Origin of the sequence: Streptomyces sp. NRRL WC-3605, from assembly GCF_001509795.1 — a bacterium.
Taxonomy (GTDB): Bacteria; Actinomycetota; Actinomycetes; order Streptomycetales; family Streptomycetaceae; genus Streptomyces; species Streptomyces viridochromogenes.
In genome coordinates, this window is sequence record NZ_LLZN01000067.1 from 55,061 (window position 1) to 235,319 (window position 180,259).

The 180,259-nt window shown below is 73.6% G+C and carries 152 protein-coding genes and 1 pseudogene (1 of these 153 only partly in view); 95 read left to right on the forward strand and 58 right to left on the reverse strand.

Annotation, left to right across the window (positions count from 1 at the left end; genetic code table 11):
* From groL to ADL34_RS22305, 3 genes are all read left to right on the forward strand, one after another.
* On the forward strand, positions 1-1,085 hold the 3' portion of the coding sequence (gene groL, locus ADL34_RS22295; RefSeq protein WP_062669037.1) for a chaperonin GroEL. The gene continues 538 nt to the left of window position 1, outside the view; only the last 1,085 of its 1,623 coding nucleotides appear in the window; its start codon lies off the left edge, out of view; the stop codon is at positions 1,083-1,085.
* Positions 1,086-1,305: 220 nt separating this feature from the next.
* Entirely contained in the window at positions 1,306-2,433 is a 1,128-nt protein-coding gene (locus tag ADL34_RS22300; RefSeq protein WP_062669036.1) for an NADH:flavin oxidoreductase, read from the forward strand.
* 160 nt (positions 2,434-2,593) lie between these two features.
* Positions 2,594-4,069, forward strand: coding sequence for an MFS transporter (locus tag ADL34_RS22305; RefSeq protein ID WP_062669035.1), 1,476 nt, complete (start codon positions 2,594-2,596; stop codon positions 4,067-4,069).
* 2 nt (positions 4,070-4,071) lie between these two features.
* Here ADL34_RS22305 and ADL34_RS22310 read toward each other — a convergent pair whose 3' ends face one another.
* The 4 genes from ADL34_RS22310 to ADL34_RS22325 form a co-directional block, all read right to left on the reverse strand.
* Positions 4,072-4,641, reverse strand: coding sequence for a hypothetical protein (locus ADL34_RS22310; protein ID WP_062669034.1), 570 nt, complete (start codon positions 4,639-4,641; stop codon positions 4,072-4,074).
* Between the two features lie 43 nt (positions 4,642-4,684).
* Positions 4,685-5,218 carry a DinB family protein gene (locus ADL34_RS22315; RefSeq protein ID WP_062669033.1) on the reverse strand — a complete coding sequence of 178 codons (534 nt, stop codon included), beginning with the start codon at positions 5,216-5,218 and terminating at the stop codon, positions 4,685-4,687.
* Between the two features lie 124 nt (positions 5,219-5,342).
* Entirely contained in the window at positions 5,343-6,278 is a 936-nt protein-coding gene (gene murQ, locus ADL34_RS22320; protein ID WP_062669032.1) for an N-acetylmuramic acid 6-phosphate etherase, read from the reverse strand.
* A 103-nt stretch (positions 6,279-6,381) separates the two neighbouring features.
* Positions 6,382-7,284 carry a MurR/RpiR family transcriptional regulator gene (locus tag ADL34_RS22325; RefSeq protein ID WP_062669031.1) on the reverse strand — a complete coding sequence of 301 codons (903 nt, stop codon included), beginning with the start codon at positions 7,282-7,284 and terminating at the stop codon, positions 6,382-6,384.
* A gap of 55 nt (positions 7,285-7,339) precedes the next feature.
* Here ADL34_RS22325 and ADL34_RS22330 point away from each other — a divergent pair, with 55 nt between their 5' ends.
* Positions 7,340-7,720, forward strand: a complete 381-nt coding sequence (locus ADL34_RS22330; RefSeq protein WP_062669030.1) for a hypothetical protein — start codon at positions 7,340-7,342, stop codon at positions 7,718-7,720.
* Positions 7,717-8,019 carry a DUF4031 domain-containing protein gene (locus ADL34_RS22335; protein WP_062669029.1) on the forward strand — a complete coding sequence of 101 codons (303 nt, stop codon included), beginning with the start codon at positions 7,717-7,719 and terminating at the stop codon, positions 8,017-8,019. Before ADL34_RS22330 ends, ADL34_RS22335 begins: the two co-directional genes overlap by 4 nt.
* Here the strand turns inward: ADL34_RS22335 and ADL34_RS22340 are convergent.
* Together ADL34_RS22340 and ADL34_RS22345 are read right to left on the reverse strand one after the other, a co-directional pair.
* Positions 7,980-9,104, reverse strand: coding sequence for a GNAT family N-acetyltransferase (locus ADL34_RS22340; RefSeq protein ID WP_234375076.1), 1,125 nt, complete (start codon positions 9,102-9,104; stop codon positions 7,980-7,982). The genes ADL34_RS22335 and ADL34_RS22340 overlap by 40 nt on opposite strands.
* A 27-nt stretch (positions 9,105-9,131) precedes the next feature.
* Positions 9,132-9,779 (reverse strand): hypothetical protein, encoded by a 648-nt coding sequence (locus ADL34_RS22345; RefSeq protein WP_062669027.1) that lies wholly within the window; start codon positions 9,777-9,779, stop codon positions 9,132-9,134.
* 46 nt (positions 9,780-9,825) lie between these two features.
* Between ADL34_RS22345 and ADL34_RS22350 the strand changes: the two genes are divergently transcribed.
* Positions 9,826-10,500, forward strand: coding sequence for a maleylpyruvate isomerase family mycothiol-dependent enzyme (locus ADL34_RS22350; RefSeq protein ID WP_062669101.1), 675 nt, complete (start codon positions 9,826-9,828; stop codon positions 10,498-10,500).
* Between the two features lie 113 nt (positions 10,501-10,613).
* Positions 10,614-11,318: a copper homeostasis protein CutC gene (locus ADL34_RS22355; RefSeq protein ID WP_062669026.1), complete on the forward strand. Its 705-nt coding sequence runs from the start codon at positions 10,614-10,616 to the stop codon at positions 11,316-11,318.
* 188 nt (positions 11,319-11,506) lie between these two features.
* Here ADL34_RS22355 and ADL34_RS22360 read toward each other — a convergent pair whose 3' ends face one another.
* A complete protein-coding gene (locus ADL34_RS22360; protein ID WP_062669025.1) occupies positions 11,507-13,555 on the reverse strand; it encodes a HelD family protein in 2,049 nt (682 codons plus the stop codon).
* 294 nt (positions 13,556-13,849) lie between these two features.
* Here ADL34_RS22360 and ADL34_RS22365 point away from each other — a divergent pair, with 294 nt between their 5' ends.
* Positions 13,850-14,029, forward strand: a complete 180-nt coding sequence (locus ADL34_RS22365; protein WP_062669024.1) for a hypothetical protein — start codon at positions 13,850-13,852, stop codon at positions 14,027-14,029.
* A gap of 78 nt (positions 14,030-14,107) precedes the next feature.
* Here ADL34_RS22365 and ADL34_RS22370 read toward each other — a convergent pair whose 3' ends face one another.
* Both ADL34_RS22370 and ADL34_RS22375 read right to left on the reverse strand, forming a co-directional pair.
* Complete coding sequence (locus ADL34_RS22370) at positions 14,108-15,763, reverse strand: DNA repair helicase XPB (RefSeq protein WP_062669023.1); 1,656 nt, start codon at positions 15,761-15,763, stop codon at positions 14,108-14,110.
* A gap of 68 nt (positions 15,764-15,831) precedes the next feature.
* Positions 15,832-18,453 carry a helicase C-terminal domain-containing protein gene (locus ADL34_RS22375; protein ID WP_062669022.1) on the reverse strand — a complete coding sequence of 874 codons (2,622 nt, stop codon included), beginning with the start codon at positions 18,451-18,453 and terminating at the stop codon, positions 15,832-15,834.
* Positions 18,454-18,632: 179 nt separating this feature from the next.
* On the opposite strand from ADL34_RS22375, the gene ADL34_RS22380 reads away from it, so the two are divergent.
* Both ADL34_RS22380 and ADL34_RS22385 read left to right on the forward strand, forming a co-directional pair.
* Positions 18,633-19,622 (forward strand): hypothetical protein, encoded by a 990-nt coding sequence (locus ADL34_RS22380; protein WP_062669021.1) that lies wholly within the window; start codon positions 18,633-18,635, stop codon positions 19,620-19,622.
* Positions 19,623-19,681: 59 nt separating this feature from the next.
* Entirely contained in the window at positions 19,682-20,290 is a 609-nt protein-coding gene (locus tag ADL34_RS22385; RefSeq protein WP_079034231.1) for an HAD family hydrolase, read from the forward strand.
* On the opposite strand, the gene ADL34_RS22390 is transcribed toward ADL34_RS22385, so the two are convergent.
* Complete coding sequence (locus ADL34_RS22390; protein ID WP_062669019.1) at positions 20,275-20,526, reverse strand: hypothetical protein; 252 nt, start codon at positions 20,524-20,526, stop codon at positions 20,275-20,277. The two genes, ADL34_RS22385 and ADL34_RS22390, sit on opposite strands and share 16 nt — an antisense overlap.
* 167 nt (positions 20,527-20,693) lie before the next feature.
* Between ADL34_RS22390 and ADL34_RS37130 the strand changes: the two genes are divergently transcribed.
* Entirely contained in the window at positions 20,694-21,077 is a 384-nt protein-coding gene (locus ADL34_RS37130) for a cold-shock protein (RefSeq protein WP_062669018.1), read from the forward strand.
* A 30-nt stretch (positions 21,078-21,107) separates the two neighbouring features.
* On the opposite strand, the gene ADL34_RS22400 is transcribed toward ADL34_RS37130, so the two are convergent.
* The 4 genes from ADL34_RS22400 to ADL34_RS22415 all read right to left on the reverse strand — a co-directional run bounded on the left by ADL34_RS22400 (position 21,108) and on the right by ADL34_RS22415 (position 24,613).
* Positions 21,108-21,956, reverse strand: a complete 849-nt coding sequence (locus tag ADL34_RS22400) for a 1,4-dihydroxy-6-naphthoate synthase (RefSeq protein WP_062669017.1) — start codon at positions 21,954-21,956, stop codon at positions 21,108-21,110.
* A complete protein-coding gene (locus ADL34_RS22405; RefSeq protein ID WP_079034230.1) occupies positions 21,946-22,647 on the reverse strand; it encodes a futalosine hydrolase in 702 nt (233 codons plus the stop codon). The genes ADL34_RS22400 and ADL34_RS22405 overlap by 11 nt, the downstream gene beginning before the upstream one ends.
* Positions 22,617-23,093 carry a hypothetical protein gene (locus ADL34_RS22410; RefSeq protein ID WP_062739811.1) on the reverse strand — a complete coding sequence of 159 codons (477 nt, stop codon included), beginning with the start codon at positions 23,091-23,093 and terminating at the stop codon, positions 22,617-22,619. The genes ADL34_RS22405 and ADL34_RS22410 overlap by 31 nt, the downstream gene beginning before the upstream one ends.
* A gap of 92 nt (positions 23,094-23,185) precedes the next feature.
* Positions 23,186-24,613 (reverse strand): MFS transporter, encoded by a 1,428-nt coding sequence (locus ADL34_RS22415; protein ID WP_062669015.1) that lies wholly within the window; start codon positions 24,611-24,613, stop codon positions 23,186-23,188.
* Positions 24,614-24,904: 291 nt separating this feature from the next.
* On the opposite strand from ADL34_RS22415, the gene ADL34_RS22420 reads away from it, so the two are divergent.
* From ADL34_RS22420 to ADL34_RS22435, 4 genes are all read left to right on the forward strand, one after another.
* Positions 24,905-25,831 carry a DUF3027 domain-containing protein gene (locus ADL34_RS22420; RefSeq protein ID WP_062669014.1) on the forward strand — a complete coding sequence of 309 codons (927 nt, stop codon included), beginning with the start codon at positions 24,905-24,907 and terminating at the stop codon, positions 25,829-25,831.
* A gap of 110 nt (positions 25,832-25,941) precedes the next feature.
* The gene (locus ADL34_RS22425) at positions 25,942-29,100 is read left to right on the forward strand and encodes a sacsin N-terminal ATP-binding-like domain-containing protein (protein WP_062669013.1); all 3,159 of its coding nucleotides are present in this window, start codon (positions 25,942-25,944) and stop codon (positions 29,098-29,100) included.
* A gap of 173 nt (positions 29,101-29,273) precedes the next feature.
* Positions 29,274-30,137, forward strand: coding sequence for a DUF5707 domain-containing protein (locus tag ADL34_RS22430; protein ID WP_062669012.1), 864 nt, complete (start codon positions 29,274-29,276; stop codon positions 30,135-30,137).
* A gap of 179 nt (positions 30,138-30,316) precedes the next feature.
* A complete protein-coding gene (locus ADL34_RS22435) occupies positions 30,317-31,225 on the forward strand; it encodes a hypothetical protein (protein ID WP_062669011.1) in 909 nt (302 codons plus the stop codon).
* 16 nt (positions 31,226-31,241) lie between these two features.
* Here ADL34_RS22435 and ADL34_RS22440 read toward each other — a convergent pair whose 3' ends face one another.
* Together ADL34_RS22440 and ADL34_RS22445 are read right to left on the reverse strand one after the other, a co-directional pair.
* The gene (locus ADL34_RS22440; RefSeq protein WP_062669010.1) at positions 31,242-33,638 is read right to left on the reverse strand and encodes a cation-translocating P-type ATPase; all 2,397 of its coding nucleotides are present in this window, start codon (positions 33,636-33,638) and stop codon (positions 31,242-31,244) included.
* A gap of 97 nt (positions 33,639-33,735) precedes the next feature.
* Positions 33,736-34,035, reverse strand: coding sequence for a DUF2530 domain-containing protein (locus ADL34_RS22445; protein WP_062669009.1), 300 nt, complete (start codon positions 34,033-34,035; stop codon positions 33,736-33,738).
* 118 nt (positions 34,036-34,153) lie between these two features.
* Between ADL34_RS22445 and ADL34_RS22450 the strand changes: the two genes are divergently transcribed.
* Positions 34,154-35,605 carry an NCS2 family permease gene (locus ADL34_RS22450; protein ID WP_062669008.1) on the forward strand — a complete coding sequence of 484 codons (1,452 nt, stop codon included), beginning with the start codon at positions 34,154-34,156 and terminating at the stop codon, positions 35,603-35,605.
* On the opposite strand, the gene ADL34_RS22455 is transcribed toward ADL34_RS22450, so the two are convergent.
* On the reverse strand, positions 35,598-35,780 hold the full coding sequence (locus ADL34_RS22455; RefSeq protein WP_062669099.1) for a ribbon-helix-helix protein, CopG family: 183 nt from the start codon (positions 35,778-35,780) through the stop codon (positions 35,598-35,600). The genes ADL34_RS22450 and ADL34_RS22455 overlap by 8 nt on opposite strands.
* Before the next feature lie 155 nt (positions 35,781-35,935).
* On the opposite strand from ADL34_RS22455, the gene ADL34_RS22460 reads away from it, so the two are divergent.
* The 3 genes from ADL34_RS22460 to thpR are packed head-to-tail and all read left to right on the forward strand — an operon-like array spanning position 35,936 to position 38,365.
* On the forward strand, positions 35,936-36,373 hold the full coding sequence (locus ADL34_RS22460) for a MarR family winged helix-turn-helix transcriptional regulator (protein ID WP_062669098.1): 438 nt from the start codon (positions 35,936-35,938) through the stop codon (positions 36,371-36,373).
* Between the two features lie 25 nt (positions 36,374-36,398).
* Complete coding sequence (locus ADL34_RS22465; protein ID WP_107115657.1) at positions 36,399-37,751, forward strand: MFS transporter; 1,353 nt, start codon at positions 36,399-36,401, stop codon at positions 37,749-37,751.
* A gap of 41 nt (positions 37,752-37,792) precedes the next feature.
* Positions 37,793-38,365 (forward strand): RNA 2',3'-cyclic phosphodiesterase, encoded by a 573-nt coding sequence (thpR, locus tag ADL34_RS22470; protein ID WP_062669006.1) that lies wholly within the window; start codon positions 37,793-37,795, stop codon positions 38,363-38,365.
* Positions 38,366-38,499: 134 nt separating this feature from the next.
* Here thpR and ADL34_RS22475 read toward each other — a convergent pair whose 3' ends face one another.
* The 3 genes from ADL34_RS22475 to ADL34_RS22485 all read right to left on the reverse strand — a co-directional run bounded on the left by ADL34_RS22475 (position 38,500) and on the right by ADL34_RS22485 (position 40,914).
* The gene (locus ADL34_RS22475; protein ID WP_062669005.1) at positions 38,500-39,492 is read right to left on the reverse strand and encodes an aldo/keto reductase; all 993 of its coding nucleotides are present in this window, start codon (positions 39,490-39,492) and stop codon (positions 38,500-38,502) included.
* 43 nt (positions 39,493-39,535) lie between these two features.
* The gene (locus tag ADL34_RS22480) at positions 39,536-40,129 is read right to left on the reverse strand and encodes a Uma2 family endonuclease (RefSeq protein WP_062669004.1); all 594 of its coding nucleotides are present in this window, start codon (positions 40,127-40,129) and stop codon (positions 39,536-39,538) included.
* 104 nt (positions 40,130-40,233) lie between these two features.
* Positions 40,234-40,914: an SGNH/GDSL hydrolase family protein gene (locus tag ADL34_RS22485; RefSeq protein ID WP_062669003.1), complete on the reverse strand. Its 681-nt coding sequence runs from the start codon at positions 40,912-40,914 to the stop codon at positions 40,234-40,236.
* 133 nt (positions 40,915-41,047) lie between these two features.
* On the opposite strand from ADL34_RS22485, the gene ADL34_RS22490 reads away from it, so the two are divergent.
* Positions 41,048-42,019, forward strand: coding sequence for a WD40 repeat domain-containing protein (locus ADL34_RS22490; protein WP_062669002.1), 972 nt, complete (start codon positions 41,048-41,050; stop codon positions 42,017-42,019).
* Between the two features lie 189 nt (positions 42,020-42,208).
* The gene (locus tag ADL34_RS22495; RefSeq protein WP_062669001.1) at positions 42,209-43,789 is read left to right on the forward strand and encodes an alpha/beta hydrolase; all 1,581 of its coding nucleotides are present in this window, start codon (positions 42,209-42,211) and stop codon (positions 43,787-43,789) included.
* A gap of 75 nt (positions 43,790-43,864) precedes the next feature.
* On the opposite strand, the gene serC is transcribed toward ADL34_RS22495, so the two are convergent.
* Positions 43,865-44,983: a phosphoserine transaminase gene (gene serC, locus ADL34_RS22500; RefSeq protein ID WP_062669000.1), complete on the reverse strand. Its 1,119-nt coding sequence runs from the start codon at positions 44,981-44,983 to the stop codon at positions 43,865-43,867.
* Positions 44,984-45,098: 115 nt separating this feature from the next.
* Between serC and ADL34_RS22505 the strand changes: the two genes are divergently transcribed.
* The 3 genes from ADL34_RS22505 (at position 45,099) to ADL34_RS22515 (ending at position 50,390) form a co-directional block, all read left to right on the forward strand.
* Complete coding sequence (locus ADL34_RS22505; RefSeq protein WP_062668999.1) at positions 45,099-48,026, forward strand: FAD-binding and (Fe-S)-binding domain-containing protein; 2,928 nt, start codon at positions 45,099-45,101, stop codon at positions 48,024-48,026.
* Between the two features lie 85 nt (positions 48,027-48,111).
* Complete coding sequence (locus ADL34_RS22510; protein ID WP_062668998.1) at positions 48,112-49,236, forward strand: lipid II:glycine glycyltransferase FemX; 1,125 nt, start codon at positions 48,112-48,114, stop codon at positions 49,234-49,236.
* 191 nt (positions 49,237-49,427) lie between these two features.
* Positions 49,428-50,390: an EamA family transporter gene (locus tag ADL34_RS22515; protein WP_062668997.1), complete on the forward strand. Its 963-nt coding sequence runs from the start codon at positions 49,428-49,430 to the stop codon at positions 50,388-50,390.
* Positions 50,391-50,413: 23 nt separating this feature from the next.
* On the opposite strand, the gene ADL34_RS22520 is transcribed toward ADL34_RS22515, so the two are convergent.
* Positions 50,414-51,328 (reverse strand): hypothetical protein, encoded by a 915-nt coding sequence (locus tag ADL34_RS22520; RefSeq protein ID WP_234375077.1) that lies wholly within the window; start codon positions 51,326-51,328, stop codon positions 50,414-50,416.
* 198 nt (positions 51,329-51,526) lie between these two features.
* On the opposite strand from ADL34_RS22520, the gene ADL34_RS22525 reads away from it, so the two are divergent.
* From ADL34_RS22525 to ADL34_RS22560, 8 genes are all read left to right on the forward strand, one after another.
* Complete coding sequence (locus tag ADL34_RS22525; protein WP_062668996.1) at positions 51,527-52,321, forward strand: TIGR03084 family metal-binding protein; 795 nt, start codon at positions 51,527-51,529, stop codon at positions 52,319-52,321.
* A 65-nt stretch (positions 52,322-52,386) separates the two neighbouring features.
* Positions 52,387-54,006: an acyclic terpene utilization AtuA family protein gene (locus ADL34_RS22530; RefSeq protein ID WP_234375082.1), complete on the forward strand. Its 1,620-nt coding sequence runs from the start codon at positions 52,387-52,389 to the stop codon at positions 54,004-54,006.
* Positions 54,003-55,601: an acyl-CoA carboxylase subunit beta gene (locus tag ADL34_RS22535; protein WP_062668994.1), complete on the forward strand. Its 1,599-nt coding sequence runs from the start codon at positions 54,003-54,005 to the stop codon at positions 55,599-55,601. Before ADL34_RS22530 ends, ADL34_RS22535 begins: the two co-directional genes overlap by 4 nt.
* Before the next feature lie 10 nt (positions 55,602-55,611).
* Positions 55,612-57,456 carry an acetyl/propionyl/methylcrotonyl-CoA carboxylase subunit alpha gene (locus ADL34_RS22540; protein ID WP_062668993.1) on the forward strand — a complete coding sequence of 615 codons (1,845 nt, stop codon included), beginning with the start codon at positions 55,612-55,614 and terminating at the stop codon, positions 57,454-57,456.
* 39 nt (positions 57,457-57,495) lie between these two features.
* Positions 57,496-58,632 (forward strand): acyl-CoA dehydrogenase family protein, encoded by a 1,137-nt coding sequence (locus ADL34_RS22545; RefSeq protein ID WP_062668992.1) that lies wholly within the window; start codon positions 57,496-57,498, stop codon positions 58,630-58,632.
* Positions 58,633-58,669: 37 nt separating this feature from the next.
* Positions 58,670-60,247 (forward strand): 4-coumarate--CoA ligase family protein, encoded by a 1,578-nt coding sequence (locus tag ADL34_RS22550; protein ID WP_062668991.1) that lies wholly within the window; start codon positions 58,670-58,672, stop codon positions 60,245-60,247.
* Entirely contained in the window at positions 60,244-60,978 is a 735-nt protein-coding gene (locus ADL34_RS22555; protein ID WP_062668990.1) for an enoyl-CoA hydratase family protein, read from the forward strand. Before ADL34_RS22550 ends, ADL34_RS22555 begins: the two co-directional genes overlap by 4 nt.
* Positions 60,966-61,580, forward strand: coding sequence for a TetR/AcrR family transcriptional regulator (locus tag ADL34_RS22560; protein WP_079034229.1), 615 nt, complete (start codon positions 60,966-60,968; stop codon positions 61,578-61,580). The genes ADL34_RS22555 and ADL34_RS22560 overlap by 13 nt, the downstream gene beginning before the upstream one ends.
* A 20-nt stretch (positions 61,581-61,600) precedes the next feature.
* Here ADL34_RS22560 and ADL34_RS22565 read toward each other — a convergent pair whose 3' ends face one another.
* The gene (locus ADL34_RS22565; RefSeq protein ID WP_079034228.1) at positions 61,601-62,848 is read right to left on the reverse strand and encodes a serine/threonine-protein kinase; all 1,248 of its coding nucleotides are present in this window, start codon (positions 62,846-62,848) and stop codon (positions 61,601-61,603) included.
* A 167-nt stretch (positions 62,849-63,015) separates the two neighbouring features.
* On the reverse strand, positions 63,016-64,116 hold the full coding sequence (locus tag ADL34_RS22570; RefSeq protein WP_062668988.1) for a citrate synthase 2: 1,101 nt from the start codon (positions 64,114-64,116) through the stop codon (positions 63,016-63,018).
* Positions 64,117-64,429: 313 nt separating this feature from the next.
* Here ADL34_RS22570 and pdxH point away from each other — a divergent pair, with 313 nt between their 5' ends.
* The 4 genes from pdxH (at position 64,430) to ADL34_RS22590 (ending at position 67,889) form a co-directional block, all read left to right on the forward strand.
* On the forward strand, positions 64,430-65,137 hold the full coding sequence (pdxH, locus tag ADL34_RS22575) for a pyridoxamine 5'-phosphate oxidase (protein WP_384599870.1): 708 nt from the start codon (positions 64,430-64,432) through the stop codon (positions 65,135-65,137).
* A 342-nt stretch (positions 65,138-65,479) separates the two neighbouring features.
* Entirely contained in the window at positions 65,480-65,890 is a 411-nt protein-coding gene (locus ADL34_RS22580; RefSeq protein WP_062668986.1) for a RidA family protein, read from the forward strand.
* Complete coding sequence (locus tag ADL34_RS22585) at positions 65,883-66,380, forward strand: GNAT family N-acetyltransferase (RefSeq protein WP_062669095.1); 498 nt, start codon at positions 65,883-65,885, stop codon at positions 66,378-66,380. The genes ADL34_RS22580 and ADL34_RS22585 overlap by 8 nt, the downstream gene beginning before the upstream one ends.
* 78 nt (positions 66,381-66,458) lie before the next feature.
* Complete coding sequence (locus ADL34_RS22590) at positions 66,459-67,889, forward strand: PAS domain-containing protein (RefSeq protein ID WP_062668985.1); 1,431 nt, start codon at positions 66,459-66,461, stop codon at positions 67,887-67,889.
* An 81-nt stretch (positions 67,890-67,970) separates the two neighbouring features.
* Here ADL34_RS22590 and ADL34_RS22595 read toward each other — a convergent pair whose 3' ends face one another.
* Positions 67,971-68,726, reverse strand: coding sequence for an SIS domain-containing protein (locus tag ADL34_RS22595; protein ID WP_062668984.1), 756 nt, complete (start codon positions 68,724-68,726; stop codon positions 67,971-67,973).
* Positions 68,727-68,977: 251 nt separating this feature from the next.
* On the opposite strand from ADL34_RS22595, the gene ADL34_RS22600 reads away from it, so the two are divergent.
* Both ADL34_RS22600 and ADL34_RS22605 read left to right on the forward strand, forming a co-directional pair.
* Positions 68,978-69,670 carry a metal-dependent transcriptional regulator gene (locus ADL34_RS22600; protein WP_062668983.1) on the forward strand — a complete coding sequence of 231 codons (693 nt, stop codon included), beginning with the start codon at positions 68,978-68,980 and terminating at the stop codon, positions 69,668-69,670.
* A 747-nt stretch (positions 69,671-70,417) separates the two neighbouring features.
* On the forward strand, positions 70,418-71,284 hold the full coding sequence (locus ADL34_RS22605; protein ID WP_062668982.1) for an alpha/beta fold hydrolase: 867 nt from the start codon (positions 70,418-70,420) through the stop codon (positions 71,282-71,284).
* A 42-nt stretch (positions 71,285-71,326) separates the two neighbouring features.
* Here the strand turns inward: ADL34_RS22605 and ADL34_RS22610 are convergent, their stop codons facing one another.
* Genes ADL34_RS22610 through ADL34_RS22620 form a run of 3 tightly spaced genes read right to left on the reverse strand, consistent with a single transcriptional unit; the run spans position 71,327 to position 74,388 of the window.
* A complete protein-coding gene (locus ADL34_RS22610; protein WP_107115656.1) occupies positions 71,327-72,919 on the reverse strand; it encodes a transporter in 1,593 nt (530 codons plus the stop codon).
* On the reverse strand, positions 72,916-73,689 hold the full coding sequence (locus ADL34_RS22615) for an ABC transporter ATP-binding protein (protein ID WP_062668981.1): 774 nt from the start codon (positions 73,687-73,689) through the stop codon (positions 72,916-72,918). The genes ADL34_RS22610 and ADL34_RS22615 overlap by 4 nt, the downstream gene beginning before the upstream one ends.
* Before the next feature lie 36 nt (positions 73,690-73,725).
* Positions 73,726-74,388: a bifunctional DNA primase/polymerase gene (locus ADL34_RS22620; RefSeq protein ID WP_086869064.1), complete on the reverse strand. Its 663-nt coding sequence runs from the start codon at positions 74,386-74,388 to the stop codon at positions 73,726-73,728.
* A 318-nt stretch (positions 74,389-74,706) separates the two neighbouring features.
* Here ADL34_RS22620 and ADL34_RS22625 point away from each other — a divergent pair, with 318 nt between their 5' ends.
* Together ADL34_RS22625 and ADL34_RS22630 are read left to right on the forward strand one after the other, a co-directional pair.
* Positions 74,707-76,092, forward strand: coding sequence for a hypothetical protein (locus tag ADL34_RS22625; protein WP_062668980.1), 1,386 nt, complete (start codon positions 74,707-74,709; stop codon positions 76,090-76,092).
* 212 nt (positions 76,093-76,304) lie between these two features.
* On the forward strand, positions 76,305-77,903 hold the full coding sequence (locus tag ADL34_RS22630) for a hypothetical protein (protein WP_062668979.1): 1,599 nt from the start codon (positions 76,305-76,307) through the stop codon (positions 77,901-77,903).
* A gap of 13 nt (positions 77,904-77,916) precedes the next feature.
* Here the strand turns inward: ADL34_RS22630 and ADL34_RS22635 are convergent, their stop codons facing one another.
* Positions 77,917-79,203: an ABC transporter substrate-binding protein gene (locus ADL34_RS22635; protein WP_062668978.1), complete on the reverse strand. Its 1,287-nt coding sequence runs from the start codon at positions 79,201-79,203 to the stop codon at positions 77,917-77,919.
* Between the two features lie 117 nt (positions 79,204-79,320).
* Here ADL34_RS22635 and ADL34_RS22640 point away from each other — a divergent pair, with 117 nt between their 5' ends.
* Both ADL34_RS22640 and purU read left to right on the forward strand, forming a co-directional pair.
* Complete coding sequence (locus tag ADL34_RS22640; protein ID WP_062668977.1) at positions 79,321-79,821, forward strand: SCO4402 family protein; 501 nt, start codon at positions 79,321-79,323, stop codon at positions 79,819-79,821.
* Positions 79,822-79,868: 47 nt separating this feature from the next.
* Positions 79,869-80,750 (forward strand): formyltetrahydrofolate deformylase, encoded by an 882-nt coding sequence (gene purU, locus ADL34_RS22645; protein WP_062668976.1) that lies wholly within the window; start codon positions 79,869-79,871, stop codon positions 80,748-80,750.
* Between the two features lie 9 nt (positions 80,751-80,759).
* Here purU and ADL34_RS22650 read toward each other — a convergent pair whose 3' ends face one another.
* Both ADL34_RS22650 and ADL34_RS22655 read right to left on the reverse strand, forming a co-directional pair.
* Entirely contained in the window at positions 80,760-82,094 is a 1,335-nt protein-coding gene (locus ADL34_RS22650) for a maleylpyruvate isomerase N-terminal domain-containing protein (RefSeq protein WP_079034227.1), read from the reverse strand.
* Entirely contained in the window at positions 82,091-82,675 is a 585-nt protein-coding gene (locus ADL34_RS22655) for a sigma-70 family RNA polymerase sigma factor (RefSeq protein WP_062668975.1), read from the reverse strand. Before ADL34_RS22655 ends, ADL34_RS22650 begins: the two co-directional genes overlap by 4 nt.
* Before the next feature lie 357 nt (positions 82,676-83,032).
* Here ADL34_RS22655 and ADL34_RS22660 point away from each other — a divergent pair, with 357 nt between their 5' ends.
* On the forward strand, positions 83,033-83,413 hold the full coding sequence (locus ADL34_RS22660; protein WP_062668974.1) for an STAS domain-containing protein: 381 nt from the start codon (positions 83,033-83,035) through the stop codon (positions 83,411-83,413).
* A 154-nt stretch (positions 83,414-83,567) separates the two neighbouring features.
* A complete protein-coding gene (locus ADL34_RS22665) occupies positions 83,568-84,080 on the forward strand; it encodes an EF-hand domain-containing protein (protein ID WP_062668973.1) in 513 nt (170 codons plus the stop codon).
* Here ADL34_RS22665 and ADL34_RS22670 read toward each other — a convergent pair.
* Positions 84,059-85,621, reverse strand: a complete 1,563-nt coding sequence (locus ADL34_RS22670) for a class I adenylate-forming enzyme family protein (protein WP_062668972.1) — start codon at positions 85,619-85,621, stop codon at positions 84,059-84,061. The two genes, ADL34_RS22665 and ADL34_RS22670, sit on opposite strands and share 22 nt — an antisense overlap.
* Before the next feature lie 150 nt (positions 85,622-85,771).
* Between ADL34_RS22670 and ADL34_RS22675 the strand changes: the two genes are divergently transcribed.
* The 3 genes from ADL34_RS22675 to ADL34_RS22685 all read left to right on the forward strand — a co-directional run bounded on the left by ADL34_RS22675 (position 85,772) and on the right by ADL34_RS22685 (position 88,754).
* Entirely contained in the window at positions 85,772-86,905 is a 1,134-nt protein-coding gene (locus ADL34_RS22675; protein WP_062668971.1) for an acyl-CoA dehydrogenase family protein, read from the forward strand.
* Positions 86,906-86,908: 3 nt separating this feature from the next.
* Positions 86,909-87,784, forward strand: a complete 876-nt coding sequence (locus ADL34_RS22680) for an acyl-CoA dehydrogenase family protein (RefSeq protein ID WP_062668970.1) — start codon at positions 86,909-86,911, stop codon at positions 87,782-87,784.
* Positions 87,785-88,292: 508 nt separating this feature from the next.
* Positions 88,293-88,754, forward strand: a complete 462-nt coding sequence (locus ADL34_RS22685; RefSeq protein ID WP_062668969.1) for an ATP-binding protein — start codon at positions 88,293-88,295, stop codon at positions 88,752-88,754.
* Positions 88,755-89,160: 406 nt separating this feature from the next.
* Here ADL34_RS22685 and ADL34_RS22690 read toward each other — a convergent pair whose 3' ends face one another.
* Positions 89,161-90,087: a cyclase family protein gene (locus ADL34_RS22690; protein ID WP_062668968.1), complete on the reverse strand. Its 927-nt coding sequence runs from the start codon at positions 90,085-90,087 to the stop codon at positions 89,161-89,163.
* A gap of 92 nt (positions 90,088-90,179) precedes the next feature.
* On the opposite strand from ADL34_RS22690, the gene ADL34_RS22695 reads away from it, so the two are divergent.
* The 4 genes from ADL34_RS22695 to ADL34_RS22710 all read left to right on the forward strand — a co-directional run bounded on the left by ADL34_RS22695 (position 90,180) and on the right by ADL34_RS22710 (position 94,704).
* Positions 90,180-91,094: an SDR family oxidoreductase gene (locus ADL34_RS22695; RefSeq protein WP_062668967.1), complete on the forward strand. Its 915-nt coding sequence runs from the start codon at positions 90,180-90,182 to the stop codon at positions 91,092-91,094.
* Positions 91,095-91,135: 41 nt separating this feature from the next.
* Positions 91,136-92,287, forward strand: coding sequence for an acyl-CoA dehydrogenase family protein (locus ADL34_RS22700; RefSeq protein ID WP_062668966.1), 1,152 nt, complete (start codon positions 91,136-91,138; stop codon positions 92,285-92,287).
* On the forward strand, positions 92,287-93,336 hold the full coding sequence (locus ADL34_RS22705) for an alcohol dehydrogenase catalytic domain-containing protein (RefSeq protein WP_062668965.1): 1,050 nt from the start codon (positions 92,287-92,289) through the stop codon (positions 93,334-93,336). Before ADL34_RS22700 ends, ADL34_RS22705 begins: the two co-directional genes overlap by 1 nt.
* A gap of 114 nt (positions 93,337-93,450) precedes the next feature.
* Positions 93,451-94,704: an MFS transporter gene (locus ADL34_RS22710; RefSeq protein WP_062668964.1), complete on the forward strand. Its 1,254-nt coding sequence runs from the start codon at positions 93,451-93,453 to the stop codon at positions 94,702-94,704.
* On the opposite strand, the gene ADL34_RS22715 is transcribed toward ADL34_RS22710, so the two are convergent.
* Positions 94,612-95,661, reverse strand: a complete 1,050-nt coding sequence (locus ADL34_RS22715) for a GlxA family transcriptional regulator (protein ID WP_062668963.1) — start codon at positions 95,659-95,661, stop codon at positions 94,612-94,614. The genes ADL34_RS22710 and ADL34_RS22715 overlap by 93 nt on opposite strands.
* A 71-nt stretch (positions 95,662-95,732) precedes the next feature.
* Here ADL34_RS22715 and ADL34_RS22720 point away from each other — a divergent pair, with 71 nt between their 5' ends.
* Entirely contained in the window at positions 95,733-97,058 is a 1,326-nt protein-coding gene (locus ADL34_RS22720) for an MFS transporter (protein ID WP_062668962.1), read from the forward strand.
* A gap of 7 nt (positions 97,059-97,065) precedes the next feature.
* Here ADL34_RS22720 and ADL34_RS22725 read toward each other — a convergent pair whose 3' ends face one another.
* The 4 genes from ADL34_RS22725 to ADL34_RS22740 all read right to left on the reverse strand — a co-directional run bounded on the left by ADL34_RS22725 (position 97,066) and on the right by ADL34_RS22740 (position 102,060).
* On the reverse strand, positions 97,066-97,662 hold the full coding sequence (locus tag ADL34_RS22725) for a flavin reductase family protein (RefSeq protein WP_079034225.1): 597 nt from the start codon (positions 97,660-97,662) through the stop codon (positions 97,066-97,068).
* Positions 97,663-97,722: 60 nt separating this feature from the next.
* A complete protein-coding gene (locus ADL34_RS22730) occupies positions 97,723-98,520 on the reverse strand; it encodes an enoyl-CoA hydratase/isomerase family protein (RefSeq protein WP_062668960.1) in 798 nt (265 codons plus the stop codon).
* 1 nt (position 98,521) lies between these two features.
* Positions 98,522-100,747, reverse strand: a complete 2,226-nt coding sequence (locus tag ADL34_RS22735; RefSeq protein WP_062668959.1) for an acetate--CoA ligase family protein — start codon at positions 100,745-100,747, stop codon at positions 98,522-98,524.
* A 134-nt stretch (positions 100,748-100,881) separates the two neighbouring features.
* Positions 100,882-102,060 carry a flavin-containing monooxygenase gene (locus tag ADL34_RS22740; RefSeq protein WP_062668958.1) on the reverse strand — a complete coding sequence of 393 codons (1,179 nt, stop codon included), beginning with the start codon at positions 102,058-102,060 and terminating at the stop codon, positions 100,882-100,884.
* 220 nt (positions 102,061-102,280) lie between these two features.
* Here ADL34_RS22740 and ADL34_RS22745 point away from each other — a divergent pair, with 220 nt between their 5' ends.
* The 6 genes from ADL34_RS22745 to ADL34_RS22770 all read left to right on the forward strand — a co-directional run bounded on the left by ADL34_RS22745 (position 102,281) and on the right by ADL34_RS22770 (position 107,063).
* On the forward strand, positions 102,281-103,228 hold the full coding sequence (locus ADL34_RS22745; RefSeq protein WP_062668957.1) for an RNA polymerase sigma-70 factor: 948 nt from the start codon (positions 102,281-102,283) through the stop codon (positions 103,226-103,228).
* Between the two features lie 113 nt (positions 103,229-103,341).
* Positions 103,342-104,538 (forward strand): NAD(P)/FAD-dependent oxidoreductase, encoded by a 1,197-nt coding sequence (locus ADL34_RS22750; RefSeq protein WP_062668956.1) that lies wholly within the window; start codon positions 103,342-103,344, stop codon positions 104,536-104,538.
* Positions 104,539-104,622: 84 nt separating this feature from the next.
* Complete coding sequence (locus ADL34_RS22755) at positions 104,623-105,072, forward strand: hypothetical protein (protein WP_062668955.1); 450 nt, start codon at positions 104,623-104,625, stop codon at positions 105,070-105,072.
* Positions 105,069-105,467, forward strand: coding sequence for a Zn-ribbon domain-containing OB-fold protein (locus ADL34_RS22760; protein WP_062668954.1), 399 nt, complete (start codon positions 105,069-105,071; stop codon positions 105,465-105,467). The genes ADL34_RS22755 and ADL34_RS22760 overlap by 4 nt, the downstream gene beginning before the upstream one ends.
* A gap of 22 nt (positions 105,468-105,489) precedes the next feature.
* Positions 105,490-106,122 (forward strand): GNAT family N-acetyltransferase, encoded by a 633-nt coding sequence (locus ADL34_RS22765; RefSeq protein ID WP_062668953.1) that lies wholly within the window; start codon positions 105,490-105,492, stop codon positions 106,120-106,122.
* 74 nt (positions 106,123-106,196) lie between these two features.
* A complete protein-coding gene (locus ADL34_RS22770; RefSeq protein ID WP_062668952.1) occupies positions 106,197-107,063 on the forward strand; it encodes a GNAT family N-acetyltransferase in 867 nt (288 codons plus the stop codon).
* 12 nt (positions 107,064-107,075) lie between these two features.
* On the opposite strand, the gene ADL34_RS22775 is transcribed toward ADL34_RS22770, so the two are convergent.
* The 3 genes from ADL34_RS22775 to ADL34_RS22785 are packed head-to-tail and all read right to left on the reverse strand — an operon-like array spanning position 107,076 to position 109,396.
* On the reverse strand, positions 107,076-107,732 hold the full coding sequence (locus tag ADL34_RS22775) for a pyridoxine/pyridoxamine 5'-phosphate oxidase (RefSeq protein WP_062668951.1): 657 nt from the start codon (positions 107,730-107,732) through the stop codon (positions 107,076-107,078).
* Positions 107,733-107,772: 40 nt separating this feature from the next.
* On the reverse strand, positions 107,773-108,198 hold the full coding sequence (locus tag ADL34_RS22780) for a pyridoxamine 5'-phosphate oxidase family protein (protein ID WP_062668950.1): 426 nt from the start codon (positions 108,196-108,198) through the stop codon (positions 107,773-107,775).
* 19 nt (positions 108,199-108,217) lie between these two features.
* Complete coding sequence (locus ADL34_RS22785) at positions 108,218-109,396, reverse strand: thiolase C-terminal domain-containing protein (RefSeq protein WP_062668949.1); 1,179 nt, start codon at positions 109,394-109,396, stop codon at positions 108,218-108,220.
* Positions 109,397-109,486: 90 nt separating this feature from the next.
* On the opposite strand from ADL34_RS22785, the gene ADL34_RS22790 reads away from it, so the two are divergent.
* The 3 genes from ADL34_RS22790 to ADL34_RS22800 are packed head-to-tail and all read left to right on the forward strand — an operon-like array spanning position 109,487 to position 111,694.
* Positions 109,487-110,680 carry an acyl-CoA dehydrogenase family protein gene (locus tag ADL34_RS22790; protein ID WP_062668948.1) on the forward strand — a complete coding sequence of 398 codons (1,194 nt, stop codon included), beginning with the start codon at positions 109,487-109,489 and terminating at the stop codon, positions 110,678-110,680.
* Positions 110,677-111,171, forward strand: coding sequence for a nitroreductase/quinone reductase family protein (locus ADL34_RS22795; protein WP_234375078.1), 495 nt, complete (start codon positions 110,677-110,679; stop codon positions 111,169-111,171). The genes ADL34_RS22790 and ADL34_RS22795 overlap by 4 nt, the downstream gene beginning before the upstream one ends.
* A 58-nt stretch (positions 111,172-111,229) precedes the next feature.
* Entirely contained in the window at positions 111,230-111,694 is a 465-nt protein-coding gene (locus ADL34_RS22800; RefSeq protein WP_062668947.1) for an Lrp/AsnC family transcriptional regulator, read from the forward strand.
* A 96-nt stretch (positions 111,695-111,790) separates the two neighbouring features.
* Here the strand turns inward: ADL34_RS22800 and ADL34_RS22805 are convergent, their stop codons facing one another.
* The gene (locus ADL34_RS22805) at positions 111,791-112,426 is read right to left on the reverse strand and encodes a TetR family transcriptional regulator (protein WP_062668946.1); all 636 of its coding nucleotides are present in this window, start codon (positions 112,424-112,426) and stop codon (positions 111,791-111,793) included.
* 134 nt (positions 112,427-112,560) lie between these two features.
* Here ADL34_RS22805 and ADL34_RS22810 point away from each other — a divergent pair, with 134 nt between their 5' ends.
* The 3 genes and pseudogenes from ADL34_RS22810 (at position 112,561) to ADL34_RS22820 (ending at position 116,492) form a co-directional block, all read left to right on the forward strand.
* On the forward strand, positions 112,561-113,298 hold the full coding sequence (locus ADL34_RS22810) for a VOC family protein (protein WP_062739812.1): 738 nt from the start codon (positions 112,561-112,563) through the stop codon (positions 113,296-113,298).
* Between the two features lie 212 nt (positions 113,299-113,510).
* Positions 113,511-115,868, forward strand: a pseudogene (locus ADL34_RS22815) (PQQ-binding-like beta-propeller repeat protein).
* A 132-nt stretch (positions 115,869-116,000) separates the two neighbouring features.
* The gene (locus tag ADL34_RS22820; protein WP_062668944.1) at positions 116,001-116,492 is read left to right on the forward strand and encodes a hypothetical protein; all 492 of its coding nucleotides are present in this window, start codon (positions 116,001-116,003) and stop codon (positions 116,490-116,492) included.
* A 19-nt stretch (positions 116,493-116,511) separates the two neighbouring features.
* Here ADL34_RS22820 and ADL34_RS22825 read toward each other — a convergent pair whose 3' ends face one another.
* From ADL34_RS22825 to ADL34_RS22835, 3 genes are read right to left on the reverse strand one after another with little or no spacing between them, the layout of a single operon-like run.
* A complete protein-coding gene (locus ADL34_RS22825) occupies positions 116,512-117,282 on the reverse strand; it encodes an enoyl-CoA hydratase/isomerase family protein (protein WP_234375079.1) in 771 nt (256 codons plus the stop codon).
* On the reverse strand, positions 117,279-117,695 hold the full coding sequence (locus ADL34_RS22830; RefSeq protein ID WP_062668943.1) for a Zn-ribbon domain-containing OB-fold protein: 417 nt from the start codon (positions 117,693-117,695) through the stop codon (positions 117,279-117,281). Before ADL34_RS22830 ends, ADL34_RS22825 begins: the two co-directional genes overlap by 4 nt.
* Positions 117,696-117,701: 6 nt before the next feature.
* Entirely contained in the window at positions 117,702-118,859 is a 1,158-nt protein-coding gene (locus ADL34_RS22835) for a lipid-transfer protein (protein ID WP_062668942.1), read from the reverse strand.
* A gap of 92 nt (positions 118,860-118,951) precedes the next feature.
* On the opposite strand from ADL34_RS22835, the gene ADL34_RS22840 reads away from it, so the two are divergent.
* Positions 118,952-120,529: a FadD3 family acyl-CoA ligase gene (locus ADL34_RS22840; RefSeq protein WP_062669089.1), complete on the forward strand. Its 1,578-nt coding sequence runs from the start codon at positions 118,952-118,954 to the stop codon at positions 120,527-120,529.
* Between the two features lie 76 nt (positions 120,530-120,605).
* Here the strand turns inward: ADL34_RS22840 and ADL34_RS22845 are convergent, their stop codons facing one another.
* Together ADL34_RS22845 and ADL34_RS22850 are read right to left on the reverse strand one after the other, a co-directional pair.
* The gene (locus ADL34_RS22845; protein ID WP_062668941.1) at positions 120,606-120,797 is read right to left on the reverse strand and encodes a hypothetical protein; all 192 of its coding nucleotides are present in this window, start codon (positions 120,795-120,797) and stop codon (positions 120,606-120,608) included.
* Positions 120,798-121,026: 229 nt separating this feature from the next.
* On the reverse strand, positions 121,027-123,993 hold the full coding sequence (locus ADL34_RS22850; protein WP_062668940.1) for an AfsR/SARP family transcriptional regulator: 2,967 nt from the start codon (positions 123,991-123,993) through the stop codon (positions 121,027-121,029).
* Between the two features lie 184 nt (positions 123,994-124,177).
* On the opposite strand from ADL34_RS22850, the gene ADL34_RS22855 reads away from it, so the two are divergent.
* The 6 genes from ADL34_RS22855 (at position 124,178) to ADL34_RS22880 (ending at position 131,630) form a co-directional block, all read left to right on the forward strand.
* Positions 124,178-125,416: an amidohydrolase family protein gene (locus ADL34_RS22855; protein ID WP_062668939.1), complete on the forward strand. Its 1,239-nt coding sequence runs from the start codon at positions 124,178-124,180 to the stop codon at positions 125,414-125,416.
* A 2-nt stretch (positions 125,417-125,418) separates the two neighbouring features.
* On the forward strand, positions 125,419-126,336 hold the full coding sequence (locus ADL34_RS22860; RefSeq protein ID WP_062669088.1) for a TIGR03619 family F420-dependent LLM class oxidoreductase: 918 nt from the start codon (positions 125,419-125,421) through the stop codon (positions 126,334-126,336).
* Positions 126,337-126,345: 9 nt separating this feature from the next.
* Complete coding sequence (locus tag ADL34_RS22865; RefSeq protein WP_062668938.1) at positions 126,346-127,116, forward strand: SDR family NAD(P)-dependent oxidoreductase; 771 nt, start codon at positions 126,346-126,348, stop codon at positions 127,114-127,116.
* A gap of 99 nt (positions 127,117-127,215) precedes the next feature.
* Positions 127,216-128,334 (forward strand): LLM class flavin-dependent oxidoreductase, encoded by a 1,119-nt coding sequence (locus tag ADL34_RS22870; protein WP_079034223.1) that lies wholly within the window; start codon positions 127,216-127,218, stop codon positions 128,332-128,334.
* Between the two features lie 111 nt (positions 128,335-128,445).
* On the forward strand, positions 128,446-130,176 hold the full coding sequence (locus tag ADL34_RS22875) for an N-acyl-D-amino-acid deacylase family protein (protein WP_062668937.1): 1,731 nt from the start codon (positions 128,446-128,448) through the stop codon (positions 130,174-130,176).
* Entirely contained in the window at positions 130,173-131,630 is a 1,458-nt protein-coding gene (locus tag ADL34_RS22880) for an aldehyde dehydrogenase family protein (protein WP_062668936.1), read from the forward strand. The genes ADL34_RS22875 and ADL34_RS22880 overlap by 4 nt, the downstream gene beginning before the upstream one ends.
* Before the next feature lies 1 nt (position 131,631).
* On the opposite strand, the gene ADL34_RS22885 is transcribed toward ADL34_RS22880, so the two are convergent.
* Positions 131,632-132,027, reverse strand: a complete 396-nt coding sequence (locus ADL34_RS22885) for a nitroreductase family deazaflavin-dependent oxidoreductase (RefSeq protein ID WP_062668935.1) — start codon at positions 132,025-132,027, stop codon at positions 131,632-131,634.
* A 111-nt stretch (positions 132,028-132,138) separates the two neighbouring features.
* Between ADL34_RS22885 and ADL34_RS22890 the strand changes: the two genes are divergently transcribed.
* On the forward strand, positions 132,139-132,954 hold the full coding sequence (locus tag ADL34_RS22890; RefSeq protein ID WP_062668934.1) for an endonuclease/exonuclease/phosphatase family protein: 816 nt from the start codon (positions 132,139-132,141) through the stop codon (positions 132,952-132,954).
* A gap of 28 nt (positions 132,955-132,982) precedes the next feature.
* On the opposite strand, the gene ADL34_RS22895 is transcribed toward ADL34_RS22890, so the two are convergent.
* Positions 132,983-134,500 carry a CehA/McbA family metallohydrolase gene (locus tag ADL34_RS22895; protein WP_062668933.1) on the reverse strand — a complete coding sequence of 506 codons (1,518 nt, stop codon included), beginning with the start codon at positions 134,498-134,500 and terminating at the stop codon, positions 132,983-132,985.
* 193 nt (positions 134,501-134,693) lie between these two features.
* On the opposite strand from ADL34_RS22895, the gene ADL34_RS22900 reads away from it, so the two are divergent.
* The 3 genes from ADL34_RS22900 (at position 134,694) to ADL34_RS22910 (ending at position 138,899) form a co-directional block, all read left to right on the forward strand.
* Positions 134,694-135,545, forward strand: coding sequence for an LLM class F420-dependent oxidoreductase (locus ADL34_RS22900; RefSeq protein ID WP_062668932.1), 852 nt, complete (start codon positions 134,694-134,696; stop codon positions 135,543-135,545).
* Between the two features lie 80 nt (positions 135,546-135,625).
* Positions 135,626-138,211, forward strand: coding sequence for a bifunctional FO biosynthesis protein CofGH (locus tag ADL34_RS22905; protein WP_062668931.1), 2,586 nt, complete (start codon positions 135,626-135,628; stop codon positions 138,209-138,211).
* Positions 138,212-138,347: 136 nt separating this feature from the next.
* Complete coding sequence (locus ADL34_RS22910; RefSeq protein ID WP_062669086.1) at positions 138,348-138,899, forward strand: L,D-transpeptidase; 552 nt, start codon at positions 138,348-138,350, stop codon at positions 138,897-138,899.
* Positions 138,900-138,917: 18 nt separating this feature from the next.
* Here the strand turns inward: ADL34_RS22910 and ADL34_RS22915 are convergent, their stop codons facing one another.
* Complete coding sequence (locus ADL34_RS22915; RefSeq protein WP_062669085.1) at positions 138,918-139,427, reverse strand: DUF2165 domain-containing protein; 510 nt, start codon at positions 139,425-139,427, stop codon at positions 138,918-138,920.
* Positions 139,428-139,543: 116 nt separating this feature from the next.
* Between ADL34_RS22915 and ADL34_RS22920 the strand changes: the two genes are divergently transcribed.
* Together ADL34_RS22920 and ADL34_RS22925 are read left to right on the forward strand one after the other, a co-directional pair.
* Positions 139,544-142,828 carry an ATP-binding protein gene (locus ADL34_RS22920; RefSeq protein WP_199835617.1) on the forward strand — a complete coding sequence of 1,095 codons (3,285 nt, stop codon included), beginning with the start codon at positions 139,544-139,546 and terminating at the stop codon, positions 142,826-142,828.
* Between the two features lie 138 nt (positions 142,829-142,966).
* Entirely contained in the window at positions 142,967-144,082 is a 1,116-nt protein-coding gene (locus ADL34_RS22925; protein WP_062668929.1) for an ADP-ribosylglycohydrolase family protein, read from the forward strand.
* A gap of 40 nt (positions 144,083-144,122) precedes the next feature.
* On the opposite strand, the gene ADL34_RS22930 is transcribed toward ADL34_RS22925, so the two are convergent.
* Positions 144,123-145,691, reverse strand: a complete 1,569-nt coding sequence (locus ADL34_RS22930) for a sodium:solute symporter family protein (RefSeq protein WP_062668928.1) — start codon at positions 145,689-145,691, stop codon at positions 144,123-144,125.
* Positions 145,692-145,850: 159 nt separating this feature from the next.
* Entirely contained in the window at positions 145,851-146,636 is a 786-nt protein-coding gene (locus tag ADL34_RS22935) for an SDR family oxidoreductase (protein WP_062668927.1), read from the reverse strand.
* Positions 146,637-146,710: 74 nt separating this feature from the next.
* Between ADL34_RS22935 and ADL34_RS22940 the strand changes: the two genes are divergently transcribed.
* Positions 146,711-147,550 (forward strand): hypothetical protein, encoded by an 840-nt coding sequence (locus ADL34_RS22940; RefSeq protein WP_062668926.1) that lies wholly within the window; start codon positions 146,711-146,713, stop codon positions 147,548-147,550.
* 9 nt (positions 147,551-147,559) lie between these two features.
* On the opposite strand, the gene ADL34_RS22945 is transcribed toward ADL34_RS22940, so the two are convergent.
* Entirely contained in the window at positions 147,560-149,416 is a 1,857-nt protein-coding gene (locus tag ADL34_RS22945) for a hypothetical protein (RefSeq protein WP_062668925.1), read from the reverse strand.
* 191 nt (positions 149,417-149,607) lie between these two features.
* Positions 149,608-151,950: a D-alanyl-D-alanine carboxypeptidase gene (locus tag ADL34_RS22950; RefSeq protein ID WP_420714262.1), complete on the reverse strand. Its 2,343-nt coding sequence runs from the start codon at positions 151,948-151,950 to the stop codon at positions 149,608-149,610.
* A 404-nt stretch (positions 151,951-152,354) separates the two neighbouring features.
* On the opposite strand from ADL34_RS22950, the gene ADL34_RS22955 reads away from it, so the two are divergent.
* The 3 genes from ADL34_RS22955 to ADL34_RS22965 all read left to right on the forward strand — a co-directional run bounded on the left by ADL34_RS22955 (position 152,355) and on the right by ADL34_RS22965 (position 154,680).
* Positions 152,355-153,110, forward strand: a complete 756-nt coding sequence (locus ADL34_RS22955; protein WP_062668923.1) for a GOLPH3/VPS74 family protein — start codon at positions 152,355-152,357, stop codon at positions 153,108-153,110.
* Positions 153,111-153,419: 309 nt separating this feature from the next.
* Positions 153,420-154,277, forward strand: a complete 858-nt coding sequence (locus ADL34_RS22960; protein WP_062668922.1) for a helix-turn-helix domain-containing protein — start codon at positions 153,420-153,422, stop codon at positions 154,275-154,277.
* A 211-nt stretch (positions 154,278-154,488) separates the two neighbouring features.
* Positions 154,489-154,680, forward strand: coding sequence for a DUF397 domain-containing protein (locus tag ADL34_RS22965; RefSeq protein WP_062668921.1), 192 nt, complete (start codon positions 154,489-154,491; stop codon positions 154,678-154,680).
* A 170-nt stretch (positions 154,681-154,850) separates the two neighbouring features.
* Here ADL34_RS22965 and ADL34_RS22970 read toward each other — a convergent pair whose 3' ends face one another.
* The 3 genes from ADL34_RS22970 to ADL34_RS22980 all read right to left on the reverse strand — a co-directional run bounded on the left by ADL34_RS22970 (position 154,851) and on the right by ADL34_RS22980 (position 157,298).
* A complete protein-coding gene (locus tag ADL34_RS22970) occupies positions 154,851-155,735 on the reverse strand; it encodes a MerR family transcriptional regulator (protein ID WP_062668920.1) in 885 nt (294 codons plus the stop codon).
* 64 nt (positions 155,736-155,799) lie between these two features.
* Positions 155,800-156,303, reverse strand: a complete 504-nt coding sequence (locus ADL34_RS22975; RefSeq protein ID WP_062668919.1) for a glutathione peroxidase — start codon at positions 156,301-156,303, stop codon at positions 155,800-155,802.
* On the reverse strand, positions 156,300-157,298 hold the full coding sequence (locus tag ADL34_RS22980) for an ArsR/SmtB family transcription factor (RefSeq protein WP_062668918.1): 999 nt from the start codon (positions 157,296-157,298) through the stop codon (positions 156,300-156,302). Before ADL34_RS22980 ends, ADL34_RS22975 begins: the two co-directional genes overlap by 4 nt.
* 72 nt (positions 157,299-157,370) lie before the next feature.
* Between ADL34_RS22980 and ADL34_RS22985 the strand changes: the two genes are divergently transcribed.
* The 12 genes from ADL34_RS22985 to ADL34_RS23040 all read left to right on the forward strand — a co-directional run bounded on the left by ADL34_RS22985 (position 157,371) and on the right by ADL34_RS23040 (position 169,851).
* The gene (locus ADL34_RS22985; protein ID WP_062668917.1) at positions 157,371-158,561 is read left to right on the forward strand and encodes an MFS transporter; all 1,191 of its coding nucleotides are present in this window, start codon (positions 157,371-157,373) and stop codon (positions 158,559-158,561) included.
* Between the two features lie 64 nt (positions 158,562-158,625).
* Positions 158,626-159,558, forward strand: coding sequence for a 3-oxoacyl-[acyl-carrier-protein] synthase III C-terminal domain-containing protein (locus tag ADL34_RS22990; RefSeq protein ID WP_062668916.1), 933 nt, complete (start codon positions 158,626-158,628; stop codon positions 159,556-159,558).
* 29 nt (positions 159,559-159,587) lie between these two features.
* Positions 159,588-160,982: an ATP-grasp domain-containing protein gene (locus ADL34_RS22995; protein ID WP_062668915.1), complete on the forward strand. Its 1,395-nt coding sequence runs from the start codon at positions 159,588-159,590 to the stop codon at positions 160,980-160,982.
* 2 nt (positions 160,983-160,984) lie between these two features.
* Positions 160,985-162,268 carry a type III PLP-dependent enzyme gene (locus tag ADL34_RS23000; protein ID WP_062668914.1) on the forward strand — a complete coding sequence of 428 codons (1,284 nt, stop codon included), beginning with the start codon at positions 160,985-160,987 and terminating at the stop codon, positions 162,266-162,268.
* A gap of 38 nt (positions 162,269-162,306) precedes the next feature.
* Complete coding sequence (locus tag ADL34_RS23005; protein WP_062668913.1) at positions 162,307-162,588, forward strand: acyl carrier protein; 282 nt, start codon at positions 162,307-162,309, stop codon at positions 162,586-162,588.
* A gap of 2 nt (positions 162,589-162,590) precedes the next feature.
* A complete protein-coding gene (locus ADL34_RS23010; protein WP_063892353.1) occupies positions 162,591-163,502 on the forward strand; it encodes a hypothetical protein in 912 nt (303 codons plus the stop codon).
* Positions 163,477-164,133 (forward strand): hypothetical protein, encoded by a 657-nt coding sequence (locus ADL34_RS23015; RefSeq protein WP_062668912.1) that lies wholly within the window; start codon positions 163,477-163,479, stop codon positions 164,131-164,133. Before ADL34_RS23010 ends, ADL34_RS23015 begins: the two co-directional genes overlap by 26 nt.
* Positions 164,130-165,290, forward strand: a complete 1,161-nt coding sequence (locus ADL34_RS23020) for an acyl-CoA dehydrogenase family protein (protein WP_062668911.1) — start codon at positions 164,130-164,132, stop codon at positions 165,288-165,290. Before ADL34_RS23015 ends, ADL34_RS23020 begins: the two co-directional genes overlap by 4 nt.
* A gap of 158 nt (positions 165,291-165,448) precedes the next feature.
* Entirely contained in the window at positions 165,449-166,039 is a 591-nt protein-coding gene (locus ADL34_RS23025) for a 4'-phosphopantetheinyl transferase family protein (protein ID WP_234375080.1), read from the forward strand.
* 163 nt (positions 166,040-166,202) lie between these two features.
* A complete protein-coding gene (locus ADL34_RS23030; RefSeq protein WP_062668910.1) occupies positions 166,203-168,398 on the forward strand; it encodes an MMPL family transporter in 2,196 nt (731 codons plus the stop codon).
* Between the two features lie 273 nt (positions 168,399-168,671).
* Positions 168,672-168,962 carry a helix-turn-helix domain-containing protein gene (locus tag ADL34_RS23035; protein ID WP_062668909.1) on the forward strand — a complete coding sequence of 97 codons (291 nt, stop codon included), beginning with the start codon at positions 168,672-168,674 and terminating at the stop codon, positions 168,960-168,962.
* Positions 168,963-169,173: 211 nt separating this feature from the next.
* Positions 169,174-169,851: an AfsR/SARP family transcriptional regulator gene (locus ADL34_RS23040; RefSeq protein ID WP_062669084.1), complete on the forward strand. Its 678-nt coding sequence runs from the start codon at positions 169,174-169,176 to the stop codon at positions 169,849-169,851.
* Positions 169,852-169,937: 86 nt separating this feature from the next.
* On the opposite strand, the gene ADL34_RS23045 is transcribed toward ADL34_RS23040, so the two are convergent.
* Complete coding sequence (locus ADL34_RS23045) at positions 169,938-176,960, reverse strand: amino acid adenylation domain-containing protein (RefSeq protein WP_062668908.1); 7,023 nt, start codon at positions 176,958-176,960, stop codon at positions 169,938-169,940.
* Between the two features lie 278 nt (positions 176,961-177,238).
* Between ADL34_RS23045 and sbnA the strand changes: the two genes are divergently transcribed.
* A complete protein-coding gene (sbnA, locus tag ADL34_RS23050; protein WP_062668907.1) occupies positions 177,239-178,276 on the forward strand; it encodes a 2,3-diaminopropionate biosynthesis protein SbnA in 1,038 nt (345 codons plus the stop codon).
* A 54-nt stretch (positions 178,277-178,330) separates the two neighbouring features.
* The coding region (locus ADL34_RS23055; protein ID WP_159038969.1) for a condensation domain-containing protein at positions 178,331-180,259 on the forward strand (1,929 nt) is incomplete at its 3' end.

Here is a 180,259-nt window from a genome sequence, read left to right on the forward strand (position 1 = left end):
CCTTCGGTCTGGAGCTGGAGCTCACCGAGGGTATGCGCTTCGACAAGGGCTACATCTCGGCGTACTTCGCCACCGACATGGAGCGTATGGAGGCCGTCCTCGACGACCCGTACATCCTGATCGCGAACTCCAAGATCGCCAACGTCAAGGACCTGCTCCCGCTCCTGGAGAAGGTCATGCAGTCGGGCAAGCCGCTGCTGATCATCGCCGAGGACGTCGAGGGCGAGGCCCTGTCGACCCTGGTCGTCAACAAGATCCGCGGCACCTTCAAGTCCGTCGCGGTCAAGGCCCCGGGCTTCGGCGACCGCCGCAAGGCGATGCTGAACGACATCGCCATCCTCACCGGTGGCGAGGTCATCTCCGAGGAGGTCGGTCTCAAGCTCGAGAACACCTCCCTGGACCTCCTGGGCAAGGCCCGCAAGGTCGTCATCACCAAGGACGAGACCACGATCGTCGACGGTGCCGGCTCCTCCGAGCAGGTGCAGGGCCGGGTCAACCAGATCCGCGCCGAGATCGAGAACAGCGACTCGGACTACGACCGCGAGAAGCTGCAGGAGCGCCTGGCGAAGCTCGCCGGCGGTGTCGCGGTCATCAAGGCCGGTGCCGCCACCGAGGTGGAGCTCAAGGAGCGCAAGCACCGCATCGAGGACGCCGTGCGCAACGCCAAGGCGGCCGTCGAGGAGGGCATCGTCGCCGGTGGTGGCGTGGCCCTGCTGCAGGCCTCCCAGGTCTTCGAGAAGCTGGAGCTCGACGGTGACGAGGCGACCGGCGCCAACGCCGTGAAGCTCGCGCTGGAGGCCCCGCTGAAGCAGATCGCCGTCAACGGTGGTCTCGAGGGCGGCGTCGTCGTGGAGAAGGTCCGCAACCTCACGGTCGGCCACGGCCTGAACGCCGCGACCGGCGAGTACGTCGACATGATCGCCGAGGGCATCATCGACCCGGCCAAGGTGACGCGCTCCGCGCTGCAGAACGCCGCGTCGATCGCCGCGCTGTTCCTCACCACCGAGGCCGTCATCGCCGACAAGCCGGAGAAGTCCGCGGCCCCGGCCGGCGGCGGCATGCCGGGCGGTGACATGGACTTCTGATCGTTCTCGGGGCTCCGGCTCCGGTCGATCCACGTCCGACGCGGAGGGCGGTACTTCCTGTTCGCAGGAGGTGCCGCCCTTCGGCGTGTCCGGGGTCACAGCGGGACAAGGCGGCGAGCGGGATGCACGGGGCACCGGGAAGTGCTTAAGGTAGTGCAACAATGCATACGCACATACTGTCCGGTCGGCCGACCGGAACCCCTGCCGAGGAGCCCTCCGTATGACCCTCGCCCAGCCCACCGCCTCCCGAGCGGCCGAGATCCTGTCCCGGCCGGCCGTGATCAACGGCCTCACCGTCCCGAACCGCATCGTGATGGCGCCGATGACCCGGATGTTCTCGCCCGGCGGCGTCCCCGGTGAGGACGTCCGGTCGTACTACGCGCGACGGGCCGCGTCCGGCGTCGGCCTGATCGTCACCGAGGGCACCTATGTCGGGCACCCGTCGGCCGGGCAGAGCGACCGGGTGCCCCGGTTCCACGGCGAGGAGCAGCTGGCCGGGTGGGCGAAGGTCGCCGAGGAGGTGCACGCGGCGGGCGGGACGATCGTGCCGCAGCTGTGGCACATCGGCATGGTCCGCGAGCAGGGCCAGCCGCCCTTCGCGGACGCCCCGGCCGTCGGGCCCTCGGGGCTGCGCATCGGCGCCGACGAGCCCACCGGCCGGGCGATGACCCGGCAGGACCTGGACGACGTGATCGGCGCCTTCGCCGACGCCGCCGCGGCCGCCGAGCGCATCGGCTTCGACGGTGTGGAGATCCACGGCGCCCACGGCTACCTCGTCGACCAGTTCCTGTGGGCGGGCACCAACCGCCGCACCGACGCCTACGGCGGCGACCCGGTCGCGCGCACGCTCTTCGCGGCGGAGATCGTGGCCGCCGTGCGCGAGCGGGTGTCCCCGGAGTTCCCGGTGATCTTCCGCTACTCGCAGTGGAAGCAGGAGGCCTACGACGCGCGTCTCGCCGAGACCCCGCAGGAGCTGGAGGCCATCCTGGCCCCGCTCGCCGCGGCCGGTGCCGACGCCTTCCACGCCTCCACCCGCCGCTACTGGATCCCCGAGTTCGACGGCTCCGACCTCAACCTCGCGGGCTGGACGAAGAAGCTGACCGGCAGGCCCACCATCACGGTCGGCTCGGTCGGCCTCGACGGCGACTTCATCCGGGCGTTCGCCGGCGAGGGCTCCGCCACGAAGGGCTTCGACGACCTGCTGGACGCGCTGGAGCGCGAGGAGTACGACCTGGTGGCCGTCGGCCGTGCCCTCCTGCAGGACCCGCAGTGGGCGGCGAAGGTCCTCGACGGCCGCTTCGACGAGCTGAAGCCGTACGACGCCGCGTCGCTGAAGTCCCTCAGCTGACCCCGGCCTCAGGGCCTCGACCCCCGGCCCTCAGGGGCCCCCGACCCCCGTGCCGCACGGCCGGGGGTCCCTTTCTGTTCGTTTGAGTAAGTCAATCAACTGACTTAAGGTTGCCTTCGTCAATCATCGCGTGGTGGTCACGCTCGAACGGAGGCACCCCATGTCGCACACCCCTGTCCCTCCCACCGCGGTGGCCGGGGGTGACTCCCCGCCGAGGGCGAACGCCGTGGTCGCGGTGCTGGCCTTCGCGGGCATCGTCGTCTCGCTGATGCAGACCCTGGTCATCCCGATCGTCCCGGAACTGCCGAAGCTGCTGGACGCACCCGCCTCCGACACGGCCTGGGCGGTCACGGCCACGCTGCTCGCCGCCGCCGTCGCCACGCCCGTCATGGGTCGCCTCGGCGACATGTACGGCAAGCGGCGGATGCTGCTCGTCGGCGTCGTGATGCTGATCGGCGGGTCCGTGGTGTGCGGGCTCAGCGATTCGCTCGTCCCCATGGTGGTGGGACGTGTGCTCCAGGGCCTGGCCTCCGGTGTGATCCCGCTCGGCATCAGCATCATGCGCGACGAGCTGCCCGCCGAGCGCCTCGGCTCCGCCACCGCCCTGATGAGCGCCTCCCTCGGCATCGGCGGTGCCCTCGGCCTGCCCGCCGCCGCCCTCATCGCCGACAACTTCGACTGGCACGTCCTGTTCTGGACGTCGGCGGCCATGGGTGTCGTCGCACTGATCTGCGTACTGCTCCTCGTCCCCGAGTCGCGGGTGCGCACCGGCGGGCGCTTCGACCTCGTCGGCGGCGTCGGCATGGCGGCCGGGCTCGTCTGCCTGCTGCTGGCCATCTCCAAGGGAGCCGACTGGGGCTGGGGGAGCGGCACCACGATCGGACTGTTCACCGCGTCCGTCGTGATCCTGCTCGTGTGGGGCTGGTGGGAGCTGCGCACCGCCGAGCCGCTGGTCGACCTGCGCACGACGGCCCGCCGGCAGGTGCTGGTCACCAACCTGGCGTCGATCGCCGTGGGCTTCGCGATGTTCGCGATGAGCCTGGTGCTCCCGCAGCTGCTCCAGCTGCCCGCCCAGACCGGCTACGGCCTCGGCAGGTCGATGCTGGTCGCGGGTCTGTGCCTGGCCCCCTCCGGCCTGGTCATGATGGCCACGGCCCCCGTGTCGGCGGCGATCTCCCGGACCAAGGGCCCCAAGGTCACGCTGATGATCGGCGTCCTCGTCGTCGCCGCGGGCTACGGCCTCAACATCGTCCTGATGTCCGAGGTCTGGCACTTCGTCCTGGTGGCCTGCGTCATCGGCATGGGCATCGGCTTCGCCTACGGTTCCATGCCGGCCCTGATCATGGGTGCAGTCCCCGCGTCGGAGACGGCCGCCGCCAACAGCCTCAACACGCTGATGCGCTCCCTGGGCACCTCCACCGCGAGCGCCGTCGCCGGTGTGATCCTCGCCCAGATGACCACGGACCTCGGCGGCTACGCCCTGCCGTCCGAGAACGCCTTCAAGGTGGTCCTCGCGGTCGGTGCCGGCGCGGCGCTGCTCGCGTTCGCCGTGGCGTCCTTCATCCCGAAGCCGGACGCGTCCGGCCCCGGCGAGCCCGCCGCCGAGTCGGCCCCCGAGCCGGCCACGGTGAAGTAGCGCTACAGGTTGCCCAGCGGCTCGATGTCGACCTTCACCGGGGTGCCCCAGATCCGCAGCACCTCGTAGTCGGTGAACTCGTGCACGAGCCGATAGGCCATCGCCGGGCGAGGCCCGCGCCGCTGGGCGGCGAGATACAGCTCGGCCTCCCGGCGGTCGCGGCGCGGGGTGCCGCACAACTGCCACTCCTGGCCGTTCCACAGCTCCGGCAGCCAGCGCTGCTGGGGCTGCGGGCGGTCGCCCCGCACCCCGTACCGGGAGGGCGCCGTGCGCTCGGGGGAGCGGGGCACGTCCGGGCCGTTGAACTCCGAACGCCGCGCGGCCCGGCGCCGGGTCTCGCAGAGCAGACAAAGGTCGTGCGCGTTCTCGTCCACCGGTCCGTTCGGATGCTCCGGGCAGCGCGTCGCGGGCGCGGCGCCGGCGACGCTCTCGTCCAGCAGCTCCAGCGCGCGGCGCAGATCCGCCTTCATCTCGTGCAGCCTGGCGTCGGGCGTGTCCGCGGAGAGGGCGTCGCCGTGCTCACCGAGGACACGGAGAGCACGGCCCAGGGCGGTCATCTGGGCGTGGTTCATGGACCCCAGTCTGGGCAGTCCCCACCCCTTTACGCCATTCCCGTCAGCCCATCGTCCTCGCACCGTCCAGGGACTCCCGGATGATGTCGGCGTGACCGGCGTGCTGCGCGGTCTCCGCGATGATGTGCAGCAGCACCCTGCGGGCCGACCAGCGCGCGTCCCCGTCGAACCACGGGGCCCGCGGCAGCGGGTGGGAGGCGTTCAGGTCCGGGAGCTTCGCGACCAGTTCGTCGGTGCGCCGGGCGACCTCCTCGTACTCCGCGAGCACACCGGCCAGCGTCTCGCCGGGCAGCATCCTGAACTCGTCGGCCCGCTTCGCGAAGTCCGCCTCGGTCATCGCCGAGAAGTCGGGCATCGCCGACGCCCCCTCCACGATGAAGGCGGCCCAGCTCCGCTCCACCGACGCGACGTGCTTGATCAGCCCGCCCAGACACAGCGCGCTGGCGGTGCTGCGGGTGCCGGCCTGCTCGTCGGTCAGGTCACGCGTGGTGAAGCGCAGGAAGTGCCGGTGCTTGGCGAGCGTCTCCAGCAGGTCGGCGCGCTCGTCCGTGACGGTGGTGTTCGTGGTGTCGGTCATGAGCCCACCGTAGAAGCCGATTAGGTCAGATCCTGACCGCTTCGACGAAGGCCGCCCAGACGGTTCCGCGGAAGAGGAGCGCCGGGCCGTGGGGGACGGGGAGCCCTCCGGGACGCGGCGGAGGTCAGGCGCCCGCCTCTCGCAGCGCCACCCGCAGATGCCCCTTCGCCGCACCGAGCAGCTCGGTGGCCGTGGGGCCGTCGACGTCCGCGAGGAGGACCAGGATCGCCGTCTTCACCTCGCCGTCCGCCTCCGTCAGGGCCCGTTCCACGGCCGCGTCGTCGGCGCCCGTGGCGAGGGAGACGATCCGGTGGGAGCGGGCCCGCAGCTTCTCGTTGGAGGCGCGGACGTCGACCATCAGGTTCCCGTACGTCTTGCCGAGCCGGATCATCGTGATCGTCGACAGCATGTTGAGGACCAGCTTCTGGGCGGTGCCCGCCTTCAGCCGGGTCGAGCCGGTCAGCAGCTCCGGGCCGACGACGACCTCGATGCCGTGCTCGGCGGCGGCCGCCAGCGCGCTGTCCGCGTTGCAGGACAGGCCGATCGTCAAGGCGCCCAGCCGCCGGGCGTGTTCGACCGCGCCGACGGCGTACGGGGTGCGTCCGGACGCCGAGACGCCGACCACCGTGTCGAGCGGCGTGAGCGCGAGGGCGTCGAGGTCGGCGCGGGCCAGCTCGGCGGAGTCCTCGGCCCCCTCCACGGAGGTGACCACCGCCCGCGGGCCGCCCGCGATGACGCCGACGACCTGACCGGGGTCGGTGTTGAAGGTGGGCGGGCACTCGGAGGCGTCGAGCACCCCCAGCCGGCCCGCCGTGCCCGCGCCCGCGTAGACGAGGCGCCCGCCGCGTGCCATCCGCTCCGCCACGGCGTCCACGGCGGCGGCGATCTCGGGCAGGCGCCGGGCGACGGCGGTGGGCACCGAGCCGTCCTCGCCGTTCATGAGCCGGGCGATGTCCAGCGTCGGCAGCCGGTCGATCTCGGCGAACTCGGGCCGGAACGCCTCGGTGGTCAGGGTCTCCAGCTCGGCGCGGAGGTCACGAGGAGTGGAAGCGGAGGTCATGCGCGGGCGGCTCTCTTCGTTGCTCGACGACGGTGCTGCGGACACGACCCAGGGGGTGTCTCGTCGATCCGGCGGGAGCCCGGCCTGATCGGCAAGACACCCCCTAGCGGCGGTGCCGGTGGGCCAGGGCCTCGTAGGAGGCGGCCAGCGCCGGCGCCGCCGTGTCGTACGTGCGCTGCGCCACCCCGACGAACAGGCAGTCCACGACGAGGAGCTGACTCGTGCGGGACGACATCGCGGCCGGGCGCAGCTCGCTCTCGCGGGCCGTCGACGTGGTGAGGACGTGGTCGGCGTACTGCGTGACCGCGCCGTCGGGCCGGCCGGTGATGGCGACCGTGGTGGCGCCGTGTTCGAAGGCGACCCGCAGCGGCTCGATGACGTCCCCGGTGGAGCCGGAGTGCGTGATCGCGATGGCCACGTCCCCGGCGCGCAGCTGGACGGCGTTCGTCACCGCGAGGTGCGGATCGCTGTGCGCGTGCGCTATCAGCCCTATCCGCAGCAGCTTCTGCGTGAGGTCCTGGGCGACCAGGCCGCTCGCCCCGATGCCGTACACGTCGATCCGGCGGGCCGCCGCGGCCGCGGTGACCGCCGCGCCCAGCTGGACGGTGTCGAGACCGGCCGCCGTGTCGGCGAGGGTCTGCTGCTCGTCGTAGGCCAGCTTGGCGACGACGTCGGCGATCGGGTCGTCCACCGCGATGTCGGTGGTGATGGCGGGCGCGCGGCCCGACTCCTGCTGGGCGGCCAGGCCGGCCAGGGCGAGCCGCAGGTCGCGGTAGCCGGGGTAGCCGAGGAGGCGGGCGGTGCGGACGACGGTGGCCTCGCTGGTGCCGGTGAGCTCGGCGAGTCCGGTGACCGTGAGGGCGGCACAGCCCGCAGGGTCGTTCGCCACCGCTTCGGCGACGCGCTGCATGGAGCGGGTCATCGACGGGGCGAGCGTGCGCACCTTGGCCGCGAGGGCGGCGGGCGCGGGCGCGCGGCCGAAAGTTTCCTTCACGTCATTGGTCACATATGAAACGTATTTTCAATGCCGGGTCGTGGTCAAGAGTGCGCACAATAGACGCATGGACCCCGTCACCCCGCTCGAACAGGCGCTGCACACGGCCCGCGCCCTGGTGCTCGCCGACCTGGCCGCCGACGAGGTCGCCGAGTCGGACGTCGTCTCCCTGGTGGAGCAGTCCGTCGCCGAACGGCGCTGGTGGGTGGAGCAGTGGCCGGAGGGTGCGGCGTACGTGGCGGGACTGGTCGCCCAGGACGTGCAGGACGCGCTGCTGGACCGGCACGGCCGCTGGCCGCTGTGCCCGGTGTGCGGCACCGGCGAGCCGCACGCGCTGGAGGTCGAGCCCGAGCTGGGCCCGGACCCGCACTGGGTGTGCCACAAGGCCGGCGTGAAGGTCGCGCAGGTCGGCTCGCTCGGGCCCGCGACCGGGAAGCCCTCCGCGTGACGATCTACATCGACCCGCCCACCTGGCCGGGCCACGGCCGCCTCTGGTCGCACGTCGTCAGCGACGTCTCCTACGACGAACTGCACCGCTTCGCCGACGGCATCGGCGTCCCGCGCCGGGCGTTCGAACGGGACCACTACGACCTCCCCGCGCACCGGTACGCCGACGCGGTCGGCGCCGGCGCGGTCGAGGTCAGCAGCCGCGAAGTGGTGCGGCTGCTGTACGGGGCCGGTCTGCGCAGGCGGAAGAAGGACATGCGTCACCGGCCGGACGGCGTGCCCGGGTCCCGGCGGACGTAGAGCAGGAGCGAGCCCTCCGACTCGTGCCGGTCCTGGACCGCCCGCTCCTCCTCGGCGCCGGCGCGGACGTACCCGGCGCGCTCGGCGACGCGCTGGGAGGGGGCGTTGCCCTCCTCGACCGTCGCGCACAGGCTGTGGACGTCGTCGCGGGCCAGCGCCCACCGGGACAGGGCGTCCAGCGCCTCCGACGCGTAGCCCCGGCCGCGGGCGCCCTCCACCAGGTCGTAGCCGATCTCCGCGCGGCCCTCCTCGTCCGGGGCGCCGTGGAAGCCGATGCCGCCGACCGCGAGGCCGTCCTCCCGCCGCACGAGGACGAACACGCCGAACTCGGGGCGGTGCAGGCCCGCCTCGTACGCCTGCGTCAGCATCCCGGCGGCCTCGCGCGTCCCCTCGTAGGGGCCGCCGACGACCCAGTCGAACCCGCCGTCGCCGCCCTGGGCGAGATCGGTGGCGGTGGCCGGGGTGAGCCCCTGGAGGGTGAGCCGCTCGGACGGGAGGACGAGGTCGTTCTTCCAGCGCCAGGCGTCGACCGGGGCGCGGCCGGGCAGGTCGCCGCGGCCGGTGGCCCACAGCAGGGTGCGCCAGGGGTCCGCGTCCGGGCGGACCTCCGGGAAGATCGTCGTCAGCACGAACCGGGGGAGCGCGGCCGGGGGTTCGTAGGCCAGCCCCAGCCCGACGGCGATGTCATGGGTGTGCAGCAGCACCTCGGCGACGCCCATCGCGGCGAACCCCTCGCGGTTCGCGCTGCGGAACGGGTACGGGTGGAAGGCGCGCACCCCGGGCGGGGTGGTGCGCAGGGCCGCCGTGAGCAGGGCACCGGTCGTCTCGATGACGTCGAGCAGCCCGTCGTTGCCGGTGCCCTCGTCGAGGGTGATCTCGAAGGGGACGTAGGCGCGCTGCGCCCGCCCCGCGAGCTGCCCCGCGTAGGCGATGAGGTCACCGGCGACGTGCTCGGCCGTGGCGCGGCAACTCCAGTCCAGCCGCCCGGCCTTCACCCCGTCCCAGTCCCGGTCCGCCACCGTGCGCAGCAGCGCCACGGCATCCGCCACGGCCTCGGTCACGCGTTCCCCGCCCATGTGTCGCATGCCGTGCAGGCTACGGCGCCGTACGGCTCAGAGCGACAGCATTTCCAGCTCCGAGGTGAGGTTGTAGCGGGCGGTCGCCTCCCAGTTCTTCCGGCCGTACGGCGTGCGGAACAGGCCGGGCAGGGCCAGGAGTTGGCGCAGCACGTCGGCGCGGCCGGCCCGGAAGGCGTCGTTCGGGACGAAGTGGTACTCCTCGCGGACGGCGGCCGTGTAGGCGGCGTACGCCGAGGGCGGCGCGGCGAGGATCGCGAGGTCGGCGTCGCACAGCACCTCGCCGTTCAGGTCGCCGGGCTCCGGATCGTGGGTGACGGTGAGCCGCACCAGCCGGGCCACCTCGGCGGTCCGCTCCGCGGGCACGCCGGCCTCGGGGAGCGCCCGCTCGGCGAGCCGGGCGGACCGCTCCTCGTTCTCGGACCGGTCGGGCAGGTACACCGCGTCGTGGAACCACGCGGCGAGCCGTACGGCCTCGACGTCCGTCGCGTACTCCGCCAGCTCGTCGACGTGGTCCAGCACCGCCGCCAGGTGGTCCACGGTGTGATAGCGCCGCTGCGGCTCGGACCAGCGCTTCAGGAGCGCGTCCCCGTACGGCTCGGGCGCGATCGCGCAGGAGTCGTCGTCGCGCGCGGCGAGCAGGGTGCGCAGCCAGCGGGCGCGGAGATCGTCGAGGTCGGCCATGACGTCATTCTGCCCACCGGAGCTCACGGCCCCTAGCGTGGTCGCCATGACTTCTGCAGACGTGTACGACGTACGGGACCCGGAGCGGCCGGGGCGGCTGCTGGCCGTCGAGCGGGACACGCTGGTCCCGCTGCTGCGGGCGCGGCCCGACGAGGACTTCGCTCGGCAGACGGCCGCCTGTCCGGGGTGGTCGGTGCGGGACGTGCTGGCGCACTGCTCGGCCGCGCTGACCCGGGTGGTGGACGACCGGCTGGAGGAGGGCATGTTCTCGCCCGCGTCCAACGACCGCGACATCGCCGAGCGGAGCGAATGGAGCAACGCCCGGATCCTGGACGAACTGGAGCGCGCCATGACCGAGGCGGGGCCGGTGATCGCCAAGGCGGGCGGGGCCCTGGACGGCGTCGGGCTCGGCGAGTGGGTGCACGCCGGTGACGTGCGCGAGGCGCTGGGCGAGCCGGGGGCGTACGCCGGGGCCGGGCTGCCCGACGCGCTGGCGCTGCTGGCGTGGCTCACCCGCGAGCGCCGGCACGCGCCGCTCCACGCCGACCTCGACGACGTCGACGAGCCTCTGCGGCTGGGCGACCCCGCCGCGCCCCGGCCCCCGGCGCGCTACATCGGGCAGGCCACCACGCTCGTACGGCTCTACGCGGGGCGCCCGACGACCGGGACGTCGTACGAGCTGGCCGGGGCGGAACCGGCGGAGCTGAACATCTTCGCGTGACCCCGTTACCGGCCCTGGGTTGAGCGGGACCCCGGATGGGCAGGCGTAGGCTTTGATTGGACTAGACCTGTAGTCGTCAGTAGCCGCCGTCGAATGCCGAGGAATGGGGTCCCATGAGCGAGCGTGCAGTCCTGGAGGTGATCGCCCTCGGCGTCGAGGACGCGGTCGCCGCCCAGGCCGGGGGTGCGGACCGGCTCGAACTCGTCACCGACATGGCGGCGGACGGGCTCACCCCGCCGGTCGGGACGTTCACGGGAATCCGCGCGGCCGTCGACATCGAACTGCGCGTGATGCTGCGGCTGGCCGACGGGTTCGCGGTCGGAGACGTCGAACGGGTCGTCCGCGCGGCGCGCGAGCTGCGGGACGCCGGCGCCGAGGAGTTCGTGCTCGGCTTCCTCGACGCCGACGGCCGCGTGGACCTCGCCGCCATGGAGCGGGTCGTGGCGGAGCTGGACGGGTGCCGGTGGACGTTCCACCGGGCGATCGACCGCGCCGCCGACCGGGACGCCCTGCGCAAGCAGCTCGACGGCATGCCCGGCCTGGACACGTACCTCACGGCGGGGTCGGCCGACGGCGTCGACGACGGCATGCCCACGCTCCTCGCGGAGGCGGCACGGGACGGCGAGCCCGGCTACGAACAGCGCGTCCTGGTCGGCGGCGGCCTCCGCCTCGACCACGTCCCGGACCTCCTGGCGGCGGGCATCGACGCCTTCCACATCGGCGGCGCGGCCCGCCCGGACGGCTGGACGGGCCCGGTCTCGGCAGAGGCGGTCTCCACCTGGAGAACGGCCCTGGACGCCCCGGCAAAGGTCTTTTAGGGCCTGCTGAGGGCGCGGGCACTGCTTTTCACCGGTCGCGGGGAGGTGCTTTCGCTGGGCGCGGGGCATTGCCTTTCATGGGGCGCCGGGAGGTGCTCTTTAGGGGCGCGGGGAACTGCGCGACCGGCCCCCACCGGCCGGCACCCGGCACACAAAGCCAACCCCCCGTCCGCGTAGCCGCCCCAAACTCACAGCAACTGCGCAGGCAACGCCCCCGTGTGGGTCACGGTCAACCCCGACACCGCCCGCGTCAACGCCACGTACAGCCGCCGCAGCCCCGCCCGCTCGTCCGGCTCCCCGTCCACCACGGCCGCCGGTTCGTCCAGGACCACGTAGTCGTACTCCAGGCCCTTCGCCAGCGACGCCGGCACCAGCGTCAGCCGGGACTGCCGGGTCGTCTCCTCACCCGGCGCCAGATACTCGAGCCCCGCCGCCTTCAGCGCCTCCGCCAGCACCGGCACCCGCGCGTCCGCGGCGATCAGCCCGACCGACCCCTCGTGCCGCAGCGACTCCGCGCACGCCGCGGCCACCTCCGCCGCCTCCGCGACCGTACGGATCTCGAAGAACCCGGGGTTGTCACGGATCGACGCCACCGGCGTCAGCCCCGGCGCGATCGACGGCAGCAGCCGCGACGCGTACGTGATCACGTCCGTCGGCACACGGAAACCGGCCGTCAGCTCCTCGATCACCCCGTCCCGCTTGCCGAGGTGCGTCAGCGCCTCCTCCCAGCTGCGGGTCGCCCACGGAGTCGTGCCCTGCGCCAGATCGCCGAGGACCGTCGCCGACCCGGTCGTGCAGCGCCGCCCCACCGCCCGGTACTGCATCGGCGACAGGTCCTGCGCCTCGTCCAGCACCACATGTCCCAGCGACGGCGTCCGCGTCACGAGGTCGCTCGCCTCGTCGATCAGCACCGCGTCCGCCGCCGACCACTTCGCCGACCTCACCGACCGCGCCGGCTTCGCCCACAGGATCGTCCGCCGCTCGTCCTCGTCGAGTACGCCGTCCGCGTGCTCCGCCAGGAACTCCGCGTCCGACAGCAGCCGCAGCACCAGCTTCGCCGGGTCCACCGGCGGCCAGACCGCCTTGACGGCAGCCTTCACGGCCGCGTTGCGGGCCACCGCGTCCTGCACCCGGTCGTCCGGCGCCTCGCCCGACCGCTCCATCTGCACCAGCACCGCGTGCGCGATCCGCTGCGGCAGCGCCTCACGGGCGGCGCCGTACCGGATGCCGCGGTCCAGCAGCTCGCGGACGATCTCCTCGACCTCGTACGCCGGCACCCGCCACCGCCGTGACCCCCGCACCACGACGACCGCCTCGGCCGGCATGCTCACATGCGAGTACAGCGCCCGCCGCAGCACCTCGGCCATCCGCGCGTCCCCCTTGATCACCGCGGCCGCCGCCTCGTCGGTGCCGCGCACCTCGACGTGGGCCACGAGATCGTCGACCGTGGCCTGGCGGACCGTCAGCTCGCCGAGCGCGGGCAGCACCTGCTCGATGTAGTGCAGGAAGGACCGGTTCGGCCCGATCACCAGCGTGCCGGTGCGGGCCAGCCGCTCCCGGTGCGCGTACAGCAGATACGCCACCCGGTGCAGGCCGACGGCCGTCTTGCCGGTGCCCGGGCCGCCCTGCACACACACGGTCCCGCCGAGCCCGGACCGTACGATCTCGTCCTGCTCGGGCTGGATCGTCGCCACGATGTCCCGCATGGGGCCGACGCGCGGCCGCTCGATCTCCTGCTGGAGCAGCCTGCTGGTCCGCGCCGCCTCCGCCGGGTCGGAGAGGTGCTCGTCCTCGTATGCGGTCAGGTCGCCGCCCGTGTAGCCGAAGCGGCGGCGCAGCGCGATGTCCATCGGGTCCTTCTTCGAGGCCCGGTAGAACGGCTGGGACACCGGCGCACGCCAGTCGATGACCATGGGGTCGCCCTCGGCATCGTGCACATGCCGCCGCCCGATGTAGAAGCGCTCGCCCTCGGCGCCCTCCGCCCCGTCGGCACCGGGGGCGTGCAGATAGTCGAGGCGGCCGAAGAACAGCGGGGTGTCGCTGAGGTCGGCCAGGGCCTTGATGCGTTCGTCGATCTGCCGGGTCAGCACCTCCGCGTTGACCCAGTTCGCGGTGACGTCGCGGATGTCGAGGGACTCGACGTCCTCGCGCATGGCGCGCAGCGCGGCACGCGAGGACGCCAGATGGGAGCGCTCTCGCTCGAGCGGATCGAGGCTGTCGCCGACGGGCCTGGACAAAGGGGTGCCTCCGGATGACCTGTGAGCAGGTGGACGAGAGAGAGCCGGCCGGTTTCCGTCCGGGCGGCGGCACTCCGCGAGGGGAGGCGGGCAGGAGCGGAGATTTTAGGCGAGCGCCCGCTGCCGGTGCCAACCGATTTCCCGCCGGGAGCCCGGCATGATCGGCAAGACACCCCCTAGGGGACGCCGTCCTCCTTCAGGGCGGGCCGTCCGCCCCGAGATGTACGGGAGCGGCACCCGGCTTCGGCCTGGGGACCGATGCGGGCTTTACGGACACCGACGCATCATGGAGACATGAGCGCAGCAACCATCCACCCGGCCCCCGCGGCCCCCCGCGGAGCGACCGCGCTCCAGGGGAGCCACCGTCATCGACTCGGTGAAGCCCTGCGTGCCGTCAAGGTGTTCGTGGGCGCCGCCTTCGACGTGATCGTCCTCGGCGAGTACCGGGAGGAGGCGGGCGTCCGCCACAAGTGACGGCCCCGCCGGTCACGGTGACATACCGTCAGTGACCGTGACCGTACGGAATCACCGGCCCCTCTCGCGCCACAGCCCTCAGGCGCCCTCGGCGCCCTCCGCCAGGATCTCGTCGGCGTCCACGATCCGGTACGCGTAGCCCTGCTCCGCCAGGAAGCGCTGGCGGTGGGCGGCGAAGTCCTGGTCGATCGTGTCCCGGGCGACCACCGAGTAGAAGTGCGCCTGGTGCCCGTCCGACTTCGGCCGCAGCACCCGGCCGAGCCGCTGCGCCTCCTCCTGGCGCGAGCCGAACGTCCCCGACACCTGGATGGCGACCGTCGCCTCCGGCAGGTCGATGGAGAAGTTCGCGACCTTGGACACCACCAGCACGTTGATCTCGCCCTGCCGGAACGCCTCGAACAGCTTCTCCCTCTGCGCGTTGGACGTCTCGCCCTTGATCACCGGCGCGTCCAGATGCTCGCCCAGCTCGTCGAGCTGGTCGATGTACTGGCCGATCACGAGGATCTGCTGCCCGGCGAACCGGCGCACCAGGGCCTCGGTGACCTTCCGCTTCGTGTCGGTCGTCGCGCAGAAGCGGTACTTCTCCTCCTGCTCGGCGGTCGCGTACGCCAGCCGCTCGGACTCCGTGAGGTTCACCCGGACCTCGACACAGTCCGCGGGCGCGATGTAGCCCTGCGCCTCGATCTCCTTCCACGGAGCGTCGAACCGCTTCGGGCCGATCAGGGAGAACACGTCGGACTCCCGGCCGTCCTCCCGCACGAGGGTCGCGGTCAGCCCGAGCCGCCGCCGCGCCTGGAGGTCGGCGGTGAACTTGAAGACCGGCGCGGGCAGCAGGTGCACCTCGTCGTAGACGATCAGGCCCCAGTCCCGCGAGTCGAACAGCTCCAGGTGCGGATACACGCCCTTCCGCCGGGTCGTCAGCACCTGGTACGTGGCGATCGTGACCGGGCGGATCTCCTTGCGGGTCCCGCTGTACTCGCCGATCTCCTCCTCGGTCAGCGAGGTCCGCTTCACCAGCTCGTGCTTCCACTGCCGGGCCGAGACGGTGTTCGTGACGAGGATCAGCGTGGTCGACTTCGCCTGCGCCATGGACCCGGCGCCCACCAGCGTCTTCCCGGCGCCGCACGGCAGGACCACGACACCGCTGCCGCCGTGCCAGAAGTTCTCCACGGCCTGCCGCTGGTACGGCCGCAGCGCCCAGCCGTCCTCGGCCAGCTCGATCGGGTGCGCCTCGCCGTCCACGTACCCGGCCAGGTCCTCGGCGGGCCAGCCCAGCTTCAGCAGCGTCTGCTTGATCTGCCCCCGCTCCGAAGGGTGCACGGCGACCGTGTCCGCGTCGATGCGGTTGCCGACCAGGGGCGCCACGCGCTTGGAGCGCAGCACCTCCTCCAGGACGGGCCGGTCGGTGGTGGTCAGGACGAGGCCGTGCGTGGGGTGCTTGGACAGCGTGAGCCGGCCGTAGCGGTCCATCGTCTCGGCGATGTCCACCAGCAGGGCGTGCGGCACGGGATAGCGGCTGTACGTCACCAGCGCGTCCACGACCTGCTCCGCGTCGTGCCCCGCCGCGCGCGCGTTCCACAGACCGAGCGGCGTCACCCGGTAGGTGTGGATGTGCTCGGGCGCCCGCTCAAGCTCCGCGAAGGCCGCGATCGCCCGACGGCACGCGTCGGCCTGCTCGTGATCCACTTCCAGGAGCAGGGTCTTGTCCGACTGGACGATCAGTGGTCCGTTCACGTGGGGTCCGTCCTTCCGCTCACCACTCGGCCAAACGTCCAGTGTGCCTGATCGCTTCCCGGCCGCTCTCAGATCTGGTCGTCCGCCAGCTCGGCGACCCCGGTGATCCGGTGCAGCGGATACGTCCGCACCTCGTCCGCGGTGTGGTCGTACGCCGTCACGAACCCGCCCTCGACCCGGACCGGCGCGATCACGCGCTGGCTGGCGGCGCCCTCGGCGTTGACGTACCCGATCCACAGCGCCTCGCCGGTCAGCACGGCCGCCTGCATCGTGGCCAGCGTCTCGGCGGACGTCGTGCGGGGCAGCTCGCCCCCGCTCGCGGCGGGCGCGGCACCGCTCGGCCTGCGCGGGGCGGTGGACGCCAGATCGCCCGCGCGGATGGCGCGGATCGCCGCGGTCAGCAGCGTGGCGTCCGGCGCGGGCGGGCCGTCCGGCACCGGCTCGGGGGCGGTGCGAGGCGGGGTGCGATGGGCGTCGGCCCGGGTGATCAGGACGTCGCCCTCGGCCGACTCGGCGGCCGGCGCGAAGCCCATCGCGCGCAGCCCCTCCAACAGCGTCGCCGGGTCGCTCTGCGCGGCCAGCACGGTCGGCGCGAGACGGCGCAGCCGCAGCCCGGCCGCCCGCTTGTCGGCGAGGATCTCGTTCAGCAGGGCGTCGTCGTCGCACCGGACGTACGCCGACGCCGCGCCCACCCGCAGCTGCCCGTGCCGCCGGGCCACATCGTCGATCAGATAGGCCAGCGGCTGCGGCACCGGGGTGCGGGAGTGCTGAGCCAGGAAGGCGTGCAGGTCGGAGGCGCTGCGCCCGGCGTCCAGGGCCCGGCGCACCGACCCCGGCGTGAACCGGTACACGGTCGCGCCGCCCTTGGACTCGACGTCCGCGAGCACCCCGAGCGTGTCCGCGAGCGGACGCCGCAGCGGGCCGGGCGCCACGGCCGTCAGGTCCGCCTGGAGCAGGACGTGGTCCAGCGGCTCCGGCAGCAGCGGCGCGAGGAGCCGGGCGGCCGCGGCCGCAGCGGCGGCCTGCTCGGCCGGCGGGAGCGGATCGAGGCGCTCGACGGGGCGCGGGTGCTCGTGGTGCACGGGCAGCTTGTCGCCGGGCCCGGTGGGCTCGCCGGCCGGGGCGCCGTGCGGGGCCCCGGCGGGGCCTTCCGCGATCGGACCGGTCGCCGAGGGACCCGCGGTGACGTCCGCCGTCCCGGCAGGCGGGGCCGAGGGCGCGCCCAGCAGCGCCCGCCCGTGCGACGACAGGGCCCCGCGCCCCGTCACACCCAGCCGCTCGGCCTCGTCCAGGGTCCACCGGGCCAGCCGCCCACGCAGATCGTCGTCACGCTGAGGCCCGCGCAGGGGCCGCTCCCAGCGCAGCCGGGCCAGCACCGAGTCGGCCGCCGGGGCCGACCCCTCCGGCAGCGCGGCGAGCAGCGCCAGCACCCGGTGCCGCACCTCCGGCGCCGCGGAGCGGTCCAGACCCGGACCCAGCGCCGACAACGTGCGGTCCTTCGCGTCCCGTCCGCCCACCACGCCCGCCGTCCGGGTCGCCGCCAGCCACGCGCGGGCCAGCGCCGTCCAGCGCTCGGCGGCCGGCCGCTCCAGCCACTCGTCGTAGGCAGGGGTCGCCGCGTACCGCTCGTCGGCCTCGCCGTCGGAGGCCACGAGCCCGGCGGCGTAGGCGAGCTCCACCCAGAACGCGGCCACCGGCTCCGGCACGTCCAGGGCGACCGCCGTCCGCTTCAGGTCGCGCACGCTCAGACCGCCCGCCCGCAGCACCGGCGGCCCACCCTCGTGCCAGTCCTTCAGCAGCTCCTCGACGGTGGCGAGCGCGGTGTACGCCTGCCCGGCCGCCGTCGCGTCCACGACCTGCGCGCTGTGCGTGGCGGCCGGCTCCACCGACGGCGGCAGCGGCTCGGTGGCGCGGTGCGCGCGCCCGCCGCGCAGATGCAGCGCCGCCTCGCGGGGCAGCACGACCGTGCCGGGCGCGGTCGGCAGCAGCAGACCACGGTCCATCAGCCAGCGCAGCCGGGGCGCCGGATCCGCGGTGACCTGCCCGTACGGCGGCCCCCACACCAGCCGCGACAGCACCTCCAAGGAGTCCACCGGAGCCTCGTCGAGCAGCGCCGCCATCCGCCGCCGGTCGGTGAACAGCGCGGTGAGCGCGTCCAGCGCGGACACCGCGTCGTGAGTGGACGGCAGCCCCGCCGCCGTCACGATCTCCTGGATCCGGCCCGGCGACATCCCGGCCGCCGCCTCCCGCACGGTCGGCCCCAGCCCGGTCGGCGACGGATGCTGCGGCGAGGGGGCCAGCAGTTCACGGGCGGTGCGCACGAGCCGCAGCCGGTCGTCGCCGCCCCACACCAGCGCCTGGTCCCGCAGCGTCCCCAGAGCCTGCGGCAGGGCGCCCGCGACCACCGGGTCGCCGTCGGCACCGGCCATCAGCCCCAGCAGTTCCGCGTACGTCGCCGGGTCCGCCGCCACGGCCAGCGCCTCCGCCGTCTGCAGCGCGAACCGGTCCAGCCGCTCCAGGGCACGGACGACGGACGCCCGGGTGCCGGCCCGCGTCGCGAGCTGTGTCAGATCCGTGGGGACGGGCGTGACGAGATCGGGCCGGCTGCGCAGGAGCACGGCCAGCGAGGCGTCGTCCCGCGCGCGGAGCGCCTCCGCGAGGGAACGGGGCGGTGTAGCCGGTTCGCTCATCCGACCCAATCTAGCGGGTGCACGGCCGGGGCAGGGGAGGCTGCGGACCCCCGGATCGCGCGCGGCGACCAGGGCCGGCGCCGCGGGCGGCACCGCCCCCGCGTCCCGTGCGCCACGCGCACCCTGCGCTACCGTCGTGCCACGGGGTATCACAACGCGTCCACCCCGGAGGGGACTTCGTGGGGATCGAGAGCGACCAGGTCGTCTACGAGTATCTGAGCCGCGTCGGGGACGTGGCCCAGCAGCGGCAGCTGCCGTCGGCCACCCGGATGCGCCTGGTGAACGAGTTGCGCGGCGAGATCGACCGGCGCCGCGCCAAGGCACCCGTCGACAGCCCCGCCGCCGTGCGCCGCATCATCGACCGGCTCGGCAGCCCCGACGACGTCGTCACCGCCGCCGGCGGCGGCGCCCCCGCCTCCGCCCCGCAGGGCCCCGTCACCGCCGTGCCCGCCCAGCCGTCCGGCGACGACACCGCGACCGCCCGGCGCCCCAAGGGCCTGCGCCGGATCGTGCCGCGCCCGCGTCCCGCCGAGCCCGCTCCGCGTTCCGACGTACCCCCGCCGCCCCACCTGGCGACCGCGGCCGACCTGGGCGGCAGCGCGCTGCGGCCCGACTGGTGGCAGGTGGACAGCACCCCGCTCGGACCCGGCGAGGACATCCCGGGGTTCGTCGGCGGCGTCGAGATCCCCGAGATGCTCCGCCGACCGCCCGCGAAGGAGGCGCCCGGGACGCAGGACCCCCAACCGGCCGCCGCGGAGCGGGCCGAGGACACCGCCGTGGACGATGCGCCCCGGCGCCGCCGCCTGCTGCGCCGCCCGGCCCTCCCCGAGAGCCGCTGGAACAACCCGCTGCTGCTGGCCGCCGCCGCCCTGCTCGTCGCCGGGGCGGTCCTCGGCAACGTCCTCGTCCTCCTCCTGGGCTGGCTCATCGCCTGGGGCTCCCGGCGCCTGAGCGACAACGAGACCAAGTGGGCCGTCGTGATCCTGCCCGGCCTCTCGCTCACCGCCGGCGTCGTCTGGCTCTGGGGCCGCGCCACCGGCCGCTGGGGCGAGGCGCTGCTCCCGGGCGAGACCAACGCGGCGGTCGTCGAGACCTGGCCCTGGGTGGTGCGCGGCGCCGCCGTGGCGTCCGCCCTGTTCATCGTGTGGCGCTCCCAGCGGCGCACCTAAAGGCTGCCCGCCCGGGCCCGCGGGACGGCCCCGCGCGGCGGCTCGGCACAATGATGCATATGGCACTCACCGTCGGCTTCGACCTCGACATGACCCTCATCGACTCCCGCCCCGGCATCCACGCCTGCTACCGGGCGCTGACCGAGCGGACCGGGACGTACATCGACGCCGACCTCGCGGTCACCCGGCTCGGGCCGCCGCTGGAGGAGGAGCTGGCGAACTGGTTCCCGGCCGAGCGGATCGCGGCCGTCGCCGAGCAGTACCGGGCGATGTACCCGGCGTTCGCCGTCACCGCCACCACCGCGCTGCCCGGCGCCGGCGAGGCGATAGCCGCCGTACGGGAGGCGGGCGGACGCGCGATCGTCGTCACCGCCAAGCACGAACCGAACGCCAAGCTGCACCTGGAGCACCTCGGCATCGAACCCGACGTGGTCGTCGGCGACCTGTGGGCCGAGCGGAAGGCCGTCGCCCTGCGCGAGCACGGGGCGAGCGTCTACGTCGGCGACCACCAGGGCGACATCCGGGCGGCCCGCGCGGCGGGCGCGCTGTCGGTCACCGTGGCCACCGGGCCGTTCGACGCCGCGCAGCTCGCCGAACTGGGCGCGGACGTCGTCCTGGCGGACCTGACCGGATTCCCGGACTGGCTGGCCGGCTACCGCACGGCCTGACGCGCCTGGCGCCGGCCGGCCGCGATCGACCGGAACACCCCGGCGCCGGCGACGAGGAATCCGACGCCCATGAGCATGCTCAGACCGAACATGAAGGTCGGGAAGGGCGTCGTCCCGAGCAGGAACGGGGCCACCGTGACCAGTGTGGCCACGGCGCCGACGAAGAAGACGATCGCGCCGGCCCGGATCAGCCGGTCTCCGGGCGCGGCGGAATTCGTTTGGGTTTTGTCACGCACCGGACCAGGGTAGTTCCCTGCGCGAGGGAACGACCCGGTGACGTCTTGTCACCGGCCCGGGGACCATTAGCCTGGGTACCGGCGGGTCGGGGCCGACCCGCTGCAGTGCTGTCAAGAGCCGTTTTTTAAGAAGCAGTTTCCCGACGAGTACGAGGACGAGGACAGACGTGCCCACCGGCAAAGTCAAGTGGTTCAACAGCGAGAAGGGCTTCGGCTTTCTCTCCCGTGACGACGGCGGTGACGTCTTCGTCCATTCCTCGGTCCTCCCCGCCGGCGTCGACGCGCTCAAGCCGGGCCAGCGGGTGGAGTTCGGCGTCGTCGCCGGTCAGCGCGGGGACCAGGCGCTGTCGGTCGTCCTGCTCGATCCGACGCCGTCCGTCGCGGCCGCCCAGCGCAAGAAGCCGGACGAACTGGCGTCCATCGTCCAGGACCTGACGACCCTCCTGGAGAACATCACGCCCATGCTTGAGAAGGGCCGTTACCCCGAGAAGAACTCCGGCAAGAAGATCGCGGGCCTGCTCCGGGCCGTCGCCGACCAGCTCGACGTATAGGCGGCGGGGGCGGGGGGATTTCCGGGATTTCTAGGGGAAATCCAGTGCGTGCGGGTCGAGGGGCGGGAGCAGTCCCTCGGCCGCCGCGCGGGTCAGCAGGCCGCGCACGGCCGCGTATCCGTCCTCACCGAGATCCGCCGTGAACTCGTTGACGTACAGACCGATGTGCTGGTCCGCGACCGCCGGGTCCATTTCCTGCGCGTGTTCCATGACATAGGGCCGGGAGATCTCCGGGTCGTCCCACGCGGCCCGCACCGAGGCGCGGATCGCGTCCGCCAGGCCGGTCAGCCGCTCGGCGCCCAGCGACCGCTTCGCGATGATCGCGCCCAGCGGGATCGGCAGCCCGGTGGTGTCCTCCCAGTGCTCGCCCATGTCGGCGAGCTTGTGCAGCCCGTAGTTCCGGTACGTGAACCGCGCTTCGTGGATGACGAGTCCCGCGTCGACCTTGCCGTCGCGTACGGCGGGCATGATCTCGTGGAACGGCATCACCACGATCTGCCCGACGCCGCCGGGCACCGTGTCGGCGGCCCACAGCCGGAACAGCAGATACGCCGTCGACCGCTCGCTCGGCACCGCGACCGTGCGCCCGGCCAGATCGGTGCCGGCCTCGCGGGTCAGCACCAGCGGCCCGCAGCCCCGGCCCAGCGCGCCGCCGCAGGGCAGCAGGGCGTACTCGCCGAGGACGTACGGCAGCACGGCGTACGAGACCTTCAGCACGTCGAACTCGCCGCGCTCGGCCATGCCGTTGGTGATGTCGATGTCCGCGAACGTGACGTCCAGGGCGGGGGCGCCGGGGACACGGCCGTGGGCGAGGGCGTCGAAGACGAACGTGTCGTTGGGGCAGGGGGAGTACGCGATCTGCAACGGGTCACCGGTCATGTGGGTTCCAACTCGAAAGGACGGGGGTGATCTTCCCGAAGCCCTCGGCGAGTGCGGCCAGCGCGTCCCCGATCCGCCAGGCGGCGCGGTCGCGCGGGCCGACGGGGTTGGAGACGGCGCGCAGCTCCAGCACGGGGGTGCCGTGCGCGGCCGCGGCCTCGGCGACACCGAAGCCCTCCATGGCCTCGGCGAGGGCGGTGGGGTGGCGTTCGCGCAGGTGGGCGGCGCGTGCGGCGGTGCCGGTGACGGTGGAGACGGTCAGGACGGCGCCGGGGCGGGCGCCCGTCGCGGACGCCACCTCGCGCACGAGTGCCTCGGGCGGGCGGTGGGTGACGGTGCCGAAGCCCAGTTCGGTGACCGGCAGGAAGCCGTCGGGGGTCTCCGCGCCGAGGTCGGCCGCCGTGATCTCGTCGGCGACGACGAGGGAGCCGACGGGCGCGTGCGGCGCGAAGCCGCCGGCGATGCCCGCCGAGACGACCAGCCCGAAGGGGCGGCCGCTCAGGGCGGCGGTGGTCAGGGCCGTGGCGGTGGATGCGGCGGCGAGGGCCGGGCCGACACCGGCGGCGATCACCTCCGCGCCCGGCAGGTGGAGCGCCGGGGCCACCGCGTCCCGCTCGGCGGGGACCGCGGTGGCCACGAGGATCCGTACAGCGGACGTGATCAGCTGTCCTTCTTGAGCTTGAAGGACCACAGGCCGGTGACGCCCCGCTCGCCCTCCTTAATGGAGACGAGCGTCGAGTTGCCGCTGGCGCCGTACTGGGCGTTGAAGAACACGCTGCCCGGGACGGTCCGGTAGGTCTTGGTGCTGGAGTCGGTGAGCGGCTGGCCGTTCATGAGGATGGTCCAGCCCTCGTCGGCGATCTCCGGGTCGACACCGAAGCGCACGGTCTCGTCCGGGTCGACCTTGATGGACTTGATGTCCTTGTCCTTGAGGCACTTGGCGAGGTCCGAGGTCTTCACGGTCTCGCCGCCCTCGCCACCGCAGGTGGCCTCCGCGTGGACGGAGTCGGTTCCTACGGTCACCGTGGCGAGCGGCGTCGGCTTGTCGCAGGCCGACAGGACGAGCAGTCCGGCGGAAACGGCGCCGGCGGCGGCGAGCGCGCGGCGGCGTCGCACAACGGATTGCAGCGTGGTCATGGGCGAAGGCTATCGGGCGTGTGTCGTGCTCTCTCCATGCGGGGGCGGCGTGCCGTGTCGCGGGCGCGGTGCGGCCGGCCGCCGGGGTCCCGTCATTCGACCCGTGTCCGCACCTGCCCGCCGTGCCGCGCCGAGCCGAGCAGGCCCTTGACGGTGGTCAGCCAGCCGGTGGCGACGATGGCGGCGCCGACCAGCAGGCCCAGTGAGCCGCGCAGCGGCAGCACGATGCCGATGGCTCCGCCGAGCACCCACGACACCTGCAGCAGGGTCTCGGAGCGGGCGAACGCCGAGGTGCGCACCGACTCCGGCACGTCGCGCTGGATCAGCGCGTCCAGGGACAGCTTGGCCAGTGCCTGCGCGAACCCGGCGACGGCCGCGAGACAGGCCACCATGACCGCCCCGAACAGGGCCGCCGCCGTGAGTGCCACGGCCATCACCAGGCCCACGACGGTCACGATGATGATCTCCGGTGCCCGGGATCTGAGCCAGGCGCCGACCGCGGTGCCCAGGGCGTTGCCGGTGCCGGCCGCCGCGGCGACTATCCCGAGGGACACGGCGGCGCTCTGCCCGGACATCGGGTGCTCCCGCAGCAGGAACGCCAGGAAGAAGATCAGGAACCCGGACAGGCAGCGCAGGGCGGCGTTGGCGCCCAGGGCGTGGGTGACCGCGATGCCGACCGTGCGCAGGTTCGGGCGTTTGACGGGCTGCCGGTGGGGGCCGTGCAGATGCTGCTCGTCGGCGGCGAGCAGCGCCCGGTCCTCGCCCTTGGCCGAGTCGACCTTCCGGGGCAGTGTGAACGACAGGACGGTACCGGCGATGAAGATCGCGCAGGCGCCGAACAGGGGCCAGCGCGGTCCGATCGTCTGGAGGCCGGCGCCGATCGGCGCGGCGACCCCCGTGGCGAGCAGCCCGCCCAGGGTGACCCGTGAATTGGCCTTCACCAGCGAGAACCCCGGTGGCAGCAGCCGGGGCACGACGGCACTTCTGACCACGCCGTACGCCTTGGAGGCGACCAGCACCCCCAGGGCGGCCGGATACAGCTGCAGGTCGCCGCTGACGACCGAGCTGGACAGCACCAGGGCGAGCAGCGCGCGGGCCAGCATCGCGCCCGCCATGGCGGCGCGCCGGCCGTGCGGGAGGCGGTCGAGGAGCGGTCCGATCACGGGGGCCAGGAGAGTGAACGGGGCCATGGTGATGCCGAGGTAGAGCGCGACCCGGCCGCGAGCCTCGTCGGTGGGGACGGAGAAGAACACGGTGGAGGCGAGCGCGACGGTGATCATGACGTCGCCCGCGCCGTTCACCCCGTGCAGCTCGATCAGTTTGCCGAGGCCGGACTCGCCCGCCCCGTGGGCGTGCGTGGCCTTGCGGATGCCGCGCGCCGGTCCGGTGAAGGGGAAGTGCAGGGCACGGCCGATCGTGCGGAGGGAGCCGCGCTGCCGGCCCGATCCGCCACGTAGGTTGCGGCCGCCCTCGGGCCCACCTGCGCCGGTGGCTCCTTCGGGCTGCCTCGCGGTCGCCACGACGCAATAGTGCCCCGTAATGGGGGTGGCTAGTGCGGTTACGGCGCGTATGGAGGGCACGGGCGGCCGCTCGGCGGGCATCGCGGAGCGCCGAGAAGCACCGTCGGTGTAGGCCCAGCGCCCGCGAACAGGTAGCGTGCGTATCTCAGCCATCCCGCACAATGGATGACGTAGGTGCGCCCGAGCGCGATTCGGACGCGGACGTCGACGCGGCCCACAGGTCCGCTCCGTCCGCTCCGCCGCCTTGAGGCACCCGCACCCGTAAGACGGCGTAGGAGAGAAGCGATACCTGTGAGCGCAGCGACCACGCGAAGCCGCACCCCCGATCGTCTGTGCGCCGAGGCCGTCGACCTCGCCAGGAGCGCCGCGGAGGAGGCCGCCGCACCCGGTGTCGTCGGCGAGCACGCGGGCGTGGTGTCCGAGGGCGACCGTGTGGTCACGCACTTCTTCGAGTGCAAGGAGCTCGGGTACCGCGGCTGGCGCTGGGCGGTGACGGTGGCCCGCGCCTCCCGCGCCAAGGTCGTCACGCTCGACGAGGTCGTCCTGCTGCCCGGCCCCGACGCCCTGCTGGCCCCGGAGTGGGTGCCGTGGAGCGAGCGGCTGCGCCCCGGCGACATGGGCCCCGGCGACCTGCTGCCCACCGACGCCGACGACCTGCGCCTGGAGCCCGGCTACACGGGCGTGGACGAGCCCGGCCCGGACTCGCCCGTCTCGGACGAGATGGCCGAGCTGGTCGAGGCGGAGGACGCCGAGGTCGCGGGCGGCACCCCGGCGAACCTGCCGATCGCCCCGTCCCGCGGCTCCATCGCCGCCCTCGCGGACGAACTGGGCCTGCGCCGCGCCCGGGTCCTGTCCCGCTACGGCCTGCACATCGCCGCCGACCGCTGGGAGGAGGCGTTCGGCGCGAAGACGCCCATGGCGCAGGCGGCCCCCGCCACCTGCGTCAGCTGTGGCTTCCTCACTCCGATCGGCGGCTCGCTCGGCCAGGCCTTCGGCGTCTGCGCGAACGAGTTCTCCCCGGCCGACGGGCATGTGGTGTCCCTGACCTACGGCTGCGGCGGGCACTCGGAGGCGGCCGTCATGCCCAAGCCGCCCCGCCCGGCCCCGCCGGTCGTCGACGAGACCCGCGTCGACCCGTTCCCGCTGCGCCCGTCCCCCGACTCGGGCTCGGTCCCGGCCACGACGGACGAGGACTCGGCGGAACTCGGCCACTCCTGACCGGTGCGCCCGCGGCCCTCCCGGCCTCCGCGGGGGGCCCGGTGGGACGCCCCGCGCATCGGCCGTCCATGAGCGGTACCTTCGTCGCGACGGCGATGAGGAGTGTCAACGTGAGCAAGTTCGTGCGGCCCGCGGCCGAGGGCGCCGACCCGTTCGGTACGGCGCGTCTGCGGCGTGGAGTGCTGGACGCGTGGGCGACCAGCCCCGCCCGGTTCCGGGAGGACGCCAACGCCGAGGAGGACCTCGTCCTCGGCGGGTACCGGGACCGGCTGGTCGTCGAGCTCGCGCAGAACGCCGCCGACGCCGCCGGCCGGGCCGGGGTGCCCGGGCGCCTGCGGCTCACCCTGCGCGAGGGCGTGCTCGTGGCCGCCAACACCGGTGCGCCGCTGGACGCGGCCGGTGTCGAGTCGCTGTCCACGCTGCGCGCCTCCGCCAAGCGTGACAGCGAGGCCGTCGGACGGTTCGGCGTCGGCTTCGCCGCCGTGCTCGCCGTCACCGACGAGCCCGCCGTCGTCGGACGGCACGGCGGGGTGCGCTGGTCGCTCGCCGAGGCGCGCGAACTGGCCCAGGACACCGCCCGCCACAGCCCGGGGCTGGGCGACGAGATCCGGCGCCGGGACGGGCATGTGCCGCTGCTGAGGCTGCCGTTCGCCGCCGAGGGCACCGCCCCCGACCCGTACGACACCGCCGTCATCCTGCCGCTGCGCGACACCGCCGCCGCCGACCTCGCGGAGCGGCTGCTGGGTGGCGTCGACGACGCGCTGCTGCTCGCCCTGCCCGGCCTGGAAGAGGTCGTGGTGGAGGTCGGCGACGCCCCCGCGCGCACGCTGCGCCGGAGCACCGACGGCCCCTTCACCGTCGTGGAGGACTCGGCGTCCGGCGTCACCCGCTGGCGCACTGCCACCGCCCACGGCCCGCTCACCGCCGACCTGCTCGCCGACCGCCCCGTCGAGGAACGGCTGCGGCCGCACTGGTCGCTGACCTGGGCCGTCCCCGTGGACAGCGCCGACGGCAGCCCCGCCCGCCCCCGCACCGCGCCCGTCCTGCACGCCCCCACCCCCAGCGACGAGCCGCTCGGCGTGCCCGCGCTGCTCATCGCCTCGTTCCCGCTCGACACGACCCGCCGGCACGCCGCGCCCGGCCCGCTCACCGACTTCCTCGTGCAGCGCGCGGCCGACGCCTACACCGAACTGCTCGCCGGCTGGCGTCCCGTGGACGAGGGAGTCATCGCGCTCGTGCCCGGCCCGCTCGGCAGGGGCGAGCTGGACGGCGCTCTCCGTCAGGCGGTCCTGGAGCGGCTGCCGCGGACCTCGTTCCTGCCGCCCGCCCTGCGCCCGCAGGAGCCGGACTCCGAGCTGCCCGAGTCGATCCCGCTGCGCCCCCGTGACGCCGAGGTCGTGGAGGGCGCCGGCGCCGACACCGTGCGGGTGCTGGCCGAGGTGCTGCCCACCCTGCTGCCCGCCGGTCTGGAGCGGCGGGTGGAGCTGCGCACCCTCGGGGTCGCCCGGGTGCCGCTCACCGACGCCGTGGACCGGCTCGCCGGGCTGGACAAGGAGCCCGGCTGGTGGCACCGCCTGTACGACAGCCTCGCCGGGGTCGACCCCGACCGGCTGTCCGGGCTGCCGGTGCCGCTGGCCGGGGGTACCTCCGAGACGTTCGGGACCGGGGGAGGCCGTACGGCCATCGGCCCCCGGCACGTCCTGCTGCCCAGCCCCGGCGGCACCTCCGTCGCCCCGGACGTCCTGGCCCGCCTCGGCCTCAAGGTCGCCCACCCGGACGCCGCGCACCCGCTCCTGGAGAAGCTCGGCGCCCTCGCGGCCACCCCGCGCGCCGTCCTGACCACGCCTCAGGTGCGGGCCGCCGTCGCCGCCTCCCTCGAGGAGGACGCCGTGCCGAGCTGGGAGGAGGGCGCGCCCGACGCCGAGGAACTGGCCGACACGGTGCTCGCCCTCGTCCGCGACGCCGGACTGGAGCCCGGTGACGAGCCGTGGCTGGGGGCGCTCGCCCTGCCCGACGAGGACGGGGAGCTCGCGGCGGCCGGCGAACTGGTGCTGCCCGGCAGTGCCTTCGCCGAGGTCATGCGGGAGGGCGAACTGCCCTTCGTGGACGCGGAACTGGCCGAGCGCTGGGGCGAACAGCCGCTCGCGGCCTGCGGGGTGCTCGCCGGATTCGCCCTGGTGCGCGCCACCGACGTCGTCCTCGACCCGGACGAACTGGAGCCGAGGGACGGCGACTTCGCCGAGCCGGACGACGCGGGCCTGCTGGACGCCGTCGACGTGTGGTGCGAGGACGTCCTGGACCGGTTCCCGGACACCCCGGTGCCGCCGGTCGCCACCGAGCTCGTCGCCGTACGCGACCTGGAACTGGTCGACGACGACAAGTGGCCGCGGGCCCTGTCCCTCCTCGCGCGGCCGCCGCTGCGGGACGCCCTCACCCAGCCGGTGCGGATCCTGCTCCCCGACGGCACGCACGAGGTCGTACGGCCGTACACGGCCTGGTGGTTGCGGGGGCACCCGGTGCTGGACGGCCGCCGTCCCGCGGGCCTGCTGGCCGCCGGCGGCGACCCGCTGCTGCGCGGCCTGTACGAGGAGGCCGACGCGACCGGCTTCGACGACGAGCAGGTGCTGCGGGCCCTCGGCGTGCGCACCTCGGTCGCCGCGCTGCTGGACGAGCCGGGCGGCGCCGCCGAACTCCTGGACCGCCTCGCCGATCCGGAGCGGACCGTCACCGCCGCCCAACTGCACGCCCTGTACGGGGCGCTGGCCGAGCTGGACCCGGACCAGGTGACCCTGCCGGACGACCTGCGGGCCGTCGTGGACGGGCAGGTGGAGGTGGTCGACGCGGCCGACGCGGTGGTCGTCGACTCGCCCGACCTGCTGCCGTTCACCGCGGGCGTACCGCTGCTGCCGGTGCGTCCGGCGAGGGCGGCGGAACTCGCCGAGCTGTTCCAGGTGCGGCGGCTGAGCGAGTCCGTCACGGGCGGTGTGGACTCCGAGGGCACCGAGCACGAGGTGCCGGAGGCGGTGCGGGTGCTGCTCGGGGCGCGGACCCCGGCGTCGTACGTCGAGCACGAGGAACTCGTCGTGGACGGCGTGGAGATCGACTGGCGGCTGACCGGCGACGGCGTCCTGCACGCGGCCACCCTGGAGGGTGTGGCCGCCGGGCTCGCCTGGGCGGCCGGGCAGTGGCCGCGCCGCTTCGAGGTGGCGGCACTGCTGGAGGATCCGTCCCGGACGGGGGAGCTGGCGCGCGACCGCTGGTTCGACTGACGGACGCCGAAGGTCATGCGATCACCAAATCTTCACCACTCGTACAACCATTCGTCTCCGCCGGTGATCTGATCACGCGAGTCAACAGGCTCCACTCTCACCTGGGCCGGCCGGCGGCGTCCTTCTTCGGTCAGGACGGCCGCGGCCGGGCCCTCTTCCCACCAGGGGAGCGCATGCGCATTCGAGCCACTGTGGCCGCCGTCTCCGGCGCCCTGGCCCTCTCCGCCCTCGCCGTCCCGGCCGCGCAGGCCGGCAATGACAGCGACATGGCCGCGAACAAGCCGAGCGCCGCCGAGCGCTTCGGCAGCTCCAAGCACCGCTCGGCGTTCAGCGCGGCCGCGGCCGCCGAGGCCGAGCCCGTCGTGTCCAAGGTGTCGATCAATTCCGGCGCCGGTCTGGCCGTCGGAACCACCTACGCGAAGACCTTCACCATCTCGGTGACGGCGAGCCACCCGTCCGGCGTCGAGGACGCGTACGTCGACCTGTGGCACGGCAGCGACCTCGACCACATCGACGGCCTGCTCATGACGAACGAGGACGCCGCCACCTGCACCGCGTCCAGCGCCACCACGTCGACCTGCAAGCTCACCGTCACGGCCACCCCGGGCAGTGACCTGTACATGAACGCCCTGGCCGGCACCTGGCACGTGACCGCCGGTGCGCTCGCGAGCGACGGCAGCATCTACTGGAACGACTTCCACACGACCCACACGGTCCAGCGCTACTCGAAGCTCACGGTCAACGCCTCTCCCGAGCCGGTGAAGAAGGGCAAAACCATCACCGTGACCGGCAAGCTCTCGCGGGCGAACTGGGAGGACTTCAAGTACCACGGCTACACCAACCAGTCGGTGAAGCTGCAGTTCCGCAAGAAGAGCAGCAGCACCTACACCACGGTGAAGACCATCAAGTCGAACTCGACGGGTGACCTGAAGACCACGGTCACGGCGTCCGTGGACGGCTACTACCGCTGGTCCTTCGCGGGCACCACGACGACCCCGGCGGTCAACGCCGCGGGTGACTTCGTCGACGTGCAGTAGGCCGCGCGGTGCCAACCCCCGGAAGCCGTCCGGGGGTTGGTGACGAAGGTCACTGAATCGGCCCGCCGGTGAGACAACCGGCACCGGCGGGCGCGTATCTGATCACATGGGTCAACAGGCCCCCGATCACCCGGGCCCCGTCACGACCAGCGGGGCCCCTTTCCGTACCAGGGGAACGCATGCGCATCAGAGCCACCGTGGCCGCCGTCTCCGGCGCCCTGGCCCTCTCCGCCCTCGCCGTCCCGGCCGCGCAGGCCGACGGCTCCTCCGTGGACCGCGCGGACGTGGCGAAGGTCCGCCGGGCCGCCATCGCCGCCACCGGCCGCGCCGCGGCCGCCGAGGGCAGGCCGTACGCCCTGAACGTCTCCTTCTCCAACTTCAAGATCGCCAAGACGGTCCAGGTGGGCACCACCAACCACGTCGCGACAAACGTCAGTTACACGCTGACCCACGGCGCGGACGTCGACATCAAGGCCGACGACTTCGTCACCGACCCGATCCTCTACAAGGGCTCCTTCACCGCCCCGGAGAACCGGCTCTACGGCAACAAGCCCGCCACCTGCACGGCCACCTCCGCGACGACGGCCACCTGCAAGGGCACCATCGACGTCTACCCGGCCCAGAGCGAGCTGATCAACTCCGACGCGGGCAGCTGGAAGGCGTCGGCGGAGGCCACCGCCTTCAACGGCGAGGACCCGGACGCCGAGCTCTTCGACATCACCAAGGTCGGCTACAAGAGCCAGGGCGACCTGGGCACCACGCTCCTGCAGCGCTACTCCAAGCAGACGGTGAACGCCTCGCCGGAGCCGGTGAAGAAGGGCAAGACCATCACGGTCAGCGGCAAGCTCTCCCGGGCCAACTGGGAGGACAACAAGTACCACGGCTACACCGTTCAGCCCGTGAAGCTGCAGTTCCGCAAGAAGAACAGCAGCACCTACACCACGGTGAAGACCGTCACCACCAACGGGACGGGCGAGCTGAAGGCCACCGTCACCGCCACCGTGGACGGGTACTTCCGCTACACCTTCGCGGGCACCAGCACCACGCCGGCCGCCACCGCCGCGGGCGACTACGTCGACGTGCGCTAGGCACACACCCCGCGGCTCAGCACGGGACCCGGCGGTCGACCCACTTCCACAGGAACTCCAGGGCGGCCGCCGCCACCGCCGCGATGCCGACCGCGACCCACGGCAGTGTCATCCCCACCAGCCGCAGCGCGAAGAACTCCTGCAGCCAGGGCACGACCAGCACCAGCAGGAACGCGAAGCCCATCGCGGCGACCAGCGCGATCCGCCACCACGTGTACGGGCGGGCGATGATCGCCAGCACCCAGATCGAGATCAGGAACAGCGTCAGCGTGGCCGCGCTGGTCTCCGCGGGGAGACTGTCCGGCCCCGTGTAGTGGTGGCGGGCGATCAGATACGTCGCGAACGTCGCCACCCCCGCCACCACACCGCCCGGGAGCGCGTAGCGCATGACCCGCCGCACGAAGTGGGGCTGCGCCCGCTCCCGGTTCGGCGCGAGGGCCAGGAAGAAGGCGGGGACCCCGATGGTGAGCGTGGACAGCAGGGTCAGATGGCGTGGCAGGAAGGGGTACTCCACCTGCCAGAACACCACCAGCAGCGCCAGCAGCACCGAGTAGACCGTCTTGACCAGGAACAGGGTCGCCACGCGGGTGATGTTGCCGATCACCCGCCGCCCCTCGGCCACCACCGACGGCAGCGACGCGAAGCTGTTGTCCAGCAGCACGATCTGCGCGACGGCCCGGGTCGCCTCCGACCCCGAGCCCATCGCCACCCCGATGTCGGCGTCCTTCAGCGCCAGCACGTCGTTCACGCCGTCGCCGGTCATCGCGACGGTGTGCCCGCGCGACTGGAGCGCCCCCACCATGTCCCGCTTCTGCTGCGGGGTGACCCGCCCGAAGACGGTGGCGTCCTCGATGGCGCCCGCCATCTCGTCCCGCTCCCGGGGCAGCCGGCGCGCGTCGACGGTCGTACCGGCCAGCCCCAGCTTGGACGCGACCGCGCCCACCGAGACCGCGTTGTCCCCGGAGATCACCTTGGCCTTGACGTCCTGCTCGGCGAAGTAGCGCAGGGTGTCGGCGGCGTCGGGCCGCAGCCGCTGCTCCAGGACGACGAGGGCGGCCGGTTCGGCGCCCTGCGCGACGTCGGGGTCGTGCAGCTCGCGGCCGGCGCGGGCGAGCAGCAGCACCCGCAGGCCCTGCTCGTTCAGCCGGTCGGTCTCACCGAGCGCCGGGTGCCCGTCGGGGAGCAGCACGTCGGGCGCGCCCAGCAGCCACGTGCCGGACTGCCCGTCGCTCTCGCTGAAGGTGGCGCCGCTGTACTTGCGGGCGGAGGAGAACGGCAGGGCGGCGGTGGAGCGCCAGTCCTCCGCGTCGGGGAAGGCGGCGACGACCGCCTTGAGCGAGGCGTTGGGACGGGGGTCGGACTCACCGAGGGCGCCGAGGACCGTACGGACGTAGGGCTCGTCGAATCCGTCGAGCGTGCGCAGGGCGGTGACGTCCATGCCGCCCTCGGTGAGTGTGCCGGTCTTGTCGAGGCAGACCGTGTCGACGCGGGCCAGGCCCTCGATGGCGGGCAGCTCCTGCACCAGGCACTGTTTGCGGCCCAGCCGGACGACGCCGATGGCGAAGGCGACGGAGGTGAGCAGCACCAGCCCTTCCGGGACCATCGGCACGATGCCGCCGACGGTCCGGGCGATCGAGTCGTCGAGGTCGTTCTCCTTGACGAACAGCTGGGTGATGATCAGGCCGATCGCGGCCGGGACCATCATCCAGGTCACGTACTTGAGGATCGTCGAGATGCCCGAGCGCAGCTCGGAGTGGACGAGGGTGAACCGGGACGCCTCCTCGGCGAGCTGGGCGGCGTACGCCTCACGCCCGACCTTGGTGGCCTGGAAGGCGCCGCCCCCGGCGACGACGAAGCTGCCGGACAGGACCGGGTCGCCGGGCCGTTTGACCACCGGGTCCGCCTCGCCGGTGAGCAGCGACTCGTCGATCTCCAGCCCGTCGGCCTCGACGCACACCCCGTCCACGACGGCCTTGTCCCCGGGCCCGATCTCCACCAGGTCGTCGAGGACGATCTCGGCGGTCGCGATCTCGCCGGCCACCCCGTCCCGGCGCACCGTGGGCCGTGTCTCGCCGATCACCGCGAGCGAGTCCAGGGTCTTCTTGGCCCGCCACTCCTGGACGATCCCGATACCGGTGTTGGCGATGATGACGAACCCGAACAGGCTGTCCTGGATCGGCGCGACGAACAGCATGATCAGCCAGAGCACGCCGATGATCGCGTTGAAGCGGGTGAAGACGTTGGCGCGGACGATCTCGGCCATCGACCGGCTGCTGCGCACCGGTACGTCGTTGACGTCTCCCCGCGCGACCCGTTCGGCCACCTGGGCCGCGGTGAGTCCGCTCGCCGCGACGGTGACGGAGGCGCTGTGCACGGTGTGGTTGACATCGGTGCCCGCGTCGGCATGCGTCATGCCTTCGACGGTACGTGCGGAGCCGGGAGTTCACCCGCCGAGTGCGCGGAAGTTCCGACCGGGGGAGGAGCGGGGTCGTACCAGGGGTGTACGGCCGCTATTCGGCGGAGGGGGCTGCGGGCTGCCCGGCGCGGGTGCCGGAGGTCTCCTGCTCCGCCGCCGCCCGCCTGATGGCCGCGTCGCGCCTGCGGACGTACCAGATGCCGATGAGGCCGAGGCCGCCGCCGGCCAGGCAGGTCCACACCCACCAGGTGTGCCCGTGGTCGTCGAACCAGCCGTAGAACGGCAGCTGCACGACGAAGAGGACGAACCAGATGATGGTGCCGCCGGTGATGGTCGCGACGACGGGGCCCTCCAGGGGCTCCGGCGCCTCGTGCTTGGGGGTCCACTTCGCCATGCGTCACAGCTTACGAGGTGATCAGGTCTACGCGCGGAGATGGCTCTTCCGGCCTTTATATGTTCATACTGAAACGGTTTGAATCTGACCACTTCTCTTCGTAGGAAACACCAAAAGCATGTCCACCTCGGCTCCTGCCAAGGCCCCCACCCCTGAACAGCCGGGAGCCGGGCCCACCTACGGCGCACTCGACCGCTTCTTCAAGATCTCCGAACGCGGCAGCTCCCTGCCGCGCGAGATCCGCGGCGGTCTCGCCACCTTCTTCGCGATGGCGTACATCGTCGTGCTGAACCCGATCATCCTGGGCAGCGCGAAGGACATGTACGGGCATCAGCTGGACAACGGCCAGCTGGTCACCGCGACCGCCCTCACCGCCGCCTTCAGCACCCTGCTGATGGGCGTCATCGGCAACGTGCCGATCGCGCTCGCCGCCGGCCTCGGTGTGAACTCCGTCGTCGCCCTCCAGCTCGCCCCGCGCATGTCCTGGCCCGACGCGATGGGCATGGTGGTCCTGGCCGGTTTCGTGGTCATGCTGCTCGTCGCCACCGGTCTGCGCGAGCGCGTCATGAACGCCGTGCCGTTCGGTCTGCGCAAGGCCATCGCCATCGGTATCGGCCTGTTCATCATGCTGATCGGCCTGGTCGACTCCGGCTTCGTCACCCGTATCCCGGACGTCGCCCAGACCACGGTCCCGCTCCAGCTCGGCACCGGCGGGCACCTCAACGGCTGGCCCGTGCTGGTCTTCGTGCTCGGCGCGCTGCTCACCCTTGCGCTCATCGTCCGCAAGGTGCCCGGCGCGATCCTCATCTCGATCGTCGCGATGACCGTGGTCGCCGTCGTCATCGAGGCCGTCGCGAAGGTGCCGTCCTGGGGTCTCACCACCCCGAAGTGGCCCGGCAACCCGGTCGCCAGCCCCGACTTCGGCCTGATCGGCGAGGTCAGCCTGTTCGGCGGGTTCGGCAAGGTCGGCGTGCTGACCGGAATCCTGTTCGTCTTCACCGTCCTGCTGTCCTGCTTCTTCGACGCCATGGGCACGATCATGGGCGTCAGCGACGAGGCGAAGCTGACCGACGCCCGCGGCCAGATGCCGGGCATCAACAAGGTGCTGTTCGTCGACGGCCTCGCCGTCGCCGCGGGCGGCGCCAGCTCCTCCTCGGCCACGACGGCGTTCGTGGAGTCCACGGCCGGCGTCGGCGAGGGTGCCCGGACGGGCCTGGCCAACGTCGTCACCGGCGGTCTGTTCGGGGTCGCGCTGTTCCTCACGCCGATCGCCACGATGGTGCCGTCCCAGGCGGCCACCCCGGCCCTGCTCGCGGTGGGCTTCCTGATCCTCGCGAACTCCGTCAAGGAGATCGACTGGGCCGACTACACGATCGCGATCCCGGCCTTCGTGACGATGGTGATGATGCCGTTCACCTACTCGATCACCAACGGCATCGGCATGGGCTTCATCACCTTCGCGGTCCTGCGGCTGGCCGCCGGACGCGGCCGGGAGGTCCCGGCCGCGATGTACGTGGTGGCGGCGGTCTTCGGCTTCTACTACCTGATGCCGGCGCTGGGCCTCACGTGACGCCGTAGAACTTCTCGGTCTCCTCGACGGCGGTCTTGAACCGCTCGTCGAAGTCATCGCGGATGAGCGTCCGGACGACATAGTCCTGGACGCTCATTCCTCTTTTCGCGGCATGCTCGCGCAGCCGGTCGAGCAGCTCGTGGTCCATCCGCAGGCTGAGCACGCTGGTCCCCATGCACACGAGGGTCGCGGCACCTTCCGGTGCGACGTGTCACGTTCCGCCGATGGATCACCCATATGAGTGACGGCAGGATGACGTGGCGGGAGTCACGGGGGGCGCATGTCATCCCGAGTGGTATTTAGCCAGAGTAATGAGTTACGCTAATGAACATGTCGGACCTCACCCATGGCGACGACGCTGCCGCCGTGAACTCCCTGCGCTCCGCGGTCATGCGCCTCTCCCGCCGGCTCAAGCACCAGCGGGTCGACGAGTCGCTGAGCCCCACCGAGATGTCGGTGCTCGGCACCCTCTCCCTCTGCGGCAGCGCCACCCCCGGTGAGCTGGCCCGCAAGGAGCACGTCCAGCCGCCGTCGATGACCCGCATCGTCGCCCTGCTGGAGGCCAAGGGCCTGGTCCGGCTGGAGCCGCACCCGGAGGACCGGCGCCAGAAGGTCGTCTCGAAGACCGAGCAGGCCGAGACGATGCTCGCCGAGAGCCGCACCAAGCGGAACGCCTTCCTGGCCACCCTCGTCGAGGGCCTCGACGAGGAGGAGTGGGCGGCCCTGCGCGCCGCCGCCCCCGTGCTGGAGAAGCTCGCGCACCTGTAAGCAATCACCAAGGAGGCGACCACTTTTGAGTTCGGGACCCGGAGCAGACTCCGCCCCCGCACCGACCACCCACGACTCCCCGCCCGTCCCCGAGCGCCGCTCCACGATGTTCAGCTCGCTCAGGATCCGGAACTACCGGCTGTTCTTCCTCGGCCAGGCCGTCTCCAACACCGGGACCTGGATGCAGCGCATCGCCCAGGACTGGCTGGTGCTCAGCCTCACCGGCTCCGCCACCGCCGTCGGCATCACCACGGCCCTGCAGTTCCTGCCCATGCTGCTGCTCGGGCTGTACGGCGGCGTCCTCGTCGACCGGCTGCCCAAGCGCCCCACGCTGATCGTCACGCAGTCCGCGATGGCCCTCACCGGCATCGCGCTGGCCGCCCTCACCCTCACCGGACACGTCCAGGTCTGGCACGTCTACCTGGCCGCCCTCTTCGTCGGCCTCGCGACCGTCCTCGACAACCCGGCCCGGCAGTCGTTCGTCTCCGAGATGGTCGGCCCCGGCCAGCTCCAGAACGCCGTCAGCCTCAACTCCGCGAACTTCCAGTCCGCCCGGCTCGTCGGGCCCGCCGTGGCCGGCCTGATGATCACCGGCGTCGGCACCGGCTGGGCGTTCCTCGCCAACGGCCTCTCCTTCGTCGCGCCCATCACCGGCCTGCTCCTGATGCGGGCCCGCGAGCTGCACGTCGTCGAACGGGCGCCGCGCCGCAAGGGACAGCTGCGCGAGGGCCTCCAGTACGTCGCCGGGCGCCCGGACCTGATCTGGACCATCGTCCTCGCCGGGTTCGTCAGCACCTTCGGCTTCAACTTCCCGGTCTTCCTGTCCGCCTTCGCCGACGACGTCTTCGACGCGGGCGCCGGCTCGTACAGCCTCTTCAACACCCTGATGGCCGTCGGCTCCCTCGCCGGCGCGCTGCTCGCCGCCCGGCGCGGCACGGCCCGGATGCGGGTGCTGATCGCCGGGGCCGTGGCCTTCGGCACGATGGAGATCGTGGCGGCCGTCGCCCCCTCGATGTGGCTCTTCGCCGTGCTCATGGTGCCCATCGGCATGTTCGGCATGACGGTCAACGTCACGGCCAACAGCAGCATCCAGATGGGCACCGACCCGAGCATGCGCGGCCGGGTGATGGCCCTCTACATGATGGTCTTCATGGGCGGCGCCCCCATCGGAGCGCCGATCGCCGGCTGGGTCACGGACGCGTACGGCGTCCGGGCCGGCCTCGCGTCGGGCGGCGCCGTCACCGCCGCCGCGGCCGTCGCGGTCGCCCTGGTCCTGGCCCGCCTCGGCGGACTGCGCCTCGCGGTCGGCTGGTGCCACGGGCACCCGAAGGTGCGGTTCGTGCCGCGCGAGCGGGAGCGGCTGGCGACGGCCGCCTGAGTTCCCGGGACGGAACCGGGCACGGCGGCGAGACTCTCCCCATGAGACTCTTCGCCGCCGTGCTGCCGCCGGACGACGTGGTACGGGAACTGGACACCGAGGTCACCGCCCTGCGCGGCCTGCCCGGCGCCGACCGGCTGCGCTGGACCGACCGGCCCGGCTGGCACCTCACCCTCGCCTTCTACGGCGAGGTCGACGACGCGCTCCTCCCCGACCTGTCCGCCCGCCTGGAGCGCGCCGCGCACCGGACCGCCCCCTTCCCGCTGGCGTTGCGCGGAGGGGGCCAGTTCGGGCACGGACGGGCCCTGTGGACGGGCGCGCGGGGCGATGTGCCCGCCCTGCGGGTGCTGGCCGGGCGCTGTGAGGCGGCCGCCGCGAAGGCGGGCGTCCCGATGGGGGAGCACCGCCGGTACAAGGCCCATCTGACGCTGGCCCGCAGCCGTACCGCCGTGGACACCCGGCCGTATGTGACCGCCCTCGCGGAGTTCGCCGGCCGCACCTGGACGGTGACGGAGCTGGCGCTCGTCCGCAGCCACCTGCCCACCTCCGGCGTGCCGGGCGAGCAGCCCCGCTACGAGGTGGTCGCCCGCCGGCCGTTCGGCGGCGCCGGTTAACCTCGATGGCGTGGACCCGAAAACCCGTAACCGGATCATGGCCGGTGCGCTCGTGCTGATGTTCGTCCTCGTGGCCCTGGCGGCGGCGCTCGGACGCTGACGCCCGCACGCCGCCCCCGGGCGCCTGAGGCGCCCTACCAGGCGAACGCCTCCGGTGACGGCCCCGGACCCGGGAACACCTCGTCCAGCCCGTCCAGCAGCTCCTGGCCGAGCTCCAGGTCCACGGCCCGCAGCGCCGACTCCAGCTGACCGGCCGTGCGGGGGCCGACGATCGGGCCCGTGACGCCGGGCCGGGTCAGCAACCAGGCCAGGGCGACCTCGCCGGGCTCCAGACCGTGCTTGTCGAGCAGGTCCTCGTAGGACTGGAGACGGGCGCGTGCCGCCGGGTCGGCGAGGGTGTCCGCCGCCCGCCCGGACGCCCGGCGCCCGCCCTCGGCCTGCTTCTTCAGCACCCCGCCCAGCAGTCCGCCGTGCAGCGGCGACCAGGGGATGACCCCGAGGCCGTAGTCCTGCGCGGCGGGGATCACCTCCATCTCGGCGCGGCGCTCGTAGAGGTTGTAGAGGCACTGCTCGCTGACCAGGCCGATGGTGCCGCCGCGCCGCGCGGCGGTCTCGTTGGCCTGGGCGATCTTGTAGCCGGGGAAGTTGGAGGACCCGACGTAGAGGATCTTGCCCTGCTGGACCAGCACGTCGATCGCCTGCCAGATCTCGTCGAACGGGGTGTCCCGGTCGATGTGGTGGAACTGGTAGACGTCGATGTGGTCGGTCTGGAGCCGCTTCAGGCTGGCGTCGACCGCGCGCCGGATGTTCAGTGCGGAGAGCTTGTCGTGGTTGGGCCAGGCCTCGCCGTCGGCGCCCATGTTGCCGTACACCTTGGTGGCGAGGACGACCTTGTCGCGCCGGTCGCCGCCCTGGGCGAACCAGTTGCCGATGATCTCCTCGGTGCGGCCCTTGTTCTCGCCCCACCCGTAGACATTGGCGGTGTCGAAGAAGTTGATGCCGGCGTCCAGCGCCGCGTCCATGATCGCGTGGCTGTCGGCCTCGTCGGTCTGCGGTCCGAAGTTCATCGTGCCGAGGACGAGTCGGCTGACCTTGAGTCCCGTGCGTCCGAGCTGCGTGTACTTCATGACCACCTAGCCAACGGCTTGGAGTGCGCTCCAGGCAAGGGGATCAGTCGCGGGGGAAGTCCTCGGTGACGAGGACCAGGTCGACGACCGTGCCGGTCAGGTCGACGTCGGTGCCGAAATCGACCCGGGTGCAGGTCGTGTAGTCGCCGTCCTTGGGGTCGGTGTGGACGTGACAGCGCCCCTGGTACGGATCGGCGATCAGGTACACGGGGACCTCGGCCTCGGCGTAGGCGAGACGCTTGGGGCCGTAGTCGTTGGCGGCGGTCCCCTGGGAGATGACCTCGGCGACGAACTCGACGTCCTGGTATCGCCAGTGGCCCCTGTCGTCCTCCTCGGCCACATCCTTGAGCAGGGCGACGTCAGGGCAGAAGCCGTTGTCGTGGCCCGGGAAATCGATACGCACGTCTGAGAACACGGCGGCGTCCATGCCGAACCTGTCCTCGAGGGCCCGCACGATTCGGCGGATGATGCCCCAGTGCGTGCTCCGCTGCGGTGTCATGTAGACGTTGCCCCCGACGATCTCGACCCGGTAACCCTCGGGGACGGGCATACGCTCGAGCCGCTCGAACCACTCGTCCAGGCTCAGGTTGTTGGCGTCGGCGTCGGCCATCGCGATCCTGTCTTCGAGGACGGTCATCGTGGCGCTCCTCCCCGGCTGCTCCACGGTCAGGTGCACCCGCGCTGTACAACGATACGCACGGTGACGGCGGCACGGAGACGAAGCTCACACGAGGGAGCAGGTCAGAGCGGGCCGTCGTACGGCTCGCCCAGGTCCCACGCCTGGTGCATCGCGTCCGCGAAGGCGGCGGCGATCTTGTGCTCGCCGCTCGCGTTCGGGTGGGTGCCGTCGTACGTGTCCAGGTCGATGGCGTACGACGGCGGCGGGGACGCCAGCAGCAGGGGGGAGCGGGGCTCGTCGAGGTCGGCGACCGCCTTCGCCAGGAGTTCGTTGAAGCGGGTGACCTGCGCGGCGAAGGGGGCGTCGTTCGTGGCCCGGACGTTCGGGATCACCGGCAGCACGACGATCCGCACGCGCGGGTTGGCCCTCCGGGCCTCGGCGACGAAGGCCCGCACGTTCTCGGCCGTCTGCTCGGCGTTCGTGTAGAAGCCCAGGTCGATCAGGCCCAGCGAGACGAGGAGCACGTCGGCCCGGTGCGCGCGGACCGCGTCGGCGATCAGGGGGGCCATGTGCTGCCAGCCCTCGCCCCAGCCGGCCAGATGGGCGCGGGGGAAGCCGGGGTCGGCGTACTCGTACGAGCTCGGGGCCTCCATGGCCTTGTCGTACAGCGTCTCGCGCGGGCCGACGAGGGCGAAGGGGCCGCCGTAGGTGTCCCGCAGGTGCTGCCACATGCGGTAGCGCCATGTGTGTTCGCCGGCGCTGCCGATGGTCATCGAGTCGCCGACGGGCATGAACCTGAGCATCCGCTCATGATGGACGATCTCCGGGGGGCGCGAGGAGCCGGCGGGGTGTGAAGCCCGCCACGCGGTACCCCGTCCGGGACGGGCCCCGCGGACCCCGGCTCGGAACCCCCGGGCGGGATGGCAGGCTTGGGGCATGCGCCGACCGCTCGCCATACTCGCCGGGGTCCTGCTCACCGGTGCGCTGACGCTGCCCGCGTCCGCCGCCGACGGAGCCGGGAACGAGGACTTCACGATCAAGGACCCGCGGATCACCGAGTCCAGCGGCCTGGCCGCCTCCCGGCAGCACAAGGGCGTCTACTGGACGCACAACGATCAGGACACCGGTGCCTACCTGTATGCCGTCGACAGCGCCACCGGAAAGACGGTCGCCCGGATCACGATGACCGGCGTGGGCACCCCGCGGGACGTGGAGGCGATCTCCATGGGCCCCGACAACCAGCTGTACGTCGGCGACATCGGCGACAACGACGGTGTGGAGTGGCCCTACGTGTGGGTCTACAGGCTGCCCGAGCCGAAGGTGCTGAAGGACCAGGCGGTCCACGCCACGCAGTACGTCGTGAAGTACTCCGACGGCCCCCGCGACGCCGAGTCGATGGTGGTGCACCCGAAGACCGGGCGCGTCTACATCATCGACAAGCAGGAGGACGGCGGGCACCTCTACGAGGGGCCGGCGAAGCTCTCCCCGTCCGGCGCGAACGTCTTCGAGCCGACCACGCCCGTCGATCTGTGGGCCACCGACGCCGCCTTCTCCCCGGACGGCAGGAGGCTCGTCGTACGCGGCTACTTCGGGGGTCTCGCCTACGACTGGAACGGCGGGAAGCTCAAGCGCCTGGAGCGGGTCAGCGTGCCGCTCGGGCAGGGGGAGTCCGTGTCGTACTCGCCCGACGGAAGCAGGATCATGCTGGGCAGCGAGGGCCTGAACAGCACGGTGGTGGCGAAGGACGCGCCGGGGGACGGCGGCTCCGACGGGTCGTCGTCCGGGGGCAGTTCGGCCTCCTCGGACGGTGACGGCGGTACGGACGGCACCCTCAAGGTCGGCGCGGTGGCCGTGGTGGCGGTCCTGGTGGTGCTCTTCGCGCTGCGGAGGCTGTTCCGGCGGGCGTGAGGCCAGGGCCGGCGGTCTGTCCGGCTATGGCTGGAACTCCCCGTTTCTGAGGGGTTCTTGAGACCTGACTGTGCCTCGATTTGGTCAAGTCTTGCGCGAATTCGCACATAAGCGGTGCGCACTTCCGCGACGATGCCGGACGGCCCGCGTCACTCGCGGGTCTGTCCCCTCACCGTTGCGAGAGATTCCATGAGAAGAAGCGCAGCCGTACTGTGCGGCGCCACGGTCGTCCTGGCCGGGACGCTCACCGCCGTCCCCGCCAACGCCAGCGCGTCGCACTCCGCGAACACCGCCCTGGCCACCGCCGCGGCGAAGGTCACCTGGAAGAAGTGCGGGACGGACGACACCCCGACGCTCCAGTGCGGATCGATCAAGGTGCCGCTCGACTACGCGAAGCCGCACGGGAAGCAGATCAAGCTGGCTCTCTCCCGCGTGCCGCACACCGCGCGCACGTCCCAGGGCCCGCTGCTCGTCAACCCCGGAGGCCCCGGTGGAAGCGGCCTGGGGCTGGCCGAGTTCGTCGCCTCCTCCCTGCCCAAGGACGTCGCCGCCCAGTACGACGTCATCGGCTTCGACCCGCGCGGCGTGGGCGAGAGCGAGCCCGCCCTGGACTGCAAGCCGGGCCACTTCGACCCGGTGCGCCCCGACGCGGTGCCGAGCACCCCGGCGCTGGAGAAGGCCAACGTGGCGCGTGCCAAGGCCTTCGCCAAGGCGTGCGGCACGAAGTACGCGGCCGTCCTGCCGTACATCGACACGGTCAGCGCCGTGAAGGACATGGACGCGATCCGCAAGGGCCTCGGCGCGTCGAAGATCAACTACTTCGGCTACTCGTACGGCACCTACCTCGGCGCCGTCTACGCCAAGCTGTTCCCCGAGCGGGTGCGGCGCCTGGTGCTGGACTCGATCGTCGACCCGACCGGCGTCTGGTACGAGGACAACATCCAGCAGGACTACGCCTTCGACAAGCGCCACAAGGCCTTCATGGCGTGGATCGCCAAGTACGACTCCACGTACAGGCTCGGCACGAACGCGAAGAGGATCGAGGCCAAGTGGTACGCCATGCGGGCGGCCGTGGCCAAGAAGCCGGCCGGCGGCAAGGTGGGCGCCTCCGAGCTGGAGGACATCTTCATACCGGGCGGCTACTACAACGGGTACTGGCCCACGCTCGCCAAGACGTTCGCGGCGTACGTCAACGACCACGACTCGGCGGCGCTGGTCACGGCGTACGACAACATCGCGGCGATCGACGCCTCCGGTGACAACGGCTACAGCGTCTACGCGGCCGTGCAGTGCCGTGACGCCTCCTGGCCGCGCGACTGGAAGCAGTGGCGCAAGGACACCTGGGCGGTGCACGAGAAGGCCCCGTTCATGGCGTGGAACAACGCCTGGTACAACGCGCCGTGCGCGTTCTGGCCGACGAAGACGCTGAAGCCGGTGAACGTCGCCAACAGCAAGCTCCCGCCCGTGCTGCTGTTCCAGGCCACGGACGACGCGGCCACGCCCTACCAGGGCGGTGTCACCATGCACCGGCTGCTGAAGGGCTCCAGCCTGGTGGTGGAGCAGGGCGGCGGCAACCACGGCATCACGCTGAGCGGCAACGCCTGCCTCGACAAGCACCTCGCGACGTACCTCACCAACGGCAAGGTCCCGCACGGCAAGGGCGTGGCCGACGCGGTATGCGAGAAGCTCCCCGACCCCACCCCGCAGCCGGCGGCGCAGAAGGCGGCGGCGGGCAACAGCCTGCGCGCCCTGCTGCGTTCGGCGCGGTGACCCGCTCCTGACGGAACGACGGAGGGGCGCCCGGCGACAGTCGCCGGGCGCCCCTCCGTCACGTGCGGGAGAAGGTCAGAGCTTCTCGATGACGTGGTCGACGCACTTCGTCAGGGCCTCGACGTCCGCCGGGTCGATCGCCGGGAACATCGCGACCCGCAGCTGGTTGCGGCCGAGCTTGCGGTACGGCTCGGTGTCGACGATGCCGTTGGCGCGCAGCACCTTGGCGACGGCGGCGGCGTCCACCTCGTCCGTGAAGTCGATCGTGCCGATGACCTGCGAGCGCTTGGCCGGGTCGGTGACGAACGGGTTCGCGTACTTGATGTCCTCGGCCCAGCCGTACAGGGTGCGGGCGGAGGTGGCGGTGCGGCGGACCGCCCAGTCCAGGCCGCCCTGGCCGTTGATCCACTCCAGCTGCTGGTTCAGCAGGAACAGGGTGGCGAGGGCCGGGGTGTTGTACGTCTGGTTCTTGCGGGAGTTGTCGATCGCCGTCGGCAGGGAGAAGAACTCCGGGATGTGGCGGCCGGAGGCGTGGACACGCTCGGCGCGCTCGATCGCCGCCGGGGAGAACACGCCGATCCACAGGCCGCCGTCGGAGGCGAAGGACTTCTGCGGGGCGAAGTAGTAGACGTCCGTCTCGGCGATGTCGACCGGCAGGCCACCGGCGCCGGAGGTGGCGTCGACCAGGACCAGTGCGCCCTCGTCGGCACCGGCCACGCGCTTGATCGGCATGGCGACACCGGTGGAGGTCTCGTTGTGGGTGAAGGCGTAGACGTCGACGCCCGCCTCGGCGGCCGCCTCGGGGTGCGTGCCCGGGTCGCTCGCGACGACGGTCGGCTCGGCCAGCCACGGGGCCAGCTTGGCGGCCTTGGCGAACTTGGAGGAGAACTCGCCGAACGTGAGGTGCTGCGACTTGTTCTCGATCAGGCCGTGCGTCGCGATGTCCCAGAACGCGGTGGAGCCGCCGTTGCCGAGGATCACCTCGTACCCGTCGGGCAGGGAGAACAGCTCCTTGATGCCCTCGCGCACTTGGCCGACCAGGTTCTTCACCGGGGCCTGGCGGTGGGAGGTGCCCAGGAGGGAGGTACCGGTCGCGGCCAGCGCGTCCAGCGCTTCCGTCCGCACCTTGGAGGGGCCAGCGCCGAATCGTCCGTCGGCGGGCTTGATGTCAGCGGGAATCTGGATCTCAGCCACGACACGGAGGGTAGCCGGTCGAGGAAACCCGGGTGAAACCTCGTCCGTCCGGTGAGACGGCGTGGTCCCGGCCCCGCGCCGGTGACGGCCCGTCCCGGGCTGGTTGAGTGGACGTATGGCCGAACTGGAGACAGAGCTGCGCGCGGCGGTCCGGGGCGAGGTCGCATTCGACGTCACGTCCCGTGCGCTGACCACGATGGACGCGTCCAACTACCGGCGTGTCCCGCTGGGGGTGGTGGCCCCCCGGGACGCCGACGACGTCGCCGCCGCGCTGGCGGTGTGCCGGGAGCACGGGGTGCCGGTGGTGGCGCGGGGCGGGGGCACGTCGATCGCCGGGCAGGCCACCGGTACCGGTGTCGTCCTGGACTTCACCCGGCACATGGACCGGCTGCTGTCGCTGGACCCGGGGACGAGTACCGCCGTCGTGCAGCCCGGACTCGTCCTCGACCGGCTCCAGGAGGCCGCCGCCCCGCACGGCCTGCGCTTCGGGCCCGACCCGTCCACGCACAGCCGCTGCACCCTCGGCGGCATGATCGGCAACAACTCCTGCGGGTCGCACTCCGTGGCATGGGGGACGACCGCCGACAGCGTGCGCGAACTGGGCGTGCTCACCGCGCGCGGCGAGGGGCTGCGCCTCGGGCGCGACTGGGCGGGCGCGCCCGAGGGACTGCGCGCCCTCGTGGAGGGCGACCTGGCGCGGCTGCGGACCGGCTTCCCCGAGCTGCCCCGCAGGATCTCCGGATACGCGCTGGACGCGCTGCTGCCCGAGAACGGCGCCGACGTGGCCCGCTCGTTCTGTGGCAGCGAGGGCACGCTCGGGGTGCTCACCGAGGCGGTCGTGCGGCTCGTGCCGGCGCCCCGCGCGCGGGCGCTCGCGGTGCTGGCGTACGCCGACGAGAGCGCCGCCGCCGAGGCGGCCACCGGGCTGCTGCCGATGGAGCCGCTCACCGTGGAGGGCATGGCCGCCGACCTCGTGCCGGCGTCGGCCGCGCTGCCCCGGGGCGGCGCGTGGCTGTTCGTCGAGACGGGCGGGGAGTCGGCGGGCGAGGCACGCGCGCGGGCGGAGGCGATCGTGCGCGCCGCCGACGTGGTCGACGCGGCGGTCGTCACCGACCCGGCCGGGCAGCGGGCCCTGTGGCGGCTGCGGGAGGACGCCAGCGGCACGGCGACGCGGATGCCGGACGGCACGGAGGCGTGGCCCGGCTGGGAGGACTGCGCGGTGCCGCCGCACCGGCTCGGCGCGTATCTGCGGGAGTTCCGGGTGCTGCTGGCCGCCCACGGGCTGCGCGGGGCGCCGTACGGGCACTTCGGGGACGGCTGCATCCACGTCCGGATCGACTTCGACCTGCTCGGCGAAGCGGGCGTCGGCCGCTTCCGGCGTTTCTCCGAGGAGCTGGCCGACCTGGTCGTCGCGCACGGCGGCTCGCTGTCCGGGGAGCACGGCGACGGGCAGGCGCGGGCCGAACTGCTGCCGAGGATGTACGGGCAGGAGACGGTCCGTCTCTTCGAGCGCGCCAAGGACGTGTGGGACCCGGACGGCCTGCTCAACCCGGGGATGCTGGTGCGCCCGGCGCCGCTCGACGCGAACCTGCGCTTCGCGGTCCTGCCCCGCGAGCCCGTGGACGTCGCGTTCGGCTACCCGGCGGACGGCGGTGACTTCGCGGGGGCCGTACGGCGCTGCGTCGGCGTCGCCAAGTGCCGTACGACGTCGGTGTCCGGGTCCGCCGTGATGTGCCCGTCGTTCCGGGCGACCGGCGCCGAGGAGCACTCCACGCGCGGGCGTGCGCGGCTGCTGCACGAGATGCTCGCCGGGGAACTGGTGACCGACGGGTGGCGTTCGGACGAGGTGCGTGACGCGCTGGACCTGTGCCTGGCCTGCAAGGGGTGCCGCTCCGACTGCCCGGTCGGGGTGGACATGGCCACGTACAAGGCGGAGTTCCTGCACCACCACTACGCCGGCCGGCGCCGGCCCGCCGCGCACCACAGCATGGGCCGGCTGCCCCGGTGGCTGCGCCTGGTGGACCGGACGCGGACGGCGGGCCTGGTCAATGCCCTCGCCGCCGTCCGGCCGCTGGCGTGGCTCGCGAAACGGCTCGGGGGGATCGCGCCCGAGCGGCGGCTCCCGAGGCTCGCGACCCGCACGTTCAGCCGCTGGTGGGAGACGCGGGAGAGGCCCGCGGTTCCGGCGGGCGGGGAGCGGGTCGTGCTGTGGCCGGACACCTTCACCGAGCATCTGTCGCCGTCCGTCGGGCGGGCGGCCGTCCGGGTGCTGGAGGCGGCCGGGCTGCGGGTCGCGCTGCCGCCGACGGTGCGGATGACCCCGTCCGGGCGGGGCGAGGGGATGGCGGTGGCGATGGACCCGCTGTCCGTGCTGCGCGGCCGGGAGCGGGTCTGCTGTGGCCTGACGTACGTCTCCACGGGCCAGCTCGACCGGGCCCGCGCGGTGCTGCGGCGCACACTCGACCTGATGGAGCCGCTGCTGGAGCGGGACACCCCGGTGGTGGTCCTGGAGCCCAGCTGCGCCGCGTCCCTGCGCACGGACCTGCCCGAGCTGCTGCACGACGACCCCCGCGCCCGGCGCCTCGCCGACCGCGTGCTGACCTTCGCGGAGGCCCTGGAGCGGTACGCGCCCGGCTGGGCACCGCCCCGGATCGGGCGCCCGGCGGTCGGGCAGACCCACTGCCACCAGCACGCCGTCCTCGGCGACGAGCCCGACCGGCGGCTGCGGGAGGCGGCCGGGCTGACGGGCGGGCTGAGCGGCGGCTGCTGCGGTCTCGCGGGGAACTTCGGGTTCGAGAAGGGGCACTACGACGTGTCCGTGGCGTGCGCGGAGGAGCAGCTGCTGCCCGCGGTGCGGGACGCCGGGGAGGACGCCGTGGTCCTGGCGGACGGCTACTCCTGCCGGACCCAGCTGGCGCAGCTCGCGGGCGTGCGGGGTCGGCATCTGGCCGAGGTCCTCGCGGACGCCCTGGGGAACGGCGGATTGGGCCGTCCGGGAGCGCGCGGCCCCGCAGGAGATGAGCGGGACGAGGGGCGCGCCTAGGCTGACGATCAGTGGAATGCCGCCCTCCGGTAAGGGCGGGCACCCTTTCCCGGACGGTTGCGTCCGGTCGTCGACAGGAGCCCCCATGCCCCTCCTCCTCCGGCCCATCACGCGCGACGAGCATCTGGCGTTCGTCGCGGCCCGCCGCTCCGCCAGCCACACCCAGGTCCCGTCCTGGGGCGACGTGAAGCCGGACTGGACGGCGGAGAGCCTGGGGTGGTTCGACGACGAGGGGCGGCTGCTGGGCGCGGGCCTCGTGCTCTACCGCCCGCTGCCCCGCCTGAAGAAGTACCTGGCGTATCTGCCGGAGGGCCCGCTCATCGACTGGCACGCGCCCGACCTGGCCGAGCGGTGGCTGGAGCCGATGGTGGCGCACGTCAGGCGCAAGGGCGCCTTCTCGGTACGGATGGGCCCTCCCGTCGTCGCGCGCCGGTGGAGCCCCGACACGGTGAAGGCGGCCATCGCCGACCCCGCCGCGCACCGGCTGCGGGACGTGGAGCCCACGGCGTACGACCCGCGCGCCGCCGAGGTCGAGGAGCGGCTGCAAGCCGCAGGATGGCGGCGGTCCGAGCCGGCGGGCGAGGAGGGGTTCGCCGCGGGGCAGCCCCGGTACGTCTGCCAGGTGCCGCTGGCCGGGCGGTCGCTGGACGACGTCCACCAGGGGCTCAACCAGCAGTGGCGGCGCAACATCAAGAAGGCGGAGAAGGCGGGCGTCAAGATCGTGCGGGGCGGCCGGGAGGACCTGCCCGTCTTCCACGAGCTGTACCGGGAGACCGCCGAGCGCGACCGGTTCGTCCCGCGTCCGCTGCCCTACTTCGAGCGCATGTGGGCCGCGCTCACCGCCGAGCACCCCGACCGGATGCGGCTCTACCTCGCCCACCACGACGGCGAGGTCCTGGCCGCCGCCACGATGCTCACCGTCGGCGAGCACGTCTGGTACTCCTACGGTGCCTCCACCAGCCGCCGGCGCGAGGTCCAGCCGAACAACGCGATGCAGTGGCACATGATCGCCGACGCGCACGCGGCGGGTGCCGCCGTCTACGACTTCCGGGGCATCACCGACACCCTGGAGGAGTCCGACCACCTGCTGGGCCTGCTCCGGTTCAAGGTGGGCGCGGGCGGCGAGGCCGTCGAGCACCTGGGCGAGTGGGACCTCCCGATCAACCGGCTGCTGCACCGGGCCCTGCATCTGTACATGGCCCGCAGGTAGGGGTCAGGAGGAACCGGCAAGGGCCGGGGAGGCCCGCGCCCACGAAGGTTGCCGGGGCAGGGCCGGGGAGGCCCCGGCGTCCATACTCTGGGACAGTGGCATGACGGGTTCACACGCCTGACCGAGTCCATTACTCTGGACTTGGCAGTACAGCACGCTGAACGAATCCCCCGTCAAGCCCAGGAACGCCCGTGAGCATCCCCGAAGCCGCCGCCGCACCCGCGTACACCGGCGCCCCGGCCCCCTCCGCGACGGCCGCCGGCGCCCCCGGCGGACGGGGCTCCCTCGGCCCGGTGGGCCTGGTGCTCGCCGGCGGTATCTCGGTCCAGTTCGGCGGCGCCCTCGCGGTGAGCCTGATGCCGCGCGCCGGTGCGCTCGGCGTCGTGGCGCTGCGGCTGCTGGTCGCCGCCGTCGTCCTGCTGCTGGTCTGCCGGCCCCGGCTGCGCGGCCACTCCCGGACCGACTGGGGCACGGTGGTCGTCTTCGGCGTCACCATGGCCGCGATGAACGGCCTGTTCTACCAGTCCGTCGCCCGCATCCCGCTCGGCCCCGCCGTCACCCTGGAGGTGCTCGGCCCGCTCGCCCTGTCCGTGCTGAGCTCGCGGCGCGCCCTCAACCTCGTGTGGGCCGGGCTGGCCCTCGCCGGTGTCTTCCTGCTCGGGGGCGGCGGCTTCAGCAGCCTCGACCCGCTCGGTGTGGCCTTCGCCCTGGGCGCGGGCGCCATGTGGGCGGCCTACATCGTCTTCAGCGCCCGCACGGGCCGGCGCTTCCCGCAGGCCGACGGTCTCGCGCTGGCGATGGCGGTGGGGGCGGTGCTGTTCCTGCCCCTGGGCCTGGCCGAGTCGGGCGCCAAGCTCGCCGATCCGGTGACCATCGGGCTGGGTGCGGCCGTGGCGATGCTCTCCTCGGTCCTGCCCTACACGCTCGAACTCCTCGCCCTGCGCCGCCTGCCCGCGGGCACCTTCGCGATCCTGATGAGCCTGGAACCGGCGATCGCCGCGACCGCCGGGTTCCTCGTCCTGGACCAGGCCCTGTCCACCGCCCAGGCGCTCGCCATCGCACTCGTCATCGCGGCGAGCATGGGGGCGGTGCGGACGCAGGTGGGCCGGGGGCGCAAAAAGAAGGCCGGGTCCCCGGTGGGCGACGCGGCCTAGGTCGTGTCCTGCGAGGCGCTCGCCTAGCGCATCAGCAGCCCTCGCATCCCCAACCCGTAGTGCACGCGCAGCCGGTGCAGCTCCCACAGGCCCACCGCCGTCACGGAGAGCGGGGCGCCCAGGATGAACACGTACCGGATCACCGTCGGCACGCCCTCGTGGGCGCCGGTGAACACGTCGATCAGCGCCGTCTCCCACGTCAACGCCATGATCAGCAGCGGCGGCACCGTCTCGTGGATGTCGGCGGTGCGGAACACGTGCTGGACGGCCAGTCCCACGCCCCAGACGATGAACGGCAGCACCCAGAAGAAGATGAAAAGGTTGGCCGCGAGGAGGAGGCCCTTCGTCACGGTGAACTGCCCCTCCGTGAGAGGTTCGCCCTCGAAGACCCCCGACAGCACGGTGATCGGGAAGACGGAGGCCGCCGCCATCATGGCCACGATCGCGCCGAAGCACCGCGCCGCCCGGCGCAGCAGGTCCCGTCGCGCCGCCGGGGCGGCCAGGGCGTACAGGACGCCGACGACGACCGGGAGGGTCGCCGCCAGTACGAGGGCGCTGGTCCACGACTTGTCGACCTGCTCGTCCGCCGCGTCGCTGAGCTTGGGGGCGAGCTTGTAGGCGTAGGACATCCACAGGAACGCGCCCACGCCGACCAGGGTCCTGATCTTCCGCATCCGGGCCACCTCGGGGTCCGAGACGATGCCCGGCCGGGACGGTGTGAAGACCCTGCGCGCGGTGTGGATGGGGCCGATCCGCCGCCGCAGCCGGGTGACCGGCCCGCCCGGCGGCGGAACCGGCGGCCCCGGGTACGGCGGCTGGGGCTGCGGCGGCACATAGGGCTGGGACGGATCGGGCTGTGGCGGATAGGGCCGCGGTGGCTGCGGCTGGTAGGGATGGGGCCCCTGAGGCGGCTGTCCGCCCGGGTTCCAGTTGCTCATCGTTCGTCCCCCGATATGCGAGTGTGCGCCGCGATGGGCGCGATCGCCGAGTGTATTGAGCACACAGGGTCCGCACAGCCCTCACCTCGGGTCGTGCACCGAACGATCGCAATTATGCAAGCATGCTTGCTTGTTTTCTTCGGCGCTGCCATGCTCCTCAGCACGCCGCACACCGCCGTGCCCCGAGGGGAGCGTCCCGTGTCCGATCCGACGCCCGTGTTCGACGACCTGCGCGAGGAGAGCGAGGAACTCGACCGGCTGGTGGCCGGTTTGAGCCCCGCGCAGTGGGCGCTCGCCACCCCCGCGCCCGGCTGGACCGTCGCCCACCAGATCGCGCATCTCGCCTGGACGGACCACTCGGCGCTGCTGGCCGCGACCGACACGGACGCCTTCCACGCCCTGGTGGAGAAGGCGCTGGTGGCGCCGGGCTCCTTCGTCGACGACGGGGCCGAGGAGGGGGCCGCGCTGCCGCCCGACGAGCTGCTGGCGCGCTGGCGGGACGGCAGGGTGGCCCTGGACAAGGCGCTGCGCGCGGCACCCGGGGGAGGCAAGCTCCCCTGGTACGGCCCGCCCATGTCGGCGGCCTCCATGGCCACGGCCCGGCTCATGGAGACCTGGGCCCACGGACTGGACATCGCCGACGCCCTCGGTGTGGTGCGCCCACCCACCGACCGGCTGAGGCATGTGGTGTGGATCGGGGTGCGCACCCGTGACTTCGCCTTCGGCGTCCATGGACTGCCCGTGCCGTTCGAGCCGTTCCGGATCGAACTGACCGCCCCGTCCGGCGAGCTGTGGACCTACGGCCCCGAGGACGCCGACCAGCGCGTCACCGGCTCGGCCGTCGACTTCTGCCGGCTGGTCACCCAGCGCGCCCACCGCTCCGACCTGGACCTGCGCGCCGAAGGCCCGGACGCCGACCGCTGGTTCGACATCGCCCAGGTCTTCGCGGGCCCGCCCGGCGCCGGACGCGGCCCGAAGGGGGACGCCCGGTGACGGCGGCCGCCCGGCCGCTGCGGATCGGCAACGCCTCCGGCTTCTACGGCGACCGCTTCGACGCCATGCGCGAGATGCTGACCGGCGGCGAACTGGACGTCCTCACCGGCGACTACCTCGCCGAGCTGACCATGCTCATCCTCGGCCGCGACCGGCTGAAGGACCCCGGCGCCGGGTACGCCCGCACCTTCCTGCGGCAGCTGGAGGAGTGCCTCGGCCTCGCGCGGGAGCGGGGCGTGCGGATCGTCGCCAACGCGGGCGGGCTCAACCCGGCCGGGCTCGCCGACGCCGTACGGGCCCTTGCGGACCGGCTCGGTGTCCCTGTGCGCGTCGCCCATGTGGAGGGCGACGATGTGGCGGACCGCCACCCCGGCAGCCTCGCCGCCAATGCCTACCTCGGCGGCTTCGGCATCGCCGCCTGCCTGCGGGAGGGCGCGGACGTCGTGGTCACCGGGCGGGTGACCGACGCGGCCCTGGTGACCGGGCCCGCCGCAGCCCACTTCGGCTGGCGGCCCGGCGACCACGACCGGCTCGCGGGCGCCGTCGTCGCCGGACACGTCCTGGAGTGCGGGGCGCAGGCGACCGGCGGCAACTACGCCTTCTTCGACGCGGCCTCCGCGACCCGCCCCGGCTTCCCCCTCGCCGAACTGCACGAGGACGGGAGCTGCGTCATCACCAAGCACCCCGGAACCGGCGGCCTCGTCGACGTCGGCACGGTCACCGCCCAGCTGCTCTACGAGACGGCCGGCGCCCGCTACCCGGGACCCGACGTCACCGCCCGGCTGGACACCGTACGGCTCACCCAGGACGGACCCGACCGGGTGCGGATCGACGGGGTGCGCGGCGAGGCCCCGCCCCCCGACCTGAAGGTCGGCGTGAACCGGCTCGGCGGCTTCCGCAACGAGGTCGTCTTCGTGCTGACCGGACTGGACGTCGAGGCGAAGGCGGCGCTCGTACGGCGGCAGATGGACGACGCGCTCGCCGCGTCCCGGCCCGCCGAGACGCGGTGGGACCTGGTCCGCACCGACCGGCCCGACGCGCCGACGCAGGAGACGGCGAGCGCCCTGCTCCGGCTGGTCGTGCGGGACCCGGCCCAGGAGAACGTCGGACGGGCGCTCAGCGGGGCGGCCATCGAGCTGGCGCTCGCCAGCTACCCCGGCTTCCATGTGCTCGCGCCACCCGGAAAGGGCACGCCCTATGGGGTGTTCGAGGGTGTGTACGTCCCCCATGGTGCCGTCGACCAAGTGGCGGTCCTCCACGACGGACGCCGGATCACTGTGCCCCCGCCCCAGGAGACGGCCGTGCTCGACGCCGTCCCGGAGCCGCCGCTGCCCGAGCCCCTGCCCGCCGGACCCACCCGGCGCGCTCCGCTCGGCCTGGTCGCGGGCGCCCGCAGCGGCGACAAGGGCGGGGACGCCAACGTCGGCGTCTGGGCCCGCACCGACGACGCCTGGCGATGGCTCGCGCACACGCTCACCGTGGACCGGTTCCGGGAGCTGATCCCGGAGAGCTGCGATCTGAAGGTGACCCGGCACGTCCTGCCGGAGCTGCGCGCCCTGAACTTCGTCGTCGAGGGCGTCCTCGGCGAGGGCGTCGCCGCCCAGCACCGCTTCGACCCGCAGGCCAAGGCCCTCGGTGAATGGCTGCGCAGCCGCCACCTCGACATCCCGGAGAGTCTGCTGTGACCGTCCTGCCCACCGCCCTGGACCCCACGAGCCCCGACCACCGGGCCAACCGCGAGGCCATGCTCGCCAAGCTGGCCGACCTCGACGCCGAGCACGCCAAGGCCCTCGCGGGCGGCGGCGAGAAGTACGTCCAGCGGCACCGCAAGCGCGGCAAGCTGCTCGCCCGCGAACGCATCGAGCTGCTCCTCGACCCCGACGCCCCCTTCCTGGAGCTGTCCCCGCTGGCTGCCTGGGGCAGCGACTACACCGTCGGCGCCTCCCTGGTCACCGGCATCGGGGTGGTCGAGGGCGTCGAGTGCCTGATCACCGCCAACGACCCGACCGTGCGCGGCGGCGCGAGCAACCCGTGGTCGCTGAAGAAGGCGCTGCGCGCCAACGACATCGCGCTCGCCAACCGGCTGCCCGTGATCAACCTCGTGGAGTCCGGCGGCGCCGACCTGCCCTCCCAGAAGGAGATCTTCATCCCCGGGGGCGCCATCTTCCGGGACCTGACCCGGCTGTCGGCCGCCGGCATCCCCACCGTCGCCGTCGTCTTCGGCAACTCGACGGCCGGCGGCGCCTACGTACCCGGCATGAGCGACCACGTGATCATGGTCAAGGAGCGCGCCAAGGTGTTCCTCGGCGGCCCGCCCCTGGTGAAGATGGCGACCGGTGAGGAGAGCGACGACGAGTCGCTGGGCGGCGCCGAGATGCACGCGCGCGTGTCGGGCCTCGCCGACTACTTCGCCGTGGACGAGCCGGACGCCCTGCGCCAGGCCCGGCGCGTGGTCGCCCGCCTCAACCACCGCAAGGCGTACCCCGATCCGGGCCCGGTCGAGCCGCCCAAGTACGACCCGGAGGAACTCCTCGGCATCGTCCCCGGCGACCTGAAGACCCCCTTCGACCCGCGCGAGGTCGTCGCCCGGATCGTCGACGGCTCCGACTTCGACGAGTTCAAGCCGCTGTACGGGACAAGCCTGGTCACCGGCTGGGCGAGCCTGCACGGCTACCCGGTCGGCGTCCTCGCCAACGCGCAAGGCGTCCTGTTCAGCGAGGAGTCGCAGAAGGCCGCCCAGTTCATCCAACTGGCCAACCAGCGCGACATCCCGCTGCTGTTCCTGCACAACACCACCGGCTACATGGTCGGCAGGGAGTACGAGCAGGGCGGCATCATCAAACACGGCGCGATGATGATCAACGCGGTCTCCAACTCCCGCGTCCCGCACCTGTCCGTCCTCATGGGCGCCTCCTACGGTGCCGGGCACTACGGCATGTGCGGCCGGGCCTACGACCCGCGCTTCCTGTTCGCCTGGCCGAGCGCCAAGTCCGCGGTGATGGGGCCCCAGCAGCTCGCCGGGGTGCTGTCGATCGTCGCCCGGCAGTCGGCGGCGGCGAAGGGGCAGCCGTACGACGACGAGGCGGACGCCGCGCTGCGGGCCATGGTGGAGCAGCAGATCGAGTCGGAGTCGCTGCCGATGTTCCTGTCCGGGCGGCTGTACGACGACGGCGTCATCGACCCCCGCGACACCCGCACCGTCCTCGGCCTGTGCCTGTCCGCCGTCCACACCGCCCCCTACGAGGGCGCGCGCGGCGGCTTCGGCGTCTTCCGGATGTGAGGGAACACCAGTGATCACTTCTGTCCTCGTCGCCAACCGGGGCGAGATCGCCTGCCGCGTCTTCCGCACCTGCCGCGACCTGGGCGTGCGCACGGTCGCCGTGTACTCGGACGCCGACGCGAACGCCCTGCACACCCGCGAGGCCGACACCGCCGTACGGCTGCCCGGGGCGGCGCCCTCCGAGACGTACCTGGACGGCGCCCTGATCGTGAAGGCGGCGCTGACCGCCGGCGCGGACGCCGTGCACCCCGGCTACGGGTTCCTCTCCGAGAACGCCGGCTTCGCGCGGGCCGTCCTCGACGCGGGCCTCGTCTGGATCGGACCGCCGCCGGAGGCCATCGAGGCGATGGCGTCCAAGACCCGGGCCAAGGAGCTGATGGGCCTCGCCCCGCTCGGCGAGGTCACCGAGGCCGACCTGCCCGTCCTGGTGAAGGCCGCCGCGGGCGGCGGCGGACGCGGGATGCGGATCGTGCGCCGCCTGGACGAGCTCGACGCGGCGCTCGCGAGCGCCCGCGCGGAGGCGGCGAGCGCCTTCGGCGACGGCGAGGTCTTCGTCGAGCCGTACGTCGAGGACGGCCGCCATGTCGAGGTGCAGATCCTCGCCGACACCCACGGCACGGTGTGGCCGCTGGGCACCCGGGACTGCTCGCTGCAGCGCCGCCACCAGAAGGTGATCGAGGAGTCCCCGGCGCCCGGACTGTCCGGCACGCTCACCGACGAACTGCACGCCCTCGCGGTCCGGGCCGCCCGCGCCGTCGACTACGTGGGCGCCGGCACCGTCGAGTTCCTGGTCGCCGGCGGCACCGCGCACTTCCTGGAGATGAACACCCGGCTCCAGGTCGAACACCCGGTGACCGAGGAGGTGTTCGGCGTCGACCTGGTCGCCGGGCAGCTGCGGATCGCCGAGGGCCACGCCCTGGACCCCGAGCCGCCGCCCGCGCGCGGGCACGCCGTCGAGGCCCGCCTGTACGCGGAGGACCCGGCCCGCGACTGGGCGCCGCAGACCGGGCGCCTGCACCGCCTCGAAGTGCCCGGCGCCGTGCGCCTGGACACCGGCTTCACCGACGGCGACGACATCGGCGTCCACTACGACCCGATGCTCGCCAAGGTGATCGCCCACGCCCCCACCCGCGCCGAGGCCGTCCGCAGGCTGGCGTCGGCGCTGGAGCGCGCGGTGATCCACGGCCCCGTCACCAACCGCGACCTGCTCGTCCGCTCCCTGCGCCACGAGGAGTTCGGGCGGGCCCGGATGGACACCGGCTTCTTCGACCGGCACCTGGCCGCCCTGACCGCGCCCGCCCCCGACCCGTACGCCCCGCTCGCCGCCGCCCTGGCCGACGCGCACGGCCGCTCCCGGTTCGGCGGGTTCCGCAACGTCCCCTCCCAGCCGCAGGTCAAGCGGTACACCGTCGGGGACGAGGAGCACGAGGTCCGCTACCGGCACACCCGCACCGGCCCGGAGGCCGACGGCGTGCGGGTCCTGCACGCCGACGCGCACCGGGTCGTCCTCGAGGCCGACGGCGTACGGCGGACCTTCGACGTGGCACGGTACGGCGACGAGGTGCACGTGAACGGCACCCGTCTCACCGCGCTGCCCCGCTTCCCCGACCCCACGGCACAGCTCGCCCCGGGGTCGCTGGTGGCCCCCATGCCGGGGACGGTCGTCCGGGTCGCCGACGGCCTGGCGGAGGGCGTGGCCGTGGAGGCCGGCCAGCCGCTGCTCTGGCTGGAGGCGATGAAGATGGAGCACCGGATCACCGCACCCGGCGCGGGCACGCTCACCGCCCTGCACGCCGCCCCCGGACAGCAGGTGTCCGTCGGAGCCCTCCTGGCGGTCGTCCAGCCGTCCGACTGACGGCCCCCACTGCACGGTCAGCCACGACGAAGGAGTCACATGGCCATGATCGAGACCGACGAGCACAAGGCCCTGCGGGCCGCCGTGGCCGCCCTGGGCAAACGCCACGGCCGTGAGTACGACCGGGAGACCCTCTGGGCGGAGGCGGCCAAGCTCGGCTACCTCGGCGTCAACCTGCCCGAGGAGTACGGCGGCGGAGGCGGCGGCATCACCGAACTCTCCATCGTCCTGGAGGAACTGGGCGCCGCGGGCTGCCCGCTGCTGCTGATGGTCGTCTCCCCGGCGATCTGCGGCACGGTCATCGCCCGCTTCGGCACCGAGGAGCAGAAGCGACACTGGCTGCCCGGCCTCGCCGACGGCTCCCTCACCATGGCCTTCGGCATCACAGAGCCGGACGCCGGGTCCAACAGCCACCGCATCACCACCACCGCCCGCCGCGACCCGGACTCGGGGGACTGGATCCTCAACGGGCGCAAGGTGTTCGTCTCCGGCGTCGACATCACGGACGCCACCCTCATCGTCGGGCGTACCGAGGACGCCCGCACCGGCAAGCTCAAACCGTGCCTGTTCATCGTCCCGCGCGACACCGAGGGCTACGGGCGCCGCCAGATCGACATGGAACTCAGCGCGGTGGAGAAGCAGTTCGAGCTGACCCTGGACGACGTCCGGCTGCCCGCCGACGCGCTCGTGGGCGACGAGGACGCGGGGCTGCTCCAGCTCTTCGCCGGCCTCAACCCCGAACGCATCATGACGGCCGCCTTCGGCATCGGCATGGGCCGCTTCGCGCTCGCCCGCGCCATCGAGTACGCCCGCGACCGTACGGTCTGGAAGACGCCCATCGGAGCCCACCAGGCCATTGCCCACCCCCTCGCGCAGGCGCACATCGACCTGGAGATGGCCCGCCTGATGATGCAGAAGGCGGCGTACCTGTACGACGCCGGGGACGACGTGGGCGCCGGCGAGGCGGCCAACATGGCCAAGTACGCGGCGGGGGAGGCCTGCGTGAAGGCCGTCGACCAGTCCGTGCACACCCTCGGCGGCAACGGCCTCACGCGCGAGTTCGGCCTCGCCTCGCTGATAACCGCCGCGCGCGTGTCTCGTATTGCCCCGGTGAGCCGGGAGATGATTCTCAACTACGTCTCCCACCAGACCCTGGGTCTGCCCAAGTCGTACTGACCGGCAGCCGACCGGCACCGTGTCGCGAGGAGGAACCGTGTTCCGCAGCGAGTACGCAGACGTCCCGGCCGTAGAACTCCCCATCCACGAGGCGGTGCTGGGCCGGGCCGCCGAGTTCGGGGACACCCCCGCGCTGATCGACGGCACCGACGGCACCACCCTCAGCTACGAACAGCTCGACCGATTCCACCGGCGGGTCGCCGCCGGTCTGGCCGAGGCAGGCGTGCGCAAGGGCGACGTGCTCGCCCTGCACAGCCCGAACACGGTCGCCTTCCCCACCGCGTTCTACGCGGCCACGCGCGCGGGTGCCTCCGTGACCACGGTGCATCCGCTCGCCACCCCCGAGGAGTTCGCCAAGCAGCTCGAGGACTGCGCGGCCCGGTGGATCGTCACCGTGTCGCCGCTGCTCCCGGCGGCCCGCCGGGCCGCCGAACTCGCGGGCGGCGTCCAGGAGATCTTCGTGTGCGACAGCGCGCCCGGGCACCGGTCGCTGATCGACATGCTGGGCTCCACCGCCCCCGAGCCGCGGGTCGCCATCGACCCCGTGGAGGACGTCGCGGCCCTGCCGTACTCCTCCGGCACCACCGGCATCCCCAAGGGCGTGATGCTCACCCACCGGCAGATCGCCACCAACCTCGCCCAGCTGGAACCGGCGATCCCGTCCGGGCCCGGCGACCGCATCCTCGCCGTGCTGCCGTTCTTCCACATCTACGGCCTCACCGCGCTGATGAACGCGCCCCTGCGGGTCGGCGCCACCGTCGTCGTGCTGCCCCGCTTCGACCTGGAGACGTTCCTCGCCGCCATCCAGAACCACCGCATCACCGGCCTGTACGTGGCCCCGCCCATCGTGCTGGCACTGGCCAAGCACCCGCTGGTCGCCGAGTACGACCTGTCGTCGCTGGAGCACATCGTCAGCGCCGCCGCGCCCCTGGACGCGGGGCTCGCCGCCGCCTGCTCCCAGCGGCTCGCCCTGCCGCCGGTCGGCCAGGCGTACGGCATGACCGAGCTGTCGCCCGGCACCCATGTCGTCCCGCTGGGCGCCATGGCCGACGCGCCGCCCGGGACCGTCGGCAAGCTCATCGCCGGCACCGAGATGCGCATCGTCTCCCTCGACGACCCGGACAAGGACCTCGGCGTCGGCGAGTCCGGCGAGATCCTGATCCGCGGACCCCAGGTCATGAAGGGCTACCTGGGCCGCCCCGACGCCACCGCCGCGATGATCGACGCGGACGGCTGGCTGCACACCGGCGACGTGGGCCATGTGGACGCCGACGGCTGGCTGTTCGTGGTCGACCGGGTCAAGGAGCTCATCAAGTACAAGGGCTTCCAGGTGGCCCCCGCCGAACTGGAGGCGCTGCTGCTCACCCACCCCGGCATCGCCGACGCGGCCGTGATCGGCCACTACAACGACGAGGGCAACGAGGTCCCGCACGCCTTCGTGGTCCGCCAGCCGTCCGCGCCGGAGCTGACCGAGGGCGACGTCATGATGTACGTCGCCGAACGCGTCGCCCCCTACAAGCGGGTCCGCCGGGTCACCTTCATCGACGGCGTCCCGCGGGCCGCCTCCGGCAAGATCCTGCGCCGCGAACTGCGGACGCCGAAGGAGAGCGCATGACGATGGTCGGCCGCGCGCACGCGCGCGGTGTGCACACCCTGAGCCTCGACTCCCCGGACACCCGCAACGCGCTGTCGGCGGCCCTCGCGGGCGAGCTGGCCGACGCGCTGGACGCGTGCGCCAAGGACACCGAGGTGCGCGCGGTCGTGCTCACCCACACCGGGAACACCTTCTGCGCGGGCGCCGACCTGCGGGACCCGCCGGACCCGGACGCGCTGGTGGCGCTGCTGCGGCGGATCGTCGCCCTGCCGAAACCAGTCGTCGCCCGCGTCACCGGCCACGTCCGCGCGGGCGGCCTCGGGCTCCTCGCGGCGTGCGACATCGCGGCCGCCGCCCGCACCGCCACGTTCGCGTTCACGGAGGTCCGCATCGGGGTGGCCCCGGCGGTGATCTCGCTGCCCGTGATGCCCCGCGCCGACCCGCGCGCCCTCGCCCGCTACTACCTCACCGGGGAGCGGTTCACCGCGCCGGAGGCGGTCCGCGTCGGCCTGCTCACGGCCGAGGGCGACGACGTGGACGCCGTGCTGGAACCCGTCCTGGACGGCCTGCGCAGGGCCGCCCCCCAGGCCCTCGCCGAGACGAAGGCGCTGCTCGCGGCTAAGGTGCTGGAGACCTTCGACCGGGACGCGGCCGGACTGACCGCGCTCTCGGCCCGGCTGTTCGCCTCCTCCGACGCCCGTGAGGGGATGACGGCCTTCCTCGAAAGACGGGATCCGGAATGGGTGGTGTGAGCACGGCCGGCGACCGGGTGGACCGCGTGCCCAAGCAGGACCGCAGCCGCGTCACCCGGCAGCGGCTCCTGGAGGCAGCCGTGGCCTGCCTGGCCGAGCACGGCTGGGCGGGTTCCACGGTGTCCGTCGTGGCCGAGCGGGCCGGCGTCTCCCGGGGCGCGGCCCAGCACCACTTCCCGACCCGCGAGGACCTGTTCACGGCGGCCGTCGAGTACGTCGCCGAGGAGCGCTCCACCGCCCTGCGCGCCCTCTTCCCCGAGGGCGCGTCCGGCGACCGGCACGCGGTCGTCGCCGCCCTCGTGGACCTCTACACCGGCCCGCTGTTCCGTGCCGCCCTGCACCTGTGGGTCGCCGCGTCCGACGAGGAGCAGCTGCGTCCCCGGGTCACCGAGCTGGAGGCCCGCGTCGGCCGGGAGACCCATCGCATCGCCGTGGAGCTGCTGGACGCCGACGAGTCGCGGCCCGGTGTCCGGGAGTCCGTGCAGGGCCTGCTCGACATGGCCCGCGGCCTGGGTCTGGCCAACCTGCTCACCGACGACACCGGCCGCCGGGCCCGCGTGGTGGCGCAGTGGGCCCGGCTGCTGGACGACACCCTGGGCTGAGCGCCCTGGGGGGCGGAGCCTCAGTCGTCGCCGTCCGCGTCACCGTCCGCGTCGTCCTGGGCGGCGGCCGGGGACGGCTGCACCGCCGGGTCCGAGGCGCCCGTGGTCGGCGGGGCCTCCGACGTCGTCCCCGCGCCCCCGGTGTCGTCCGGCGCGAACCACATCATGCCGAGCAGCATCGCGGCCACGAACAGCAGCGCGCCCCCGGCCGTGGCGGCGATCCGGCGCGCGCCGAACCGGGTGGGGGCCGCGGACCGGCTCCGGGCCCGCGCACGCGACCGCCCGGGCGCCTGGGCCCGGGGGCGCGGCTCGGGGGCCGACTGTGCCGAGGGCAGCATGTACGTGGTCGGGCCGCCGGCGCCGCGCCGCCGCGACACGGGGGCGGGAGCGGGAGCAGGGGCGGCGGGTGCGGGGCGGGGGGACCGGGCGGCCGGCTCGGGGAGCGGCTCGGGGCGGCCCTGCCAGGCGCCGGCGGCGAACCAGTCGGCGGCCTGCTGGGCGCCCGGCCGGTGCTCGGGGTCCTTGGCGAGCAGACCCAGCAGATAGTTCTCGAAGGCGGGCGGCAGCCCGGCGACACCCAGCTCGCGCGGTGGCACGGGGGTGGCGTCCAGGTGCTGGTGCAGGATGGCGACGGCCGTGTCGGCGTTGAACGGCGGGCGCCCGGTGAGCAGTTGGTAGAGCACGCAGCCCAGCGCGTACACGTCGGAGGCGGGCCCCGCCGGCTTGCCCAGCGCCCGCTCCGGGGCGAGGTAGAGGCTGGTGCCGACGATCTGCCCGGTGGCGGTCAGTGCGGCACCGGGGTCGTCGAGGAAGCGGGCGATGCCGAAGTCGCCGATCTTGAGGGTGCCGTCGGCGTCCAGCAGCAGGTTGCCGGGCTTGATGTCCCGGTGGACGACGCCCTGCCGGTGCGCGGCGGCGAGTCCGGCGGCGGCCTGGGCGGCCATCCGGGCCACCCGGTCGGCGGGCTGGGCGCCGGACTGCGTGAGCACCCGCGCGAGGCTGTCGCCCTCGACGAGCTCCATCACCAGGTAGAGCTGGTTGTCGTGCTCGCCGAAGTCACGGACCCCCACCACGTTGGGGTGGCCGATCCGTGAGGCGGTCCGGGCCTCCAGCCGGAACCGGGAGGCGGCGGTCGGGTCGGAGTCCTGGGGCAGCAGCAGCTTGACGGCCACCTGCCGGTCCAGGGTCTCGTCGTAGGCCCGCCAGACCTCCCCCATGCCACCGCGCCCGATCGACTCGATCAGCCGGTAGCGGCCCGCTATCAGCACCTGTTCCCATCCTCATGCCGGGGGACGTGTGGGTCGCCGCGGCCACAACTCGCCCCGTGGGAAAGGGCGATGACTGGGGGTGCCGCAGCCGCCCCAGCATACTGGCGCAGTGGATCACCGGTGCCGCGTCCGCCGCCCGCCCGCCGGCCGCCCCACGGCCGGTCCGGTCAGTGCGCGATGGCGGCGTACCCCTCGACCTCGCGCGGGTCGCGCGGGCCGGGCCCCACATAGCGCGCGGAGGGGCGGACGAGGCGGCCGGTGCGCTTCTGCTCCAGGATGTGCGCGGACCAGCCCGCCGTACGGGCGCACGAGAACATGGACGTGAACATGTGCGCCGGGACCTCGGCGAAGTCCAGCACGATCGCGGCCCAGAACTCGACGTTGGTGGCGAGCACCCGGTCCGGGCGGCGGCTGTGCAGCTCCGCCAGGGCCGCCTTCTCCAGCGCCTCGGCGACCTCGAAGCGGGGGGCGCCGAGCTCCCGCGCGGTGCGGCGCAGCACCCGCGCGCGGGGGTCCTCGGCACGGTAGACGCGGTGCCCGAAGCCCATCAGGCGCTCGCCCCGGTCGAGCGTCTGCCGCACGTACGCCTCGGCGTCCCCGGTGCGCTCGATCTCCTCGATCATGTGCAGCACCCGGGAGGGTGCCCCGCCGTGCAGCGGACCGGACATGGCGCCCACGGCACCGGAGAGCGCCGCCGCCACGTCGGCGCCGGTGGAGGCGATGACGCGGGCCGTGAAGGTGGAGGCGTTCATGCCGTGCTCGGCGGCGGACGTCCAGTAGGCGTCGACGGCGGCCACGTGCTTGGGGTCGGGCTCGCCGCGCCAGCGGATCATGAAGCGCTCGACGACGGACTGCGCCTTGTCGATCTCGCGCTGCGGCACCATGGGCAGGCCCTGGCCGCGCGCGGACTGGGCGACGTAGGACAGGGCCATGACGGCGGCCCGGGCGAGGTCGTCGCGCGCCTGCCGCTCGTCGATGTCCAGGAGCGGTTTCAGGCCCCACACGGGCGCCAGCATGGCGAGCGCGGACTGCACGTCGACGCGGATGTCGCCGGAGTGCACGGGGATCGGGAAGGGCTCGGCGGGCGGCAGCCCGGGACGGAAGGCGCCGTCGACGAGCAGCCCCCAGACGTTGCCGAACGAGACGTGACCGACGAGGTCCTCGATGTCGACGCCGCGGTACCTGAGCGCGCCGCCCTCCTTGTCGGGTTCGGCGATCTCCGTCTCGAACGCGACGACTCCCTCGAGCCCGGGTACGAAGTCGGACATCAGGCGGCTCCTCGTGACGGTTGCGGCGGATGGTGTTGTGGTGGTGGGACGACACTCGTGCGGCCGGTGGAACGGGATCGCGCCCCCGGCGGATCCACGGTCACGGACCCGCCTCCCGGATCGTCCGGGTGCCGCGGGCCTCGTCGGACTCGCGGTCCGGGGCGTATCCCTGTGATGCCCCGTGCGCCCGGTGCTCATCCAACCCGGGCCACATCCCCGAACGATATCCCTGAGTGCCACTTTTGGGGAGGTCTCGCGGCACTCAGTGCCATGCGGGGACCCGGCGGCGACCGTCCCCTGCGCCACGTCCGTCATACGGCAGGATGACCGCGTGACCGACCCAGACGCCTCCCTCGATCCCGCCGCGCCCGATCTCGACCCGGCCGCGATGCGCAAGCACTACCGGGCCGAGGGCCTCGCCGAGCGCGACCTGGCCGACGGCCCGGTGGAACAGTTCGCGCGCTGGTTCCGGCAGGCCGCGGCACAGGCCCACCTCTTCGAACCCAACGCCATGATCGTCTCCACGGCCGACGGCGACGGCCGGCCCAGCGCGCGCACCGTCCTGCTGAAGCAGTTCGACGAGCGGGGCTTCGTCTTCTACACCAACTACGAGTCCCGCAAGGCCCGCGACCTCGCCGAGAACCCGTACGTCTCGCTGCTGTTCCCCTGGCATCCGATGGCCCGCCAGGTGATCGTCACGGGCGTCGCGCGGCGCACCGGGCGGGACGAGACCGCCGCCTACTTCCGCACCCGGCCGCACGGCTCCCAGCTGGGGGCCTGGGCCAGCGGCCAGTCGTCCGTCATCGCCTCCCGCGCCGAGCTCGACGCGTCGTACGCGGAGCTCGCGGCCCGCTATCCCGAGGGTGTGGAACAGGTGCCGGTGCCGCCGCACTGGGGGGGCTTCCGGGTCGCGCCGAGCACGGTCGAGTTCTGGCAGGGCCGGGAGAACCGGCTGCACGACCGGTTGCGGTACGTGGCGGAGCCCGACGGCGGCTGGCGGGTGGAGCGGCTCAGCCCCTGAGCGGTCCGGCCCCGGGCGGCCGGGGCGGCCCCGGAAACGCAGCGACCCGCGAGCTCTGGTCCCTCCGCCGGGGCGGGGGAGCCGGCCGGACGTACCGGCGAGCTCGCGGGTCGGGTGACTGCGTGGAATTGGCCGGCTGCGTGTATCACTCACACGCTGGTCCGGCACCGCACGTGGTGGGTGACGGGCCGCTAGCCCGCAGCCACCTCTTCCGTCCGGTATGCATACATCTGCCGAACCACCTCCTTTCCGAAGTACAGCCCACCTTAAGAACCCCACCGGCCACGCTCAACCCCTTTTTTTCTTGGACGCCGGCGACCCCTCTCACCTAGCGTTCCGCGCATGACGGAGCGAGGCGGGGTGCGGACGGCGATCCTGAGCGGATCGACGTTCGAGGAGCAGATCGGGTACGCGCGGGCGGTGGTCGACGGCGACCGGGTGCACGTGTCCGGCACGACCGGGTTCGACTACACGACGATGACCATCTCCGAGGACGTGGTGGAGCAGGCCGAGCAATGCCTGCGCAACGTGGGGGCGGCGCTCCAGGAGGCGGGGGCCACCTTCGCCGACGTGGTGCGGGTGCGCTATCTGCTGCCCGACCGGGACGACTTCGAGCCCTGCTGGCCGGTGCTGCGCCGGTACTTCGGCGAGGTGCGCCCGGCGGCGACGATGATGGTGTGCGGGCTCTCCGACCCGCGGATGCGCATCGAGATCGAGGTCTGTGCCAGGAAGGGGAGTGGGACGGGTGCCTGAGCCGAGGATCGTGCCGGTGGACGGCGAGAAGGCGCTCCAGGAGTGGCGGCACGTCCACAACGTCATCGTGCCGCCCGCCGCGCTGAGTCTCGACGAGGTGCGCGAGCGCGCCGGACGGTACCGCCTGCGCAACGCGTACGTGGGCGACGTCCTCGTCGGCTGCTCGACCGTGCGTCCGCCGCAGGGGGAGGACGCGGTCGCCACGGTCATCGCGCGCGTGCTGCCCGGCCACCGGGGGAGCGGGTACGGCACGGCCCTCTACGTGGACGGGCTCGCCCACGCGCGGGCGCTGGGGGCCCGGGCCGTCGAGACGTGCGTACTGGCCGTCAACGAGGACGGGCTGCGGTTCGCGCGGGCCCGGGGCTTCGTCGAGACCGACCGCTATGTGCTGGACGGAGCCACCGAAGAATGGGTGGACCTGCGGCTGGAGCTGCCGGAGGCGCCCGGTACAACGATTCCTTCAATCTTGCGGGAACCCGGTGTGTGCTGAGTCACGTTCCAGTTAGATGAGGGTGAGTGAGCGAACCGGCGCGCCGTACCGACGGGCGCGGCTTGGCAGGGGGTCCAGGTGAGTGCTTCCCGGCGTAGTGGGACCACCGACGAGCTGGGACCGGACGAACCCGAGCGGGACGGTCCGGACGAGTCGTCGGCCGGTGGCGAGGGTTCGGCGGGCGGGTCCGATCTGCTGGCCGCCCTGCTGGACGGGATGGACGCGGCCCTGTGCGCCTTCGACGCGGACGGCGTCCTGACCCACTGGAACCGCGAGGCGGAGCGCATCCTCGGCTGGACCGCCGCCGAGGCCGTCGGCCGGCACGGCTTCGCCGGCTGGGCTGTGCGCCCTGCGGACGCGGAGGAGGTCGAGACGCGGCTGATGTCCGCGATGCGCTCCCCCGGCCGCCAGGTGCACGAGTTCGCCCTGCTGACCAAGGACGGCGGCCGGGTCCTGGTGCGCACCCAGTCGGCCGCCGTGCGCGGCCCGGACGGCGAGCCCGCCGGGGTGTACTGCGCCTTCAGCGAGGTGCACACCCAGATCGACCTGGAGCGGTCCATCGCGCTGAGCGAGGCGCTCTTCGAGGACGCGTCCTGGGGCGTGGTGCTCGTCGACGCCGACCTGCGCCCCGCCGTCGTGAACGCCCACGCGGCCCGCGCCCTCGGCATCGGCCGCACCTCCGTGCTCGGCCGGCCCCTCGGCGATCTGCTCGCCCAGGGCGTGGAGGAGCTGGAGAGCGCCCTCACCCATGTGCTGGCGGAGGGCGCGCCGCCCGCCCCGGCCGAGATCTGGGTGAGCGTGCGCACCCCGGAGGGCGACCGGCGCCGCTGCTGGCGGTGCGGGTTCGTCCGGCTCGCCTCGCCGCTCGCGGAGGAGCCGGTGCCGCTCGGCGTCGGCTGGTTCTTCCAGGACGTCACCGAGGCCAAGCAGACCAAGCAGGAGGCGGCGCTCCTGCGCTTCCGGGCCAACCAGCTGCACCGCGCGGCGCGGGCCGCCGCCGAGTGCGAGGACCCCGCCGAGGCGGCGACCGTCCACCTGGACTTCGCGCTCGCCGGCTTCGCCGACCACGCCCTGATCGACCGGGTCGCGGGCGGCGCGCTGCGCGACGCGGAGACCGCGGACCCGGTCCGGCTGGTCCGGGTCGCGGTGACGCCGTCCGGCAGCCCGGGCCCCTCCCGGCTCGGCGGCGAGGCCGGTCTGCCCGTGCGCTACGGCGAGGGGCACCCGGCGCTCCAGTGCGTGGCACGGACGGGGTCGGTCCGGGCGGCGGCCGGCGACGTGCCGCCCGAGCGGGCGCGCGCCTGGGCCGTGAGCCGGCAGTGGCCGGCGGACGCGGTGTACGCCCTGTGCGCGGTGCTGCGCAGCCGGGGCCGGACGCTGGGCGTCGTGACGTTCCTGCGCGGCGCGGGCCGCACCGCGTTCGAGCGGAGCGACGCCGTGTACGCGGAGGACGTGGCGGTGCGCATCGCCTCCGCGCTGGACCTGGCGGGAGCGGCGGACACCCCGTAGGGCGGGAGCGGCGGACACCCCGTAGGACGGGACCGGCGGACACCCCGTGGGAGTGCCCGCGCCCGGCCGGTGCCGAGGTGGTCAGTGCCGGTAGAAGATCCGGTCGCCGTACTCCTCGAAGATCGAGCGGTTCCACTCGTGGCCGCCGTCCACGTTGCCCGAGCGCAGCAGCGGGACCTCGATGCCGCGGGCGGCCAGCGAGGCGGCGGCGGTCGCCATGACGGCCTGCATCAGCGCCGAGGTGACCACCGTGGACGCCGGGGCGAAGGGCGCCGGGATGGTGTCGAGGGTCAGCTCCGCGTCGCCGACCGCGATCTTCGAGTCGAGGACGACGTCACAGTGGTCCTTCAGGAAGGTGCCCGAGGAGTGCCGGGACGTCGTCTGCGCGGCGTACGCCACCGACGTCAGGCCGACGACCCGCACCCCGAGCGAGCGCGCGTGCCGGGCCATCTCCACCGGCAGCGCGTTGCGGCCGGACAGCGAGACGACCACGAGCGCGTCGCCCGCGCGCAGCGGCGAGCTGTCCAGCACGGCGGTCGCGAGCCCGTCGACGCGTTCGAGGGCGGAGCCCAGCGTGGCGGGCACGACGTCCACGCCCACGGCGCCCGGCACCGCGAGCAGGTTCATCAGGGCGAGGCCGCCCGCGCGGTAGACGACGTCCTGGGCGGCGAGGGAGGAGTGCCCGGCGCCGAAGGCGAACAGCCGCCCCCCGCCGGCGACCGTGTCCGCGAGCAGGGTGCCGGCCGCCTCGACGGCCTCCGCCTCCTCGGCACGGGCCCGCTGGAGCAGGCCGATCGCGGCGTCGAAGAACTGCTCGGCCGGCGTGCTGTCGCTCATGCGGGGCCCTCCGGGGTGCCGGGTGTGCGTCGGGGTGTGCCGCGGATCACCGTGCGGTCTGGACCACTGCGGTGTCAATACGGGGTGCCGGCGCGGCGGCCGGGCCCCCGGGCGCCGGGCGGCGTCCGGGTTTCGGTGGCGCGGCACGGTTGTCAGTGCCATCCGGCAGAATTGAGTCAGGGCCAGCGCACGCGCCGCGGAGCTGTCTCGCTTCCGGCTGAGCCAAACGCAGAGCTAATCGAGGGGCACGTATGTCCGGACTGATCGACACCACGGAGATGTATCTCCGCACCATCCTCGAGCTGGAGGAGGAAGGTGTGGTCCCCATGCGCGCCCGGATCGCCGAGCGGCTGGACCAGAGCGGGCCGACCGTGAGCCAGACCGTGGCCCGGATGGAGCGGGACGGCCTGGTGTCCGTCGCCACCGACCGGCACCTGGAGCTCACCGACGAGGGGCGCCGCCTGGCCACGCGCGTCATGCGCAAGCACCGCCTGGCCGAGTGTCTGCTGGTCGACGTGATCGGCCTGGAGTGGGAGCAGGTGCACGCCGAGGCGTGCCGCTGGGAGCACGTGATGAGCGAGGCCGTGGAGCGGCGCGTGCTGGAGCTGCTGCGCCACCCCACGGAGTCGCCGTACGGCAACCCCATCCCGGGCCTGGAGGAGCTGGGCGAGAAGGACGGCGCCGACCCCTTCCTCGACGAGGGCATGGTGTCGCTGGCCGACCTGGACCCGGGCGCCGACGGCAAGACGGTGGTCGTGCGCCGGATCGGCGAGCCGATCCAGACCGACGCCCAGCTGATGTACACGCTGCGCCGGGCGGGCGTGCAGCCCGGCTCGGTGGTGAGCGTGACCGAGTCGGCGGGCGGTGTCCTGGTCGGCAGCAGCGGCGAGGCGGCCGAGCTGGACTCGGAGGTCGCCTCCCACGTGTTCGTCGCGAAGCGCTAGGGGGTGTCTTGTCGATCGCGCCGGGAGCCCGGCCTGATCGACAAGACACCCCCTAGTGCTGTGACCGGGAAGGTTCGCCGGGAAGCTGCCGGGCGCCGCGAGCCGGTGAAGCTTTCCGGTCACAGCACCGGACGTACCCGCCGTCCGGCAAGATCCAGTGCTCCGAATCGCAGCGCGAGGCCCGCGCGCGTGCGAGGCTGTCGGCTGAGGCATCCGACCTGAGAGCTCTTGGCCGTGACCCGGCGCCGCCGTGTCCGGCCGGGGAAGGGGCGGGAGGAGATGTGCCGTCGCCGTGGAGAGGGCCCCGGCGCCGTGTGGCGCCGGGGCCTGTCCTCCCCTGCTGACCCGGAGCCCCGAGCTCCCAGGGTCATCCCCCTCGGACCGTTTTCCCCGAGCGGTCCGCCTCCCGATGAAGGTCTCCCCCCGGCGAAGGCGATCAATCACGACGAGGGGTCACCCGAAGGTGGGGTGTTGTCCGCGAGAACCGCGTTTTCGAATGAGGGTTCGATAGTCTGCGGTGACAGGTCGGGCGGACCGTGCGCTGCAGAGGTGTGCGCATAAGATCACGTCGGACACACAGGACATGCACACCGTTCGCGAGGGGGTCGTCACCGCGGGGGACGCGGGCGGCGGCGAGGTGCGCGGACGGGTGACGGCGGATACGGCAGGCACAGACGGAGCAGGCGGACGCGGAGCACAGGACCGCCCACGAGCGGTCCGAGTGGAGCTAGGGGGGTGCCAGGACCAATGGCGCGGCGCATCGACGTGACCGGGACGGACGGCGTACGTCTCGCGGCCTGGGAGTTCGGCGACCCCCCGAAGTCCGGCCTCCATCCGGCACCCCAGGACACCCCCGGAGTGCTGTTACTGCACGGCCTGATGGGCCGCGCCTCCCACTGGGCCTCCACCGCCCGCTGGCTCTCCGAGCGGCATCGCGCGATCGCCCTCGACCAGCGGGGCCACGGCCGCAGCGACAAGCCCACCGGGGCCGCCTACACACGCGAGGCGTACGTCGACGACGCCGAGGCGGCCCTCGAACAGCTCGGCCTGAGCCGGGCCGTCCTCATCGGGCACGCCATGGGCGCCCTGACCGCCTGGCAGCTCGCCGCCCGCCGCCCCGACCTGGTGAGCGGCGTCGTCATCTGCGACATGCGGGCCTCCGCGCTCGGCGCGGCCTCGCAGCGCGTGTGGGCGGAGTGGTTCAAGGCCTGGCCGGTCCCCTTCGCCACCCTCGCCGACGTCCGCAAGTGGTTCGGCGAGGACGACCCGTGGGTCGAGCGCCCCAACCCCGCCCGCGGCGAGTTCTACGCCGAGGTCATGCACGAGTGCGAGGACGGCTGGCGTCCGGTCTTCGACCCGGAGCAGATGCTGCGCACCCGCGAAACCTGGGTGCACGACGCGCACTGGGAGGAGCTGGCCCAGGTCAGGTGCCCGGCACTGGTCGTGCGCGGACTCGACGGCGAGCTGGGGCGGGCCGAGGCCCAGGAGATGGTCCGCGTCCTGCCGCGCGGGCAGTACGCGGAGGTCTCGGACGCCGGCCACCTGGTCCACTACGACCAGCCGGAGGGCTGGCGCCGCGCCGTGGAGCCGTTCCTGGACGCGGTGTGGGCCTGAGAACTCCGGACACAGGAGTGGCGCCCGCCGGGCGGTCGCGGCTCAGCCCTTGCTGACCGCCGTGAGGATCTCCGGGAGGCGCGCCGCCGTCCGGGGCGCCGCGAGCCGCAGGCCCAGCAGCGTGAGCGCCGCTCCGTAGGCCGCCCCCGCGGGCAGCAGCAGCCAGGTCCACGCCTCGCCGCCCTCGCTGACCCGCAGCCAGATCGTCACCGCGATCACCGGGGCGCACAGCAGGGCCGCCGCGACCATGCCGCCGAAGATGGAGATCCAGGCGAGGCCCACCTGCCCGGGGGCGACGTTCTTGTGGCCCTCCTGCGGGATCGAGTACGGGAAGCGGGCCGACGTCCAGGCGCCGGTCGCCAGCATCGCGCCGAGCAGCGCGAAGGACAGCCCCAGCACCTCCGGCAGCCGGCGCCAGTCCCCGATGAGGGCCGTCGTCACCACGGTGACGAGCGTGGCGTACGGCAGGGTGATCAGGAGCAGGGCCAGCGCCCGGCCGCGCAGCTCCACGTACGCGTCCCGAGGCGAGGAGATCGTCATCGCGACCATCCAGAACGCGGACGTGTCCTGCCCGAACTGGTTGTACATCTGGATGCCGAGCATCCCGGCCGCGAAGCAGGCGAAGTAGATCGACCCGGTGCCCTGGACGGCGTTGAACACCGGCACGATCAGGCCGATGACCAGCGAGGTCACCCAGGCCGCCTTGGTCTTCGGGTCCCGCCAGACATAGCGCAGGCTGCGCTCCATGACGGTGCCGGTGCGCCCCGCGGGCAGCAGCCGGGCCGCGCCGCCCGCGCCCTTCTCCCCTACGGCGCTCTCGCCGGCCGCCTGGAGGGTCGAACCGTCCGGCGCGGTCATCAGCCGGGTCAGATGCCGCGACCAGAGCGCGATCAGGGCGGCCAACGCGAGCGCGCACAGGCCCAGTTGCAGTGCGGCCGCGCCGTAGGAGCCCTCGCTCACGGACCGTACGGCCCCGATCGCGGACCCCGGCGGCACCCAGCGCAGTACGTCCGCCAGCGGGTCGAGTCGCCCGAGCCCCGCCGAACCGATGCGCTGGGCCGCGAAGTTGACGACCTGCGCCCCGATCGCGACGACCAGTCCGCTCAGCACGGCCAGATCGCGGCCCTTGCGGCTGGTCAGCAGCCGGATGTTCGCGGCGGCGACCGCGCGCGCCAGCGCCACGCACACCAGCAGGGCCAGCGCGACGCCGACCACACCGACGGCGAACGCCGCCGCGCCGTGCGCCACCGCGATCACCGACCCGGTGAGCAGGCACAGCGTGAACAGCGGCCCGATGCCCACCAGGGAGGCCACCAGCAGCGCCCGCACGAGCGGCCGGGGCCGCAGCGGCAGCATCACGAGCCGCGTCGGGTCGAGGGTCTCGTCGCCACCCGGGAAGAACAGCGGCATCACCGCCCAGCCCAGCGCGAGCACCGCGACCAGCAGGACGACCAGGGCGTCGGCGTGCGCGGTGCCCCGCAGCAGGATCAGGCCGAGCAGCTGGAGCGCGGCGAACAGCAGCGCCACGACCGCCGAGGCGATCCAGGCGGCCCGGCGGCCCCCGGACTGGCGCAGCCCGTTGCGCAGCAGCGACAGCTTCAGCCGGACGAAGACCCCGGTCACGTCGGTGCTCATCGGGTCCCGCCGCCCAGCCAGTCGAGGTCGGTCCCGGCGTCCCGGCCGTGCGCGCCGACCAGTTCGAGGAACGCCTGCTGCAGAGAGGGCGCCTCGCCGCGCACCTCGGCGAGCGGCCCGTGGGCGCGGATGCGTCCGGCCGCCATGACGGCGACCCAGTCGCACAGCGACTCGACCAGCTCCATCACATGGGAGGAGAAGACGACCGTGGCGCCGGAGGCGGTGAAGCGTTCCAGCACCCCCCGGATCGTCTGGGCGGACACCGGGTCGACACCTTCGAACGGCTCGTCCAGGAACAGCACTTCGGGGTTGTGCAGCAGGGCCGCGGCGAGCCCGATCTTCTTGCGCATGCCCGTCGAGTAGTCGACGACCAGTTTGTGCTGGGCCCCGGCGAGGTCGAGGACGTCGAGCAGCTGCGTGGCCCGCTTGTCGACCTCGGCACCCGGGAGCCCGCGGAGCCGTCCCGTGTAGCCCAGCAACTCCCGCCCGGACAGCCGCTCGAAGAGCCGCAGCCCCTCGGGCAGCACACCGATGCGGGCCTTGACCTCCGCGGGGTCGCGCCACACGTCGTGCCCGACCACCTCCACGGACCCCTGGTCGGGCCTGAGCAGCCCGGTCACCATGGACAGGGTGGTGGTCTTGCCGGCTCCGTTGGGGCCGACGAGCCCGATGAACTTCCCGGCGGGCAGCTCCAGATCGATCCCGGCGACGGCGACCTGCTGCCCGAACCGCTTCCAGAGCCCGTGAACGCGTACGGCTGCTGACGTCATGCGGGGAACCCTACGGGCCGGGTGGTGGCCGGGGGACTACCGGTCGCGGCCGCACGCGTACGCGAGCGGCGAGATCAGCTCCTCGGCGTCCGGCAGCCAGCGGTTCGCGGGGGTGGGCCGGCACGCCCACTGCACGGCGCCCCGGGAGCCGAACCGGGTGGGCGGGGCGGCGACCCAGGCCCCCTCGCCCAGCGCGACCAGGTCCAGCGAGCCCATCGACCAGCCCAGCCGGCGCACCAGGTCGGGCAGCTTCACGGCGGCGCCGGGCAGCACGAAGAAGTGCATCCGGCGGTCAGGCGCCAGCGTCACCGGGCCGAGCGTCAGCTCCATCCGCTCCATGCGGGCCAGCGCCAGGAAGCCGGCGGTCTCCGGGACGGACAGCGCGTCGAAGGTACGCCCCGTGGGCAGCAGGATCGACGCGGCCGGCTGCTTCTGCCAGAGGCGGCGCGCGACCGTGGCGCTCCCCGTCGCCTGGGTCGCCCAGTCGGGGCGCGCGGGGTGGGCGCCCGGCGCGGGGCACGCCGCGTCGCCGCAGGAGCAGTACGGCACTCCGTCGACGGCCTCCAGCCAGGTCCCCGGAAACACGTCCCAGTGACGCTCCTCGGCGTAACGGACGGCGGTCTCCAGCAGCGAATCCCCGCGCTGCTTCGGAATCTGTGCGGCTTCGGTGGCCGGGATCGTCTCTTCCACGCTCAGCACAACTCCCGCGTCCACGCGGGGTTACGGCCCCCTCGCGCGCGGGGGAGGAGCACTGCGCCCGTGCCCGGGGCGCATGGGAGCACGGGTGGGGGCGCGCGGGAGGATCCCCGGCCGGCGCGGGGTAGCCCCCTGGGGGGCCGGCTCCGGCCGTGACCCCGGCAATCCTCACAAGCCTCGCATTTTCCGTATTCGGGCGGGGCATTGATCTTCACGGCCGGGAACCGCCGGGGCGCAGCCAGTGCCCCGGGCCGGGACCCGGCGGTGACAGGGACGTCAACTCGGTGCGCGGGCAGGCACCGCAGTCACAGGGGGTACGCCATGGCCGCAAGGCCTCTCGTCGCACGGCAGCCGAACGAACGGCTCCAGGCGCTCATCCAGGAAGCGGGCTGCTCGAACGCCGGGCTGGCCCGCCGGGTCAACATGTGCGGCGCCGAACACGGCCTCGACCTGCGCTACGACAAGACGTCCGTGGCCCGCTGGCTGCGCGGACAGCAGCCGCGGGGCCGGGCGCCCGCCATCATCGCCGAGGCGCTCGGCCGCAAGCTGGGCCGGACCGTCACCATCGACGAGATCGGCATGGCCAACGGCAAGAACCTCGCCTCCGGCGTGGGGCTCCAGTTCTCCCCGACCGTGCTCGGGGCGATCGAGCAGGTGTGTGAGCTGTGGCGCAGCGACGTGGGCCGGCGGGACTTCCTGTCCGGTTCGTCGGTCGCCGCGTCCGCGCTCGTCGAGCCCAGCCGGGACTGGCTGATCTCGGCACCCGACGCGCAGGTCGCGCGCTCGGCCGGCCCGCGGGTGGGCCCCTCCGACGTGGCCGCGGTGCGCGCCATGACCCAGGCTCTCGTGGACCTGGACCACCAGTACGGCAGCGGGCATGTACGCCCGGTCGTCGTGCACTACCTCAACAGCGTCGTCTCCGGGCTGCTGGCCGGGTCGTACCGGGAGGCCGTCGGACGGGAACTGTTCGCCGCCGTCGCGCGGTTGACGGAGCTCGCCGGCTACATGGCCGTGGACACCGGGCAGCCGGGCCTCGCCCAGCGCTACTACATCCAGGCGCTGCGTCTCGCGCAGGCGGCCGGGGACCGGGGGTACGGCGGCTATGTGCTGGCCGCCTCGATGAGCCACCTCGCCGCCCAGCTCGGAAACCCCCGGGAGATCGCCCAGTTGGCGCGGGCGGCGCAGGAGGGCGCACGGGGGCGGGTGACCCCGCGGGCCGAGGCGATGTTCCACGCGGCCGAGGCGCGCGGGCACGCGCTGCTGGGCGACGCGCGCGCCGCCCAGGTGTCGTCCGGGCGGGCCGTCGCCGCGCTGGAGGCGGCGGACCCGGCCTCCGGCGACGACCCGGCGTGGATCGGCCACTTCGACGAGGCGTACCTCGCCGACGAGTTGGCGCACTGCCACCGCGACCTCGGTCAGGCGGAGGCGGCGGCGCGGCGCGCGCGGGAGTCGCTGGCCGGCCTGCCGGAGACGAAGGCGCGCCGCCGTGCCATCGGATATGTGCTTCTCGCCACAGCCCAGGTGCAGCAGCGGGAGATCGAACAGGCCTGCTACACCGGTCTGAAGGCCGTGGAGCTGCTGGAGACCCTGCGCTCCAACCGGGGCGCCGAGTATCTGGAGGACTTCCAGCAGCGCCTGGAGCCGTTCCGGGACGAGCCGGTGGTCAGGGACTTCGGGGAGCGCATCGGTCTTCAGGCGGCCGCCTGACGTCTCGGGCGGCGCGACGTGAAGACGAGGTGAAGGGAAGGGGGACGCGAAGCGCGGGTGGCGAGAGGGGACTTGCCGGGCGGATGAGGGGCCGGGACTGTAACGGCGGTCACAGGGGCGCCGGTCACGCACCGGGCTGCGTGGCACCGGCGTCGGCGGAGCCGGTAGCGTGAGCCGACGATTCACAAGGTCCCCCATTCGTAGGAGTCCCGGTGACGCAGAGTGGACAGGGCGAGGAGCCCTCGGCGCGACCCGCGCGCGAAGGCATCGTGCTGCCCTCCGACGGTGGGGAGCCGCTGCTCCCGGGGATGACGGGTGGCCACGCCGGACACCCGGCGACGCCCCCGGCCGCACCCCCGCCCTCGGCGCCGCCCGGCGGCCAGTCCTGGGGCACCCCCTGGGGACCCGAGCAGCACACGCAGGCCCCGCCCCCCGCACAGGGCTCGCCCTGGGGAGCGCCGCAGGACCAGGCGTGGGGCGGCGGCCAGGACCAGCAGCAGTACCAGGCGCCGCAGCAGTCGTACGGCCAGGGCGGCCCGCAGCAGCAGTACGGGCAGGACGGGACGCAGCAGTCGTACGGCCAGGGCGGCCCGCACCAGCAGTACGGGCAGGACGGCCCGCAGCAGCAGTACGGGCAGGACGGGACGCAGGGCCAAGGGGCCTACGGCACGCCCGGCGGGAGCGCGCCCATGCCGCCCGCCGCGAGCGGGTACGGCGCCCCGATGCCCCCGGCCGACGAGGGCGCGACCCAGTACATACCCCCGGTCCCCGCGAACCCCGACGAGCAGGCCACCCGTTTCATACCGCCCGTCCCGGCCGACGAGGGCGCGACGCAGGTCATCCCGCCGGTCGGCCCGGGCGCCCTGCCGCCCGAGACGCACGGGGAGAGCACCCATGTGCTGGGCCGGGCCCGGCAGGGGGCCGGGCCGATGCCGGCGGCCTCCGGCGCCGACCCCACCCAGTTCCTGCCGCCCGTACCGGGCGGCTCCGGTGAGCGGCAGCCGCACTCCGACTTCGACAACCTCTTCCGCAGCGAGGGCCCCGGCCCCGCCCCGGCCACCCAGCACCTGCCGCCGTACCAGCAGCAGCCGCAGGGCCCGCACCAGGGCGGCTACCCGCCGCCCGGCCGGCCCGGCCCGCACGACGACGACGGCGGTGGCGGCGGTGGGCGCGGCGGCCGCCCGCGCTCGCGGGTGCCGCTGATCGCTGCCGTGGGCGTCGGGATCGTCGTCCTCGGTGTCGGCGCGGGCGCGCTGCTCGCCGGCGGGGGCGACGACGACAAGGCCGACGCGAACCAGCCCGTCTCCGCCACGGCCCCCGCGGCCGAGAAGTCCGCCTCCCCGTCCACCGACCCGGCGGAGCAGCAGGCGGCCGCCCTGGACAAGCTCCTGGCCGACAGTGGCGACAGCCGCAGCGCGGTGATCAAGGCCGTGGCCGACGTGAAGTCCTGCCGGAACCTCCAGCAGGCCGCGCAGAACCTGCGGGACGCGGCCGGGCAGCGCAACCGGCTGGTCGCCGACCTCGCCAAGCTGAAGGTCGACCGGCTCCCCGACCACGCCCGGCTGACGGCCGCCCTGAACCGCGCCTGGCAGGCGTCGGCGTCCGCCGACAACCACTACGCGGGCTGGGCCGACCAGGTCGCGGGCAACAAGAAGCTGTGCAAGAAGGGCCAGGCCCGGGCCACCGACCAGACCCGGGCCGGCAACCGCGACAGCGGCACGGCGAGCCAGCAGAAGTCGACCGCCTCCCAGCTGTGGAACGCGATCGCCCGCGAGTACGGCCTGACGGAGCGCCAGCCGACCCAGCTGTGAGCGGGCCGTCCGCTCAGCCCTGGCCGGCGTCGCGCAGGACGTCCGTCACGTCGACGGCGCCCTTGCGGGCGGCCACCAGCCGGCCGTCCCGGACGACCTGGAACGTCACCTCGCCGTTGACCAGCCGGGGGCGGCCGACGGCGGCCAGCACGCCCTGGAACGGCCACCGCAGGGGCGGGGTGAGACCGCCCGTGGAGACCTCGAGGCCGCCGTCGAGGGCCTTGCGCACACGGTCGGAGTCGATCTCGCCGTCGCCGAGCGACTCCACGGCCTCCCGGAAGACCGTGTAGGCGATCCACGTGGTCTGCACCCCGGCGTCCGCGGGGTCGATGCGGTTGTCGCCGAAGGCGTGGTCGTCGATGACCTTCTTCATCGGCTTCCAGCGCGGATCGCCGGCGACGGGATACCAGCCGGTGACGTAGGCGCCGTCGTACACCGGCGCACCCCCCGTCGAGTCGATCACGGTCTGGTCGACACCGCCCAGCACGGTCCCCGTGCGCACCGCCCGGTACTCCTGGCGGGCGCGCCGGAAGGAGTCCATGAAGGTGCTGGTGCGGTCCCCGAGGGCGGGCACCACACAGCCCGGGTCCGCCGTGCCGGTGCCGGCGTGTTCCAGCGCGCGCGTCGACGGGCCGCCGTACTCGGTGGCGTCCTCGCGGGCCGGCTGGTCGTCCGACGGCGCGTGGCCTCCTGCGCGCAGGCCCGCGTCGAGCAGCGGGGGCAGTTCGTCGCCCGCGATGTTGTCGGGGCGCACCAGGGAGACCGGACCGCAGTCGCGGGCCAGTTCGCGGCCGAGACCCGCGAGGAGGGTGGGCTGGCCGCCGTTGACCGGGTAGGAGAGCGGGCTGGTGAACTCGGCTTCCGTGACGCCGTACCCGCCGATGTAGGGGATGCCGGCGCCCTCCAGCGTGGGCAGGAAGGTGTCGCCGAACTGGCTGTAGGAGCCGACGACCGCCACGGCGTCCTCCTCGACGGCGCGCTCGGCGCACTGCGCCGCCGACACGCTGTCGTTGTGGTCGTTGCAGGTCAGCACCTTCAGCGGCCGGCCCCCCAGGCCGCCGTCGGCGTTCACCCAGCGGGCGTACGCCTGCGCGAGGGCGGGCATGCCGGGCTTGTTGGTCGCCTTGGTGCCCTCCGGTGCCCAGGTCATCACGGTGACCGGCTCGTCCCCGGAGCCTCCCGCGGTGCCGGGGACGACCCCGCAGCCGGCGGCGAGCGCGGCGCACGCCGCGAGGGCCGTCGCGGCCCGGGCGGGGCCGGCGGGAAGGAAGGGGCCACGGGTACGTCGCGCTCCGCTCATGCTTCCGCACACTTCCGTCACACCGCTAACCCGAGCGTGACCCTCGGTTATGATCCGGTGACGTCACGGTGAATTGCGGGGGCCGGTCAGGCGCCTGTGAGGGGGAACGTACGATCGATGACCGTGCAAGGTTCGGATAGCTCTTCCCGTCGCGGCCGTCGCTCCTCCACCATGGGCGGCATGCCACTCAACGACATGCCGTGGTGGCGCTGGCGCAGCAATGTGCGCTCCGCGCTGCACATGCTCTCCGATCCGGTGTTCCAGCGGGACGTCTGGCTGGCAGGCGTGGACGGCTACGGCGACGTCACCGACGCCGTCTACCGTCTCGTCGAGGACACCTGGCTGGACAACTGGTCCGCCGAGAAGTACGTCGGCACGATCTTCCGGGACTCCCAGGAGGCGGCCCTCGTCGACACCGCCGTGCTGCGCGTGCTGCGGATCATGCACCAGGTCGGCCCGGACGCCCCCGTCTCCGCCTACGTCGACCACCAGGGCTGGCCCGAGGCGGTGCGGGCGGCGCGGGACGCGCACGTGCGGATGGCGACGGCCGACGGGGAGGACCCGGACGCGCCGCCGCGCACGCTCGAGGTGCTGCGCATCATGACGCGGTCCGCGTAGCGGGACGACCGCCCGCGCGGCACCCGTCGTATGGGACCCTGTGCTGCATGAACGAGCAGTCCACCGGAGCCGCGGTCCCCGCGGACCAGTACGTCCTCACGCTGTCCTGCCCCGACAAGCAGGGCATCGTGCACGCCGTGTCGAGCTACCTCTTCATGACCGGCTGCAACATCGAGGACAGCCAGCAGTTCGGTGACCACGACACGGGACTGTTCTTCATGCGCGTCCACTTCTCGGCGGACGCCCCCGTCACGGTGGAGAAGCTGCGCGCGAGCTTCGCGGCGATCGGCGACTCCTTCCACATGGACTGGCAGATCCACCGCGCCGAGGACAGGATGCGGGTCCTGCTGATGGTCAGCCGGTTCGGGCACTGCCTGAACGACCTGCTGTTCCGGGCGCGGATCGGCGCGCTGCCGGTGGAGATCACCGGCGTGGTGTCCAACCACACCGACTTCGCCGAGCTGGTGGGGTCGTACGACATCCCCTTCCACCACATCCCGGTGACCAGGGACACCAAGGCCGAGGCCGAGGCGCGGCTGCTGGAGATCGTGCGCGAGGAGGGCGTGGAGCTGGTCGTGCTGGCCCGCTACATGCAGGTCCTCTCGGACGACCTGTGCAAGCAGCTGAGCGGGCGGATCATCAACATCCACCACTCGTTCCTGCCGAGCTTCAAGGGCGCCAAGCCCTATCACCAGGCTCACGCGCGCGGGGTGAAGCTCATCGGGGCGACCGCGCACTACGTCACCGCCGACCTCGACGAGGGCCCGATCATCGAGCAGGAGGTCGAGCGGGTCGGGCACGACGTCACGCCGGACCAGCTCGTCGCGATCGGCCGCGACGTGGAGTGCCAGGCGCTCGCTCGGGCCGTGAAGTGGCACGCCGAGCGCCGGATCCTGCTGAACGGCCGCCGCACGGTCGTCTTCGCCTGACGGCCGCCCCTACATCCGGCTCAGGCTCGCCGCCGCGAACAGCACGTCCCTGATCGCCTCGCGGTCGCCGAGCTGTCCGGCGGCCGCCTCCGCGGGCGGCACATGGCCCGCGGCCAGCCGGCAGAACTCCGCGCCGTCCAGGGCGACATGGGCCACCTCGTGCTCGGCGGAGCCCACGGCGGCCGGGGAGTCGAGCGGGATCAGCCACTCGCCGCCGCCCGACCCCTCGATCTCCAGGCGCAGGCTCCGGCCGGGCCGACCGGCCGACACGAGGCGGCGGCCCTCGGGCGCCGGGGCGGCCAGCCCGGCCTGCCGCCGGGCCGACAGCACGCTCGGCAGCAGGCGCGCCGCCAGGTCCACCATGTGGTGCAGATCGCTGCCGGACGGCGGCTCGTAGGGGTAGTCCACCGCCTCGGCGATGTCCTCGGCGTGCACCCAGCACTCGAACGCCCGGTCCAGCATGGCGTCCCGCAGCGGCAGCGCGAAGTCGCCGTACGGCACGGACAGCGCGCCGGTGCCGCCGCCCGTGAAGGAGACCGTGCGGACCAGGTCGTGGGCCTGCTCCCGCCACGGCGCCCGCACGGCGCGGGTCGGCGGGAAGTGCGAGGCCCGCCAGTACGCCTCGGTCCGCGCGGACGGGGTCGGCCGGTCGGCGGGCACGTCGCCCAGCGGGTCGGGCAGGCCGAGCGCCGCCGCCACCATCCCGTCGACGGTCAGCAGATGGGCGATCACGCCCGCGACGGTCGTACGGCGGCTCGTCGGCTCGTCCCTGCGGAACCAGCGCAGCCGCACGGGCGCGTGCCACTCGGCGTCCCCGAAGTCCTGGAGCAGGGCGTCCAGCCGGGCGGTCTCGGCGTCGTAGGGCGCGGCCCACTCGGGCACCGGGACGCGCGGCGGGCGCCGGTCCAGGCAGCCCTGCAGGACGCGGGCGCGCAGCGACGGGTCCAGGTCGAGGCTTTCGGCCGGGTGCAGCAGGCCGACGGCCTCGCGCAGCCGCAGCGCCTCGTCCGCGCAGCCGCCGCACTCCCCGAGGTGCTCCTCCACGGCGGCCGTCTCCTCCGGTGAGCAGGCGGCCAGCGCCCAGGCGCCGAGCAGCGACTTCAGGACCCGGTGCTCAAGGACGGGAACGGGCGCGTCCGGCAGGTCGGGCAGCGGGCGCCCGGTGTCCTCGACGGAGAGCCGGGGGAGCGGTATGCGGGGCGGCCTGCCGGGGCCGGGCTCGGGGGTGGGGTGCTGGTCGTCGCCGTCGCCGCTGTTCATGCCGTCGGCTCCGCGGGTGTGGTCCGCGGGGCCGTTCTCCTCCTCGTGCGGTTCGTCGCTCTCGTACGGTTCGGCCCCGGTCATGCGGCACCCCCGTACTCCGGTGGTGCCCCGGGCCCGCTCCCGGCGTCGTGGGCCGTGGACAGCAGTTGCAGGCCGAGGCGCAGCCGACGGCGGGCCTCCTCCTCGGTGACGCCGAGGTCGGCCGCGGTCTGGCGGTAGTCGCGGCGCTGGAAGTAGGCCAGTTCCAGCGCGGCCCGCAGCGGGGCGGGCATGGACTGGACGATGTAGTCGGCGCGGGCGGCGACCGAGGCGTGGCGCACCTTGCGCTCCAGTTCCTCGGTGGAGCCCTGTCCGGCCCGGACCAGCGCGGCGGTCTCCGTGGCGCGCAGGCGCTGCACGGCCAGGCGGTGGGTCAGGGCGGCGACCCAGGAACGCAGCGGGCCCTGCCGGGGGTCGTAGGTGTCGGGGTGCTCCCAGACATGGGTGAAGACCTCACGGGTGACGCGGTCGGCGGCGCGTTCGTCGCCCAGCACGGTGTGCGCGAGTCCGTGCACGAGCGAGGCGAACCGGTCGTAGAGCTCGCCGAGGGCGGCCGCCTCACCGCGCGCGAGCCGCTGCTGCATCTTGCGGTCCCAGCGGGGCGGTGCGTCCTTCTTCGCCATTCGGCCCCCCTCCGGAGCCTGTGAACAGGCTCTCACCGGTCCGTCCCTGTCCAGCGTGCGTCCGCCGTCTTCACGAATGTAGTCGGCACGTCCGACAGCACACGCCCCTTTGTGGCAATGTGCGCCCCTTGCAGCGTCATGGCTGGTGACACACCTCGCTCTCGTGGTAGAGGGCTCGCTCTCCGGGTCGGCTACCCGTCTCGTGCGACCGGACACGATCGAACAGGATCGAATGCGATGGAAACAAGCCTTATCTGATCGGTGACCGTTTTCTGGAGGGAGTTTCAGGGAACAGCCGCTGGGCAGCCGCGCTGCAAGGAAGCGTAGGAATGGCTTCCGTTTCGACGGCCGAGGGGCGTGGTGGTGACCTTGAAAGTGACCGGTGACGAGCGGGGCGACTGGGCCGTCCTCCAGGTGTCGGGCGAACTGGACCTGGTGACCTCGCCGGTGCTGCGCCAGCACGTCCACGACGTGGTGGCCGAGGGACGCCACAGCCTCGTCCTGGACCTGTCCGAGGTCCTGTTCTGCGACTCCTCCGGCGTCGGCGTGCTGATCGCGGCCCGCCGCCTCATCCGCTCCTGCCGGGGCAGCCTGCGGCTGATACTGCCCGCCCAGGGCGCGGTGGACGGCTCGCACGTCAACCGGGTCCTCGGAGCGCTCGGCGTGCGCCGGCTGTTCGAGGTCTACCCCGACGTGGCGGCTGCGGTCGCGGACGACGCCCGCCCCCTGTCGGCCTGAACGCGCCCCGCCCTCCCGGCGGGTCCGCCACATCCCCGTATCGGAATTTCCCCGGTTCCGGAACAACCGCCGCTTCGAGGCGCCCCGGCGGCCCGCGGCGTCGTACGCTCCGTGCGAGAAGCACCCCACGTGACGTTAGGCGGCCCGACACAACATGGTCAGCAGCGAGTACGAGCGCAGGATCGCGGCCCGGTTCGCCACCTTCGACCAGGACGGCAACGGGTACATCGACCGGGAGGACTTCAGCGCGGCGGCCAAGGCTCTGCTCGCCGAGTTCGGCACACCCGCCCGGTCAGACAAGGGCCAGGCCCTGTACATCGGCGCCGAGGCGTTCTGGCAGGGCATGGCCGGGATCGCGGACCGCGACGGCGACCAGCGCATCACCCGCGAGGAGTTCGTCACCGGCGCGGTCAAGCGGCTGCGCGACAACCCCGACCGGTTCGCGGAGATCGCCCGCCCCTTCCTGCACGCGGCCCTCGCCGTGGCCGACACCGACGACGACGGGAAGGTCACCGTCGACGACACCGCTCGGGTGCTCGTCCGGCTCGGCGTCCCGCGGGACACGGCCCGCACGGCCGCCGCCGGCCTCGACGCCGACGGCGACGGCACGGTGACCGAGGACGACGTCGTGACCGCCTTCGCCCGCTACTTCACGGTCCCGGAGTGAGCGCCCGGCCCTGACGCCGATGCCTCCGACGCGGCCGACGAATCGGAGAACCGCTCCCGCAGCCGGTACTTGAGGACCTTGCGCAGGGTCTCGTTGCGGGGCAGGGCGTCCACCACCTCCAGCCGCTCCGGCAGCTTGTGGGGGGACAGCCCTTCCCCCCGCAGGAACGACGTCAGCGCCCGGAGGGTCAGCTCCGGTGCGCCCGGCGGCTGTTCGACGACCGCGCAGACCCGTTCCCCGCGCTCGGCGTCCGGCAGCCCGACCACGGCCACGTCCCCGACGTCCGGGTGCCGGTGCAGCAGGTCCTCGATCTCCTTCGCCGAGATGTTCTCGCCCTTGCGGATGATCACGTCCTTCAGCCGTCCGGTCAGCACCAGGTGCCCGCTGCCGGTCAGGTGCCCGAGGTCGCCGGTGCGCAGGAAGCCCTCGTCGTCGAAGGCCGCCGCGGTCTGCTCCGGGTCCAGATAGCCCCGGCACACGGCCTCCCCGCGCAGCCGCACCTCGCCGTCGACGATCCGGATCTCCATCTCCCGCGGCGGCCGCCCCTCGGTCGCCGCCAGGTTCTCGGGGGTGTCGTCCGGCGCGCCCATCGTGATCATCGGCACCTCGGTCATGCCGTACCCGTGGGTGAGCTGCACCCCCATCTCCCGCACCACCGCGTGGTACAGCTCGGGCGGCTTCGGCGCCCCGCCGCCCGCCAGCAGCCGCAGGGTGGGGACGATCCGGGTGCCGGGCGGCTGCGCGCGCTGCTCGGCCAGGAGCATCGAGTAGAACGCCGTGGAGCCGCCGGCGATGGTCACCCCGTGCCGGCGGTACCCGTCCAGCGCCTCCGGCAGCGCGAACTGCTCGAACAGCACGGCCGGGAAGCCGTACAGCAGCACCATCACCAGGTAGTCGGGGCCCCCGATGTGCGCGTACGGGAAGGCGATCGAGCCGACGTCGGCCGCCGTCGGGCGCAGCGCGTGCCCGAGGCAGGAGCCGCCCGCGATCAGCGAACGGTCGGTGTGCAGCACGCCCTTGGGGTCCGAGGTCGTCCCCGAGGTCCAGTAGATCCAGCGCACCGAGGTGCCCTCGGCGGGCGGCGGCGGCAGGACGGCGGGATCGCCGTCGGGAAGGTCGTCGTACGCCGTGAGCACGCCCTTCGCGCCGAGCCGCCGCGCCATCGCCGTGTGGTCGAAGCCCCGCCACTCGCCCGGCACCGCGAAGAACTCGGCCCGGGACTCGCGCAGCGCGAAGCCGACCTCGCGGTCCCGGTAGAAGGGGATGACCGGCGACTGCACGGCCCCGAGGCGGGCCAGGGCGCAGGACAGCACGACCGTCTCGATCCGGGTGGGCAGCTGCCAGGCGACGACCGTGCCGGGGCGTACCCCGAGGCCGTACAGCCCGGCCGCCACCCGCTCGGCGCGGTCGCGCAGGGCGCCGAAGGCCAGCGTGCGGTCGTCCTGGAGCAGGGCGGCACGGTCCGGGGTGCGGCGGGCGCGGGCGGCGAGCAGGTCCCACAGGGTCCGGGAGGAGCCCAGGGTGTGCGCGGTGTCGTCCATGACGGCCCCCTGTCGTGGAGCGGACCTCGGTATTGCTGACGGTCCGTCAGATCGTGCGCAGAGCGTAGGGCGGGACGCCTTGCCGGTCCAGGGGTCGGGGCCTAGCCTTCCCCGTGCGGAGCATCTGACGGGTCATCAGACGGAGGCCGTATGGACCTCACCCACACGCCCGAGGAGGTGGAGTTCCGCGCCCGGCTGCGCGCCTGGCTGGCCGGCGTGCTCCCCGCGTTGCCTCCCCCGCCGCCCCCGGAGGACTGGCCCGGCCGGCGCGCCTACGACCTCGGCTGGCAGCGCCGGCTGTACGACGCCGGGTACGGCGACGTCCACTGGGGCGCCTCCCCGACCGTGCGGCTGATCTTCCTGGAGGAGACCGAACGGGCCGGCGCGCCCTATGTGGGCGCCTGCTTCGTTGGACTGCTGCACGCCGGGCCCACCATCGCCGCCGAGGGCACCGAGACGCAGCGGGAGCGCTGGCTGCCCCCGATCCTGCGCGGGGAGGAGGTCTGGTGCCAGGGCTTCAGCGAGCCGGACGCCGGGAGCGACCTCGCGGCCCTGCGCACCCGCGCGCACCGCGACGGCGACCACTACGTGGTGAACGGCTCGAAGATCTGGACGTCCCACGCCGAGGTCGCCGACTGGTGCGAGCTGCTGGTGCGCACGGACCCCGGCGCCCCCCGCCACCGGGGGATCAGCTGGCTGGCGATGCGCATGGACGCGCCCGGCGTCACCGTGCGGCCGCTGCGCACCCTGGCGGGCTCCACCGAGTTCGCCGAGGTCTTCCTCGACGACGTGCGCGTGCCCGTCGCCCACCGGGTCGGCGCGGAGAACGACGGCTGGCGGGTGACCATGGTGACCCTGTCCTTCGAGCGCGGCACCGCCTTCGCGGGCGAGGTCGTGGCCTGCCGCCGGGTGCTGCGCGAACTGGCCGCCGAGGCCCGGCGCACCGGCCGCTGGGACGACCCGGCGCTGCGCCGCGCGCTGGGCGGGCTGCACGCCGAGTTCCGGGCGCTGTGGCGGCTCACGCAGTGGAACGTGGGCGAGGCGGAGCGCGGGGGCGGCGTCCCCGGTGTCACCGGCTCGGTCCTCAAGCTGGCGTACTCGCACGCCCGCCAGCGGCTCTACGACACCGCGGCCGAGGTGCTGGGCGCACAGGCGCTGGACCTGGACCGGCCGTGGGTGCTCGACCGGCTGTCCTCGCTGTCGTACACCATCGCCGCCGGCACCTCGCAGATCCAGCGGAACATCGTGGCCGAGCGGATCCTCGGACTGCCGAAGGGGCGGTGAGCGGTGCGACTCCAACCCGACCAGGACCAGCGGGCGTTGCGCGACGGCGTGCGGGAGCTGCTGGCGCGCCGGTTCGGCCCGCGGGAGCTGCGGGACGCCGTGGAGCGGCCCGGACACCTGGACCGGGGGCTGTGGCGGGAGCTGGGCGCCGCCGGATTCTTCGCGCTGCGCCTGCCCGAGAGCGAGGGGGGCGTCGGGCTCGGACTGCCCGAGGCCGTCCTGGCGTTCGAGGAGGCGGGCCGGGCGCTGCTGCCGGGCCCGCTGGTGGCCACGCACCTCGCGGCGGGCCGGGTGCCGGGCGCCGCCGAGGGGCACGCCGTCGTCACCGGCCCCCTGGGCGGCCTGGTGGAGTGGCTCGGTGAGGCCGACGTGGTGCGCGGCGACACCGCCGGGGCCGTGCCGCTGCGCTCGGTCGACCCGCTCACCCCGCTGCACCGCCTGCCCGCGGCCGGCGCCCCGGACCTCGTCGCCGTCCTGCTCACCGCGGCCGAACAACTGGGCAGTGCCGGGCGCACGTGCGAGCTGGCCGTGCAACACGCCCGGACCCGTGAGCAGTTCGGACGGCCCGTCGGAGCCTTCCAGGCGGTGCAGCACCTGTGCGCGGACATGCTCGTGCGGACCCGGACCGCGCGGGCCGCCGTCCACGCGGCGGCCGTCACCGCCGGCCCGGCCGACGTCCACGCCGCGCGGCTGCTCGCCGACGAGGCCGCCGTACGGGGCGCCCGCGACTGTCTCCAGGTGCACGGCGGCATGGGATTCACCTGGGAGTTCGAGGTCCATCTGCATCTGAAACGGGCCTGGATCCGCACCCGGCGTGCGGGTCCCGCTACCGAAAGTGAGGAACTGATGGCGGCCGCATTGCTCGAAAAGGAGGACTGAAAGGCCGTGGTCTGCGCGGTCGCGGAAAAGGCCCGCATTGATGTCGCGGATTGTGGCATACCGTAATCACGGAGCGTTGATATCGGCTTGTGTCCGGAGTGTGACTCGTCACGGGGCGGAGTCGGGCGTTCGCTCCGGTACCTTGTGTGGGATGCGAGTGGTTCCGAGTAAGAGCCATGCCGGATCCGCCTTCGAGGCGGCTTCGTATCCGGCGGTGCCCGCCGCTGCTCGCCCGGCGTATGGGCCGTTCGCCCCCGCCTGTTCGACTCTCCACGGCAAGCGTCGCACAGTATGCAGCAGAGGTAATCCTTCGCGCTGGAATATGCCCGAAGCGCTTGTTGGGGTGACTGTACGTCAACCATGCTGTCAGTCAAGGGATTCACGTTCCGTGACCCTGGCTTTGGCCATTGTTCTGGCCATGAAAAAAATGGCTAGGATCGTGGCCCTCGTGAGGCGCGGGGTCAAGTGTCCGCCGGTTCGGATGGTGTGAGCGGTGCAGGTGCTTCAAGTGCAGTTGGAGATCCGGCCCGATCCCGCTGAGGTGGGGCGAGCCAGGCGCTGGGCGCGCTCACGGCTCGCCGGCTCGGGGATAGGGGCCGACGAGCCGCTCGCCGAGACGCTGATCCTGCTCGTCTCCGAACTCGTCACCAACGCCGTGGTGCACACCGGCTGTCCGGCCGTGCTGCGGCTCTCCCTGCCCGAGGAGCCGCAGGACTCCGCCACGGTCCGGCTCGAGGTGGCCGACCGCAGCGGGCGGGCGCCCGTGCCGCGCTGTGCCGACGGCGACGCGACGGGCGGGCGCGGACTCGCCCTGGTCGACGGGCTCGCGGACCGGTGGGGCTGGTCCTCCGACGGGTCCGGCAAGCGCATCTGGTGCGAACTCGACCGGGGCGGCGAGCAGGACGCCGCCGTCACCGCCTGCGGGGGCGGGGCCTCCGCGTACGAGGGGTTCGCGTACGAGGCGGTGTGACCGGCGCACAGTGCGACCGCCCGCCGTGGCCCGCGGGGGCACGGATGCAGAGGACGCCCCCTCGTCCGGTCCGGCGACCTTCGATGCGCCCGGTCATGCTTCCGTGCGCGGCGTCCGCAAATGGGACGTAAGTAACAAATCTCCTACAGGGTGTTGACGAGTCGTGTCCGATTGATCACGCTTGTGGTCAGCGATTCGCCGCGAGGGGACGGCGAGGGCCTCGGTGACGGAGGCCCTTGCCGAGTGTGGGTCGTGTTTCGGCGTCGATTCTCCAGCGTCAGGAGGGGCAGGCACGCCGGAGCCGGATGGCGGCGCGCGTGCCGCGCTCGGGGCGGTCGGGGCGTCCCCGCCCGGTGGAGCCGGGACTGGGGAAGCCGCGCCGCCAGCCGGCGTCATCGCGTCGTCGTCAGAGCACCGCCACCGGGGCGACCGGGCTTCCCGTGCCGCCGACGAAGGGCTCGGGCGTCGCCGACAGCAGGAACGTGTGGCGGCCTTCTTCTCCACAGGCTGTGGACAACTCTTCGAGATTCCAGTTCTGGCCCTGCGGCATCCCCATCTCCACCAGGTCGAGGGCGTGCACGGGCAGCCACAGGTCCTCCGTCTCGGGCGGGAAGACCTCGAAGGTGAGGGTGTCGTTGGCGACGGCGGCCACATCGCGCGCGTGGAACCACTCCGGGGTGCGGACCGACAGGCCGGGGGAGGGGTGGCCGTAGCCGTGCCGGTCCCCGGCGAGACACAGCGCCATCTGCCCGGTCCGCACGAGCACGATGTCACCGGCGCGCACCCGGACACCCGCCAGCTCCTCCGCCGCCTCCAGGTCCTCCGGCGTGACCGCGTGCCCGCCGTCGAGCCGTGTCACCCCCCGCGCGCGGGCCACGTCCAGCAGCACCCCGCGCGAGACGATGTGCCGGGCCTTGTCGATGCCGTCGAAGCGGGCGCCGCCGTGCGCGGTGACGGTGTCGGCGGGACGGCCGTTGTAGAGCCGGCCGGAGTGCGAGACATGGGCGAGCGCGTCCCAGTGGGTGGCCGCCTGCAGGCCCATGACCACGGCGTCGTCGCTGCACGCGACGGTCCCCGGGCCGAAGATCTCCTGGTTGATCTGCACCATGGTGTGCAGCGGGTTGACCCGTCCGGGGATCATCCCGGTCTGCACGCCGTCCTGTTGGAGGGGCAGCGCGAGCGGGACGCGGCGGCCGGAGCGGACGCACGCCGCCGCCGCGCGGACCACCTCGTCGGTGATCAGGTTCAGCGTGCCGATCTCGTCCTCCGCGCCCCACCGCCCCCAGTTGTTGACGCGCTGGGCGATCTCGTGGAACGCGTCCGGCAGCGACATGGGTCCTCCCCGGGTCTTGTCCCCGCGTATCCGACGGGCCGTAGAATCAGAAATCTAACGGACCGTCAGAAACGGCGGGAAGGGGCCGGGGCATGGGGAACTTCTTGGCAGGCAAGGCCGTCGCCGTGACGGGCGCCGGGCGCGGCATCGGGCGCGCGGTGGCGCTGGCGGCCGCCGCCGAGGGCGCCCGCGTGGTCGTCAACGACCACGGGGTGTCGGTGGACGGCGCCTCACCCACCAGCGAGGTCGCCGAGTCCGTCGTCAAGGAGATCGAGGCCGCCGGCGGCGAGGCCGTCGCCGTCGCCGACGACATCTCCACGATGGCGGGCGGCCGGCGGGTCGTGGACACCGCCCTGTCGGCCTTCGGGCGGCTCGACGGCGCGGTCTGCGTCGCCGGGATCCTGCGCGAGCGGATGCTGTTCAACATGACCGAGGACGAGTGGGACCCGGTCCTCGCCACCCATCTCAAGGGGACGTTCACGGTGTTCCGCGCCGCGTCGGCCGTGATGCGCGCCCAGCGTGCCGGCACCCTCATCGGCTTCACCAGCGGCAACCACCAGGGCTCGGTGTCCCAGGCCAACTACAGCGCCGCGAAGGGCGGTGTCATCTCGCTCGTGCGCAGCGCCGCGCTCGGCCTGCACAAGTACGGCGTGACCGCGAACGCCGTGGCGCCCGTCGCCCGGACCCGGATGTCCGCCAACGTGCCCATGGAGCTGACCGACATCGGCGAGCCGGAGGACGTCGCGGCGTTCGCCGTCTACCTGCTGTCCGACGCGGCCCGCGAGCAGGGGGTCACCGGGCAGGTGTACACCGTCGCCGGTCCGCGGATCGCGGTGTGGGCGCAGCCCGCCGAACTGCGCTCCGTCCACGCGGAAGGGCCCTGGACGCCCGAACGGATCGCGCGGGTGCTGCCGGGGACCGTGGGGACCGACCCGATGCCGATGCTGGCGCGGGTGGCGGCGGCCGAGGAGGCCGCACGCCGCGGCGACCGGCCCAACGCGCGCTAGCGCGGAACGACTTCAGCTGTCCGGCGAGACGAGGAGGGATCGTGGACTTCGCGTTCGGCGAGGAGGACGAGGCGTTCCGCGCGCGGGCCCGGTCGTGGCTGGCCGGACAGGTGGCGGGCGAATGGGAACGGCGGGACTGGGAGCGGGCCCTCGGCAAGGCCGGGTGGATCGGGCTCGGCTGGGCCGAGGGCGGGTACGGCAACCGGACGGCCAGCCTGACCCAGCAGGTCGTGTGGGCCGAGGAGTACGCGCGCTCCGGCGCGCCGCCCCGCTCCGGGCACATCGGGGAGAAACTGCTCGCCCCGACACTGCTCGCCCACGGCGGCACGGAGCAGAAGGACCGCTTCCTGCCCCCGATCGCGCTCGGCGAGGAATTGTGGTGCCAGGGGTACAGCGAGCCCGGCGCGGGCTCCGACCTCGCCGGGATCCGCACCCGGGCCGAACGGCGCCCGGACGGGTCGTACCGGATCACCGGGCAGAAGATCTGGACGTCCCTCGCGCACGAGGCCGACTGGTGCTTCGTGCTGGCCCGCACCGATCCGGCCTCCCGCCGCCACCACGGCCTGGGCTTCCTGCTCGTGCCCATGGACCAGCCGGGGCGCGTCGAGGTCCGCCCGATCCGGCAGCTCACCGGCACCAGCGACTTCAACGAGGTCTTCTTCGACGGCGCCCACGCGCGCGCGGAGCACCTCGTCGGCGGCGAGGGCGCGGGCTGGACGGTCGCCATGAGCCTGCTCGGGTTCGAGCGGGGCGTGTCCACGCTCGCCCAGCAGATCGGGTTCGCCGCGGAGCTGGCGCGGGTCGTGCGCGAGGCCGTGGACCGAGGGGCCGTGGACGACCCGGTGGTGCGGGACCGGCTGGTACGGCAGTGGGCGGAGCTGCGGGTCATGCGGTGGCACGCCCTGCGGACCCTCGGTGGCACGGGGGACGCGGGCGCGCCCAGCGTGGCCAAACTCCTGTGGGGCGGCTGGCACCAGCGGCTCGGGGAGCTGGCCATACAGGTCCGGGGCGCGGCCGCCGCCGCCGGGCCGCGGGACTGGACACCCTCGGCGCCGTACACGCTCGACGACGTGCAGCGGGCGTTCCTGTTCTCACGGGCCGACACCGTCTACGGCGGGTCGGACCAGGTGCAGCGCACCATCATCGCCGAGCGGGTGCTCGGTCTGCCCAGGGAGCCCAAGGGGGGCGTCTGATGCGCGGAGTGCTGTTCGACGGGAGGCGGGCCGAGGTCGTGGACGACCTGGAGGTACGGGACCCGGGGCCCGGCGAGGTGCTGGTCTCCGTCGCGGCGGCCGGTCTGTGCCACAGCGATCTGTCCGTGGTGGACGGGACCATACCGTTCCCCGTTCCCGTGGTGCTCGGCCATGAGGGCGCGGGCGTCGTCGAGGCGGTCGGTGTGGGCGTCACCCATGTCGTGCGCGGTGACCATGTGGCGCTGTCCACGCTGGCCAACTGCGGTACGTGCGCCGACTGCGACCGGGGCCGGCCCACCATGTGCCGGCGGGCCATAGGGCGCCCGGGGCGGCCGTTCCGGCGCGGCGGCCGGCCGGTGTTCCAGTTCGCGGCCAACTCCGCCTTCGCGGAACGGACCGTGGTGAAGGCCGTCCAGGTGGTGCCGGTCCCGAAGGACATCCCGCTGCCGTGCGCCGCGCTCATCGGCTGCGGGGTGCTCACCGGGGTCGGGGCGGTGCTGAACCGGGCCCGGGTCGACCGGGGCGACCGGGTCGTCGTGATCGGCACCGGAGGGGTCGGGCTCAACGTCGTCCAGGGCGCCCGGATCGCGGGCGCGCTGCGCATCGTGGCCGTGGACGCCCACCCGGCGAAGGAGGAGGCGGCCCGGCGGTTCGGGGCCACGGACTTCCTGACCTCGGTGGACGGGGTGCGGGAGCTGCTGCCGGACGGCGCCGACCACGTCTTCGAGTGCGTGGGCCGCGTCGAGCTGATCCGGGCCGCCGTCGACCTGCTCGACCGGCACGGGCAGGCCGTGCTGCTCGGGGTACCGCCCGCCACCGCCGAGGCGTCCTTCCTCGTCTCCTCCATGTACCTGGACAAGGCGATCCTCGGCTGCCGGTACGGCTCCTCGCGGCCCCAGCGGGACATCGCGCTGTACGCGGACCTGTACCGCACGGGCCGGCTGCTGCTGGACGAGCTGGTGACGCGGACCTACCCGGTGGAGGACTTCGCCCGGGCGGCGGCGGACGCGGAGGCGGGGAAGGTGGCACGCGGGGTGCTGACCTTCTGAAGTGCCGTCGAGCGGCGGGTGGTTCGTCCCGGTCCGGACCCTGGTGCCGGGAGTTGTCCACAGGCCCGGAAAACGGCTGCCGCGTTGTCGGTGGCGACGCCTACCGTCGACTGCATGACCTATCGAGACATCGCATCCAGGCAGGTCCTGGTGTGGGCCGGCACCGCCGTCGCCGCGCGGATGCCGGTCGCCATGACGCCGCTGGCGCTGGTGTTCCTGGTGAGGGAGCGGCCCGGCGGCTACAGCCTGGGAGCGGCGCTCGCGGCGGTCTACGTGCTCGGCGAGATCGTCGCCGCGCCCGTCCTCGGCACCCGACTGGACCCGGAGCGCGGCCGGCGGCAGCTGACCGCCGGACTCGCGGGCGGCGCCCTGGGGTTCACCGGGCTCGGGGTCTTCGCCGGGTCGCACGCCGTGGTGCTCGGCGCGTTCGCGTTCCTCGCCGGAGCCGCTCCGTCCGCGGCCGCCGGAGGGCAGCGCGCACTGCTGACCTTCCTGGTGCCGGAGCGTGCCGTGGCGCAGGCGCTGTCGGCGGAGTCGATGCTGATGTCCGGTGTGTGGGCGGTGTCGCCGGTCGCGGTCGCCGGGCTGGCCCTCGCCTGGGCGCCCCGGGTGCCGCTGCTCCTCGCGGCCGTCCTCATGGCGCTGTCCATGGCCGGTCACCGGCTGCTGCCGGCGGGCTGGGCGAAGGAGGGGCAGGGCGGCCGGGCGAACCGGGTGAGGACCCGTGTGCTCCTGGGTGCCTGGCCGGTGTACGTCACGGGCGCCGCGAGCATCACCCTGCTCGGCCTGACCGAACTCACCCTGCCCGCCCTGCTGGAGCAGCGCGGGATCGGCGTGGGCTGGACGGGTCCGCTGCTGGCGGGCATGGCGGTGGGGGCGGGCGCCGGAGCGTTCGTGTACGGACTGCGGTCCTGGCCGGGGCGATTGCGCTCGCGCAGCGTCGTGCTGATGTGCGGCATGTCGGTGTTCGTGGCGCTGCTCGCGCTGATACCCGACGGGCGGGGCATGGCGGCCGCCCTGATCCTCGCGGGCATCCTCCAGTCCGGCGCGCTCGTCACCCGCAATCTGTCGCTGCGGGACGCACTGCCACCGGGCGCGCTGGCCGCCGGCTACTCCGTGCTGTACGCGGCCGCGGGCGCCGGGTACGCGGCGACGGGGTCGCTGGCGGGCGCCCTGCTCCGGGTGGTGGAGCCGTCCACGGCCATGCTGGCTGGGGTCGGTGTGACGCTGCTGCTGACCGCGCTGGGCTGGTGGGGGGAGGCCCGGCGGGAGCGGTCACCGGCCGCCGGTGACCTGGAGACAGGCCCCGCCGCCCGCGCGGAAGGTGCGCCGGTAGCTGGTGGGGGTGACCCCGAGCGCGGCCTGTAGGTGCTGGCGCATCGACTGGGCGGTGCCGAAGCCGGACCGCTCGGCCACCTGGTCGACGGAGAGGTCGGTGGTCTCCAGCAGATGCCGGGCCCGTTCCACCCGCTGGCGGGTCAGCCACTGGCCGGGGCTGACACCGGCCTCCTCACGGAAGCGCCGGGTGAAGGTGCGCACCGACATCGACTCCTGGTCGGCCATGTCGCGCAGCTGGATGGGCTCGTGGAGGTGGGCCAGGGCCCAGGCCCGGGCGGCCGTCGTGGAGGACTGCTGCGGGTCGGGGACCGGGCGGTGGATGTACTGGGCCTGCCCGCCGTCGCGGTGCGGCGGCACCACCATGTGGCGGGCCACGTCGGTGGCGACCGCGGTGCCGTGGTCGCGGCGGACCATGTGCAGGCACAGGTCGATCCCGGCGGCGACCCCGGCCGACGTCAGCAGGTCGCCGTCGTCGATGAACAGCACGTCGGCGTCGACGCCGATCGTCGGGAACAGCTCCTGGAAGCGCCGGGCGTCGGCCCAGTGCGTGGCCGCCGGGCGGCCGTCCAGCAGTCCGGCCGCGGCCAGGACGTAGACGCCGGTGCAGATGGAGGCGATCCGGGTGCCGGGGCGGATCAGGGCGAGCGCGGCGGCCAGTTCGCCGGTCAGGACACCTTCCTCGAAGACCGGTCCGCGTTCGTACGACGCCGGGACGATCACGGTGTCCGCGGTGGCCAGGGCCTCCGGGCCGTACTCGACCTGGATGGCGAAGTCGGCGTCGGTGCGCACCGGTCCGGGCGGCCGGACGGAACAGGTGACGACCTCGTACAGCGGCCGCCCCCCGGCGTCCCGGGGACGGCCGAAGACGCGGTGCGGGATGCCCAGTTCGAAGGGGATCGCCCCGTCCAGGGCGAGCACGGCGACCCGGTGGGGCCGCGGCCCCGGGCGGGAGTCCGTCGGGGGCTGGGGGCTCGGCTCAGGGGGCATGGCCCGATCCTAACGAATGCTGTCCTTCGGGCCAATGGATTCAAGGACGCGCAGGCCCGAAGCTCGGGGACGTGACTGAGACGACCCCCGTACTCCACGACAACGCCGCCCCGGACGCCTCCGCCGCCGGGGCACCGTCGCCGCGCCGGCCGCGTGTCCACCGCGCCTGGTTCGTCGCCGCGGTCGCCTTCGTGACGATCCTCGGCGCCGCCGCCTTCCGTTCCCTGCCCGGCCTGCTCATCGACCCGCTCAACGCCGACTTCGGCTGGTCCCGCGGCACGATCGGCGCCGCCGTCTCCATCAACCTGGCGCTGTACGGGCTGACCGCGCCCTTCGCCGCCGCGCTGATGGACCGGTTCGGCATCCGGCGGGTCGTCGCGGTGGCCCTGGTGCTGATCGCGGCCGGGTCGGGGCTGACCTACTGGATGACGGCGGCCTGGCAACTGCTGCTGTGCTGGGGGCTCCTGGTCGGCCTCGGCACCGGCTCGATGGCGCTGGCCTTCGCGGCCACGGTCACCAACCGCTGGTTCACCGAGCGCCGGGGCCTGGTCACCGGCATCCTCACCGCCGCCTCCGCCTCCGGCCAGCTGATCTTCCTGCCGCTGCTGTCCTGGATGGTCGAGGAGCACACCTGGAAGCCGGCCGTCGTCACCGTCGCGCTCACCGCGCTCGCGGTCGTCCCCTTCGTCTGGCTGCTGCTGCGCGACCACCCCGCCGACGTGGGCCTCGCGCCCTACGGCACCGAGGAGTTCGTGCCCAAGCCGCCGCCCGCGCGGGGCGCCGCCCGCCGTGCCGTGACCGTCCTGGTCTCGGCGGCCCGCACCGGTCCGTTCTGGCTGCTGGCGGGCACCTTCGCGATCTGCGGCGCCTCCACCAACGGCCTCATCCAGACCCACTTCGTGCCCGCCGCCCACGACCACGGCATGCCGATCACGGCCGCCGCCTCCCTGCTCGCGGTGATCGGTGTCTTCGACGTCGTCGGCACCGTGTTCTCCGGCTGGCTCACCGACCGCTTCGAACCGCGCCGGCTGCTCGCCGTGTACTACGCCCTGCGCGGTGTCTCGTTGCTGTTCCTGCCGATGCTGCTCGCCCCGAGCGTCCACCCGCCGATGCTCTTCTTCATCGTCTTCTACGGCCTCGACTGGGTGGCCACCGTCCCGCCCACCGTCGCCCTGTGCCGGGAGCAGTACGGAGACGACAGCGCTATCGTCTTCGGCTGGGTCCTCGCCTCCCACCAGGTCGGCGCGGCGCTGGTGGCGTTCCTCGGCGGGGTCGCGCGGGACGTGTTCGGCACCTACGACATGGTCTGGTACGCGTCCGGCGCGCTGTGCGCGGCGGCGGCGCTGATGGCCCTCGTGATCCGGCGCCGCCCGGCGTCGGCCGTCCCGGCCCTCTGACCCGCGGTCACCGGAACCGGCCCCGGTGGAACAGCAGGGGCGCCCCCTCCCCGTCGGGGGCGCCCAGGGCGTCCACCCGCCCGACGACGATGAGGTGGTCGCCGCCCGGGTGCACCGCGTGGACCGCGCAGTCGATCCAGGCGAGTGTGCCCGCGAGGCGCGGGGAGCCGGAGACCGGCGCCGGGTCGTGGCGCACCCCGGCGAACTTGTCGGCACCGCTCACCGCGAAGGCGCGGCACAGCTCCTCCTGCCCGGCGGCCAGCACGTTGACGCAGAAGACGCCCGCGCGGGCGATGCGCGGCCAGGTCGTCGACGTACGGCCGACCATGAAGGCGACCAGCGGGGGGTCGAGGGACAGGGACGCGAAGGACTGGCAGGCGAATCCGGCGGGGCGGTCCGGGGCCCCGGCGTCCGGCGGGGCGGTGACGATCACCACGCCGGTCGCGAAGGTGCCCAGCACCCGCCGGAACACGTCCTGCGGGACGGGCGCCCGCTCGTCCTCGCGGACGCAGCGCAGCGCGGGGCGCGGTGGCGCCGGGGCGGGCGGTGCCCCGGCCGGACGGAGGTGACGGACGGCGGCGGCCGCCATCCCGGCGTGTCCCATCACACCACCCATTGGAACTGACGAATCGTCAGATTGGAAGCCGTGTGCGGCGGAGAGATGTCAGCGGCCCCGGAACACCGGGCTCCTGCGCTCCGCGAAGGCCGCCAGACCCTCCGCCGCGTCCTCCGTCGTCAGGTTGATCTCCTGTGCGGCGGCCTCCGCCGCGAAGGCGCCGGCGCGGTCGCTGTCCCAGGAGGCGTTGACGAGCTGCTTGGTCAGGGCCAGGGCGCGCGTCGGCCCCGCCGCCAGGCGCCCGGCCCAGTCGGCGGCCGCCCCTTCCAGTTCCCCGTCCGGGACGACCCGGTTGACCAGGCCCAGCCGCTCGGCGTCCGCCGCCGGCAGCGCGTCGCCGAGGAACATCAGCTCCTTGGCGCGGTGCGGGCCGACGAGCCGGGGAAGCAGATAGGCGCCGCCACCGTCCGGGACGAGACCGCGCCGCACGAAGACCTCGACGAACCGCGCCGACTCGGCGGCCAGCACCAGGTCGCAGGCGAGCGCCAGATGGGCGCCGAGGCCGGCCGCCGTCCCGTTCACCGCCGCCAGCACCGGCTTCTCGCAGTCCAGCACGGCCCCGATCAGCCGCTGGGCGCCGAGCCGGAGCACGCGGGCCACGTCCCCGGTCCGCCGCGCCCCGCCCGCCGTACCGCCCCGCAGGTCCGCCCCGGCGCAGAAGGCACGCCCGGTGCCGGTGAGGACCACGGCCCGCACCTCCGGGTCCGCGGAGGCCTCGTCGAGCAGGCCGACGACCCGGTCGCGATGGCCGGGCGCGAGGGCGTTCAGCGCCTCGGGACGGTCCAGGGTGATCCGGCAGACGCCGTCCTCGTGGGAGTGCCGCACCTCCATGTCGGGTGTCGCCATGTCAGCGGCACACCACGAGCGCGTCGAGCGCCACCGCGCCCTGGCCCCGGGGCAGCACCATCAGCGGGTTGACGTCCAGCTCCGCGAGCTCGTCGCCGAGTTCCAGCGCCATGCGCTGCACCCGCATCACGACCTCCACGAGCGCGTCGACGTCCGCCGGTGGCCGCCCCCGCACCCCGTCGAGCAGGGCCCGCCCCCGCAGTTCGGCGCACATCCGGCGGACCTGCTCCTCACCGAAGGGCGGTACCCGGACCGCCGTGTCGCGCAGGACCTCCACCAGCACCCCGCCCAGCCCGAGCGTCACGGTCGGCCCGAACAGCGCGTCGTGCGAGGCGCCGACGACCATCTCCACGCCCCGCTCCACCATCTGGCAGACCAGCACGCCGTCCAGCGCGATGTCCTCGTAGCGGGCGATGTCGGTCAGCTCGCGGTAGGCGTCCCGGACCTGGCTGGCCGATGTCAGCCCGATCCGGACCAGGCCCAGCTCGGTCTTGTGGGCGATCCGCGCGCCGGACGCCTTCATCACCACCGGGTAGCCCACCAGCCCGGCCGCGCGCACGGCCGCCGCCGCGCTGGTCACCAGCTGCTCGCGCGGGACCCGGATGCCGTACGCCCGCAGCAGCTGCTTCGCCGCGTGCTCGCTCAGCTGCTGCCCCGGCCGCAGCAGGGCCCGCGCCTTGCGGCTGGACGGCGAGGGGGTGCGGGGCGCCTCGTCGAAGGGGGAGCGGTAGCCGGTGACGAACCGGTGGTGGTCGAGGTACGCGCGGACGGCGGAGACGCAGTTGGCGACCGTGCGGAAGGTGACCACCCGTGAGGAGCCGAGCAGGACCTCGCGGTAGGCCCGCTCGGTGCCGACCGGCGACCCCCACACCACGCACACCAGTTTGTCCGTGCGCTCGGCGGCGTCCACCAGGTCCTGGGCGAGCCGGTCGCTCAGCGGCGGGAACGGCCCGGTCACCGGGCAGATCAGCACCCCCACCGCGGGGTCGTCGAGGATCGCGTCGATGATCTTCCGGCCCCGCTCGTCGCCGACCGGGTGCCCGCCGCTGTCGACCGGGTTGGCCACGCTCAGGTACTGCGGTATCCACTGGTGCAGCTCGGCCTGCCGGGCCCCGGACAGGACCGGCAGGCGCAGCCCCGCCCCGGCCGCGAGGTCGGCGGCATGGGCGCCCGTGCCGCCGGAGATCGAGTAGACGGCCACACCGTCGGCGCGCGGCGGGCGGGCGCGGGCCAGCAGGGTGGCGGTGTCCTGGAGTTCGTCCAGGCCGTCCACCCGGATCACCCCGTACTGGCGCAGTGCCGCGTCCACCACCGCGTCCGCGCCGGTGAGCCGGCCGGTGTGGGAGGCGGCGGTGCGGGCGCCCGCCTCGGTGCGGCCCACCTTGACCGCGACCACGGGCACCTTGCGGCGGGCCGCGCGGTCGGCGGCGAGCAGGAAGGCCCGGCCGTCCTTGATGCCCTCGACATAGGCGGCGATCACGCCGACCTCGGGCCGCTCGGCGAAGTAGGAGAGGAAGTCGGCGGTCGTCAGGTCGGCCTCGTTGCCGGTGGGCGCCCAGTGGGACAGGCGCACGCCCAGCTCCTGGAGGGCGAAGACGGGGCGGCCCTGGTGCCCGGACTGGGTGATGAGCGCGATCGCGGGCCCGTCCAGGTCGTCACGGAACCGCTCGAAGGCGTTCAGGTTGGTGTTGGGCCCGAGCAGCCGTATCCCGGACCGCTCGACGGCGGCGGTGAGCCGCTGCTGCGCGGCCGCCCCCTCCTCGCCGGTCTCCGCGAACCCGGAGGCGAAGACGACGGCGAACCTCACCTTCACCCGGGCCAGTTCCTCGATCACCGGCAGCGGGTCGGCGACCAGCAGCACCGCGAGGTCGACCGGCCCGGGCAGGTCGGCGACCGACGGGACGCAGGGGATGCCGAAGACGAACGGGCGGGACGGGTGCACGGGGTGCAGCCGGACGCCGGTCCGCCCGGCCCAGTCGAGCAGCCGGCGAGTGATCCCGGTGTTCGGCCGGCCCTCGGTGTCGGAGGCGCCGATGACGGCCAGGGACTCCGGCCGGAAGAGGCGGTCCAGGTCGGGTACCTCGCAGTACAGCGGACGGCCGCCGACGTCGAGGTCGTCGGGCTCGGCGGGCCGGCCGTGGACGGCGGGCGCGGGCTGCTCGCCGCAGGCGACGACGCGGCCCCGGCGCGAGTCGGTGGTGAGGGTGCCGTGGGTTGATCCAAGCATCGGTCCGCCCGTCCCTGGATGACAGCGATTAACTGACGCAGTGTCAGATTAAAGGAACTGACGTTGCGTCAGGAACCGTCGTGCGGGCAAAAGTCGGGCGGACGTCTCCCGTTCCGGGCTCGCGGGCGGGACGGTCAGGCGGGCAGCCGTGCGACCCCGCGACGCCGGTCGCGGGCGACGGACCGGGCGATCTTCTGAGCGTCCAACGCCATCTCCCGCAGATTGCCGCTGATGGGGTTGGTGTAGCCGGTGAAGTACAGACCGGGCGCGTCCGCCGGGGTCCGGGCCCCCCGCACGCCGGGTCTCCCGCGCTCGTCGAGCACGCCGAGATGGCCGACCAGCCCTTCCAGGCCGCGCGCGTAGCCGGTGGCCGCGACGACGGCGTCCGGCGTGATCCTGCTGCCGTCCGCGAGGACCACCTTGTCGGTCTCGAAGCCCTCGACGGCTGCGACGATCTCGACGCGGCCCCGGCGCACCGCGTCGACGAGCCCGACGTCCAGGACGGGGATCGCGCCCTCCCTGACCCTGCTGTACAGACCGGTGTCGGGACGCGGCAGCCCGTGCGCCGACAGGTCCGGGACGCTGAGCCGGGCCACGGGCCGGGCCAGCCGGTCGACGAGCCGCACGGGCAGCCGCCGCACGAGGACGCTCGTGAACTGCGCGGGCCACCCGGCGGTCGAGCGGCGCACGATGTGCGGCACCGTCCGCACCGCGAGCCGCACCCGGGCCGCACCGCCCTCCACGAGGTCCACGGCGATCTCGGACCCGGTGTTCCCGGCGCCCACGACCAGGACGTCCCGCCCGGCGTAGGGGGCGGGGGAGCGGTAGTCGCCGGCGTGCAGCAGCTCGCCGCCGTAGCCGTCCCGACCGGGCCAGTCGGGGATGCGCGGTGTGTGGTTGTACCCGGTGGCCACGACGACGGCGGCGCCCGCCAGCTCCCGGCCGCCGGTGGCGTGCAGCAGCCAGCCGGAGCCGTCCGGCGCGGGGTCGACGCGGGAGACCTCGACGCCGGTGACGATCTCCAGGTCGTGGTGCTCGGCGTACTTCTCCAAATAGCGCACCATGTCGTCGCGGGAGACCCAGCGCCCGAAGCGGCGCGGCATCGGCAGGCCGGGCAGCGCCGAGAGGCGCCGGGTGGTGTGCAGATGGAGCCGGTCGTAGTGCCCGCGCCACGAGGCGCCGACCGCGTCCGACCGCTCCAGGACGACGGCCCGTATGCCGCGTGCGCGCAGGGCGTACGCGACGGAGAGTCCGCCGGGGCCTCCCCCGACGACGTAGACGGGGCGTTCCGGGAGGTGTGGGGTGTCGGCCATGATTCGGAGCGTAATCACGCAAGGGATTGATGGGTCTCGGTCAAGCCCGGAATTGATTGCGGATCGATCACGACTGCAGGAGACCTGGGTGGGACCTGTGACGTAGCTCTCCTGGTTGTGGGCGCGGGGCCCGGGGTGCGGGGGCGCGGTGTGCCCGCGGCGCTGCCCGGCGGACGTCTCCACCTGCCCTTGCGTGTCACGAGAGTTAGGATCCGAACCCATGGTCCTCACGGTGAACGACGTGGAACGGTTCGAGGCGGCCCGGCCCCGTCTGGAAGCCATCGCCTACCGGCTGCTCGGCTCGGCGAGCGAGGCCGAGGACGCCGTCCAGGAGACGTTCCTGCGCTGGCAGGCCGCCGACGTGGAGCGCGTCGAGGTCCCCGAGGCGTGGCTGACCAAGGTGCTCACCAACCTGTGCCTCAACCAGCTCACCTCGGCCCGCGCCCGCCGCGAGACCTACGTGGGCCAGTGGCTGCCCGAGCCGCTGCTCGCCGGGGACCCCATGCTGGGCCCGGCCGACACCGCCGAGCAGCGCGAGTCGGTCTCGTACGCCGTGCTCGTCGTGCTGGAGCGGCTCTCGCCCAGTGAGCGGGCCGTGTACGTGCTGCGCGAGGCGTTCGACTGCAGCCACCGGGAGATCGCCGAGATCCTCGACATCACCGAGGCCGCCAGCCAGCAGATCCTGCACCGGGCCCGCAAGCACGTGGCGCGGGGCAAGGCCCGGGCCGAGGTCGACGAGGCGGCGGCCCGGCGGATCGTCGAGGAGTTCCTCACGGCCGCCGTCAGCGGCCGGACCGAGCCGCTGGTGCGGCTGCTCACCGAGGACGCGGTCGCGGTCGGCGACGGCGGAGGGAAGGTCCCGGCGCGGGCCAAGGCGTTCGAGGGGGCCCTGGCGGTCGCGCGGTTCATGCGGGGCCTGTTCAAGCCCAGCGAGGCCAAGCGGGCCCTGGTGGGCGGGTCGCCCGAGTACTACGCGACGACCGCCAACGGCGAGCCCGCGCTCGTGGTGGTCGTCGAAGGCCGGGTCATCGGCGTGATGTGCGTGGAGGTCACCGAGGACGGCCTCGCCGCGTTCCGCAGCCAGGTCAACCCCGACAAGCTGGAGCGCGCGACCCGCGTCTGGCAGGCCGGCGACCACGGGGAACCGCTGGTGCGCGACGCGTTCTGACCGGCGTACGACGTCGGTGTCCATGGTGTGACGTGGTTCACATCGCATTCCTGTCAGGAATCGGCGGGCCGTCCGGTTCAGGTGGCGAACCCGCTGAAGACAGGAGCAAGGACATGCAGCACCGCATCATCGTGCTCGGGGGCGGCTACACCGGAGCGTTCGCCGCCGGGCGGCTCGCCAGGCGTCTGCACGGCGACGACGTCAGCGTCACCCTCGTCAACGCGGAGCCCGACTTCGTCGAGCGCGTCCGGATGCACCAGCTCGCCGTGGGACAGACCCTCAAGCCCCGGCCGTTCGCCGAGATCTTCCGGGGGACCGGCGTCGACCTGAGGATCGCCCGGGTCACCGCCGTCGACGCCGACCGGAAGACGGTGGCCGTCGAGGGCGCGGACGGCACCGAGCGACTGGAGTACGACACCCTCGTCTACGCGCTCGGCAGCGGCTGGGACGACCAGGGCGTCCCCGGCGTCGCCGAGCACGCCTTCGAGCTGGCGAGCCGGCCCGGCGCGCTGCGGCTGCGCGACCGCCTGGCCGCGCTGGACGCCGGAGCGCCCGTGGTCGTGGTCGGCGGCGGCCTCACCGGCGTGGAGGCCGCGACCGAGATCGCCGAGGCCCGCCCGGACCTCGACGTCTCCCTCGTCGTGCGCGGCGGACTCGGCGACTGGCTCTCCGCGAAGGGCCGCCGGCACCTGAGCGAGGTCGTCGGCCGCCTCGGCATCACCGTCCACGAGGACACCACCGCCACCGCGGTGGAGGCCGACCGGGTCCGCACCGCGGGCGGCGCGGAGCTCCCGGCCGCCGTCACCGTGTGGACCACGGGCTTCGCCGTCCACCCGATCGCGCTGGCCACCACCCTGCAGGTCGGCGACCGGGGGCAGATCGTGGTCGACGGGACCATGCGCTCGGTCTCCCACCCGGACGTCTACGCCATCGGCGACGCGGCCCTCGCGCGGGGCGTCGGCGGCAAGCCGCTGCGCATGTCCTGCGCCTCGGGCGGCTTCACCGCCTGGCAGGCCGCCGACGCCATCGTGGCCCGGCTGACCGGGGGCAAGCTGCCGAAGGTCCCGCTGCGCTACTTCAACCAGTGCATCTCGCTGGGCCGCAAGGAGGGCCTGATCCAGTACGTCACCGGGGACGACCGCCCCGTGCGCGCGGTCCTGAGGGGCCGGATCGCCGCCTTCTACAAGGAGCTGATCTGCAAGGGCGCCGCCTGGAACGTCGGCAACCCGGGGATGGGCATGCCGCTGCGCCGCCGCCGGGTGGTGGTCCGGCCCGACGCCGCCGACTCCCCGGCCGAGGCGGCCGCCTGAGCCGCCCGGGGGCGCCCCGGCCGGGAGGCGGCCAGGGCGCCGCACGATTGTCAGACCCCATGGATCTGACGTACCGTCAGATCCATGGACGCGATCTGGCTCACAGGCGCTCAATGGCTGGCCGTGCTCCGGATAGGACTCGGCCTGTGGTGGCTGGAGAGCTGGCGGCACAAGGACCGCAGGAGCTGGCTGGCCGGCTCCGGGATCGCCTGGGCCGCGGACGTGGCCGCCGAACACCGCTGGCCCGCCGTCCGCGCGGGCTTCGACCGGGTGGTGGCACCCCGGCCGCGGACCATGGCCCACGTGGTCCTCCACGCCGAACTGGCCCTGGGGCTCGGCCTGGTGCTCGGGTTCCTCACCCCGGCCGCCCTCGTCGGCGGCCTGCTGCTCAACCTGCTGTACCTCACCCTGATGATCCACGACTGGGCCGAGCAGGGGCAGAACGGCATGATGGCGCTGATCTCCGTCGTCGCGCTGTTCGGGATGTCCTGGCAGTCCTGGTCGGTGGACGGCGCGCTCGGACTGTTCGGATGAGCGGGCCCCGGTACGACGTCCCCGAGCCGGACGCCTTCACCCGCACCTACTGGGACGCGGCCGCCGCCGGCCGGCTGCTGCTGCGGCGCTGCCGGGCCTGCGGACGCCCCCACCACTACCCCCGCGAGTCCTGCCCGCACTGCTGGAGCGAGGACGTCGTCTGGGAGACCGCGAGCGGCCGGGCCACCCTGTACACCTGGTCCGTCGTGCACCGCAACGACCTGCCGCCCTTCGGCGCGCGCGTCCCGTACGTCGCCGCCGTCGTCGACCTCGCCGAGGGCCCCCGGATGACGACCGGGCTCGTGGACTGCCCGGACCCCGCCCGGCTGCGGGCCGGCCTGCCGCTCACGGCCGCCTTCCCGGACGGCGTGCCGATGTTCCGCCCGGATCTCTGACCCCCCGGGTTTCAATGGCCTCATGACCGACGCCGCCATACGCCCCGCACCCCGCCCCGTCCCGGACCTGCACGGCCACGGACTGCTGCTGCGCCCCTGGGACCCTGACTCCGAGGCCGACCTGGACGCCTGGTTCCGGGGCCGCGCGGACCCGGACTTCCGGCGCTGGAACACCCCGCTGTCGCTGGCCACGGACCGCGCGGGCGCCCTCGACTCCCTGCGGACCGCCGCCGCCGGCTCGGCGGACGGCTCGGCGGCGTACTGCGTGACCGACGCCGGGACCGGCGCGGTCCTCGGCCACGCCGGCGTGACGGTCGTCAGCCGGCGCATGGACTACGGCCTGGTCGGCTACTGGGTGCTGCCCGAGGCCCGCGGCCGGCGCGTGGCCGTCCGGGCGCTCGTCCTCGCCGCCCGCTGGGCGCTGACCGCGCCGGACGGCCCCCGGCTGCACCGCCTCGAACTCGGGCACGCCGTGGGCCACGACGCCTCCTGCCGTGTCGCCGAGCGGTGCGGCTTCCCCGCCGAGGGCACCCTGCGGGGCGCGATGTGGGAGGCCGGGCGGCACGACGCCTACCGGGACGTGCACCTGCACGCACGGCTGGCGACCGACCCCGAGCCCGACGGCCCCTTTACCCCAACGCCCGCCCCCGTGTGACGACTTGTGTCGTCTTCGTGTCCACGGCGGAGAAAAGTGCACAACGCCGGGCGGGGCGCGGGATCATGAGCCGCATGCGCCCGGACGACTGGTACTCCACCCAGGACCTCAACGGCTTCCTGTCCCACGCCGGAGGCTTTCTGCGCTCACGCCCCGACCTGCACACCGTCGCCCTGACGGTCACCGAGACACTGCGCGCCAACGGACCGCGCGCCTACGGTGACGAGGCCCCCGTGTTCGGGGCGCTGGAACGGGACGGTCAGGTGCGGGCCGCCTACTTCCGCACCCCGCCCTACCGCCTGAACGTCACCCCGCTCACCCCCGACGAGGCCGACGCCCTCGCCGCCCACCTGCTCGCCCTCGGGCACGCGGTCCCCGGCGTCATCGCCGCGCAGGACACCGCCGAGGCGTTCGTCGCCGCCTGGCAGCGGCACACCGGCGCGCGCGGCACCGTCGGACAGCGCCAGCGCCTGTACCGGCTCGGCAACCTGACCGTCCCGCAGCCCGTCCCGGCCGGCCGCGCCCGTGTGGCCGGCCCCCAGGACCGGGAGCTGCTGGCCCAGTGGTACGGTGCGTTCACGGAGGCCACCGGCCACGCGCCCGCGCGCGATCCGGGCGCCTGGGCCGACGCCCGCGTCTCCTACGGGGGCGTCACCCTGTGGGAGGGCGAGGACGGCACCCCCCTCGCCATGGCCGGAGTGACGCCCCTGATCGGCGGGCAGGTCCGCATCGCCCCCGTCTACACCCCGGCCCCGCTGCGCGGGCGCGGCTACGGCGGCGCGGCCACCGCCGCCGTCACCCGGTCCGTGCTCACCTCCGGGGTGCGCGAGGTGCTGCTCTTCACGGACCTGTCCAACCCGACGAGCAACGGCCTGTACCAGCGCATCGGCTACCGTCCGGTCGCCGACTTCACCGCGTACGACCTCCACCGCGCCCGCTGACGCCCGCTCCCCTCACGGCCAGAGCAGCTCCTTGACCCATCCGGCTTCCGTACGCCGGTAGACGAGCCGCACGTGCCGGCGCCGGGCGTCGCCCTGGAAGAACTCCACCTCGTCGGGGCGCAGCCGGTACAGCGTCCAGGTCGGCACCGGGGCGCCCGGTTCCTCGCGGGCCCGCTCCCAGGCGGCCTCCGACGCGCGCGCCAGCTCCTCGGGGGAGGCGAGCACCTCGCTCTGCCGGCCGGTCAGGGCCGCCGCGAGCGCGCCGGTCGAGCGGGCGTGCAGATCCGCCTGCGCCTCGGCGGACGGGGCCGCCGTCACCGGGCCGCGCACCCGTACCTGGCGCCCCCGCGCCGGCCAGTAGAAGCCGAGGGCCGCGTAGGGGCGGGCGGCGAGCTGGCGGCCCTTGCGGCTGTCCCGGTGCGTGGCGAAGGACCAGCCGGACGCGTCGGAACCGTGCAGCATCACCGTCCGTACGTCCGGCAGGCCCTCCTCGTCCGCGGTGGCGAGGGACATCGTGTGCGGCTCCGTCTGCCCGGCCGCGACCGCGTCGGCGAACCAGGCGGTGAACAGCTCCAGCGGCACGTCGGGCGCACCCGACGGGTCGAAGGAGGGCAGCTCGACGTCCCACACCCGCAGCGACCTCAGCAGGTCGTGAAGATCCGTTCCCATGCCCCGATTGTCCCGTGCGCGGAGCCTGCCGGGCGCGGTGTCAGATCTGTCCGAGGTCGGACGACAGCCAGTGCTCGGGCCGCATGTGGACGACGACCTGCTCGCCGTGGTTCTTCCAGGCGAAGTCGACATAGCCGTCGACCTTCTCGGGCGGCAGATAGCGCGCCGAGACCTCCCGCAGGTCCTCCAGGGTGGCCGGGACGGTCCGCAGGACGGGCCCCTCGACCGAGACGTACCGGATCGTCGGTTCGAGCCGGTCCACCAGCAGGGAGAACCGCCGCGCCTCCTGGATGCGCCGGTTCTTGCGGGAGTCGAGGCCGGTCAGGACCCACACGTCGCCGCCGGGCGCGTACTGGTACCAGACGGGCACGGTCAACGGGCCGCGCCCTTCGCCCCCGTCGACCGCCAGCGCCGCGACGTGCGGCTCGGCGAGGAACTGCTCACGCTCTTCACGGGTCAGTGCCATACCGTCTCCTTCGGTGGACTCACTCCCTTCCCACTACCAACGTCCCCGACGAGCAGAACCATCCCCCCGTCGCCGACACCACGCCCAGCCGAGGCGGCTCCCCCGTCCGGCCCCGCCGGGCGACCTGGCGCTCCCCGGCCTCCCCCCGCAGCTGGCGCACCGCCTCCACCAGCAGGAACAGCCCGCGCATCCCGGGGTGCTGGGCGGAGAGGCCGCCCCCGTCCGTGTTCACCGGCAGCTCCCCGCCGCGCACCAGCAGCCGCCCCTTCCCGACGAACGGCCCGCCCTCGCCCTTGGCGCAGAAGCCGAGGTCCTCCAGGGTCACCAGCGTCATGTAGGTGAAGGCGTCGTACAGCTCGGCGAAGTCCATCTCCCGGGGGCGCACCCCGGCCCGGGCGAAGGCGAGCCGTCCGCTCACCGCCGCCGGGCCGGTCGTGAAGTCCGGCCACTCGGCCATCGAGGCGTGCGAGACGTGCTCCCCGGTGCCGAGGATCCACACCGGTGCCGTACGGCAGTCGGGGACGTACTCCTCGGCGGCCAGCAGCACCGCCGCGCCGCCGTCGGAGCGCAGACAGCAGTGGAGCCGGGTGAACGGGTCCGCGATCACCGGCCCGGACAGCACGTCGTCCACGGTGATCGGATCGCGGTGCAGCGCCTCGGGGTTCAGGGCCGCGTTCGCCCGCGCCTGGACGGCCACCTGCGCCAACTCCTCGATCGTGGTGCCGTGTTCGATCATGTGGCGGCGGGCGGCCATGGCGTACTTGGCGATCAGGGTGTGGCCGTAGGGGGCCTCGAACTGCGCGGGGCCGCGCGCCCCGAACGACAGGTCGCCGGTCCTGCGGCCCGCCCGGATGTCCGCCCGGGCCGTCGAGCCGTACACCAGCAGCACGGCGTTCGCGTGACCGCGCGCGATGGCGTCCGCCGCGTGCGCGGCCATCACCTCCCAGGTGGCGCCGCCGACCGAGGTGGAGTCGACCCAGGTCGGGCGCAGGCCCAGATACTCGGCCACCTCGACCGGCGCGAGCACGCCGAGGCCCGCGGACGCGAAGCCGTCCACCACCTCCCGGCCGAGCCCGGCGTCGGCCAGCGCCCGGCGGGCGGCCTGGGCGTGCAGGGCGTAGGCGGTCGCGCCGTCCACCCGCCCGCAGTCCGACAGGGCCACCCCCACCACGGCGACTCTCCGGTTCCCGGCAGTCATGCGCGCCCTCCCGCCTCTGGGCATCTCGCCTCGGCCCTCCTAATATGACGGCCCGTCAGATGTGAGGGGAAGAGCCGGAGGGAACCGCCCATGGACACCAGCCTCACCCCCGAGCAGGACGGCATCAGGCGCGCCCTGCGCGACCTGCTCGACCGCCGTTGCGGCCCGGCGGAGCTGCGCGCGGCCCTCGACACCCCCTCCGGCCACGACCCCGCCCTGTGGACGGCCCTCGCCGGGCACCTCGGCCTGCCCGGCCTCGCCCTGCCCGAGGCCTACGGCGGCGTGGGCTGCTCGGTGACCGAACTCGCCCTCGCCTGCGAGGAGACGGGCCGGGCCCTGGCCCCCTCCCCGCTGACGGCCACCGCCGTCCTCGCCGCCCCGCTGATCGCCGCGCTCGGCACCCCCGCCCAGCGGAAGGACCTGCTGCCCCGCCTCGCCTCCGGCGCGCTCACCGCCGCCCTCGTCGTGGACGGCCCCGCCCTCGCCACCGCCCTCGCCCTGACCGGCGGCAACGGCGGCGACTGGGCCGGCGGCGGACGGGCCGGCGGGGTGCAGGCCCGCCGCGACGGGGACGGCTGGCGGCTGTACGGGCAGGCCGGCCAGGTGCTCGACGGGTACAGCGCCGGGCTGCTGGTCGTCGCCGCGCACACCGGGGGGTACACCCGCCCCCGGACCCTGCTGTTCCTGGTGCCGGGCGACGCGACGGGAGTGTCACGGGCCCGGCAGACCGCCGTCGACGCCACCCGCCCGCAGGGCCGTGTGTCCCTGCGGGACGTCGGGGCGCGGCTGCTGGGGGAGGAGGGGGCCGATGTGCCCGGCGCCCTCGCACAGACGGGGGACCGGGCCGCCGCCGTGCTGGCCTGCGAGGCCGTGGGCGCCGCCGGCCGAGCCCTGGAGCTGACCGTGGAGCACGTCGGGCGGCGCGAGCAGTTCGGACGGCCGATCGGGTCCTTCCAGGCGGTCAAGCACCGGCTGGCGGACGTGTACGTCGAGGTGCAGGCGGCCCGGTCCGCCGCGTACTACGCGGCCTGGGCGGCGGCCCACGGCGAACGGGCGGGCGGTCTCGCCCTCGCCCAGGCCCTGCGGGCGCTGCGGACCGCCGCCGCCGAGGCGATCCAGTTCCACGGCGGCCTCGGTTTCACCTGGGAGCACGAGGTGCACCTGTACTTCAAGCGGGCCGCCGGCGACGAACTGCTCCTCGGACCGGTGCACCGGCTGCGCGCGCACGCCGCCGGGGCGGCCCGGCTCCTCGAGGCGTCCGGAACACGGGAGGTGCTGGTGTGAGGCTGCCGCGCTCGGCCGTACGTGCCGTCCAGAAGGTGTCCGCGACCCGGGGCTTCGCCCGGACCGCCCCGCACGTCGTGCCCGCGCTCGACCGGGCCGTGCACCGGCTCACCCGGGGAAAGGTGCTGCTCAGCGCGCTGATGCTGCCCGGTGTCGTGCTGACCTCCACGGGCGCGCGCAGCGGGCTGCCGCGCCGTACGCCGCTCGCCTGCGTGCCCGAGGCGCAGGGCCGCTCCTGGCTGCTCGTCGGCTCCAACTTCGGCCGGCCGGGCCATCCCGCCTGGACCCACAACCTGCTCGCCCACCCCGACGCCGAGATCGACGTCGGGGGCCGCACCGTCCCGGTCACGGCCGCGCTCCTGGCGGGGGAGGAGCGGGAGGCGGCGTGGCGGGCCGCCGTGGCCCACTGGCCCCCGTACGCGGCCTACCAGGCCCGGGTGGACCGGCGGATCCGGGTCTTCCGTCTCACTCCACGGGCCCGGGCGCGCTGACCCGAAAGCGACGGTGGCATTTGCCCGGGGCCCGGTCGTCCGGGGGAGGATCCGTCCCATGGACGACGTGGACAGACGCATCCTCGCCGAGTTGCAGCAGGACGGCCGGCTGACCGTGACGGAGCTGGCCGCGCGGGTGGGGCTCAGTGTCTCGCCGTGCCACCGCCGGCTGCGCGAGCTGGAGCGGTCCGGCGCCATCGGCGGGTACCGGGCGGTGGTGGACCCGGCCGCGGTCGGGCTCGCCTTCGAGGCGCTGGTCTTCGTGTCCATGCGGCAGGAGGACCGGGACACGGTCGCCGGGTTCGAGCGGGCGGTCGGCGAGGTGGCCGAGGTGCTGGAGGCGCAGCGGCTGTTCGGGGAGCCCGACTACCTGCTGCGGGTCGTCGCCGCCGATCTCGCGGCCTACCAGCGGCTGTACGACGAGCGGCTGGCCACGCTCCCCGGGGTGCAGCGGCTGACGTCGACGCTCGTGATGAAGCACGTCGTGAAGGACCGCCCGCTGCCCGGCCGTACCGGGCCGTGACGCACGGCAGGCGGCGGCCCGTGGTGGACCACCGCCTGCCAGACAGGACTTGGGGGCGCTAGCCGGCCGGGGACGGCCCCGCCGGCCGCTCGCGCGTCACTTCGTGGGCTTCTTGCCGGTCACGCCGAGATGCACCAACAGGGCCAGGTTCGGCTTGAGTTCGGCCTGCTTGACGCCCCAGCTCTGGAAGCCCTTCTGGTGCGAGGCCACCGCGGCGAGCATCGCGACGAGCGATCCGGCGACGGCCGCGGGATTGACGTCCTTGTCGACCCGGCCCTTCGCCTGGAGCTGCGTCACCGCCTCCGCGAGGGAGTTGTTGACCGAGTTGAGGATCTTCATGCGGATCTTGTAGAAGCGCTTGTCGCCCTCGGACGCGCCGAGGTCGACGACCCGCAGGATCGCGTCGTTGCGGCGCCAGAAGTCCAGGAAGCCGTCGACGAGTTCCTGCGCGGTCTGCCAGCCCGCCTTCCCGGTCCAGCTGCGGCCCTCGACGAGAGCGGTCAACTCCGCGCCCTCGGCGGCCATGTGCTCGGCGATCTCCAGGACGGCACCCTCGACGTCCGGGAAGTACTGGTAGAAGGTGGCCGGCGAAGTGCCTGCCTTCCGGGCGACATCGATGACTTTGACGTCCCGGTACGGGGAAGAGCTGAGCATCTCGCTGAGGCAGTCGAGCAGCTTCTGCCGGGTCGCCTGCCCACGCCGGCCGGCCACGCGGCCGTCGACGGTACGCACTTGTCCTGTCATGTCGTCAGCTTACCGAGGCGGCATCGGGGCGCGATTCGGCCGACTGCAAATGGGGTGCACCGGGGTGCGGGGGCTGGTGTGCCTGGTCTGCGCGGTGCGCGCGAGGCCGTTACGTTGGCGGTATGGCCGAAAACAGGGCATCCGCAGACGGAACGGATCAGGTGGAGGGCGTTCCGTGCTGGGTGGACGCACAGCTTCCCGACGTGGAAGCGGGCAAGCGGTTCTACGGCGAGCTGTTCGGCTGGGCCTTCGAGGAGGCGTACGGCTCCGCCGTATGGGCCCTGCTGGACGGTGAGCGGGTGGCGGCGCTCACGCCGAAGACGGACGGGCGGATGCCGAGCGTGTGGACGGTGTACTTCGCGACCCCGGACGCCCGAGCGCTGGCCGGACGGGTCCGGCAGGCCGGCGGGCAGGTGGTCACCGCGCCCGTGGAGGTGGGTGCGGGGCTGGGCACGGCCGCGCTGGTGACCGATCCGCAGGGCGCGGTGTTCGGGCTGTGGGAGGCGGGCACGCACGCCGGCTTCGGGCGCCGGCACGAGCCGGGGACGTTCGCCTGGGCCGAGCTGTACGCCAGGGACACCGAGGCCGCCAACACCTTCTACGGCGGGCTGTTCCACGACGCCCTGTTCGGTCCCGGGGCGGAGCCGGACTTCGGGCGGGCGGCGGTCGGGGAGGTGTTCGCGGAGATGATGCCGCCGCACTTCGTCGTCCACTTCCGGGTGGAGGACTGCGCGGCCGCCCTCGGCCCGGTCGCCCGGCTCGGCGGGCGGGTGCAGGTCCCGCCCTTCGAGACGTCGTACGGCACGGTCGCCGTCGTCACCGACAATCAGGGGGCGTCGTTCGCCCTCCTGGAGCGCTGAGGGGGGCGTTCCGGCTGGTGGGCGGGGTGTGTGGCGGAATCGATGTGCCGGTTTGTCCGGAGACACCCCTTTTTGGACCCGGGTTCGCCACCGGGCGCCCGGACAGGAAGAATCGGGGTGCGTGCCGCCGAGGCGGTGCGGTGGTGAGACGCTGCACGGGGTCACGTACATATGTGGGTGCACGGGGCCCGTACGGGGAGGTGGCAGGCAGAGTGGTGGATCAGCTGACGCAGCACGATCCGCGCAGGATCGGGCCGTTCGAGGTGCTCGGGCGGCTGGGCGCCGGCGGCATGGGGCTGGTCTATCTCGCGCGGTCGGCCTCGGGCCGGCGCGTGGCGATCAAGACGGTCCGTACGGAGCTCGCCGAGGACCAGCTGTTCCGCGTGCGCTTCACGCGCGAGGTGGAGGCGGCCCGGGCGGTCTCCGGCTTCTACACGGCCGCGGTGGTCGACGCCGACCCGCGCGCCGCCGTGCCGTGGCTGGCCACCGCGTACGTCCCCGCGCCCTCCCTCGAGGAGATAGTGAACGAGTGCGGGCCGCTGCCGGCCCAGGCGGTGCGCTGGCTGGCCGCCGGCGTCGCCGAGGCGCTGCAGTCGATCCACGGCGCCGGTCTCGTCCACCGCGACCTCAAGCCGTCCAACGTGCTCGTCGTCGAGGACGGGCCGCGCGTCATCGACTTCGGTATCGCCTCCGGCGTGTCGAACACCCGTTTGACCATGACCAACGTCGCCGTGGGCACCCCCGCCTACATGTCCCCCGAGCAGGCGAAGGACTCCCGCAGCGTCACCGGCGCCAGCGACGTCTTCTCGCTCGGCTCGATGCTGGTGTTCGCCGCCACCGGGCACCCGCCCTTCCACGGCGCCAACCCGGTCGAGACGGTCTTCATGCTGCTGCGCGAGGGCCCGGATCTGGAGGGCCTGCCCGACGAGCTGCGCCCCCTCATCGAGTCCTGCATGCAGATGGACCCGACGGCCCGCCCCAATCCGGCCGACCTCCAGGCCCAGCTCGCCCCGCACCTCTTCGGCTCCGGCACCGACGACAGCGGCACCGCCTCCGCCTGGCTGCCCGAGCGCGCGGTCGGCCTGATCGAGACGCGCCGCGGCGGCCGCCCGGCGCCCAGACCCGCGCCCGCCTCCGGCCGCAGTGCCGGACGCGGCGTTCCCGCGCCCGTGCCGCCGCCGCCCCCGCACGACCCGGTCGTCCCGGCGCCCCAGGCCCCGCCCGTGCCGGTCGGCGCCCCGGACACCGGCCCCGTCCACCTGGCGGGCGCCCCCGTCCCGATCGGTCCCGGCCCCCGGGTCGCCGACGCCCGCGCCGCCGCGATGAAGGCGCCGCCCGCGGAGGCCGCCCTGGTCGCCTCCTGGTCCAAGCCCCGCCCCGGCGTCAACGGCGCCGACCCCGCGCTCCCCGCCGCGCCCCCGGCTCCCGCCGAGGGTCCCGGCGGCTGGCGGCCCTGGCGTTTCCGCATGTCGAACGATGTCTGGGGCACCCCCTCCGTCGCCGGCGACCTCGTCTACGTCACCTCCTTCGAGGTGCACGCCCTGGACGTCGCCACCGGCCGCCGCCGCTTCAAGACCCGGGACGTGGCCTGGTCCATGGCGGTCGCCGACGGGCGCATCCACGCCTCCGACGGCCCCACCCTGTTCGCCCTGGAGTGCCGCGAGGGCGCCGATCTGTGGCGGCTCCAGACGGACGCCTGGGTGTACTCCCTGAAGGCCGAGCGCGGCACGGTCCTCACCGGCACGCGCGGCGGCGGCGTCCAGGCGTGGGAGGCGTCGAACGGGCAGAAGCTCTGGGAGATCACCGGGGCGTAGACCGACTTCGAGACCTCGGAGGCGGGCCCGGCGCTGTTCGACGGCACCGCGTACGTCTGGCAGGACTCCCGGCTGCGCGCCCTGGACGCCCGCACCGGCGAGGAGCGCTGGTCCTACCCGATCGGCGACGCCGCCTCCTGCGGTGGGGTGCCGGTGCGGGTGGCGAAGGCCCACGACGGCTACGTGTACGTCTCGGCCGGCACCCGGGTGCTCGCCCTCGACGCGGCCGGCGGGCACGTCCGCTGGCACTTCGAGGCCCCGGCGGTCTTCCTGTGCCCGCCCGCCTTCGTGCCGGGCCCCGCGGTGACCGGCGGCGGCGTGTACCTCGCCGACTACCTCGGCACGGTGTACGCGCTGGACGCCACCGACGGCCGGGACCGCTGGCGCATCGCCACCGAGGCCCGCGCCTCGACCGAGCCGGTGCTGGTGGCCGCGGGCCACGTCCACGTCGGCAGCGGCAAGGGCCTGTACACGCTGGACGCGGTCACCGGGACGCCGAAGTGGCGCTTCCAGGCGGGGGGCGACATCGTGGGCGCCCCCGCGGTCGCGGAGGGCCGGATCCACTTCGGCTCCACCGACCACCTGCTCTACACGCTCAAGGCCGACGACGGCCGGCTGCGGTGGAAGCTGGCCACCGGAGGCGAGATCACCGGCTCCCCGGTGGTCCGCGACGGTGTCGTGTACGCGTGCAGCAAGGACCGCTGCGTGTACGCCCTGGACGCCGAGAAGGGGACCGGAACCGCCCGTACCGCGTAGACGCCTTCACTGGTCCTGCACGAGGGGTGACGCCGAGTGAGCGCTTTCTGCCGCTCGCCGGCTGCTACCGTGACGTGCTCACGCTCAAATCAACGGGGGTTGACACCAGTGAAGCTTCGTCATGTCCGCGCTGTGGCCGTGTTCGTCGGCGTCGTCGTCGCACTGACCGGCGCCCGGCACTCGCACGGCGGCGGCTGCAGCGGCTCCGACTCGCACAGCTCCTCGTCGAGCTCCGGCGGGTACGGGGGCGGCAGCACCCATCACTACGACGACGATGACGACGACTACGGCACCGGGTCCACGTCGGGCGGTACGCGGACCGGCGACGGGCCGGCCGCCGCGGAGACCCGGGACGTCAAGATCGACCGGTGCGAGAACGACCCGGACCGCGGCCCCGTCGCCCGGGTGAGCGCCACCAACAGCGACGCGCTGCGCACCTACTCGTACACGTTCACCGTCACGTTCAAGGACTCCGGCGGACGCGAGCTGGACAAGGCCACCTCGGGCATCCTGACGGTCGAGCCGGGCGCCACCGAGTCCGTCGACGTCGTGGCCCGCGCGAGCGCCACCACGAGCGGCACCTGCGTCCTCGGCGAGGCCCTGCGCATGGACGACTCGTACTAGCTGGTGGCGCGGGGCCCGGTCACCGGGTCCTGAAGGCCCGGCTGCGGGTGCGGAACAGCTCCTCCTGCCGCGCGCCCGGCAGGTTGCCGAGCGCGATCAGATGCGGGGCCTGCGCGAACGCGCGGTCGAGGGCGGCCTCCCGGGCCGCCCACAGCGCCCGCACGGTGCCCTGCACGGCCTCGGGCGGATGCCCGGCGATCACGGTCGCGCGCTCGACGGCGACGGCCAGCGCCTCGCCCGGCGCGGTGAGTTCGGAGACGAGCCCGATCTCGTGGGCCCGCCGCGCGCCCAGCCGTTCCGCCCCGCCCATCAGCGCGGTGCGGGCGGCCTCCCCGTACGGCATGCGCAGCGCCATCAGCATCGACTCGTAGGCGCTGACCATGCCGTAGGTGGTGTGCGGGTCGAAGAACGCGGCGGTCGGGTCGGCGACGAGGAAGTCGCTCTCGCCCAGCAGGTAGAAGGCGCCGCCGCAGGCCATGCCCCGCACGGCCGCGATCACCGGCTTCCACAGGTCGTTGGACTTGGGTCCGGCCCGCAGCAGCGGATCGTCCGTCATGTAGGGGGAGTCCGGCTGCGGCACCTCGGTGTCCCGGTCCAGGCCCGTGCAGAACGCCCGCTCCCCGGCGCCGGTCAGCACGACGGCCCGTACGGTGTCGTCGAAGCGCATCCGGCCCCAGGCGGCGACCAGTTCGTCCCGCGTCGCCAGGTCGAGGGCGTTGAGCCGGCCGGGCCGGTCCAGGGTGACCACGGCGACGCCGGTGCCCTCGTCGACGCGCACGCGGAGGCTCACGACCGCTCCAGCACCCAGCGGGGCAGCCCCGTGCCGTCGAACACCGCGCGGACCCGGGCGCCGATACGGATCAGTTCCGGCGGCACGGAGTTCAGGGGCGCGCCGGGAGCGGAGACGACGTTGCCGACGAGCCGGACGCGCGGCGCGTCGGCCAGCTCGACGACCACCACGTTGTACGGCGCCAGCTCCGCGTAGTCCGGCAGCAGCGGCTGATGGGGGACGACGTACGACCAGATCCGGCCCTGTCCGCTCACGGGCCGCCACTCGGCCGCGAAGGACTGGCAGCGCGGGCAGCACGGCCGGGGCGGGAAGCGCGGCTCGGCGCAGTCGCCGCAGGTCTGCACCCGCAGCTCGCCCCGTGCGGCGTACTCCCAGAAGGGAGCGCCGTCGGCGTCGGTGACGGGGGACAGCATCGGCGGTCAACTCCTCAGGAGCAGCGCGGAGGTGGGGACGCCCTCGCCGGCGGTGACGAGGCAGGCCGAGGCGCCGGGGACCTGCGCGGTACTGGTGCCGCGCAGCTGCCTGACGCCCTCGGTGATCAGGTTGAAGCCGTGGACGTACGCCTCGCTGAGGCCGCCCCCGCCCGTGTTCAGCGGAAGGCGCCCGCCGATCTCCAGGGCGCCGCCCTCGGTGAACGCCCCGCCCTCGCCGCGCGCGCAGAACCCGTACCCCTCCAGGGAGAGCGGGACGAGTGCGGTGAACGCGTCGTAGATCTGGGCGACGTCCACGTCCTGGGGGGTGAGGTCGGCGTGCTTCCACAGATGCCGGGCGGCCGTCCAGGCGGGGCCGGTGAGCGGGTCGTCGTTCCAGTAGTTGACCATGCCGTGGTGCTGGGCGGGCAGGCCCTGCGCTGCCGCGTGCACGTACACGGGGAGCTGACGGCAGTCGCGGGCGCGCTCCCTGCCGACGACCACGCAGGCGAGGGCCCCGTCGGTCTCCAGGCAGTTGTCGTACAGGCACAGGGGTTCGCTGATCCAGCGCGCGGTCATGTACATCTCGCGGGTCAGCGGGCGGTCGTACATGATCGCGGCCGGGTTCTGGTTGGCGCGGTTGCGGCAGGCGAGGGCGACGTTGAACAGGTGGTCGCGGGTCGCGCCGTACTCGTGCATGTAGCGCCGGGCGAGCATGGCGATCTCGTCGACCGGGCGCAGCAGCCCGAACGGCCGGGTCCACTGCGCCGGGATGGGCAGCTGGGCGGTCGTGTTCCGCCACGGCCGGGGCCCGCTGCCGCGCTTGCGGGACCGCCAGGCGACGCCCACCGACGCCTGTCCGGTGGCGATGGCGGCGGCCAGGTGCGCGACGGTGGCGCACGAACCGCCGCCGCCGTAGCCGACCTTGGCGAAGTACGTGAGATCCCCGAGGCCGACGGCCTTCGCCAGCTCGACCTCGTCGGTCTCCTCCATGGTGTACGAGGCGAGCGCGTCGACCTCGCCGGGAGCGATCCCGGCGTCGTCCAGCGCGGCCAGCACGGCACGGCAGGCCAGGGTCCGCTCGTCGTCCGCGAGGTGCCGGGCGAAGGGCGTCTGCCCGATGCCGACGATCGCCGTGGCGTCCTTGAGACCGCTGCCTGACGTCATGCCGCGCACACCTCCGCGCCCCGCGACGACTGCTGACAGCCCGTCAGATTACCGTTAATCTGACGACCCGTCAGCTGGTGTGGGAGGCCGAGATGCGCGGTGACGTCGAGTGGGGCAGCGTTCCGGAACTCGTACGGGCGGCGGCCGAGCGGTACGCGGACACCGAGGCCGTGGTGGAGGGCCGCACCCGGATCACGTACGCCGGACTCGGCGCCCGCGTCGAGCGCGCGGCGGCCGCCTGTCTCGCCGCGGGCGTCCGGCCCGGCGACCGGGTCGCCCTGTGGGCCCCCAACTCGCCCGCCTGGATCGTGGCCGCGCTCGGCGCCGTCTCGGCGGGCGCGGTACTGGTGCCGCTGAACACCCGCTTCAAGGGCGCCGAGGCGGCCGACGTGCTGCGCCGCAGCGGCGCCCGGCTGTTGTTCGTGACCGGCACCTTCCTCGGCACCTCCTACGTGGCCTCGCTGCGCCGGGCCGTCGCCGGGGGGCCCGGGCTGCCCGCGCTGGAGCAGGTCGTCGTGCTCGCGGAGGACGCGCCCGCGGACTACCGCACCTGGAAGGACTTCCTCGCGGGCGGTGACAGCGTCAGCACGGCACGGGTGCGGGCGCGCGCCGCGGCCGTCGAGGGCTCGTGGCCCTCGGACATCGTCTTCACGTCCGGGACGACCGGGCGCCCCAAGGGTGTCGTCATCACCCACGCGCAGACGCTGCGGGCCTATGCGGTCTGGAGCGATCTGGCGGGCCTGCGCCACGGCGACCGCTACCTGATCGTGAACCCCTTCTTCCACACCTTCGGCTACAAGGCCGGGGTGATCGCCTGCCTGATGCGGGGCGCCACGATGATCCCGCAGCCCGTGTTCGGGGTGGAGACGGCCCTCGCGAACATCGCGGCGGAACGGGTCTCGGTGCTGCCGGGCCCGCCCACCCTGCACCAGTCGCTGCTCGACCACCCGGCCCGCGACGGCCACGACCTGTCCGCGCTGCGCCTGGTGGTGACCGGCGCGGCGGTCGTCCCGCTCCGTCTCGTGGAACGGCTGCGCGGCGAACTGGGCGTGGAGACGGTCCTGACCGCCTACGGGCTCTCCGAGGCGTGCGGCCTGGTGACGATGTGCCGGCGCGGCGACGACCCGGCGGTGATCGCGACCACGTCCGGCCGGGCCATCCCCGGCACCGAGGTCCGGGTGGAGGCCCCGCCCGGCGAACCCGGCGAGGTCCTCGTGCGCGGCTTCAACGTCATGCGCGGCTACTACGAGGACGCGGCGGCGACCGCCGAGGTGCTGACCGCCGACGGCTGGCTGCGCACCGGGGACGTCGGCGTGCTCGACGCGGCGGGCAACCTGCGCATCACCGACCGGCTGAAGGACATGTTCGTCGTCGGCGGCTTCAACGCCTACCCGGCGGAGATAGAGCGGACCCTCGGCCTGCACCCGCAGGTGGCGGACGTCGCGGTGATCGGCGTGCCGGACGCGCGGCTGGGCGAGGTCGGCAAGGCGTTCGTCGTCCGCCGGCCGGGAGCCGTGCTCACCGGCGACGACCTCATCGCCTGGGCGCGGCGGGAGATGGCGAACTACAAGGTGCCGCGGCGGGTGGAGTTCGTGACGGGGCTGCCGCGGAACGCGAGCGGGAAGGTCGTCAAGGCGGCGCTGCGGGGCACGGCCCCCGCACCCCCCTGACGCCGACGACGCCGACGACCGCGACGGCTCCCCCTCCGCGCCGCCGCGGTCGTCTCCCCGTGGGGTGCGGTCCGGATCAGACGGGCTCGCCCGTGGCGTGGACGTTGTCCGTCGACGTGTCGGCGGTGTCGCCCTTCAGCTTGAGCGGCTCGCTCGTGGCGTGCACGTTCTTCGTGTTGAGCGGCTCGGTGGTGGCGTGGACGTTGTCCGTCGTGTCGATCGGCTCGCCGGTCGCGTGGACGTTGTCGGTGCTGTTCTCGTCGGACATCTCGGTTGCTCCCCTGAAAAGAGACGGAACTCGGTGCTGTGCGCGGCAGGATCCGCCCGGCAGCTCCCCCGCGGGCTGCCGGGCGGGCCCTGCTGGGCCGGTTCACCCTAAGGTCCCGGCCACCCGCCGTTCCGTCTGCCCCCCGACGCGACGGCCCGGCACCCCTCACAGTGCCGGGCCGCGATAAACGAACGATGAACGCCCGCGCGCACGGGCGGAGTCGGGCGGCTCAGGCGGCCGCGGTCGGCGTCAGCAGGCCCCGCACCTCCAGGGCCTCCGGCGCGCCGAGCGCCTCGAAGAGGGCGAGCGCCTCCCGCCAGCAGACCTGGGCGCGGCCGTTCTGCCCGATGCCGTTCAGGGCCCGGCCGAGCACGGTGAGGACGTTGCCGTGCCGCCACTCGCCGCCGATGCCGCGCAACAGCGTCAGCGCCGTCTCGGCGTCGCGGGCCGCGTGGGCGTACCGACGTGCGGTGAGGTCGACCTCGGCCAGGCGGAACAGCGTCATGCCTTCCCACAGCCGCTGCCTGCTGTCCCGGAACACCCGCAGCGCCTGCCGCAGGCAGTCGGTGGCGTCGGCGAGCTGCCCGCTCTGGGTGAGGGCGAGGCCCAGGGCGTAGCGGCCGTTGGCGCCCTTGAGGGCGTGCCCCATCGCGTCGTACATCTCGGTGCCCTGCCGGGCCAGGGCCACCGCGCTCGCGGTGCGGCCGGTGGCGAGGTGGATGCGCGAGAGGTTGCACAGCGCGCTCGCCTCGCCCGGACGGTCCCCGAGCGCCCGGAAGTTCTCGATGGTGGCGGTGAAGTGGGCCTCGCCCTCGTCGTGCCGGCTCCGGTACAGCTCGACCACACCGCTGATGTTGGACGCCCAGCAGCCGGTGAGCGGGTCGTCCGCCTGCCCGGCCAGCTCGGTCGCCCGGCGCGCCTCCTGGAGCGCCACGTCGAAGCGGCTGCCCGAGATGTGGTGCACGAAGGCCAGCGCGGTCAGCGCCCTGCCCTCCGAACGCCGGTCGCCGGCGCGCTGGGCGACGTCCCGCAGCAGGGCCGCGACCGTCTCGTACTCCTTGGAGTTGGCGCCGGACTCCGCCAGGTCGACGGCCGCCCACAGCACGTCCACGGCTCGGCGCAGCGTCTGCGGCCGCGCCGCCTGCCGGACGGCGGCCAGCAGGCACACCGCCTCGGAGTACAGCCAGTCCTGCGCGGCCCGCCGGCTGTCGAACGCCAGCCCCGGGTACGCGGTGCGCTCCAGGTGGTCCACCAGCCGGTCTCCGGGCCGCTCGATCAGGTAGACCCCGGAGACCGTCGCCAGATAGAAGTCCAGCAGCCGCGACAGCGCCGCCTCCCGCTCCCCCGGAGGGTGCTCGTCGCGTTCCGCGCAGGAGCGGGCGTAGAGGCGGACCAGGTCGTGGAAGCGGTAGCGGCCCGGGGCCGCCGACTCCAGCAGGGACATGTCGACCAGCGGCTCCAGCAGGTCCTCGGTGTCCTCCACCGGAAGGTCCAGCACCGCCGCGGCCGCCGCCAGCGAGATGTCGGGGCCGTCCGCGAGGCCCAGCAGCCGGAACGCGCGGGCCTGCGCGGGCTCCAGCGCCTTGTAGCCCAACTCGAACGTCGCCTTCACCGCGAGGTCCCCGGCCTGCAGCTCGTCCAGCCGGCGCCGTTCGTCGGCGAGCTTCGCGGCGAGCGAGGACACCGTCCAGGTGCGCCGCGCCGCCAGCCGGGACGCCGCGATCCGGATGGCCAGCGGCAGGAACCCGCACGCCGCGACCACGTCGAGCGCGGCCTCCCGCTCGGCGGCCACCCGCTCCTCGCCGACGATCCTCGTGAAGAGGGCCAGCGCCTCCTCCGGCGACATCACGTCCAGGTCCACGAGGTGGGCGCCCGCGAGGTCGACCATGCGCACCCGGGACGTCACCAGCGCCGCGCACCCGTCGGTGCCCGGCAGCAGCGGCCGTACCTGGGCGGCGTCCCGGGCGTTGTCCAGCAGGACCAGGACCCGCCGTCCGTCCAGCACCGAGCGGTACAGCGCCGCCCGCTCCTCCAGCGAGTCGGGGATCGCCGCGTCCGCGGTGCCGAGCGCCCGCAGGAAGGAGCCCAGCACGGTCTCCGGCTCGGCGGCGCGCGGCCCCGCGCCCTGGAGGTCGACGTACAGCTGCCCGTCGGGGAAGGCGGCGCGCGCCTGGTGGGCCACGTGCACCGCGAGCGTCGTCTTGCCCACGCCGCCGATGCCGGCCACCGCGGACACCGCCATCACCCGGCCCTCGGCCGAGGACAGCACGTCGCTCAGCTCCGAGACGAAGGAGGACCGCCCGGTGAAGTCGGGCACGGTGGCCGGGAGCTGGGCGGGGCGCACCGGCGCCGCCGCCGGTTCGGCCGGCGGGGACGACGGCTCGGCGAGGGCCGGGTCGGCCCGCAGGATGCGCTGCTGGAGCTCCTTCAGACCGGGCCGCGGGTCCACGCCCAGCTCGTCCGCCAGGAGCCGCCGGGTGTCGGCGTACACCGCCAGGGCCTCCGCCTGCCGGCCGCTGCGGTACAGCGCGAGCATCAGCAGCTCCCGCAGCCGCTCGCGCAGCGGGTGCGCCGCGGTGAGCGCGGTCAGCTCCGACACGGCCTCCGCGTGGCAGCCCTGCTCCAGGTCCATGTCGAGCCGGGACTCCAGGAGCTGGAGCCGCCACTCCTCCAGCCGGACCCGCTGCGCCTCCGCGTACGGGCCGGGCACCCCGGCCAGCGCCTCGCCGTCCCACAGCGTCAGCGCCCGGCCGAGCAGCTCCCGCGCCCGGTGCAGATCCCCGGCGGCCCGCGCCTTCTCGCCGTCGGCGGCCAGCTCCTGCGCCCGCGCGAGGTCCAGCGCGCCCTCGCCGAGCCCCCGGATCGCGTAGCCGCCGGACTCGCTGACCAGGACGCCGGCGTCGAGCGCCTTGCGCAGCCGCGACGCGTAGGTGCGGACCGCGGCGAGCGCCTGCGAGGGCGGTTCCTCGCCCCACAGGGCGTCGATCAGCTCCGCCGCGGTCGCCGTACGGCCCTCGCGCAGCAACAGGGCCGCGAGCAACGCGCGTTGCTGCGGCGAGCCGGTGGGGAGGGGCTCCTCGCCACGCCAGGCGCGCACCGGGCCGAGCACGCCGAAGCGCAGGGCCGTCACCGGCGCCGCCGCATCCGCCGAGGAGCCGGGACGCCTCTGCTCCGGCACTCGCGGTTCCCCGTCCATCGCCGTCTCCCTCAGACCGTTTACAACTCCGTCAGTTTGCCTTGTTCCGGCCGATGCGTCAGCTGCGGAGCGGGTCTCGGGGGTCCGGGGCGCGGGATGTCACACCTCCCGCACGCGTCCTTCGCACGGCGGACCCGCTCCCGCACAGCTGACGGTCCGTCAGATCGGCGCTACGGTGACCGGCATGGACACCGAGACGACGTTCCCGCCGATCATCTCCGTGGACGACCACACGGTCGAGCCGCCCACCGTCTGGCAGGACCGGCTCCCGAAGAAGCACCGGGACACCGGCCCGCGCATCGTGCGCGCCCCCCTGAAGGACATGACCTTCCTGGGCGGCCGGTTCAAACCCGTCATGGGCCGCCCCGGGGACGAGGGCCCGGTCGGCGACTGGTGGGTGTACGAGGACCTGCACCGCCCCCTCACCCGCCTCGACACGGCCGTCGGATACTCCCGCGACGAGATCAGGCTCGAGGTCATCACCTACGAGCAGATGCGCCCGGGCTCCTACGACGTCCCCGCCCGCCTCGCCGACATGGACGTCAACCACGTCCGGTCCGCGCTCTGCTTCCCGACCTTCCCGCGCTTCTGCGGGCAGACCTTCACCGAGGCCGCCGACCGCGAGCTGGCCCTGCTGTGCGTGCGCGCCTACAACGACTGGACGGTGGAGGAGTGGTGCGGGCCCGCCGCCCACGGGCGGCTCATTCCGCTCACCCTCATCCCGCTCTGGGACGCGGAGCTCGCGGCGGCCGAGGTGCGGCGCAACGCCGCCCGGGGCGTGCGGGCCGTCGCCTTCTCCGAGATACCCCCGCACCTGGGCCTGCCCTCGATCCACACCGACGACTGGGACCCCTTCCTCGCCGCCTGCGACGAGACCGGCACGGTCGTCGCCATGCACATCGGCTCCTCCAGCCGGATGCCCTCCACCTCGGCCGACGCCCCGCCCGCCGTCGGCTCCACCATCACCTTCGCCAACTGCTGCTTCTCGATGGTCGACTGGCTGATGAGCGGCAAGTTCGAGCGCTTCCCGAACCTGAGGGTGATGTACGCCGAGGGCCAGATCGGCTGGATCCCCTACATCCTGGAGCGCGCCGACGTCGTCTGGGAGGAGAACCGCGGCTGGGGCGGCGTCGCCGACAAGGTGCACCGCCCGCCGTCCGAGCTGTTCGCCGGGCACGTCCACGGCTGCTTCTTCGACGACGCCTTCGGCCTGCGCAACCTGGACGCCATCGGCGTCGGCAACGTCCTGTACGAGACCGACTACCCGCACTCCGACTCCACCTGGCCGAAGTCCCGCGAGGTCGGCGAGGCCCAGATGGGGCACCTGGACGCCGAGGTGGTCGAGCGGATCGTCCAGGGCAACGCCATCGAGCTGCTGGGCCTGACCGGCGACGGACTGTGGCCGGGCGGCGGTGCCCGGTGAGCCTGCGCTACGGCATCCAGCTCCCCGTCCAGTCGCAGAGCACGCTCTACGCGGAACCCTGGGAGGCCGCGGCCGGACCGGACGACCTCGTCGCCGTCGCCCGCGCCGCGGACCGCGCCGGCTTCGCGTACATCGCGAGCTGCGACCACGTGGGCGTCCCGCGCCGCCTGGCCGCCGCCATGAGCACCATCTGGTACGACCCCGTCGCCACGCTCGCCTTCCTCGCCGCCGCGACCGAGCGGACCCTGCTGCTCAGCCATGTCGCCGTCGTCGGACTGCGGCACCCGCTGCTGTCCGCCAAGCAGTACGCCACGCTCGACCACCTCAGCGGCGGACGGCTGGTCCTCGGCGTCGGCGCCGGCCATGTCCGCGAGGAGTTCGACGCGCTGGGCGTGGACTTCGCGCGCCGGGGTGCCGTCCTCGACGAGTCGGTCGACGCCCTGCGCGCGGCGCTGGGGCCGGAGGAGTTCCCCGAACACCACGGCAAGCACTACGACTTCGCCGGTCTCGGGCAGCGCCCGCGCCCCGCCCAGGAGCACGTCCCGGTGTGGGTGGGCGGGTCCTCGCCCGCCGCCGTGCGGAGGGCCGCGCTCAAGGGGGACGGCTGGCTGCCGCAGGGCGACCCGCGCGACCGGCTCCCCGCGCAGATCGCCCGCATCCACCGGCTCCGGGAGGAGGCGGGCGTCGAGGGCCCCTTCACCGTGGGCGCCATCGCCGAGCCGCTGTACATCGGCACACCCGCCTGGGACGTGGGCCGCCGCACGCTCAGTGGGCCGCCGCGTGCGCTCGCCGAGTCGCTGCGGGCCTACCGGGCGATGGGTGTGCACCAGGTCCAGGTGCGGCTGCGCAGCCGCGGCCGGGCCGAGCTGGAGGACCAGATCGCCGCCTTCGGGGCCGAGGTCGCCCCGTGTCTGGACTGAGGGGGAGCCATGGGCAGGCTGGACGGCCGGGTCGTGATCGTCACCGGCGCGGCACGCGGGCAGGGGGAGCAGGAGGCACGGCTGTTCCGGGCCGAGGGCGCCGAGGTGATCGTGGCCGACGTGCTGGACGACCGGGGGGAGGCGCTGGCGAAGGAGCTGGGGGCGCGCTACACGCACCTGGACGTCGGCGAGGAGGAGGACTGGCGGGCGGCGGTGGCGGCCGCCAAGGAGGCGTACGGGCACGTCGACGGCCTGGTGAACAACGCCGGCATCCTGCGCTTCCACGCCCTCGTGGACACCCCGCTGGAGGAGTTCATGCAGGTCGTGCGGGTGAACCAGGTGGGCTGCTTCCTGGGGACGAAGACCGTGGCACCCGAGCTGGCGGACGGGGGCACGATCGTGAACACCGCCTCGTACACGGGCCTGACCGGCATGGCGGCCGTGGGGGCCTACGCGGCCAGCAAGCACGCCGTCGTCGGCCTCACCCGGGTCGCCGCGCTGGAGCTGGCGCCCCGGGGCATCCGGGTCAACGCGATCTGCCCGGGGGCCGTGGACACCGCGATGGCGAACCCGGCCCGGCTGGAACCGGACGCGGAGCCGGAGGCGTCCGCCCGCGCGCTCGACGGCCTCTACCGCAAGCTCGTGCCGCTGGGCCGGATCGGGCGGCCCGAGGAGGTCGCGCGGCTCGCGCTGTTCCTGACGTCGGAGGACTCCTCGTACATCACCGGGCAGCCCTTCGTGATCGACGGCGGCTGGCTGGCCGGGGTGAACGTGATCTGACGTGCCGTCATCTCTTGACGGTCCACGCGGGCGGTGCCACAGTCGGCCGCACACAGATCTGACGGAGCGTCAGATAGAACCAGGGGACGGTGAACCGCCTTGGAATTCGGGCTCTTCGTACAGGGATACGTCGGCAGGCGCGCCGAGACCGACCCGCTCGCCGAGCACAAGGCGCTCATGGAGGAGACCGAGTACGTCATCCAGGCGGACCGGTCCGGGTTCAAGTACGCCTGGGCCTCCGAACACCACTTCCTGGAGGAGTACTCGCACCTCTCCGCGAACGACGTGTTCCTCGGGTACCTCGCCCACGCGACGGAGCGGATCCATCTGGGGTCGGGGATCTTCAACCCGCTGGCGCAGGTCAACCACCCCGTGAAGGTCGCCGAGAAGGTGGCCATGCTCGACCATCTCACCCAAAACCGCTTCGAGTTCGGCAGTGGGCGGGGGGCCGGGTCGCACGAGATCCTGGGCTTCATCCCGGGCGTCACCGACATGAACTTCACCAAGGAGATCTGGGAGGAGACCATCGCCGAGTTCCCCAAGATGTGGCTCCAGGACGAGTACGCCGGCTTCCAGGGCAAGCACTGGTCGCTCCCGCCGCGCAAGGTCCTGCCGAAGCCGTACGGGAGGTCGCACCCGGCCATGTGGTACGCCGCCGGGTCGCCGCCCTCGTACGCGATGGCCGCCCGCAAGGGGCTCGGGGTGCTCGGCTTCAGCGTGCAGAAGGTCTCCGACATGGAGTGGGTGCTGGAGCAGTACAAGACCGCCATCGTCGACGCCGAGCCGGTCGGGGACTTCGTCAACGACAACGTCATGGTGACGACCACCGCGATCTGCGCGCCGACCCACGCCGAGGCCGTCGAGACCGCGGTGAACGGAGGGCTGCACTACCTGCCCTCGCTGGTCTTCCGGTACCACGACACCTTCCCGCGGCCCGAGGGCTTCCCCGAGTGGCCCGAGACGCTGCCGCCGTACACCGCCGAGTTCGTGGAGCTGCTCATCGAGGAGGAGCTGCTGATCTGCGGCGACCCGGACGAGGTGCTCACCCAGTGCAAGCGGTGGGAGCAGGCCGGGGCGGACCAGCTGAGCTTCGGGCTGCCGGTGGGGGTGCCGAAGGAGGAGACGTTGCGGACGATCCGGCTGATCGGGGAGCACGTGATCCCGAAGATCGACACGGATCCCGTGCATCGGACGACGCGGTTCCGGCATTCCGCCTGATCGCCGCGGGGGTGCGGGCCGTTGGCGACCGCGGGTGCGATGTGGCCGGTCGCGCAGTTCCCCACGCCCCTGGGCGGCACTGCCCGCGCCCCTAGTCGAGGAGGAACCGGCATGCTCGATCACGTCATCAAGGGCGCCACCGTCGTCGACGGGACGGGCGCGCCCGCCTTCACCGCCGACGTCGGTGTCCGCGACGGGCGGATCGCCGTCGTCGGCCGGGTGACCGAGGAGGCCCGTGGCAGCGAGGACGCCTCCGGGCTCGTGCTGGCGCCCGGGTTCGTCGATCCGCACACCCACTACGACGCCCAGCTGTTCTGGGACCCGTACGCCACCCCGTCCCTGAACCACGGGGTGACCACCGTCGTCGGCGGGAACTGCGGCTTCACGCTCGCCCCGCTGAACCCCGGCCGGCCCGGGGACGCCGACTACACGCGCCGCATGATGTCCAGGGTCGAGGGCATGTCGCTGGTCGCGCTGGAGGAGGGCGCCCCCTGGAACTGGCACGGCTTCGGGGAGTACCTGGACGCGCTCGAAGGGCGCATCGCGGTCAACGCCGGCTTCATGGTGGGGCACTGCGCGCTGCGGCGGTACGTGATGGGCGAGGACGCCGTCGGCGGCCGGCCGAGCGGCGAGCAGCTCGACGCGATGCTGCGGCTGCTGCACGACGCCATGGACGCCGGCGCCTGGGGCCTGTCCACCACCCAGTCCGCCACGCACTCCGACGGCGACGGCCGGCCCGTCGCCTCCCGGCACGCCGCACCGGCCGAGCTGCTCGCGCTGTCGAAGGCCGTCGGCGAGCACGAGGGCACCCAGATCGAGGCGATCGTCGCCGGGTGCCTCGACCAGTTCAGCGACGCCGAGATCGACCTGCTCGTGGAGATGAGCGCGGCCGCCGGGCGCCCCCTGAACTGGAACGTGCTCACCGTCGACGCGGCCGTGCCCGAGCGCGTCCCCCGGCAGCTGCTGGCGAGCGAACGGGCCCGCAGGGCGGGCGGCCGGATCGTCGCCCTGACCATGCCGATCCTCACGCCGATGAACATGTCGCTGGGCACCTTCTGCGCCCTCAACCTGATCCCCGGCTGGGGCGAGGTGCTGGGGCTGCCGGTGCCCGAGCGGATCACCCGGCTGCGGGACCCCGCCGTGCGGGCGGAGCTGCTGCGGCACGCCCGGTCCAGGGAGGCGGGCGTCTTCCGGCGGCTGACGAACTTCGCGCGGTACGTCGTCGGCGACACCTACAGCGACGCCAACCGCGGCCTGACCGGACGCGTCGTCGGGGACATCGCCGCCGAGCGCGGCCAGGAACCCTTCGCGTGCCTGGTGGAGATCTGCGCCCACGACGACCTGCGGACGGTCCTGTGGCCCATGCCCACCGACAACGACCCGGCCTCCTGGGCGCTGCGCGCCGAGACCTGGCGGCACGAGGACGTCCTGCTCGGCGGCTCCGACGCCGGGGCGCACCTGGACCGGATGTGCGGGGCGCCGTACACCACCCGGTTCCTCGGCGACTGTCTGCGCGGGCGCCGGCTCACCGGTGTGGAACAGGCCGTGAAGATGCTCACCGACGACCCGGCGCGGCTCTTCGGGCTGCGCGGGCGCGGACGGATCCAGGAAGGCTTCCACGCGGACCTGGTGCTGTTCGACCCGGAGCGTGTCGACGCCGCCCCGGCCACCCTGGTGCACGACCTGCCGGGTGAGAGCCCGCGGCTGGACTCCCGTGCGCTCGGCGTACGGGCCGTGTGGGTCAACGGCGTCGAGGCGATCCGCGACGACGTGGTGACCGGGGCCGTGCCGGGCCGGGTGCTGCGCTCGGGCCGGGACACCGGGACGGTGGCCACCCGGTGAGCCGGACCGAGGGGCAGCGTCTGTTCGTCGCCGGCTCCTGGGTGGAGCCGGACGGCGGGTCCTACGCCGTCGTCGACCCGGCGACCGAGGAGACCGTCGGACAGGCACCTGAGGCCACGCCGGAGCAGGCGCGGGCGGCCTGTGCCGCGGCCCGCGCCGCCTTCGGGCCGTGGTCGCGCACCGCGCCGGAGGAACGGGCCGCCGTCCTCGCGCGGGCGGCCTCCCTCGTCCGGGACCGTCTCGTGCCGTACGCCGAGCTGGCCCGCGCCGAGACCGGCGCGACCACGGCGACGGCCCGGGGCATGCAGGTGGGTGTCGCGGCGGCCCGCTTCCGCCGCTACGCCCGCGTCGAACCGGCCGAGTGGGCGATCCCTCCGCAGATCACCGAGGCCGGGCCGATGGGCCGGGCCGGGGTGATGGGCGCGCTCGCCGTGCGGCAGCCCGTCGGCGTGGTCGCCTGCGTCACCTCGTACAACAACCCCTGGGCGAACCCGGCCGGCAAGATCGCGCCCGCGCTCGCGATGGGCAACACCGTCGTGGTGAAACCGGCGCCGCAGGACCCCCTGTCCGTCTACCGGATGGCGGAGGCGCTGGAGGAGGCGGGCGCGCCGCCCGGCGTGGTGAACGTCCTCTCGGCCCGTTCCGTGGCGGTCGGCGAGGCGGTCGTGTCGTCGCCGGACGTCGACATGGTGAGCTTCACCGGCTCCACCGCGGTCGGGCAGCGCATCGCCGAGGTGTGCGGGCGGGACATGCGGCGCCAGCTCATGGAACTGGGCGGGAAGGGCGCCGCGGTCGTCCTCGACGACGCCGACCTGGACTCGGCGGTCGCCGGGATCGGCACCACGTTCACCTTCTACAGCGGCCAGATCTGCACGGCCCCGACCCGGGTGCTGGCCCAGCGTGGCGTGTACGGCCGCCTGGTGGAGCGGCTGGCGGCGTACGCGCGCCGGCTGCCGGTCGGCGACCCGCGGGAGCCGGGCACGGTGGTCGGCCCGGTGATCTCCCGGGCGCACCGCGATCGGGTGGAGTCGTACGTCGAACTGGGCCGCAAGGAGGGTGCGGTGGTGGTGGCGGGCGGCGAACGCCCGGACCGCGCACGGGGCTTCTACGTGGCCCCGACCGTCCTGGCCGACTGCGCCAACGACATGCGCGTGGCCCGCGAGGAGATCTTCGGCCCGGTCGTCGTGGTCGTCCCCTTCGACGACGAGGAGGAGGGGGTCGCCCTCGCCAACGACAGCGACTACGGCCTCGTCGACTACGTCTGGTCCGGCGACGTGGCCCGCGCCTTCCGCGTGGCACGGCGGCTGCGGGCCGGCGGGGTCGGCGTGAACACCGTCGGCCGCAACATGGAGGCCCCGTTCGGAGGGTTCAGGAAGAGCGGGGTCGGCCGGGACGTCGGCTCGTACGCCCTGCACGCCTACAGCGAGGTGCAGTCGATCGTCTGGCCCGGCTGAGTCAGTCCGCCAGGTCCACGCGGACCGTCAGCAGGTCCGTCCCGAGGGCCCGTACGGCCGAGCTGTTGAAGCGCGGGAGCCGCCGCAGCCGGGCCACCGGGTCGTCGTCCGGCAGCAGCCGGGCCGTACCGGAGTACCAGCGGCCCTTCACGCGTACCCGCACCCGGGGGTCCGCCTTGATGTTGCGCACGTACTGGGACCGCTCCCCGAACTCCGACACCAGCCAGAACACGTCCCCGTCCCGGCGCCCGCCCACCGGCGTCCGCCGGGGCAGGCCGGACACCCGGCCCGTGGTTTCCAGCAGCGTCTGGAAGGGCATGCGGCGCAGTACCGGATTTCCCACATGGCGCTGGAACGCGGTGGCGGCACGGAACCTGACGTCGTCGAGGCGTGACATGACGGCTAGTCTCCTGTCTCCCGGGGGACGCCGGGCCGCGCCCGGCGACATGTCGCCGGACCGTAGCCTGCGAGGCTCCCGGCACGCCAGGACGAGAGCGGGTGGCAGCTGATGCGGGTCGTGACGTGGAACCTGTGGTGGCGTTTCGGCCCCTGGCAGGACCGGCGCAAGGCCATCCTCACCGCACTGCGCGACCTGCGCCCCGACGTCGTCGGACTCCAGGAGGTCTGGGCCGCCGACGGCGAGAACCAGGCCGAGTGGCTGGCCGGCGAACTCGGCCTGCACTGGGCGTGGGCGCCCTTCCCGGCCCCGGAGCGCTGGCGCGCGCGGATCGGCGACCCGTCCGCCGACGTCGGCGTCGCCGTCCTCAGCCGCTGGCCCGTCGCCGCGCGGCACACCCTGCGTCTGCCCGTGCCCGCCGACCTCGACGACGGCCGCCTCGCGCTGCACACCCGGCTGGCCGCCCCCGGCTACGACATCCCGTTCTTCACCACCCACCTGACCTCCGTCCCGTACGCCTCGGCGGTCCGCGTCGAACAGGTCACCGCCGTCGCCCGGTTCGTCGCCGAGCACCGCGGTGACACACCCTTCCCGCCCGTCGTCACGGGCGACTTCAACGCCTTCCCGGACTCCGACGAGGTCCGCCTCTTCAGCGGCCTGCGCACCGCGCCGCCCGTGCCCGGCCAGGTCTTCCTCGACGCCTGGGAGTACGCCGACCCGTCCGCCCCCGCCCTCACCTGGGACCCCGCCAACCCCCACGCCGCGGCCACGCTGGAGCCGGGCGCCCGCATCGACTACATCCACGTCGGCCCCCCGGGCGAGGGCGGCCTCGGCCACGTCCGCTCCGTCCGCCGAGCCTGCGACACCCCGATCGCCGGCACCTGGCCGTCCGACCACATGGCGGTCCTGGCGGACCTGTCGGACTGACGGACCGGGCCGTCGCCGCGGGACCTGCTCACACACGCCCCAGAAAAATCGGGTTGGTGAACGCCGCCAGAGCGCCCGGCAAGGGGCCCGCCGCCGTCTCGTGGCGGAGTTCCGCTCTGACGTAGGCCGCGTTGGCCGGGGTGGTGTGCCATTCGGCGGTGCCGGTGCCCGAGACCGGGAGGGGGTCCGTCGTGAAGAGGACGCCCTGGTCGGTGACGAAGCGGATCGTGCAGCGGGGGGCGCCCGACGCCTCCAGGCGGACCGTCACCGGGGTGTCCGGGTCCACCTCCAGGCGTTCGCCGATGCCCGCGTGCCGGGCCCGGCCGCCGGACGCGCCGAAGGTGAGGGAGACGTTCTTGGACTCGGCGACGTACGAGCGGCCCGCGCGGATGCCCTCCTGGACGGCCGTGCGGGTCAGGTCGTCGGCGAGGACGACCGTCTGCGGGCCGCCGACCGGGTCGGGGTCGCGGTGGGCGTCGCTGCTGCCCATCGCCGGGATCCAGGAGCGCGAGCCCGAGCGCGTGGACGCCACCAGCGTGCTGTCCCAGTCCGCCAGGGCCACCTCGTCGTCCGGGGTGTACGGGCCGTTCCAGACCTCGATCGCGTCGGCCTCGCCGAAGCCGAACTTCCAGTTGCAGCCGACGCAGGTGGCGTGCGGGTGCGCGGGCACGACGAGGCCGCCCGCCTCGCGGATGCGCCGGGCGAACCGCCCGAAGCGGTTGTCCCGCGCCCGGTAGCGCCAGTCGACGAACGTGCCGGGGTCGGTGCCGAGGGCCACCACGTGCCCGTTGCGGGTGGTCACCTCCTCGCCCAGCATGATCAGCAGGTCGTCCCCGGCCGCCTCGGCCCAGTGCGGGTGCGAGGCGTGCGTGTTGTGGTCGGAGGAGTTGATGAAGTCCAGACCCGCCGCCCTCGCCAGCGCGGCGATCTCGGCCGGGCTGCGGCGCCCGTCGGAGTGCCAGGAGTGCAGATGGCAGTCGCCCCGGTACCAGGCGCGCCCCCGCCCCCTGGCCCGCTCCGGCGGGTACACGGGCCGGACGGCCTCGCCGGGCTCGCCGTGCGTCAGCGTGATCGTGAGCTCGTACGCCAGCCCCTGCGGCGCCACCGTGTACGGCCCGAGGGCGATGTGCCAGGTGCCCGCGCGGACCGGCCCGGGAATGTAGCCCGGCGTCGCCTCGTCCGTCCGGATGAAGAACTCGCTGCGCGCCCCGCCGGACCAGCCGCGGAAGCCGCGCCCGCCGAGCTCGGTGCCGCGCTCGTCGAAGACGCCGATGTCGAGGGCGTTGCCCGCGGTGCCGGCCGGGACGGACGGCTTGTCGTAGGTGTAGGAGACCTTGATCTCCCGTATGCCGGGCGGGACGTCGACCGGCACGTACACATAGTCGGGGGCCCCGGGCGGCAGGGTGCCCCGCACGGTGCGGGTCTGCGTGCCCCGGGGGTTCTCGGCGCCTGACGCGAAGGTCACGCCTCCCAACGTAAGCGCGGCGGCCGCGCCCGTCACGAACAGTGCGCGCCGGCCCGGGCCCGCGTGGTCGTCCTCGCACATGCTGCTGCTCCCGGTTCGTCGTGAGTGCCATGGCGTGGGTGGTGCGGGGGTGGTGCTTGCGACCCTCGTATTCAGCCGTGAACTCCCGTGAAGGGGAAGGCGATCGGCGGACAAACACACGGCGGCCGGCCGTCCCGAATGTGCCGACCAGTCGGTATGGACATCGTGGCGTGCCGGGGGTACAGATGCAGGCATGCGCATCTCCGCCACGATCTTCCTCACCGACGAGACGATCACCCCGACCCGGCTGGCCCGTGAGCTGGAGCAGCGGGGATTCGCCGGGCTGTACCTGCCCGAGCACACCCACATCCCCGTCGAGCGGACCACGCCCTACCCGGCCGGAGGCGACCTGCCGCCCGAGTACGGCCGCACCCTCGACCCCTTCGTCGCCCTCGGCCAGGCCGCCGCCGTCACCGAGCGCCTCGGCCTGGGCACCGGCATCACGCTGGTCGCCCAGCACGACCCGATCGACCTGGCCAAGCAGATCGCCACCCTGGACCACCTGTCCGGCGGACGCTTCACGCTCGGCCTCGGCTTCGGCTGGAACGTCGAGGAGGCCGCCGACCACGGCGTCGACTGGTCCTCGCGCCGCGACCTCGTCCGCGACCGGATGGCCCTGATGCGGGCCCTGTGGGCTGACGAACCCACGGCGTACGACGGCGAGTTCGGGTCCGTCCGGGCCAGCTTCGCCCACCCCAAGCCCGTGCGGAAGCCGCGCGGCCCGAAGCTCGGCGGGCCGCGCACCCTGGTCGGCGGCGCCGCGGGGCCGAAACTGTTCGCCCACATCACCGAGTACGCCGACGGCTGGCTGCCGATCGGGGGACGCGGGCTGTCCGAGAGCCTGCCCCGGCTGCGGACCGTCTGGGCCGACGCCGGACGCGACCCGGCCGCCCTCCAGGTGGTGCCGTACGCCGTCTTCCCCACCCCCGGCAAGCTCGCCCACTACGCCGAGCTGGGCATCGAGGAGGTCGTCGTCCAACTGCCCCCGGGCGGCGACGCCGAGGTGCTGGGCGCCCTGGACGGATACGCGGCCTTCGTCGCCTGAGCGCCGCCGCCGGCTGTACGGACGCGCGGCCTTCGTCGCCTGAGCGCCGCCGCTGATCAGGCCGCTCGTATGCTCGAAGGATGACGACTCCCGCGACCCCCGGAACCGGCCCGACCGAGAACTCCATGCGTCGCGCCCTCAAACGCGCCCGGGACGGCGTCGCCCTCGACGTGGCCGAGGCGGCCGTGCTGCTCCAGGCCCGCGGCGAGGCGCTCGACGACCTCGCCGCGTCCGCCGCCCGGGTCCGGGACGCGGGCCTCGCGGCCGCCGGCCGGCCCGGGGTCATCACCTACTCCAAGAGCGTCTTCATCCCCCTCACCCGGCTGTGCCGGGACAAGTGCCACTACTGCACGTTCGTCACCGTCCCCGGCAAGCTGCGCCGCGCCGGGCACGGGATGTTCATGTCCCCGGACGAGGTGCTGGACATCGCCCGAAAGGGCGCGGCCCTCGGCTGCAAGGAAGCCCTCATCACCCTCGGCGACAAGCCGGAGGACCGCTGGCCGGAGGCCCGCGAGTGGCTCGACGCGCACGGCTACGACGACACGATCGCCTACGTCCGCGCCATCTCCATCCGCATCCTGGAGGAGACGGGCCTGCTCCCGCACCTCAACCCCGGCGTCCTGACCTGGACCGACTTCCAGCGCCTGAAGCCCGTCGCCCCGTCGATGGGCATGATGCTGGAGACGACCGCGTCCCGCCTGTGGTCCGAGCCCGGCGGCCCGCACCACGGCTCCCCGGACAAGGAACCCGCCGTCCGCCTGCGCGTCCTGGAGGACGCGGGCCGCTCCTCGGTCCCGTTCACCTCCGGCATCCTCCTGGGCATCGGCGAGACGTACGAGGAGCGCGCCGAGTCCCTGTTCGCGCTGCGCCGGATCTCCCGGGCCTACCACGGCGTCCAGGAGCTGATCATCCAGAACTTCCGCGCCAAGCCGGACACCGCGATGCGCGGCATGCCGGACGCCGAGCTGGACGACCTCGTCGCGGCGGTCGCGGTGGCCCGCCTCATCATGGGCCCGGCCGGCAACATCCAGGCCCCGCCCAACCTCGTCGACCACGAGTACGCCCGGCTGATCGCGGCCGGCATCGACGACTGGGGCGGCGTCTCCCCGCTCACCATCGACCACGTCAACCCCGAGCGCCCCTGGCCGCGTATCGAGGAACTGGCCCGGCGCTCCGCGGACGCCGGGTTCGAGCTGCGCGAACGGCTGTGCGTGTACCCGGAGTTCGTGACGCGCGGCGAGCCCTGGCTGGACCCCCGGCTGCTGCCGCACGTCCGCGCCCTCGCCGACCCCGAGACAGGTCTCGCCCGGCCCGACGCCGTGGTCGAGGGACACCCGTGGCAGGAGCCCGAGGAGGCGTTCGTCTCCTCCGGCCGCACCGACCTGCACACGGCCATCGACACCGAGGGCCGTACGTCCGACCGGCGCGACGACTTCGACGAGGTGTACGGCGACTGGGGCGCCCTGCGGGAGGCCGCCGCGCCCGGCATGGCCCCCGAGCGCATCGACACCGACGTCCGCCAGGCGCTGCGGGTCGCCGCCGACGACCCGACCCGGCTCACCGACGACGAGGCGCTGGCCCTGCTGCACGCGGACGGACCCGCCCTGGACGCGCTGTGCCGCGTCGCCGACGACGTCCGGAAAACGGCGGTCGGCGACGACGTGACGTACATCGTCACCCGGAACATCAACTTCACGAACGTCTGCTACACCGGCTGCCGCTTCTGCGCGTTCGCCCAGCGCCGCACCGACGCCGACGCCTACACGCTCTCCCTGGACCAGGTCGCCGACCGCGCCCGGCAGGCGTGGGACGTGGGCGCGGTGGAGGTCTGCATGCAGGGTGGCATCCACCCGGACCTGCCCGGCACGGCGTACTTCGACATCGCGAGGGCCGTGAAGGAACGCGTCCCCGGGATGCACGTCCACGCCTTCTCCCCGATGGAGGTCGTCAACGGCGCCACCCGCACCGGCCTGTCCGTCCGCGAGTGGCTGACCGCCGCCAAGGAGGCCGGCCTGGACTCGATCCCCGGTACGGCGGCGGAGATCCTCGACGACGAGGTCCGCTGGGTCCTCACCAAGGGCAAGCTGCCGGCCGCGACCTGGATCGAGGTCGTCACCACCGCCCACGAACTGGGCATCCGCTCCTCCTCGACGATGATGTACGGGCACGTCGACCAGCCCCGGCACTGGCTCGGGCATCTGCGCACCCTGGCCGGCATCCAGCAGCGCACCGGCGGCTTCACCGAGTTCGTCACGCTGCCGTTCATCCACACCAACGCGCCGGTCTACCTCGCTGGCATCGCCCGCCCCGGCCCGACGATCCGCGACAACCGCGCGGTCACGGCCATGGCCCGGCTCCTCCTGCACCCCCATATCCCCAACATCCAGACGAGCTGGGTCAAACTGGGCACCGAGGGTGCGGCGGAGATGCTCCGCTCCGGAGCCAACGACCTGGGCGGCACGCTGATGGAGGAGACGATCTCGCGGATGGCGGGTTCGTCGTACGGCTCCTACAAGTCCGTACGGGACCTGGTGGCGGTCGCCGAGGCGGCCGGGCGCCCGGCGAAGCCGCGCACCACCCTGTACGGCGAGGTGCCCGAGGAGCGGCAGCGGGCGGCGGCCGCCTCCGACGGGCACCTGCCCGAGCTGCTGCCCCTCCTGGACTGACGGGGAGCCCCCCGCGGGGGTCGGTACGATGATCCGACCCTCGCTGGTGGACTCGCCGGCGTTCCGTAGCCGTCGGCGCGTTCCGTGGCCGCCGACGGCCGTCCATAGCTTTCCGTAGCCGAGGAGATGCGTGCCCGTGCCTGCTACCAAGGTCTGGGTGACCGGTCTGACGGTGGGCGCGATAGCCGCCGTCGCCGCCCTCGCCGTGCAGGCCGACAAGGGCCCCCACCCGACGGCGGGGAAGGCCCGGCCGAGCGCGTCGGCGTCCCCGGAGGCGAGCCCCGCGCCGTCGAAGCCGGCCCGGGCCGCCGAGGTGCCCGACGACTCCGGCACCGGCCGCCGCATCGTCTACGACCTCGGCGACAGACGCGTCTGGCTGGTCGACGCGAGCGACGCCGCCCGGCGGACCTTCACCGTCTGGCCCGGCACGGTCAGCCCGGACCCCGGACGCTACGCGGTGTCGTCCCGGACCACGGCCACGAAGGGCTCCGACGGCGTGCAGATCGAGAACATCGTCTACTTCGCCGCCAAGTCCGGCATCTCCATCGCCTTCTCCAACGCCGTGGACGGCTCCTCGCCCCCGCCCGCCGCGGGCAAGAAGACCGGCGGGGTCAGGATGCGCGCGGCGGACGGGGCGGCGCTGTGGACGTTCGGTGAGACGGGGACGCCGGTGGTCGTCGTCGACTGACCCGGCGCCCGTCCGGGGTCAGGCGTCGGGGGTCTTCACCTGCCCGCCCGGCAGATGGTTCACGATCAGTACGACACCGCTCAGCAGGAACACCCGGGTCGCGGCGTCGAGCCCGTTCCAGTCCGAGGACTGCCACATCGCGAACCACTCACCGCCGATCGCGATGAAACCGGCGCCGAACAGCAGCATCAGCATCAGCAGCCCGTACGTGGAGAAGCGGCGGGCCCGCACGTCGTCGCGCCGCGCCCACAGCCAGGTGCCGTATATGAGCACGAGCGCGGCGACGGTCTCCCAGACGATGATCGCGACGTAGGCCGCGTCCTGAAGTCCCTTGCCGGTGACGGCCCGCCACATCAGGTCGTCGTCCTCGAACGTGGTGTCCATCGCGAGGACGTGCCGCACGAACTGCTGGTTCGTACCGAAGTCCGTGATGTTCCCGAAGGCGACGAGCGCGATGTAGAGGGCCACGGTCCCGGTCAGGAGGGTGGCCGCGATGTGCAGGGGGGTGCGTGGGGGTGTGGTCGACATGAAGGTCATCTTCCCCGCGTCGCGCGGGTGTTCGGGCGTCATTGCGCCACAATGAGCGGACGGACTTCGAGGGCGGGCGGACGAGGGGACGTACGGTGGCGCAGGCGCAGCCGTCGATGCAGGAGCTGATCCGGCAGCGCAGCCGCGCCGGCTTCGTGGGCCGCGGAGCCGAACGGGCCGCGTTCCGGGAGAACCTGGAGCTGCCGCCCCAGGACGAGCGGCACCGCTTCCTGTTCCATGTGCACGGCCAGGCCGGCGTCGGCAAGTCCTTCCTCCTGCGGGAGCTGGAGCAACTGGCGCGGGAGAAGGGCGCGCTGACCGCCTCGGTGGACGAGACCGTGGGCAGCGTCCCGGAGGCGATGGCCGCGGTCAGCCGCCAGTTCGCCGCCCAGGGGCACCGGTTCAAGGACCTCGACCGGGCACTCGCCACCCACCGGGAGCGACGGCACGAGGCGGAGGCGGCGGCCGCCGCCCTGGGCACCGAGCCGGAAGGGCCGTCGCCTGCCGGCACCGCTGTGATGCGGGCCGGACTCGTCGGCCTCGGCATGGTCCCCGGCATCGGCCCGTTCGCGGGAGCCCTCGACGCCGCCCAGCTCGCCCAGAGCGCCGACCGGCTGCGGGCGGGGCTCAGCGCCCGGTTCCGCAGCCAGGACGACGTGCAGCTGGTGCTCTCCCCGGAGCGGGTGCTCACCCCCGTCCTGCTGACCGAGCTGTCCGGCGCCGCGGAGCACGCCCCGTGGATCGTCCTGTTCCTCGACACCTACGAACGCACCGGCCCCTTCCTGGACGGCTGGCTGCACGACGTCATGACCAGCGACCGGTACGGCGCCCTGCCCGCCACCGTCGTCGTGGTCACCGCGGGACAGCACCCCTTCGACACCGCCCGCTGGGGCGGCTTCACCGACTTCATGGCCGACGTTCCGCTCGGCCCGTTCACCGAGACCGAGGCGCGCGGACTGCTGGCCGACCGGGGCGTGGTCGCCGAGCCGGTCGTCGAGGAGGTCCTGCGGCTCACCGGCGGACTGCCCGTCCTCGTCTCGACGCTGGCCGAACAGCGTCCCGCCGGCCCGGACGACATCGGCGACCCGAGCGTCACCGCCGTCGAACGCTTCCTGAAGTGGGAGCAGGACCCCGTGCGCCGGGCCGTGGCGCTCGCCTGCGCGCTGCCCCGGCGGGTGGACATGGACGTGTTCCGGGCCGCCGTGGACTGCCCCGACGACGACGCCGAGGCGCTCTTCGCCTGGCTGCGCGGCCTGGCGTTCGTGGACGATCGGGGCGACCGGCTGCGGTACCACGACCTGGTGCGCGAACCGATGCTGCGCCTCCAGCGCCGCCGCTCCCCGCGCGGCTGGACCGAGCGGCACGACCGGCTCGCCGCCGTCTACGGCCGCTGGCGGGAGGAGGCGGGCCAGGGCCTGGGCTCCTTCCAGGAGTGGCTGGAGGAGGAGTGGCGCGAGCTGCGGCTGGAGGAGACCTACCACGCGTTGTGCGCCCGCCCCCGTACCGCGCTGAACGGGGCGCTGTGGGACGTCGTGCTCGTCTGCGGCGCCGACGAGGCGGCGGGCCGGCGCTGGGCGCAGATGCTGGTCGAGGCGGGCGAGGCCACCGGTGACCCGGCCCTCGGCGACTGGGGCCGGGCGCTGGGCGAGGCGCTCGCGGACGACGCGACCGCCATGACGGCGGTGGCGAACCTGGTCCTGTCCCGTCCGGGACCCGACCGGCGCACCCGGGCCGTCGCCCACTCCTTCCGGGCGCGGGAGCTGCGCCGCGAGGGCCGGTACGAGCCCGCCCTCGCGGATGCCGACCGGGCGGTCGAGCTGGACCCCGAACTGTCCCCGGCGCACTACGGCCGCGGACTCGCCCTGCGCTCGCTCGGCGACTTCCCGGCGGCGCTCGCCGCTTTCGACACCGCCGACCGGCTCGCCCCGGACGACGAGTTCGTCATCTCCGAGCGCGCCGAGACCTACCGGCTCGCGGGCCGCTACGAGGAGGCGTTCGCCGACTACGACCGGGCCGTCGCCCTCGACCCGTCGGACCCCGAGTACCTCGCCGGCCGGGCGGTGTGCCGTCAGGAGCTGGGCCAGCAGGATGAGGCGCTGGCCGACCTCGACCATGCGGTGGCCCTCGACGAGGACTACCTGTGGCCGCTGGTGCGCCGGGCCCGGCTGCGCCGCGTCCGCTCCGAGTGGGACGAGGCGTTCGCGGACTTCGACCGTGCCGTCGAGAAGGCGCCCGACAACCCCTGGGTCGCCTCCGAGCGCGGGGACGCCTACCGGCTCGCGGGCCGCTTCGAGGACGCCGTCGCCGAACTCGGCCGGGCCGTCGCCCTCAAGCCGGACTACGCCTCGGCGCTCGCCGGCCGGGGCCTCGCCCAGTACGAACTGGGCCGCGACGAGGAGGCGCTGGCCGATCTCACCCGGGCCGTCGACCTGGTCCCCGACTACGCGTGGGCGCTGGTCACCCGCGCCCAGGTCAAGGCCCGTGCGGGCGACCAGGAGGGCAGGTTCGACGACCTGCGGCGGGCCGCCGCCGCGGACACCTCGGACGGCTGGGCGGCCGCCGAACTGGGGGAGGCGTACCGGCAGGAGGGCCGCTACGAGGAGGCACGCGCCGCCCTGGAGCAGTCCCTGGAGCGGGACCCGCAGTACGACTACGCACACGTCACCCTCGGGGCCGTTCACCGGGAGCTGAAGGACCACGAGGAGGCGTACCGCTGCTACGGGCGCGCCCTCGCCGCCGGTGACGTCGGCTGGATCCGCGCCCGGCGGGCCCGTGCGGCGATGGACCTCGGATGGTGCGAGGAGGCCCTGGCGGACCTGGACCGGTGCGTGGCCCTGGACTGGGAACCCGTCTGGGCCCGCTGGACGGCCATCGACCTGCTCATGCTGTGCGGACGCTGGGAGGAGGTGGGGGTTCGGCTGCGCGCGGCCGAGGAGGCCGGGCTGTCCGACGGCGACCTGGACGGCCTGCGGGCCGAGTGGCACGCCCACCGCGAGGAGTGGGAGCAGGCCCGGCGCTGCGCGGAACGGCTGCGGGAGCCGGAGCCTCTTGAATGCGCGTTCGAGACGGCCGTGGTCACCGGCCTCGCGGAGGGCCTGCCCGCCGCCGAACCCCTGTGGCGGGAGCTGGCGGGGATGCTGGAGGCGGAGACCGGCATGGACGACATCCAGCGCGCCCAGGGCCACTGCTTCCTCGGCTGCGCCCTCGGGGACTGGCCCCTCGCCGACCGGGGGCTGACGGCCTTCCTGGCCCTGGAGCCCGGCTGGGCGGACGCGGCGACCCTCGCCTCCATCCTCGGCCACGTCCTGAGGAGTCCCGGAGCCGACGCCACGCACCTCAGCCCGCGCCTGGAGCGGGTCGCTGCGGCGGCCGAGGTGATCCGGGCACGTCACCGGAACTGACCGGCGAACGGTGCGAAGGGGGTGGTTCCGGACCACTTCCGTCACACACCGCATACCGATCCGCCCCCTGAACCCACGGTCCCCGGTCGATTACAGTGGCGAACTGTCGTACGAGCGGATGGTCAGGGGGAGGTCTTGGTGGGGGCGACCGGCGGACCCGTCTGGGGCCGTACCGAGCAGCAGGACTTCCGCAGCCGGGTGCGCGGAACGCTGCTCGGCGCGGCCGTCGGGGACGCCCTCGGAGCCCCGGTCGACGCGCTCGGCCTGACCGAGATCCAGGAGCGGCACGGCGCCGAGGGCCTGCTGGACCTGGCCCCCGGCTACGGGCGCCGGGGTGCCGTGACCCATCTCACCCAGCTCACCCTGTTCTCCGTGGACGGGCTCATACGGGCCCAGGTCCGCCGGGACACCGGCGCTTGGCATCCGCCGACCGATCTGCACCGGGCCTATCTGCGCTGGGCCGCCACCCAGCGGGACTGGGGACCCGACGAGCGCCGCAAGGACGACGGCTGGCTCGCCCGCGAGGAGTGGCTGTACGCCCGCCGGGACGCGACCCGATCCCTGCTGCTCGGCCTCGGCGACGAGACCATGGGCACCCTGGAGGCGCCCAAGAACACCGCCGAGCTCGGCCCGGAGGCCGCCGCGCGCTCCGCGCCGTTCGGGCTGCTCGTCGGCTGGGAGCCGCAGCTCGTCGTCCAGCTCGCCGTGGAGTGCGCCGCACAGACCCACGGGCACCCGGTCGCCTACCTGTCGGCGGGCGCGTACGCCGTGATCGTGCACGGGCTGGCCTGCGGGGAGAGCCTGGACGGGGCGGTGCAGCGGGCCCTCGCGCTGCTCGCCGTGCGCCCCGGGCACGAACCGGTGTCGGACGCCCTCCAGCACGCGCTGGGGGCCGTGCGGCAGGGCATGCCGACGCCCGCCCGCGTGGCGGAGCTGGCGGCCGACGGCTCGGCGGACGGGCTGCTCGCGGCGTCCGTGTACTGCGCCCTGGTCGGCGAGGACGTCCGGCAGGGGCTGTGCCTGGCGGTGAACCACGACGGCCCCTCCGCCGCCACGGCCTCCCTCACCGGCGGTCTGCTGGGGGCCCTGCACGGCGAGACGGCCCTGCCGCCGGCCTGGCTTGCCGAGCTGGAGGGCCGTCCCACGATCCTGGAACTCGCCGACGACTTCGCCATGGAGATGACGCAGGGCCCGGCCCTGCACGGGCCGGGCGCCTCCGCGCCGGGCTGGCTGGCGCGCTACCCGCGCGCCTGAGCCCCGCCGCGCGTTCCCGCGCTCACTCCCCGGCCCGCGCTCACTCCTTGGCCCGCACCACGTCGTCCACCGGACCGGCCGGCGCCGGCACCGCGGCGGCCGCCGCCCCGTCGCCGTCGGTGTTGACGCTCTCCACCACGGCCAGGCGCTCCGGGGTGTCCTCCGGCTTCAGGCGGCCGATGAGGATGTACAGGATCAGCGAGACCGCGAGCGGGATGGAGACCTGGTACTGCAGCGGCACCCCGCCGTCGACGCTCCAGCTGATCGGGTAGTTGACCAGCCAGAAGGCGAGCAGGCCCATCGCCCAGCTGGTGAGCGCGGCGGTCGGCCCGGAGCGGCGGAACGGCCGCAGCAGGCCCAGCATCATCGGGATCGCGATGGGGCCCATGAGACCGGCGACCCACTTGATGACGACGGTGATGATGTCCTTGAACGTGGGGGAGTTGACCTGGGTCGCCACCGCCATCGACAGACCGAGGAAGACGACGGTCGTCACGCGTGCCGCCACCAGGCCGGACCGCTCGTTCCAGGCCCGGGCCCGCTTCGACAGCACCGGCGCCACGTCCCGGGTGAAGACGGCGGCGATGGCGTTGGCGTCGGAGGAGCACATCGCCATGGTGTGCGAGAAGAAGCCGACGATGACCAGGCCCAGCAGGCCGTGCGGCAGAAGCTGTTCGGTCATCAGGGCGTAGGAGTCGGAGCCGTCCGGCTTCTGCGACTCGACCAGCAACGGTGACATCCACATCGGGAAGAACAGCACGAGCGGCCAGACCAGCCAGAGGACCGCCGAGAGCCGTGCGGAGCGCTGGGCCTCGTGCGGGGTGGCCGTGGCCATGTACCGCTGGGCCTGGTTGAGCATGCCGCCGTTGTACTCGAAGAGCTTGATGAACAGGAACGCCAGCAGGAAGACCGTGCCGTACGGGCCGACCAGCGGCTCGCCGTGGCCCTGGAGTTCGGGCTCGTCCCAGGCGCCGAGGAAGCCGATGCCCTTGTCGTTCAGCTTCATCACCACGGCGAAGAACATCGCGAGCCCGGCGAGCAACTGGATGATGAACTGCCCGAGTTCGGTGAGGGCGTCCGCCCACAGGCCGCCGATGGTGCAGTAGACGGCGGTGATGCATCCGGTGATGAGGATGCCCTGGTTGAGCGAGACCCCGGTGAACACCGACAACAGGGTCGCGATCGCCGCCCACTTGGCGCCGACGTCCACGATCTTCAGCAGCATGCCGGACCAGGCCAGCGCCTGCTGGGTCCGCAGGTCGTAGCGGTTCTTCAGGTATTCCAGCGGCGAGGCCACGTGCAGCCGTGACCGGAGCCGGTTGATGCGCGGCGCGAACAGCTTCGACCCGATGGCGATGCCGAGCGCGATGGGGAAGGACCAGGTGACGAAGGACGTGACGCCGTAGGTGTAGGCGATGCCCGCGTACCCGGTGAACATCACCGCGCTGTAGCCGGACATGTGGTGCGAGATGCCGGACAGCCACCACGGCATCTTGCCGCCCGCGGTGAAGAAGTCGCTGACGTTGTCCACCCGCTTGTGGGACCAGACGCCGATGGCGACCATCACGCCGAAGTAGCCGATGAGCACGGCCCAGTCGAGACTGTTCATGTGACCCCTCCAGGGTTCCGTCCTGTGAACGGCCCGCCCATGGTCGATGCGTGGAAGAGGACACGACAAGCGCGAGTAGGGTCAAGGGACAGTAAAATCGTTCTGCTAAGTGACCTGCGTTCATGGATATGGACGACGAAATCCGTTGGAACCCGTACGTCAGCGCATCAACTCCCCGGCGTTGACGAGCAGCGACTGCCCTGTGATGGCCCGCGCCCGGTCCGAGGCGAGGAACACCGCCGCCTCCGCGACGTCCCCGTCGGTGGGCATCTCCGGCAGCGCCATCCGCCCGGTCAGCCGCGCCAGCACCTCCGCCTCCGCGACGCCCTCCGCCCGCGCCGTGAACCGTACGAAGGCCTCCACCGCCGGCCCCCACATCCAGCCCGGCAGCACGGAGTTGACCCGTATCCGGCGCGGCCCGAGCTCCCGGGCGAGCGAGTACATCGCGCTGGTCAGGGCGCCCTTGGAGGCGGCGTAGGCGGCCTGGCGCACCTCGGACGGCGCCGCCACCGCCGACTGCGTCCCGATGAACACCACCGACCCGCCGCGCTCCTCCAGCGCGGGCAGACAGGCCCGCGTCATCCGCAGCGTGCCCAGCAGGTTCACGTCGAGCACCGCCTGCCAGGTGGTGAAGTCGGCATCCCTCAGCCCGCCGAACAGCGAGTCCCAGGCCGCCACATGGACCACCGCGTCGATCCCGCCGAACCGCTCCCGGGCCAGCGCGGCCAGTGCCGCGCACTGCTCCTCGTCGGTGATGTCGGTCGCCCGGTACGCGGTGCGCTCCCCGGCCGGATCGATCCCGGCGGCGCTGCGGGCCAGCTGCTCCTCGGTCCGCGCCCCCAGCACCGCGTTCCCGCCGTCCCGTACGACCGCCGCCGCGACCTGGTGGCCGAGCCCCACGCCGACCCCCGACACGACCACGGTCCTGCCTGTGAGCAGTGACATCCGGTGCCTCCCGGCCCTGGCGCAATATCTGACGGGGCGTCAGAGTATGGGCGAGCCGAGGAAAGGGGAACAGCGTGAGCGAGGACACCCGCAGCGAGGTGTACGCCGAACTGGCCGCCGTCGGCCCGTACGGGGTCCGCCCCGGCCACGCCCTGATCACCATGGTCGAACCGCACCCCGGCCATGAGCACGCCTACAACCGCTGGTACGAGGACGACCACTACTACGCGGGCGCCATGGCGATGCCCTGGATGTTCGCCGGCCGGCGCTGGGTGGCCACCCGGGACCTCCAGCTGCTGCGCTATCCCGCCGGGTCGGCCGTCGCCCGGCCGGTCACCGCCGGCTGCTACCTCTCCACGTACTGGATCACCGCGGGCCGCTACGCCGACCACATGCGCTGGACCGTCGCCATCAACCGGCGGCTCAACCGCGACGCCCGCGTCCACCACGACCGCACCCACGTCTTCACGGCGTTCCAGGACCACGAGACCACGGTGTACCGCGACGGCGAGGCCGGCCCCCGCGACCTCCACGCCCTCGACCACCCCTACGCGGGCCTGGTCCTCCAGGTCGTCGACGCCGGGACGGCCGGACGGCGCGCGGACCTCCTCGCCTGGCTGCGCGACCACCACCTGCCCGAACGGCTGACGGGGTCCCCGGCCGCGCTGGTGACCGTCTTCAGCCCCACGCCCCTGCCGCTGGACCGCATGTCCTACGTCAGGCAGGTCGAGGGCGTCGGCACCCGGCTCACCCTGCTCTGGTTCCTGGAGGAGGACCCCCGGCGCTGCTGGCCGGACCACTTCACGGGCCTGGACACGGCCGTCGGGAAGACGGGCCTGGGCCGCACCGAGCTCGTGGCGCCGTTCATCCCGACGGTGCCGGGCACCGACCGGTACGTCGCCGAACTGCGCTGACCGGCTCGGTCAGCGCAGCTCCTCCGGGCAGGGCGTGCCGCGCGGCACGTCGTAGGGCGCCGCCAGCCGGTACACGCCCGCCCGCGGAGCGACCAGGGTCGTCCAGCGGTCGCCCTTCGCGTCCTCCTCGGTCTCCATCAGGCAGCCGTTGACGTTGTCGTACGTCCTGGGCTCGCCGTCGGGACGCTTGCGGGACGCCTCCGTCTCCTTCGGCGGGTCGAGCTTTCGGCCCTCGGCGTCGACGATGCTCAGCCACGGCGAGTAGGGGATGCGGATCAGGATGCGGCCCGGCTCGCTCACCCGCATCGTCATCTCGCCCTGCTCGGCCCGCTCCACCACGGCGTTCGGCTCGGCGAGCGGCGCCGGGTCCGTCACCTGGAACAACTGCCAGTTCGCGTCGCCCCACACCTGCTTCAGATACGGCAGACCGCGCTGCACCAGCTCCCGCTCCCGCTGCGCCGCCGAGGGGTCCGGCTCGTCCTTGGGCAGCACCACGAAGTGCACCGCCCAGCGCCTCAGCCACTCCCGGTAGTTCGCCGAGTTGAGCGTGTCGTCGTAGAAGAGCGGGTTGCGCTCCATGTCGGCCTGCCGGTTCCAGCCGCGCGCCAGGTTCACGTACGGCGCGAGCGCGGACGCCTCCCGGTGCGAACGGGCCGGCACGACCTCCACCCGGCCCTTCTCGGCGCCGACCTCCTGGAGCTCGTTGACCAGCGGGGCCAGCTCACGCGCCCAGGACGCCTCGGGGGCCGCGTGGATGATGTCGTCGACCGTCTTGTAGCCGATCCACCCGGCGAACGTCAGCAGGGCCGTCACCACCGCGTACCACTTGCGCGTGCGCGGCACGGTGAACGGCAGGGCCGCCACCAGCGTCACCCCGGCGAACAGCATCGCCAGCCGGGTGATGTTGGAGCCGATCTGCGAGCTGACCACCCACACCAGGACGACCGAGACGCCGTACACCGCCGACACCAGCCGGACCGTCTTCCAGTCCGCGGGCACGGCGACGTAGACGACGACGGCCATCAGCAGGGGCATGAGCACCGACCCGAACACCATCGGCTGGGTGCCGGAGAACGGGAACAGCCACGCCGACAGCCCCACCACGGCGGCCGGCGCCAGCCCCAGCGCCCAGGCGCCCGGGCGCCGCTTCTGCAGGAACAGCGCGACGGCCACGAGCCCGACGAAGAGTCCCGCGACCGGCGACGCCATGGTGGCCAGCGCGGCGAGCGGCGCCGCGCACAGCGCCTTCGCCCAGCGTTTGTAGCGCCAGCGGTACGGCCAGCAGAAGACGACGGCGACCGCGCCCAGCGCGAACATCGTGCCCAGGGCGAACGTGACCCGCCCGGAGATGGCGTTGGCGATCAGGCCGAAGATCCCGGCGAGCGCGGCCCACAGCGGGTTGCGCACGGATCGGCTCCGCAGCAGGACCAGCATCAGCAGCCCGGCCGAGATCGTCCCGGCGATCATCATCGTCGTCCGGACGCCCAGCACCGACATCAGATACGGCGACACGACGCTGTACGACACCGGGTGCATCCCGCCGTACCAGGCGAGGTTGTACGCGGAGTCGGGGTGCCGGCCGACGAACTCGGCCCAGGCGTCCTGGGCCGCGAGGTCGCCGCCACTGTTCGCGAACGTGAAGAACCAGATGATGTGGAGCAGCCCGGAGAGGGCGGTGACCGACAGCACCGGGTGACGCAGCAGACGCTCGCGCACGGCGTGGACGGCCCTCGCGAGACGCGACGACCGCCCGGCCCGGGTGTCGTCCGGACCCTCCTCCGCGCGCGGCGTGGGTACGCGTATTCGCGGACCGGCTCCCCGTCCCGGATCGGCGTCGTCGGCGCGTGTCGGCTCCGCAGTGGCCACGTCTGAGGCACTCCCCGTGCTGTCTTCTGTTCCGGCCGCGTCCCGTGTCCCGCGTGTCTCGGCCCGGTAGGTCAAGGTGCTGCGGTCGTGCCCCGTGAGCGACGACCTGCCCGATTCGTGACGCTAGCACGCAGCCCGCCGACGGGGGTGGTCGGCGGGCTGCGGTGCGGTGACGCCGCGGCGCCCCCAGGTCAGCCGATACGGGTGAGTTTGTCCGTGAAGCCCGGTTCGGTGAGGTCCGTCTGGAGAGCGACCGGGATCTTCACCGCGCCGCTGGTGCCGTCGCCGACGGTGAGCGTGCCCACCTCGGTGCCGGCCTTCGCGGTGTGCGGGACCTCGTCGGGCGCGAAGGTCAGCTTCACCTTCAGGCCCGCCCAGCCGACCGCGGTGACGTCCTTGGTGGCCACCACCGGGGTGCGGCCGCCGAGACCGTCGTCCACGTACCCGACGACGTCACCCTTCTTCAGGATGGTCGCCGGCTCCAGGGCGCCCTGTGCGGCCCGGATCAGCTGGTCGCCGCCGTACAGGGCGGCACTGAGGATGGTGTTCTCCGGACCGCCCGCGGGCTGGCGGACGACGGCGCCGATGATGGTGCGCGTCTCGCCGCCGACCTCCTTCTTCGCCGCGAAGACGAGGTTGCCCAGGGCGGAGGTGGTGGTGCCGGTCTTGATGCCCACCACGCCGTTCTTGCCGACCAGCTGGTTCCAGTTGGAGTGGTTGACACCCTTGTAGTCGTCGTACGACATCATCGCGGCGACCTCGCGGAAGGCGGGCTCCTTCATCGCGGCCTTGGCCAGCTTCACCTGGTCGACGGCCGTGCTCACGGTGGTGTTGTTCAGGCCGGACGGGTCGGTGTACGTGGTGTTCGTCATACCGAGCTTCTCGGCGGTGGCGTTCATCTTCGCCACGAAGTCCTTCTCCGAACCGGCGTCCCAGCGCGCCAGCAGCCGCGCCACGTTGTTCGCGGACGCGATCAGGATGGACTCCAGCGCCTCCCGCTGGGAGATCGAGTCGCCCTCGGTCACGTCGACGGTGGACTCCTGGCCCGCCTTCGACTGGTCCTCGGCCGCCTGGTCGATCTTGATCTTCGGCCCCTCGGCGCCGCTCTTCAGCGGGTGCTCACGCAGGATCAGGTATGCCGTCATGACCTTGGCGACACTCGCGATCGGCACGGGCTTCTGGTCGCCCGAGGAGCCGAAGCTGCCGATGCCGTCGACGTCCAGGGCGGCCTGGCCCTGGGCCGGCCACGGAATGTCGATCTTGTCGCCCTCGAAGGTGAAGCTGTCCTGCGCGGTCAGGTCCAGGGTGGGCGCCGGGAGCGGACGCACGGACTGCACGATCGCGAAGACGATCGCCAGCAGGATCACCAGCGGCGTCCAGATCTTGACGCGCCGCACCAGGGTCCGCACCGGGGTCTCCGGCGGCGGCGGGGTGTTCGTCAGCTCGGCGAGCAGGTCCAGCGGGGGCTTCGGCGGCAGCGGCTGCTGCGTGGTGCGCTCGGGCCCGATCTGCGGGACGGCGGCGGTGACGTCGGCCGGCGGCACGGGAGGCCGGGGGGCCTCGGGCGCCTTCGGGCCCTCCTGCGGGATGTCCGGCTTGAGCGCGACGAACTTGCTCGTGCGCTCGGCGGCGGGCGCCGGGGACTCGGCCTTGGGTGCCTCCGGCTTCGAGGTCTCCTTCGGTGCCCCCGGCTTCGGTGCCTCCGGCCTGGGCGCCTTCAGCATGGTGGTCGGCTGGTCGACGTGCGGCTTGGCGGGCCGGGTCCGGAAGACCGCGGTGGCCTGGTCGACGCCCTTGCCGTCGTCGGGGGTGTCCTCGGGGGTGTCCTCGGGGGTGTCCTCGGCGGCGGGCTCGTCCTTCGCCTCGTCGTCGGCCTTCGGAGCCTTCGACGCCTTCGACGGCTGCGACGCCTTCGACGGCTCGGCGGGGCGGGTGCGGAAGATCGCGGTCGCCTGGTCGACGCCGTTGCTCTCGGCGGAGGTGTCCTCGGCGGGGGCGTCCTCGGTGGAGGCCTCGGAGTCGGTGTCGTCGTCGGAGCCGGTGTCGGCTTCCGCGTCGGCACCGGCAGCGTTGTCGCCGGTGTCCTTCCGGGCCTCCTCGGCGCTCGCCTCGCCCGTGGCGGCGTCGGAGGCGCCCTTGGCGTCGGAGGACGCCACCCAGGCCGCTACGGCGTCCCTCAGCCGGTCCTCGCGCTCGCCGGGGGTCTCGTCCGCGGAGCCGTCGGCGGCCTCGGAGTCGTCGGGCCCCTCGGCGTCGTCCGAGTCGTCGGCCGCCTCGGCGGCGTCCTCGTCGCCGTCAGCCTCCTCGGCGTCCTCGGCGTCCTCACGCTCGCTCTCGGCGCTCCCCCCGCTCTCAGCGGCCTCGGAGTCGTCGGAACCCTCGGAACCCTCGGCGGCCCCGGCGCTCGAAGCGACTGCTTCGGCGTCGTCCTCGCCGTCGGCCGCCGGTTCCTCCGGCGTCTCGTCCAGATCCTGGCGGGACAGCACCCGCGTGGCCGTGTCCACACCGCCGCGCGGGGACGACTCGCGGGCCATCGCCAGGCGCGGGTCGCCGCCCGTGCCGTGGGCCGGACGGGTGGTGGCCTCGGGTTCGGGCCGGGATTCGGGAACCGGGACCGCGCTCCCCGACGTCGGTTCTGCCGACGACTCGCGCTGCTTCGACCTGTCGGGGGACTCGCCCGCCACCGATGCCTCCTCCATGTGCCGCCGCACGCCACCGTACGGCTGCCGAACCGTGGGCCGTCGTCCGGACACCGTGTCCGCACGACCCCCGTGCCGCTGCTGTCCGAACCAGATACCAGTGTCCGGTGCGCGACCCCCACCTGACGCGGTAGACGAGAACGACATACCTACCGGTTCCGCTACGAACCGGTCACGTGCTCTCGACAGACCAATGTGAGAGGGGTCACCCTGTCTTTCATCCACGCGGGGAGGCATGGATGGGCAGGAGCCGCAGAACACTTCCGGAGGAGCTTCTGCTGCTGGCGTTGGACCCGGCCACGGGTACCACCGCGCAGCCGCAGTCGCTCGACCTCGGTCTGGCCGGAGCACAGCTAGTGGAGCTGGCGCTGGCCGGACGGATAGCCCCAGACGGGGATCGTATCGCCGTGGTGGCACCACGGCCGACAGGAGATCCGACTCTGGACTGCGCGTTGGAGTTGCTGCGAAGGCGTGGCGCTCCGGTACGGGCCGTCCACTGGATCGGCGGGCCCCGGCTGGGGCTGCGCCAGACCTATCTCTCGCATCTGGAGAGGTGCGGCATGGTCGCCGCCGTGCCGGGCCAGATGTGCGGAGTGCTGCCGACGACTCGCTATCAAGCGACGGACAACGACATCACCCGGGAGATCAGGGCCCGGCTGGATTCCGCGATCCGCACCGGCGTACCGCCGGACCCGCGGACCGCGGCGCTCGCCGCCCTGGCCCACGCGGTCGGTCTCGGCAAGCACCTGTATCCGGGCAACGAGGGACGCTCCTCTCGCTCCCGGCTGCGGGATCTGATCCGGCACGACCCCATGGGCGGCCTCGTCGCGCACGCGGTGATGGACGTCCAGAACGGCGCGGCCGCCCAGCCGCGTCGCGGCCAGGCACCGTCCGGCCGGCAGCAGGGCCCCGGCGGCAGGCCGCCGGCGGAACCCGCGCGCGCCGTTCCGGCACAGCCGCACCGAGGGTCCATGGCACGCGTCGTGGCCCACTGAGAGACCGCTCGACCCGTTCGACCCGCACCACACGCACGCCACGTGCAGCGCCGCACCGTCCCCATGACCGGTTCGGGAGCCGCTGATCCGCGCGGGGCGACGGAACCGTACGTCCGTGTTCAACGACACGGACAGGGACACCGGTTCCGTCGCCCCGCGCGGCCGCGTGTGCCCGCGCGGTCCCCATCGGTGTGCGTCCTGCGCATATCCACCGTTTCCCAGCGGTGGTGAGCGCCTTGGTGGCAATCTGCTGAACAGCAGATACGCAAAGTGCCGATCACAAGGCAGGCAGCCGGAGGTGCACGTCCCGTGGCGTCCAATGTCAATCCCACCGTCAGGCGACGCCGGCTGGGCCAGGAGTTGCGCCGGCTCCGTGAGCTCAAGGGCATGACCGCCGAGGAAGTGGCCGAGCGGCTGCTGGTCTCCCAGTCGAAGATCAGCCGGCTGGAGAACGGGCGGCGCAGCATCAGCCAGCGCGACGTCCGCGACCTGTGCGGGGTCTACGAGGTGGAGGACCACCGGATCGTCGACTCCCTGATGCAGATGGCCAAGGACTCCCGCCAGCAGGGCTGGTGGCACTCCTTCGGCGACATCCCCTACAGCGTCTACATCGGCCTGGAGACCGACGCCGCCAGCCTGCGCGTGTACGACCCGCAGGTCGTGCCCGGCCTCCTCCAGACGAAGCAGTACGCCGAGGCCCTGATCGCCGGGGCGCTGCCCGAGACCGCGCCGGCGGAGATCGAGAAGCGCGTCCAGGTGCGGATGCGCCGACAGGAACGAATCTCCACCGAGGAGAACCCGCTGCGGCTGTGGACCGTGCTGGACGAGGCCGCCCTGCGCCGCGTCGTCGGCAACCGCTCCCTGATGCGGGACCAGTTGGAGCAGCTCGTCGAGCAGTCCCTGCTGCCGCACGTCACCGTGCAGGTGATCCCGTTCGACATGGGCGCCCACCCGGGCCTCAACGGCCAGTACGCGATCCTGGAGTTCCCGGACGCGGCCGACTCCAGCGTCGTCTACATCGAGGGCGTCACGAGCGACCTGTACCTGGAGAAGGCGAACGACGTCCAGAAGTACAGCGTGATGTACGAGCACCTGCGGGCGCAGGCCCTGAACGTCGAGCAGTCGCGGCAGTTCATCGCGGACATCGCCAAGGAGTACGCGCGCTGAAAGAGCCGCACGGTACACCGTCCCCCGTCAGGACGGAAGACTCCATTGGAATATGCCACTCGGCCGAGTGAATAGTCGCTTCGTCGGCCGGGGGTGGCGAGTAGCGTCGATCACGCCACCGAGCAAGAAGGTTGGCGTGAATCGCGCTGCCGGTCCGGCCAGGGCCGCGTCGCGCGATGACAGCACTCACCATCAGCATTGCGGAGCGAACATGGCAATTCGTCAGGGTTCCACGGACACGTGGACCAAGTCCTCGTACTCGACAGGGAACGGCGCGTGCGTCGAGGTCAAGTCGCCGGTGACGGCGGCCATGGCGGTACGGGACTCCAAGGTGCCCGAGGGCCCCGTCCTGGCGTTCCCCGCCAACGCGTGGAACACCTTCGTGGCGTCGGTCAAGGCGTGAGGGGCGGGTCCTTCTGACCTCTCCCTCCACCGGCGGTACGCGTCACAACTGCACAGCAGTACCAGGAAGAGCCCTCTCGACCAGTCCGCCGTCCTTGCCGAGAGGGCTCGGCCACACCCGTCAGGCACGGCGACCCGGCGCAAGAACCGCCGGCCCCACCCCCACCCCGATCACCCCGCCTCGGATCTCCTCACCGGGAAGGCCACGTCGCACACCGGGTCCCCGGCTCCCGCCGCCTCCCAGTCCGCGAAATAGACCTCGCGGCACGGACCCGCCTGCTCCAGCCCCTCCCGGGCGATCCACTCCTCCACCGCCTCGAACGCCGTCAGGATCTGCGGATGCGCGACCTGCGCCTTCGTGATCCGGGTGAAGGCCAGCCGCCGCGCGGGCTCCACCCGCACCGCGGTGGTGTGCGTCCGGCCGGTCCGTGCGAGCCAGGCACGGGCCGCCGCCTCGTCCGCGACCGGCACACACGCCTCGGCCGGCCCGTCGCTCTCCACCGACACCTCGGCGTGGTAGACGACGAACGGCGGCGCCGTGATCCCGCCGCACTCCCGGCCCGCCGCCTCCAGCCGGCCCAGCGCCGACCCGATCCACACCGGCAGTTCGTCCGCCAGCACATGGCGGGCCTCCCCGATCACCACCTGCTCGGGCACGTCCACCGTCTCGACCACGAACTTCCCGTACATCTCGGAGCTCCTCCCCGACAACCGTCCACGGAGGTACTCGGCGAGCGTCCGCTGCCCGGCCACCCGCGCCTCGACCTGCGCCCAGTAGGCGTCGAGCCGGTCGGCGGCCGTGGCCCCGTCCGGGGCGCCGACCACCTCCGCGACCCGCGCGAGCGGCATGTCGAGCTGGCGCAGCAACGCCACCGTACGGGCCCGCGCGACCTGCTCGGCCCGGTAGTAGCGGTACCCGCTGACCTCGTCGACCCGGGCCGGCGCCAGCAGCCCCAGCCGGTCGTACAGGCGCAGGGCCTTGGCGGACAGCCGCGCCCGCGCGGCGAACGCGCCGATGGTGAGCAGTTCCTCGTCCACGGCCTCATCCTCCGTCACCGGGCGGTTCCTCCCGCCCGGCGACGACGACGCTCGGCTCTGCCCCAGGGGCAAGGTCAAGCGGTCAGGACAGCTGGGCCTCGACGGCCGCCACCAGCTCCGCGGCCTCCGGCTCGGTCTGCGGCGAGAACCGGGCGACGACCGTGCCGTCCCGGCCGATCAGGAACTTCTCGAAGTTCCAGCGGATGTCGCCGGTGTGCCCCTCGGCGTCGGCGAAGCCCACCAGCCGCTCGTACAGCGGGTGCCGGCCCTCGCCGTTCACCTCGACCTTCTCCGTCATCGGGAAGGTCACGCCGTACGTGGCCGAGCAGAACTCGGCGATCTCCTCGGCGGAGCCGGGCTCCTGCCCGAGGAACTGGTTGCAGGGCACGCCGAGCACCGTGAAGCCGCGCTCGGCGTAGCGCTCCTGGAGCTTCTCCAGGCCGTTGTACTGCGGGGTCAGGCCGCACTTGGAGGCGACGTTCACGACCAGCACGGCCTTGCCGGCGTACTGGGCGAGGTCGGCGGGGCCGCCGGTGAGGGCGTCGATGTCGACGGCGAGGGGGGAGGTGCTGTTGTGGGTCGTCATGGACCGGATGCTAACTCCGGTCCCGTCCCGGTCCGGCGCGGGGCGTCGACGAGGGCGTCCCCGGACGGCGTCCGCGCGTACAGCACCGACCGGCCCGCCCGCCGCCGCTCCACCAGTCCCGCGTCCCGCAGCACCCGCAGATGCCGTCCGACCGAGCCCAGGCCCTGCCCGGTCACCGCGACCAGATGGCTCGTGCTCAGCGGGGAGCCGAGTAGGACGAGGACCGTGGCGCGTGCCGGGCCCAGGAGAGCGGCCAAACCCGCGGGGACCCTCCGGGCGCCCGGGTCGGTGAGGGGGCCCGAACAGGCGTAGACGAGGGCGTACCGGTCGGGCTCCTCCCAGGAGACCCAGCCGGTGCGCGGGGTCACCGGCATGAACACCAGCTCCGCGCCGGAGATCTCGCGGGGCGGGTACTCCTGCAGGTTCACCTGGAGCCGGTTCCCGCCGAGCCAGCGGGTCTGGCCGGGCCGCAGGGAGTCCAGGACCACCGCCCAGCCGCCCTGACTGACCCGCGCGGTCCGGGCGGCCACGTCCGCCTCCAGGACGCGGCGGCGCCGCTCCCAGGTGGGCCGCACGGTCCGGGACCAGACGTGCTCCAGGAGCCGCGCGGCCCGCTCGGGCAGGTCGTCGCGGTCCAGCTCGGCGGGGAGCGGCCCGCCGAGGGAGACGGCGAGGTGGGCGCGCGCGGCGGCCGGGTCGGCGGCCCGCACCCGGGCGACGACGTCCTCGAAGCCCTCACCGTCGCGCGGCGTGGGCGCGACGAAGTCGGCGATCCAGGAGCGGCCGAGCGCGGCGCCGACCAGCCGCGCGGTCGTCGGGTCCGCCGCGAGGAGCGCCCGGTAGCCGGGCAGATGGGCGCGCAGCCACGCCCGCTCGCCGGGGTGCGCGGGGGTGCCCGTGTGCAGCAGCCGCAGACTCGCGAAGGTCTCCGCGAACGGGGAGAGCACGAACCGGCTGCGCGCCAGCGTGTCCGCGTTGAGCTGCCACCACCCCACGAGCACCCTCCCGACGTTTCGCGTGCGCGCGAAAGAGTACGGCCGCGGCGCGGCCCGCCGCAGACTCCCCGCATGCGCAGCTACCGCGAGCTCTTCCGGACCCGTGAGTTCACGCCGTTCTTCCTCGGCTCCGCCGCCCAGGGCGCGGCCCTGACGATCGGCGGGCTCGCGCTCGCCACGCTCGTCTACCGGGCCACCGACTCGCCGCTGCTGTCGGCGGTCAGCATGTTCGGGCCGCAGCTCGCGCAGATGCTCGGGGCGACCTTCCTGCTGTCGGCGGCCGACCGGCTCCCGCCGCGGGCGGCGCTCAGCGGCATCGCGCTGGCCTTCGCCGTCTGCGCGGCCGTGCAGGCACTGCCCGGCCTGCCGCTCGGGGCGGCTTTCGGCGTGGTCTTCGTCCAGGGGCTGGTCTCCTCGCTGGGCGGCGGGGTGAGCGGGGGGCTGCTCAACGAGATCCTGCCCAAGGGCGGCTTCGTCCTGGGCCGTTCGGTGTTCAACATGGTCTTCGGGCTGGTGCAGATCGTCGGCTTCGCGACGGGCGGCGCCCTCCTCGCCGTCCTGTCCCCGCGCGTCTGCCTGCTCCTCGCGGCCGCGCTGTACGCCCTCGCGTCGCTCGTCCTGGGGCTGGGCCTGACCGCGCGCCCGCCGCGCGCCGCCGGCCGCCCGTCCGTCGCGGAGACCTGGCGCACCAACGCCCTGCTGTGGTCCTCGCGTCCCCGCCGCCTCGCCTACCTCGGCATGTGGCTGCCCAACGGCCTGATCGTCGGCTGCGAGTCCCTCTACGTCTCCTACGACCCCGGAGCGGCCGGCGCGCTCTTCGCCTGTGCGGCGCTGGGCATGTTCGCCGGCGATCTGACGGTCGGCCGCCTCGTGCCGCCCGCCCTGCGCCCGCGCCTGCCGATCCCGCTGCTGACGCTGCTGGCCACGCCGTACCTGCTGTTCGCGCTGCGTCCCGGCCTGCCCTGGTCCGCCCTGGCGGTGTGCGTCGCCTCCGTCGGCTTCGGCGCGACCCTGGCCCAGCAGGAACGCCTGATGGCTCTCACGCCCGACGAACTCGCCGGGCACGCCCTCGGGTTGCGGGCCGCCGGGATGCTCACCATGCAGGGCGTCGCCGCCGCGGTGGCGGGCACGGTCGCCCAGCTGACCACCCCGGCGACGGCGATGACCTGCATGGCCCTCGCGTCCCTCACGATCACCCTGACCCTCGCGACGGCCCACCGCCGCACCCCGGAGGGGGCGGCGGTGACGCAGGGCGGGGGGTGAGGGGCGGGACGCCGGTCAGCGCAGCGTCAGCTGGGCGTCAGCGGGGGCCGCGACTGTTAGGGGTATGACGTCCATCGTCGCGGTCTCCAGCAGCCTGCCCGACACCATTCCGATCGCCCGGTTCCAGAGGGAACTCGGGCTGACCGACGTGCAGTTGCGCCGCTACCAGCGTTTCTACGGTCTCTCCGAGGTGTGCCGCGCGCCGGAGGCCACGGAGACCGAGCTGCTGCTGCGCGCCGCCGCCAAGCTCGTCGAGCTGCGCGGCCAGGAGCAGCGGGTGAAGTACGTCCTCCAGGCCCGCACCATGGCCTCGCCGCTGCCCTACCCGATGACCTCCCTCGGACCGCTCCTGGCCGAGCTGGGCCTGGAGCACGCCACCGCGTTCGTGGTCGCCCACCACGCCTGCGCCTCGGGCCTGCTCGCCGTCGACATGGCGGGGACCCTGCTCGCCGCGGACCCCGACCCGGACGCGCTCGCCCTCGTCCTCACCGGCGAGAAGGCCCGCACCGGCAAGACGCAGTCCATCCCCGACGTCACCGTCATGGGCGAGGGCACGGCAGCCGTCCTGGTCTCCGCCGACCGCACCGGCCGCGACCGGATGCTCGGCTACGCCGCCCGCACCCACCCCCGCTTCGGCGCCGACTTCATCATGGGCGACGCGGCCGCGAAGGACTTCCAGGACCTGTACGGGCCGGGCCTGACCGAGGTGATCGGCGCGGCCCTCGACGAGGCGGGCTGCACGCTCGGCGAGCTCGCCCTGGTGCTGCCGCACAACGTGAACCGGCTGTCGTGGATCGGCGTCTGCAAGGAGCTCGGGCTGCCCCTGGAGCGGGTCTTCCTCGACCTGGTGCCGCACACGGGCCACTGCTTCTGCGCCGACCCGTTCATCAACCTCCAGCACGCCTCCGAGCTGGGCCGGCTGCGTCCCGGCGACCGCTACCTGATGACCAGCGTGGGGCTCGGGGCGACGTTCGCGGCGATGGTCCTCGAGCACTGACATCCATGAGAAGGACGAGGTCGACACAGATGCAACCACCGCCCGCCGGCTTCACCGCGCGCCTCAAGCGCGCCGTCACCGGAGCCGCCGACACCCCCCTGGTGTTCCTGGGCAACTTCGAGGTCGAGAACCAGTGGGCGGTCGGTGAGCCCGCGCTGCCCCGCGTCGGCGCGCACGCCGGCAGCGCGGTCGTGAACCGCATGGACGAGTTCGCGCTGCTGCTCGGCGGCAAGGACGACCACGTCGTCCTCAAGACGGCACTCGACGACGGCTACCGCGCCTACCTGGAGGGTCTGGGTCTGGCCCTGCCCACCGTGCACGTGGTGGCCGGGCAGGACCCGCGCCGCACCGTCAGCGAGGACGCCCTCGCCGACCCGGGCCTGCTGCACGCCCTGTCCGAGCTGGCCGCCGGCGGCGCCCGGCTCACCGGGCACGGCGTCTCCACCGTCGAGGAGGAGCTGTCCGAGCGCACCGGACTGGCCCTGGCCGCCCCGTCGGCCGCGGTCTGCAAGCGGGTCAACAGCAAGGTCTACAGCCGCCGTCTCGCCGACGAGCTGGGCATCCGGCAGGCGCGGGGATGGGCCTGCGAGACCCTCCCGGAGCTGGCCGACGCCGTCGCGGCGGCCGGGGAGCTGCTGGCGGCGGGCCGCAAAGTCGTCGTCAAGGACGCGTTCGGGGTGTCCGGCAAGGGCATCGTCGTCCTCGACAGCGACAAGCGCCTCGCGCGGCTGCACCGGATGGCCGTCACCCAGGCCGAGCGGGCGGCGGCGGGCGGCGAGCCCCGCACCGCACTCGTCGTCGAGGAGTGGGTCGCCAAGCGCGCCGACCTCAACTACCAGTTCACGGTGGGCCGGGACGGCTCCACGCACTTCGACTTCGTCAAGGAGCTGCTCACCGAGAACGGCGTCCACAAGGGGCACCGCATGCCCGCCCGGCTGACCGGGGGACAGGTCGCCGAGGTCGCCGAGACGGCCGGCCGTCTCGGGGAACGCCTCGCCGCCGACGGCTACTTCGGGGTGGTCGGTGTGGACGCCATGGTCGACCCCGACGGGGGGCTGTACCCGGTCGTGGAGATCAACGCCCGCAACAACATGTCGACGTACCAGAGCGTCGTCCACGAGGTCCTCGCCGGGCCCGACGAGGTCGCCGTCGCACGGCACTTCACCGTGCGGCCCCGGCGCGCCCTGCCCTTCGCGGAGCTGCGCGAGGTCCTGGACGGGCTGCTGCTGACCGAGCGCGGCCCGCGCCCGCGCGGCCTGTTCGTCAACAACTACGCCACGGTGAACGCCGCCGCCGCGGGCGCCGGGGACGACGGCTTCGAGGGCCGGCTCTACGGCGTCCTCGTGGCCGGCTCCGATGCCGAGATGGCCGCCCTCGACACCGACATCACCCGCCGCCTCGCGGCCCACACGGATCGGAGCTGAACGTGAGCCACGCCTTCGAGGTGCAGGGCATCGGCGTCACCGACCTCGCCGAGCAGTACGGCACCCCCCTCTACCTGTACGACGGTGACGAGATCACCACCCGCTTCCAGGGGCTGCGCGAGCGTCTGCACCCGTCGCTGGAGGTCTTCTACTCCCTGAAGGCCAACCCGAACATCTCGGTCTGCGCGCTGCTGAACCGCTGCGGCGCCCGCGCCGAGGTGTCCTCGCTGACCGAGCTGGTCACGGCCCGCCGGGCCGGCGTCGCCCCGCGCGACATCATCTTCCTCGGCCCCGGCAAGTCCCGTGCCGAACTCGCCGCCTGCCTCGACGAGGACATCCACGCGATCGTCTGCGAGTCCCTCGACGAACTCGCCCTCATCGACGAGGTGGCCCGCGAGAAGTTCGTCACCGCCCGGGTCGCGCTGCGCGTCAACCCGTCCTTCTCCGTGAAGGGCTCGGGCCTGACCATGGGCGGCAAGCCCCGCCAGTTCGGCATCGACGAGGAGCGGCTGCTCGCGGAGGGCCCCGGCCTCGCGTCCCGGTACTCCGCCGTGCGCCTCATGGGCGTCCAGGTGTACCTGGGCACCCGCATCCTGGGCGAGGACACCGTCGTGGAGAACACCCGGCGCATCCTGGACCTCGCCGAGCGCGTCTCCGGGCACCTGGGCTTCCCGCTGGAGACGGTCGACGTCGGCGGCGGCCTCGGCATCGCCTACTTCGACAACGAGAAGGACCTCGACCTCGACGAGCTCACCGCCCGTCTGAACCCGGTCGTGGACGCCTTCGCCGTACGGCACCCGGACACCCGGATGATCATGGAGCTGGGCCGGTTCCTGGTCGCCGCGTCCGGCACCTACGTGACCCGCGTGCGCTACACGAAGCAGTCGATGGGCGAGAACTTCGCCGTCACCGACGGCGGCACCAACCACCACATGGCGGCCGTCGGCATCGGCTCCTACGTCAAGCGCAACTTCCCCATCGTCGCCCTGGAGCGCCTCGACGAGCCGGCGGGCGAGCCGTGGAACATCACCGGGCCGCTGTGCACCCCGAACGACGTCATCGGCAAGAAGGTCCCCCTGCCGGCGCTGCGGGCCGGCGAGCTGATCGGCGTGCTGCGCTCCGGCGCGTACGGCCCGACGGCCTCCCCCGTGCACTTCCTCAGCCACGGCTACCCGGCGGAGGTCCTCGTCCTGGACGGGCGGGCGCACCTCGTCCGGGAACGGGACGACGTCGAGGCGATGCTCGGCGGCCAGCGCCTGTACGACGGCACCGACACCACCCCCTGACACCCGAGACCGACCCGCACCAGCGAGGAGAACGACAGATGACCGAGAACACCGCAGTCGTGGTCGGCGCCGAGCGCGAGCGCTATGTGGACGCCGTCCGCAAGGGCCTGAGCGAGGTGCTGAACAAGGACGTCTCCGGGGCCGCCGAGGGCGTGCGCCTCTTCGACGAGCTGGGCCTGGACTCCAGCAGCGCGCTGGAACTGCTCATCACCATCGAGGAGATCCTCGACGTGCAGTTCGACGCCGAGGACCTGGAGATGACCCACTTCGAGACGGTGGGCTCCCTCGCCGACTTCGTCGCGGCCGAAGCGGACGCCTGAGCATGTTCCGCACGGCAGCGCCCGTACGGCGGGCGGAGCCGGACGGCGCCGCGCCGGTCCTGCCCCGCCTCGTCCGGGCGGCCCGGTACGCGCCCGGGGCCGCCGCGGCCCCCTACGTGCCGGATCCGGAGCTGGAGGCGTTCTACGCGGAGCTGGGCGCCCCCTACGGGCTGCGCTTCGACCGCGAGGGCTACGCGGCCTCGGCCCGGCGCAGCTCCGTGGAGCTGGCGTTCGGCGCGCTCGACGCGCTGGGCGACCTGGACGCCGGGCAGGCCCCGCAGCTCGTCGTGGCCGCGTACGCCACGCCCGACTTCGTCCACGCGGAGCTGGTCGCGTCCTGTGTGAAGGGGCGCCTGCCGGGCGGGCCGCTCGCCTTCGCGCTGTCCGACCAGGGGCCGCTGACCGGGTTCAGCGCGCTCCGGGTGGCCGTCGAGTACGCCCGGCGCCGCGACTTCACCCGGGTGCTGCTGCTCACCGTCGACCAGAGCACCCAGCCGTTCCCGGTGCCGGAGGCGGCGGCCGCGCACACGGACTCCGCCGTCGCGCTCCTGGTCGAGTGGGACGGCGGCGGGGCCCCCGTCCGGGGCATGGGGCAGGGGCCCGCGGCGCAACCGGACACGTTCGCCGGATGGGACCCGGCGGTCCCGGTGGTGGCGGGCGCGCGGCTCGCCGAGGCCGCCTGCCAACTGCCTTCGTACGAGGCGCCGGTGGCCGTCGCCGCGCCCGGACTGCCGTGCACCGGTGTCTGGACGGCACTGCTGGAGGCGGTGGGCCGGGGTGTCACCGGCCCGGTGGTGGTGGCCGACCACGACCCGGGGCCCGGCCGGCTCGCGCACTGCACGCTCGACTGCGCCCGGACACGGGTGACCGGGAGGAAGGGGAACACCGATGACGGTTCCGGCCGAGGTGCGTGAGCACTGCCGGGAGGCGCGCGGCAGCGCGCGCACGGACGGGCTGGTGCCCGCGCTGGCCCTGCTGACGCGCGCCCTGTCGCCGAAGGCGCCGCCGCGCGGGCCGCGCGGGCACGCCGTGCTGCCGAAGGAACTGCTCGACGAGTTCGCCGCGATGGAGGCGGAGGACGCCCGGCGCGACGAACGCCGGGACGACGAGCCGCTGCCCGGACTGGCCGTGCTGCGGCCCGCGGACCCCGTGCAGGCCGCGGCGCCCGACGGGACCGACGCGCGCGTGTGGGGCACCGGGCTCGCCTGGCTGCGGCTCGGCATGTCCGAGCGGCTGCGGGAGGCGTGCGTCGCCTACCTGGCCGCCCGGCAGGTCGAGGGCACCTCGCTGCTGATGCAGCAGATGGTCAAGGGCACCCTCGCCGACGTCCTCATCGAGCACCTGGAGATCGAGGGCGTCCTGGAGGAGCTGGCCGACGGCCCCGGCGGGGACGGCACCCTGGACCGGCTCCAGCGGCAGATCACCCGGGCCGACCGCACCCTGCTGCGGCTGCTCGGCGCCCACGGCTTCACCCAGGACGGCCCCGGCCCCGCCGCCCACGCCTCGGAGCTGCTCGCCGACGTCTACCGCGGGGAGCCGGCGTGAGCGCACTGCCCGCGTCCCTGGCAGCCACCCGGGATCAGGTGCGCCACTGGGCCGGGGACCTGCGGGCGCACGCCCTGGAGCTCGACGGCGACCCGGACGCCATCCGGCGCCACCTCGACCTGCCCGCCGTGCGGTTCCTCGCCGGGCATCTGGTGCCGCCCGGCTGGGACCGGGTGAGCGACGCGGCCGGCGCCGGACCCGCGCACGGGATGCCCACCCTGGAGCGCGTGATCGTGAGCGAGGAACTGGCCCGGGGGGACGCCGGCATGATGCTGGCCTCGCCGGGCGCCTCCATGTGCGGGGTGCTGCTCGGCGTCCTCGGCAGCCAGGAGCAGCGCGACCGGGTGTACGGCACGCTCGCGGAGCGGCCCCGCTGGACCTGCTTCGCGCTGACCGAGCCCGAACGCGGCTCCGCCATCGGGGAGATGACCGCCACGCTCACCCCGGTGGGCGACGGCGGCTACGTGCTGAACGGCGCGAAGCGGTACGTCGGCAACGCCGCCCGCGCCGACGTCGGCGCCGTCTTCGCGCGCGTCGAGGGCACCGAGCGGCTCGGGGTGCTGGCCGTCCTGGTCGACACCGCCGACCCGGGCTTCCGCGCCGAGCCGCTGCCCACGGTGGGGCTGCGCGGCGCCCAGCTCACCCACATCACGCTGGACGCGGTACGGGTGCCCGCCGAGCAGGTGCTGGGCACCCATCTGCCGCCGACCCGGCGCGGGATGTGGAGCATCGTGGCCGTCTTCAACCAGCTACGGCCCAGCGTCGCCGCCATCGCCCTCGGCATCGCCCGCGCCGCCCACGAGTACGTCGCCGGGCACCGCCGGCTGCTGCGGGGCGCGGAGCGGGAGACGTACGAGGAGCTGGGCCGCCGAATCGACGCCGCCCGGCTGCTGACGTACCGGGCCGCCCGCGCCGTGGACCGCCGGCCCTCGGCGGGGCACCTGGCGTCCGCCGCGAAGGCGCGGGCCTGCGAGGTCGCCGAGGACGTCACCCTCGCCGCGCTCGGTCTGCTCGGGCCCGGCGCCCGGCTGGACCACCCGCTGCTGGAGAAACTGGCACGGGACGCGCGGGGCGTGGAGTTCATGGAAGGCACCCGGAACATCCAGAAACTCCATCTGTTCCAGGGGCTGCACACCGGAAAGGTGGGCCGCCCGTGAGCACACGGGTCGAGGTGTGGCGCATTCCGCTTTCCGCTTCCGGTTCCACCCGGCTCCGGGAGACGGACGAACCGGAAGCGGAAGACCGTGTCGTGGTTCTCGAAGGGCTCCTCGACGAGCAGGAGAGAGCACGGGCCCGGATGGGAAAACTCCCCGGAATGCGACGCCGTTTCGTACGGGCGCACGCGGCGGCCCGCGTCATCCTCGGCGCCCGCCTCGGACGGTCCCCGCTGGAGCTGCGCTTCACCCGCGGGCCCTGGGGAAAGCCGGTCGTCGACGGCGCCGCGGACACCCACTTCAGCCTGTCCCACTCGGGCGAGCTGGCGCTCCTCGCGCTGGCGCCCCGGCCGGTCGGCGTGGACGTGGAGTACGCCCGCCCCGACCTCGATGTGACCCGGCTGGCCAGGCGCTTCTTCCCGGAAGCGGAACGGGAGATGGTGGAGCGCGCCGGGCGTGGCGCCTTCGTCCGTTTCTGGACGCGGAAGGAGGCGTGCGTGAAGGCGTCGGGCAGCCGGCTCGCCCAGGGCATGGGCGTGCCGGTGGCGCACACGCACTCCCAGGCCGTCGTCCGCGACCCCACCGGCACCCTGCCAGGACCCTGGACGGTCGCGGACCTGACACTGCCCTCCGGATATGCGGGGGCCGTCGCCCTGCTCGGCGGCGGCCCCTTTTCCGTGTCATCGCGGATGTGGTATGACATGCCGCCGGAAGAATCCGCCGCCATGTCGGCCACCCGGGGTGTCAAGTAGAGAAAACTCCCCCTCGAATCGGAGTACTTGTACCCGTGATCGCGCGCCGGGTCATCCGTAGATTTTCGACAGGCAGAAGCGCGCGGTAATCAACGGCCGGAATTTCGTACCGAGTCATGTGTCCGTGATCCCGGGCGATCCATTCGAGAAGGGGAAAGCAATCGTGGGAGGCAGGAACCTGATCACCAGGGCCGCTCGCTGGAGCGCCGTCCACCCCTGGTGGGCGATGACGCTCTGGGTGGTGTTCGTCCTGGGCGCCCTGGTGGTCGGAGGAATGACCGGCACACGGTCGGCGACCGTCTCGGACCTGGCCATCGGGCAGTCCGGGCGGGCCGCCGAACTGGCCCGCAGCGGCGGCCTGGAGAACCGGGCCGTGGAGAACATCCTGGTGACGCCCTACGAGGGCGCGCTCGACCAGAAGGCGGCGCGGTCGGCCGCGGGGGAGGCGGCGGACGCGCTGCGCGGCGCCGAGGGTGTCGCCTCCGTCGGCAAGCCGGTCCCCGCGCCGGACGGCTCGGCCCTGCTGGTGCCGGTGACGCTCTCCGGCGACCCCGAGACGGCGAGCGAGCGGGTGCAGCCGCTCATCGACCGGGTCACGAAGGTCGGGGACGCGCACTCCGACGTCCGGGTGGAACTCGTGGGCGCCGGCTCCATCAAGGCCGGGCTCGACGACATGCTCTCCGAGGACCTGGGCCGGGCGACGGGGCTGAGCCTGCCGGTCACCCTGATCGTGATGGTGTTCGTCTTCGGCGCCATCGTCGCCGCCAGCGTCCCCGTCATCCTCGGCATCTCGTCCGTGCTCGCCGGCCTCGGCCTGTGGGGCGTCGCCTCCCAACTCGTCGCGGACCCGGGGCCGGTGACCCACATCATCGTGCTGATGGGCATGGCCATCGGCGTCGACTACTCGCTGTTCTACCTCAAGCGGCAGCGCGAGGAGCGGGCCCTGGGCGCCGACAACATCGACGCCATCGAGATCGCCTCCGCCACCTCCGGGCACTCCGTGATGGTCTCCGGACTGGTCGTCATGGTCTCCATGGGCGCCCTGTACCTCGCCGGGCACATCGCCTTCGAGTCGATGGCGACCGGCGCGGTCCTGGTCGTCGCGATCGCGATGCTCGCCTCGCTGACCGTCCTGCCCGCGATGCTCTCCAAGTTCGGCCGCTACCTGGACCGGCCGCGGGTGCCGCTGGTGTGGCGGCTGACCCAGCGGGCCGGCACCAAGCCGCGGCTGTGGTCGGCGATGCTCAAGCCGTCCCTGCGCCACCCGGTGATCGCCCTGGTGGTCTCCGTGGGCGCCCTGCTCGCCCTCGCCCTGCCCGCCCTGGACCTGAGGCTGAAGGCGACCGGCGTCGACGACCTGCCCCGGTCCATCCCCGCGATGCAGGCCAACGAGCGGCTGACGCAGTCCTTCCCGAGCCAGGCCGACACCCACACCGTCGCCGTCCGGGTCCCGGCCGGCCAGAAGGACCGCCTGGAGGACGCGGTGGGCGCGCTCGTCGAACGCACCAGCCACTCCGACCTGTTCGTGCACACGCCGGCGCCCGAGGTGCGCACCTCGAAGGACGGCACGATCGCGACGATCTCCGTCGGCACCCGCTTCGACAGCAGCTCCGAGGAGGCGCGCCGGTCCCTGGCGGCGCTGCGCGAGGACATCGCGCCGAAGACCCTGGGCGCGGTGGAGGGCGCCGAGTTCGCGGTCGGCGGCAGCGACGTGGCGTACGACGTGGACTACCGGGCCAACGTCGTCGACAAGATGCCGTGGGTGCTCGGGGCGGCCCTGCTGCTGACCTTCCTGGTCATGGCGATCGCGTTCCGCTCGGTCGTGCTCGCGCTGATCACCGTGGTGCTCAACGTGCTCTCCGCGGTCGCCTCGTTCGGCCTGCTGGCGCTGATCTTCCAGCGGACCTGGGCGGAGGGCTTCCTCGACTTCGAGTCCACCGGCCGGGTGGTGGCGTGGCTGCCGCTGATGCTGTTCGTGATCCTGCTCGGGCTGTCGATGGACTACCACGTCTTCGTGGTCAGCCGGATCCGGGAGGCGGCCCGTGGCGGGCTGCCCATCCGTGAGGCGGTCGAGCAGGGCATCACGCGCACGGCGGGCGTGGTGACGAGCGCGGCCGTGGTGATGGTCAGCGTGTTCGCGCTGCTCGCCTCGCTGAGCTTCATCGAGATGAAGCAGATGGGGGTGGGCATGGCCTGCGCGGTGCTGCTGGACGCCACGCTCATCCGGATCGTGGTCCTGCCGTCGATGGTCACCCTCCTCGGCTGGAAGACCTGGTGGCCCTCGCGCCTGGCCCACCAGGACGAGGCCCGGCCGGCCAGGATCCCGGCGGTGCTGGTGCAGCGGGCGCCGATTCTCTGAGGCGCCGCGCGGCCCGGTCGCGACGGAAGGGGCGGTCCTTACGGGCCGCCCCTTCCGTCATGTCTGTCATGTTTTGCGCTGGACACTCGCTAATCATCCTGTGAATTGTGTGCACGGCCTCTGCGACTCCTGTGGTGAAAGATGCGGGAGTTGTACACTCAGACGCGCGTTCGGGGAAGAGCGATCGCCGGAAGACCGCCGATGCACTGGGTGAATCGTCAACTTCCCTGACGCGACGACGGGGGAAAACGGGGCGATCAGGGGGAAGTATCCATGCACGGTGACGACGGCCTGCCGACCGCGCGCTGGCAGGCCGAGCTCGCTCGCGTAGACACGCTCTCGGACCGCGAGCTCCAGGTCTTCGCACTCCTCGGTGACGGGCATTCCAACCGCGGCATCGCGGCACGCCTCGAGGTCACCGAGCGGACCGTGAAGGCGCACGTCGCGAGCATCCTGACCAAGCTGGAAGTGGAATCACGCCTTCAGGTGGGATTGGTCGCTCAGGCCCATCACCACATGTACGAAGGTACAGTTTCGAACCACTCGGACATGTTCGATAATTGATCAGTTCGAGTAACTCCCAGGCAATTCCCTTGTCGGGCCCGTCGGAATGAGTCGCTGTTCCGCGTGCTGTGCCCGAAGTCGCGAGGTGGGAGCTCGCGGCCGAATTCTTGGATAGGGATGGGAATTTTTGGTGTACATCTCCATACTGGGCCCGCTGCTGATAGGGGACGGTCAGCGGACTGTCGGTCTGCGGGCGAAAAAGATCCGCGTCATGCTGACCATGCTGGCACTGAACCCCGGCCAGGTGGTGGCCTTCGACGAACTCATCGACGAACTGTGGGGCGAGAGCCCCCTGAAGAACACGCGCAACGCCCTGCAGGCCAACGTCAAGCGGATGCGCAAGGCGCTGGCCGAGTTCGGCTTCGAGGATCCCGACCAGACCCTCATCCGGACGGTGGACAACGGCTATCTGCTCGACGTGCCCGAGGAGGCCCTCGACGCCCACCGCTTCCTGCGGACGGCGGAGAAGGGCGCGAGTCTGGTCAGCGAGCGGCCGCACGAGGCGAGGGACCTGCTGCGCGGTTCCCTGTCCATGTGGCGGGGACCCGCCCTGCTCGACGTGAGCGACGGCCCGCGGTGCCGGGCGGTCGCCCTGCGTCTCGACGAACAGCGCAAGACCGCGAGGGAAGACCTGATCGAGGCTCAGCTTCAGGCCGGCGAGGCGGGGGTCGTCGTTGCCGAGCTGAAGCAGCTGCTCGCCCAGTACCCGGAACGCGAGCGGTTCAGCGAGCAGTTGATGATCGCCCTGTACCGCTGCGGGCGGCAGTCCGAGGCGATCGACATCTTCCACCGCACCCGCAAGTGGCTCGACGATGAGCTGGGTCTCAAGCCGTCGCGCCGGCTCCACAGCACGTACCAGGCGATCCTCATGCAGGACCCGTCGCTGTGAGCCCGCGGGACCGCTGAACCGGCGGCCACGGCAAGGCGCCGGCGACCCCCCTGGGGCCGCCGGCGCCTTCGTGTGCGCGGGCCGGGTCAGGTCCGGCGCAGCGCCCGTTCCGTGAGCGTGCCGATGAGCCGGGCCGGCTCCCCGGACAGCATCTCCTCGTGCCCGCAGCCGACCTCGTGCACCACGACCGGCCCGTCCACGTACGGCTCCCAGCGCGCCGCCGGGTCGGCGACCGGGGCGTCCTGCTCGTCCGCGGCCACGAACAGGGTCAGCGGGCCGTCGAACCGTCCGGGCGTGAAGTGCCGTGCGATGCCGGTGTGATGGCGCATGACGGTCATCAGCCGCTCCAGCTCCGCCTCGTCCACCGCGCGGCCCGCGGCGTGATGCTCCAGGAACGCGGTGCGCATCCGCTCGTCGGACACCACGGGGTCCTCCGGTGCGACCGGGCAGACGTCCAGCGCCGCGAGGAACGCCACCTCCTCACCGTCCGCCTGGAGCCGTACCGCCATCTCGTGCGCCACCAGACCGCCGAAGGACCAGCCCAGCAGGTGGTACGGCCCGTGGGGCTGGACGCCCCGGATCCGCTCGACGTAGAGGGCGGCCAGGGACGGTACGTCGGCGGGCGGCGACCAGGCGCCGGCCGGCGCGGCGACGCCGTCGGACTGGAGCGCGAACACCGGCCGCTCGGGGACCAGATGAGGAGCCAGCCCGGCGAAGGGCAGCCCGAAGCCGACCCCGCCGTGGACGCAGAACAGCGGTGCCAGCGAGCCCGAGGGACGCACGGGCAGCAGGGCCGTGAAGCCCTCGTCGTCACCCTCCTCCACCGGGGCCCGCCGCTCCGAGGCCGCCGCCAGTGCCGCCACCGTCCGGTGCGTGAACACGTCCGACAGGGAGAGCGTCAGGCCCGCCTTGGCGGCGCGGGACACGATCCGCACCGAGCGCAGACTGTCGCCGCCCAGCGCGAAGAAGTCCCCGTCGGCGTCGACCTCCGCCAGGCCCAGCACCTCGCGGAAGACGTCCGCCAGCGCCTGTTCGGCGGCCGTGCGCGGCGGCCGGGAGGGACGCCCGGAGGCGGGCGCGCCCGGCGCCGGGAGAGCCCGCACGTCCAGCTTCCCGTTGGTCGTCAGGGGGAGCCTCGGGAGGGTCACCAGGGCCGCCGGCACCATGTGGGCCGGCAGGAACCCGGCCGCGTGGCCGAGCACGGCGGCGGCGTCGACGCCGGCCACACCCGCGACCGGCACCACGTACCCGGTCAGCTGCTTCCCGCCGGCCGGTGTCGGGGTCGCCACGACCGCCGCCTGTGCGACCACCGGGTGCCGGGTCAGCGCGGCCTCGATCTCGCCCGGCTCGATCCGGAATCCCCGCAGCTTGATCTGCTGGTCGGCGCGGCCCACGTAGTCGAGGCTGCCGTCGGGCAGCACGCGGACCAGGTCGCCCGTGCGGTACATCCGGGTGCCGGGCGGGCCGTAGGGGTCGGCGACGAAACGCGCGGCGGTGATGCCGGGGCGGCCCAGGTAGCCGTGCGCGAGTCCGGCCCCGGCGACGCAGAGCTCACCGGTGACCCCGACCGGCGCGGGCGCCAGGGCCGCGTCCAGGACGTACAGCCGGACGTTGTCCAGGGGGCGGCCGATCGGGGGCCTGCCGCCCGGGGTGAGCGGGTCGCTCCAGGTGGCGCAGACCGACGTCTCCGTCGGCCCGTAGGCGTTGCGCAGGGTGACGTGCGGGGCCACCCGCTCCACCAGCGAAGGCGGGCAGGCCTCACCGCCGACCAGCAGGCACAGGTCACGGGGGAGCGCCGCCGGGTCGGGAAAGCCGGCGACCACGCTGGGCGGCAGGATCGCGTGGTTCACCGCGTTCTCGGCGATCAGCCCGGCCAGCAGCGGCGGGGACAGCCTGCTCTCGGCGGTCGCGAACACCAGGGTGCCGCCGCTGAACAGGGAGGCGGCCAGCTCCCACACGGTGGCGTCGAAGCTGAACGAGGCGAACTGCAGGACCCGGGTCCCCGGTCCCGCCCCCAGGCCCTCGCGCAGGGTGGCCGCCAGGTTCGCCGCGCCCGCGTGCGGCACGCCGACGCCCTTGGGCCGGCCGGTCGAGCCCGAGGTGTAGATGACGTACGCCGTGTCCCGCGGGCCCGCCCGGCGGACGGCCGGGGGAGCGGCGGCCCGCTCGTCCCGCCCGGCGGGGTCGTCCAGCAGCAGCGGGGACACGCCCGGCAGCCGGCCGGCGACCGCCCGGACGGACAGCACCTCGGCCGGGCGGGCGTCCCGCAGCATGTACGCGATCCGCTCGGCCGGGTAGTCGGGGTCCACCGGCAGATAGGCCGCGCCGGTCTTCAGCACGGCGAGCAGCGCCACGACCGTGTCCGGGGAGCGGGGCAGGGCCAGGGCCACCACGTCGCCGGGGCCGACGCCCCGGCCCAGCAGCCGCCGGGCCAGCCGGCCGGCCTCGGCGTCCAGTTCGCCGTAGGTCACGGGAGCCGCACCGGGGACGACCAGCGCCGGACGGTCGGGCGCCTTCGCGGCGTGGGCCTCGAACAGGTCGGTCAGCGTGACCGGTGGCCGGGGCCGGACCCGCCCCTGGTGCAAGGTCAGCAGCGCGTCGCGTTCCTCGGCGGTGAGCAGCGCGAGCGTGCCGACGGGGGCGTCGGGAGTGCGGGACGCCGCGTCGAGGAGGGTGGCCAGCGCCCGCGCGATCCGGTCCGCCGTCGCCTCGGTGAACAGGTCCGCGTTGTACTCCAGCAGGATCTCCAGCCCGTCCGGGGTGCCGTCCGGCATGGCCCGTTCGGTCACCTCGAAGGAGAGGTCGAACTTGGCCGTCGCCGACGGCACCATCTCCACCGCGGCCGCGATCCCGCCGATCGCCTGCAGCGGGTCGGCGGCGTTGCGGAACGCCAGCACCACCTGGACGAGGGGCTGCCGGGCGAGGGAACGAGTGGGCTTCAACGCGTCGACCAGATGCTCGAACGGCAGCTCGGCATGGGCGTACGCCGTCAGGTCCGTCTCCCGCACCCGCTCCAGCAGCCCCGTGAACGTGGGGTCGCCGGAGGTGTCGGTACGCAGCACGAGCGTGTTGACGAAGCAGCCGACCAGGTCGCGCAGCGCGTCGTCGGCGCGGCCCGCGACCGGGCTGCCCAGCGGGATGTCGGTGCCCGCGCCCAGCCGGGTCAGCAGTGCCGCGAGTCCCGCCTGCACGGCCATGAAGAGGCTGGCGCCCGAGCGCCGCGCCAGCCCGGCGAGCCGGGCGTGCGCCTCGGCGGGCACCGAACGGGCCACGCTCCCGCCCCGCCCGGAGGCGCGGGCGGGCCGCGGGAAGTCGGCGGGCAGCTCCAGCTCCTCCGGCAGCCCCTCCAGCACCCGCTTCCAGTGCGCGAGTTCGCCGGAGGCGAGGCTGTCCGGGTCGTCCCTCGTGCCGAGCAGCTCCCGCTGCCAGCGCGCGTAGTCCGTGTACCGCACCGGCAGCGGGGCCCAGTCCGGCGCCCGGCCGTCCAACCGCGCCCGGTACGCGGACGCCAGGTCCCGGGCCAGCGGCTCCAGCGACCAGCCGTCCGCGGCGATGTGATGCAGCGTCAGAGCCAGGACGTGGCTGCCGGCGTCCAGGGTGAACAGCCGGGCGCGCAGCGGCACCCGGGCCGACAGGTCGAAGGCGTGACCCGCCTCTTCTGCCAGGGCCCCCGCGAGCGCCTCCTCCCCGGGCAGCCCCACGACCTCCAGGGCGGCGCCCGCCCCGGCCACCTCCCGCGCCGACAGCACCAGCTGCGACGGAAGCCCGTCGCTCTCCACGAACACGGTGCGCAGGCACGCGTGCCGGGCCACCACGTCCGCGAGCGCCCGCCCCAGCACCGCCGGGTCGAGCGGACCGGTGAACCGGACCGCGAGCGGGATGTTGTACGTGCCGGCCGGGACACCCATCCGGCTGAGGAACCACAGCCGCTCCTGCGCGTACGACAGGGGCGCCGCCGCCCGGTCCTCCGGCGGCGCGGGCAGCAGCGCGGGCCGGCCCGGCGTCCGCGGGGCGCCCGGCAGGGCGCGGGCCAGCGCCTCCGCGGTACGGGTGTCGAACAGGGTGCGCACGGGGACGTCCACGCCGAGCTCCGCGCGCAGCCGGTTGGCGACCCGGACCGCGGACAGCGAGTGGCCGCCCAGCGCGAAGAAGTCGTCGTCGGCGCCCACCCGTTCGACGCCCAGCGCCTCGGCGAACGCGGCGCACAGCAGCTCCTCGCGCGCCGTGGCGGGCGGGCGGCCGCTGCCGCCGCGGTCCTCCGGCGGGTCGGGCAGCGCCTTGCGGTCGACCTTGCCGTTCGGGGTGGCCGGGAGCGTGTCCAGGGGGACGTACACGGCAGGGACCATGTGCGTGGGCAGCACCGCGGACGCGCGCTCCCGCAGCCGGTCGCGGTCGGTCCCTGCCGGTACGACATAGGCGACCAGGCGGGCCTCGCCGCCGTGGCCGGGGCGGGCCGTGACGACGGCCCGCTCGACGCCGGGCAGTGCGCCCAGCACGGATTCGATCTCACCGAGCTCGACGCGGTGCCCGCGGATCTTCACCTGGTGGTCGCTGCGGCCCGCGTACTCCAGCGCGGTGCCGTCGGCCGAGCGGCGCACGATGTCGCCGGTGCGGTACATGCGGCTGCCGGGCGGGCCGTACGGGTCGGCGACGAACCGGTCCGCGGTGAGCGCCGGGCGGCCCAGATAGCCGCGGGCCAGACCCGTCCCCCCGATGTACAGCTCGCCGAACGAGCCGTCCGGAGCGGGGCGCAGCGCGGGGTCGAGGACGTACACGGCCGTGTTGGAGATCGGCTCGCCGATGGGGGGCGGTCCCTGGAGCGCCGGGGCGAGGGGCGCGGCCGTGGACCAGACGGTCGTCTCCGTGGGGCCGTACACGTTGCTGACCGAGGCGCAGTGCGTGACGAGGGCGCGGGCCAGCGGCTCCGGCAGCGCCTCGCCGCCGACCAGCGCGCGCAGGTTCCGCAGCGCGGGCGCGTGCCGGGCGGTGAGGGTCTGCCAGAGGCTGGGGGTGGCCTGCATCAGCGTGGCGCCGGTGGAGGTGATCGCGTCGGCCAGGGCGGCCGGGTCGCGGACCGTCTCCCGGTCGGCGAGGACGAGTTCGGCACCCGCCGCCAGCGGGACGAGGAGTTCCAGGTTGGCGATGTCGAACCCGAAGGTGGTGACCGCCAGGAAGCGGTCCCCGGGGACGACCTCGAGGCGCCCCGCCATGTCGTGGACCAGGTTCGCGAGGGCCTCGTGGGGGACGACGACGCCCTTGGGCCGCCCGGTGGAGCCGGAGGTGTAGATCACGTACGCGGGGCAGCGCGGGTCGGTGACCGGGCCCCCGCCGTCCGCCGGTGTCCCCTCGGGGACGCCCTCCCCGTCGAGCACCCAGGTCGTGCCGGCCGAGACGTCCGCCAGGAGCGGCGCGACCCGGCGGTGCGTGAGCGTCACCACCGGGGCGGCGTCGGCCAGCATGTGACGCAGCCGGTCCGCCGGATAGTCGGGGTCGAGCGGCAGATAGGCGGCACCGGTCCTCAGGACCGCCAGCACCGCCACCACGAGGTCGCAGGAACGGTCCAGGGCGAGCGCCACCACCCGCTCGGGGCCCGCGCCCGCCGCGCGCAGGGCCGCCGCCAACCCGTCGGCCCGGGCGAGCAGTTCGCCGTAAGTGAGGCGTTCCGTGCCGCAGTGCACCGCCGGGGCGTCCGGTGTGCGCCCGGCCCACCGCTCCAGGAGCGGGGCGGGAAGGCGGCCGGGCAGGTCGGTGCGGGTGCGGTTGCGCCCGGTCAGCACGAGGGCGTACTCGCGGTCGTCCAGGAGCATGTCGAGACGGCCCGACGGCTCGTCGGGGCGGGTCACCGCGGCCTCCAGCAGCCGCGCGAGCCGCAGCCCCAGGGCGCGGGCCGCGGCGGCCGGGACCCGTGACGGCAGATGGTCGACGGCCAGGCCGAACGGGGTGCCGGGGAACACCGTGAGTGTCAGCGGGTAGTGGGTCGCCGAGTGGATGTCGACGCCCGTCACCCGGGGGCCCGAACCCGGCTCGGACGGCGTCAGCGGCGAGCGGTCCATCGGATAGTTCTGGAACAGCAGGGCCGTGTCGAACAGCTCGCCGCGCACCGCCGTGAGCTGCTGCACCTCGGCCAGCGTCAGATGCTCGTGCGGCAGCAGCGCGGCCTGCCGTTCCTGCACGGCGGCGAACAGCTCCGCCGGGGTCAGCCGGGGGTCCACGTCCACCCGCACCGGCAGGGTGTTCGCGAACAGGCCCACCATGTCCTCGACGCCGGGCAGTTCGGCCGGCCGGCCGGAGGTGACCGCGCCGAACAGCACGGTGTCCTGGCCGGTCAGCCGGGACAGCAGCAGGGCCCAGCAGCCCTGGACGACCGCGTTGACGGTCAGGCCCCGGGCGCGGGCGAACCCGGTGAGCCGCGCGGCGACGTCGGGGGCGAGCTCGACGGGGATCCGCTCGGGCAGATCCCGGGCGTCGGCGGTCCCGTCGTCCACCACCAGGCGGGTCGGCTCCGACACCCCGGCGAGCGCCTCCGCCCAGGCCGCCCGGGCCGCCTCACGGTCACGGGTGCCGAGCCAGGACAGATGGGCGCGGTAGGGCGGCACGGGCGCCGGCTCGCCCGGCCCGGCCGCGTACCGTGCCAGCTCCCGCGTCAGCGTCGCCATCGACCAGCCGTCGACCAGGATGTGGTGCACGGTCCACAGCAGCCGGGCACGGCCCCCCGGCGCCCTCAGCAGGGTGAAGCGGTGCAGCGGCGGGCGGCCGAGGTCGAACCGGCGCAGCCGGTCCTCCCGCGCCAGCCGGTCGAGCTCCGCGTCGTCCGCGTCGGCCAGGTCCACCTCCCGCCACGGCAGCTCCACGGCCTTCGGCACGATCTGCACGGCCTCCCCGGACCGCCGGTGCCGGAAGCAGGCCCGCAGCTGCGGATGGCGGTCGAACAGCGCCGCCGCCGCCCCGCGCAGCGCCTCCGCGCCGGCGTCGGTCAGGTCCTCGAGGTCCACCACCAGCTGAAGGGTGTAGCGGTCCGTCCCCTCCCGGTCGAATTCCGCGAGGAACAGCAGGCCCTGTTGCAAAGGCGAGAGCGGAAGGACTTCACTGATGGCTGATGGCCGATTCAAGCCGTGCTCCTCACAAAAGAGCTGTGGGACGGGCGGAAGCCGGGAGAAATTCCGACCGCACGACGATTTCCGATGGCACTGACGCTCAACTGACCGTGAACTGACGGCCCACTGACACCGGCGCCGCCCTCCCCGTCATCGCGCACCCGGCGCCGCCGCAGGTGCCCTGCCCTCCCGGAACCCGCCGGACCCCCGTCAGCAGACCGTCAGCACTGCGTCAGCGCGCGGCGACAGGCTGGGCGCCGAGGCTCATTCGTCGCCGAAGGCCAGGAGTGCCAGTGCCGGTTATATCCGCGTCGCATGAATTCGATGTCAGCGACCTCTTCGTGAATCTGCAACCGTTCTTCGGGCGTCGGCTCTTTCTCAAGGTCGAGGGATTCAACTTCGCCGGCTCCATCAAGCTGAAGGCGGCCCGGGAGATGGTCGCGCAGGCGGAGGCCGCCGGCGCCCTCGGCCCCGGCTCGACCCTCGTGGAGTCCTCCTCCGGGAACATGGGCGTCGCCCTCGCGCTGATCGCCGCGAACCGGGGCTTCAGGTTCCTGTGCGTCACCGACACCCGCTGCAACGCCGTGACCCGGCGCACCATGGAGTCGCTCGGCGCGGAGGTGCACGTCGTCACCGAGCCGCACGAGAGCGAGGGCTTCCTCGGCGCCCGCATCCGCCACGTCAAGGCGCTGCTGGCCGACGACGCGAAGAAGGTCTGGCTCAACCAGTACCTCAGCCCCGGCAACTGGATGGCCCACTACCGCACCACCGCGCCCGCCATCGCCCGGCAGTTCCCCGACCTGAGCGTGCTGTTCGTCGGCGCCGGCACCACGGGCACCCTGATGGGCTGCGCCCGCTGGTTCCGCGAGCGGCGCCCCTCGGTGCGGATCGTCGCCGTGGACAGCGTCGGCTCGGTCACCTTCGGCGGACCCCCGGCCACCCGGCACATCCCCGGCCTCGGCACGAGCGTGCGGCCCGCCCTGCTCGACGAGTCCCTCGTCGACGCCGTCGTCCACGTCCCCGAGGCGGACACCGTCCGCACCTGCCGGGAACTGACGCGGCACGGCTTCTCCTTCGGCGGCTCCACCGGCACCGCCGTCACCGGCGCGCTGACCTGGCTCGACCGGCACCACGGCGACACCGCGGGCCGGGCGGGCGAGCAGGTCACCGCGGTGACCATCTCCCCGGACCTCGGCGAGCGCTACATGGAGACCGTCTACCACGACGACTGGGTCACCCAAGCCCTCGGCCCGGACAGCCTCACCCCGGCCGCCGACCGCCGGCCGGCACGGACCGGCGCGACGGCCGGACTCGAACCGGTCTCCGGATGAACGGCACGAGCGGACGGATGGGTTGAGGCGCTGAGCATGACGGAGAGAAGAACGATGACGACAGACCGAGGCGCCGTCCTCCCGCTCACCGCGGCACAGGCGGAGATCTGGTTCGACGAGCAGTTCGCCACCGGGCCGCTCGGCTACAACATGGCCGACCACATCGACCTGCGCGGACCGCTGGACACCGAGGTGCTCGGCCGCGCCCTCGGGCGTCTGGGACACGAGGCCGAGGGACTGCGCGTGCAGTTCGTCGAGGAGGAGGGCGCCCCCGGACAGATCGTCCGGCCGCTCGCCCAGCTCCCCCTGAAGACCCTCGACCTCAGCGGCGAGGCCGACCCGCTCGCCGCGGCCGAGGCGTGGATGCGCGCCGACCACGCCGATCCCCTGAAGGTCACCGACTTCCCGCTGTTCCGCGGCGCCCTCATCCGGCTCGGCCCCGAGCACCACCTGCTCTACCTGTGCATGCACCACATCCTGGCCGACGGGTTCAGCCGCGCCCTGCTCTACCCGAAGCTCGCCGCCCTCTACACCCGGATCGCCGCCGGCGCCCGCCCGGACGACCTCGACGCGGACGCCATGCCGCCCTTCCACCGGCTCCTGGACGCCGAACGCGACTACCTCGGCTCCGGGCACGTCGAACGCGACCGCGCCCACTGGACCGCGCGGCTCACCGACACCACCCGCGGCCCGGCGCCCGAACTCGTCTCCCTCTCCACGCGGCAGCCCGCCCCAGGCCGCAGCGCACTGCGCCACACCGCCCGCCTCGGCACCGAGGCCACGGACGCCCTGCGCGCCCTCGCCCGGGACGGCAAGGTGACCCTGCCGGTCGTCCTGGTCGCCGCGGCCGCCGCGTACACCCGGCACGCCACCGGCGTCGACCGGCCGCTGCTCACCCTGCCGGTGACCGGCCGGGTCGGCGCCGCCAGCCGGGAGATCCCCGGCATGCTCGCCAACTACCTGCCCCTGGCCGTGCCCGTGCACCCCGGCATGACCCCGGCCCAGCTGCTGCGCCAGACCTGGGTCGAGGTGTCGGGCGCCCTGAAGCACCAGCGCTACCGGGGCGACCGCGTCCGCCGCGACATCGGCCTGCGCACCGACGACCGGCGCCCCTTCGGGCCGTTCATCAACGTCCTCGACCAGGACCCGGCGCTCGCCTTCGGCACCGACTGCCGGGGCACCGTCGTGAACCTGTCCACCGGCATCGTCAACGACCTCATCATCACCGTCCTCAACACCGCCGACGGCACGATGGAGATCCACCTCGACGGCAACCCGGAGCTCTACACGTCCGACGAGCTGGCCACCCACCTCGCCCGCTTCGAGACGTTCCTCGGCGACCTCGCCGCCCTGCCCGCCGACCACCCCGTCGGCCGCATCGGCATCGGCGCCCCCGGCGAACGGCTCGGACTGCTCGGCACCTGGGACCGGGACACCGAACAGGCGGGCTACGAGGGGCTCGTGGAGCGGGTCCGGGACGTCGCCGCCCAGTCGCCCGACGCCGTAGCCGTCTCCGACGGCACCGAGGAGGTCACCTACGCCGGGCTCCTCACCCGCGCCGCCGGGGTCGCCGCCCGCCTGCGCGCCGCCGGTACCGGTCCCGGCGCGGTCGTCGCCCTGCTCGCCGAGCCCGGCGTCCCGTTCGTCGCGGGCGTGCTGGGCGTGCTCGCCGCGGGCGGCGCCTATCTGCCGCTGGACCCGGCCGCACCGGCCGCCCGCAACGCGGGACTCCTGCGGGACAGCGGCGCCCGCCACCTCCTCCTCGGCGCCGGGCTCGACACCCCGGAGGCGGACGTCGTGGCGCTGCCGCTCACCGACCCCGCCGACGCGCGAGGCGACGCCGGACTCCCGGTGACCGGGGGCGGCCCGCTCGACCTGGCGTATGTGATGTTCACGTCGGGGTCGACGGGGCGTCCGAAGGGGGCGATGGTCCAGCGGTCGGGGATGGTGAACCACCTGTGGGCGAAGGTGCGGGATCTGGAG

Excerpts from the sequence above, each read along its gene's own strand:
- ADL34_RS22990 (WP_062668916.1), top strand. The coding sequence starts at position 158,626 with ATGACGTCCATCGTCGCGGTCTCCAGCAGCCTGCCCGACACCATTCCG.
- ADL34_RS22850 (WP_062668940.1), bottom strand. The coding sequence starts at position 123,993 with ATGGACGGGGAACCGCGAGTGCCGGAGCAGAGGCGTCCCGGCTCCTCG.
- ADL34_RS22410 (WP_062739811.1), bottom strand. The coding sequence starts at position 23,093 with ATGACCACGCTGCAATCCGTTGTGCGACGCCGCCGCGCGCTCGCCGCC.
- ADL34_RS22595 (WP_062668984.1), bottom strand. The coding sequence starts at position 68,726 with ATGAGCGACAGCACGCCGGCCGAGCAGTTCTTCGACGCCGCGATCGGC.
- ADL34_RS22725 (WP_079034225.1), bottom strand. The coding sequence starts at position 97,662 with ATGGGACACGCCGGGATGGCGGCCGCCGCCGTCCGTCACCTCCGTCCG.
- ADL34_RS22570 (WP_062668988.1), bottom strand. The coding sequence starts at position 64,116 with ATGTCCGACTTCGTACCCGGGCTCGAGGGAGTCGTCGCGTTCGAGACG.
- ADL34_RS22460 (WP_062669098.1), top strand. The coding sequence starts at position 35,936 with ATGTCGGACCTCACCCATGGCGACGACGCTGCCGCCGTGAACTCCCTG.
- ADL34_RS22780 (WP_062668950.1), bottom strand. The coding sequence starts at position 108,198 with ATGGCACTGACCCGTGAAGAGCGTGAGCAGTTCCTCGCCGAGCCGCAC.
- ADL34_RS22655 (WP_062668975.1), bottom strand. The coding sequence starts at position 82,675 with ATGGCGAAGAAGGACGCACCGCCCCGCTGGGACCGCAAGATGCAGCAG.
- ADL34_RS23005 (WP_062668913.1), top strand. The coding sequence starts at position 162,307 with ATGACCGAGAACACCGCAGTCGTGGTCGGCGCCGAGCGCGAGCGCTAT.
- ADL34_RS22745 (WP_062668957.1), top strand. The coding sequence starts at position 102,281 with ATGGTCCTCACGGTGAACGACGTGGAACGGTTCGAGGCGGCCCGGCCC.
- ADL34_RS22845 (WP_062668941.1), bottom strand. The coding sequence starts at position 120,797 with ATGTCCGACGAGAACAGCACCGACAACGTCCACGCGACCGGCGAGCCG.
- ADL34_RS22510 (WP_062668998.1), top strand. The coding sequence starts at position 48,112 with ATGCCCCTCCTCCTCCGGCCCATCACGCGCGACGAGCATCTGGCGTTC.
- ADL34_RS22730 (WP_062668960.1), bottom strand. The coding sequence starts at position 98,520 with ATGGCGACACCCGACATGGAGGTGCGGCACTCCCACGAGGACGGCGTC.
- ADL34_RS22665 (WP_062668973.1), top strand. The coding sequence starts at position 83,568 with ATGGTCAGCAGCGAGTACGAGCGCAGGATCGCGGCCCGGTTCGCCACC.
- ADL34_RS22705 (WP_062668965.1), top strand. The coding sequence starts at position 92,287 with ATGCGCGGAGTGCTGTTCGACGGGAGGCGGGCCGAGGTCGTGGACGAC.
- ADL34_RS22690 (WP_062668968.1), bottom strand. The coding sequence starts at position 90,087 with ATGTCGCTGCCGGACGCGTTCCACGAGATCGCCCAGCGCGTCAACAAC.
- ADL34_RS22775 (WP_062668951.1), bottom strand. The coding sequence starts at position 107,732 with ATGGGAACGGATCTTCACGACCTGCTGAGGTCGCTGCGGGTGTGGGAC.
- ADL34_RS22695 (WP_062668967.1), top strand. The coding sequence starts at position 90,180 with ATGGGGAACTTCTTGGCAGGCAAGGCCGTCGCCGTGACGGGCGCCGGG.
- ADL34_RS22610 (WP_107115656.1), bottom strand. The coding sequence starts at position 72,919 with ATGAGCACCGACGTGACCGGGGTCTTCGTCCGGCTGAAGCTGTCGCTG.
- ADL34_RS22310 (WP_062669034.1), bottom strand. The coding sequence starts at position 4,641 with ATGAACCACGCCCAGATGACCGCCCTGGGCCGTGCTCTCCGTGTCCTC.
- ADL34_RS22975 (WP_062668919.1), bottom strand. The coding sequence starts at position 156,303 with ATGACGACCCACAACAGCACCTCCCCCCTCGCCGTCGACATCGACGCC.
- ADL34_RS22545 (WP_062668992.1), top strand. The coding sequence starts at position 57,496 with ATGGCCATGATCGAGACCGACGAGCACAAGGCCCTGCGGGCCGCCGTG.
- ADL34_RS22985 (WP_062668917.1), top strand. The coding sequence starts at position 157,371 with ATGCGCAGCTACCGCGAGCTCTTCCGGACCCGTGAGTTCACGCCGTTC.
- ADL34_RS23035 (WP_062668909.1), top strand. The coding sequence starts at position 168,672 with ATGCACGGTGACGACGGCCTGCCGACCGCGCGCTGGCAGGCCGAGCTC.
- ADL34_RS22495 (WP_062669001.1), top strand. The coding sequence starts at position 42,209 with ATGAGAAGAAGCGCAGCCGTACTGTGCGGCGCCACGGTCGTCCTGGCC.
- ADL34_RS22580 (WP_062668986.1), top strand. The coding sequence starts at position 65,480 with ATGACGGAGCGAGGCGGGGTGCGGACGGCGATCCTGAGCGGATCGACG.
- ADL34_RS22675 (WP_062668971.1), top strand. The coding sequence starts at position 85,772 with ATGGACCTCACCCACACGCCCGAGGAGGTGGAGTTCCGCGCCCGGCTG.
- ADL34_RS22875 (WP_062668937.1), top strand. The coding sequence starts at position 128,446 with ATGCTCGATCACGTCATCAAGGGCGCCACCGTCGTCGACGGGACGGGC.
- ADL34_RS22455 (WP_062669099.1), bottom strand. The coding sequence starts at position 35,780 with ATGGGGACCAGCGTGCTCAGCCTGCGGATGGACCACGAGCTGCTCGAC.
- ADL34_RS22835 (WP_062668942.1), bottom strand. The coding sequence starts at position 118,859 with ATGACGTCAGGCAGCGGTCTCAAGGACGCCACGGCGATCGTCGGCATC.
- ADL34_RS22615 (WP_062668981.1), bottom strand. The coding sequence starts at position 73,689 with ATGACGTCAGCAGCCGTACGCGTTCACGGGCTCTGGAAGCGGTTCGGG.
- ADL34_RS22935 (WP_062668927.1), bottom strand. The coding sequence starts at position 146,636 with ATGTCACTGCTCACAGGCAGGACCGTGGTCGTGTCGGGGGTCGGCGTG.
- ADL34_RS22800 (WP_062668947.1), top strand. The coding sequence starts at position 111,230 with ATGGACGACGTGGACAGACGCATCCTCGCCGAGTTGCAGCAGGACGGC.
- ADL34_RS22635 (WP_062668978.1), bottom strand. The coding sequence starts at position 79,203 with ATGAGCGGAGCGCGACGTACCCGTGGCCCCTTCCTTCCCGCCGGCCCC.
- ADL34_RS22600 (WP_062668983.1), top strand. The coding sequence starts at position 68,978 with ATGTCCGGACTGATCGACACCACGGAGATGTATCTCCGCACCATCCTC.
- ADL34_RS22315 (WP_062669033.1), bottom strand. The coding sequence starts at position 5,218 with ATGACCGACACCACGAACACCACCGTCACGGACGAGCGCGCCGACCTG.
- ADL34_RS22900 (WP_062668932.1), top strand. The coding sequence starts at position 134,694 with ATGCGCATCTCCGCCACGATCTTCCTCACCGACGAGACGATCACCCCG.
- ADL34_RS22905 (WP_062668931.1), top strand. The coding sequence starts at position 135,626 with ATGACGACTCCCGCGACCCCCGGAACCGGCCCGACCGAGAACTCCATG.
- ADL34_RS22840 (WP_062669089.1), top strand. The coding sequence starts at position 118,952 with ATGCGCGGTGACGTCGAGTGGGGCAGCGTTCCGGAACTCGTACGGGCG.
- ADL34_RS22920 (WP_199835617.1), top strand. The coding sequence starts at position 139,544 with ATGCAGGAGCTGATCCGGCAGCGCAGCCGCGCCGGCTTCGTGGGCCGC.
- thpR (WP_062669006.1), top strand. The coding sequence starts at position 37,793 with ATGAGACTCTTCGCCGCCGTGCTGCCGCCGGACGACGTGGTACGGGAA.
- ADL34_RS23010 (WP_063892353.1), top strand. The coding sequence starts at position 162,591 with ATGTTCCGCACGGCAGCGCCCGTACGGCGGGCGGAGCCGGACGGCGCC.
- ADL34_RS23015 (WP_062668912.1), top strand. The coding sequence starts at position 163,477 with ATGACGGTTCCGGCCGAGGTGCGTGAGCACTGCCGGGAGGCGCGCGGC.
- ADL34_RS22345 (WP_062669027.1), bottom strand. The coding sequence starts at position 9,779 with ATGGCCGACCTCGACGATCTCCGCGCCCGCTGGCTGCGCACCCTGCTC.
- ADL34_RS22740 (WP_062668958.1), bottom strand. The coding sequence starts at position 102,060 with ATGGCCGACACCCCACACCTCCCGGAACGCCCCGTCTACGTCGTCGGG.
- ADL34_RS22485 (WP_062669003.1), bottom strand. The coding sequence starts at position 40,914 with ATGCTCAGGTTCATGCCCGTCGGCGACTCGATGACCATCGGCAGCGCC.
- ADL34_RS22930 (WP_062668928.1), bottom strand. The coding sequence starts at position 145,691 with ATGAACAGTCTCGACTGGGCCGTGCTCATCGGCTACTTCGGCGTGATG.
- ADL34_RS22890 (WP_062668934.1), top strand. The coding sequence starts at position 132,139 with ATGCGGGTCGTGACGTGGAACCTGTGGTGGCGTTTCGGCCCCTGGCAG.
- ADL34_RS22915 (WP_062669085.1), bottom strand. The coding sequence starts at position 139,427 with ATGTCGACCACACCCCCACGCACCCCCCTGCACATCGCGGCCACCCTC.
- ADL34_RS22995 (WP_062668915.1), top strand. The coding sequence starts at position 159,588 with ATGCAACCACCGCCCGCCGGCTTCACCGCGCGCCTCAAGCGCGCCGTC.
- ADL34_RS22605 (WP_062668982.1), top strand. The coding sequence starts at position 70,418 with ATGGCGCGGCGCATCGACGTGACCGGGACGGACGGCGTACGTCTCGCG.
- ADL34_RS22855 (WP_062668939.1), top strand. The coding sequence starts at position 124,178 with ATGGACACCGAGACGACGTTCCCGCCGATCATCTCCGTGGACGACCAC.
- ADL34_RS22895 (WP_062668933.1), bottom strand. The coding sequence starts at position 134,500 with ATGTGCGAGGACGACCACGCGGGCCCGGGCCGGCGCGCACTGTTCGTG.
- ADL34_RS22355 (WP_062669026.1), top strand. The coding sequence starts at position 10,614 with ATGAGCGAGCGTGCAGTCCTGGAGGTGATCGCCCTCGGCGTCGAGGAC.
- ADL34_RS22530 (WP_234375082.1), top strand. The coding sequence starts at position 52,387 with ATGCGCGAGATGCTGACCGGCGGCGAACTGGACGTCCTCACCGGCGAC.
- ADL34_RS22735 (WP_062668959.1), bottom strand. The coding sequence starts at position 100,747 with ATGCTTGGATCAACCCACGGCACCCTCACCACCGACTCGCGCCGGGGC.
- ADL34_RS22650 (WP_079034227.1), bottom strand. The coding sequence starts at position 82,094 with ATGACCGGGGCCGAACCGTACGAGAGCGACGAACCGCACGAGGAGGAG.
- murQ (WP_062669032.1), bottom strand. The coding sequence starts at position 6,278 with ATGACCTCCGCTTCCACTCCTCGTGACCTCCGCGCCGAGCTGGAGACC.
- ADL34_RS23025 (WP_234375080.1), top strand. The coding sequence starts at position 165,449 with ATGCGACGCCGTTTCGTACGGGCGCACGCGGCGGCCCGCGTCATCCTC.
- ADL34_RS22760 (WP_062668954.1), top strand. The coding sequence starts at position 105,069 with ATGAGCGGGCCCCGGTACGACGTCCCCGAGCCGGACGCCTTCACCCGC.
- ADL34_RS22440 (WP_062669010.1), bottom strand. The coding sequence starts at position 33,638 with ATGACGCATGCCGACGCGGGCACCGATGTCAACCACACCGTGCACAGC.
- ADL34_RS22810 (WP_062739812.1), top strand. The coding sequence starts at position 112,561 with ATGGCCGAAAACAGGGCATCCGCAGACGGAACGGATCAGGTGGAGGGC.
- ADL34_RS22950 (WP_420714262.1), bottom strand. The coding sequence starts at position 151,950 with ATGGCCCGCGAGTCGTCCCCGCGCGGCGGTGTGGACACGGCCACGCGG.
- ADL34_RS22350 (WP_062669101.1), top strand. The coding sequence starts at position 9,826 with ATGACTTCTGCAGACGTGTACGACGTACGGGACCCGGAGCGGCCGGGG.
- ADL34_RS22785 (WP_062668949.1), bottom strand. The coding sequence starts at position 109,396 with ATGACTGCCGGGAACCGGAGAGTCGCCGTGGTGGGGGTGGCCCTGTCG.
- ADL34_RS22340 (WP_234375076.1), bottom strand. The coding sequence starts at position 9,104 with ATGCGACACATGGGCGGGGAACGCGTGACCGAGGCCGTGGCGGATGCC.
- ADL34_RS22300 (WP_062669036.1), top strand. The coding sequence starts at position 1,306 with ATGACCCTCGCCCAGCCCACCGCCTCCCGAGCGGCCGAGATCCTGTCC.
- ADL34_RS22430 (WP_062669012.1), top strand. The coding sequence starts at position 29,274 with ATGCGCATTCGAGCCACTGTGGCCGCCGTCTCCGGCGCCCTGGCCCTC.
- ADL34_RS22560 (WP_079034229.1), top strand. The coding sequence starts at position 60,966 with ATGGGTGGTGTGAGCACGGCCGGCGACCGGGTGGACCGCGTGCCCAAG.
- ADL34_RS22750 (WP_062668956.1), top strand. The coding sequence starts at position 103,342 with ATGCAGCACCGCATCATCGTGCTCGGGGGCGGCTACACCGGAGCGTTC.
- ADL34_RS22445 (WP_062669009.1), bottom strand. The coding sequence starts at position 34,035 with ATGGCGAAGTGGACCCCCAAGCACGAGGCGCCGGAGCCCCTGGAGGGC.
- ADL34_RS22830 (WP_062668943.1), bottom strand. The coding sequence starts at position 117,695 with ATGCTGTCCCCCGTCACCGACGCCGACGGCGCTCCCTTCTGGGAGTAC.
- ADL34_RS22715 (WP_062668963.1), bottom strand. The coding sequence starts at position 95,661 with ATGCCCCCTGAGCCGAGCCCCCAGCCCCCGACGGACTCCCGCCCGGGG.
- ADL34_RS22475 (WP_062669005.1), bottom strand. The coding sequence starts at position 39,492 with ATGAAGTACACGCAGCTCGGACGCACGGGACTCAAGGTCAGCCGACTC.
- ADL34_RS22400 (WP_062669017.1), bottom strand. The coding sequence starts at position 21,956 with ATGACCGGTGACCCGTTGCAGATCGCGTACTCCCCCTGCCCCAACGAC.
- ADL34_RS22790 (WP_062668948.1), top strand. The coding sequence starts at position 109,487 with ATGGACACCAGCCTCACCCCCGAGCAGGACGGCATCAGGCGCGCCCTG.
- ADL34_RS22770 (WP_062668952.1), top strand. The coding sequence starts at position 106,197 with ATGCGCCCGGACGACTGGTACTCCACCCAGGACCTCAACGGCTTCCTG.
- ADL34_RS22885 (WP_062668935.1), bottom strand. The coding sequence starts at position 132,027 with ATGTCACGCCTCGACGACGTCAGGTTCCGTGCCGCCACCGCGTTCCAG.
- ADL34_RS22755 (WP_062668955.1), top strand. The coding sequence starts at position 104,623 with ATGGACGCGATCTGGCTCACAGGCGCTCAATGGCTGGCCGTGCTCCGG.
- ADL34_RS22480 (WP_062669004.1), bottom strand. The coding sequence starts at position 40,129 with ATGACCGTCCTCGAAGACAGGATCGCGATGGCCGACGCCGACGCCAAC.
- ADL34_RS22375 (WP_062669022.1), bottom strand. The coding sequence starts at position 18,453 with ATGAGCGAACCGGCTACACCGCCCCGTTCCCTCGCGGAGGCGCTCCGC.
- ADL34_RS22365 (WP_062669024.1), top strand. The coding sequence starts at position 13,850 with ATGAGCGCAGCAACCATCCACCCGGCCCCCGCGGCCCCCCGCGGAGCG.
- ADL34_RS23040 (WP_062669084.1), top strand. The coding sequence starts at position 169,174 with ATGCTGACCATGCTGGCACTGAACCCCGGCCAGGTGGTGGCCTTCGAC.
- ADL34_RS22520 (WP_234375077.1), bottom strand. The coding sequence starts at position 51,328 with ATGAGCAACTGGAACCCGGGCGGACAGCCGCCTCAGGGGCCCCATCCC.
- purU (WP_062668976.1), top strand. The coding sequence starts at position 79,869 with ATGAACGAGCAGTCCACCGGAGCCGCGGTCCCCGCGGACCAGTACGTC.
- ADL34_RS22305 (WP_062669035.1), top strand. The coding sequence starts at position 2,594 with ATGTCGCACACCCCTGTCCCTCCCACCGCGGTGGCCGGGGGTGACTCC.
- ADL34_RS22670 (WP_062668972.1), bottom strand. The coding sequence starts at position 85,621 with ATGGACGACACCGCGCACACCCTGGGCTCCTCCCGGACCCTGTGGGAC.
- ADL34_RS22330 (WP_062669030.1), top strand. The coding sequence starts at position 7,340 with ATGGACCCCGTCACCCCGCTCGAACAGGCGCTGCACACGGCCCGCGCC.
- ADL34_RS22505 (WP_062668999.1), top strand. The coding sequence starts at position 45,099 with ATGGCCGAACTGGAGACAGAGCTGCGCGCGGCGGTCCGGGGCGAGGTC.
- ADL34_RS22625 (WP_062668980.1), top strand. The coding sequence starts at position 74,707 with ATGGCCGCAAGGCCTCTCGTCGCACGGCAGCCGAACGAACGGCTCCAG.
- ADL34_RS22765 (WP_062668953.1), top strand. The coding sequence starts at position 105,490 with ATGACCGACGCCGCCATACGCCCCGCACCCCGCCCCGTCCCGGACCTG.
- ADL34_RS22640 (WP_062668977.1), top strand. The coding sequence starts at position 79,321 with ATGACCGTGCAAGGTTCGGATAGCTCTTCCCGTCGCGGCCGTCGCTCC.
- ADL34_RS22710 (WP_062668964.1), top strand. The coding sequence starts at position 93,451 with ATGACCTATCGAGACATCGCATCCAGGCAGGTCCTGGTGTGGGCCGGC.
- ADL34_RS22385 (WP_079034231.1), top strand. The coding sequence starts at position 19,682 with ATGGCACTCACCGTCGGCTTCGACCTCGACATGACCCTCATCGACTCC.
- ADL34_RS22450 (WP_062669008.1), top strand. The coding sequence starts at position 34,154 with ATGTCCACCTCGGCTCCTGCCAAGGCCCCCACCCCTGAACAGCCGGGA.
- ADL34_RS22490 (WP_062669002.1), top strand. The coding sequence starts at position 41,048 with ATGCGCCGACCGCTCGCCATACTCGCCGGGGTCCTGCTCACCGGTGCG.
- ADL34_RS22555 (WP_062668990.1), top strand. The coding sequence starts at position 60,244 with ATGACGATGGTCGGCCGCGCGCACGCGCGCGGTGTGCACACCCTGAGC.
- ADL34_RS22955 (WP_062668923.1), top strand. The coding sequence starts at position 152,355 with ATGGGCAGGAGCCGCAGAACACTTCCGGAGGAGCTTCTGCTGCTGGCG.
- ADL34_RS22865 (WP_062668938.1), top strand. The coding sequence starts at position 126,346 with ATGGGCAGGCTGGACGGCCGGGTCGTGATCGTCACCGGCGCGGCACGC.
- ADL34_RS22965 (WP_062668921.1), top strand. The coding sequence starts at position 154,489 with ATGGCAATTCGTCAGGGTTCCACGGACACGTGGACCAAGTCCTCGTAC.
- ADL34_RS22435 (WP_062669011.1), top strand. The coding sequence starts at position 30,317 with ATGCGCATCAGAGCCACCGTGGCCGCCGTCTCCGGCGCCCTGGCCCTC.